Origin of the sequence: Rurimicrobium arvi, assembly GCF_039540495.1 — a bacterium.
GTDB lineage: Bacteria > Bacteroidota > Bacteroidia > Chitinophagales > Chitinophagaceae > Rurimicrobium > Rurimicrobium arvi.
Genome location: NZ_BAABEZ010000004.1, coordinates 115,344 through 346,029, shown reverse-complemented (window position 1 = coordinate 346,029; position 230,686 = coordinate 115,344). Strand labels below are relative to the sequence as shown.

200 protein-coding genes and 3 tRNA genes (2 of these 203 only partly in view) are annotated in these 230,686 nt (G+C 47.1%); 97 read left to right on the top strand and 106 right to left on the bottom strand.

All coding sequences use genetic code 11. The annotated features are described in order from the left end of the window. Nucleotides 1-377, bottom strand: the 5' portion of a protein-coding gene (rlmN, locus tag ABD846_RS04330) for a dual-specificity RNA methyltransferase RlmN (RefSeq protein ID WP_344823028.1). The gene continues 697 nt to the left of window position 1, outside the view; only the first 377 of its 1,074 coding nucleotides appear in the window; it begins with the start codon at nt 375-377; its stop codon lies off the left edge, out of view. A gap of 101 nt (nt 378-478) precedes the next feature. Between rlmN and ABD846_RS04325 the strand changes: the two genes are divergently transcribed. Beyond that, the gene (locus ABD846_RS04325; protein WP_344823026.1) at nt 479-943 is read left to right on the top strand and encodes an SRPBCC family protein; all 465 of its coding nucleotides are present in this window, start codon (nt 479-481) and stop codon (nt 941-943) included. Here ABD846_RS04325 and ABD846_RS04320 read toward each other — a convergent pair. After that, nucleotides 940-1,632: an ABC transporter ATP-binding protein gene (locus tag ABD846_RS04320; protein ID WP_344823024.1), complete on the bottom strand. Its 693-nt coding sequence runs from the start codon at nt 1,630-1,632 to the stop codon at nt 940-942. The genes ABD846_RS04325 and ABD846_RS04320 overlap by 4 nt on opposite strands. A 33-nt stretch (nt 1,633-1,665) precedes the next feature. Then, nucleotides 1,666-2,799 carry a redoxin domain-containing protein gene (locus ABD846_RS04315; protein ID WP_344823022.1) on the bottom strand — a complete coding sequence of 378 codons (1,134 nt, stop codon included), beginning with the start codon at nt 2,797-2,799 and terminating at the stop codon, nt 1,666-1,668. A 220-nt stretch (nt 2,800-3,019) separates the two neighbouring features. Here ABD846_RS04315 and rpmI point away from each other — a divergent pair, with 220 nt between their 5' ends. The 3 genes from rpmI (at nt 3,020) to ABD846_RS04300 (ending at nt 4,809) form a co-directional block, all read left to right on the top strand. Then, entirely contained in the window at nt 3,020-3,217 is a 198-nt protein-coding gene (gene rpmI, locus ABD846_RS04310) for a 50S ribosomal protein L35 (RefSeq protein ID WP_344823020.1), read from the top strand. A 31-nt stretch (nt 3,218-3,248) separates the two neighbouring features. Next, a complete protein-coding gene (gene rplT, locus ABD846_RS04305) occupies nt 3,249-3,593 on the top strand; it encodes a 50S ribosomal protein L20 (protein ID WP_344823018.1) in 345 nt (114 codons plus the stop codon). Nucleotides 3,594-3,723: 130 nt separating this feature from the next. After that, nucleotides 3,724-4,809 carry a mannose-1-phosphate guanylyltransferase gene (locus ABD846_RS04300; protein ID WP_344823016.1) on the top strand — a complete coding sequence of 362 codons (1,086 nt, stop codon included), beginning with the start codon at nt 3,724-3,726 and terminating at the stop codon, nt 4,807-4,809. A 77-nt stretch (nt 4,810-4,886) separates the two neighbouring features. On the opposite strand, the gene ABD846_RS04295 is transcribed toward ABD846_RS04300, so the two are convergent. The 4 genes from ABD846_RS04295 to ABD846_RS04280 form a co-directional block, all read right to left on the bottom strand. Then, the gene (locus tag ABD846_RS04295; protein WP_344823014.1) at nt 4,887-5,924 is read right to left on the bottom strand and encodes a PorP/SprF family type IX secretion system membrane protein; all 1,038 of its coding nucleotides are present in this window, start codon (nt 5,922-5,924) and stop codon (nt 4,887-4,889) included. A 100-nt stretch (nt 5,925-6,024) separates the two neighbouring features. Beyond that, nucleotides 6,025-6,777 (bottom strand): hypothetical protein, encoded by a 753-nt coding sequence (locus ABD846_RS04290; RefSeq protein ID WP_344823012.1) that lies wholly within the window; start codon nt 6,775-6,777, stop codon nt 6,025-6,027. Between the two features lie 95 nt (nt 6,778-6,872). Beyond that, a complete protein-coding gene (locus ABD846_RS04285) occupies nt 6,873-8,663 on the bottom strand; it encodes an ABC transporter ATP-binding protein (RefSeq protein ID WP_344823010.1) in 1,791 nt (596 codons plus the stop codon). A gap of 66 nt (nt 8,664-8,729) precedes the next feature. Beyond that, complete coding sequence (locus tag ABD846_RS04280; RefSeq protein ID WP_344823008.1) at nt 8,730-9,995, bottom strand: replication-associated recombination protein A; 1,266 nt, start codon at nt 9,993-9,995, stop codon at nt 8,730-8,732. 89 nt (nt 9,996-10,084) lie between these two features. Here ABD846_RS04280 and ABD846_RS04275 point away from each other — a divergent pair, with 89 nt between their 5' ends. Further along, nucleotides 10,085-10,660 (top strand): hypothetical protein, encoded by a 576-nt coding sequence (locus ABD846_RS04275; protein ID WP_344823006.1) that lies wholly within the window; start codon nt 10,085-10,087, stop codon nt 10,658-10,660. 19 nt (nt 10,661-10,679) lie between these two features. Here the strand turns inward: ABD846_RS04275 and ABD846_RS04270 are convergent, their stop codons facing one another. The 4 genes from ABD846_RS04270 to ABD846_RS04255 all read right to left on the bottom strand — a co-directional run bounded on the left by ABD846_RS04270 (nt 10,680) and on the right by ABD846_RS04255 (nt 13,876). After that, a complete protein-coding gene (locus ABD846_RS04270; RefSeq protein WP_344823004.1) occupies nt 10,680-11,429 on the bottom strand; it encodes an MlaE family ABC transporter permease in 750 nt (249 codons plus the stop codon). Nucleotides 11,430-11,458: 29 nt separating this feature from the next. Continuing rightward, the gene (locus ABD846_RS04265) at nt 11,459-12,772 is read right to left on the bottom strand and encodes a hemolysin family protein (protein WP_344823002.1); all 1,314 of its coding nucleotides are present in this window, start codon (nt 12,770-12,772) and stop codon (nt 11,459-11,461) included. A 121-nt stretch (nt 12,773-12,893) separates the two neighbouring features. After that, a complete protein-coding gene (locus ABD846_RS04260; protein ID WP_344823000.1) occupies nt 12,894-13,379 on the bottom strand; it encodes a hypothetical protein in 486 nt (161 codons plus the stop codon). Continuing rightward, a complete protein-coding gene (locus ABD846_RS04255) occupies nt 13,376-13,876 on the bottom strand; it encodes a dihydrofolate reductase (RefSeq protein ID WP_344822998.1) in 501 nt (166 codons plus the stop codon). The genes ABD846_RS04260 and ABD846_RS04255 overlap by 4 nt, the downstream gene beginning before the upstream one ends. 79 nt (nt 13,877-13,955) lie before the next feature. Here ABD846_RS04255 and ABD846_RS04250 point away from each other — a divergent pair, with 79 nt between their 5' ends. Both ABD846_RS04250 and ABD846_RS04245 read left to right on the top strand, forming a co-directional pair. After that, nucleotides 13,956-15,101 (top strand): acyloxyacyl hydrolase, encoded by a 1,146-nt coding sequence (locus ABD846_RS04250; protein ID WP_344822996.1) that lies wholly within the window; start codon nt 13,956-13,958, stop codon nt 15,099-15,101. A 2-nt stretch (nt 15,102-15,103) separates the two neighbouring features. Continuing rightward, nucleotides 15,104-16,300, top strand: a complete 1,197-nt coding sequence (locus tag ABD846_RS04245; protein ID WP_344822994.1) for a glycosyltransferase family 4 protein — start codon at nt 15,104-15,106, stop codon at nt 16,298-16,300. On the opposite strand, the gene ABD846_RS04240 is transcribed toward ABD846_RS04245, so the two are convergent. Beyond that, nucleotides 16,297-16,539, bottom strand: coding sequence for a hypothetical protein (locus ABD846_RS04240; protein ID WP_344822992.1), 243 nt, complete (start codon nt 16,537-16,539; stop codon nt 16,297-16,299). The two genes, ABD846_RS04245 and ABD846_RS04240, sit on opposite strands and share 4 nt — an antisense overlap. Nucleotides 16,540-16,733: 194 nt before the next feature. Here ABD846_RS04240 and ABD846_RS04235 point away from each other — a divergent pair, with 194 nt between their 5' ends. After that, nucleotides 16,734-17,834, top strand: coding sequence for a glycosyltransferase (locus ABD846_RS04235; RefSeq protein WP_344822990.1), 1,101 nt, complete (start codon nt 16,734-16,736; stop codon nt 17,832-17,834). On the opposite strand, the gene ABD846_RS04230 is transcribed toward ABD846_RS04235, so the two are convergent. From ABD846_RS04230 to ABD846_RS04210, 5 genes are all read right to left on the bottom strand, one after another. Beyond that, nucleotides 17,831-18,514, bottom strand: coding sequence for a hypothetical protein (locus tag ABD846_RS04230; RefSeq protein WP_344822988.1), 684 nt, complete (start codon nt 18,512-18,514; stop codon nt 17,831-17,833). The genes ABD846_RS04235 and ABD846_RS04230 overlap by 4 nt on opposite strands. Further along, entirely contained in the window at nt 18,483-20,087 is a 1,605-nt protein-coding gene (bshC, locus tag ABD846_RS04225) for a bacillithiol biosynthesis cysteine-adding enzyme BshC (protein ID WP_344822986.1), read from the bottom strand. The genes ABD846_RS04230 and bshC overlap by 32 nt, the downstream gene beginning before the upstream one ends. Nucleotides 20,088-20,132: 45 nt before the next feature. Further along, on the bottom strand, nt 20,133-20,759 hold the full coding sequence (locus ABD846_RS04220) for an MgtC/SapB family protein (RefSeq protein WP_344822984.1): 627 nt from the start codon (nt 20,757-20,759) through the stop codon (nt 20,133-20,135). 85 nt (nt 20,760-20,844) lie between these two features. Beyond that, on the bottom strand, nt 20,845-21,327 hold the full coding sequence (locus ABD846_RS04215) for a hypothetical protein (RefSeq protein ID WP_344822982.1): 483 nt from the start codon (nt 21,325-21,327) through the stop codon (nt 20,845-20,847). Nucleotides 21,328-21,351: 24 nt separating this feature from the next. Beyond that, nucleotides 21,352-21,789, bottom strand: a complete 438-nt coding sequence (locus ABD846_RS04210) for a hypothetical protein (RefSeq protein WP_344822979.1) — start codon at nt 21,787-21,789, stop codon at nt 21,352-21,354. 145 nt (nt 21,790-21,934) lie between these two features. On the opposite strand from ABD846_RS04210, the gene ABD846_RS04205 reads away from it, so the two are divergent. Next, the gene (locus ABD846_RS04205) at nt 21,935-23,188 is read left to right on the top strand and encodes a metallophosphoesterase (RefSeq protein ID WP_344822977.1); all 1,254 of its coding nucleotides are present in this window, start codon (nt 21,935-21,937) and stop codon (nt 23,186-23,188) included. 3 nt (nt 23,189-23,191) lie between these two features. Further along, entirely contained in the window at nt 23,192-24,106 is a 915-nt protein-coding gene (gene miaA / locus ABD846_RS04200; RefSeq protein ID WP_344822975.1) for a tRNA (adenosine(37)-N6)-dimethylallyltransferase MiaA, read from the top strand. Nucleotides 24,107-24,141: 35 nt separating this feature from the next. Here miaA and ABD846_RS04195 read toward each other — a convergent pair whose 3' ends face one another. Together ABD846_RS04195 and ABD846_RS04190 are read right to left on the bottom strand one after the other, a co-directional pair. Continuing rightward, on the bottom strand, nt 24,142-25,158 hold the full coding sequence (locus ABD846_RS04195; RefSeq protein ID WP_344822973.1) for a fumarylacetoacetate hydrolase family protein: 1,017 nt from the start codon (nt 25,156-25,158) through the stop codon (nt 24,142-24,144). Nucleotides 25,159-25,261: 103 nt separating this feature from the next. After that, the gene (locus ABD846_RS04190; RefSeq protein ID WP_344822971.1) at nt 25,262-27,193 is read right to left on the bottom strand and encodes a T9SS-dependent choice-of-anchor J family protein; all 1,932 of its coding nucleotides are present in this window, start codon (nt 27,191-27,193) and stop codon (nt 25,262-25,264) included. A 264-nt stretch (nt 27,194-27,457) separates the two neighbouring features. Between ABD846_RS04190 and ABD846_RS04185 the strand changes: the two genes are divergently transcribed. From ABD846_RS04185 to ABD846_RS04170, 4 genes are all read left to right on the top strand, one after another. Next, nucleotides 27,458-29,683, top strand: a complete 2,226-nt coding sequence (locus ABD846_RS04185; protein ID WP_344822969.1) for a TonB-dependent receptor — start codon at nt 27,458-27,460, stop codon at nt 29,681-29,683. Between the two features lie 85 nt (nt 29,684-29,768). After that, nucleotides 29,769-31,043 carry an aminotransferase class V-fold PLP-dependent enzyme gene (locus tag ABD846_RS04180; RefSeq protein ID WP_344822967.1) on the top strand — a complete coding sequence of 425 codons (1,275 nt, stop codon included), beginning with the start codon at nt 29,769-29,771 and terminating at the stop codon, nt 31,041-31,043. Nucleotides 31,044-31,078: 35 nt separating this feature from the next. Then, the gene (locus tag ABD846_RS04175; RefSeq protein ID WP_344822965.1) at nt 31,079-34,057 is read left to right on the top strand and encodes a sensor histidine kinase; all 2,979 of its coding nucleotides are present in this window, start codon (nt 31,079-31,081) and stop codon (nt 34,055-34,057) included. 7 nt (nt 34,058-34,064) lie between these two features. After that, on the top strand, nt 34,065-34,697 hold the full coding sequence (locus tag ABD846_RS04170; RefSeq protein ID WP_344822963.1) for a response regulator: 633 nt from the start codon (nt 34,065-34,067) through the stop codon (nt 34,695-34,697). 4 nt (nt 34,698-34,701) lie between these two features. Here ABD846_RS04170 and ABD846_RS04165 read toward each other — a convergent pair whose 3' ends face one another. Next, nucleotides 34,702-35,592 (bottom strand): TIGR01777 family oxidoreductase, encoded by an 891-nt coding sequence (locus tag ABD846_RS04165; RefSeq protein WP_344822961.1) that lies wholly within the window; start codon nt 35,590-35,592, stop codon nt 34,702-34,704. A 72-nt stretch (nt 35,593-35,664) separates the two neighbouring features. Here ABD846_RS04165 and ABD846_RS04160 point away from each other — a divergent pair, with 72 nt between their 5' ends. Next, nucleotides 35,665-38,658 carry a serine hydrolase domain-containing protein gene (locus ABD846_RS04160; protein WP_344822959.1) on the top strand — a complete coding sequence of 998 codons (2,994 nt, stop codon included), beginning with the start codon at nt 35,665-35,667 and terminating at the stop codon, nt 38,656-38,658. Here the strand turns inward: ABD846_RS04160 and ABD846_RS04155 are convergent, their stop codons facing one another. Continuing rightward, complete coding sequence (locus ABD846_RS04155; protein ID WP_344822957.1) at nt 38,659-39,312, bottom strand: metal-dependent transcriptional regulator; 654 nt, start codon at nt 39,310-39,312, stop codon at nt 38,659-38,661. It abuts the gene before it with no gap. A gap of 107 nt (nt 39,313-39,419) precedes the next feature. On the opposite strand from ABD846_RS04155, the gene ABD846_RS04150 reads away from it, so the two are divergent. Genes ABD846_RS04150 through ABD846_RS04135 form a run of 4 tightly spaced genes read left to right on the top strand, consistent with a single transcriptional unit; the run spans nt 39,420 to nt 44,384 of the window. Continuing rightward, nucleotides 39,420-41,438 carry a TonB-dependent receptor plug domain-containing protein gene (locus ABD846_RS04150; RefSeq protein ID WP_344822955.1) on the top strand — a complete coding sequence of 673 codons (2,019 nt, stop codon included), beginning with the start codon at nt 39,420-39,422 and terminating at the stop codon, nt 41,436-41,438. Between the two features lie 41 nt (nt 41,439-41,479). Continuing rightward, nucleotides 41,480-42,052 carry a DUF502 domain-containing protein gene (locus ABD846_RS04145; RefSeq protein ID WP_344822953.1) on the top strand — a complete coding sequence of 191 codons (573 nt, stop codon included), beginning with the start codon at nt 41,480-41,482 and terminating at the stop codon, nt 42,050-42,052. Beyond that, nucleotides 42,052-43,131, top strand: a complete 1,080-nt coding sequence (serC, locus tag ABD846_RS04140; protein WP_344822951.1) for a 3-phosphoserine/phosphohydroxythreonine transaminase — start codon at nt 42,052-42,054, stop codon at nt 43,129-43,131. Before ABD846_RS04145 ends, serC begins: the two co-directional genes overlap by 1 nt. Nucleotides 43,132-43,142: 11 nt before the next feature. After that, nucleotides 43,143-44,384 carry a DUF1015 domain-containing protein gene (locus ABD846_RS04135; RefSeq protein ID WP_344822949.1) on the top strand — a complete coding sequence of 414 codons (1,242 nt, stop codon included), beginning with the start codon at nt 43,143-43,145 and terminating at the stop codon, nt 44,382-44,384. Between the two features lie 27 nt (nt 44,385-44,411). On the opposite strand, the gene ABD846_RS04130 is transcribed toward ABD846_RS04135, so the two are convergent. Then, a complete protein-coding gene (locus ABD846_RS04130; RefSeq protein WP_344822947.1) occupies nt 44,412-44,768 on the bottom strand; it encodes a tellurite resistance TerB family protein in 357 nt (118 codons plus the stop codon). Between the two features lie 32 nt (nt 44,769-44,800). Next, nucleotides 44,801-46,006, bottom strand: a complete 1,206-nt coding sequence (locus tag ABD846_RS04125) for an alanine dehydrogenase (RefSeq protein ID WP_344822945.1) — start codon at nt 46,004-46,006, stop codon at nt 44,801-44,803. A 157-nt stretch (nt 46,007-46,163) separates the two neighbouring features. On the opposite strand from ABD846_RS04125, the gene rpoN reads away from it, so the two are divergent. Then, nucleotides 46,164-47,648 carry an RNA polymerase factor sigma-54 gene (rpoN, locus tag ABD846_RS04120; protein WP_344822943.1) on the top strand — a complete coding sequence of 495 codons (1,485 nt, stop codon included), beginning with the start codon at nt 46,164-46,166 and terminating at the stop codon, nt 47,646-47,648. 3 nt (nt 47,649-47,651) lie between these two features. Here rpoN and recO read toward each other — a convergent pair whose 3' ends face one another. The 3 genes from recO to purN are packed head-to-tail and all read right to left on the bottom strand — an operon-like array spanning nt 47,652 to nt 51,309. Beyond that, complete coding sequence (recO, locus tag ABD846_RS04115) at nt 47,652-48,386, bottom strand: DNA repair protein RecO (protein ID WP_344822941.1); 735 nt, start codon at nt 48,384-48,386, stop codon at nt 47,652-47,654. A 1-nt stretch (nt 48,387) separates the two neighbouring features. Continuing rightward, nucleotides 48,388-50,679: a type IX secretion system anionic LPS delivery protein PorZ gene (gene porZ / locus ABD846_RS04110; RefSeq protein ID WP_344822939.1), complete on the bottom strand. Its 2,292-nt coding sequence runs from the start codon at nt 50,677-50,679 to the stop codon at nt 48,388-48,390. Nucleotides 50,680-50,703: 24 nt separating this feature from the next. Next, on the bottom strand, nt 50,704-51,309 hold the full coding sequence (gene purN / locus ABD846_RS04105; RefSeq protein ID WP_344822937.1) for a phosphoribosylglycinamide formyltransferase: 606 nt from the start codon (nt 51,307-51,309) through the stop codon (nt 50,704-50,706). A 175-nt stretch (nt 51,310-51,484) separates the two neighbouring features. Between purN and ABD846_RS04100 the strand changes: the two genes are divergently transcribed. The 4 genes from ABD846_RS04100 (at nt 51,485) to ABD846_RS04085 (ending at nt 54,366) form a co-directional block, all read left to right on the top strand. Next, nucleotides 51,485-52,345, top strand: coding sequence for a rhomboid family intramembrane serine protease (locus tag ABD846_RS04100; RefSeq protein WP_344822935.1), 861 nt, complete (start codon nt 51,485-51,487; stop codon nt 52,343-52,345). 73 nt (nt 52,346-52,418) lie between these two features. After that, nucleotides 52,419-53,213 (top strand): rhomboid family intramembrane serine protease, encoded by a 795-nt coding sequence (locus ABD846_RS04095; RefSeq protein WP_344822933.1) that lies wholly within the window; start codon nt 52,419-52,421, stop codon nt 53,211-53,213. A gap of 109 nt (nt 53,214-53,322) precedes the next feature. Continuing rightward, the gene (clpP, locus tag ABD846_RS04090) at nt 53,323-54,033 is read left to right on the top strand and encodes an ATP-dependent Clp endopeptidase proteolytic subunit ClpP (protein ID WP_344822931.1); all 711 of its coding nucleotides are present in this window, start codon (nt 53,323-53,325) and stop codon (nt 54,031-54,033) included. Nucleotides 54,034-54,153: 120 nt separating this feature from the next. After that, nucleotides 54,154-54,366, top strand: coding sequence for a helix-turn-helix domain-containing protein (locus tag ABD846_RS04085; protein ID WP_344822929.1), 213 nt, complete (start codon nt 54,154-54,156; stop codon nt 54,364-54,366). Nucleotides 54,367-54,421: 55 nt separating this feature from the next. On the opposite strand, the gene ABD846_RS04080 is transcribed toward ABD846_RS04085, so the two are convergent. The 5 genes from ABD846_RS04080 to ABD846_RS04060 form a co-directional block, all read right to left on the bottom strand. Further along, entirely contained in the window at nt 54,422-56,917 is a 2,496-nt protein-coding gene (locus tag ABD846_RS04080) for a PIG-L family deacetylase (RefSeq protein WP_344822927.1), read from the bottom strand. Between the two features lie 31 nt (nt 56,918-56,948). Next, nucleotides 56,949-57,449: a DUF922 domain-containing protein gene (locus ABD846_RS04075; protein ID WP_344822925.1), complete on the bottom strand. Its 501-nt coding sequence runs from the start codon at nt 57,447-57,449 to the stop codon at nt 56,949-56,951. A gap of 107 nt (nt 57,450-57,556) precedes the next feature. Next, nucleotides 57,557-58,624 carry an NADPH dehydrogenase NamA gene (gene namA / locus ABD846_RS04070; RefSeq protein ID WP_344822923.1) on the bottom strand — a complete coding sequence of 356 codons (1,068 nt, stop codon included), beginning with the start codon at nt 58,622-58,624 and terminating at the stop codon, nt 57,557-57,559. 2 nt (nt 58,625-58,626) lie between these two features. Then, a complete protein-coding gene (lpxB, locus tag ABD846_RS04065; RefSeq protein WP_344822921.1) occupies nt 58,627-59,736 on the bottom strand; it encodes a lipid-A-disaccharide synthase in 1,110 nt (369 codons plus the stop codon). Nucleotides 59,737-59,754: 18 nt separating this feature from the next. Further along, nucleotides 59,755-60,048, bottom strand: a complete 294-nt coding sequence (locus tag ABD846_RS04060) for a hypothetical protein (protein ID WP_344822919.1) — start codon at nt 60,046-60,048, stop codon at nt 59,755-59,757. A gap of 133 nt (nt 60,049-60,181) precedes the next feature. Between ABD846_RS04060 and ABD846_RS04055 the strand changes: the two genes are divergently transcribed. Together ABD846_RS04055 and ABD846_RS04050 are read left to right on the top strand one after the other, a co-directional pair. Then, a complete protein-coding gene (locus ABD846_RS04055; RefSeq protein WP_344822917.1) occupies nt 60,182-60,943 on the top strand; it encodes a phosphosulfolactate synthase in 762 nt (253 codons plus the stop codon). 42 nt (nt 60,944-60,985) lie between these two features. After that, on the top strand, nt 60,986-61,744 hold the full coding sequence (locus ABD846_RS04050; RefSeq protein WP_344822915.1) for a shikimate dehydrogenase family protein: 759 nt from the start codon (nt 60,986-60,988) through the stop codon (nt 61,742-61,744). Here the strand turns inward: ABD846_RS04050 and ABD846_RS04045 are convergent. Genes ABD846_RS04045 through ABD846_RS04030 form a run of 4 tightly spaced genes read right to left on the bottom strand, consistent with a single transcriptional unit; the run spans nt 61,728 to nt 66,018 of the window. After that, on the bottom strand, nt 61,728-62,417 hold the full coding sequence (locus ABD846_RS04045; protein WP_344822913.1) for a class I SAM-dependent methyltransferase: 690 nt from the start codon (nt 62,415-62,417) through the stop codon (nt 61,728-61,730). The two genes, ABD846_RS04050 and ABD846_RS04045, sit on opposite strands and share 17 nt — an antisense overlap. Next, complete coding sequence (locus ABD846_RS04040; protein ID WP_344822911.1) at nt 62,414-63,724, bottom strand: polysaccharide deacetylase family protein; 1,311 nt, start codon at nt 63,722-63,724, stop codon at nt 62,414-62,416. The genes ABD846_RS04045 and ABD846_RS04040 overlap by 4 nt, the downstream gene beginning before the upstream one ends. Beyond that, the gene (locus tag ABD846_RS04035; RefSeq protein ID WP_344822910.1) at nt 63,721-64,632 is read right to left on the bottom strand and encodes a GNAT family N-acetyltransferase; all 912 of its coding nucleotides are present in this window, start codon (nt 64,630-64,632) and stop codon (nt 63,721-63,723) included. The genes ABD846_RS04040 and ABD846_RS04035 overlap by 4 nt, the downstream gene beginning before the upstream one ends. Continuing rightward, nucleotides 64,633-66,018 (bottom strand): LutB/LldF family L-lactate oxidation iron-sulfur protein, encoded by a 1,386-nt coding sequence (locus tag ABD846_RS04030; protein WP_344822909.1) that lies wholly within the window; start codon nt 66,016-66,018, stop codon nt 64,633-64,635. It abuts the gene before it with no gap. Nucleotides 66,019-66,124: 106 nt separating this feature from the next. On the opposite strand from ABD846_RS04030, the gene ABD846_RS04025 reads away from it, so the two are divergent. Beyond that, on the top strand, nt 66,125-68,383 hold the full coding sequence (locus ABD846_RS04025) for a S8/S53 family peptidase (RefSeq protein WP_344822908.1): 2,259 nt from the start codon (nt 66,125-66,127) through the stop codon (nt 68,381-68,383). A 32-nt stretch (nt 68,384-68,415) separates the two neighbouring features. Here the strand turns inward: ABD846_RS04025 and ABD846_RS04020 are convergent, their stop codons facing one another. Then, entirely contained in the window at nt 68,416-69,390 is a 975-nt protein-coding gene (locus ABD846_RS04020) for a chorismate synthase (RefSeq protein ID WP_344822907.1), read from the bottom strand. A 116-nt stretch (nt 69,391-69,506) separates the two neighbouring features. Here ABD846_RS04020 and ABD846_RS04015 point away from each other — a divergent pair, with 116 nt between their 5' ends. Together ABD846_RS04015 and ABD846_RS04010 are read left to right on the top strand one after the other, a co-directional pair. Further along, complete coding sequence (locus ABD846_RS04015) at nt 69,507-69,923, top strand: RidA family protein (protein ID WP_344822905.1); 417 nt, start codon at nt 69,507-69,509, stop codon at nt 69,921-69,923. 131 nt (nt 69,924-70,054) lie between these two features. Continuing rightward, nucleotides 70,055-70,207: a hypothetical protein gene (locus tag ABD846_RS04010; RefSeq protein ID WP_344822903.1), complete on the top strand. Its 153-nt coding sequence runs from the start codon at nt 70,055-70,057 to the stop codon at nt 70,205-70,207. A gap of 53 nt (nt 70,208-70,260) precedes the next feature. On the opposite strand, the gene ABD846_RS04005 is transcribed toward ABD846_RS04010, so the two are convergent. Together ABD846_RS04005 and ABD846_RS04000 are read right to left on the bottom strand one after the other, a co-directional pair. Then, nucleotides 70,261-75,819 (bottom strand): Ig-like domain-containing protein, encoded by a 5,559-nt coding sequence (locus ABD846_RS04005; protein WP_344822901.1) that lies wholly within the window; start codon nt 75,817-75,819, stop codon nt 70,261-70,263. 473 nt (nt 75,820-76,292) lie between these two features. Next, on the bottom strand, nt 76,293-77,111 hold the full coding sequence (locus ABD846_RS04000) for a hypothetical protein (protein ID WP_344822899.1): 819 nt from the start codon (nt 77,109-77,111) through the stop codon (nt 76,293-76,295). Nucleotides 77,112-77,188: 77 nt separating this feature from the next. On the opposite strand from ABD846_RS04000, the gene ABD846_RS03995 reads away from it, so the two are divergent. Both ABD846_RS03995 and ABD846_RS03990 read left to right on the top strand, forming a co-directional pair. After that, nucleotides 77,189-79,213 carry a ComEC/Rec2 family competence protein gene (locus ABD846_RS03995; RefSeq protein ID WP_344822897.1) on the top strand — a complete coding sequence of 675 codons (2,025 nt, stop codon included), beginning with the start codon at nt 77,189-77,191 and terminating at the stop codon, nt 79,211-79,213. A gap of 21 nt (nt 79,214-79,234) precedes the next feature. Beyond that, nucleotides 79,235-80,725, top strand: coding sequence for a hypothetical protein (locus ABD846_RS03990; protein ID WP_344822895.1), 1,491 nt, complete (start codon nt 79,235-79,237; stop codon nt 80,723-80,725). Here ABD846_RS03990 and ABD846_RS03985 read toward each other — a convergent pair. The 9 genes from ABD846_RS03985 to ABD846_RS03945 form a co-directional block, all read right to left on the bottom strand. Beyond that, nucleotides 80,722-82,200 (bottom strand): glycosyltransferase family protein, encoded by a 1,479-nt coding sequence (locus ABD846_RS03985; protein ID WP_344822893.1) that lies wholly within the window; start codon nt 82,198-82,200, stop codon nt 80,722-80,724. The genes ABD846_RS03990 and ABD846_RS03985 overlap by 4 nt on opposite strands. 104 nt (nt 82,201-82,304) lie before the next feature. Then, on the bottom strand, nt 82,305-82,499 hold the full coding sequence (locus ABD846_RS03980) for a hypothetical protein (RefSeq protein WP_344822891.1): 195 nt from the start codon (nt 82,497-82,499) through the stop codon (nt 82,305-82,307). Between the two features lie 30 nt (nt 82,500-82,529). Further along, nucleotides 82,530-83,186, bottom strand: coding sequence for a phosphatidylserine decarboxylase family protein (locus ABD846_RS03975; RefSeq protein WP_344822889.1), 657 nt, complete (start codon nt 83,184-83,186; stop codon nt 82,530-82,532). A gap of 53 nt (nt 83,187-83,239) precedes the next feature. Next, nucleotides 83,240-84,082 (bottom strand): phosphatidate cytidylyltransferase, encoded by an 843-nt coding sequence (locus ABD846_RS03970; protein WP_344822887.1) that lies wholly within the window; start codon nt 84,080-84,082, stop codon nt 83,240-83,242. Continuing rightward, nucleotides 84,060-85,004 carry a CPBP family intramembrane glutamic endopeptidase gene (locus ABD846_RS03965; protein ID WP_344822885.1) on the bottom strand — a complete coding sequence of 315 codons (945 nt, stop codon included), beginning with the start codon at nt 85,002-85,004 and terminating at the stop codon, nt 84,060-84,062. The genes ABD846_RS03970 and ABD846_RS03965 overlap by 23 nt, the downstream gene beginning before the upstream one ends. A 121-nt stretch (nt 85,005-85,125) precedes the next feature. After that, nucleotides 85,126-85,683 (bottom strand): translation initiation factor IF-3, encoded by a 558-nt coding sequence (gene infC / locus ABD846_RS03960; protein WP_344822883.1) that lies wholly within the window; start codon nt 85,681-85,683, stop codon nt 85,126-85,128. Nucleotides 85,684-85,758: 75 nt separating this feature from the next. Beyond that, a complete protein-coding gene (gene thrS, locus ABD846_RS03955) occupies nt 85,759-87,705 on the bottom strand; it encodes a threonine--tRNA ligase (RefSeq protein WP_344822881.1) in 1,947 nt (648 codons plus the stop codon). A gap of 131 nt (nt 87,706-87,836) precedes the next feature. Then, nucleotides 87,837-88,382, bottom strand: coding sequence for a hypothetical protein (locus ABD846_RS03950; RefSeq protein ID WP_344822879.1), 546 nt, complete (start codon nt 88,380-88,382; stop codon nt 87,837-87,839). Between the two features lie 167 nt (nt 88,383-88,549). After that, a complete protein-coding gene (locus ABD846_RS03945) occupies nt 88,550-89,566 on the bottom strand; it encodes an AAA family ATPase (RefSeq protein ID WP_425568013.1) in 1,017 nt (338 codons plus the stop codon). A 125-nt stretch (nt 89,567-89,691) separates the two neighbouring features. Between ABD846_RS03945 and ABD846_RS03940 the strand changes: the two genes are divergently transcribed. The 6 genes from ABD846_RS03940 to ABD846_RS03915 are packed head-to-tail and all read left to right on the top strand — an operon-like array spanning nt 89,692 to nt 92,965. Further along, complete coding sequence (locus ABD846_RS03940) at nt 89,692-90,216, top strand: AAA family ATPase (protein ID WP_344822877.1); 525 nt, start codon at nt 89,692-89,694, stop codon at nt 90,214-90,216. Between the two features lie 31 nt (nt 90,217-90,247). Continuing rightward, nucleotides 90,248-90,979 carry an RluA family pseudouridine synthase gene (locus tag ABD846_RS03935; RefSeq protein ID WP_344822875.1) on the top strand — a complete coding sequence of 244 codons (732 nt, stop codon included), beginning with the start codon at nt 90,248-90,250 and terminating at the stop codon, nt 90,977-90,979. A gap of 12 nt (nt 90,980-90,991) precedes the next feature. Further along, the gene (gldC, locus tag ABD846_RS03930) at nt 90,992-91,333 is read left to right on the top strand and encodes a gliding motility protein GldC (RefSeq protein ID WP_344822873.1); all 342 of its coding nucleotides are present in this window, start codon (nt 90,992-90,994) and stop codon (nt 91,331-91,333) included. Nucleotides 91,334-91,368: 35 nt separating this feature from the next. Next, nucleotides 91,369-91,824 carry a GatB/YqeY domain-containing protein gene (locus tag ABD846_RS03925; RefSeq protein ID WP_344822871.1) on the top strand — a complete coding sequence of 152 codons (456 nt, stop codon included), beginning with the start codon at nt 91,369-91,371 and terminating at the stop codon, nt 91,822-91,824. Between the two features lie 12 nt (nt 91,825-91,836). Then, nucleotides 91,837-92,391, top strand: coding sequence for a CvpA family protein (locus ABD846_RS03920; protein ID WP_344822869.1), 555 nt, complete (start codon nt 91,837-91,839; stop codon nt 92,389-92,391). Then, nucleotides 92,375-92,965: an anthranilate synthase component II gene (locus tag ABD846_RS03915; protein ID WP_344822867.1), complete on the top strand. Its 591-nt coding sequence runs from the start codon at nt 92,375-92,377 to the stop codon at nt 92,963-92,965. The genes ABD846_RS03920 and ABD846_RS03915 overlap by 17 nt, the downstream gene beginning before the upstream one ends. Nucleotides 92,966-93,045: 80 nt before the next feature. On the opposite strand, the gene ABD846_RS03910 is transcribed toward ABD846_RS03915, so the two are convergent. The 4 genes from ABD846_RS03910 to ABD846_RS03895 form a co-directional block, all read right to left on the bottom strand. Further along, the gene (locus ABD846_RS03910) at nt 93,046-93,435 is read right to left on the bottom strand and encodes a DUF2752 domain-containing protein (RefSeq protein ID WP_344822865.1); all 390 of its coding nucleotides are present in this window, start codon (nt 93,433-93,435) and stop codon (nt 93,046-93,048) included. A 26-nt stretch (nt 93,436-93,461) separates the two neighbouring features. After that, a complete protein-coding gene (locus tag ABD846_RS03905) occupies nt 93,462-93,800 on the bottom strand; it encodes a TM2 domain-containing protein (protein WP_344822863.1) in 339 nt (112 codons plus the stop codon). 400 nt (nt 93,801-94,200) lie between these two features. After that, nucleotides 94,201-94,272, bottom strand: a tRNA-Arg gene (locus tag ABD846_RS03900). A gap of 81 nt (nt 94,273-94,353) precedes the next feature. Further along, nucleotides 94,354-95,691, bottom strand: coding sequence for a hypothetical protein (locus ABD846_RS03895; RefSeq protein ID WP_344822861.1), 1,338 nt, complete (start codon nt 95,689-95,691; stop codon nt 94,354-94,356). Nucleotides 95,692-95,913: 222 nt separating this feature from the next. Here ABD846_RS03895 and ABD846_RS03890 point away from each other — a divergent pair, with 222 nt between their 5' ends. Then, nucleotides 95,914-96,867 (top strand): GumC domain-containing protein, encoded by a 954-nt coding sequence (locus ABD846_RS03890; RefSeq protein WP_344822859.1) that lies wholly within the window; start codon nt 95,914-95,916, stop codon nt 96,865-96,867. Beyond that, entirely contained in the window at nt 96,854-98,347 is a 1,494-nt protein-coding gene (locus tag ABD846_RS03885; RefSeq protein ID WP_344822857.1) for an O-antigen ligase family protein, read from the top strand. Before ABD846_RS03890 ends, ABD846_RS03885 begins: the two co-directional genes overlap by 14 nt. Before the next feature lie 9 nt (nt 98,348-98,356). Here the strand turns inward: ABD846_RS03885 and ABD846_RS03880 are convergent, their stop codons facing one another. The 3 genes from ABD846_RS03880 to ABD846_RS03870 form a co-directional block, all read right to left on the bottom strand. Further along, nucleotides 98,357-98,935, bottom strand: coding sequence for a nitroreductase family protein (locus ABD846_RS03880; RefSeq protein WP_344822855.1), 579 nt, complete (start codon nt 98,933-98,935; stop codon nt 98,357-98,359). Nucleotides 98,936-99,015: 80 nt separating this feature from the next. Next, entirely contained in the window at nt 99,016-99,660 is a 645-nt protein-coding gene (locus ABD846_RS03875; RefSeq protein ID WP_344822853.1) for a response regulator, read from the bottom strand. A gap of 61 nt (nt 99,661-99,721) precedes the next feature. Further along, a complete protein-coding gene (locus tag ABD846_RS03870) occupies nt 99,722-101,410 on the bottom strand; it encodes a tetratricopeptide repeat-containing sensor histidine kinase (RefSeq protein ID WP_344822851.1) in 1,689 nt (562 codons plus the stop codon). A gap of 361 nt (nt 101,411-101,771) precedes the next feature. Between ABD846_RS03870 and ABD846_RS03865 the strand changes: the two genes are divergently transcribed. Continuing rightward, on the top strand, nt 101,772-102,257 hold the full coding sequence (locus ABD846_RS03865) for a low affinity iron permease family protein (RefSeq protein WP_344822849.1): 486 nt from the start codon (nt 101,772-101,774) through the stop codon (nt 102,255-102,257). Between the two features lie 53 nt (nt 102,258-102,310). On the opposite strand, the gene odhB is transcribed toward ABD846_RS03865, so the two are convergent. The 6 genes from odhB to ABD846_RS03835 form a co-directional block, all read right to left on the bottom strand. Further along, nucleotides 102,311-103,531, bottom strand: a complete 1,221-nt coding sequence (odhB, locus tag ABD846_RS03860) for a 2-oxoglutarate dehydrogenase complex dihydrolipoyllysine-residue succinyltransferase (RefSeq protein WP_344822847.1) — start codon at nt 103,529-103,531, stop codon at nt 102,311-102,313. A 130-nt stretch (nt 103,532-103,661) separates the two neighbouring features. Continuing rightward, complete coding sequence (locus tag ABD846_RS03855) at nt 103,662-105,356, bottom strand: S8 family peptidase (protein ID WP_344822845.1); 1,695 nt, start codon at nt 105,354-105,356, stop codon at nt 103,662-103,664. 88 nt (nt 105,357-105,444) lie between these two features. Then, the gene (locus ABD846_RS03850; protein ID WP_344822843.1) at nt 105,445-106,194 is read right to left on the bottom strand and encodes a hypothetical protein; all 750 of its coding nucleotides are present in this window, start codon (nt 106,192-106,194) and stop codon (nt 105,445-105,447) included. A gap of 86 nt (nt 106,195-106,280) precedes the next feature. Further along, nucleotides 106,281-107,375, bottom strand: a complete 1,095-nt coding sequence (gene mnmA, locus ABD846_RS03845; RefSeq protein ID WP_344822841.1) for a tRNA 2-thiouridine(34) synthase MnmA — start codon at nt 107,373-107,375, stop codon at nt 106,281-106,283. A gap of 81 nt (nt 107,376-107,456) precedes the next feature. Next, nucleotides 107,457-107,657 (bottom strand): helix-turn-helix transcriptional regulator, encoded by a 201-nt coding sequence (locus ABD846_RS03840; protein ID WP_344822839.1) that lies wholly within the window; start codon nt 107,655-107,657, stop codon nt 107,457-107,459. Next, on the bottom strand, nt 107,647-108,129 hold the full coding sequence (locus ABD846_RS03835) for a hypothetical protein (protein WP_344822837.1): 483 nt from the start codon (nt 108,127-108,129) through the stop codon (nt 107,647-107,649). The genes ABD846_RS03840 and ABD846_RS03835 overlap by 11 nt, the downstream gene beginning before the upstream one ends. A gap of 114 nt (nt 108,130-108,243) precedes the next feature. Between ABD846_RS03835 and ABD846_RS03830 the strand changes: the two genes are divergently transcribed. Genes ABD846_RS03830 through ABD846_RS03820 form a run of 3 tightly spaced genes read left to right on the top strand, consistent with a single transcriptional unit; the run spans nt 108,244 to nt 110,595 of the window. Then, nucleotides 108,244-108,843, top strand: coding sequence for a DUF1684 domain-containing protein (locus ABD846_RS03830; RefSeq protein WP_344822835.1), 600 nt, complete (start codon nt 108,244-108,246; stop codon nt 108,841-108,843). A gap of 39 nt (nt 108,844-108,882) precedes the next feature. Beyond that, a complete protein-coding gene (serS, locus tag ABD846_RS03825; RefSeq protein WP_344822833.1) occupies nt 108,883-110,154 on the top strand; it encodes a serine--tRNA ligase in 1,272 nt (423 codons plus the stop codon). Between the two features lie 12 nt (nt 110,155-110,166). Continuing rightward, nucleotides 110,167-110,595: a DUF4293 domain-containing protein gene (locus tag ABD846_RS03820; protein WP_344822831.1), complete on the top strand. Its 429-nt coding sequence runs from the start codon at nt 110,167-110,169 to the stop codon at nt 110,593-110,595. Between the two features lie 39 nt (nt 110,596-110,634). Here ABD846_RS03820 and ABD846_RS03815 read toward each other — a convergent pair whose 3' ends face one another. Next, entirely contained in the window at nt 110,635-112,128 is a 1,494-nt protein-coding gene (locus ABD846_RS03815) for a lipopolysaccharide biosynthesis protein (RefSeq protein ID WP_344822829.1), read from the bottom strand. Between the two features lie 3 nt (nt 112,129-112,131). Continuing rightward, nucleotides 112,132-112,536: a hypothetical protein gene (locus ABD846_RS03810; protein ID WP_344822827.1), complete on the bottom strand. Its 405-nt coding sequence runs from the start codon at nt 112,534-112,536 to the stop codon at nt 112,132-112,134. A gap of 53 nt (nt 112,537-112,589) precedes the next feature. Here ABD846_RS03810 and ABD846_RS03805 point away from each other — a divergent pair, with 53 nt between their 5' ends. The 4 genes from ABD846_RS03805 to hisS all read left to right on the top strand — a co-directional run bounded on the left by ABD846_RS03805 (nt 112,590) and on the right by hisS (nt 115,646). Then, nucleotides 112,590-113,066 (top strand): TlpA disulfide reductase family protein, encoded by a 477-nt coding sequence (locus ABD846_RS03805; RefSeq protein ID WP_344822825.1) that lies wholly within the window; start codon nt 112,590-112,592, stop codon nt 113,064-113,066. Between the two features lie 2 nt (nt 113,067-113,068). Then, nucleotides 113,069-113,689 carry a thioredoxin family protein gene (locus tag ABD846_RS03800; protein WP_344822823.1) on the top strand — a complete coding sequence of 207 codons (621 nt, stop codon included), beginning with the start codon at nt 113,069-113,071 and terminating at the stop codon, nt 113,687-113,689. 76 nt (nt 113,690-113,765) lie between these two features. Beyond that, a complete protein-coding gene (locus tag ABD846_RS03795) occupies nt 113,766-114,236 on the top strand; it encodes a low molecular weight protein-tyrosine-phosphatase (RefSeq protein WP_344822820.1) in 471 nt (156 codons plus the stop codon). A gap of 30 nt (nt 114,237-114,266) precedes the next feature. Beyond that, entirely contained in the window at nt 114,267-115,646 is a 1,380-nt protein-coding gene (gene hisS, locus ABD846_RS03790) for a histidine--tRNA ligase (RefSeq protein WP_344822818.1), read from the top strand. A 90-nt stretch (nt 115,647-115,736) separates the two neighbouring features. On the opposite strand, the gene typA is transcribed toward hisS, so the two are convergent. The 10 genes from typA to rsmA all read right to left on the bottom strand — a co-directional run bounded on the left by typA (nt 115,737) and on the right by rsmA (nt 129,717). Then, the gene (typA, locus tag ABD846_RS03785; protein WP_344822816.1) at nt 115,737-117,542 is read right to left on the bottom strand and encodes a translational GTPase TypA; all 1,806 of its coding nucleotides are present in this window, start codon (nt 117,540-117,542) and stop codon (nt 115,737-115,739) included. A gap of 186 nt (nt 117,543-117,728) precedes the next feature. Beyond that, a tRNA-Lys gene (locus ABD846_RS03780) sits at nt 117,729-117,801 on the bottom strand. After that, the gene (locus ABD846_RS14750; RefSeq protein WP_425568017.1) at nt 117,800-117,883 is read right to left on the bottom strand and encodes a hypothetical protein; all 84 of its coding nucleotides are present in this window, start codon (nt 117,881-117,883) and stop codon (nt 117,800-117,802) included. The genes ABD846_RS03780 and ABD846_RS14750 overlap by 2 nt, the downstream gene beginning before the upstream one ends. 8 nt (nt 117,884-117,891) lie before the next feature. Next, entirely contained in the window at nt 117,892-118,287 is a 396-nt protein-coding gene (locus ABD846_RS03775; protein ID WP_344822814.1) for an HIT family protein, read from the bottom strand. After that, entirely contained in the window at nt 118,288-118,761 is a 474-nt protein-coding gene (gene greA / locus ABD846_RS03770) for a transcription elongation factor GreA (RefSeq protein WP_344822812.1), read from the bottom strand. A gap of 89 nt (nt 118,762-118,850) precedes the next feature. After that, nucleotides 118,851-119,936 carry a PorV/PorQ family protein gene (locus ABD846_RS03765; protein WP_344822810.1) on the bottom strand — a complete coding sequence of 362 codons (1,086 nt, stop codon included), beginning with the start codon at nt 119,934-119,936 and terminating at the stop codon, nt 118,851-118,853. A 79-nt stretch (nt 119,937-120,015) separates the two neighbouring features. Further along, nucleotides 120,016-124,056, bottom strand: a complete 4,041-nt coding sequence (locus ABD846_RS03760; RefSeq protein WP_344822808.1) for a hypothetical protein — start codon at nt 124,054-124,056, stop codon at nt 120,016-120,018. A 43-nt stretch (nt 124,057-124,099) separates the two neighbouring features. Next, the gene (locus ABD846_RS03755) at nt 124,100-127,900 is read right to left on the bottom strand and encodes a TonB-dependent receptor (protein ID WP_344822806.1); all 3,801 of its coding nucleotides are present in this window, start codon (nt 127,898-127,900) and stop codon (nt 124,100-124,102) included. Between the two features lie 121 nt (nt 127,901-128,021). Beyond that, the gene (locus tag ABD846_RS03750; RefSeq protein WP_344822804.1) at nt 128,022-128,954 is read right to left on the bottom strand and encodes an NAD(P)-dependent oxidoreductase; all 933 of its coding nucleotides are present in this window, start codon (nt 128,952-128,954) and stop codon (nt 128,022-128,024) included. Continuing rightward, complete coding sequence (gene rsmA / locus ABD846_RS03745) at nt 128,947-129,717, bottom strand: 16S rRNA (adenine(1518)-N(6)/adenine(1519)-N(6))-dimethyltransferase RsmA (protein ID WP_344822802.1); 771 nt, start codon at nt 129,715-129,717, stop codon at nt 128,947-128,949. The genes ABD846_RS03750 and rsmA overlap by 8 nt, the downstream gene beginning before the upstream one ends. Nucleotides 129,718-129,790: 73 nt before the next feature. On the opposite strand from rsmA, the gene ABD846_RS03740 reads away from it, so the two are divergent. Beyond that, entirely contained in the window at nt 129,791-131,221 is a 1,431-nt protein-coding gene (locus tag ABD846_RS03740; protein ID WP_344822800.1) for a leucyl aminopeptidase family protein, read from the top strand. Between the two features lie 86 nt (nt 131,222-131,307). Here the strand turns inward: ABD846_RS03740 and ABD846_RS03735 are convergent, their stop codons facing one another. From ABD846_RS03735 to gltX, 5 genes are all read right to left on the bottom strand, one after another. Then, nucleotides 131,308-138,255, bottom strand: coding sequence for a T9SS type A sorting domain-containing protein (locus tag ABD846_RS03735; RefSeq protein ID WP_344822798.1), 6,948 nt, complete (start codon nt 138,253-138,255; stop codon nt 131,308-131,310). A gap of 69 nt (nt 138,256-138,324) precedes the next feature. Then, complete coding sequence (locus tag ABD846_RS03730; protein ID WP_344822796.1) at nt 138,325-141,930, bottom strand: T9SS type A sorting domain-containing protein; 3,606 nt, start codon at nt 141,928-141,930, stop codon at nt 138,325-138,327. 179 nt (nt 141,931-142,109) lie between these two features. Next, nucleotides 142,110-142,775, bottom strand: coding sequence for a 16S rRNA (cytidine(1402)-2'-O)-methyltransferase (gene rsmI, locus ABD846_RS03725; RefSeq protein ID WP_344822794.1), 666 nt, complete (start codon nt 142,773-142,775; stop codon nt 142,110-142,112). 11 nt (nt 142,776-142,786) lie between these two features. Then, a complete protein-coding gene (gene purS, locus ABD846_RS03720) occupies nt 142,787-143,038 on the bottom strand; it encodes a phosphoribosylformylglycinamidine synthase subunit PurS (protein ID WP_344822792.1) in 252 nt (83 codons plus the stop codon). A 90-nt stretch (nt 143,039-143,128) separates the two neighbouring features. After that, entirely contained in the window at nt 143,129-144,652 is a 1,524-nt protein-coding gene (gene gltX / locus ABD846_RS03715; protein WP_344822790.1) for a glutamate--tRNA ligase, read from the bottom strand. A gap of 129 nt (nt 144,653-144,781) precedes the next feature. Between gltX and ABD846_RS03710 the strand changes: the two genes are divergently transcribed. Both ABD846_RS03710 and pssA read left to right on the top strand, forming a co-directional pair. Continuing rightward, the gene (locus tag ABD846_RS03710) at nt 144,782-146,758 is read left to right on the top strand and encodes an alpha-ketoacid dehydrogenase subunit alpha/beta (RefSeq protein WP_344822788.1); all 1,977 of its coding nucleotides are present in this window, start codon (nt 144,782-144,784) and stop codon (nt 146,756-146,758) included. 49 nt (nt 146,759-146,807) lie between these two features. Further along, nucleotides 146,808-147,581: a CDP-diacylglycerol--serine O-phosphatidyltransferase gene (gene pssA, locus ABD846_RS03705; RefSeq protein ID WP_344822786.1), complete on the top strand. Its 774-nt coding sequence runs from the start codon at nt 146,808-146,810 to the stop codon at nt 147,579-147,581. Between the two features lie 41 nt (nt 147,582-147,622). Here the strand turns inward: pssA and ABD846_RS03700 are convergent, their stop codons facing one another. From ABD846_RS03700 to ABD846_RS03675, 6 genes are all read right to left on the bottom strand, one after another. Continuing rightward, complete coding sequence (locus ABD846_RS03700; RefSeq protein ID WP_344822784.1) at nt 147,623-148,168, bottom strand: hypothetical protein; 546 nt, start codon at nt 148,166-148,168, stop codon at nt 147,623-147,625. Nucleotides 148,169-148,194: 26 nt separating this feature from the next. Next, nucleotides 148,195-148,689, bottom strand: a complete 495-nt coding sequence (locus ABD846_RS03695) for a hypothetical protein (protein ID WP_344822782.1) — start codon at nt 148,687-148,689, stop codon at nt 148,195-148,197. Between the two features lie 76 nt (nt 148,690-148,765). After that, nucleotides 148,766-149,044 carry a TRL-like family protein gene (locus ABD846_RS03690; RefSeq protein WP_344822780.1) on the bottom strand — a complete coding sequence of 93 codons (279 nt, stop codon included), beginning with the start codon at nt 149,042-149,044 and terminating at the stop codon, nt 148,766-148,768. A gap of 167 nt (nt 149,045-149,211) precedes the next feature. Continuing rightward, complete coding sequence (gene radA, locus ABD846_RS03685) at nt 149,212-150,585, bottom strand: DNA repair protein RadA (RefSeq protein WP_344822778.1); 1,374 nt, start codon at nt 150,583-150,585, stop codon at nt 149,212-149,214. Next, entirely contained in the window at nt 150,585-152,333 is a 1,749-nt protein-coding gene (locus ABD846_RS03680; protein ID WP_344822776.1) for a M3 family oligoendopeptidase, read from the bottom strand. Before ABD846_RS03680 ends, radA begins: the two co-directional genes overlap by 1 nt. A gap of 15 nt (nt 152,334-152,348) precedes the next feature. Next, nucleotides 152,349-153,317 carry a KpsF/GutQ family sugar-phosphate isomerase gene (locus tag ABD846_RS03675; protein WP_344822774.1) on the bottom strand — a complete coding sequence of 323 codons (969 nt, stop codon included), beginning with the start codon at nt 153,315-153,317 and terminating at the stop codon, nt 152,349-152,351. A gap of 81 nt (nt 153,318-153,398) precedes the next feature. Between ABD846_RS03675 and ABD846_RS03670 the strand changes: the two genes are divergently transcribed. After that, entirely contained in the window at nt 153,399-153,611 is a 213-nt protein-coding gene (locus ABD846_RS03670; protein ID WP_344822773.1) for a hypothetical protein, read from the top strand. 13 nt (nt 153,612-153,624) lie between these two features. On the opposite strand, the gene ABD846_RS03665 is transcribed toward ABD846_RS03670, so the two are convergent. Continuing rightward, entirely contained in the window at nt 153,625-154,425 is an 801-nt protein-coding gene (locus ABD846_RS03665) for a DUF3108 domain-containing protein (protein ID WP_344822771.1), read from the bottom strand. A 171-nt stretch (nt 154,426-154,596) separates the two neighbouring features. On the opposite strand from ABD846_RS03665, the gene ruvC reads away from it, so the two are divergent. From ruvC to carB, 5 genes are all read left to right on the top strand, one after another. Beyond that, nucleotides 154,597-155,214: a crossover junction endodeoxyribonuclease RuvC gene (gene ruvC / locus ABD846_RS03660; protein WP_344822769.1), complete on the top strand. Its 618-nt coding sequence runs from the start codon at nt 154,597-154,599 to the stop codon at nt 155,212-155,214. Nucleotides 155,215-155,217: 3 nt separating this feature from the next. Further along, entirely contained in the window at nt 155,218-156,492 is a 1,275-nt protein-coding gene (locus ABD846_RS03655) for a sensor histidine kinase (RefSeq protein WP_344822768.1), read from the top strand. A 15-nt stretch (nt 156,493-156,507) separates the two neighbouring features. After that, complete coding sequence (locus ABD846_RS03650; RefSeq protein ID WP_344822766.1) at nt 156,508-157,203, top strand: response regulator transcription factor; 696 nt, start codon at nt 156,508-156,510, stop codon at nt 157,201-157,203. Between the two features lie 22 nt (nt 157,204-157,225). Then, nucleotides 157,226-157,729, top strand: coding sequence for an OmpA family protein (locus tag ABD846_RS03645; RefSeq protein ID WP_344822764.1), 504 nt, complete (start codon nt 157,226-157,228; stop codon nt 157,727-157,729). 200 nt (nt 157,730-157,929) lie between these two features. Next, on the top strand, nt 157,930-160,782 hold the full coding sequence (gene carB / locus ABD846_RS03640) for a carbamoyl-phosphate synthase large subunit (RefSeq protein ID WP_344822763.1): 2,853 nt from the start codon (nt 157,930-157,932) through the stop codon (nt 160,780-160,782). 66 nt (nt 160,783-160,848) lie between these two features. Here carB and ABD846_RS03635 read toward each other — a convergent pair whose 3' ends face one another. Next, entirely contained in the window at nt 160,849-161,826 is a 978-nt protein-coding gene (locus ABD846_RS03635; RefSeq protein WP_344822762.1) for an esterase-like activity of phytase family protein, read from the bottom strand. Nucleotides 161,827-162,002: 176 nt separating this feature from the next. Here ABD846_RS03635 and ABD846_RS03630 point away from each other — a divergent pair, with 176 nt between their 5' ends. Then, on the top strand, nt 162,003-162,743 hold the full coding sequence (locus tag ABD846_RS03630) for a class I SAM-dependent methyltransferase (protein ID WP_344822760.1): 741 nt from the start codon (nt 162,003-162,005) through the stop codon (nt 162,741-162,743). A gap of 83 nt (nt 162,744-162,826) precedes the next feature. Here ABD846_RS03630 and ABD846_RS03625 read toward each other — a convergent pair whose 3' ends face one another. The 10 genes from ABD846_RS03625 to ABD846_RS03580 all read right to left on the bottom strand — a co-directional run bounded on the left by ABD846_RS03625 (nt 162,827) and on the right by ABD846_RS03580 (nt 177,451). Beyond that, nucleotides 162,827-164,644: a cytochrome c oxidase subunit I gene (locus ABD846_RS03625; protein ID WP_344822759.1), complete on the bottom strand. Its 1,818-nt coding sequence runs from the start codon at nt 164,642-164,644 to the stop codon at nt 162,827-162,829. A gap of 73 nt (nt 164,645-164,717) precedes the next feature. Beyond that, a complete protein-coding gene (locus ABD846_RS03620; RefSeq protein ID WP_344822757.1) occupies nt 164,718-165,752 on the bottom strand; it encodes a cytochrome c oxidase subunit II in 1,035 nt (344 codons plus the stop codon). Nucleotides 165,753-165,809: 57 nt separating this feature from the next. Then, the gene (locus tag ABD846_RS03615; protein ID WP_344822755.1) at nt 165,810-167,030 is read right to left on the bottom strand and encodes a quinol:cytochrome C oxidoreductase; all 1,221 of its coding nucleotides are present in this window, start codon (nt 167,028-167,030) and stop codon (nt 165,810-165,812) included. Nucleotides 167,031-167,081: 51 nt separating this feature from the next. Continuing rightward, nucleotides 167,082-167,756: a c-type cytochrome gene (locus tag ABD846_RS03610; RefSeq protein ID WP_344822754.1), complete on the bottom strand. Its 675-nt coding sequence runs from the start codon at nt 167,754-167,756 to the stop codon at nt 167,082-167,084. Nucleotides 167,757-167,815: 59 nt separating this feature from the next. Next, on the bottom strand, nt 167,816-168,388 hold the full coding sequence (locus ABD846_RS03605) for a DUF3341 domain-containing protein (protein ID WP_344822752.1): 573 nt from the start codon (nt 168,386-168,388) through the stop codon (nt 167,816-167,818). Nucleotides 168,389-168,452: 64 nt separating this feature from the next. Next, nucleotides 168,453-169,883 (bottom strand): NrfD/PsrC family molybdoenzyme membrane anchor subunit, encoded by a 1,431-nt coding sequence (gene nrfD / locus ABD846_RS03600; RefSeq protein WP_344822751.1) that lies wholly within the window; start codon nt 169,881-169,883, stop codon nt 168,453-168,455. 94 nt (nt 169,884-169,977) lie between these two features. Beyond that, nucleotides 169,978-173,166 carry a TAT-variant-translocated molybdopterin oxidoreductase gene (locus tag ABD846_RS03595; protein WP_344822749.1) on the bottom strand — a complete coding sequence of 1,063 codons (3,189 nt, stop codon included), beginning with the start codon at nt 173,164-173,166 and terminating at the stop codon, nt 169,978-169,980. Between the two features lie 90 nt (nt 173,167-173,256). Further along, on the bottom strand, nt 173,257-174,519 hold the full coding sequence (locus tag ABD846_RS03590) for a c-type cytochrome (protein ID WP_344822747.1): 1,263 nt from the start codon (nt 174,517-174,519) through the stop codon (nt 173,257-173,259). 252 nt (nt 174,520-174,771) lie between these two features. After that, nucleotides 174,772-176,469 carry an LIC_10190 family membrane protein gene (locus ABD846_RS03585; protein WP_344822746.1) on the bottom strand — a complete coding sequence of 566 codons (1,698 nt, stop codon included), beginning with the start codon at nt 176,467-176,469 and terminating at the stop codon, nt 174,772-174,774. 220 nt (nt 176,470-176,689) lie between these two features. After that, nucleotides 176,690-177,451, bottom strand: coding sequence for a biotin--[acetyl-CoA-carboxylase] ligase (locus ABD846_RS03580; protein WP_344822744.1), 762 nt, complete (start codon nt 177,449-177,451; stop codon nt 176,690-176,692). 70 nt (nt 177,452-177,521) lie between these two features. Here ABD846_RS03580 and rsfS point away from each other — a divergent pair, with 70 nt between their 5' ends. Further along, on the top strand, nt 177,522-177,941 hold the full coding sequence (rsfS, locus tag ABD846_RS03575) for a ribosome silencing factor (RefSeq protein ID WP_344822743.1): 420 nt from the start codon (nt 177,522-177,524) through the stop codon (nt 177,939-177,941). Between the two features lie 49 nt (nt 177,942-177,990). Beyond that, on the top strand, nt 177,991-180,003 hold the full coding sequence (ftsH, locus tag ABD846_RS03570) for an ATP-dependent zinc metalloprotease FtsH (RefSeq protein ID WP_344822741.1): 2,013 nt from the start codon (nt 177,991-177,993) through the stop codon (nt 180,001-180,003). A gap of 83 nt (nt 180,004-180,086) precedes the next feature. Here ftsH and ABD846_RS03565 read toward each other — a convergent pair whose 3' ends face one another. After that, complete coding sequence (locus tag ABD846_RS03565; protein ID WP_344822740.1) at nt 180,087-180,788, bottom strand: outer membrane beta-barrel protein; 702 nt, start codon at nt 180,786-180,788, stop codon at nt 180,087-180,089. A 147-nt stretch (nt 180,789-180,935) separates the two neighbouring features. On the opposite strand from ABD846_RS03565, the gene ABD846_RS03560 reads away from it, so the two are divergent. The 5 genes from ABD846_RS03560 to ABD846_RS03540 all read left to right on the top strand — a co-directional run bounded on the left by ABD846_RS03560 (nt 180,936) and on the right by ABD846_RS03540 (nt 184,734). Further along, nucleotides 180,936-181,103: a hypothetical protein gene (locus ABD846_RS03560; protein ID WP_344822738.1), complete on the top strand. Its 168-nt coding sequence runs from the start codon at nt 180,936-180,938 to the stop codon at nt 181,101-181,103. Between the two features lie 105 nt (nt 181,104-181,208). Beyond that, a tRNA-His gene (locus ABD846_RS03555) sits at nt 181,209-181,282 on the top strand. Nucleotides 181,283-181,394: 112 nt separating this feature from the next. After that, nucleotides 181,395-181,820, top strand: coding sequence for a DUF3127 domain-containing protein (locus ABD846_RS03550; protein ID WP_344822736.1), 426 nt, complete (start codon nt 181,395-181,397; stop codon nt 181,818-181,820). 43 nt (nt 181,821-181,863) lie between these two features. Continuing rightward, nucleotides 181,864-183,600: a DUF4836 family protein gene (locus ABD846_RS03545; RefSeq protein WP_344822734.1), complete on the top strand. Its 1,737-nt coding sequence runs from the start codon at nt 181,864-181,866 to the stop codon at nt 183,598-183,600. A 63-nt stretch (nt 183,601-183,663) separates the two neighbouring features. Then, nucleotides 183,664-184,734: a WD40/YVTN/BNR-like repeat-containing protein gene (locus ABD846_RS03540; protein WP_344822733.1), complete on the top strand. Its 1,071-nt coding sequence runs from the start codon at nt 183,664-183,666 to the stop codon at nt 184,732-184,734. Here the strand turns inward: ABD846_RS03540 and ABD846_RS03535 are convergent. Next, entirely contained in the window at nt 184,731-185,135 is a 405-nt protein-coding gene (locus ABD846_RS03535; protein WP_344822731.1) for an RNA-binding S4 domain-containing protein, read from the bottom strand. The genes ABD846_RS03540 and ABD846_RS03535 overlap by 4 nt on opposite strands. Nucleotides 185,136-185,138: 3 nt before the next feature. Further along, complete coding sequence (locus tag ABD846_RS03530; protein WP_344822729.1) at nt 185,139-185,657, bottom strand: acyl-CoA thioesterase; 519 nt, start codon at nt 185,655-185,657, stop codon at nt 185,139-185,141. 137 nt (nt 185,658-185,794) lie between these two features. On the opposite strand from ABD846_RS03530, the gene ABD846_RS03525 reads away from it, so the two are divergent. Next, nucleotides 185,795-186,175: a hypothetical protein gene (locus ABD846_RS03525; protein ID WP_344822727.1), complete on the top strand. Its 381-nt coding sequence runs from the start codon at nt 185,795-185,797 to the stop codon at nt 186,173-186,175. 49 nt (nt 186,176-186,224) lie between these two features. Here ABD846_RS03525 and ABD846_RS03520 read toward each other — a convergent pair whose 3' ends face one another. Next, nucleotides 186,225-186,821, bottom strand: a complete 597-nt coding sequence (locus ABD846_RS03520; RefSeq protein ID WP_344822725.1) for an acyltransferase — start codon at nt 186,819-186,821, stop codon at nt 186,225-186,227. Between the two features lie 107 nt (nt 186,822-186,928). On the opposite strand from ABD846_RS03520, the gene ABD846_RS03515 reads away from it, so the two are divergent. The 9 genes from ABD846_RS03515 (at nt 186,929) to ABD846_RS03475 (ending at nt 199,928) form a co-directional block, all read left to right on the top strand. After that, nucleotides 186,929-188,110 carry a C1 family peptidase gene (locus ABD846_RS03515; protein WP_344822724.1) on the top strand — a complete coding sequence of 394 codons (1,182 nt, stop codon included), beginning with the start codon at nt 186,929-186,931 and terminating at the stop codon, nt 188,108-188,110. A 73-nt stretch (nt 188,111-188,183) separates the two neighbouring features. Next, nucleotides 188,184-188,507 carry a hypothetical protein gene (locus tag ABD846_RS03510; RefSeq protein WP_344822722.1) on the top strand — a complete coding sequence of 108 codons (324 nt, stop codon included), beginning with the start codon at nt 188,184-188,186 and terminating at the stop codon, nt 188,505-188,507. A 2-nt stretch (nt 188,508-188,509) separates the two neighbouring features. Next, nucleotides 188,510-188,848, top strand: coding sequence for a dihydroneopterin aldolase (locus tag ABD846_RS03505; protein WP_344822721.1), 339 nt, complete (start codon nt 188,510-188,512; stop codon nt 188,846-188,848). Between the two features lie 120 nt (nt 188,849-188,968). Further along, entirely contained in the window at nt 188,969-190,117 is a 1,149-nt protein-coding gene (locus ABD846_RS03500) for a formimidoylglutamase (protein WP_344822720.1), read from the top strand. Nucleotides 190,118-190,623: 506 nt separating this feature from the next. Beyond that, entirely contained in the window at nt 190,624-193,497 is a 2,874-nt protein-coding gene (locus tag ABD846_RS03495) for a sensor histidine kinase (protein ID WP_344822718.1), read from the top strand. 148 nt (nt 193,498-193,645) lie between these two features. Next, on the top strand, nt 193,646-194,833 hold the full coding sequence (gene hflX, locus ABD846_RS03490; RefSeq protein ID WP_344822716.1) for a GTPase HflX: 1,188 nt from the start codon (nt 193,646-193,648) through the stop codon (nt 194,831-194,833). A 27-nt stretch (nt 194,834-194,860) separates the two neighbouring features. After that, on the top strand, nt 194,861-195,508 hold the full coding sequence (locus tag ABD846_RS03485) for a YceH family protein (RefSeq protein ID WP_344822715.1): 648 nt from the start codon (nt 194,861-194,863) through the stop codon (nt 195,506-195,508). 159 nt (nt 195,509-195,667) lie between these two features. Then, nucleotides 195,668-199,243: a M4 family metallopeptidase gene (locus tag ABD846_RS03480; protein ID WP_344822714.1), complete on the top strand. Its 3,576-nt coding sequence runs from the start codon at nt 195,668-195,670 to the stop codon at nt 199,241-199,243. A gap of 94 nt (nt 199,244-199,337) precedes the next feature. Then, a complete protein-coding gene (locus ABD846_RS03475; protein WP_344822712.1) occupies nt 199,338-199,928 on the top strand; it encodes a Crp/Fnr family transcriptional regulator in 591 nt (196 codons plus the stop codon). On the opposite strand, the gene ABD846_RS03470 is transcribed toward ABD846_RS03475, so the two are convergent. Then, the gene (locus tag ABD846_RS03470) at nt 199,925-200,845 is read right to left on the bottom strand and encodes a hypothetical protein (RefSeq protein WP_344822710.1); all 921 of its coding nucleotides are present in this window, start codon (nt 200,843-200,845) and stop codon (nt 199,925-199,927) included. The genes ABD846_RS03475 and ABD846_RS03470 overlap by 4 nt on opposite strands. Nucleotides 200,846-200,975: 130 nt before the next feature. Here ABD846_RS03470 and ABD846_RS03465 point away from each other — a divergent pair, with 130 nt between their 5' ends. The 3 genes from ABD846_RS03465 to ABD846_RS03455 all read left to right on the top strand — a co-directional run bounded on the left by ABD846_RS03465 (nt 200,976) and on the right by ABD846_RS03455 (nt 202,652). Continuing rightward, entirely contained in the window at nt 200,976-201,695 is a 720-nt protein-coding gene (locus ABD846_RS03465) for a pirin family protein (protein WP_344822708.1), read from the top strand. Nucleotides 201,696-201,758: 63 nt separating this feature from the next. Continuing rightward, entirely contained in the window at nt 201,759-202,295 is a 537-nt protein-coding gene (locus ABD846_RS03460) for a YceI family protein (protein ID WP_344822706.1), read from the top strand. A gap of 3 nt (nt 202,296-202,298) precedes the next feature. After that, complete coding sequence (locus ABD846_RS03455; RefSeq protein WP_344822704.1) at nt 202,299-202,652, top strand: response regulator; 354 nt, start codon at nt 202,299-202,301, stop codon at nt 202,650-202,652. A gap of 57 nt (nt 202,653-202,709) precedes the next feature. On the opposite strand, the gene ABD846_RS03450 is transcribed toward ABD846_RS03455, so the two are convergent. The 3 genes from ABD846_RS03450 to nadC are packed head-to-tail and all read right to left on the bottom strand — an operon-like array spanning nt 202,710 to nt 205,601. Beyond that, complete coding sequence (locus ABD846_RS03450; protein WP_344822702.1) at nt 202,710-203,864, bottom strand: peptidogalycan biosysnthesis protein; 1,155 nt, start codon at nt 203,862-203,864, stop codon at nt 202,710-202,712. A gap of 19 nt (nt 203,865-203,883) precedes the next feature. Further along, entirely contained in the window at nt 203,884-204,762 is an 879-nt protein-coding gene (locus ABD846_RS03445) for a diacylglycerol/lipid kinase family protein (protein ID WP_344822700.1), read from the bottom strand. Next, nucleotides 204,759-205,601, bottom strand: a complete 843-nt coding sequence (nadC, locus tag ABD846_RS03440; RefSeq protein ID WP_344822698.1) for a carboxylating nicotinate-nucleotide diphosphorylase — start codon at nt 205,599-205,601, stop codon at nt 204,759-204,761. Before nadC ends, ABD846_RS03445 begins: the two co-directional genes overlap by 4 nt. 125 nt (nt 205,602-205,726) lie before the next feature. Between nadC and ABD846_RS03435 the strand changes: the two genes are divergently transcribed. The 4 genes from ABD846_RS03435 to mnmG all read left to right on the top strand — a co-directional run bounded on the left by ABD846_RS03435 (nt 205,727) and on the right by mnmG (nt 209,025). Further along, a complete protein-coding gene (locus tag ABD846_RS03435; RefSeq protein ID WP_344822696.1) occupies nt 205,727-206,239 on the top strand; it encodes an RNA polymerase sigma factor in 513 nt (170 codons plus the stop codon). Nucleotides 206,240-206,283: 44 nt separating this feature from the next. Beyond that, nucleotides 206,284-206,571, top strand: coding sequence for a hypothetical protein (locus ABD846_RS03430; protein ID WP_344822694.1), 288 nt, complete (start codon nt 206,284-206,286; stop codon nt 206,569-206,571). 152 nt (nt 206,572-206,723) lie between these two features. Then, nucleotides 206,724-207,041, top strand: coding sequence for a hypothetical protein (locus tag ABD846_RS03425; RefSeq protein ID WP_344822692.1), 318 nt, complete (start codon nt 206,724-206,726; stop codon nt 207,039-207,041). 115 nt (nt 207,042-207,156) lie between these two features. Then, nucleotides 207,157-209,025 carry a tRNA uridine-5-carboxymethylaminomethyl(34) synthesis enzyme MnmG gene (gene mnmG, locus ABD846_RS03420; protein WP_344822690.1) on the top strand — a complete coding sequence of 623 codons (1,869 nt, stop codon included), beginning with the start codon at nt 207,157-207,159 and terminating at the stop codon, nt 209,023-209,025. Nucleotides 209,026-209,074: 49 nt separating this feature from the next. Here mnmG and nadA read toward each other — a convergent pair whose 3' ends face one another. Beyond that, entirely contained in the window at nt 209,075-210,085 is a 1,011-nt protein-coding gene (gene nadA / locus ABD846_RS03415; RefSeq protein ID WP_344822688.1) for a quinolinate synthase NadA, read from the bottom strand. A gap of 555 nt (nt 210,086-210,640) precedes the next feature. Between nadA and ABD846_RS03410 the strand changes: the two genes are divergently transcribed. The 4 genes from ABD846_RS03410 (at nt 210,641) to ABD846_RS03395 (ending at nt 214,669) form a co-directional block, all read left to right on the top strand. Then, nucleotides 210,641-212,800, top strand: a complete 2,160-nt coding sequence (locus ABD846_RS03410) for a peptidylprolyl isomerase (protein WP_344822686.1) — start codon at nt 210,641-210,643, stop codon at nt 212,798-212,800. A 107-nt stretch (nt 212,801-212,907) separates the two neighbouring features. After that, complete coding sequence (gene gldD, locus ABD846_RS03405; RefSeq protein ID WP_344822684.1) at nt 212,908-213,504, top strand: gliding motility lipoprotein GldD; 597 nt, start codon at nt 212,908-212,910, stop codon at nt 213,502-213,504. Nucleotides 213,505-213,533: 29 nt separating this feature from the next. Continuing rightward, on the top strand, nt 213,534-214,034 hold the full coding sequence (locus ABD846_RS03400; RefSeq protein WP_344822682.1) for a MerR family transcriptional regulator: 501 nt from the start codon (nt 213,534-213,536) through the stop codon (nt 214,032-214,034). Nucleotides 214,035-214,048: 14 nt separating this feature from the next. Further along, a complete protein-coding gene (locus ABD846_RS03395; RefSeq protein WP_344822680.1) occupies nt 214,049-214,669 on the top strand; it encodes a thioredoxin family protein in 621 nt (206 codons plus the stop codon). Here the strand turns inward: ABD846_RS03395 and purE are convergent. Beyond that, a complete protein-coding gene (purE, locus tag ABD846_RS03390; RefSeq protein ID WP_344822678.1) occupies nt 214,666-215,145 on the bottom strand; it encodes a 5-(carboxyamino)imidazole ribonucleotide mutase in 480 nt (159 codons plus the stop codon). The two genes, ABD846_RS03395 and purE, sit on opposite strands and share 4 nt — an antisense overlap. 15 nt (nt 215,146-215,160) lie before the next feature. Further along, nucleotides 215,161-216,303 (bottom strand): 5-(carboxyamino)imidazole ribonucleotide synthase, encoded by a 1,143-nt coding sequence (locus tag ABD846_RS03385; protein ID WP_344822676.1) that lies wholly within the window; start codon nt 216,301-216,303, stop codon nt 215,161-215,163. A gap of 123 nt (nt 216,304-216,426) precedes the next feature. Here ABD846_RS03385 and hutH point away from each other — a divergent pair, with 123 nt between their 5' ends. The 12 genes from hutH to ABD846_RS03325 all read left to right on the top strand — a co-directional run. Continuing rightward, the gene (gene hutH, locus ABD846_RS03380) at nt 216,427-217,899 is read left to right on the top strand and encodes a histidine ammonia-lyase (protein ID WP_344822675.1); all 1,473 of its coding nucleotides are present in this window, start codon (nt 216,427-216,429) and stop codon (nt 217,897-217,899) included. Between the two features lie 65 nt (nt 217,900-217,964). Continuing rightward, on the top strand, nt 217,965-218,276 hold the full coding sequence (locus tag ABD846_RS03375; RefSeq protein ID WP_344822673.1) for a phosphoribosylpyrophosphate synthetase: 312 nt from the start codon (nt 217,965-217,967) through the stop codon (nt 218,274-218,276). Between the two features lie 65 nt (nt 218,277-218,341). Beyond that, nucleotides 218,342-219,001, top strand: a complete 660-nt coding sequence (locus ABD846_RS03370; protein ID WP_344822671.1) for a LutC/YkgG family protein — start codon at nt 218,342-218,344, stop codon at nt 218,999-219,001. 36 nt (nt 219,002-219,037) lie between these two features. Beyond that, a complete protein-coding gene (locus tag ABD846_RS03365) occupies nt 219,038-220,591 on the top strand; it encodes a YifB family Mg chelatase-like AAA ATPase (RefSeq protein ID WP_344822669.1) in 1,554 nt (517 codons plus the stop codon). 99 nt (nt 220,592-220,690) lie between these two features. Beyond that, entirely contained in the window at nt 220,691-223,516 is a 2,826-nt protein-coding gene (polA, locus tag ABD846_RS03360; protein WP_344822668.1) for a DNA polymerase I, read from the top strand. Between the two features lie 21 nt (nt 223,517-223,537). After that, nucleotides 223,538-223,900, top strand: coding sequence for an arsenate reductase family protein (locus ABD846_RS03355; RefSeq protein WP_344822666.1), 363 nt, complete (start codon nt 223,538-223,540; stop codon nt 223,898-223,900). A gap of 84 nt (nt 223,901-223,984) precedes the next feature. Then, nucleotides 223,985-225,037 carry a 4-hydroxythreonine-4-phosphate dehydrogenase PdxA gene (gene pdxA, locus ABD846_RS03350; RefSeq protein ID WP_344822664.1) on the top strand — a complete coding sequence of 351 codons (1,053 nt, stop codon included), beginning with the start codon at nt 223,985-223,987 and terminating at the stop codon, nt 225,035-225,037. 45 nt (nt 225,038-225,082) lie between these two features. Continuing rightward, nucleotides 225,083-226,330 (top strand): M16 family metallopeptidase, encoded by a 1,248-nt coding sequence (locus ABD846_RS03345; protein ID WP_344822662.1) that lies wholly within the window; start codon nt 225,083-225,085, stop codon nt 226,328-226,330. 109 nt (nt 226,331-226,439) lie between these two features. Further along, the gene (locus tag ABD846_RS03340) at nt 226,440-228,491 is read left to right on the top strand and encodes a VWA domain-containing protein (RefSeq protein WP_344822661.1); all 2,052 of its coding nucleotides are present in this window, start codon (nt 226,440-226,442) and stop codon (nt 228,489-228,491) included. Between the two features lie 4 nt (nt 228,492-228,495). After that, nucleotides 228,496-228,936 carry a GNAT family N-acetyltransferase gene (locus tag ABD846_RS03335; protein ID WP_344822659.1) on the top strand — a complete coding sequence of 147 codons (441 nt, stop codon included), beginning with the start codon at nt 228,496-228,498 and terminating at the stop codon, nt 228,934-228,936. A gap of 45 nt (nt 228,937-228,981) precedes the next feature. Beyond that, nucleotides 228,982-230,052 carry a chorismate mutase gene (locus ABD846_RS03330; protein ID WP_344822658.1) on the top strand — a complete coding sequence of 357 codons (1,071 nt, stop codon included), beginning with the start codon at nt 228,982-228,984 and terminating at the stop codon, nt 230,050-230,052. Between the two features lie 34 nt (nt 230,053-230,086). Next, a protein-coding gene (locus ABD846_RS03325) for a class I SAM-dependent methyltransferase (RefSeq protein ID WP_344822656.1) crosses the window boundary here: on the top strand, nt 230,087-230,686 show its 5' portion. Its footprint extends 198 nt past the window's final position; only the first 600 of its 798 coding nucleotides appear in the window; it begins with the start codon at nt 230,087-230,089; its stop codon lies beyond the right edge, outside the window.

Genomic DNA, 230,686 nt, shown 5'->3' with positions numbered 1-230,686 from the left:
TTGCAGGACAGGCTGCATCCCACCTGACTGGATACACATACCGTCATTCTTTTCCCTGCGGGAATGAGTACGCTTTCCACGAGCAGTCCGTCGTGCAACTGAATAACGCACTTGATTGTTCCGTCTTTGCTGTGCTGACGGGACTGGATTTGCGTGAGCGGTAAAAAGTATTCTGTCAGGAGTAACTGCAGGAATGCCGCATTCAATCCCTCAACGGCCTCAAACGACCGGACACCAAGATTCCATATAGCATGGAACAGCACATTACCCTGCGTAGCCTTTACTCCGGCAGACAGGGCTATATCCTGTAAATCGTTCCTGGAATATGTTCTGATGTTTTTCATACCGGGGCGGCAAAGGTACATTGCGTAGGGCATAACATTACATTATCCGTATTCCTGATGTCAAATCTTAGCATAACAAAACCTTATTTGGTGACTGTATCTATATGAGGATATTTGCGGAAACGCAAAATCATATGGCCGTAAAATTATTAAAGAGCGAACAGGTGCTACCGATAACGATTGAAGAGGCATGGGATTTTTTTTCTTCACCGATGAATCTGAACGAGATCACGCCCGAAGATATGAAGTTCAAAGTATTGAGTGAGGTACCGCAGCGGGTGTATCCGGGGCTGATTATCCTGTACAAAATTTCGCCGTTTGCCGGCATCCGTATGGGCTGGATGACAGAAATAACCCAGGTGCAGCCTATGCGCTATTTCGTGGATGAGCAGCGAAGCGGACCTTATCGTATCTGGCATCATGAGCACCATTTCGAGCCGCATCCGGAAGGCGTGCTGATGACCGATATCCTGCATTACGACATAGGTAAAGGAATTTTCGGCGGCATTGCCGGTGCATTATTCGTGCACAAAAAAGTAAAAGGTATATTTGATTACCGCTTCAAAAAACTCGAAGCTTTGTTCCCGCGGAAGGCCTAATGCGGCTGGTTAGGTGTATCGCTTTCCACCACGCCATCGCGGATACGTACGATGCGCCGGGTACAGTTTGCGATATCGTCTTCGTGGGTAACGAGCATTACGGTATTACCGTTTGCATGGATATCGCTGAAGAGATCCATGATCTCTATTGACGTCTTGGTATCAAGATTCCCGGTGGGTTCGTCGGCAAGGATCAGGGACGGATTATTGATCAGCGCCCGCGCAATCGCCACGCGCTGACTCTGGCCTCCGGATAATTCATTGGGATTGTGTTTTCCCCTGTCTTTAAGTCCCACCTTTTCCAGCATTGCCCATGCGCGTTCTTCGCGCTCCCTGCGGGATACGCCCGCGTAGATGAGCGGGATAGCAACATTCTCCCATGCACTGAGCCTCGGCATCAGGTTAAATTGCTGAAATACGAACCCGATCTCGGCGTTGCGCGCTGCCGCCAACTCGTCGTCATCCATATGACTCACGTCTTTTCCGTTCAGGATATACGTACCCGAGCTTGCGGTATCCAGGCAGCCGATAATATTCATCAGCGTGGACTTACCGGATCCTGAAGGTCCCATCAGGGCAACATACTCATTGCGTTGCACAACAAGGTCAATCCCTTTCAGAACAGGAAGTTCCTGCTTTCCGAGGAAATAGCTTTTATGAATGTGCTGTAAGGATATGACCTCTTTCATGAGCAGGATTATAGCAATGCAAATATGCGGTAATTACTTCAGCACTTCCTGCAACATATTTTCCAGGTCTGGCCCGCGAAGGTCGTGTGCGATGATTTTTCCCGTGGGATCGACCAGGAAATTTGCGGGAATGGAGTTTACATTATAATCACGGGCAGCCAGTGATTCCCAGCCTTTCAGATCTGATATCTGCGTCCATTCAAGTCCGTCCTGTGCGATCGCCATTTTCCATTTTTCTTTGTCCTGATCCAGCGATACGCCGAGGATCGCGAAATTTTTATCCTTGAACATTTTATAGGCGGCTACCACATTCGGATTTTCTTTACGGCAGGGGTTGCACCAGGAAGCCCAGAAGTCGACAAGCACATATTTGCCTTTGAAAGAAGAGAGTGTAACGGCTTTACCGTCCGGCGTTGATGCAGCAATTTCCGGAGCCATTGCACCATCCGTCGGGCCTGATTCATTTTCCTCTGCACCACCCGTAATTCCTTTATTGTAGCGGGCTACAAAATTTTTGACAGTCTGGGAATTCGGGAAACGTTTGGGAAGTGATGTGGCAAAACCATCGAGGAAAGGCTTTTCCACAGAGGGATTTAATATCTGTACGGAGAACAGCGCATTCGGAATGAAAGTAGTGGTATCTGCATAATGCTCGATGTACTGTGTCAGTTGCAGATTAATATTGCCCATATCCACGCTGGCTTTCTGTAACAGAGAATCGTTGCCTCTCACACGCATGCTGTCCATAATCAGGGTCATGGTCTGTATATCGGTGATATGACGGCGCACATTGGCAAAAAAGCCCTTAAGGCTTTCAGAAGCGGGAGAGCCGGAAACGGCATAATTTTCAAGAGCGTTCCAGTCACCGCTTATCTTGATATTTTCTTTAAATACAGACAGCAGAATAAACTGATTTCCTGCAAAATGCAGTCGGTATAAGCCAGGTTCAGCCCCTGAACCGGACAACTCAAAATGACCTTTGTTATCAACAGACGCGGAATCGAGCACTTTAATTTCATTGGAAACAAGATCCATCTCTTCCAACAGAACGGATTTACCGGGCATGTTACTGATCTCTCCTACCACCAGGAATTTATTCTTGTCTTTTTTACAGGCCGTAAAGAGCAATGGGAGTAAGAAAAAAGATAGTAGATGTTTTACTTTCATCAGTACATTTTTGAATGTGCAAACATAAAAATAATACAGGTTGTTCCCTATACTGTGTTGCAGGCGCTAAGATACATTTAACAGTTAGGGTAAAAAGGGGTATTTTAGCGGCTCAGAAATGGCATTTTCCCTTTTTTCAGGAAATAAATCGGACATTTTTTAATTTTTTTGATTTTTAAGAATACCTTTGTTACCTTTGCAATCCCAAAATTGAAAAGTAATGCCAAAGGTGAAGACACATTCCCGCGCCAAAAAAACCTTTAAGGTAACAGGTACGGGCAAGATCCGCAGATATAAAGCTTTCAAAAGCCATTTGTTGACTAAGAAATCAACAAAGCGCAAACGCCACTTGCGTCAGGCCGCATTCGTTCATCCGTCGAATGAGAATCTCGTAAAACGTATGCTTTGCATGCGCTAACCAATTTTTAATTTTATTAATACAATAGAATATGCCACGTTCGGTAAATGCAGTTGCTTCTCGTGCTAGAAGAAAAAAAGTATTAGCTCAGGCTAAGGGTTTTTACGGTAAACGTAAAAATGTATATACGGTTGCCAAAAACGTTTTGGAGAAAGGTCTTGCTTACAAATATGTAGGACGTAAACTCAAAAAACGTGATTACCGCAGCCTGTGGATTACCCGTATTAACGCAGCAGTTCGTCAGGAAGGTATGAGCTATTCTGTTTTCATGGACAAATTGTCTAAAAGCGGAATCGATCTGAACCGTAAAGTTCTGGCTGATCTGGCAATGAACGAGCCTGAGGCATTCAAAAGCCTGGTTGCTTCCGTAAAATAATTCCGGAGCAAAAACGATAGGAGTGCCGGTACTTAATTCCTTAAGTATCGGCATTTTATATTTTGTCTTCAAAGCACAAAACAATTCCCGGTGATTGTTTTGTATTTTTATTTTTTCTGAACTCTGCCGAATGAGTATCCAAAATAATTACGTAGCGATTATGGCTGGCGGTATCGGAAGCCGCTTCTGGCCGGTAAGCCGCACCAATAAGCCCAAACAGTTTCTGGATATCCTGGGAACAGGAAGAAGCTTGCTGCAATGGACTTACAAACGCTTCCTGGATATCTGTCCTCCGGAAAATATCTTCTTTATCACGAATCACGCTTATGCGACGATCATAAAGGAGCAGTTGCCGGAGCTATCGGATCATCAGATCATTAAAGAGCCTTCGCGTAAAAATACCGCTGCCTGCGCCGCTTATTTCGCACATAAAATTCATGCACTGAATCCGGATGCAAACATTATTATGAGTCCGGCCGATCACCTGATCATGGACGAACGTGCATTTGAGCGCAGTGTGTTTGAGGGTATCGACTTTATCAAGAGCAACAACGCACTGCTGACATTAGGCATCAAACCATCCCGTCCGGATACGGGCTATGGCTACATTCAGTATGATCAGTCCAGGTCTATTGAGAATGTCTACAAAGTGGTCACCTTCACCGAGAAGCCTTCCCTGGAAATAGCAAAAGCTTTCCTGAAGAGCGGTGATTTCCTGTGGAACGCCGGTATTTTCCTGTGGAACGCCAAAACAATCATTGCTGCTTTCGATAAATACCTGCCTGAGCTGAATGATATTTTTGCGCAACTCACACCGGTGTACAATACATCTTCCGAGTATCATGAGATTGAAAAGGCTTACCCTTTGTGCCCCAACACATCAATCGACTATGCCGTGATGGAAAAAGCCCAAAACGTTTATGTTGTGCCGGCCCAGTTCGGGTGGAGTGATCTCGGCACATGGGAAAGTGCTTATGATAATTCTGAGAAAGATTATCTCGGGAATGCGGTTCACGGCAGGGATGTGGTAATCATTGATTCTTCCGAATGCATGGTGAAGGCACCGGATAAAAAACTTGTGGTGCTTCAGGGACTGGAGAAATTTATTATCATCGACACAGATGATGTATTGCTGATCTGCGAACGCAACAAAGAACAGCACATTAAAGAATACGTAGCCGAAATCAAACGCAATAAAGGAGACAAGTTTCTTTAAATACGTCTTAAACATGCCTACAAAGCCGGTCGCTCCACGGAACGACCGGCTTTATCTTTTTACATAATACTATAAGCTTAGAAACGCGGGCAATGGTAGATATTACGGCCTTTCGATGTCTCCCCGTAAAGACCTTCATATACAAATGATACTTCCAGGGCTCCTGTTGACTTTGACGCATTTGCCGGCAGGCTGGACAAAGTAAAGTCGTAGCTGGCTGTGAATTTCATGCCGTTGTACTGGTAACCGGCCACCCCGATCACGGCATCGCCCCATCTGCTGAAGGCACCGAATAACAACTGATTCGCGGTCAACTGCTCAAAATCCTTCGCCATATTGAAAATCACCAGCGAACCGAACAGGATTTCCCTCGCTCCGCTTTGTATGCTGTAATATGCAGACGGGTTGATAATAATATTTTCAGATGTCTTCATCTGAATCTCCGCATTGATTGTGTGGCGGAAATCAAGCTTGTTCTGAGAACCGGAAAAGAAGGTCTCCACGGGCTTATTCAGATTCGCCGTGGATAGTCCTACTTTCATATACAATGCCTCATTGGGGAAAAAAGCGTAGTTAATGCCCCCGGTAACAGCAGTATACGCTGATTTTTCGAGGCCCTTGTTCTCTCCGTTGGAAGAGGTCTTGTCGAATATATAGCCGTCCCATTGAAGCGGATAAGTAAACTTGCTGAAATTGACACTACGGGAATTGTAACTTCCTGAAGCCCCAAATGAGATCATATTGTAAGAGCCGATCTGAATATGATATGCCAGAAAGATTTCCGAGCGGAAAAGGTTCAGCTGACCATCACCTACATTATCATTGAAAAAGGCAAAGCCCAATCCCATCCAGTTCGTTTCATTCTGATTACGCATCAACTGAAAGTCGCCGTAAGCCGAAGTGGTGGTATAAGGCGCTGGATACGCCAGCCACTGCATCCGGTGATTTACTCCCAGCCGGAAATCAGAAGTGGCTGTAAGCGCGGTATTTGCCGGATTTAAAAGCAGGGGAGCATTGTAGTATTGTGAGAAATGCATGGATTGTGCAAAGCCCGGACAAATATTGCCGAACACAAACATCAATGACAAGAAATATGGTGACAGTAAACGCTTCATATCCGCGAAGAACGGATACTAAAATACTAAAAAAATGAATGAATTATGATAAAAATAAAAAAGCCGGTACAAGACCGGCTTTTCTGGTAAAAAGGACTGATTATTTGATTTCCAGCACCCGGCTGAGCGCCAGTTCATTGATCACGTGGATCATTTTACCACCGAGTGTTTTTTCCTGGTGGTTCCAGGGTGCTACCGTAACGCTGCAACCCTGAGATTTACCGAGCGACTTCATTTCGTCAGCAGTGAAGGTTACCGATACTGCTGTTCCGCCCATACGTTTAAGAATTGATTTGCTTGGACCATTGATCTGGAAATACACAGAGTCTGCATTGTACACGCTTTTTATGGCCAGTGTGAACGCCGCTGATCCGTCGATAGACGAGTAAGCAGTCGTAAATCCGCCCGCTTCAGGCATACCGCGACCGGAGGACATTGCGTCATAAGTAAATGAGGGGGTGGTTACGTTCCAGTTGATGCTGCTGCTGAAATCGATACCGGTGATATCCGTCACCCCGGGTGTGTATACGTATGCGTTGTTTGTCTGTTTTGTCAGACTCTTGCCATTCAGCGTTACAGCCCCCGCGTCCACATAAGTTCCAGTGCTGAGGTTTCCGAAAACCGCCACGCCTGTTCCGAGATCCTGATCATATTCTCCCAGCACAGGATTGGAAACTGTAGTGCGGGTGATCAGCGCCACAACAGCACCGTCGCCGGTACCATAAGAAGGAGTGGCTGCAGCGCTGGAAGGTGTGGGAGTAGGTGTGGGCGTGGTTGTCTTTGCATCATCTTTCTTACAGGATGCGAGCGCACATACACCGATAAATGCAAGTGTAAAAATACTTTTGTTCATTGTCGACTTTTTTTTGAGGGTGAAAACTGATGCAAACTTATCACCGTCTGAAAAAGCGGACAATACGTACTTTATCGTATTCCCGGAGTATATCTTTAAGAAGATGCGGAGAGCTCCCGCGCACTGCGCTCGACAGCTGTGTACAGCTTATGGTAAGCACCATCCGTTTGCATCAACTCTGTGTGTGTTCCCCTTTCGATTACTTTACCCTTGTCCATCACCAGTATCTGCGCAGCATTGCGGATAGTGGAAAGCCGGTGCGCAATGACAATGGAAGTGCGCCCTTTTACCAGCATATTGATCGCATGCTGCACGAGCCGCTCACTTTCACTGTCGATGGACGAAGTAGCTTCGTCGAGAATGAGTATGGCAGGATCGAACAGCAGCGCCCTGGCAAAAGAAAGGAGCTGGCGTTGCCCCTGAGACAGCGTATTGCCGCGTTCCCTTACGTTAAAGTGGTAGTCGCCGGGCAGCCGCATAATGAAGTCGTGGATACCCAGCAGGCGGCAAACATCCTGTACCTGTGCGAGACTGATACTTTCGTCGCGCATGGAGATATTCTCGTACACCGATCCTGAAAACAGGAATACATCCTGCAGTACCACACCGATCCTGCGACGCAATGCATAAATGTCGAAATCACGGATGTCGTGGCCATCAATGCGTATAGAGCCGGATTCAATTTCGTATAAACGGTTAAGAATACTGATAATGCTCGTCTTCCCGGCGCCTGTATGCCCCACGATAGCCGTGGTGGTGCCTGCCGGAATATGAAAACTAACGCCTTTGAGTACCGGCACATCTTTCTTGTAAGAGAAGAACACCTCGTCGAAGTCGATGGCTCCGCTGATGTGCTCCGGATCTAACGTACCGGTATTCCGGATTGTCTCCTCACTGTCCAATACAGCAAAAATGCGTTCGGCAGCGATCATGCCCATCTGCAGCACGTTAAATTTATCCGCCATCATACGTAAGGGTCGGAACAGCAGATTCAGGTACATCACGAATGCGATGATCACCCCGGCAGTTACATCGTAAGACAACATTCTCTTCGCACCCCACCAGACAAGCAATCCCATAGAGACTGCGAGAATGATCTCGACGATCGGGAAGAAAACGGAATAAGCAAAGATCGATTTGATGTTTGCGTCCCGGTGTTCTTTATTGATCGCATTGAATTTTGCAGCTTCTCTTTTTTCCGCGGCAAACGCCTGTACAATATACATACCGGCTATATGCTCCTGGGCGAAGGCATTGAGCGCCGCTACTGCATTACGTACACGCTGGAATGATTTATTTACCGCTTCCTTGAACCACCATGTTGCCAGGATAATGGCAGGCAATGTAGTGAGGCACACCAGTCCCAGCCGCCAATCGGTCACCATCATTGCCGTAATTACCGCTATAATGGTAAGCACATCCGCTACAATGGAGATAATACCTTCAGAGAACACATCGTTTACTGCCTCAATGTCGTTAATGCTTCGGGTAGTGAGTGTTCCCACCGCTGTACGATCGAAGTACGCGATATCCTGGTACAGAATCTTACCGAACACCACTCTGCGTATGTCGCTCACTACATTCTGGCCCATCCAGCTGATGCGGTACGAAAAAATGAAACGCAGTACAGTCTCCAGTATGAGCACCCCTAATTGTACCAGACTGATGTACAACAATCCTTTCAGCCATTGATGCCCGATATAGACATCCACAGACTGCTGTATCAGGTATGGCCGGAGCGGAGACACGAGTGCAAGCACGATACTCAATACCACCACAAGACTCATGGTACGCCGGTAATTGCGCGTATAAGAAAAAATACGGGCTAAGGTCTTGAATGAAAACGGCTTTTTAGTTACGGGCTGACTCATTGGATTCGTGCGCAAATGTCGGAATAAATGTTATCCCGACAGACAATAGTGTAGCGGGCAATACCGGAATTATGATTTGCTTTAATAATCGTATTTGTCTTTCCAGCAGTGACGCAGGTATTCCTTCATGCGGATCTCTGCCTGACTGTCTCCCGGATCGTAGAGTTTTTTCCCGGTAAGTGCATCAGGCATATACTCCTGGGCGGCGAAGTTGCCGGGAAAATCGTGCGGATATTGGTATTCCTTACCATAATTCATCTGCTTCATCAACCTGGTAGGTGCATTTCTCAGGTGTAGCGGAACCGGCAGATCTCCGGTTTGCTTCACAATCGACTGAGCCTTTCCGATGGCCATATAGGATGCATTGCTTTTAACAGAAGATGCAAGATAGCTTGCGGCCTGTGCGAGTATGATACGGCATTCCGGATAACCGATCAGCTCCGTTGCCTGAAAAGCGGAAGTAGCGAGCAGCAATGCATTCGGGTTAGCATTACCGACATCTTCCGAGGCAAAGATCACCATACGGCGGGCAATGAACTTCGGATCTTCGCCTCCTTCTATCATACGCGCGAGCCAATATAAAGCAGCATTGGGATCGCTGCCTCTCATGGATTTGATAAACGCGGAAATAATGTCATAATGCTGTTCGCCCGACTTATCGTACAAAGCCATTTTCTGCTGCACGGTCTCCTGTACAAATTCATTGGTGATACGATTGACGCCATCGGGCAAGGCATCGGTCACGAGTTCCAGTAAATTCAGCAGCTTGCGCGCATCTCCGCCGGAGAGTCTCAGCAAGGCCTCCCATTCGGCTACTTCAATATTGAGCTTACTCAGCAATATATCCCCTTGCAATGCCTGCAGCACTATTTCCTTGAGTTCATCCACTTCCAGCGGTTGCAGCACATATACCTGGCAGCGGCTCAGTAAGGCGCTGATCACTTCAAATGAAGGGTTTTCGGTGGTTGCCCCGATCAGGGTGATGATTCCCTTCTCCACTGCACCCAGCAGACTGTCCTGCTGCGCCTTATTGAAACGGTGTATTTCGTCGATAAACAATACTGCGTGCCCTTCGAGCCTCGCCCTCTCAATCACTGCACGCACCTCTTTTACGCCACTGTCGATGGCGCTGAGCGTATAGAAATTCATTTCAAGCGCAGACGCTATGATCTGTGCCAATGTCGTCTTACCCACACCGGGAGGGCCCCAGAATATAATAGAGTGAGCCCGCTTCTGCTCCACCATCTGGGAAAGCACACGTCCTGCGCCCACCAGATGTTTCTGTCCGACAAAATGCTGCAGCGAATGTGGTCGCATACGCTCGGCAAGCGGAATCTGCTTCGTCATAATTTTATTAGTTAATAAATAACAGGTTTATTGAGGGTACGGCTGTATTTTCGTAGGAGTTATATAAAATAATTCAAGCCTTATCAGCCATGTTACGCAAGTTACTTATTATACTCGCTTGTTCCGGTTTTGTGAGCAACGCTTATGCACAGGCGGGCGCAACTGCTCCTGAAGGATTTTCAATTCCCGGAACGGCGGTTATACGCCCCGCTGCGGATGATCCGAAAGTGAAATTCGATTACAAGCAAAAAGGAGCTCCTTTGCCCAAATTCGAAATTTTCGATCAATACCAGGATAACATCACTCAAAAAGTGATCGGCAAAAGCGGCAACCTGTTCCTGATGGTATTTAACCCGGTCTGCGACCATTGTGAAGAGCAGACGAGGTTGTTGCTGAAAAACGATTCTTTATTCAAAGAAAGCAAATTACTGCTGATAGCCGCTCCCATTCAGGTATCCAATCTTTCCTATTTCAATGCGAACACGCATTTCAGTTCTCATACCAAAACCGTAACTGTCACTGTGGACAGTGCGCGTGTGCTGGACAAAATCTTTAATTACGTGGAGCTGCCGCAGATCAACATTTACGACGGCAAAACGAAGCGACTGCTGAAAACCTTCAATGGTATTAAATCAATCGATTCGCTGAGCAGCTACATTCAATAGCTGCATTACACACGACCTGCTAACTGAGCAGTACCGCAGAAACAGCATAGTCGGCGAGCAGGATCATAATACAACTCACAACCACTGCAGTAGTGGATGCCTTTCCGATCTCGAGTGCTCCGCCCTTTACGTAGTAACCGTAATAGGCAGGAATAGTGGAAATGATAAAGGCAAATGCAAATGATTTGGACATGGCCACAACCAGGTTATAGGGCACAAATCCGGTAGTGATACCCTGGATGAACTGCTGATCGCTGAGTATATGGCTGGTCATACCCGCGATATATCCGCCGAAAATACAAATAGCAATAGATAAGATTACCAGGCAGGGAACCATGATTAAAGCCGCTATGATTTTGGGCAGTATCAGGTATGTCTTGGTATTGATACCCATAATTTCAAGCGCGTCTATCTGCTCGCTCACACGCATATTGCCGAGTTCCGAAGCGATCTTACTTCCGACAACACCCGCCAGCACGATACAGATCAGCGTGGGGGACAGTTCCAGTATTGCAGTATCGCGGGTGAGCTGCGCGATGATGTATTTGGGCACCCAGGGACTGATCAGCTGATACGAAACCTGTAATGTAAGTACCATCCCCAGGAACACCGAAATCACCAGTACAATAGGGAGCGAACGGATACCGATGTCGTTACATTGCGTCATGAATTCTTTCCAATACACCTTTCCATTCTCAGGGCGGCTGATCCCGCCTTTAAGCATCAGTGCAATACGACCGGTGTGTTCGAAAAATCTTCCTAGAATCATAACTACTGGTTTAAGGTAATGAAGAGTTTTTATGCTTCGTCCTCTTCTTCGGGAACCAAAGATAATTCGACTTTTTCCGCCGAATTGTTATAGGTATTCAATATTGTGATATCGTATTGTTCCAGCCTTATCTTATCCAGCATTTTTAATTCTTCCGGATGGTGATATGCGATAAGCCCGGCAAGCGTTTCGTAATTCTCGTTTTCCTCGAATCGCTGTGGCAGCAGCTTATTGATGTCGCTGAGTGAATGGTGTGCGCTTACGATATAAGTACCATAATTGGTGCGCTCCACCACCGGCTTTTCGTTATCGTATTCGTCCTGAATTTCTCCTACCAGTTCTTCCAGGATATCCTCCATAGATACGATACCGGCTACATCTCCCACTTCATCGGTAACGATAGCGAGATGTATGCGCTTTTTCTGGAATTCCTTCAGCAGGTCTTTGATTTTCTTGCTGGCCGAAATAAAATATGCTTTGCGGCAAAGAGGCAGGATAGATTTATGTTCGTTGATGTCGGACTCCATAATAGCCTTCATCAGGTCTTTCGTATAAATAATGCCTTTCACATCATTCAGCTCGGTGCCGCATACAGGATAGCGGGAATAGCCCTCCCGGATCGCAAATTCCATTGCCTGACCGATCGTATATTCAGCGGGAATAAAGGTGATGTTCTTTTTGGCTGTATGAATATCCCATACCCTGCGATCATCGAAATCAAACACATTCTGAATCAGTTCGCGCTCTGTTTCTTCGATAGCCCCACCCTCATGACTTTCGGTAATGATCATTTTCAGTTCTTCCTCAGAGTGTATTTCGTTACCGTGTAAAGGCTTGATACCTACGATACGCAGCAGGAAATTAGCCAGGCTGTTCATCAGCCAGATCACCGGACGGAATATAAAATAAAACACGCGCAGCGGCCAGGCAACTGCGAATGTGGTACCGGCAGGATAACGTATAGCCAGGGATTTGGGAGCAAGTTCGCCGAAAATGATATGCAATATCGTAATGAGGAAGAATGCAACCGGAACAGCCGCCTTATGCGCTGATTCCTCACTGATCCGGAGGTTCAGCGCATCAAAAAGACCACGGATCATTTCCGTCATCACGCCCTCACCTACCCATCCGAGGGCGAGGCTCGCAAGCGTGATACCAAGCTGTGTTGCAGCAAGATAGGCGTCCAGGTTGGACACAATCAGTTTAGCCGTCTGTGAGAGATTCTTACTGACTTTCGCAACATCTATCTGAGATGCTCTTACTTTGACAATCGCGAATTCGGCAGCGACAAAAAAGCCATTCAGTAATACAAGAACAAGTGTGAGTATTAGGTCTGCAATCATATTGCACGTGAGTTTTCCTTTTTTCCCTGCGCGGTCATCAGGACCGGTTTTATGCAAAGAAATTTATTTTGACGAACAAAGATATGGTATCGAAAATAAATATACCGATTTGCCTTCGTGCTTACCCTCGTTTTAGCCGAAAATGCTGCTTTCTGAGGAATTCAGGCCGAAAAAACAACAATCCCATAACATTCGTCTCAATGCTCAGGAGAATAGAAGGGTCTTTGACGAGCGCCCTCCAATAACTGAAGGCGCTTTCATGATGCATGATGCGGGGTACAATAAAAATATCCCCGGGGGCGGCACGCACGAATTGCCGGCCGGGCATCAGCAGGACTATGAGCGGCATCCGCCCTCCGCCGGGTTCATATTCAGAAGCAAGCCGTATCCGGGGATCGCAGGCATATGCTTGTACAAGTTTCGCAACCATGGCACGCTCCTGCGCATCGGGAATCCATCCCTCCGGGAAAATCAAATGATCGGAGGATACGTCTTTCCCATTGAGTACCTGCTCTACAAATGCGTATGCGAACGGCGAGTGTGTCCCGTGGCGGTTATTCGCACGGAACCGGTGTATCAGCCTCCGGCACCATTCGTAACCGGTCACAACCGGCTGCGTTTAAAATGCTGAAATGTAAAGTCGTAGACATGCTTTTCGTCTTTCGGATGATATTCTTCCCATACTTTGTGCCAGCTATCCGGTGGCAGCGCCGGAAAAAATGCCTCCCCGTGCTCCAGATGCGCGTGTACGCGCGTCAGGAATACCTGATCGGCGATTTCCAGCAGTTCGGAAAAAACGATGCCTCCGCCGATAATACATATTTCCTCTGCGCCCTGGCTTTCCAGAAACTGAAGTGCCTCGGAACTACCGGTAAAATGCAATACTCCTTCCGGAAGCTGCGGTTGCTGACGGGACAATACGATATTGAGCCTTTTGGGCAAAGGGCGGCCCAGTGATTCAAATGTTTTACGGCCCATCACTACCGGCTTACCCAGGGTATTTTGTTTGAAGAATTTAAGATCGTCGGGCAGGTGCCAGGGAAGCTCGTTGTGCACACCGATCACATTATTCTCGGATGCGGCCACCACCATCGTGATTATCATAGAAACAAAAGATTGCGCTGCGAAGATACGGCAACACACTTTGCATTTTCTGACATAAAACTGTAGGTTTGGCACGAATATGAATCCCCGGGTTTACGTCTTCCGCTTACCTCTCTTATACCTGCATGTACTATTGGCCGTGCTTTGCGGAAGCCTTACCGCGTTTGCACAGGCAGAGGAAGGCTTTGGGATAGAGGCAAACCCTATGGCGGGCCGCGTTTTCAAACATACCAAACGTTTTCTGGGACCTATTCCTCCTGTTTCGGGCGGACTGGACCTGAATTTTTTATGGAAAACAAGAGGCAATAAAGACTGGCAATACCGGAGGCATTTCCCGACGGTAGGTATCGGCATTACCTACACCAGCTACGACCGGCAGTATTATGGTCAGGGTATAGGGTTTTACCCCAACCTGGAGCTTCCGCTGATCCGGGGGAACCGGCTGGAATGGTGCATGCGCTTTGGCATGGGATTGGGCTATATCTCGAAGCATTACACGCGCTACGCTCCGGACTACGATACACTCAACAATGCTATAGGCGGGCATATCAACAATTTCAGCCTGCTGGCTTCGGATCTGCGCCTCCACCTGAATAAACATTGGGACGTACAGGCCGGTATCAACTTCACACATATGTCCTCAGCCAAATTCCGGCTGCCAAACCTGGGCATCAACCTGCTTGCGGGGCATATCGGCGTTCGCTACTTCCCCAATACCTCATCTCCTGCCAGAAGAGAGAAAAAAGTACCAGCCCTTTCCAACCGCTGGCTGCTTCAATTCCGGCAGGGTATTGCAATGAGCACCGGTGAAAGCATCGGCAGCACCGCTACGCCGGTTTACCTGAGTGCGCTATATATCAGCAAGCGTTACTGGAGCAAAAACAAAGTATTTGCAGGCATTGATTATTCCTATCATGAATCGCTGTATAATTTTCAGCGACTGCAGGGCATACACCCGGGCGATGAAAAGCAATATGCATGGAAATCCGGAGTGTACGCGGGTCATGAATTTCTTTACGGACATGTAGGGCTGATGATGCAGATTGGTGTGTACATTCACCAGGCAATATTACCCAGCCCGTTGCTCTATGAGAAACTCGGCATGAACTGGTATCTGCTTCAAAGCGAATCGGGGATCGTGAAGGAGTGCTGGATCAGCACCTTATTGAAAACACACTACTCCACCGCCGAACTGGCAGAGCTGGGTGTGGGCGTCAGCTTTTAGCTATGTACAAAGGAAAGACGATAACAATTCTGTGCGCTTCGTTCCCGCCTGAAACGGGCGCGGGACCAGGCCGCATTTATCTGTTAGCGCAATTGCTGCAGCAGCACGGCTTTACCGTACATGTGATCGCTGCTATGCCCAATTACCCGCAGGGTAAAATATTCCCGGCTTACCGCGGGAAAAGAATAGTGCAGGAACAGATAGACGGGATCAATGTTTGCAGGATATGGTTATATCCCACCAACAGTTCGTCTAAGATAAAAAGGGCGTTCAGTATCGGCAGCTTTGCGTTGTCCCTGAAATTGCACCTTCCTGCATTGCTGCGGTCGCAGCAGCCGGATTTACTGATCGTGAGCAGTCCGCCCTTTATACTTGGTACGGTCGGTTGCAGTGTTGCTGCACGCAACGGAGTACGGATATTGCTGAATGTAAGCGACATATGGCCGGCATCTGCACAGGAACTGGGATTTATAAGAGAAGGGGGGTTGTTGAACTATTTGCGCAAACTGGAAAAAAACATGTATGCAAAGGCTTGCGGATTTTCAGCGCAATCTGAAGAGATCGCGCGCCATATTCAGCAGATCCGGCCTTCAGCAGATATCTTCATTTACAGGAATCTGCAGCGAACCAGCGCTTATGCGGATGAAACACGTCCTGCAGGAAAAAGAAAAATCGTTTATGCCGGTTTACTGGGAATTGCTCAGGGTTTGGGCACCATTATCCGGCAGATCGATTTCGGTGGTGCAGGCACAGAATTACATATTTACGGAGATGGCGTGGAGCAGGGGATCATCCGGCAGGAAGCCGCCCACAGAACGGATATTTTCTATCATGGCAGCATTCCCGCACACGAAGTTCCGGAAGTGCTGAGCCGGTACCATATTATGCTGGTGCCACTTATAACGGGTATAGAAGGTGCAGTACCTTCAAAAATATTCAATGCTGTGGCAAACGGGCTCCCACTGATATATATGGGTCAGGGCGAATCAGCTAACATCGTCCGGGCCCACAAATTGGGATATACCTGTGATCCGGGAGATTTCGACGGCTTATATGCCAGATTGAAAGAGATGCTTGCTCTGAACGATGCGGAATACAGTCAACTGAGACAGAATTGCCGGGATGCTGCGAAAGGAATATTCAACAAAGAGATACAGGACCGCCATTTCCTCGAATTCCTGCACAGATTTCTCAGTTAGTTCTTACAAGGGAAAAACACAAAAGGCTCTTTTGTCTTTTCATACATAGCTGCACGTACCTTGCGAACGTCGGCAGTTTTTTTGTAGCGCTGCAGATCGATCATTTCGAAGTGTTCCGGCAGGCGGCCATCCTGTACCTGATTGCCGTAAAACTCTTTGAGAAATAATGCAGCTTCAGAACTAATCGCAATCAACCCTTCGTCAAAATAGCGCCAGCGACGTTTGTAACGATTTCTCATGCTTATATAGGTGTTTATCGTTTGGGTTTAAATGTTCTGTTTAAGTCCGCCCCGCAGCCACAACCTTTGCGTTTGGTTGTTTTACAGGAGGCAAGAGAGAAAGAAATTCCGGCTGTCAACACCACCAATATCAATAACTTAATAAATTTACACGCGTTCATATTTTCTCCTGCAATTGTAAAAATACCAAAACCTTGCTCAAAAAACAACTCAGAATTCTTGTAGCTCCGCTGGACTGGGGAATGGGCCATGTGACCCGTTGTATCCCGCTGATCCGGCATATCAGGAGCTTAGGACATGAGGTGATTTTTGCGGGAAACAATACGCAACAATCTTTTGTAAAGAGTATTTTTGACAATATTGAATTCGTGCATCTGGAAGGGTATAACGTTACCTACTCCAGAAACCGCAGAACTTTTCTTCTTAAGATAATCGGTCAGATACCGTCTATCCAAAGATCCGTCCGCCGGGAACGTGCGTGGCTTTCCCATATCGTGAAAGAAAAGCGCGTGGATGCTGTGATATCCGACAACCGTTACGGGCTGTTTCATCCGGAGATCCCCTGCGTGATACTTACTCATCAGTTACAGGTATTATCCGGCTCGGGAAATCCTTTCGACATGCTTCTCCTTAAGGCGCATTACCGATACCTGGAAAAATTCAGGGAGTGCTGGGTGGTGGACGTTGCAGATAAAAAAAACAATCTCAGCGGTAAGCTCGGGCACCCTTCCGTGCTGCCATCCATGAATGTACGCTATATCGGTCTCCTGTCGCAATTCGCAACGGCAAATCCATCACAGGAAACAGATGATATCCTGATACTGCTTTCCGGAGCAGAACCACAGAGAAGCATCCTCTCCGAACAGCTATGGAAGAAAGCTGTCACCTGCGATCATCACTGTATGTTTGTAGCGGGAAGCGAGCAGGCCGAAATCCCCGACTTGGTTCCCGACCATATTACTTTCGTGCAGCGTCTTTCGGGATCGGAGCTCAGTAAGGAAATTGCAAAAGCTGCTTTTGTGATCTGCCGCAGCGGCTATTCTTCGATCATGGACCTTATTGCCTTGCGTAAAAAAGGGATACTGATTCCCACACCGGGACAAACCGAACAAGAATATCTGGCAAAGCGGATGCACGAACGCGGACTCTTTATGAAAGCGAGGCAGACTAAATTTGATATTGACACCTCCATTGTGAATGCGGGACTATTTCCGTTCCGCCAGGGTGCTTTCGGAGATGCTTTTGACATACATAAACAGGTGTTGGCAGACTGGCTGCGTGTAATGGAACGCTAAAAAAGCGACAGGCCGATATGTGCCTGAATCATATACTGCTTCCAGTTATTGCTGATCGCACTGTTTGCGCTGAGGTCCTGAACATCGAAAATAAGCCGGGCACCCATATCCACGTTACCCAACCGGACAGTGGCTCCCATTACGCCGGCTACGCTTCCGGACCGGAACAGCTTTTTAGCATCGTTCACCACACCGTTTACATCATTTACACTCACTATTCCGTAAAACTGGACACCAGGCTGTATCCATACCAGATGGGCAACACGGAACTGGAGTAATATGGGCAATACCAGTTTGTTCACGCGGAAACGACCCTGCTTCAGCGAGTCTGCCGCGTTTGCATAATCGCTTTTAAATGCGTTGTAAAATCCATCGCCCGTGGTGTACACCGACTGTTCGAAAAGTGCTTCACCCTGCACGCCGAATCCCGCGCCGCGCACACCGCCAAACAAACCGCCCAACAGGTTGGATCTAACTCCGTTCGACCAATCCGTTCCGCTCAGGTATGAGAAATTAGCACCGATCTTTATCCCGGCATATAATGTAGGTCCGGCCGGACTTTTACGGGTGGGATTGAGCCCGCCCAGCGCCTGGGCAAATGAACTGTTTAAAGAAAAAAGCAGCAGGCCGGTTACCAGCAGCAAACTTCTACAAATCCGGGACGACGATGAGGAACTCATTGGCAAATGGCTTTATTGCATTTTTTATCTCTTCAAAAATACTAAATCCCTGCATGAGAAAGTACGTAGAAAAATTTTCGGTTCTTTCCTGTAATCCGCCGCCAGGGTGCGTCCATTCGCGCAAGCGTAACAATCGCTCCCGTGTTACCTCTTCTTTTTTCAGATATGCACTGGTGATTTTCTTATCGATCCGGTCCAATTGCTTCCGGATCTTTGCGCCCGATGCCGCAACCGCCTTTTCGAGTGTAGTATCAGCCTGCACGGCCTTTCCCGTAAGCGACTGCAATAATTGCCGCATGGTTTCACGTTCCGGCTGCAACAATTCGTCGGTATGGTATTGCCTGCGAACCCATTCTTTCATTCTTGATACGGGATCTTCAAAAATATCTGTCGGCTGCAGATCCAGCTTTTCCAACAGCCTTGCCGCTTCCGGCTGAATCAGCTGTACAGACTGGCGCAGCATCACCTGTGGAAAGAAAACACGGTAATGTTCAAACAACGGCATGAGCTGAAGCCAGTAGGCCACTTCAGATCCGCCTCCCACAAAACATACATCGGGCAGAATAGATTCCTGATACATACCGCGCAGGATCACATTAGGACTGAAGCGGTCGGGAAACGACGAAAGCTCTTCGAGTATTTCCGCTTCCGTAAAGCTGATACCGGTGTTCAAAACATGGTAACGGCCATCAGCGTGTTCGATGCGCTCCCGTATATTGTCCCTGAGGTAAAACAGGTTTACGGGCCTGACGAATGCCTGCGCTTTGTAATGCTGCTCCAGCTTTCTGTTAGTATCGGCAACAATCGATGCGGCGGTATGTCCCAACAGATCGTCTTTCATTACGGAAACGAAGCGCGCTTTTAACCTTGCATCGTCCGGATCCAGCACCACCAGTCCGTAAGGACCAAACAACCGGTGCACCCAATAGCGGGTCGCTTCACCTATTGTTTTATGTCCGAGATACGCTTCGGTCAGTAGTTCCTGCAACGTTTCCTTATTCCATCCGGGAGGGCCTATACGATGAAAAAACTCATTAAGCAATGTTGCCAGACTTTCTGTGGCCATACGCCCCACCGCACCTGTCTGACCCGCGGCATCCCATATGTATTGATTTCCATTGTACAGGAAGCGACCCAGTTCATCCAGGTCATTGTCTTCGCTGCCCATATAATACACCGGCACGAAATGCTTTCCGGGGTGTTTGCCATTCAGTTCTTCAGCTATACGCACCGCGTACAGTATCTTATAAAAAAAATAAAGGTACCCGCCAAGCAGGTTGGGCTGATGCGCGGTACAAACGGTAAAAGTGGTTTCATCAGCAAGAGAACGGATATTTGCCGAAACGGTATCGAGGATAGGTAATTGTCTGTACTGATCCTCCAATACCTGCACCAGTGTTTGCCGGTCTACGGGGTAATGTGGCCGTTCGAGGATGGCCGCCTCCACTCCGCTGGCATCGGGGCTAAAACGGTAAAAGTCTCTGAGTGTTTCTTCCCGGTTGATATAGTCGTTTACGAGACCCGAAAAAGAGTGCGTTTCAGTGTACGGTACGTAGTAGCTTTTGATCGCCAATTGATTGCTTTTAAGAGAACAAAGGTAGGGGTATGACGTGCTTTATTAATAGTTAAAAGAATCGATAAGATTCTGACTCATTAATTTCTCGTTCAATTTTTCGAGAATGGCTACCCTTCCTGATAATTCATACACACAGATTGAATTATTTACCGAGCGAAACTCCTTGAGTTTACGGAAGGAGATGCCATGGTCGCGGAATTCGGCTTCCAGCTCCGATAACTGAAGCTTATCCACCTGAAAAGAAAATTTATAGACCCTTACCTGGTGCAGACTGTTCAGCTTGTTCTGGATCAGTTTCAAAAATATAAGAGCAGTGAGCGCAATAGCGAGCGTGGCGAAGCCAAGTACAAAATGACCGCTTCCCATTGCCATTCCCATCGCAGCAGCTACCCAGATCGTTGCGGCTGTTGTAAGCCCGTTGAGATTGATATCGTTCTTGAAAATGACGCCCGCGCCGATAAAGCCGATACCGGTAAGTATATTGGAAGCAATCCTGTCAGGGTTTTCGGGTGCGCCGATATGAATGGACAGCATGGTAAACAGGGCCGAACCGACAGATATGAGCGTTATTGTTCTGATACCGGCAAACTTGTTCTGGTATTCCCGCTCTATACCGAGCAGGATACCGGCTATCAGTGCCAGCAATAAACGGAATAGTTCTTCATTCATATATTTTCCCGGAGTGGTGTCGTAAAGGTACGCGTTCGCATAAAAAAACAGCCCCGTATTACGGAGCTGTCTGTATAGCGTTTACTTAATTTGATTGTTTGGCCACCACTGAGATCTTTGCCCAGTCTTCCGTGCCATCCTGTTTGAGGAACGCGTCGATGAATGAAACATTCACTTTACTTCCGCTCACATCCACGGTAGCGAACTGCTCTGTTTTAAGGGCTTTCCCATCGTTGTCCTGACTGTGGTAGATTACTTTATTCACACTGTCAACAATTTCGATACTCACCTCATTCGGCTCATCTGCCACCTGGCGGAAAACGTAGCTTCCGCTTTCTGTAGGTTTACGGAAAAAATGAATTTTCAGTATTCCGAGATTCGGCTTGGGAGAGATCCCCACAAGAGTGATGGCCGTGTCGTAAAAAGCGGTACCCGCAGAAGTGAATGTGGTATTGTTGACGATCCAGGAATTATCTGCAGGTGTGACAACCGGATCTTTAATATCCTTATTGCAGGACGCAGCCCAGAATAATACAACAGCTAAAAAAGGCAGCAGTAATTTTTTCATTAGTTCAGTTTAGGAAGTTAATACTTATTGCACCAGATTGCAGGAAACAATGACGGTATCTTTCGCGTTACCGGCATTCACCAGTTTAATATCGTTCATGATCATGGTATAGGTGCCGCCTGTAACACGTACAGATACTTTATTGGCCTGTGGAATCCCATTATAAACAAGGCTGCCGCTCAGGATCACACGAACTGCTACATCGGAGCTGCCGGTTGCTTCCGTATTTACATTGTAATCGGCGCTTGCCGTAGGTAATGCTTTAAAAGAGGCGGTGAGCGAAGACCCGTCGCCATTCACACCGGAAATATAATTACCGGTATAAGAAATATCCACCTTATCTGCCTGGATCGTCTTACCGGAAATCGACCACTGATTTGCATTCAAACCTTTATCGTTTTTTGCACACGAGGCCAGAAACAAAACCCCTGCCATTGCAGCAAAATGGAGAATTCTCTTCATAAAAACATACATATATTCCCACAAATCTAATCATTCAGGGGAGAAATTCTATGCCTCCCGCTCAATATTTTTAAGAAAACTTATAACATAAAACCCACTTTGCAAACGCCTGGCCTCTACCTTTGCACCCTTATTCCGTGTTTTCATGAACACCTTACGTGTTATCCTCGTACTGGCGCTTATAGGGTTTGCTGAGTACTATAGTTTTGTAGTGATCAAATCTGCTTTGCGTACCGCACCGGCAGTATTGCGCAATTCGCTGCTTGCCCTGTATCTTGTTATTGATATCTTATGCTGGTCGGGCTTCTTCCTGTTGCGTTCAGGTGTATTGCAACTGCCCAATATGGTAAAAGCCGTTTACATTGCCCTGGCGATCGGTCTGTTGATCAGTAAAGCCATTATACTCATCATCATGTTGGGTGACGATGTAAGAAGGCTGATATTGCTGATCATTGCGCGGTTTAAAGCACCCGCATCCGCTGCGGGATCTGCTGCTTCAGAAGGCATTTCGCGGTCCGTATTCCTTTCACGCATGGCGCTTGCCCTGGGTGGTGCAATGATCGTCGGTTTCCTGCACGGCATCAGTAACAGGTACCGCTACCAGGTGAAGAAGGTACGCCTGAGGTTTCCCAATCTGCCTCAGTCGTTTTCCGGCCTGCGCATTGTGCAGATCTCCGATATTCATAGCGGCAGCTTCGACAATCCTGAAGCAGTAAGCAAAGGGGTGGATCAGATACTTGCCCTGAAGCCGGATATTATTTTCTTTACGGGAGATCTCGTAAATGACCGTGCCACCGAAGTGGGCGTTTACCAGCAGATCTTTGCGCGACTGAAGGCCCCTATGGGCGTATATTCCATTCTCGGGAACCATGACTACGGGGATTATGTGCAATGGCCCAGTCTTGAAGAAAAAAAGGCAAACCTGGATGCATTAAAACAGATCCACGCCCGGATGGGTTGGAAGCTGATGATGAATGAGCATGTGGTATTTGAGCGCGGGGCCGATAAGATTGCGCTGATAGGAATCGAGAACTGGGGCGCCAAAGCGCATTTCCCGAAATACGGAAGTATGAAAGACGCTTATGCGGGACTTCCGGAGCAGCATATACCATTCCAGATCCTGCTGTCACACGATCCGTCCCATTGGTCGGCACAGGTGCGGCCTGAATACCCTGAAGTGGATCTTACGCTCAGCGGCCATACCCATGGCATGCAATTCGGCATAGAACTTCCGTGGATGAAATGGAGCCCGGTGCAATACATCTACAAGCAATGGGCTGGCCTGTACCAGGAGGGCAAACAGTATATCTATGTAAACCGCGGCTTCGGTTTCCTCGGTTACCAGGGACGTTTCGGCATCTTACCGGAAATTACGCTGCTCGAATTAAATAAAGCCTAGCACATGCCTAAGCCATTGCTGATTGTTATTGCAGGACCTACAGGCGTGGGAAAAACCAGGCTGGCAATAGAGCTTGCATCGCATTTTCATACAGAGGTCATTTCAGCAGACAGCAGACAGTGCTATCAGGGCATGGTTATCGGAACGGCACAGCCGGATGCCGGAGAACGGGCTGCCGTACCACACCATTTTATCGATTGCGCAAACCCGGCAGAACCATTAACAGCAGCGGATTTCGAGCGTTTCGCCACAGACCTGTTGTCAAAACTTTTTGCCAACCATAAAGTTGTTGTTCTTTGCGGGGGAACCGGTCTTTATATCAAAGCGGTTTGCGACGGGCTGGATGAGATGCCGGAAGTGCCGGACCATTTTGTCCAGGCGGTGGATATGCTCTACAAAACCGAAGGCATTGCCGGATTGCAACAGGCAATTCGCACCGAAGATCCGGAATATCACTCGGAAGAAATGAACAACCCTGCCCGGCTTATGAGAGCCTTATCTTTCATACGCGCAACAGGTGAGAGCATTACCCGTTTTCGCACGGGAGTGAAAAAAGAGCGTCCTTTCAACATTTTGAAAATAGGCCTCGAAATGCCCAGAGCCATTTTGTATCAGCGCATTAATCTGCGTGTGGATCAGATGATGGATGCCGGACTGGAAGCTGAAGTACGTGCACTTGTACCGCTCAGGGGCCTTAAAAATCTGAATACGGTCGGTTACGCAGAACTGTTTGATTATTTCGATGGAAAGCTCAGCCTGTCCGAGGCGATTGAAAAAATCAGGCAGCATAGTCGTAATTATGCGAAACGTCAATTAACCTGGTTTAAAAAAGATTCCAGGTTTCTCTGGAAAGATGCGCGCAGTCCGTACACGCTTAATGAGATTATCCATCTTGCAGAAAAACAAATGGCGGAATAGTTACTATCCCGCCATTGTTACTTTAATCATCTGATTTATCCGATAAATTTCTTTTTTTCTCCGAGGATGCTCCAGCTGGTCTGCTCTGCGACAATCGTGTTTGTCAGTACACCGAGTCCGTCTATTTCCAGTGTAACAACATCACCCGGTTGCAGCCATTGCACCTTATAGTCCGGATTGTTGAGCAGTCCGGTACCATTGAGCTCAAGGAAACAACCAGTACCGACAGTACCGCTTCCGATCACGTCACCGGGCAGTACATCAGCACCGTAGGCACAACGTTCAATGATCTCGGCAAATGTCCAATCCATATCCGCCATATTGCCTTCGCTCACCAATTCTCCGTTTACCTTACAGGTCATGGCAAGGAAGTAAGAGCTCCCGGTATGTTTCGGTTTGGTAGGCACTTTATAGGGTTCAAGTTCGTCCGGTGTCACCATCATCGGGCCTATGACCGTAGAGAAATCTTTTCCTTTGGCAGGTCCCAGGTTTAACAGCATTTCCTCCATTTGGAGGGTACGCGCGCTCATGTCGTTCATGATCATGTAGCCTGCGATGTATTGATCCGCTTCTGCAGCAGTGAAGTTGCGTCCTTTCTTTCCGATGACTACAGCCACCTCCAGTTCAAAATCAAGTTTTTGAAAATGGTCGGGCATGCATGGTATATCGCCGGGTCCCTGAATAGCGTTGTGATTAGTGAAGTAGAAAATAGGGTAATGATCAAACTCGGCGATCATATCCACCTTTCTGTTACGGCGCGCTGCAGCCACGTGCTGGCGAAACGCATATCCATCCCTGCAGGAAGTGGGTTCCGGAACAGGAGCCATAATATCCGACTTGCTGAATTGAGCATCCGGAGTAACTGTTAGAGACTGCATTTTGATCTGCTTATCGATTGGCTTCAGTACAGCCGAATGCTTTTCCCATTCCCGGAGCATTTCCTTCATATTATCCGGCAAAGAAGCATCCAGCTTATTGGTATTATAGAGATGATCATCAATAAGCAGGGCCAATTGCTGTTTTCCGGAATATTTATACGTAACTAATTTCATATCGGATCGATCTGTTTTGTGCGCAAAGGTAAATTATAAACAGCGGGATTAAACAAAAAAGCCGCCCCTAATTGGGACGGCTTTCCGATTGCAGTTTTTACAATTATTTAGTTACAGAGAAGCGCTGTGTAGCGTTTCCGTTTTCAGTCATAATTTTCAAAACATATACGCCATTAGCCAGATCGCTTACAGAAGTAGGCACCTGATATGTTCCGGCATTCAGAGACTGAGCAGGGATAGTCTTAACAACTTTACCCATCAGGTCGATAATTTCCATGCTCACGTTGGATTTGTTTTCCAAAGTGAATTCTGCATTGATTACGTCAGCTGCAGGGTTCGGGAAAATGTTGATGCTGTTAACTCCTGCAGTTTGCTCAGAAACTGAAGCAGAAACGATAGGAACAACCTGAGCATTGATAACTGTGTTGTCAGCAGAGTTCATCAGAAGAACGATTGCTTTCATTTTTGCTTTATTCCAGGTTGAAGACAATGTTACTGCAGAGAACGTGTAAGAATAAGAAGTTCCTGCGGTCATTGCAGTAGGAAGACTTCCTGCAGCTCCTGTTGTAGTCGGATAAATACCGCGGGCAACGAAATCGAATTTCATTGTAGCGGCAGGAACAGGACTAGGCAGCGTATTAAAGTTATACTCTGTATTAGTCATTTTATAGGCTGGCAACGTAACACCGGAATAGTAGTTAGTTTGAGCATAACCTGAAGTAGTTCCGGAAACGCGGTCTTCAGTAAGCACCAAAGCCAGTTTATAATCGTTGTTAGTTTGAGCAGTTGGTTTAACATCCGCTTTAACGGTGAGCGTATTACCGCCAGTGATTGTTGGCGTTACTGTAATGTCGGCCAGACCGTAATTGCCACTCAACATACTGTAATAATCAAAAGCACCGCTCGGATCATCAGAATACATACGATCAACAATCATATTAGGATAACCGCTGACCATTGAACTGATGTAAGAATCGTAAGCGCTCACAGTCATTGGATCTGCATTATGAACAGCAGCTATTGCAACACCGCTTGGGTATTTGTGGTAGATAGAGTCCATATAAACCAATCCTCTTGGGCACCAGCCGCACCATGTACCGGTAGCTTCTTCCATGAAGACTTTTTTAGCAGTTTTTGTTGTGTAACCGGCAACTTTGGTTTTCAACGTGTCATTGGTATGATTCATGTCTCCTGTCAGTTCAATCCAGATCTTTAAGTCTGTATTTGCTGCGGGAGCTGTAACCGGTGTAGTGAATGTAAAGCTGTAAGTTCCCCAGAAAGGAGTCGTCAGCGTTTTGGGTTCGCGCACTACTGCACCTGTACCCAGCTGATAACAAACATTAAAAGAGGACACTGCCTTAATATCATTATTGGTGATAACACCACTCACAGCAATAGGTGAACCTGTCGCGGCATAGGCAGCAGCGCTACCCAATGTTGGAGTAATGCTTTCCAGAACCAGGTCAGGAGCGCTTGTAGCTGTTGCAGTCTGAACGTTGTCCAAACCCGGGAAACCCTGCGCTTTACCGATATTGCGGAATGCTACTTTGATATTCTGACCGGCAAAAGAACTTAAGTCTACGCTATAGCTGGTAAAGCCGGCTGTATTGTAGATTGTACCCAGACTTGTGGTGAAGTCGGCTTTTGTACCGCCACCGGTATTGGATACGAGAATTTGAACAGGGGAAGTTCCGCTTGAAGAAAGATCTCCCATGTCGAACTTAAGAACAGGTGTAGTTGAAGGCACCATGAATGCAGGTGTCGCTACCCAACGATCTGCAGTGGCAGTACCTGTATAATAAGAAGTGGAAATAAGCGCTGAATCACCTGTTGCCTTTGTGAAAAGGGCCCAGGCACTGGCATTCAATTTTGCCTGAATATACGTTGGAGTAATAGAAGTTGACACTGTAGAACCGTCACCGAACAGCATCCATCCTGAAGGAAGCGTAGCTGCGTTAAAGCCCTCCAGAGCAAGTTGCGCGTTAGCCGAGTGCATAGCCAGCAACAGCGCAGGAGCGAGTAATAATTTTTTCATCTTTTGAGATTTTTTAGAATGGCAATTTAGCGACTTTTAATATAAAAATGATATGATGACTGTTTTTCCGTTAATTTTTTTTAAACGGCCGGACTAACGTACTTTTGCAGCGTTGACTGCCTGACGCAGCAACACGGGGTGCCCACTATGGCTGAGATTATACCCGCTGAACCTGGAACAGGTAATGCTGTTTAGGAATTAAGATAGCCGTCTGTACGCTATTTTGGGCGCCTCATAAATATGTATTTTAAAAACAAATATACAATGAGGCCACGCTTACATCCCTTTTTCTTTACTCTGACGCTGACAGGAATCAGCTCATTAACTGTGCTTGCTCAGGAAAGCGATTCGGAGAAAATCACCCCCAAAATCCCCCACCAGCTTCAGGAGGTGGAAGTCAAAAACATCCGCGTTTCTGCAATAAGCCCCTTCAGCAAAACGGATATCAGCAGGGAAGATCTTGAAAAACAAAATCTGGGGCAGGATCTGCCTGTGATGCTTCAGATGACCCAATCTGCTGTTTCGAGTTCGGACGCCGGCGCCGGCGTGGGCTATACCGGCTTGCGTGTACGCGGTACAGACGGAACACGGATCAACGTAACACTGAACGGCGTACCTGTCAACGACGCCGAATCCCAGGGGACCTTCTTTGTAAACTTACCCGATCTTGCGTCCACTACGTCCAGCATCCAGTTGCAGCGTGGTGTCGGCTCTTCCACTAATGGCGGAGCGGCATTCGGCGCCACGATGAGCATCAGCAATATGGCGCAGAGTGATACCGCGTACGCTTCCCTGAACGCAAGCGCGGGCAGTTTCAATACTCAGAAATACACGCTTAAAGCAGGCACGGGTCTGTTATCCAGCGGATGGCAGTTCGATGTTCGCTTATCCAGGCTCAGTTCGGACGGCTACGTGCAACGGTCGGCAAGCGACCTGAAATCCGGCCAGTTTATTGCCGGATGGCAAATTAATCCGGAAACGAAATTCCGTTTCCAGGTGCTCAGCGGTAAAGAGAAAACCGGTCAGGCATGGAACGGTGTATCGCAGGATTCACTGTCTGTGAACAGGCGATATAATGAACTGGGTATGAAATCCGACGGATCGTTCTATAATAACCAGACCGATAACTATATGCAGACTTACTATCAGGCATTCCTGGATCATAATTTCGGAAAATCCTGGAGCGGTACCGTAGGCTTATTTCTCACACGCGGCAAAGGATATTACGAAGAGTATAAACTCGGCCAGAGTTATTCAGACTATGGCCTACCCAACTTTACAACGCCTGCCGGCGATACGATCACGAGCACAGACCTGATACGGCAGCTGTGGCTGGATAATTATTTTTATGGAGGCCTCTATGGTCTGCAGTATGCAAAAGGCCGCTGGAAAGTCAATTTTGGCGGAGCGGTCTCTCAATACACGGGTTTGCATTACGGTTATGTGAAATGGGCACAGGCGGGCGTACCTTCCGACTATCAGTGGTATCGCAACGATGCCATGAAAAACGACTATAACCAATACCTGAAAGCCGAGTTCACGCCGGTGAAAGGGCTTACGTTATACGGAGATATGCAGGTGCGCGGCGTAACTTATTTTATGAACGGCTTCCGTAAAAACGATGCGCTTCACCCTTCTGTAAATTACCTGTTCTTTAATCCGAAGTTCGGAGCGAGCTATCTTCTGGAAAATAAAAACCGGAAACTGCAACGCCTGTATGCATCAGCTGCGTTAGCAAGCAAAGAGCCTAACCGTGACGATTTTGAAGCGTCTCCCGCGCAGCTTCCCAAACCCGAAAGACTGCTGAATGTCGAAGCCGGCTACGAGATAAAAAGAAACAAATGGTCTTTCCTTGCAAACTACTACCTGATGAACTACAAAAATCAGCTGGTACTTAACGGACAGATAAATGATGTGGGTGCTTACACCCGCGTGAATGTGGGTAAAAGCTACCGAACAGGTATTGAACTGTCTGGTGCAGTGCGCCCTGCAACATGGATACAGATAGATGCCAATGCCACACTTGCTTCCAATAAAATCAAGGCTTTCGATGAATATGTCGACAATTACGACAACGGCAGCCAGGATGTGATTCATCATACTCAGACAGATATCGCCTTCTCTCCATCCTTTATCAGCGCGGCAGGTATAACGGTAATTCCTTTCCGGCATTTCAGGTATGCTTCGCTGCGTAACCTGGACCTGGGCCTGTGGAACAAAACCGTAAGCCGCCAGTATCTCGATAACACTTCAGATAAAAACCGGAGCATTGACGGTTACAGTTTACTGGATCTGAGAATCAACTACCACCTGGATCTGGGACATGCAAAGCTCCATATACGCGCAGGTATCTACAACCTGCTGAACAGGAAATACCAGAACAATGGTTATACGTATGCGTATATCAGCGGAGGTTCCACTTATATTTCCAATTATTATTTTCCTCAGGCAGGAACAAATTTCCTGGCTGGCTTAGGGCTTGATTTTTAATGCTCTGAAAGAAGAAGGAGCCCGGCAGTGTCTACAGGATGCTGCCGGGCTTTTTTTTGCTCGTCGGAAATATTACTTTTAAGCAATGAGCAATCGCCGAATTTTTCTGAAGCAAACCCTGATGGCAGCGGGAGCGATGGCTTTACCCGACCTATCGAAAGCAAATAATCCTGCCCCACTACCTGAACAAAATGACAGTGAACAATACTGGCGTGATATAAGAGCTCAGTTTCCGCTGAAGCGCGAACTGGTGTATTTGAACAACGGCACTCTGGGACCATCTCCCTATACCGTATTGCGGACTGTGGAACAGCATATGCTTTACGTGGAAGAAAGTGCTTTCCACGGATCGGGAGAACAGGAATTATGTACTGCGCTGGCGCGCTTCGTACACTGCCGCGAATCCGAAATAACACTGACACATAATGTCACGGAAGGCATCAATATCGTTTGCTGGGGGCTTGATCTGAAAGCCGGCGACGAAGTAATCATCACAGACAATGAACATGCCGGAAGTGCCAGTCCCTGGCTGAACAGAGCAAGGCTGAGCGGTATAAAGCTTGTTGTGGTGAAACTGGGTCGTACAGCGGAGGAAATGATCGGGAATATCAGGAACGAAGTAACACGGAAAACCAAAGTGCTGAGCATTCCGCATATCCCCTGCACAAACGGGCAGATACTTCCTATAAAAGAAATATGCCGGTTCGCACGGGAAAGAAATATTTTCACGCTGATCGACGGAGCACATCCTCCGGGAATGTTACCGGTGAATATCGAACAACTGGATTGCGATGCCTACGCCAGCTGTGGTCATAAATGGCTGCTGGGACCCAAAGGAACCGGCTTCCTTTATGTCAATGAGAAAAGCCGCGACCATGTACAGGCCTATTACGGAGGCGCAGGGGTAGATGCGGGGTGGGATCTGCTCAGTGCCCCGCCTTTGCTCAACGGATATGCTTCAGACGGACACCGGTTTTATTATGGCTCTCAGAATATGTCGCTGTACAAAGGACTGATATCGGCAATTCAGTTCCAGGAAGCTATAGGCAAAGAACGTATAGAACAGCGCATAAAGTCGCTGGCAAAATACCTGCAGGAACAGCTACTGCTGCTGGGTCCGGACATGGATATGCTGACACCTGAAGAATCTGCTTCGCGTGGCGCACAGATAGCTTTCCGGCTGCGGAATATAGACCTGCAGCATTTCAACAATTACTGCCGCGAGCGTAAAATAGTCACGCGCTTTGTCCCGGAAAACAATATCTGCTGCCTGCGCGTATCCTGTCATATCTACAACAGTTTTGAGGAAATCGACCAATTCCTGCTCATGCTGGACCAATACGTACACGCCCGATCGTAGGGGAAAATGCGGGGGATTTCGTGATGCGCAGGTGTATGCGTACACGCTCGTTTGTATCTTCACGTAACACTATGCATCTGAGCGTGAAAAATCTTTTGTCGCTTGCCTTACTGCTTTTGCTTCAGTTTTATGCGGCAGCCCAGCGATTGTCTTTCTTCAACCTGAAGGTGGAGGACGGATTGGCACAATCGCAGGCCACATGTCTCACACAGGATCAACGCGGCAATCTCTGGATCGGCACCTACGGAGGTCTGTCCAGATACGATGGTCAGAAAATAAAGAACTACACGGTAAGTGACGGCTTGCTGTCCAACTCTATTCTGAGCATTTTCTTTTCGCAATCGGGTATGCTGTACCTCTGTACCGGTGAAGGAATGCAATATTTCGACGGAACACGGTTCTTTACAGTTAAAACAACCGATGGAAAGATAATCAGCAACATTGCACAGATTGTTGAAGATGACAGGAAGCAGCTCTACCTGCTTAAAAGTGACCTGTCAGTCTATAAGCTTCAGGAGGGGAAAGACACCGCTGTTCTATCGAAAGAGCTGGGCAGCTGCACCACCCTGTTTTTCCATAACGGTCGCCTGTACACGGCCGACACTACAGGAACGATCAGCATACACAACGGTAAGAAGCCCGGCCAGGTGGAAGAAAGTATTTCCGGAATTGACGGTGCATTTGTCATACGAATATTCGCCGACAGTCGTTCCCGTATCTGGTGCGCCACTACAAAAGGTATTACACGCAGGGAAGGAAAGAACCTTGTGCTTTTCCGTACAAAAAACGGCACGGTCGCAGATAACATTTCGCTGTCCATTGCCGAAGACAACAGCGGCAACATATGGTTCTCCGGTGGCAGCGGTGCACTTCAGATAACCGACTCCACTGCAAACCATATCCGTCAACGCAATGGTCTTACGGACAACATCGTCTATTGCCTGCTCCGCGACAGGGAAGGTAATATATGGATGGGCACAGACGGTGCGGGAGTATTCCGGTATTCAGGCGGACCCTTTGTGAGCCTTGATGAGGCAAACGGGCTTCCCAATAAACAAGTGACGGGCATTACGGGCAGTAAGGACGGAACGCTGTACTTTTCCGAATACATGGGCCGCATCGTCCGGTACGAGCCGCAGAACGGCTCGATGAAGACAGTGGATATTCCGGGCCTACCCGTAGGTTCTATTCTCAATATTGCCTGGCAGGAAAATAAAGGTCTGTGGATCGGAACACGAAACGATGGATTGCTGCTGGTACAAGGTAAAAATATCATCCGTTACAAAAGCAAATCTGCTGAAAATCCGGAAAGCATTTTCTGTCTTCATGTGGGCAAAGACAGCGTGCTGTACGCGGGATACCACCATGGAATACTCTGTGTGAAAGATAATTCGGAAACACGCATCGACATGTCAGATGCCTCCCCACAGTGTATCACGCACGCAGGGAAGGACAGCATATTTGCAGCCACTACGAAAGGGATCAGGCTATTTGTGGATTACCGACCCGCGTCTTTCGAGCATCCGGACTTCCTCGACAAAAGCGATATTCAATGTATGGTGTTTGATAAAGGACTGCTGTACATGGGTACCGCGGAAAAAGGCATCGAAGTGCTGAACATCCATACCCGGGAAACCACCGCGCTGAACACCAAAAACGGACTTAGCTCCGACTTTATTTACACACTTACCAAAGACAGGGAAAATAATATATGGGCTGGTACCGGCACAGGCATCTGCCGTATTGCATCTTCCGGCCATAAGTTCACCATACAGGTATTCCGGAAGGCAAACGGTATTATCGGGCTGGAAAGCAATAGTAACGCATCTTACCTGGACCCTTACGGCAAGATCTGGTTTGGCACCACAGAAGGAATTTCCTGCTATGCTCCCAATGCGAATCCGGTAAAACCTAAAGCCCTCAGCATTGTGCTGCAGTCGGTAACTCTCTTAGGAGGCAAAGAAATAGATCCGGCATATTATTCGGAAAAAGAAGGCTGGTACGGTATCGCTAAAAACCTGCAGCTCCCCTACCGCTTCAACAACCTGAGCTTTGCTTTCCAGGCTATCACCCTGAGCCCTACCCAAAACATACAATACCGCTATACGCTGGAAGACGGCTCACATACGCAGGTATCGGAATGGACTGACGCGAATATCATCAACTTTTCATCGCTGGAGCCGGGAAATTACACGCTCAGGGTAAGCTGCAAAATAGATGGAGTATTGCAGAAAGTACTGCTCATTTATTCCTTCCGGATCAAAACCCCTTTTCACAAAAGCATCTGGTTTATCATTACCATTATCGGCCTCGCAATTTTATGCGGGGTGTACCTGCAATATGCGGCACACCGCAGGCGACAGAAAAGACAGGCAAGAGAAGAAGCTTTCAGAAGGGAAGAACAGAACAAGGTCCGCGAGCGTACCGCAGAAGATTTTCACGATGAAGTAGGAAACAGGCTCACCCGCATCAACCTGCTGGCTAATGTTCTGAAAACAAAGCTACCTGCGGAAAATACCGATGCGCAACGGATTCTGCAGCAGATACAGGACAACTCCCTGCAGTTATACGCCGGCACGAGAGACATACTCTGGTCGCTGCAGACTTCCAATGACAACCTGTATGAAATACTGAATCACATTCGTGATCTCGCGATCGAATTGTTTTCCGAAACAGGAATTGCATTCAGTCTTTTCGGAAATGAGGAAAGCTTCCGTGAATACAAAATGCCGCTGGACAAAAGCAGGAATTTTATTATGATCTGGAAAGAAGCACTGAACAATTGCCTCAAATACGCAAATGCGAATAAGGTTATGCTGCAGGTGAGCAGGTTACCGGAAAACCTGATTCAGGTAAGGCTGGTGGACAACGGGACGGGATTTGCAGCTAACGAGAAATATCAGGGGAACGGACTGAAAAACATGCAGGCCCGTGCATCGCGCATGGACGCAACATTTGAGATTCTGAGCGCTGCCACAGGTACTCAGATCGTTTTAATCATGAAAGAAAAATAGCACATCTATGAGCCAGGATAAAAAGATACGTGTCTCTATCATTGAAGACGACAGCACCATCCGGGAAGGTTATGAATTCCTGCTGAACAATGCCGCAAACCTGCAGGTGGTGAGCGCATATCCGAGTGTAGACGACGCTTTGAAAAAACTGGGAACCGACAACCCGGATGTGATCCTGCTGGATATTGAGCTGCCGGGAACTTCGGGTCTGGACGGATTGCCCAGACTTAAGAAAGTGCTGCCGGACGCTTATATCCTTATGCTTACCGTATACGAACAACCGCATCATATATTCCGGGCACTGGGCACCGGTGCTTCCGGCTATCTCACCAAAAATTCGAGTCCTGATAAAATTATCTCCGCGATACAGGAAGTGATGGAAGGCGGAGGCCCTATGAGCGCAAATATCGCCCGCATGGTCATCAGCAGTTTCCAACGCAGCGAAGCTTCCCCGCTCACCAAACGTGAAACGGAAATCCTCGAACTGATATCGGTGGGAAAAAGCCGTAAAAAGATCGCCGAAGAACTGTTCATTGATCTGGAAACAGTAAAGTCACACATCAAAAATATTTACCAGAAACTTGATGTGCACTCCAAGGAAGACGCGCTGAAAACCGCTAAAGAGCAGAAGTTTATCTGACACATCAGCTTAGTATCTCCAGGAGCGCAGACCGGATGTCCGGATATGCAAACCGGAAACCTTCCTGTTGCAGCCGGGCAGGATGCACATACAGGCTTTTAAGAATCAGGTCCGACTCTATTCCCATTACTGAAGTACCGATTCTGATTGCAAAAGCAGGCGCGGGCAATCCGATAGGCCGATGCAATACCTGACGCAGCGTTCTCATCAGCTCTTTATTGCGGACCGGGTGCGGGCTGCACAAATTTACCGGACCGGAAAAGCCAGCCCTTTCGTTCAGAAAAATAAGGGAACGGTAGAAATCGTCTATATGGATCCAGCTGAACCATTGCTCACCGGAACCCTGCGTACCACCCAGGCACCATTTTGTAAGTTGCACAAAGGGTTCCAGCACACCGCCGTTTTCTCCCAGCACGATTGAGATACGTAGTGCGATCTGCCGCACTCCTGTGTAAGCGTAGTTAAAAAAAGCACGCTCCCACTCTGCAGCCATATGCGCCAGGAAGAAACAATGATCTTCCGGACTTTCTTCAGTATGCGCAACGTCGTCACCGGTACCGTATATGTGCGCGCCACTCGCATTGAACCATACCCGGGGCTTATTGCTGCAACTGCTGATCGCGTCACCGACCGCTTGGGTAGTTTCAATCCGTGAATCTATAAGCTCCTTTTTATTTTGTTCCGTGAAACGGGAAGTGATGGGCTTACCGGCAAGGTTGATGACCATCTCAGCCCCGTCAACTGCGTGCATGAGGGCTTCCTTATCCTGAAACGGAACAACTTCTCGCCCACTTCTGCCAACAATGACCACTGTGTATGCGTCCCGCTTGAAGCGATCTGCCAGATACCTGCCAATAAAACCGGTACCTCCTGCGATAACGACCTTTCCTTTCATAATGACAATCTAAATAAGCAAAATGCGTTTTGAATAAGGTTTGAAAGAAATCTAAGATTAGTATTTTTGAAAATGCCCCGAAAACTGCTCCTTTCCTTTGTCCTGTTTTGCTGTGTTTGCCTGAACACCAATGCTCAGAAAAACCCCTTTCTGTTTCCTGCTGCATCTGCACAAAAGTGGGTCGATAGCATTTATAACAAACTTACACCGGACGAACGTATCGGCCAATTGTTTATGGTTGCTGCATACAGCGGCGGCAAAAATTTTAACGAAGAAGCCATAACGCAGTTGATTGACAGGCATCAGATTGGCGGACTTATTTTCATGCAGGGAGGTCCTGTAAGACAGGCATTACTCACCAATAAATACCAAAGCCGGGCGCAGGTACCGCTGTTGCTGGCCATGGATGCGGAATGGGGACTGGGTATGCGGCTCGACAGTGTGATTTCCTTCCCCCGACAAATGATGCTTGGCGCCTCACGCGACACTTCCCTTATGTACCAGATCGCAATGGCCATCGCATATCAATTTAAGAGAATAGGCGCACAGGTAAACTTTGCCCCGGTAGTTGACATTAACAATAATCCGGAGAATCCCGTTATCAACAGCCGCTCTTTCGGGGAAGATAAAACAGAGGTAACCCGCATGGCAATGGCTTACATGAAAGGCTTGCAGGAAAACGGTGTAATGGCCTGCCTGAAGCATTTCCCGGGACATGGCAATACAGATGTGGATTCGCATAAAGACCTTCCGGTGATCCGGCAGACAAAAGACCAGCTGGAGGAGACAGAGCTCTATCCATTCCGGCAACTGATCAGCGGTGGTGTTCACAGCGTTATGGTCGCCCATCTGAATGTTCCGTCTCTGGAAGCAACTCCGAAATTGCCCACTACTCTTTCTTACAATACAATCACCAACCTGCTGAAAAACGACCTTAGATTCCGTGGACTGACCTTCACAGACGCGCTTAATATGGACGGTGTTGCAAAGTACTTCCAGCCCGGGGACCTTGAATTGAAAGCATTCCAGGCGGGAAACGACGTACTGCTTTTTTCCCAGAATGTTCCCGTATCAATTGCAAAGCTACGCCAGGCACTGGATGCGGGAAAGATCAGTACGCAGGAACTGGAGAAACGCGTAAAGAAAATATTGCTGGCCAAGTATGTCTACGGACTAAACAAATGGAAACCTGTAAATACGGCTAACCTTACCGCGGATCTGAACCAATATACGCTCACACTGAAAACAGAATCAGCTGAAGCCGCAGTAACCCTCGTACAGGATAATAACCGTATGCTGAATGCGCTTGAAAAATCAGGTTGTAAGGTACAATATATCGGACTGAACGGAAGCGCGAACGGCACCGTGCTGGAACGCCAGCTGAATAAAAGTTTTCCGGGAATGGCCAGTCGCATGCTGGGTTCGGGCAGCACAACCGCCGACTTCCTCGGTGCACAAAACTCACTCGATGCCTTCGATGTGAATATTGTTGCATTACATAATGTATCGCTTTATCCGGCTAAAAATTACGGAATCGATGCAGTATCGCTCAACTTTATTTCCAAAATACAACGACACCCGAAAACAATTTTTGTGTTGCTCGGCAACGCGTACGCACTTAAACTTTTCTGCAATATGCAATCCATGCTGGTGATGTATGAATCGGATACCACAACCGAACTCGCCGCAGCTGAAGTATTATCCCGGAATATCCCGCCCGCAGGAAGATTACCCGTCACACCCTGCCTGGGCATGCCGAAAGGCATTATCAATTCCGGCGAAAATGTGTTCCCCTACCGGCTGAATAAAACGGACCAACCGAGATCGTCGGGCACACCGGATAACAATGCGTTGCAGAAGATCAATTCCTTTATGAACCGTTGCGTGAATGAAAGAGTGTTCCCCGGAGCCCGTGTAATGGCATTGCAAAACGGTAAGGTCATTTTTGATCAGTCGTACGGCTACCTGGATTATCAGAAAACGGAAGCTGTAACAGCAAACACTATTTATGATGTTGCGAGCCTTACAAAAATACTGAGCACTACACTCGCCGTGATGAAGCTTTACGAAGAAGGAAAGATAGGATTGGATCAGCGTCTTAAAGATTTTCTGCCATGGGTGAAAGGAACGGATGAGGAAAACCTGAGCATACGGAATCTGCTATTGCACCAGGCAGGCCTTAAAAGCTGGATTCCGTTTTATAAGGAAACGGTAGACGCCTCTACAGGAATGCTGAAGCAGGACTTGTACCGGTCGGCGGCTGATGACTCTTTCGACATCCCTGTAGCAGCGGGTCTCTTCCTGCGCAACGATTACCGCGACACGATCTGGCAGCGCATTCTTACACAACCGTTGGAGATAATAGGCAAATACAATTACAGCGATCTGGATTTTTACTTCCTTCAGAAAGTAGTGGAGGCCGTGTCTAAGAAAAGCCTGAATGCTTATGTTCAGACCAGATTTTATAATCCGATGGGGCTTAAAAATATCGGGTATAATCCTTTGCGTAAGTTTCCTCTGGAGCAGATTGCCCCGACTGAAAATGACCTCAGCTTCCGGCATCAACTTATAAGAGGGTACGTACACGACCCCGGAGCGGCCATGTTCGGCGGTGTGGCGGGGCATGCGGGTATATTCGCAACCGCCGCAGACGTAGCCGCTGTTTTTCAGATGCTGATGGATAACGGCACCTACCGTGGTAAGGAATATTTTAAAGCAGCGACTGTGCAAAAATTCATCAGGTATAATTCCACCGCAAGCCGGCGCGGACTCGGTTTCGACAAGCCCAGCAATGAACGGAATGACGGCGGCCCCTGCGGAAACCGCTGCAGTGGCAGCACATTCGGTCACCAGGGATTTACGGGAACCTGCGCCTGGGCTGACCCCGCAAACGGAATCGTATTCGTATTTCTGAGCAACAGGGTGAATCCCAACGCGGAGAATAACGGAATCAACCGCCTGAGCGTGCGCACGGTGGTGCAGGACTATATTTATGAGGGGCTAGGTATTCCGGAAAACAAAAACAGACCGGATATTTATCAGACCGACATGACTGAGCTCAGATAATCAGCGCGATACCAGCAGGCGTTCGCAAACGAGCGCACTGAGCACCTCCTGGGGTCTTTTTCCGTAAGCGACGACCATGCTTTTATCGAATGGCTCTATGGAAAGGATCTTCAGCTTTACACCCAGTTTCAGTTCACGGCTGTTCAGATATTTCAGAAAATCGTCACCGGCATTGAGCACTGCGGCCAGCTTTACCGTTGCACCTTTCTCACAAGCCGCAAGCGCCTCATAAGATACCCATTCCATTTTGCCGTTCTTATCCGGAATGGGAGATCCGTGCGGGTCGAATTTGGGAAAGCCGAGCAATTCATCCATTTTTTCAAAAAAATCGTTCGAGTGAATATGCTCGACCTGTTCGGCAATCTCATGTACCTGCTCCCACCCGAAACCCATTTTCTCCACAAGGAACATTTCGGTGAGCCGGTGCTTACGGACAATAAGCGCCGCTTCTCTGCGGCCTTTCTCCGTGAGCCGCAAGGGCTTGTAGCTGACGTAATGAACAAGATTTTTTTCCGATAGCTTTTTCATCATGCTGTTGGCCGTGGGCATTTTTATACCCAGGTGCCGGCTCAACTCATTGATGCCCACTTCTCCTTTATCTGCTGAAAGACTCAGCAAAGCTTTCAGATAGTTCTCTTCGGTCAGCGATACCATGCGTCAAAATTAATCATTGCACCGGGATAGGATAACCACATGCGGAAAAAATTTGTTAGTTTAGTCTAACATTATACTTTTGCATAGTTAATTAAACAATTAGAGTAATGAAAAAAATGATGGTTTTACTGGCTTTCCAGGTCTGGTTTACGGTGCAGGCACAGGAAACAGATACTGCAGGAAGACTTTCTGAAGTGGTGATCCGGGGGGCTAACCGCGCCGTTGGCCGGGGAGAACAGGTAATTCCTACAGAAATTATCTCCACCGAATTTTTCCGGAAAAATCCTACGGCTAACCTGCTGGAGGCCGTTGCGCTGCTGAATGGTGTACGGCCGCAGTTGAATTGCAGTGTATGCAACACCGGCGATATACATATTAACGGCATGGAAGGGCCTTATACGATGGTGCTGATCGACGGTATGCCTATCGTCAGCAGCCTCTCCACAGTGTATGGTTTCAGCGGCATTCCGAACAGCATTATCGAGCGTGTGGAAATCATAAAAGGGCCTGCAGGAGCGCAATACAGTCCGGAAGCAATGGGAGGGCTCATCAACATCATCACAAAGAAAGTAAGCGCTGCTCCGCGATTAAGTATCGATATGTATGGCACCAGCTGGCTCGAATCCAATACGGACATCGCCACCCGTTTCCGGATCGGCAAAAAAATTCAGTCGCTGCTATCCGCTAACTATTATCGCTTTCAGACACCAACAGATCACAACCGGGATGGATTTACCGATATGCCTTTACAAAACCGGGTTTCCCTGTTCAACAAATGGTCTTTTGCACGCAAACAAAACAAGGTGGCAGAAATTGCATTGCGTTGCCTGCAGGAAGACCGGTGGGGCGGGCAGACTTTCTGGAAGCCTTATATGCGTGGCACTGAAACCGCATATGCCGAACAAATCACCACAAAGCGCTGGGAAAGTATCGCTCAATATGAGTGGCCGCTGAAAGAAAAAATAAAAAGCCAGTTGTCTTACAATTGGCACGACCAGAACAGCATGTACGGCACCACGGCATTCGTGGCACGGCAACAGGTATTTTTCGGACAGACGATCTGGGAGAAGCAGGTAAGCGTGCATCACCTGCTGCTGGGATCGTCTATACGCTATACCTGGTACGATGATAACACGCCTGCTACCCGTTCCGCAGACAGCAGCCGGAATCAACCTTCAAAAAGATCACTTAGCGGGGCCTTCCTGCAGGACGAATGGAGCGTATGCTCCGGTGTTACGCTTTCCCTGGGTTACAGGGCAGATTATGATCCGGTGCATAAATGGATACACACCCCCAGGGTCGCGCTGAAATATTCGAACGGTTACGCGCATACATTCCGTTTGGCTGCCGGTAACGGATACCGCGTTGTAAATGTATTCACGGAAGATCATGCAGCATTGAGCGGAGCGCGGGATGTAGTGATCGCAGAACAGTTACGCCCGGAAAGATCCTGGAGTTCAACCTGCGATTATCTGTTCCGGTTTGCAGGAAATTACGGGACCGGCTCAATCGATGTAAGTCCGTTCTACAGCTATTTCTACAATAAGATCGTGGGCGACTTTGATACAGATCCGCAAAAGATCATTTATAAGAATTTGTCGGGGAATGCACTTTCACGGGGAGTTACACTGAATGCCGATTACACTCCGGTGGGCGCTCCACTTTCCGTAACGGCGGGCATTACCTATATGGACGTACTTATCCGGGAGGAAGAAAACGGAATATTATTAACCCGAAGACAATTATTTGCTCCCACCTGGTCGGGAAATCTTATGCTCACGTACCGCTTTAAAAAGAAAATCATAGCAGATCTGACCGCGAAATGGGAAGGAAGTATGCGTTTACCTGTAGTTCCCAATGATTTCCGTCCTGAATACTCACCCTGGATGTGCACCGCCAATTTCCAGCTCAGTTATAAGGCCAGTGACAGGTTTACGGTGTACGGAGGGGTAAAAAACCTGCTGAATACCGTACCGAAAAACCCGATACTAAGGCCATTCGATCCGTTTGACAAGACAGCATCTGATCCGGTAACGAATCCCAACGGTTATACCTTTGACCCTTCCTATTCATACGCCTCCATGCAGGGAATAAGAGGATTTTTCGGCTTACGATATACATTGTAGTGCTTACCTTTGGCAAACCATTTTTTATTACATCCTGTCCGATGCGCCGCTTCATCAAACTTCTCTTACGTTCATTTCTGCAAGGACTTGTTGTGATCGGACCTGTGGCAGTAACTGCCTATGTCATTTACCTGGTGTTTGACCATGTAGATACATTACTGCCCTTTAAGATGCCCAGAGGCATGGGATTTCTGATTGTTATCAGTGCAGTAACACTGGTGGGCTACCTGGGAACCCGCTTTTTCTTTGCAAAGCTTATAGACGGATTTAATCATCTGCTGGAACATACACCGGGAGTGAAGCACATTTATTCTTCCGTACGGGAAGTAATGGGTTCGTTTGTAGGAGACAAACGTAAATTCAATAAACCGGTGTGGGTGAAAGTGGGCAACGACCCGGAGATCTGGCGGATCGGATTCCTTACGCAAAAAAGCATGAGCAATCTGGGGCTCGAAGATATGGTGGCCGTGTATATGCCTCATGCATACGCTATTTCCGGCTGGGTGATTATGACCCAGCGGACAAACATCAAACCCGTAACCAAAATGGATGCCGCCGAGGCAATGAAATTTGCCGTAAGCGGTGGGATTACTTTTTCTGAAGATAAAAAGTGATGAGCGCAGTAAAAATCAATTTCGGAGCAGGCCCGGCTGCTTTACCTGTAAGCGTGACGGAACAGCTGGCTTTATCCATCCGTAACTATGATGGTTCAGGCTTATCGGTTCTCGAAATCCCTCATCGCGGAAAATTATTCGATGCCATCCTGAAAGAAGCAAACGAACGTGTATTGCAGCTCTGCAATCTGGATGCCGCAACATATGAGGTGCTCTGGTTGCAGGGTGGCGGACGGCTGCAGTTTGCAATGATCCCGATGAACTTCCTTCCGGAGGCGGGCGCAGCCGGCTATGTCGATAGCGGATTCTGGTCGTCAGATGCCATGGAAAATGCAACGCTCTGGGGAAACACAATCAATCTGGCTTCGTCAAAAGATTGTGCCTATAAAAAGCTTCCGGAAATACCGGAGCGGTTCCCGGAAAATTTATCTTATATCCACCTTACGACGAACAATACCATTTACGGCACACAGTGGAAACAATTCTTCAATAGCCCAGTACCGCTATTTGCGGATATGAGCAGTGATATTTTTTCAGAAAGGCGCGATTACGGACTGTTCGATCTGTTCTATGCAGTAGCGCAGAAAAATATCGGAATTGCGGGGGTCACGCTGGTGGTCCTGAAAAAGTCGCTCCTTACGAAGGTTGTAAGGCCACTGAACCCGTACCTCAGCTACAGGGATCATGTTGCGGCGCATTCGGTGCTCAATACTGCGCCTGTATTCGCAGTGTACAGTGCATTGCTGATGCTGCGTTACATTTCGGACAGAGGCATCGCGGCCATTGAAGAAGAAAATCTTCAAAAAGCAGGGCTGCTCTATGACACCTTAGAAAAAAGCGTTTCCTTTGAGCTTATTGCGGAAAAAAATTCCCGGAGCAATATGAATGTGGTATTCCGGGGAATTGATCCGGAAACGGAAAATAACTTTAAATTGTTCTGTGACTACAAAGGTATCGAAGGTATAGAGGGTCACAGAAGAGTCGGAGGCTTCAGGGCATCCTTATACAATGCGATACGTCTGGATCAGGTACAATACCTGGCGAACGCAATAACAGAATTTGACAAAACAAGAACATAACGAATACGCACATGGCGAACATTACCCCATTTGAAGGATTAAGACCGAAACCTGAATTTGCAGCCGCTGTCGCTGCGCTCCCCTATGATGTTGTGAACGTAAAGGAAGCCAGGGAAAAAGGGAAAAATCCCATTAATTTCTACCACGTTACCCGTGCCGAAATAGATCTGCCGGATGGCACGGATGTACACTCGACACCCGTTTATCAGAAAGCGAAAGAAAATCTGGATCAACTGATGGCAGACGGTATTTTGTTTCAGGACAATGAGCCCTGCTATTACATTTATGAACTGGTAATGAATGGTCGCTCGCAAACCGGCCTGGTATGCGGCTCCTCCATTGAGGATTACAAAAACGGCATCATCAAAAAACACGAATTCACCCGCCCGGAGAAAGAACTGGACCGTATCAACCACATTAAAACGACGCATGCGCAGACGGGCATCGTATTCCTGGCGTACAATGATCAGCAGGATGTGGAGCAGATTATTGCACAATGGAAAAAAGACCACGCCCCTGCCTATGATTTTGTGGCAGAAGACGGCGTGCACCATATTTTCTGGGTAATGGACGACTATTCAAAAGTGGCTACCGTTACACGCCTGTTCCGTGAGGAAGTGCCCTGTACTTACATTGCAGACGGTCATCATCGCGCGGCGTCTGCTGCCCGTGTGTATGAAGATATGTGCGACAGCGAATTGTCGATTACCGGCGAAGAATCGTTTGCCTATTTCCTTACCTGCATTTTCCCGGCAAGTCAGCTGGCCATCCTCGACTATAACCGTGTGGCAAAAGACCTTAACGGCATGACTCCCGATAGCTTTAAGCAGGCGTTGGCACAGAACTTCGAAATACAGCCCGTTGGTGCGACACCTTACAAACCGGTGAAAGCGCATGAGTTCGGTATGTACCTGAACGGCAGCTGGTATAAGCTTACTGCAAAAGAAGGCTCTTTTACCACGGACCCTATCGGCATACTGGATGTAAGCATTTTACAGAACAATGTGCTTTCTGCATTGCTGGGTATCCATGATCCGCGTACTGATAAGCGTATCGACTTCGTGGGCGGCATTCGCGGTTTATCTGAGCTGCAGCAGCGTGTGGACAGCGGTGACATGGCGGTGGCATTTGCCTGCTACCCTGTGAGCATACAGCAACTGTTTGCAATTGCCGACAGCGGAAATGTGATGCCACCCAAAAGTACCTGGTTTGAACCTAAGACACGCGACGGACTCGTCGTTTACCCGATATAATAAAAGAGCCTCCTTACGGAGGCTTTTTTATTGTGGATCCCAGGCTTCGAAAAGCAGATTGAGATAATGATTTTCCGTTTTGGTAATGACCGAATCGGCCTTACACAACTGCATGGCAAAATCCAGCAGCTTCAATCTTTCCTGCTCTGTGGAATCATCATAGAAATCTTCGATGGCCTTAATATAATGAGACTCCCATTCATCCGGCTTCAGATTGCTGATGGTAGCCATCTGTTTATCCAGGTTTACATGAAAAGGGAATTCATGCAGGAGATAATCGCGTATAACAATGTCTTCATTGGGATTAAAACGAAAGTCGACGGCTGACAGGATCATCAGGATGTGATAACCAGCCATCGTCTTATTCATTCTGTTGTTCGGCATAAGCAAATAGTTTCGTCAAAAAATATTCCGGATCAGCGGTGCGTGGCCAGCAGCAGATCCAGATCTGTATATTTCAAATCAAACCTCCGTGCAATAGAGGCTTTCGTCACACAACCTTTGTATAAATAAACACCATTACGGATACCGCTTCTCGACTCGATCAGGTATTCCACGCCGCCGAAATCGGCAGACTGGCTCACAATCGGCATCAGCACATTACTGATCGCACGGGATGCTGTCCTGGAAACGCCGGAAGCAATATTCGGTACACAATAATGGATCACATCCTGGTACCGGAATACGGGCTTCTGCAATGTTGTGGCACGCGATGTTTCAAAGCAGCCGCCACGATCAATACTCACGTCGATCACAACCGAGCCCGCTTTCATATTCGACACCATCTGCTCCGTCACCACCATAGGTGTGATACCATGTACCGGCTTCAGTGCTCCTACCGCAATATCCGCCGAAGACAACTCATTGCCCAGTGTTACGGGATCAAGGACGGAGGTAGACACCCGTCGGCCGATATTATTCTGCAAACGCATCAGACGATATACAGAGTTATCAAAAACAGTGACATTGGCTCCGAGCCCCAGGGCGGCACGCGCAGCAAACTCGCCGACCACACCTGCTCCGATGATCACCACATTTGCAGATGGCACGCCCGAAATACCCCCGAGTAAAATCCCTTTACCATTGTGCTGGTTGCTGAGGTACTGAGCGGCAGTGAGAATAGCCGAATTACCCGCAATCTCACTCATCGAGCGTACAATAGGATAAGTGCCTGCATCGTCTTTAATAGACTCGAAGGCAATTGCGATAATTTTCTTGTTGATCAGTTGCTCCACCATACCGGCCTTCAGGAACGGCATATGTATAGGAGACAACACTACATGATTCGGTTGCAACAGATCTATCTCCTCTTCTGAGATAGGAGCCGATTTAATGATCGTAAGCGCTTTGTACACTTCTGCTTTATCATATGCAATACGGGCTCCCGCTTCGGAATAATCGCTGTCGCAATAAAAAGCACCGATGCCGGCCTTACTCTCCACAACCACCTCATGACCTCCGTTTACCAGTACAGCTACCGCTTCAGGAGTAAGCGCAACACGGTTCTCATCAAAAGAGGTTTCACGGGGAATTCCGATAAACATCTTCTTCTTTTTCGGCTTGATTTCCAGCGTTTCTTCAAGAGGAACATAGGAAAAAGACGGTGCAACAAAAGGCTTCATTCTTTCGACTTTCAAAATAAGTGTAGAAAAGTACAATATGATTTCGAAAAATGGAAGCTTTCAGAAAAAATTGGGATTTAGTTAATAATCGCCACCAAACGAATACGATTTAGGTTTGAATATTCTGTTATTTTTGCGACAAGTACCCCGATCCTAAATGCTTCGTCAAAGTCAGCAGCAAAAGCTGCTCCAGAAAATGTCCCCGCAGCTGATTCAGTTCCTGAAACTGTTGCGTGTGCCTACTATCGAGATGGAGCAAAGAATCAAAGAGGAAATGGAGATCAACCCGGCGCTGGTGTATGAGTCGGATGCCGCCACCTCCTCTTCTTCCGAAAACATCTTTGAGGACGATAATCGCAGTGAGGATTCCGGAGAGGATTTTCAGGAAGAGGTTTCCCTGCAGGACGATCATGCCGACCAGGTGGATATTGATGATTACCTGCGCTCCGAAAACGACGACGGAGGTTATGCTTACAATAACGAAAACGATAAAAATCCCTATTCGTATCTGAAGAATGATGTGGACTTTCATGAAAGTCTGCTCGAACAGATGCAGATGTTGTCGCTGTCTGAAAAAGAAGAGAAGATCGCTGAGCAGATAATCGGCAGCATCAATGATGACGGCTATCTCAGTCGCTCCATAACGGCGATTGTAGACGATCTTGCATTCAGCCAGAATGTGAGCACTACAGAGGAAGAAGTGAAATCTATCATCCAGCGCATCCAGCAGTTTGACCCCCCGGGCATAGCCGCGTATACACTTCAGGAATGCCTGATCATCCAGTTGAAACGGATCGGTAAGCCCCGCGAAACGATTGCCATTGCCATCAGCATGCTGGAGAAACACTACGAAGCTTTTGTCAAGAAACATTTCGATCGCATTAAGCGTTCGTTGCATATCAATGATGTTCAGTTCCGGGAAGCAATGGACATGATCCTGAAGCTCAATCCCAAACCGGGCGCGGCTTTCGAAAACCCTACCGCTGTAAATAAGACGTATATTATTCCGGATTTTTTTGTCGATAATAACGACGGGAAAATTGAAGTGATGCTGAATTCCAAAAATGCACCGGAATTGCGTATCTCACCGGACTTCCGGGAAATGCTGAACGATTTCGGCCGTACCGATAAAAAAGACAAGAAGAACGCAGAAGCGATCACATTCATCAAGCAAAAACTGGAATCGGCGCAATGGTTCATCAATTCTATCAAGCAGCGCCAGGCCACTTTGTTGCAGACTATGAATACAATTGTGGATCTGCAGAAGGATTTCTTTCTTACAGGGGATGAAACAACGCTGAAGCCGATGATCCTGAAAGATGTGGCGGAGCTGACCAATCTTGATATCTCCACCGTATCGCGCGTAGCCAACAGTAAATATGTGCAAACCCAGTTCGGGACCTATTCGCTGAAGCACTTTTTCTCAGAAAAGATCACGCTCGACTCCGGCAAGGAGGTAACCAACAAAGAGATCAAAAGTATTCTCGCTGAGATTATCGAAGGAGAAGACAAAGATCATCCGTTACGTGATGAGGATCTGACGGATATCCTGCTGAAGAAAGGCTATAATATTTCCCGTCGTACGGTTGCAAAATACCGGGAGCAGCTGATGATTCCGGTTGCAAGGCTGAGGAAGTCCTGATCTCTATCGCAGCAATTCCCTCAATACGGTAAGCGAGCGTATATCTCCCATATGCTGTGTATGAAGCTGCAGAAAGCGGATATACCATTCGAGTATCTGCGCCCGTGAAGCGGAGCTGAGTTTCACCGAAGCACTTTCGCTGAGCAGTTCTACCTGGGAAAGCTCGTCCAGCATACGGGCTTCGTCGTACATAAGCGGCACCGCATCTGCCGGCAGCTTATTGCAGAACGCGCCCTCCGCGGCATCCAGAAAAGGCTGTTCGTCGCTGTACGTTCCGGTGATTCCATAACCCAGGAAACGTCCGCAACGGATCAGGAAGCTGATCGGAAAGTTCGCCAGATCCTGAAGCGGCAGTTGGTCCAATGCGGTAAAATACTCCTGGCAGAATGCAAAAAGATCTTCCATGGTCTCTCCCTCCGGCAATAACTTACCCAGCACTTCAGCGGAAAAAACGGCGATGGCGTTGCGGACAATGTCTTCAGAAATTTTCTGATAGTAATACGCCGGGCTAAACTCACGTATATGCTGCAGTTGTCTGCCGGGGCGGTGATCCACGATCAGATCCAGCAACGAGCAAACCTGGAGCAATCCTGCCCTGTTGGTTTTCGACTTTGCGCTGCGGATGCCTTTAAGCATATATGCATGCAGACCGAAGCGTTCGGTGAATACCGAAATGATCAGGCTGGAATCTCCGTACTTAACCTGCCTGAGTACAATACCTTGTGTTGGTTCGAGCATGTTATTTGATAAACACCATCTTACCGGCGTACGTTTGTGTACCATCGCTGTTAGTGGCGAAGATTAAGTACACACCCGATTGCGGGCGGCGACCGGTGTAATCTTTACCGTCCCACACGGCAGTTCCGCCATTAGCTTTTGTGCGGTACACAAGCTGACCCGAAACATCCGTGATGCGGACATCTGCATTGTTCACCAGGCCCTTGATCGCAATTGGGCCGCTGTATGAGTGACGGATCGGACTCGGATAAACCAATACGTTCTTATTTTCCGCTCCGCCATCCGTCGCAGTGCTGTGGAAGGATACAAGGCCTTCATCTGTGGCAATATACACGCTACCGTCCACCGGGTCTACCTTGATTGTCTGAATAGAATTGGATGGCAGCGGGCTGTTGTCTTTGGTAAAACGGAAGATGATTTTGCCCGCATCGTCTGATATGAGCCATACACCGTTGCCGGTACCTACCCACTTACGGTTTGCCCCATCCACTGCGATCGTCTTTACTACTTCACCGTTGAACAACTGGCCTGCGAAGTTGTCGTACTGCACCACGCGGATCTCCGTTTCACATTGTCCTGCAATCACCTGATCCGGGCAGCTGATAATTCCGATACCGTTTGATGTTCCTACCCAGATCACACCTTTCTTATCATTTACGATACATTGCACCTGGTTGTCCGGTAGATTACCCAAACCCACGCCCATCTGCAGACGTGTATACTCATCGTCTGAAGCATCTTCGAGGGTGCCTTTAGAATTATACACCAGCAAGCCGCCGCCTGCAGGAGAGAAAAACCACTGCTGACCGTAATCGTCTATGATCAGACCGGCAGCACCATTTTCAAAATAAGGGCGCGGTCGTGTGGAAGGCAGTCCGAACTTATACCATTGCCCATCCTTCGCTGATCTCGCCATCAGCTCATGCGGGGCGTCTGTTTGCGTTACCCAGAGGTTGTTATCGCCATCGAACGCAACGCCGCTGAGGCGATATGAGGATGGATCGATCAGATGTGGTTCAAAAACCGTTTCGCGCAGATTACCTGCACTTTTGTCTTCTTTCAGCCAGAATAAACCATTTACCTGCGATGCGATATACAAAGTATTATCGGTGGGATCTTTTGCCATACGCACAGCATCGACCAGGTCATTGAACGGAGGGAATGTATACAGGTTGTAGGTTGTCCAGGTATTATTATCCAGTACAGAGATACCTTCACGGTTCAGACGCAGGTTCCAGCGATCATCGTAAGCGCCATGGGCAACATATACTTTCCGGTCATTGCAGATAAGGTCGTAGCCGCCGATACCACGCGGACCTGATGGCGTGATGCGCTCCGATTTATTCAGCAAGCCATTGGTCTGGTCTGCCACCCACAGAGTCCCGTCAAGCGTCTGACTTACCATCATCGGGTTAGTTGATTCAAATGAATCGAGACGCGCGCCCGTAGCGTCGAAGTGCACAATCGAGCCATCATAGCGCGTGGCATTCCAGGAAGATACTGCGAGACCTTTATCGGTGGGATCAAGATGACGCATAACAGAACCGGGACTGGTAAAGAGCAGAGAGAAGGATCCGTCTGTGTGTATCTGAAAAACAGAATCGGCTGAGGCAGCGTATACGTTGCCTTGTGATACTGCTACAAGTTTATAAGCCCGGCTTGCATCAACCAATGTCCAGGAGGCCCCGTACTGGATCATCGCATTGGTCTTTGCCGTTTTGTAAATTCCCTTAGCTGTCGCTGCGTAAAAAGTGTCTTTTCCCGAAGCAAAATTATATACGGCATATGTTCCCGAAGCATCAGAAAAGGAATAGGTTTCCTTCACTTCCTTCCTTGCCACATCAAGTGCCAGAACACCGATACCAGTGCTCAGGTAAGCCTTTCCGGCATCGCAATACACCTGGTAGATTGCTTTATCGCCCGAAGTGTTTTTCAATTTCAGAAAAGGAATATTGGAAAATGTACCGTCTTTGAACAGATCAATATTACTGTTGGCATAAGCAATCACCGCAGTCTGATTAAGCACATCGTATCCAATGCAGGACAGACCCACATCGGCCATTCCGTGCTCTTTGGCATACGTGGTGATTTCTTTATCGGAGAGGTTGTACGTAAAAAAACTCCAGCGGCCTGCAACAAACAGCTGGTTTCCGTCGGTAGCGGTTCCCAATACCTCATTATACGGCAGGTGAGATCGCCACCGGTAAAGCGGGCGATCCTGTGCCACAGACGTATCAGGGCTTCCGAGAATAACGGCAAGCAGCGCAGCTAAGTAGATTTTAAAATAGTTCATGTGCGGAAAATGGTAACGGCATTCCTAAAACGCCTGTGTGTTTTCATTATTGCTCTGAATCAGATATTCGAGCGTTCGTGGTAAGTAATAGTGTTCGAGACCGGCTATTTTAGCCGCCAGGCTTGCACTGGTTTCTCCCGGACTCAAAAAACAGGAAGCCTGAAGCAGCACATCACCTTCGTCATAGTGTTCGTTTGCGAGATGTATGGTAATACCCGAATGCTTCTCAGCTGCATTGATAACTGCCTGATGTACATAGGTTCCGTACATGCCTTTACCACCGTATTTCGGTAACAGAGCCGGATGGATATTGATCACCTTACCCGGGAATGCCGCGAGCACTGAGGCGGGTACTTTCCAGAGGAAGCCCGCCAGTACAATCCAGGCAGGCTGATAGGATGATAGGGCAGCCAGAAATGCCGGTGTTTCAAAAGATTCCCTGTCAATCAGCAGATAAGGTATATTATTTTGCGCTGCTATATCCAGTACACCTGCCGTTGCTTTATTGCAGACGATCAGTGCGACATGCGCTTTGCCGTTAGTTTTAAAATATCTGATAATGGCCGCTGCATTCGATCCGCGCCCGGAAGCAAAAATGACGATCGGTACGGAGGGCATTGGACTACTCAAATCACTCATATTCTGCAAAAGTACTATTACTTAGGCTTCGACGTCATGCTTTAGCTGGCGAAATTTTAAGCCTTTCTTGAGACTCGGCAGGCCGAATATCTAGCATATAAAATGTAGTTTTGTTGATACACCGTGATGCCCGGAGTAAATTTCCCGGGATCAATCCACGTACTACATGACAGAATTTCGTCCACAACGATTCCAGATATTACCCCCCGCGGTAAAAAATCTGATCATCATTAATGCATTATTACTGCTGCTGAGCAGTGTTCTCGAAAAATACGGGATACGTTTATCCGATTATCTGGGTCTGCACTATTGGAGGTCCCATTATTTTCGTCCGTGGCAATTACTGACGCATTTGTTCTTACATGGAAACTTCACACATCTATTGTCCAATATGTTTGCACTATGGATGTTCGGCAGCCTCATCGAAAATATATGGGGGACGAAACGGTTTCTCGTGTTTTACTTTATATGTGGCGTGGGTGCGGCTTTGTGTCATCTTACCGTGCTCGGATTCGAGTTTGGTGCCATTGAAAAAGCATTTGCGCAATATCAGCTGAATCCGACTGTTGATCAGTTTGGCCGGTTTGTAACACAATACATTAACGGACCTTTCCAGGAAAGTTTCCGCAATTACCAGCATTTATGGGAGAGCAATCCTTCGAATACCACATTCATCAACGAATCGTCCTACTACATTAATCTTTACATCCGCGGGGGGTATGATATTACCGCTCACGGCCAGGTGGACGGCATTATCGATCAGGCAACCGTAGGAGCTTCAGGTGCGATATTCGGTGTATTGTTCGCTTTTGCCTATCTGTTTCCTAACATGGAACTGTATATTTATTTCCTGTTTCCGCTTAAGGCAAAATACTTCGTTGCGCTGTATGCAATTGTTGAGTTATTTGCCGGAATACAGAACTCGGCAGGAGATAATGTGGCGCATTTCGCGCATCTGGGCGGCATGTTGTTCGCGTTTATTTTGTTACGTTACTGGCAGAAAAACAACCGCCGTCATTTTTATTAAACCAGGATCACTATAGAAAATGTCCCGTTCTTCCTTACAAAGATTCCATATCCCTGCCTATAACAAGAATGCTGTGATCCAGCTCATTGCATTTTCCGGTCTCGGCTTTGTGGCTGTTCGCCTGGTATGGATCACGATGATCGTTTATGCTGTCCCCCAGGCCCGTGCATTCGCGCTTACTTTTGAATATGTGGGTATTGCGGATCTGCCGCGTATCCAGGAAAGGTGGTGGACGATCTTTACCTATGCCTGGTGTCACCGTGGCTTCTGGGAGTGGCTGAGCAATATGCTGTGGCTTTTCTGCTTCGGCAATGTGGTGCAGAACCTCGTAGGCTATAAACAGATCATACCGCTGTTCCTGTATACAACCATTATGGGCGGACTCGCATTCACGCTGACGCAGTTGTTCCCCTCGGCCTTGCTTCCTGCAGGTTCCCTGGTAATGGGAGCGCATGCCGGTATATTCGGTATAATGTGTGCAGCGCTTACTTTATCGCCTTCCTACCGCATTTACCTGAGTGACTATTTCGGAGTGCCGCTGGCCGGACTCGCCGCGTTGTTTACCTTACTGATGCTGCTGAGTGTTCCGCTTACACCGGCCAACATCGCAATGCTGCTGACCGCAGGTCTCACCGGGTTTGTCTATGTAAAGCTATTGCAGAACGGGTATCAGCCCGGAGCCTGGGCTTACACTGTTTTTCATCGTATGGACCGGAAATTCAATCCTTCTGAAGCGCCGTACAAGCCCAGGCGCACAAAAAGTGCCCAGGAAGAAATAATCGACCGTATACTGGATAAGATCAATGAGCACGGATACGATTCTCTTTCACCGGATGAAAAGAAACAGCTGCGGGAAGCCAGCCGTTAAGTCGCTTTTAAGACACCTTTTGTCAGCTAATTTGCCGTATTGACATTAATTTTATTCTGGCGCGAAAATTGCCACAGACCATTTACATAAAATTTAAAAAGCTCAAAAAATGAACCATAACGAATTTCGCAAATACGCCATCAAACATCATGGCATCAGCAGCCTTACCGTAGACAGCTACACGGCTGCCGTAAACACCAAATTCCCTACCAACCTCACTCCGTACATCATCGAGGAGCGCCCTATGAACGTTGCTTCAATGGACGTATTTTCCCGTTTGATGATGGATCGTATTATCTTCCTGGGAGAAGGTATCAACGACTACGTGGCTAATATCGTAACAGCCCAGATGCTGTTCCTGGAAAGCACTGACCGCAACCGTGATATTCAGATGTACCTGAACAGTCCAGGCGGTAGCGTATATGCAGGTTTAGGTATCTACGACACCATGCAGATCATCAACCCCGATGTATCCACTATCTGTACCGGTATTGCGGCTTCCATGGCGGCAGTACTGATGTGTGCGGGAACAAACGGAAAACGTACTGCACTGAAACACTCCCGCATCATGATCCACCAACCATTGGGTGGCGCGGAAGGCCAGGCAAGCGATATCGAAATCACGGCCCGTGAAATCGGAAAGCTGAAAAAAGAACTGTACGAGATCATTGCAGAACATAGCGGACAGCCATTCAAAAAAGTAGAAAAGGACAGCGACCGCGACTACTGGATGACCGCGCAGGAAGCAAAAGATTACGGAATGATCGACGAAGTGCTGATCCGTAATCCACGCAAACAAACCGGCATGGAAAATAAATAAGTCACGCATTTTTTAAAAGGGCCTGTTCTGTACGAACGGGCCCTTTTTTTTTATTCCGTTTGGCAACGAGTTTGGACCAATCTTTGATTGTAGAAAAGCAGATGAACATACAACTTAAAGATGAACGAAAAACAATATGCAGCCTTCTTGCAGAACATCCGGCAGATCCGCACAAAAAAAGATATCCGTCAACATACTGTAGCCCGCAGGATCGGCGTCACGCCAACTGCCTATTGCCGTATGGAAAATGGTCAGAGCCAGATAACAGTCGCCAGCCTCTTTCTGATCGCAGAAGCATTGAAGGTAAGTCCGCACGAATTACTGATACAATAAAAAAGGGAGCTGTCATCCGCATAACAGCTCCCTTTTATGAATGTCCGACTCCGGCTTACCGCTTTTCATGTACCGGCAACCCAAGCAGGTTTGCAAACAACCTGTAGGCACCCGGTACACCGGCAGGCAACTCTCTGAAGAATGCGAGACCTGCGTACACAAAGTTCCCGCGACCGTATGCTTTGATGAGCAGACTTCCGTCCTGAGCATTCTCTTTAGGGTCTGCCATAGACAATACTTTGGTGTATTTATTCAGGGAATCTGTAGCAAAGTAAATGCCGCGCTCCTGTATCCAACCGTCAAAGTCAGCCTGGGTAATCTCGTTCGGGAAATGGAAAACAGCATGATCCGGCCGGAGGAATGTTACGGCCGCATGTTCATCCGTCACTCGGTCACGCGTGATCGTAAAAGGATACGGACCGATATCTACCGGAACGGAACTGATCCTGTTATTCGTATTGTATTGCACAATCAGATTACCACCTTTCTTCACATAGTTCATCAACGCTTTGTAATGCTGTTGCATTTTCGGATTGGTGTTGTAAGCACGCACACCCGTCACAATCGCATCATAGGCAGAAAGGTCACCCTGCTCTATCATATCGTCGTTCAGCATGGTCACTTTATATCCGACCTGCTGCAGGCAGGAGGGAATCTCATCTCCCGCCCCCGCAATGTAGCCTATATTGTTGCCCGACTTGTACATGTCTATGCTTACCAGTCTGGTAGTCGCAGATGATAAGGTGAACTGAGCAGGAATATGTTCGTAATCAATCCTACGAATGCTTTTTTCATAACTATTGCCGTCGATGCGCACACTTGCTTTAAGCTCAGAAGACGGTACTCCCGCAACAGGCTCCACATACACCTGGATGATTGCTTCATCACCGGCAGATTTAAGATGTATCTCTGGTTGTTCCACATCTGCATACCATCCGCCTGAAGCTGTTACGGACAGACGTCCGTTTACGTCAGGCTTGTTTGCTTTTACGGTAAGGGAAAGCACGCGGCCTTTACCATTACGGAAAACATTCACAGCTTCGGGTAAATTAATTGTAAGCGGTGGTAAGACTTCCAGCGGTCGATACACTTCCCCTTTCACAGGATCTGTGTACTTATACACTACCGGTATTTCGTAATCGATGCGCACACCATCGATCTTCAGGTGCACCTGTTCGCTCAATGCCGGACCATTTTCCGCCTTTCCTATCATCAGTTGATCGTCCACGATAAAAGCACCGGTATTGTGCGGTTGCTGCAGCCAGTAGGGCGTGGAATAAGCCTGGGAAACCGGCACCGCATCCGCATGTTTGAACGCATACAGCTGATTCGGTTTCAGCTGCAACTGCATAGCCGTGTCGGACGCCGCGTACACCAGCTGTTCCAGCTCCACAGCTGCCTTTTTACGCAGGATGATTTGTGTATTTACCGGAATCGAGGCGCCGGGCATTACTTTATAGTCTGTCGCAGCAGCTTCCATCCATATTCCTGCACAATCGAGGATGATTGCCTTCAGCTCTTTTTCCTTTTGCGTCTTCCAGTAATGCGTTTCCGGATTTTTTTCGGACAGGCTTTGCAGCTGACGGTAAACAGCAACGAGTTGAGGGATGGAGCGCTCCGGCGCCTGTATATTGTATTGCGCTATGATCTTGCTGATAGCAGCCTGTATTGCTGTACCTCCCGGTATACGCGACCACGAAGTGTTGATGCCGTCGAACAGGTCTTTCTTTGCACTGCTGCCGGCCAGTTGTTTAAAATATTCAAATGATTCGCCACGGGTGCTTGCCGAGCCGAAACCCTGACTTTTGTGATTGGATCTGCTTGCTGCTGCAATCTCTCCGTACGACTTCCCGAGCAGCTGGTTGTATCCGCCGACATCAATCTTCATCTGCGATTCCGACGTCGTGTTTAATCCGCCAAAGTTGAAGGTGTTCCAGAAAATACGCTTTGGCTGCCATACCTGAGTATATTGTAACTGCTCGGGAAACCAGCGGGGATCTCCGGCAATTTTAAAGGCTTCTTCCGCAAGGATAGCGGAAGCGGTATGATGCCCGTGGCCACCTTCTCCGGTGGTGGGGAAACGGCAGATGATCACATCCGGTTTGAAGTTTCGGATCACCCATACCACATCAGAGAGAACAAGCCCCTTATTCCAGAAGGTGAATGTCTCCTGCGGATTCTTTGAAAAGCCGAAGTCGAACGCTCTGGAAAAAAACTGCTCCGCACCGTCTGTACGGCGTGCTGCGAGCAATTCCTGGGTGCGGATCAGTCCGAGCATTTCACCCTGTTCTTTCCCGATCAGATTCTGGCCGCCATCGCCTCGTGTGAGCGACAAATACCCTGTACGCAATTTGCGTTCGCTTGCGAGGTAGGCAAGCAGTCGTGTATTTTCATCGTCCGGATGAGCAGCGATATACAGGACAGAACCTGTTACGTTCAGTTTCTTTAACTGAAGCAGTATTTCTGAAGAACTGGCTGCGGGTGTTTGGGCCTGCACATGCGGTGCGGTGACGCCCATTACGGCCAGGGCCAGATAGCGAAGTAATTTCATGTTATAATGTTAGCGTACTTTTTTTCTTTTATTATTGAAAACAATCAGCGTGCTCTCCGAGCATTTTGATAATCCGTTCATTCCATTCGCGCTGGCTTTCATGGTAAATGCCATGATTGGTGCGCCTGTCATATTCATCCTGCTCGTCCTCATTTTTTTTCTGGTAACGTTCCTGTAATGAATGAATTTCCTCTTCGAACCTGTCGGTGAAGGGAAAATGTTTTAACTCCTCGAACAGCGCACAGGCATTCAGTGCCGTGATATCGAAATGTCTTTGTTCGTGAGCAAGTGTCCAGTCCGTTTTTGATTGCGGCAGCACCCAGGATTGTCTTTTGCTGAAATGCGCATAAACACGAATGTCGAGATGCACCTCGCCGTTCCGGATACTGCCCTCATAACGTACGGAAACTCCGGTATATGCCATAGCAACCGCATCGGCATTGCGTTCTTCCTCTCCCTGAAAGTCGTCCCAATCCAATTTCCTGCTTTTCACATACACGATCTGATCGGGATCCTTGGACCTGCTGTCCATGATAACCCGGGCATAAATTTTTCGTTGCTGCGCAAAAGAACCGGATGCCGGAAAAAGCAAAACAACGACTGTCAATAAAATCAGATACCACCTCATAGTCTCTCCCTTTATTTTGCGCGCTCGTACTGATCCGGCCATTTCCATGCTGCTCCGAGCGTCTGCGCAGCCTGTACCGGGAAATATGGATTGCGGAGCAATTCTCTGCCGAGAAAAATCAGGTCAGCAGCTCCGCTTTTTAAAATTGCTTCTGCCTGTTCAGGTTCTGTAATCATCCCAACAGCTCCGGTCATGACCCCGGAACCCTTGCGTATGGCGGCGGCCAGTGGCACCTGGTAGCCCGGCCCGACCGGTATAGGGGCTTTAGGGATATTAGCTGCGCTGGACGCATCGATCAGGTCCACACCTTTGTCTTTGAGAATCGCTGCCAGCCGAACAGAATCTTCGATTGTCCAGGCGCCGGCGTCTTCCACCCATTCCGTGGCTGATATACGTACGAACAAAGGCAGGTCGGCCGGCCAGACCGTTTGTACCGCATCGATAATTTCCAGCAGGAACCGGATGCGGTTATCAAAGCTGCCTCCGTATTCGTCGGTACGGAAATTGCTCAGGGCGGAATAAAACTGGTGGATCAGGTAACCATGTGCCGCATGTATTTCCACTACTTTAAAGCCTGCATCAAGTGCGCGTCTTGCCGCATCCCGGAACGCGGAGATAATCTCCTTTATTTCTGCAACCGACAATTCATGCGGCGTACGGTCTTTTTCGTGATAGGGTACGGCGGAAGGAGCAACGGTAGTCCAGCTATTCGGGCCTTCGGCGATCTGGCGACCTCCGTTCCAGGCTTTTTCGGCACTGGCTTTGCGCCCTGCATGCGCCAGCTGTATACCCGCCACACTACCCTGTGCATGAATAAAATCAGTAATTTTTTTCAGGGGGGCTATATGCTCATCTTTCCAGATGCCCATATCCGCATAGCTGATACGACCTTCCGGAACAACAGCAGTTGCCTCCATGATAATCAGTCCGCTGCCGCCAACTGCGCGACTGCCCAGGTGTACAAGGTGCCAATCGTTTGCAAATCCGTCTTCTGCGGAATACTGGCACATTGGCGACATGACAATACGGTTTCTGAGTGTTACACTTTTAATCGTCAGGGGGCTAAATAATTCAGACATGTTTATCGGTTCTTTTTTTGTGCGGTATGAATAATTTCTGAGGCAGCTGTATCGGAAGCGTTTCCCGTTCCGAGTAATGTGCGCAACTGCTGGTATTGCCCGCGCATGCGGCGCAGCTCAGGTGTATCCTGCAGCAGCTTACCCAGTTCGGCACGCAGGCGTTCGTGGTTTAGTTCGTCCTGAATGAGCTCAGTTACCACGGGGGCATCCATGATCAGGTTCACAAGCGATATATATTTTACTTTCACCAGTTTGCGCGCAAGCCAGAACGACAAAGGATTGCCGCGGTAACACACTACCTGTGGTACGCCGAATAAGGCAGTCTCAAGCGTGGCTGTTCCGCTGGTGACGAGTGCCGCACTTGCCTGGCGCAGCAATTGATACGTTCCCGATGTGGCGATTTGTACAGGCGCTGATCCTATCAGTTCTGTAAAGAGTTCATCCGGCAGCGAAGGGGCTTTAGCCACGACGAACTGATATTGCGGGAAATCACGTACCACGGATAGCATGACCGGCAATTTGGACAGCACCTCCTGTTTGCGGCTTCCGGGAAGCAGCGCCACAATGGGGCGGATCGGTGCCGGCGGAGCAGGAACCTCGTCCAGGTGCTGCTGTATGGCTTCGGGAAGCGGGTGCCCTGTATATACCACATCGTACTGCCACTTGCGGTAAAATTCCTGTTCAAAGGGCAGTATCACGAGCATCTTATCCACTACTTTGCGGATCAGCTTCACGCGGTTTTCTTTCCAGGCCCACACCTGGGGGGAAATATAGTAAACTACCGGAAATCCCTGCGCGGCAGCCCATTCGGCAATACGCAGGTTAAAACCCGGATAGTCGATCAATACAATCACATCCGGCCGGAATGCGGTAATATCCTGTTTACAGAAAGAGAGATTACCCATAATGGTGCCAAGGTGTTTGATCACCTCCACAAATCCCATAAAGGCCAGGTCCCGGTAATGCTTTACCAGCGTTGCTCCTGCCGACTGCATTTTATCACCGCCCCAGCAGCGTACAGATGCGTTTTTATCCTGCCGGTGAAGCGCCTTCACCAGGTTACTGCCGTGTAGATCTCCACTGGCTTCGCCGGCTATGATGTAGTATTTCAATAAAAAAGCAGTTGCATTCTACCAAACAAACATCAGCAATACAATCAAGACGACATACAACATGGTTGCGATGAAAATTCCGCGCGATATGTAATCATACCTTTTAGAGTTACAGTACACAAAAGGTATCAGGTTGGCGAGCAGACTCAGCGTCATCAGCTTAGCGAAAGTTCTGTTATCTTTCCAGTAATTGGTAATAAAGTTTTCCAGTGACTGAGAACCGCCCCTGAAAATAAAATAGACCACCAGAAAGCCCAGCAGAGGAACCAGCGCTCCTACAATAAAGCCAACAATGGGAATGTCTCGTCTCATATTATGTTGCTGAAAAATGAATCGCTAAGTTAGGAAAACGACTACGAAATTCAGGTTAAAAAAACTATGACACCTATCATTCGGAATAATTCTTCATTTCGGCTACCTTTGAGCAAAATTTGAGCGTACTATCATGAATTTTCCACTGAAGAATATACCAGAAAGAACCTCTGTTCCAAGAGAGTACGGATTGACGATGATCATGGACAAAGGCCTTTCAGTTGCTGAAGTAAAAAATTTCATATCCGTTGCGCGACCCTATATTGATCTGATCAAACTTGGATTCGGAACTTCGGCAGTTACGCCCGATCTGAAGGCCAAGATACAGGTGTATCAGGATCATGATATTCCTGTTTATTTCGGCGGAACCCTTTTTGAAGCGTTTGCCATCAGGGGACAATTTGACGATTACCTGAACATCGTAAAGGAGTATAACCTGAAACATGTGGAAGTGTCCGATGGTTCCATGACAATAGACCACGCTACCAAATGCAGCTATATCGAACGTCTTGCCAAAGAAGTAACTGTTTTTTCAGAAGTGGGTTCAAAAGATGCCACCCACATCATTCCTCCTTATAAATGGATTGAGCTGATGCGTTCGGAGCTGAATGCGGGCTCCCGTTATGTGATCGCAGAAGCGCGCGAAGCGGGTAATGTAGGTATTTACAGGGGATCGGGTGAGGTGCGTGAGGGACTGGTGCAGGAAATCCTGACACAAATCCCGGAACAGCAGATCATCTGGGAAGCCCCGCAAAAAGCGCAGCAGGTTTATTTCCTTGAGTTGCTGGGAGCAAATGTAAATCTCGGCAATATCGCACCTACAGATCTCATCCCACTGGAAGCAACGCGCATTGGTCTGCGTGGAGACACATTTCATTTGTATCTGAACAAATAAAATCTGGAAAGCGGTTGTACTCACAATCGCTTTTTTACTGTCATGAATATCCAGTTCGGCATTATCGGCAAACCGCTATCGCACAGCTTTTCGCCTGCTTATTTCAACCGTCGCTTTCGTGAAGCCGGATCAGATCTGCATTACGAAGCTTTTCCACTCGAACATATCGGCCAATTACCGGAATTATTACGGCAGCATCCTGGTCTGCGCGGACTTAACGTAACGCTTCCCTACAAGACAGCAGTCATTCCTTTCCTGGATTATATCAGCGAATCTGCAAAAGAGATCGGGGCTGTGAATTGTATACGCATACAGGATGGTACACGCTATGGCTACAATACAGATGTGTATGGATTCCGTGAAAGCCTCAGACCGCTGCTTCATAAAGATATTACTTATAAAGCCCTGGTGCTCGGTACCGGCGGCTCGTCAAAAGCCGTTACTGCAGCGCTCCGTCAGTTGAACATCGGGTATACGCCGGTATCTTCTTCCGAAGGGAAAGGATGCGCTTACGCAGCGCTTACCCCACCTGTACTTGAGGAGCATTTGCTGATCATCAATACCACGCCCCTGGGTATGTGGCCCGATACCGGTGCAGCCCCGCCTATTCCTTACGAAGCTTTAGGACCGGACCATTTGCTGTTCGACCTTATCTATAACCCTGAAGAAACGCTTTTCCTGCAAAAGGGGAAACAGCAGGGGGCTTCTGTAAAAAACGGACTGGAAATGCTACTGCTGCAGGCCGAAAGAAGCTGGGAGTTATGGAATGATCTTGCGACCGAACCTATCGTGACAGTCTGACGAGATATTGCCCCGTTTCGTCCTCATCAATGAGTTCTACCCTCCAGCCCAAAGGTTCTGCTATTTTTGAGAGCGTATCCCTGTCGATATAAAGCCAGGGAAACCATTCTGATTTTACGCGGCGGTACTCATAACAGCAGTCGATTTCACCATAGTAACGGTCTTTAGGCATTGGCGCACCATCTTCATAGAGATAAGCCACATCAGACGAATCGAACAGGAGCTGGCCTCCTTCACGTAATAATTGCCCGGCATGCAGCAGAAAGCGTTCAAGTCCGCTCAGGGAACCGACCAATCCGATGCCGTTCATCAGCAACAGGAGTGTATCATACTGTGGTCCCTTCAGTTCAAATATATCTGCCTGAAGCAACTGTTCCACACCTCTTGCTTCCATAACCGCAACTGCACCTTCGGAAATATCCAATGCCGTAACGTCGCGACCCATGTCTTCCAAAGCCAGCGCATGACTGCCGGCTCCGGCACCGATATCCAGCACTTTACCGTAACACAGATCCAGGGCAGTCTGCTCGAGATCTGGCATGGAATCAAAATCACGGAAGTAAACAGGCACAAGCATTTCTACCTTCGGGCCTATGTGATCATGAACCCAGAGCTTATATTCCTGTCCGTCAAAAAAATGCTCGCGCAACGCTCGCCCCAGTACATCTTTCATGAAACTGTTGATTGAATAAATTGTTCGTAATGATCGCGCCAGCCTTTCCAGACCGGATCTGAACCGAGTGAGAAATTATGGAATACGGTAACCATATCACTGCCTGAAGCAGCAAGCCGGTCCCGCATACGACGGAGCAAACCGAAAGCCTGCTCTACGGGAAGCGAAAGCTCGTAATGAGCCGTTGTATCCATGAAACAAAAAGGCGTGATCCGCAGAACGGTAGCTTCTTCGTGTTCCAGATCATACCAGTAAAAAGAGTTCCCTGTTCCTGCACGGAATCCGGGATGCGTGCCATATCCCATGGAATAATCTTCCCTGATGCCATTGCGTAACAGCAGACGGAAAGTATCCGGCAGGCGGAAACGGATATAATGCTGCCGTGAACGCGTCATGGCCTTTCCCGTAATCGTTTCAAGTATTTTTTGTTCTGCCTGCAAGAGTTGTTCCCGCACCGAACTGTTGTAAGACGGATGAAGACCAACGCGGTAATGTTCCGACAAATGCCGGATCAGCAAACGCATAGCCGGGTGATCCGGGGCGATATTCTTATCGAAAGAATCTGCCTGCGTTGCGGCCAGGATGAAATACAGCGGATCCAAACCGAAGCGGGCATGTAGTTGATCCAGAAAACCGAAGCTGTCGTACGGATCGGGAGCGCTGCCAGACAACACCTGTGTACGCGCCTGAAGCCCGTGAAAATTAGTGCGTGTGAGATCCCGGAGATAGCCGCCTGCATTGCGTAACCAACCCTTATGCCGGTAGCTCCAGGCAATATCAATATCGTAGCTGGGCGTAAAGCGGAATGCTTTGGGCTTTACGGGCAGTCCTTTATTTTTCAGCCATGACCCAAATGCATGCAGCCATTCGTCTGCCAGCGGACGTTCAAGCAGATGCGCCTGAAACAAAATACTTTCCCGCGCATCAAAACGATCGTGCTTGTCCGGCTTGTGATTTGTGTATTCTTCATACCGGCTGATCAGGAAAAAAACTGCCGAGAACACATCGAACGGAATATCCATGTCTGCATCCGTGGTAAAAAAAGCAGGGATATTGTTCCACTCAGACCATTGCACAGATTGCGGTGCGATCCCTTGCTGGTGCAGCAACCCGCAATTATACAATTGCGTGTTTGCGGAAATGACCCCGTATGCAAGCAGGAATGATCCGTCTTCCGCAAGATTCTCTTCCGGCAACAGAAGCCTGAAACGCAATCCGAATATTGCTGAAAATATCCAGTCGCAGACATATTGCAATCGTGGTGTGCGCTCACGGCACAGGATCGTGATATCGGCCTGTTGCATCATCCGGCTATCCGTTGTTTTAATTTCCAGATAAGCGAATCTGTCTTCTGAAAAGCTTCATAAGAGGTTTCCTTTCCACCGAAGCGCTTGAAGAAATGAGCGATATCGTCGTCCATGCTCCCTTCGAAATCGAAAATGGAAAGACCTTGCTCTTTTGCTTTGAGAATGGCCTCCCACAGCAACAGCGAAACTGCTCCTCTGTGCGTTTGCGCCGGTGTTGCGCTCAACAGGTAATAAATTGTGGTTTTATCCTGAACGAGCCAGATAGCTCCCTGTATCTCACCTGCCACATTGCGGGCGGTATACGCGCAGCAACAACCTTTCCGGGCACCGGTTTGCATCAGCTGCTGCAACAGGGATGCGCTGTAAGGATAAGGTTTACCCTTGGCTGTAAAACTTGCGGACTGCCATTCTATGAACGTTTTTAATTCCGGAAAGGATGCGTCGACCGACAGATCCTGCTGTGCTTTGCGTATTGCATTTTTTCGCTTCGGATGAATCGCATTCCAGAGTGTATCCTCACTCAACTGCAAATCGAGCAGATAAGTCCGTTTCTTTTTACAACTCAATCCCTGAGCTGTAAACCATTCTTCATAGCTTATGCCGGGCATACAGGACCATTGCCGGAATGCAGAATGCGGTAATCGTTTGTATAATGAACTGAGTTCTTCCCCCGTGCAGGACTGTCTCGTAATCCGCAAAGGGCCGAGATAAGGTGTAAGCGGCGGATTCCGCAACAACAGCATACCTGCCTTACGGACGTAGGAATAAGGCCATACAACAGTAACTCCTGACGCTCCGTTTTCCATCACCACATCCCAGGCCTGTTCGCAAACGATGTCCAGCCACCAGCTCTGAAAAAAAACCGGCAGCTGCTCTTCTATTGCTGCAAATAGCGCTTTATCACCCACTTATTCCTTACCTGATTTTCTTTTTGTAAAAAGCTCCCGGAATGTTTGTTTCGGGAAATGCAGCTCCTCCCGGTGATCTGCCCAGGAGTGCCGGAACACCGCGTGAAAAACCTGGTTTTTGATGCCACTTCCCGCCATTTGCAACAGACGTGGCGACAACATTCCCCTGCGCCACATCTTCCATGCAAATTGCTCCTGGAAGCCGTTCATATGGTCGCGTGCTGCGATCTGCCTGTTACTGAGCAGCATATTATGTATATTGATCTTCAGAGGGCATACCTCAGTACAGTTGCCGCAGAGGCTGGATGCATAGCTAAGGTGCTTATACGACTCCATACCCTTCATGTGCGGTGTTATCACTGCCCCGATAGGGCCGCTGTAGGTTGTGCCGTATGCATGTCCCCCGATGTTTTTATACACCGGGCACGCATTCAGGCAGGATCCGCAACGGATGCAGTACATGCTCTCCCGCACTTCCGGTGTTGCCAGCAGATTCGTCCGGCCGTTATCGAGCATGATCACATACATCTCATCCGGCCCGTCCAGTTCTTCCCCATTGCGGGGCCCAAAGAAAACAGTATTATAAGAAGTAAGCCGCTGACCTGTTCCGTATGTCGCAAGCAGAGGCAGGAATAACTCCAGGTCGTTCAGACGTGGTAATACTTTTTCAATACCCACGACAGCGATATGTACTTTGGGTAAGGCAGTGCTTAAACGGCCATTCCCTTCATTTTCGGTTACAGAAACAGCACCGGCATCGGCGATCCAGAAATTGGCGCCGGTAATGCCGATCTGCGCCGACTGGTATTTCTGTCTCAGGTTTTCCCTGGCAACCAATGTGAGCTCGGCAGGACTGAGGCCAGCCGGTGTTCCGAGTTTCTCATGAAACAGCTTCGCTACATCTTCTTTACTCTTATGCATCGCAGGCGTGACGATATGATAGGGAGGTTCTCCGTCCAATTGCTGAATATATTCGCCCAGATCGGTTTCCACCGATTCGATACCGTTTTCTTCAAGAAAGGCATTCAGATGGATTTCTTCCGTCACCATCGACTTCGACTTCACGATACTGCTCGCCTTATGCGCCTTACAAATAGCCAGTATATGCTCCAGTGCTTCTTTCGCGTCTTCCGCCCAAAGCAGTTTGCCACCATTAGCGGTAAACCGCTTTTCAAATTGCTCCAGATTACGATCCAGTTCCTCTATTGCGCGCCACTTAATATTCTTGGCCTTTTTACGCGACCATTCCAATGCTGCAAACTGCTCTTTGCCGCGCAGCACAGCGTCATTGTACTTCCTGATGTTCCAGGATATTTTGCGCTTATGCTCGGCGTCGAACACCTTTGCATCGCTTTTTTCAAGAAACGTGTGCTGTAGCTGATTCATTCAGGCAAATATACTCACTAAGACGGGTTATTCAGGCAGGCTCAGACCGGGGGAAACAGGTGAAAAGTTTTAGTATCTTTACTGATCAGGCTTTGAAAAAAATATTATGAAACAACTTTATGCTTTGTTATTAGCAACCGGTCTTTCCTGGAGTGCGATCGCGCAGGAGGGACCCGGATTGTCTCCGCTTACCCGCATGTACCTGAAAGACGCGCAGAAAATGGCTCAGAATGAATCACTGCCGAAAGGCTACCTGTATAAAAAGCGGGTGGACGGACGTGTCTGCGTAAGTGCTATTATCAAGATAAAAGAAGGAAAGGCGGCTGAGGTCTCCACGGCTTTGTCCGGTATCAGTGCTTCCGTAGGTACGCGTGCAGGAAATATATGGACGGTGCAGGTGCCCGTGACACAGGTGAAGGCGTTTACACTGATAAAAGAGATTGCTTACATCCAGCTGGACGAGCCGGTAATACCGAACCTGGATGTCGCCAGGGCTACCACCCGCGTCGATTCTGTACACCAGGGTATCGGCCTGCCGCAGGGATACAGCGGTAAGGGAGTAATTGTGGGTATCATGGATTTCGGGTTCGACTATAACCACCCGACCATGTATGATACCAGCGGAAAGCGTTACCGTATCGTCAAAGCATGGGAAATGAATGCGAGTGGCACACCTCCGAGCGGATTCACGTACGGGGCGGAAATCAGCGATACTACTCTACTGAAAGCGCGCAAGACAGATAACAATGTACAAACGCATGGTAGCGGTGTAGCCGGGCTTGCTGCCGGTTCCGGATTCGGCACTGCGGGCCGCTTTAAAGGAATGGCTTACGAAAGCGATATGATCCTGGTAGGCGTGCGCCGTGATTCCCTGAGCGGGGAATGGCTCACGGGGGGCTTCTCCGACTTTATCGATGGCGTAAACTATATGATGCAATATGCCACCAGTGTAGGCAAACCGATAGTAGTAAATATCAGCTGGGGATCCCATTCAGGTCCGCACGATGGTTCTTCTCTTGTAAACCAAGCTTTCGATGCGATGACCGGCACCGGGAAACTCATTGTAATGAGCGCCGGTAATGATGGTGGTACACCTATTCACCTGCAAAAAACATTCACCAGCTCCGACACCGCAATCAGGACATTCCTGCAATTCAGTACCACACCCGTAAAACGTACATGGATAGATATATGGGGAGATACTTCCAAAACCTTCTGCGTAAAAACTTCTTTATATACAGCCGGTGGCACAGAAGGCAATTCCACTGGTGTGATCTGCATCGACAACACAACAAAGTCGCATATGCTGATTGCAAAAAACGGGCTTGACACCTGCTATGTGGAGACCATCACGTCTGCATCCGAGTATAATATGAAGCCACGGGTCACGATCAATATCTATAATAAGTCGAACGACAGTGTGGGTATCCAGGTGAGCGGAACAAGCGGCGCGATTGACATGTGGAACGAATATTACTATTACGGCTACACGTACCGGTATAACTGCATATTCTCTGATATGGGAGTTGCCGGGGCAACGAACGGAGACCGCGATTTTACGATCAGCGATATGGGTGCCGGGAAATCGGTTCTGCTGGTAGGCGCTTACATATCCAAAAACAAATTCACCAATCTCAATGGCAGTCTGCTCGGATACTCCGGCGTCGTAGGTCAATTGGCAAGCTTTTCCAGTCATGGCCCTTATGTAGATGGCCGTATCAAACCTGATATTACGGCACCGGGGCTAACGATAGCTACCGCCTGCAATTCTCAGGATGCAGACTATCTTCCGGGTGGTGCGAGCTCAAATCTGCTGGTGGCAAAATATACAGCTCCGTCCAGTGGCGACTCCTTTTTCTACAGTGAATTTTCAGGCACATCAGCAGCATCGCCGATTGCTGCGGGTATCACCGCTTTATTGTTACAGATTGATCCCACACTCACCCCGGCACGTCTGGCTGCATTGATCGGCGAAACTGCGATCCAGGATTTTTACACAGGAACGCTTCCTGCGAGCGGTACCACTACCTGGGGCAAAGGAAAGATCAACGCATACGGCGCTGCCCGTAAATTACTGAAGGAATTGAGCATTGCTACACCCCGTGGTGCAGAAGCTCCGGATGTGGTATTGATGCCGAATCCCAACACAGGTTCGTTTAACCTGGATTTGCAGGCACCGGATGCAGCCAGCTATGTGGTAACAGTCGCGGACATCTCCGGGAAGGTGGTGTTGCATCAGGACTGGAAGGCCAATGCGGGACATAATATATTGCCCCTAAACCTGAACCAGGTGGCAAAAGGCATGTATTTTGTTACTGTAGGCAATGAGAAAGGGTCTTTATCGATCAAGACACAGATACAGTAATATTACTGAGCTTACGGAAAATGGTGCAATGCTTAACGGTATTGCACCATTTTCATATCTGCAAGTGCAATTGCGGTCGCGGCTTCCACCACTACAGGCACGCGCAATGCAATGCACAGGTCGTGCCTGCCTTTAACCGTGAATTCTTCCACGGACCCTGTAGTGCGGTTCCAGGTGAGCTGTGGCCTGGGTGTACTGCTTGTAGGTTTTACCGCCACATCAAAATACAGTTCGTTACCATTGGTAATACCTCCGTTAATTCCTCCTGCGTGGTTGGTAGCGGTTTCACCGTGCTCATTCAGAATGGCATCGTTGTGTGTGCTACCATGCATACGTGCTGCATCAAATCCTGATCCGAATGCAATGGCCTTGATAGCGGGTATCGCAAAAATGATATGACTGATCAGCGATTCGGCACTGTCGAAAAAAGGCTCGCCCCAGCCTACCGGAAGTCCGGCAACCTGACAACGTACAATTCCTCCGATGCTGTCCTGACGCGTTACAGCCTCCTGTATTGCTGCCTCGATATCTGTGCTTCCGCCCGCTTCACGCAGAAACGCAGTAACAGAAACCTCTCCCAGAATTTTCTTCGCAACAACGCCTGCAGCTACCAGACCCAGTGTGAGTCTGCCCGAAGAGTGACCGCCGCCCCGGTAATCGTTGAAACCATTGTGTTTATTGTGTAATACGAAATCGGCATGTCCCGGTCGTGGTGTCGCACGCAAATGCTCGTAATCGGCAGATCGTATATTCTGATTGGTGAACAAAACGGTCAGCGGTGCACCGGTAGTAAATCCATTAAATACACCACTGGCGAAAGCCGGGAGATCATCCTCGGTACGCGGTGTGGTACCGGGTGCACCAGCCCTCCGCCGGGCAAGATCCGTAACAAAATCGTCCGTGCTTAGGGGAATTCCGGGCGGACAACCGTCGATAGTGATTCCGATATGCGGACCATGTGATTCGCCCCAGATCTGTATGCAGAATTTTCTGCCAAAAGAATTCATACCTCAAATGTAAAAAACACTGACTGTAAAACCCCGTTTTCTATCCCGCGGAGTTTCCCGGAAAACAAGCACGATAACCGGAAAATGCTACTTTTGTAGCCCAAAATAATTCAACTATGTCAGAAAAAATATTTGCCGAAAACGCCCCGAAGCCCGTAGGCCTTTATCCTCATGCGCGTAAAGCCGGCGGCTTGCTGTTCCTTTCAGGCATCGGGCCCCGTAAGGCAGGAACAGATGAGATTCCGGGACTAAAGCTCGACAAATACGGCAACTTCCTGGAATTCGACTTTGAAGCTCAGTGCCGCAGCGTTTTTGATAATGTGAAACTGGTATTGGAAGAATGCGGCAGCAGCTGGGATAAGCTGGTGGACGTTACGGTATTTCTGGTAGATATGAAGCGGGATTTCCAGACGTACAACCGCGTATATGCGGAGTATTTTAAAGATAACCAGCCTTGCAGGACCACCTGCGCTATCAATGCACTTCCTACCCCGATTGCGATCGAGCTGAAGTGTATTGCAACAGCGGAATAGTACTGATATATTTTAAATAAGCTGCCGGAATAATTATACTCCGGCAGCTTTTCCTTTAACGAGTATTTGTATTACACAATCAATTGTCGATCCGCTCTTCGATGTAACCGGATTTACTTCCGGTGATCAGAATGGCATTCGAAAGGTTCAGAAGCTTCGATGCATTTCAGAAAATCAAACTCTGCCTTAACCGTGTCTACTACCAGGTGGAGTTTGTTGCTACCCGTTACATTCCTGCACCCGAAACAAAATACGGGCAGGTAAAAACACAACAGCCTGCTTAAAAGCAAGCTGCTGTATTTTTTAAAAATGGGCTTTGAAAATAGCATATCAACAACTAAAGTCCGGACGACTTAACTATTTTCTCGGATCTCAGGAAGTTGCCTTCGTTGTCAGAGATAAAGAACAGATATACACCGTCTGCATAGTCGCTGAGGTCTATTGCCGTTGCATCTTTCAATTGTGCGACCTGTCGCCCCTGTATGTCTTTTACCACTACCTGCACCGGTACCGGAGATTCGATATGAACCGTTCCGTTGGAAGGATTCGGATACAGCCGGATATCCTCCCGCTTTTCGACCTGAGCCACTCCGGTAACCGTGTAGTTGATCTCATCAGAGGTAGCAGCACATTCGTAGGCGTTGGTCACAACCACATAATACCTGCCGTCGAAGGCAGCAGTATAATAGCGGCCGGTAGCACCACTGATCAGCTTCCCGTTTCTGTACCATTGATATGTCTTGTAGGAAATGTTGGTGCTCAAAGAAATACCTGAGCGATTGATAACAGGCTTGGCAGGAGCCGGAAGCACATCTACTCTTACTTTTCCGGAAGTTGCCTTACAGCCGAAAACGTCCGTTGCCGTCACATCATACCAACCTGTCTTGCCTACTGTCAGCGTTGGTGTTGTGTCCGTGACGGGAAGGCCGTCTTTGGTCCATACATAGCTCGCAGCGTATTTTCCGGCATTCGCGTAAAGGATCATCTCTGTTCCTTCACAGAAATACGCATTCGTTGGGGAAAGGTTCGGTATACCCATCGGTGTATTGATGATCATCATGGAGTCTGATACGCGGCGACAATTATTATTGTCCGTGATCCGCACTTTATAATATCCGCCTTTGGCTGCCTTGTATACCTGACTTGTTGCACCGGGAATTTCCTTGCCATCCAGCAGCCACTGATATTTGTATCCGGACGGAACAGACAGCGCAGTAAGCTCCAGTGTTGAATCAATGCAGATTGCACCGGTAAGTCCTGTTTTCAGGAAAGAAGAGGCAGGCAGCGGATTTACATTCAATACAGATTCGTTACTGGTATCCGAACAGGAGCCGAGATACACGCGCAGCGTGTAGCGCCCCGCGGTGTTGGCAGTGTAAGCATTAGCGATTGCACCTGCTATAGCTGTATCGTTCCGGAACCAGCGATAACTGAGGCCCGCACCGGTTGTGGCAGCAGTGAATACCTGCAACGAATCAGCGCAGATAGTTGTAGTGCCGGACGGTGCAATAGACACAGTGGGACTTGGGTTGACATTAACGGTCACAAACGCTGTACTGTCTTTACAACCAAAGCTGTTGGTAATGACCACGCGATATGTTCCGGCCACGCCTGTGGTAAAAGCTGCAGCTGTTGCGCCGGAAATATTACCGGAAGCATTTTTCCATTGGTAAGTACCTCCACCGGTACCGGTAAGGGTAGTGGTGTAACCGTCACATATCTCGATGGGACCCGGAGCAGGTGATATGCCTGGGGTGGGCAGCGGATTGATTGTTGCCACTACGGGCTGTCGGGTTCCGCTTACGCAGCCATTTTTAAAGAACCGTATATCCGGCAACATATTACTGGAAGTTGAGGAAGGAAGCGTGGCGCCACAAGGTGACGAATTGTCCCCATAGTAGCCGTATACGGCTGTATACGATTTTGTCGTTGCCGCAACAGCATCGTTGGCAGACCAGAACGTACCTGTTGCGCCCGGATCATTGGCAAAACATACATCCACCAGAATGTTAGAGGAGCCGTCCCATACAAATCCGTTCGAAAAATTCATTTTCACCTGACCTGTATTTACAACCTGTGCCACCGGACCATAAACCGTCGTAAAGACAGGGGACAGTAATCCCGTAGACAGATTGGCGGCACTCACACCGGCCATCTTCACCGTGTACCCCTGATAGTCGAAGGTGCTCAGTTTAGAGGTGACATTGAATGACAAACCCTGGATAGTTCCGGCCGTGAGACCGGCTGCAGTCAGGTCGGCAGCCAGATAAAGGTACTGTGTGTGCGCACCTTCATAATAGTTCGAGAACGGTGTCAGTCCGTTACCTGTCTGAGAAGCTCCGGCAGTTCCGATAGTTGCCGAATCGTCATTGGTTGCTCTCACTTCAGTATAGTAAGTAGTAGTGCTGCTGAGTGAAGGAGTGGTAAAACTGTTCCCTGTGGCAATAGATGATCCGCCCGAAGCGCCGCTAAACCAATATACTGTTCCGTCTACCCCTGTTGCGGAAAGTGTAACACTACCGGGACCGCATCTTGAAGCACCGGTTGTGGAAGTGATATTCGGGTTAAAAACAAGTGCCGTATCAGATGTGGAATTGAGACAAACACTGCCTGCGCTGTTTTTTACGGTAACACGGTAGTATGCCGAACTTGTAATAGCTGGCGTGGTATAAGTATTGCCCGTAGCACCACTTACAGGAGTAAATGTGCTATTATCGGTACTTGAATTCCACGCAAACGTGGCGGCACCGTATCCTGCAGACGGTATCATTGAAAACGTAGCAGTACCGCTGCCGCAAAGATTTGCAGGTGCAGCGATAACAGAAACGGAGGCAGGCAGATTTGTAACGGTATCGTTGGCAACAGCCGCACAAAGCGTGCCGGAATTGTAAGCACTGGCGGTATACACATAGGCCGATGCAGCACTATTCTTTGCATATACGGCAGACGAACTTGTACCTGCTGTATAAGGAATGCTACATGCAGCATCGGTATATAAACCCGCTGTGGGAGACCAGGTATAGGAAGTATAATTGCTCAGTGTTGAAGTGACAGATAATGCTGCTGCGTTATTATTACATACGGTCTGTGTACCACTGATAGAAAACGCAGGAGCGGTATTTACAGTTGCCAGCACGGGAACACGCGGGCCACTGCAGACCAGCGTTCCATTTATTGAAAACAAAGGAAGCCCGCTGGATGATGTTGACGAACCTCCGGTAGTCAACCCGCACAGATTGGTAGGGTCTGTATACATACCGTAAGTTGCTGTGAAGGGTTTGCTTATGAATGTAACCGCATCATTGGAGGAGTACCCTGCTGCAGGCGTTACGTTATCGAAACAAACATCCACCAGAAGATTGGAAGTGCCATCCCAGTTGAATGCGGAACTGAATATAAAGTTGTTGGTTCCCAGCACGGAGTTATAACTAACCGGTCCCCACACGGTGGAAAATGCCGGCGCCAGCATCCCCGTAAGTGAAGAAGCAGTTGTATGCGCAAGCTTGATCGTATAACCATTATATGCCTTTGAACTGCTTTTTGTGGTCACTTCGAAAGAAAGGGAATTCAGGTTACCCGCACCTATTCCCGCTGCTGTAAGATCGCTCGCCAAAACGAGGTATTGCGTGTGTGCGCTCGTATAGAGTAAAGATAATGGTGTGATACCGGTACTGCTGTTCACAGTTGTAACACCTGACCCGATCGGCACAGTACCTGTGGAATACGTTTCCGCTGCCGCATAGAAAGTCGTTGTTGCGCTCAGGACTGGTGTTGTAAACGAAGTACCTGATCCCAGAGCCGCGCCTCCGGTTGCGACATTATACCATTTAAGCGTAGCGCCGGATGAAGCAGTTGCAGACAAAGGCACAGTCCCGGTTCCACAGCGGGTACCCGGTGTGGTGCTTAGAATGTTATTGGTAAAACCGACCTGTACCGGGGTGGAATAAGTGGAATCAGGCCCGGCCTTACAACGCACTTTGCAACGATAATACGTGATGGCTGACGGTGTGGTGGTGTAAACAGGAGATATAGCTCCGCTTATATCTGTATATGGCATTATTCCATCCGGAGACGACTGCCATTGATAAGACACTCCTGTTCCTGCAGTAGCTGTTGTCAGCGAAAGTGAAACACTTTTCCCGGCACATATAGCAGTGGCAGACGCAATTGTTGCTCCGGGTGCCGGAGTGGTGCAAGTATATACCGCTCGTCCGTTAAACTCATCTGCACCAATATCAGGAGCTGTTCCGAACCCATAGGTAGACGGTCCGGGGCGCGTTGTACTGTCAATATCCAGCACTACTCCGGACATTGCCGCAGACACCCCGCCAGACTCGCATAAAGTATTTGTTCCGGCTGCAATATGCAGATCCGAAGCGCTGGAGAAGGTTACATCTTCGCTAACCGAATTCGCATCCAGTCCTGTTGCCAGCTGCCAGTTAACCAGTGTAGACACGATAGCTCCGTTATAGTATCCGATTTTACCGCTACCGGAAGCATACAGGTCATTATTGTTTGTGGCACCGGAAGGGAGGTTTGTGGTGGCGTAAGTATACACAGCCACCGCTTCATTGGAAGCAGCCCCCTGCCTGTTGATGAAGATATTGTTGTACAACTGTGCAATGGCCGTGGAAGAAGCAAACGCCAGGCACGCCGAAAGAGGATTGCTCACTCCCGATGTGGTAGGATTTGCCTTATTCAGCAAAACGGTATTATGCGTGATCTTGAAATTGGTACCGATAGAAGCCAGGTAGATTCCATAGTTCTGGAAAGAAGAAGGAAAAGATAACGTGGCTGAATAGGAATTGGCAGTAATATCCCGGATAAAATTATTTTCTATCGAAATATCATTAGAAGAGGAGCTGCTGATATAAATTCCATAGGCGCCCCATCCGGATGAAGCAGATTGCGCAACATCGTGAATATTATTCCGGCGGATGATCATGCCATAATTGTAAGAGCTCAGATAAACGGCGCCTACCGAGGTGCTGAACCCGGTTGTAAAGTCTCCGCATTGTATATCGTTTCCTTCTATAATAGCCTGTGTACTGCTGCTGGTATTTGCGGCAGTGTAGGAAAGATAAATTCCATACTGGCCTATATTATCCGCGGCACTTGCATTACCGATGATATTGTTGCGTATCCGCAGACCGGTATTGGGGTAGGCGCTCGAGGAACCGTTTGCGTAAATACCGCGATAGGCACGCCTGATCTCATTATTTTCAATTACGGTGTTCAGACTGCTGTAGGCACCGGTTGTGAGCGTTGTGGTGCTGAAATTACACATCACAATACCATATGTGACTGTGGTAGCGGTGGAGCTGTTTCGTGCGCCGATGATCTGGCAGTTTCTTATGGTAACATTATTCGCTCCGTCGGTGCCGGTGTTGCTGTTGGAACTGAGCCGGATATTCGCAATGGTCGAGGTGGAAATAACTGAGGAAATGATCAGATTCCTCGTGCCCGGCGCTGTTGGGTCGTCGCCGTCTATGGTTACGTTATCTGCACCGGCCAGCTCTACAATACCTCTGTTGGCGCTCGGTGAAGCAGCAGAGTTGATAGTGCGGTCACTCCCTCCCGCAGGTTTGATGAGTACACTCGTAAAGCTGGACGAAGCAGCACTGGATGTGCCGCTTCCGTATAAGGGAATCGGTGTCGCCGGTTCTGTGGTGTTGCCCGTGATGCTGATAGTGATCGCTCCTTTGTGAGTGCCTGCATTAATAGCTGCAAAAGCATCGCTCAGCGTAGCATAAGAACCACTGGCAGTGCCGGAGCTTGCATTTAAAGATACTTGTGCCGATACATTATCAGATGCGAGGAATCCCCAAAGCATCAATCCGTATCGTAACACAGAAACCATTTGCTTCCTGATAAATGGTGTACATGTACTGGTCATAAATTACCGTTTAAAAGATGATGAATACAGTGCTCCTGAGCCTTAAGCGCAGAAAGCATATGTTTCTTCACGTCCGCGGGCGGACGATATATCTCGGTAAATCAGCCAGTGTTTGATTTTGTACGGTATTGCGGTATTGACGCTGCTTATCCCAAAGGATTGGTATCAGATTGATAGACGGCTGGTGTAACGGCGATTGCCGGTTTAATTCGATTTATAATACGGGCTTGGCATTTTATTATCCGGGAAGGATAATGATGTGTCATTGAAAGACGGTTGCAGGTTACCGGCTCATACCGGTCTTCGTAAGCTTCCTAATCCGTTGGATATGGAAGCCGCCGTAAATGTATGAAAAATTATCCCATACCCGCAATACCTTAGGGACAAAAAACTACCGGATATTAATCAGGGCGCAAAGAAAAAGCCTCCCCCGGACAGGAGAGGCTTTCTGAGCATAATAATAAGAAATAAGCCTAAAGAGAAAAATCTATTCTGAACTCACGGTCAATATTTTTACCGCCCGCATCTTTACCCTGAATGCGCCACACGATGCTCTGCAAGGCGATATCCAATGGCTTCTGACCTGCAGCCCGCACATTACGCACGGATTTCAGCAGATCATCTGTTTCCCTTTTACTCATACGACGCGAACGGGCCATCTTCTGGACCGCATTGCGCAGACTATTCGGATTCAGCTTCTGTTCGTACCGCAATTGACCATCCTTAACACCGGATATCGGAAAGTTACCATTGCGTCCTTTCAGTTGTTCCCACGATGAATAAGATCCCGGTAAAGGCAAACGGACGTCAGACCCGTTTTTGAGCCGGATCGTTACCACGGTTTGTTCGCGTTGTTTTACCGTTACCTCTGTAAGCCCCTGCACCTGGAGCGACTTGCCGGATAATGATTCCGGAGCGATCATCAGACCTGCGTGACGTTCTTTATTCCAGTCGATACGCTTTGATCCGCCGCTTAGTCCGGAAACAAAAATATTAATTCCTTTACCACTTACTGCGGCTGACTCTTCCTTCACCACCGGGTCCGGAACAGGCGTAGCAGCGGCTTCCGGAACCGGTTGCGGAGTGGTTGCCGGAGAATCTTTACGGGCTTCTTCCGACTTTGGCACGAAATCTGATATATCATCATTCAGAAACTGAGGATCGCGCTCCGTAACAATCATTGAAGAGTCTCCAAACACAATAGGACCTCTGTTATGCGCAGCATTTCCTGCATCACAACCAATCAGCCCGAGGGAAAGAGAAACACAAACTATAAAAACTGCCTTTTGCATTTATGTACGTTTATGGTGCAACAAACGCGAAAGTAAACAGACTTTTTGGCAAATCGTATTTAATTACCAATCTGATCATGCAAAGAAATAAAGCAGATTTTTGGGAGCAGGCCATACTGCTTCGCGTTTTAGTGGTATTTATATCGGGAATGATTGTCGCCTGCCTTTCAGATGCTGCAGTTGATCACTGGTTCATATTACCGCTTGTGCTCCTGATACTGATCGTAACATGTTTCCTGATGCGCAGACAGGTACCCGAAAGGACGCAATCATTACTGCTGTATGGCGGATTTTCAGTCGCCGGCTACTGCTGCATGTCTGTAAGCCATCCGGCACCGGAACCAGCCTTACAACAATACAGCGATCATCCCTGTGTTTGCTGTGTATTGAGTAAAAAGCTGACAGGAACGGGAACAATCCGTATGGAAGTGCAGCTCATGATACCTGACGGTAAAATCCATCACAGCAGTAAGGGGCTTATTTACACAACAGACACGGCAGGAAAATACTTTGCAGCAGGAGATACATTGATCGTGCCAATGCATTGGGAACCTATACGCAATAATGGCATTCCGCATTCTTTTGACTACGCCGGATTTTATGCTCGTAAAGGCATTTACGCACGCATGTTCTGTAAAACCGGAACAATAATCCTTGCAGGAAAACACCAGGAAACACAAACGGATTTTTTGTCTGAACTGCGCGCTGACCTGGAAGACATTCTTACAACCTGTATAAAGGACCCGCAAACGCTTGCATTGCTGAAAGCAATGCTGCTCGGAGATGAAGGCGATATAGACCCTGAAACAAGAGCCGCCTATTCAGACACGGGTATTATTCATATTGTATCAATCTCCGGCGCCCATGTTACACTGTTGTTCGCGATCATCAATATGCTGTTATACTGGCTTTCGGGTAAAAGCAGGAAATGGATGGTGTTTATTACGAGCATGACCGTGATCACACTGTATGTTGCAATGGCGGGAGCACCGTCATCAGCGGTGAGAGCTGCGTTGATGTTCCTGCTGATACAGATCGGTGTTCTTTCGGAAAAACAGGCAAATCCGTTTAACCAGCTTGCTGCCGCAGCCTTACTTATGCTGGTGTTCCGGCCGATGTGGCTCTTCAATATCGGCTTTCAGCTTTCATTTCTGGCCGTTCTGTCGCTCCTGCTGTTCTACCGGCCCCTGATGGCCCTGTGGCCTACAAACAATACAATGCTGCGCTGGCTGCGCAATGCCATGGCCGCCAGCATTGCTGCGGAAATACTTGTGGCGCCGCTGGTGGCCTACTATTTCCATAGTTTCCCGCTTTTGTTCCTGCCTGCAAATCTGGTTGCGGCAGCCGGGATGACGCTGCTGGAAATATCAGGTATCTTATTGCTGCTGTTATCGCAGATCGGCCCGGTCCGGTCGTTGCTTTCCGTGCTGATCACCGGCATTTCAAGGATATTCCATTACCTCATTTCTGCGATGCAACAGATCAGCATCGGTAGTTTCAAAACGATCTGGCTCAGCATTCCGGCATTACTGCTCCTATACCTGTTGATCATCAGTAGTACCATCTACCTGAAGAAACGCAGCAAATATGCTGCATGGCTTTGTATCATTTCCGTACTTTCACTCACCGCTCTGCGCCTGCACCATACCTGCTTCAGGCAACAGAAAGATATACTGGTGGTATGGAACAGCCACCGTAAGTCAAACGCTTTGTTGATGCGCCGCAATACCGGCTTTGTGCTGCCTGATTACACCGCCGATCCGCAAGACATCAGTGCACTGCTGATGCGTCAGGGTGTAACGCCTTCATTTAAAAAAGCACTCGCTCTGTTTATTATAAATCGTAGCAGCGTCGCTGTATGCGATAGCCTTACCGTTCCATCCGGTACGTTTCCGGTAGATGTACTCCTGCTCAACGGGTATGTCTGGTCTGCAAAACCATTGGATTTTATCAATAGCTTCCATCCCTCCGTTATTGTCTTAAGCAGGCAGCTTTCCCATAAACGGTTGCTGGAATGGCAGGCTACCTGCAGGGCAAGCCACACACGCCTGCATTATGTGCCGGATGCAGGTGCCTTTATATTTCCCGGTCCTGTACATTGATAATGCTGCTTACATTTGCAGATGTTTCGAAAGGTCGGTATGCTGCTGGTATTCATCCTGATGCACAATCTGTGCCCGGGAGCACCGGGCCTGAGTTTTACGTTCGATCCGTTATGCGCCAAAGCCTACCATCGGATCATGGCATTAAAGCTGCAGGAAGGAAATATTGCCATCAATACTGCAGCACGTAACAGACCGGATAACTTTATCCCTTACTATCTGGCAGACTATGCCGACTGCCTCGAACTGCTGTTCAACGGGGATATCCGTCAGCTGGAACCCATGCGTGCGCGTGCTGAAAAACGGCTTGACATGCTCGAAGCAGCGGATGACTCAAGCCCCTGGTACCGTTATTCACAGGCAGGCATCTATTTTCATTGGGCACTGGTGTACATGCGCTTCGGTGATAATTTTAAAGCTGCCACAAGATTCCGCAAGTCATTTTTACTGCTGAAAGAAAATCTTAAGAAGTATCCGGCGTTTGAAGAAAACAATGTGCTGTTGGGTCTGGAAATGGCCAGTGCTGGAGCTATCCCGGCTTCACACCAATGGCTGGCAAGCCTTATGGGCATTAAAGGAGATATCCAGAAAGGAGTGTCGTTGCTGGCCCAATACAGCGCCCGTCACGAAGAAGGCAGTACGATGCTGTATGAAGAAGCTTTTATATTTGAAGCTTATTTACGCTTTTACCTGCTCAGTCAGCAGGATGCCGCCTGGAAGTCTGTGCTGAAAAGAACAGGTGATACAAAGGACAACCTGATGTATACCTTCGTGAGGGCTAATCTCGCACTCAATTTCCGTAAAGCGGATCATGCTTTAAACACGCTGACGATTGCGGAGCGAAATGAAGGGTTTGCCAGATTTCCGATATTCCTGTACGAAAAGGCTGAGGCGCTGCTGCTGCGTACCGATAAAAGCAGCGAAGACTACTATCTGTCTTTCTTAAAAAACTATAAAGGAAAACCATTCGTGAAAGATGCGTATCTGAAACTAAGCTGGCAAGCCATTCTTTCGGGAAGAAAGTCCGAAGCGCAAGCCTTCCTTATGCTTCTTAAAGGAGCAGGCAATACGCTCACCGATGCCGATAAGCAGGCGCAACGATTTGCAGAAAAGCCCGTATGGCCTGCCTTACCATTATTGGAAACCAGATTGCTGATAGACGGAGGATACTACCAGCAGGCACTCAGGACAATACAGCAGCTGGATTACAATTCACTTACACAATTGCCTGATCAGATCGAATATTATTTCCGTTACGGTCGTATCCTGGAGGAGCTGAATGAGCCTGATAAAGCAATTGCGCAATACACTACCACTATACAGCTCGGACAAAAGCAATCGTATTATTTTGCGGCGCGGGCTGCACTGCAGCAGGGCTTCATCTATGAAAGAAGCGGTCGCAAAGACGCCGCCGCCGAGCGGTATAAATTCTGCCTGAGCCTTCGCGACCATGATATGCAAAACTCCATAGACCAGATGGCCAAGGCGGGACTGAACAGACTGCAACGCTAGCTTTTCTTTCGCGTTACACGCCAGATGCTCCAGATATCACTGCGCGATTGCCAGTCGTTCATCTGTATATTGATAATTGCATCCGGTAAATAGACATATACCCGCTTTGCTTCGTACTCCGGACCGACGGGAGGAAGGCTCAGCTGATAGCTTAATACCAGGTAGCTGTCCCTCGGATGCGCATCGATGTAGTTTGTAAGGCTTATACCTTGTGTAAGCGTGTCTTCGGTGAAGCCTTTGGGACGATACAGGAATATTTCATTATAACCTTCATCAAAAATGCCGGGACCGAGCGTCACCAGGTGTACCGGTTCGGGTTGATGATACAGATAACGGTAATAATAGTGATTCGGTTTTGCAGCGGAAAAAGTACGGAACAACAGCAATGCGCAATTGATCCCTATAAGCCACCTGCCGGCAATACGCCATCCCCGGTACCGCTCCACGAAGTGCCATACCACCTTCAACCCGTCCAGACAGATGATCAGGAAAGGCAGCAGCACCGGGAAAAGGAAACGCAATTCTTTATGCGGTACGCTCATATGGCCCAGCAGGAAAGGGATCATCACAAACACCATGGGTTTGAAGAAGTTCTTTACCATTCCCGTAGCAAACAGGCATAATAAAACAATGCTTAAAGGCGGTGCGGCGGTACCTATAAACATCAGGACATAGTCGTACCAGGGATTTACCCCGTAATCTGAAGCTGCATCCTGAACAATGTTGGCATGGAAATAATTATAGGGTGTAAGCACCCAGTGCCCGTAAAAGCTGTAATCGGCAAAGAGATTGATCCCGATTCCCAGCAAAGCACCCAGGCATAAACCCGCTATCGCCCTCTTGAGAGGCCGTCCTTTGAGCAATATCCAAACCAATAAGCCGATAATGGCAAATGCCATCTGAAAACGGAAGAAAAAAGAAAATGCCAGTAGCAGACCTGTGATCACCCACTTCCGTAAAGGGGCGTCAACGGGCCGGTCTTCCGACAAGACGGGCAACACCAGCAGGGCCGATACAAAAGCAATACCCGCCATATTCTCAGAACTGAACCGCACATCGAGGTAGGGCAAAAACCATAAGAGCGACAAGGCGCCTATCCAGCATTTCCGGAGTCGCTCCTGTGCAATGGAAGCAGCCACATGCAGTCCGATACGCGCCGTAACCCACCATGCAAGCCAGCCGCTCAGCAGCCGGAGTATAAAAGTCCGGATAAAAGCGTCGTCAATACCTATCAGGTGCAGCAAAGAGAATAAACCCTGAGCCAGGTAAGGTTGCAGACTGGGACGGATTTCCTGCAGGAATTCCCAGGGTATCAGCCGCTGTGGTATCACACCGGCCTTATACAACGGGTATTCCAGTATCATGAAATGCTCATCCATCTGATGGTATCCCAGCGAGAACCATGCCGACAGGCTGATGACGAGGAAACCAGCAAGAAAAAAGTAGCGGTAAGGGCTGTTCAGAATTGCTTTCATTCTTGTTTCGATCTGCAAAGATGCGGTTTGAAAGCGGAAAACAAAAACGCCCACCTGAAGGGTGAGCGTTTGGAATGAGGTAACATGCCCGCAGGCTATGTTGCTTATTTGGAAGGAGCAGGAGGGTTAGTGGAAGAAGTTCCTTTTTCGTCTTTCTTCTCTTTATGGCTGCAGCAGCTTTTTCCTTCTTTTTTCTCTTTAGAGCATTTCTCTTTTTTTCCTTTGCAGCATTTACCGTCGAATGCGAATGAAGAACCAGCTATCGCGAACGCTGCAAGAAACAACATTACCTTTTTCATAATAGTATTTTAATTTTTGTTTACTCAAATTTAGGGCATTTTGGCAAGAACGGTCATGCCGCCTTCAACTTTTTGACCAATTTTCACATCTATTTGTGTCCCTATCGGGAAATAAATATCCACGCGGGAGCCGAAGCGGATAAAGCCGAATTCTTCGTTCTGAGCGATCGGTTGCTGCTCTTTCACATAATAGCAGATACGGCGCGCAAGCGCTCCCGCTATCTGGCGCATCAGCAGGGTTTGACGTTCATTACCAACTACTACAGTAGTGCGTTCATTTTCGGTTGAAGATTTGGGATGCCAGGCAACCAGGTATTTGCCGGGATGATATTTTACATATTTTACCAATCCCTTGATCGGGCTACGGTTCACATGCACGTTCAGCGGACTCATGAAAATAGACACCTGAAGCCTTTTGTCTTTAAAATATTCCGGTTCGAATGTCTCTTCGATCACCACTACTTTTCCGTCTGCCGGGGCAATAACGAGGTTATCTCCTGTTGTAAAATTGCGGGACGGGATACGGAAAAACCACAGAATCCAGAACCAGAGCAGAAAAAATACGGTTTGTATCAACCAGTACAGTACGGGGATATCCAGCAAAAAACGCTGGTTAAGCCATGCAATAACGGCAAAAAGCACGGTGGCAATTGCGATGTACTTATACCCTTCGCGATGAATAGTCATTGAGATGAATGTTAATTATGAGCGGCAAAGTTAGGCGAAAAAAATCCTACAGCCTATTGAAGGAACAGTATTGCATAAGCATATGCAAACGGCGTGGCAAGCAACAGGGAATCAAACCGGTCCAGTGCGCCGCCATGGCCGGGCATAAACGAACCCGAGTCTTTTACACCTGCTTCTCTTTTCAGTTTGCTTTCAAACAGATCGCCCATCGTTCCGGCCACAGCCGCGCATAATGCCAGCACCACCCAATGCTGAACGGGCAAATGCGTGTTGCATTTACCATAGATAAACGCTACCAGAACGGTAAGCACGGCTCCCCCTCCGGTACCTTCCCAGGTCTTTTTGGGAGATATCTGTGAAAACGGCGTCTTCCCGATGAAGGAGCCTACCACATACGCCATCGTATCGTTGATCCAGATCAGGAATATCAGCCCTGCAGGCAGCACAGCGTCGATGCGATATAACAGCATCAGCAGGTTCAGCGGCAGTACGATGTATGCAACGGAGCCCAAACCCGAGAGTACCGAAAAGGCACTGCCCTGTTTGCGAAGACCTTCGCCAAACAGTAACAAAGCAGGCAATACGATTAATGCTGCCGGAATGATCTTATGTTCCTGCAATGCGGGCACTGCAAGAAAAGAAATCATCGTGAAGGCCCACAGCTGCAATCCCCATTGAATGGCAGGACCGGGAACAGTAATCCCCTTATGGCTCATCAGTTGAAAATACTCACGGATACATAAGCATTGCACCAACGCAAATAAAAGCCAGAAAGCATACCAGGGACCGAGCAGTCCGGTGAGCATTACGGCCCCGAATACCAGGGCTGTCCAGGTACGGGTAAAAAAGGTTTTCCAGTTCATCGCCATAATGCTATCCGTTTGATGGTTGATCATATTCACCCCGGAAATCATCTGCCCAGTCTTTCGGAAGCGGAGTAGCCACTTTACGGAACAGGTTCATTGCGAGTAAAAACAATATCAGGGAACCGATCAGCACATACCAGGGGAAACTTTCCGCACCGGCCACTTCACTGGCGACCATTTTATTATTGGACGCAAACAGGCCGAGCGCAGCAATTGCATTGTTCAGGAAATGGGCGCATATATTGGGGAACATAGAGCCCGTCGCATAGTACAGATATCCGAGCAATACGCCCATAAGCATAATGGGCAGGAAATTGTACACCGATCCGTGCGCCAGGCCAAAAATAGCTGCCGAAAAAAGGATAGACATCGGTATGCTTTTTGTATTGGCGTAAGAAAAGCGCATTACAATACCACGGAACAGCAGCTCTTCCCCTACTGCCGGTATCAATGCGAAAATAAAAAGGTACAGTATCAGATCCGGGAATGTACGACCGCTCATCAATGTCTGCGTCAGTTGCTCGTTGCGCTCAAACTGCAACCGGGAACCTTCGCCGAGATTGAGATGCTGAATCCAGCTTCCCAACTGATTAACCAGCGGTATAAAAAACAGGAAACAGATCAGCGCCAGCGGAAACTGGATCTTCTTTCCCGTAGCACGCAGTCCCAGATAAGCGCCCGGTTGCGGATGGGTAAGGTAGGCAAATACCAGCGCACTTAAGGCAAAAGTGAACAAACTGATCAGCGCCTGCAGATACTGCGCTCCATGAATAATATTGGGTGCACTGCCCGGGCCTATATTCGTGATCTGGTCTATGCCCGCGCCGAACAGCGGCTTGATCGTACCATATACGATCACGGTAGCGAAAGACGACAGCGTAAAGATCATCAGCATCAGCAGCACCACCTGAAGAAAGCGGGGATAATGCCGCCAGTAACGCATCAACTTCATAAATTAATTTATAACCCGGCAAAGGTACGGCCAAAACAGGCGGTGCGCTAAGTGGGGATGTTAAACAAAAAGACAGCTTTTGTGATAATCAAAAGCTGTCTTTAAAAAAACCTTACCGGTCTTATTTTTTCTTTTTCGGTGTAAAAATCGCAATCATACGGCGACCTTCCATCTTAGGCATACTTTCAAGCGAACCAACTTCCGCGAGACGCTCTGCGAATTTCAGTAACAATAATTCACCGCGTTCCTGGAACATTATCGCACGGCCCTTGAACTGTACATAACACTTCACTTTATCGCCATCCTGCAGGAATTTTTCCGCATGCTTCGATTTGAAGTCGAAATCGTGATCATCTGTATTCGGCGTGAAACGGATCTCCTTGATTTCGGATTGTTTGGCCTTAGCTTTCTGCTCCTTATCCTTCTTCTTGCGCTCGTACAGGAATTTTTTATAGTCGATAATCCGGCATACCGGAGGTACGGCATTAGGAGAGATCTCAACCAAGTCCACCCCTTCCTCTTCAGCCATGCGCAGCGCTTCGCGTATTGTACATACAATCGGCTCAGCTCCATCGCGGATCAAACGTACTTCCGGAGCGGTGATCTCCTGATTCAGCTTGTGTTCATTCTGAACTACTCTTGGCCTGTAGGGTACTTTTGGTTTTGGTTTTTTTTGCATTCAGTGTTTTTAAAGAAAAGACATTTAGTTGTCAAAAATAATGTTTTTTAAATATCAAAAGCCTGCGGCATTTTGTTATTTTTTTGTTCCGGCAGTCTGTTCCTGAACAATTTCACGAAGCATGGCTACAAATTCCACGGTATCCATCACTCCTTTGTCCCCTTCTCCATGCTTACGTACCGCCACTTTGTTACCGGTCATCTCCTGCTCGCCCACCACCAGCATGTACGGAACTTTCATCAGTTCGGTATCGCGGATCTTCTTACCGATCTTTTCATTGCGATCGTCTACAGAGGCTCTCAGATCGGCAGCTTTCAGCATTTTCGCCACTTCATGGGCGTATTCGCTGTACTTATCGCTGATCGGCAGCACTTTCACCTGCTCCGGCGCAAGCCATGCAGGGAAGTTACCTGCGCAATGCTCCAGCAACACTGCCACAAAGCGTTCCATAGATCCGAATGGCGCACGATGGATCATCACCGGACGTTTGCGGGTATTGTCCGCATCTACATATTCCAGTTCAAAACGCTCAGGCAGGTTATAATCCACCTGGATGGTTCCCAGTTGCCAGCTGCGACCGAGCGCGTCCTTCACCATAAAGTCGAGCTTGGGACCATAGAATGCAGCCTCACCATACTCAATAACAGTGCTGAGCCCTTTTTCAGCTGCCGCGGCAATGATTGAATTCTCGGCAATCTGCCAGTTTTCCTCGCTACCGATATACTTTTCCCTGTTCACCTTATCGCGCAGGGAAATCTGTGCGGTGAAGTTCTCAAAGTTCAGAGAAGAGAATACATACATTACCAAATCAATCACCTTTTTGAACTCTTCCAGCACCTGCTCCGGGCGGCAGAACAGATGCGCATCATCCTGGGTAAATCCACGCACACGGGTAAGCCCGTGCAATTCCCCGCTCTGTTCATAACGGTACACCGTACCGAACTCCGCCAGACGCAGCGGAAGGTCCTTATAACTGCGCGGAGAAGATTTATAGATCTCACAGTGATGCGGACAGTTCATCGGCTTCAGGAAAAACTCCTCTCCTTCGTGCGGTGTCTTAATCGACTGAAAACTGTCGGCACCATATTTCTCGTAGTGACCGGATGTTTTATACAGGTTGATGTTCCCGATATGCGGGGTGATCACCGGCAGGTACCCACTTTCGATCTGTGCCTTTTGCAGAAAATCCTGCAGACGCTGACGCAGCATTGCCCCTTTAGGCAACCACATCGGCAGCCCGGCGCCTACTTTCTCGGAAAAAGTAAACAGCTCCAGCTCTTTGCCCAATTTACGATGGTCACGTTTCTTTGCTTCTTCCAGCAGTGCCAGGTATTCGTCCAGTTCCTTTTGAGAAGGATATGTAACACCGTAGATGCGGGTAAGCATCTTATTTTTCTCATCACCGCGCCAGTACGCACCGGCAATATTTGTAAGCTTTACGGCTTTGATGAAGCCGGTATTGGGAATATGCGGACCACGGCACAGATCGGTAAATGCGCCCTGGGTGTAGAATGTGATCTTACCATCTTCCAGATCCTGTAACAATTCTATTTTATAAGGGTCTGCCTTTTCCGTGAAATACTGAATTGCATCCGCCTTTGCTACTTCCTGGCGTTTGTACTCATTTTTCTGAGCGGCCAGTTCCTTCATTTTCTTTTCGATCTTCGCCAGATCCTCTTCTCCTAAAGCCGCACCCCCCAGATCCAGATCGTAATAAAAACCGTTATCGATAGCAGGTCCGATACCGAATTTCGTACCCGGAAAAATTGCTTCTATGGCTTCCGCCAGTAAGTGAGCGGATGAATGCCAGAAAGTAGATTTGCCGCCTTTATCGTCCCAGGTAAGAAACCTGATAGCAGCATCCTTATCAAGCGGGCGCGAAGCATCCCAGATTTCGCCATCAATTTCTGCGGCCAGCACTTTACGTGCGAGTCCTTCACTGATAGACTTTGCAATATCCATAGACGAAGTGCCGGGCTGATATTCGCGTACGGCGCCATCGGGGAATGTGATCTTAATCATTTGAGTATCTTATATAAAAAGTGTGCAAATTTAGTTTGTTCCGTTCAATTAGCGATTTTTTACCACAGGCATAAAAAAAACCACCGGTATGCGCACCGGTGGTTCAGGTAAAACGTTTCGGAGCGAATCAGTTATTTTGAATTCGTGAATACTTGCGTGAAGTAAAAATGAGCGTGTGCGATTGTGTACGGCACGGGAGGATCTGTAGGAGTAGTTACCTGTACGGAATCTATCTCGTAGTCATACGTGATCGTCAAAGATTTGGAACTGAGCTTGGTGATTTTTGCCTCAACGTATTCGAGTCCGTTCACACCCACAATCGGTGCAACACCCAGAGTATATTGTGCATTATTGAAGATCAGCGTTTTCTGATTATCTTTCAATGACCATTCAAAAGGAGCGTTCGACAGTTCGGAACCACACATGAGGGTACCGTTTGCCTGATTGCCGCTGTAGCTGGAATCAAATATGATATAATCATCCGTACGGCAGGTATCACGTTTTATCATCAGGTCAATAACTTTGTCAACACCACCCTCGCTGTAACGCACAGTGTAGGCCGTTGTCTTCCATTTACCGGCACGCAGCATCGAATCGTTCGTGGGACCGTCCGATGAACTTTTGGAGCAGGAGACGAGCATCATCAACAAAGACGCGCACAACAGGATTTGTTTCATAGGTATAAATCGAATATAGAATTGCGTTAAAGGTAATAATGTTTTTGTAAAATAAAAATCCTCATCCGCCTTAAATTGGGAAGGTGCAGATTCCCGGATTCTGCCCCCTGTGACAAAACCGGAGATCTGCACCTTATATTCTTCAGGCAGCTGATCTGGCCTTACTGTTAAGGCACTTCCACTACATTCAGTATTTCATTAATAATCTGTTCAGAATTAATATTTTCCGCTTCAGCCTCATAAGTGACACCTATACGGTGACGCAGTACATCGTGGCATACGGCACGTATATCTTCCGGTATCACGTAGCCGCGACGCTTGATGAACGCATAAGCTTTTGCTGCCAGCGCCAGACTGATGCTTGCGCGCGGAGAAGCCCCATAACTGATCAGATCTTTCAGTTTCGGCAATTTGTACTCATCCGGGAAACGTGTTGCAAACACAATATCCAGAATATACTGTTCGATCTTTTCATCCATATAGACTTCGCGAACCAGTTGGCGAGCTTTCAAGATATCTTCCGGCTGCACCACAGGATTGATCTTTGCGTTACCGGAAGGATTCAGATTCTGACGGATGATATGACGCTCTTCCTCTTTCTTCGGATAAGTGATCACTACTTTCAGCATGAAACGATCCACCTGGGCTTCAGGCAGCTCATAAGTTCCTTCCTGCTCGATAGGATTCTGCGTTGCCAGTACCAGGAAAGGCTCAGCAAGGCGGTAGGTCTGATCGCTGATCGTTACCTGACGCTCCTGCATCGCTTCCAGCAGCGCACTCTGCACTTTCGCGGGAGCACGGTTGATCTCATCTGCAAGAATGAAGTTGGCGAAAATAGGCCCTTTACGCACTGCAAATTCGTGGCTCTGCGGGTTATACACCATCGTACCCAGGATATCTGCCGGTAACAGATCCGGTGTGAACTGTATCCGTGCGAACTGGCCATTGATTGCAGTGGCGAGTGATTTGATCGCGAGGGTTTTAGCGAGACCGGGAACTCCTTCCAGCAGTACGTGGCCATTGGCCAGCATACCGATCAGCAGCCTTTCGACCATGTGCTTCTGTCCTACCACAGATTTATTCAACTCCATCTGAAGCAGGTCGATAAACGCGCTGTGCTGATGGATCTTTTCATTCAGTTCGCGGATGTCCGTGGACGAAGATGATAATTGCTCTATCGACATAAAGATTGTTTCGTGATTTGGGAAGCCAAAAATAATCGCTGTGCAAACATATAGTACGGCATAGAAATCTTTTTAACGTTTCTTAAAATCCAATCGTCCGGCTTACTTTTAGCGCTCGTTAGGCTATGCGCGCTTCTGTAAAAAAAATTGTGGTAATCGGACCGGAAAGTACCGGCAAAAGCACACTCAGTCAGGCACTTGCAGCATCCCTGGATACCTGTTATTCAGAGGAGTATGCCCGGACCTACCTGGAGCAGCGGCATAATCAATACGAGTTTGAAGACCTGCGCCGCATCGCAGAGGGCCAACTGAAAAGCGAAGACCGGAACCTGCAGCATGCCAGGGATGTACTTATCTGCGATACAGATCTCTATGTACTGGCGGTCTGGAGCAGCCATAAATACGGGAAGGTGGATCCGTTTATCCTGCAGCAGATCGCCACGCGTCATTATGACGGATACATCCTGTGCAGTATTGATATGCCCTGGGAGCCCGATCCGCAACGGGAGCACCCTGACGAATCCATGAGACAGTACTTTTTCCGATGGTATCATGAACTCGTTATTGAATCGGGGAAACCTTTCATCGTGGTGAGCGGGAATGAACAGGAAAGGCTGCATGCCGCTTTATCCAGCGGTCTTTTCCGGTAAGCGCCGTAAATGATTTACCTTCGCAACTCGAATGAAACTGGAGATATTATACGAAGACGCACACCTGATTGCCGTGAATAAGCCTGCAGGCATTCCGGTAATTCCGGACCGCTTCAATACCGACGCGCCAAGCGTCAATAAGCTGCTGGAGGCAGCAACAGGCAGCAGGATATGGGTGATACACCGTCTGGACAGGGATACGAGTGGTGTACTCTTATTCGCTAAAGACGAACTGGCGCATAAAAAACTCTCGCTCCAGTTTCAGGAACACAGTGTAGGCAAATTCTATGCAGGACTCGTGAATGGCAGACTGGCAAAGGAAAGCGGCCGCATAGAAAGTCCGATTGCCGAGCATCCCACCATTAAAGGAAAAATGATCGTAACCAAAAGCGGAAAACCTTCCGTAACGGATTACCGCGTAGTATCACAGTGGCCCCTGCACAGCCTCCTGCAATTCCAGATACATACAGGCCGTACGCACCAGATACGGGTGCATATGCAATCCATCGGTCACCCCATTGTGGCGGACAATCTGTATGGTGATGGCGAACCGTTCCGGCTCTCGGCTATCAAAAAGAAATACAAATTATCGCTGAAAGAGGAGGAAGAGCGCCCCTTGCTGAGCCGGCTGGCACTGCATGCCTACCGGCTTATTTTTGAAGATATGGAGGGCAGGGAGCGAATGATAGAGGCGCCGCTGCCTAAAGATATCAATGCCTGTGTGCAGCAACTGAACAAACAACAATCAAAACACACATTTTAACTAACAGACTTTATGCATAAATCAAGAATCAATATAGAGATCGGACTGGACGAGGATAAAATGCCTGAATCCATAGAGTGGAGCGCTCCGGAGGGCGGTGTGGAAGGTAACCAGAAAGCTAAAGCCGTATTGTTCGGCGTGTGGGATGGTGACGAAAAGACGGCATTGCGTATCGATCTCTGGACGAAAAAAATGATGGTGGACGAAATGAATGATTTCTTTTACCAGACTTTTTTTGGCATGGCAGATACGTTTGCACGTGCGACCAACAACAGAGAACTCGCAGAAGAGATCAAAGATTTTGCAAAGAAATTCCATAAACAGGCGGTGGATACCCTGAATAAACCTGCCTGATCCGGTATTATTTCCCCACACTAAAAACAAGCAATATGTCTTTAGAACAAAAAGTAATGGATCAACTGAAAGAGGCGATGAAAGCAAAGGACGAAGCAGCGCTCCGCACCTTACGCGCCATTAAATCTGCGATTCTGAATGAAAAAACTTCCGAAGGCTTTTCCGGAACGATAGACGAAGCCGGCGAACTGAAATTGTTGCAGAAGCTCGCCAAACAACGCAAAGATTCACTGGATATTTTTGTGCAACAGCATCGCGAAGACCTTGCGGCTAAAGAACGTGAGGAACTTGCGATTATTGAACGTTTCCTGCCTGCGCAGATGACTGCGGAAGAGCTGCGTACCGCTGTAGAAGCTATCGTTGCGCAGACCGGTGCTGCCGGGCCTGGCGATATGGGTAAAGTAATGGGTGTTGCCAGCAAACAGCTGAGCGGCAAAGCAGATGGCAAAGCCATTTCCGAAATGGTGAAGCAAATTCTCGCTGCCAAATAGATTTTCTCCTGCATGAGCATCGACGTAATCGGCATTATACTGGCGATTTTGTTTTTTGTAAAAGGTTACAGCAAAGGGCTCATCGTAGCCCTTTGCTCTGTTATTGCATTGCTGCTCGGTATGGTTTGTGCGGTCAGCTTCTCCGCTAAACTCGCACTGTACCTGCAGGATAAAGGCTGGGCATCGGGGGCATGGGCACCTTTGATCAGCTATGTGGTGTTGTTCTTTGCCGTTTTATGGGGCGTACGCCTGCTGGCAAAGCTCATCGACAACCTTGGTAATACGCTATTGCTGGGATGGGCCAATAAACTCGCAGGAGGCCTGTTATACCTGGGCGCGGCCTGGATCATCTACAGCAGCGCGCTGTGGATGTGCAACCGTGCACACCTGATCGGGGCCGAAACGATGACCACGTCACGAACCTATCGCTTTATTGAACCGGCAGCACCCTGGTTTTTCAGCCGCGTAGGCAGGATTCTTCCGTTTGCCCAACATGCATTTGACAACCTGCATCAGTTTTTCGACGGGGTAAACCAAAAACTTCCGGAACATGTGGGCACTCATTGACAACTACGATTCATTCACTTATATACTGCACGACTACCTGTTGCAGACCGGTCGGGAATGCCGGGTATTCCGCAACGATGCGGTAACCGTATCCGAACTGGATCGTATGGGCATAACGCGGCTTATCATTTCTCCCGGTCCCGAAACACCGCTTCAGGCAGGCATTTCAATGGAAGCAATCGAATATTTTCAGGAACGGATTCCGATTCTGGGTATTTGTCTCGGGCATCAGGCGATAGGTATGCTATTTGGCGGACAACTGCTGCATAATCCGGAACCCGTTCATGGTAAAACGAGTACTGTCGTACATCAGGGCCATCCTGTTTTCAACAACATCCGCAACCCCTTCCCGGTGATGCGGTATCATTCTCTATGCATCAAACTGGATGAGGAAAGTGAACTGCAAAGTATCGCGCAAACCGCAGAAGACGGAATGCTGATGGCGTTGGCTCATCGGCGTTTGAAAATGATCGGACTGCAATTCCACCCTGAGAGTATCGGTACTCCCGACGGATTGCAACTGCTGAAAAACTGGGCCGGATTGTGGCCTGAAAAAAGGTTTGCTTTACTATAAGGTTATTTCCTCCTCATATATAGTTCAAAACTTTTGTTGAATTTCCAAAAATTTGATCTGATATGTGCGTAACGCAACTATTATAATCCCTTCCAGATATTCCATATCCAATTCATCAACACCACCAAGATCAAAAAAAGCGCAACTCCCCGATTTTTAAGATGCTCATTGAGCTTATCGTAGAAAGATATCAGCGTGAATTTCGTTGTAATCATATCAAAGAAAATCCAGAAAGGCAGCACAAGCATAATCAGCGCTATAAGGTATCCCATCGGATTGTATTCCAATGCCGCTATGAAATCGCCATTACTCAACGAAATCACGGCACGTGTTGAACCGCAGGAAGGACAGGGTAAATTGGTAAGGTATTTTATCAGACAGACTTTAACCGGATTATTCCTGTAATGTTTCGTTGTCGCATAATACAACCAGACATACCCTGTTAAACACACTGCAAATGTGATGATCAAATGCAGTCTGTTTCTGCCTGCATTCATCAGTACAACAGCTGTTGAATTTTCGCCATATTCTTTTTTCTTGTGGCCTTTTGAATTAAAAACCAATCAACAATAGCCCAGATTCCCAATCCTCCGCAAGTCAGAAGTTTACCAACTCCAAGTCCTGTGTCTCCGATCATAAACCGGTCTACGCCCAGACTACCCGCTAAGATGGAAACAATCAGACTTGTTGTTGGGTCCTTGAATTGCATTACCGACAAAGACGACCACTGTGAATCATCCAGCGCTAATAGCTTTTCCCTTATGATATTCATGTCGCTACTTTCAAAAAATTTCCCGTTTGACATGACAAACATGTCGACTTTTTTTACATCCATTTGATTTTATTAAAGCTGTTTCTGAACGAACCTTTCGTATTGTTCGAACCGCGATATTACGATCGCAACTTTAATAAACAAAACTACGCCAGTAATTAACGAATGTGTTTTAATGTAATTTATTTGCAATAAAGTCATGACAGTTCATGAACCATGTCATCCAGTCTATGAAGGTGTAAATGTTAAATTTTCAAAATCACTTAAAGTTGCCCCGTTCCATACTAATTCCCGGGTCAAAGGGGTTATGCTGAACCAGGCCGCATAAAATTGCCTGTAAGGCATGCGCCGAATAAACAGAAATGAATTAGAACGGCGATTGTGATCTTATAATTGGAATTGAGCAATACTAAAAAACACGCCTGCGGCGTGTTGATAAGATAGGAATCAAAACTATGTAGTGTGGTCTCGCCAAGAATCGAACTTGGATCTAAAGTTTAGGAAACTTCTATTCTATCCATTGAACTACGAGACCAACCGGTATAAAGAGCGGCAAAAGTATGCAATCTAGCGAATTGATGCATGCTTCCTTTTATAGACCAGGAAAAAAATTGCTTTACCCCAACAGCTTACGGTCTTCATCACCTACGTGCATGCGATTCCAGATTCGCCAGTAATATTCTTTATTCATCAGGTATCCGTGAATGGTTCCATTGTAATACTGGAAAGTCTGATAAATATTCAGCCATATGCAGAAGCCGAGCATCATTGTGATGAGTGCGCGGGTAAAGATATTTTTTTGTAATGCCCATTCTAAAATAGCTGCCAGCGCTATAGCAACAACAGGCAATGCATCGATCATAGGGCGTGCGCCGAATCCCCAGCCATAAGACCAATGCTGCCAGCTGAAAACCACGTAAATAAACAGCGGCAGAAACCAGTATACAGGCAGCATCAGGCTTCTTCTCTCCTTCCGGTGCAGGAACATGCCCAGACATGCAATAAACGCAAGCGGGGTATACACGAACCAGCCTTTCTGGTAGCTGAACAAACCTTTTATGATCTGCGGATCTGTGAATATGAATCGCTCCTCTTCATAAGAAAAGTGCAGCCAGTGCCCACTTGTCGCTTTCCAATACAATAAAAGCGGTGAGGAGGCTGCCAAGCCGGCAAGCATAACCAGTAAGAGTTGCGATAAATGATTACGCCAGAATGCCAGACGCGCACGTAAATTCCCTCTCTGCTGCAATGGCCAGGTAAGCGGTACAAGCAAAATGAGCGCATCCACAGGACGGGATATAAAAACCAGTCCCAGAAAAAGCCCCAGCCCCACAGCACTGCCGCGCGATGAAGTACGGTACAGCTTTTCGGTGAAAAAAATCACACCGCTCACCAACAGGAACATCCAGGCATGACTCATGCCCATATCTATCGTGGAATATACGAGCAGGTTTGTACCCATTCCTATTCCCAGCAAACAAAGTGCGGTAACGGTATCTGAAAACAGGCGTCTCAAAGGAAATGCGAGTATCAGTAAGCCTATAATCGACCATAACACATTACTGAAAACAATCGCCATCTGATATGGCGGCGAATAACCATCTGCCTTATAATGCGAGTCCACATGCGTGCACCAATAGTCTGCAACAAAGAATAAAGGCATTTCGCCTAATGCCGTTCCGAGTGCATACTTATTTAACAATCTCCCCGTAGCAGGCTGCGGATAAAGCGCATATTGCCCGTTAAAGCCCGGCGAGAATTTGTATTCCTTATCCAGAGAGTCGTAAAACTTCATCTCCAGGAGATCATGATAAATAAATGTAGCAGGCAGATACAGGTAATAGCCTGAACCATCCCATTTTGTCAATGGATCGGATTTCCATCTCTCCTGCAAAAAATCAGCAGTAAGGGTGGCTATCGCAAACAATAAAACAGCAAGCAGGCTCTTTTTCAAAATAAATTTACAGTCGGCTAAAATAACCATATTTCGCAGAAGCTGCGGAATGATTGCACCAAAAAAGTGAACTGCAATGCAGCAGCGGCAAAGAGTTGCATACGATACAGGTACGATTAGCGTTTAGAGATGACAGTTTCTTAGCTTTGCAAGCTGCTTTACACTGACCGGCCGCGATGGCACGGCAGGAATCAGCACCTGCACCCTTTTTACAAACAAACCATGAACAATAACCCCCAGAATCTTTTACAGCATTTACTGTCTGTTCTGATCTCACGCCGGAAATTCCTGCTTTACGTCATGCTTACGGCGACTTTGATCGGTGCGATTATCTGTGCATTCCGCCCGAAGCAATATATAGCAGAAACGAAATTCGTGCTTAAGAACCACCTTTTTGCCGACCGTACCTACTTATACAGCAAGGATATGCGGTACATCAATTATTATGCTTCAGAAGATGATATCGAACGACTTGTTGCACTGGAAGATGCAGACGCAGTAATGAACGACCTGATCGGGCGGTTGCACCTTGCTGCTTACTATAAAACAAACCTCCGAAAAGATCCCGGTTACCGTAAGCTCCGCAAAAAGATCTCCGGACGTGTAAAAATTTACCATACCCCTGAAAAGCATGCCGTACTGGCCTTTTGGGACAAAAATCCGCAAATGGCTGCGCGTATTGCGAATGAATACCTGAGGCTGATAGAATTTCACCTGCGCAATAACTACAATTCTGTGCGGAACGATGCATTCGGTGCGCTCAAAGAGAAGATACACGAAGAAGAAAACCAGCTGAACCTGCTTACAGATTCGCTTTCTGCCCTTCGCGAACAGTACGGCATCTACGATATCATCAGCCCGACAAGATCCAATACGGTGATCACCAACCACTACAATGGAAACGGCAGAAAGGATTTCGCAAAGGGGTTGGAACTGATACAAAATCTGGAGTCGGTGAAAGACCGCGCAGTAGCGGATCTTTCGGATCACCTCTCGCTCGCCAATCAATATGAGGGTGGAGAAAACGTAAAAGACCTTTCGCTGATCCAGATCATCAAAACAGCCCAACCGCCATTGCATGCATCCACGCTGGGCTATATCAGCACCCTATTGGTATGCCTGTTTTCCGGACTCGCTTTCGGTGTCATCTATGTGCTCGTCAATGAACGTCGCTAAACAAAAAACAGTAATAACGGGTGCCGGTGCTCCGTTGCGCTTTTCTGCAATGGGTGTTACCGCTATTGTTCTGTTCTTTGCCGGTCTCATTGCGTTTGCGGTCACCGACGAATGGATTTTTCTTATTCCGGCACCGGTAATCCTATACCTGCAATGGATGCTGAAAGATATCCGGGCTGCCTACCTGTTGCTTATGGCTGCCGTTCCGCTTTCCATTCATGAGGAATTTCTGAATAACAGTTATTCGCTTTCGCTGCCGTCCGAACCGATGATCATCCTTTTTGCAACTATAGGCGTACTGTTCCTCGTTGCAAAACCTCAAAGCATCGAGAAAAAGTTTTTACTGAATCCCGTCACATGGATCATACTGCTGCAACTGGTCTGGATTCCGCTCACCATTCTGACCTCGGAAGTACCGCTGCTATCTCTGAAGTTTCTGTTGGCAAAGAGCTGGTACCTTCTTTGCTTTTTTGTATTTCCGGTGTGGATACTGCGCTCAAAGAGAGACTTTGCCGCTGTGTTTATCTGCTGGCTGATTCCCCTGCTTGCTTACATGATCATCATCCTCATCAAACATGCGATGCTGGAGTTTGCATTCAGTTCGGTAGATGCGGCTATCGGCAATCTATTTTATAAGCATGTGGATTATGCCTCGGTTATCTCTATGTTCTTTCCGTTTGTATGGGCTGCCTGGGCACTCAGCAAAAACAAAAAAAGCATATACCGTACGCTGCTTTTTGCTACGCTGCTATTCTTCGTTTTGTCCATCGTCCTGTCGTTTACGCGCGCCGCGATGGGAGGCGTTGTATTCGGACTGATTATGGTAGCCTGTATACGCCTGAGAAAAGTGAACTGGGTATTGCCTGCATTTTATGCGGTAAGCCTGGGGCTGGTTTTTTATTTCGCAAAAGACAACCAATTTCTGAAGTACCGGCCGCACTTCCAGGAAACCTACATGCGTCACGAGTTTGAAGATCACCTTAAAGCGACTATACAGGGCAAGGATATGTCTTCCGTTGAACGCCTGTATCGCTGGATTGCCGCACTTCGCATGGGTGCAGACAGGCCGCTTACAGGATTCGGTCCGCATTCGTTTTATTTCCAGTATAAGCCGTATACGCTTTCTTCTTACAGGACTTATGTAAGCGAAAATTATGAGCGATCAACCACGCATAATTATTTTCTGCTCATGCTTGTGGAGCAGGGAGTTCCGGCTATGGTGCTGTATGCGGTCCTGATGCTGGCAGCTTTCGGACGTATTCAGTATGTATACCACCGGCTGAAAGATCCTTTTTACCGCACATTGCTGCTTGCAATCGGTTGGGCATTGGGTATATTTTTTGTCAACAACCTGTTCTCCGAACTTATTGAGACGGACAAAATCGGTCCTATGTTTTATCTGTGCCTGAGTATGCTCGTCATTACTGAACGTCTGGGGGCGGAAAATGATACAAGCCGGCTCCCGCACAAAGGCCTGTAAGAAAATATGCTACATCCAGTGTATCTTCTCCGAAACAGGCACATTACGCGTGCCAGGCTTAACCGGTTCGTCTGTATAACCGAGATATAATGCCCCTACCACGAGGTCTTCCTCACGCAGGGAAAGGTATTCCTTCATTTCCGGCTCCAGCACGCTTCCTCCGGTACCCCAATAAACAGCGATACCGAGGCTTTCGGCGCTTAACCACAGATTTTGAAGCGCTGCTCCTACTGCGAGCACTTCTTCCAGCTGTGGAATTTTAGGCAAATGCCCGCGGCGCATCACAGCAAGTATTACGTGCGATGCTTTGTCTCCCATAGATGAAAGCCTGTCGTACGATTCCTGTGAAAGATCGGGTGCTGCTTTACGGCGCATCTCCGCATGATCTGCACAGAACTGGCGCACCTTGTCGCCTGCGAACACATAGAAACGCCAGGGTTCCGTACGACCGTGTGTAGGTGCCCAGTCGGCCATATGCAGCAGCTGAACGATCTGTTCTTCCGGGATAGATTGCCCGTTCATCTGGGCAGGTTTTATATTCCTTCGGCGGACAATAATTTCGGAAAGAGCGGAAAAGTCCTGATGCATAGCCATATGTTTCAATTAGGCCGCAAAGTAAAGGTAAAAAGGCCACTCACCTTATCAGGATTATTGATACAGGCGCGCTTTCAGATAATGCGGTTATCTATGGCAACTTTTACCGCGTTCACCTTATTGTTTACCTGCAGTTTCCGGTAAATATTTTCGATATGCTTGCGAACAGTTCCTACGCTGATATAAAGATTTGCTGCCAGCTGCTCATAGGTCAGTCCGTTTTTTAGCTGTTCCAGCAATTCAATCTCTCTCGGACTTAATCCGAAATCCTGGCGGCTGGTACTACCGTTAAACGGATTACGTATCAGGTTGAGCGCCTTCATCGCTATGATCGGCGACATCGCCGCACCACCCGACATCGTTTCACAAATTGCTTTATACACTTGCTCCCTGGGTTCTTCCTTTAATAAATAGCCGCTCGAGCCAGCCATGATGCTGTCAAAAATCTTTTCGTCGTCGTCAAAGGTTGTCAATACTAGCACCTTTATCTGGGGATAGCGCTTTTTGATTTCAATTGTAGCTTCAATGCCGTTCATCACCGGCATATCGATATCCATGAGTACCAGATCGATCTGGTGTCTGGGCAATTGATCAATGAGTAGACGGCCATTCATCGTTTTGAGCCGGACCGCTATATCCGGATAATGCGCGAGCTTGCCTTCTATGGCTTTAAGCGCCATGGCATTGTCTTCGGCTATTGCAATATGGATCTGGTTCATGGCTGCGGTTTTTTCAAAGTTAGCAATGATCCATATACAGGTTCATACGATGATTGTCGTATTATGAGAGCGGTGTAAACAGTATTATCCTGGTTCCCGCGCCGGGATATGTCTTCAATGTACAGGAGCCGTTTACCAGCTGCATGCGTTGCTGCATATGCTGCAGGCCGAATCCTGTATCCGTTGCAGGTCCGGGATCGAAACCCACACCATCATCCGCTATCTCTACATACAACTCTTTCTGTCCTTGCAGGATAATGCTCACGTTTATCTCAGAAGCATGCGCATATTTGAGCGCATTGTTAACAGCTTCCTGCACACAGCGGAATAATTCCGTAACCACTTCCGGGCTAAGGCTGATCCCGGCATCCGGAACGTTTGCGCTCAGTTGCAGATGAGGAATATTCCTGAGAAAGTCGCGCAGCTTCAGTACAAATTCATCCAGTGTAATGGAGGAGCGGTTAATCAGCCATACCGTTTTGCGCAATTCCCGTATCGTTTCATTCGTCAGCTCTTTTACCTGCTTTACTTTCGACTGGTCGCCCGCCATTTCATCCACAGTAGCATTGATGAAAGTGAGATGCGCTCCGATGTTATCGTGCAGTTCGCGGGAGATACGCAGGCGTTCCTGCTGCATCGCATTGCGCGCCTCCGCTTCCTGAAGCTGCAGCTGGAAGGCCGCTTCCTGCTTCAGTTGCAGCTCCTTCATCCGCCGGTTCCGGAATAATACATACACTATAATACCGAGAATCACCAACAGTAAAACGGATGCTGTGAGCCCGAGGCGCTGTATGGTCTTTTGCTTATTCAGTACTTTGATCTGTTGCTCTTTCTTAACTGTTTCATACCGGGCAGACATTTCGGCTATCTGCCGCGACTTTTCAGAGTTGAACACACTGTCTTTGAGCTCTGCATATTGTTCATGGTAATAGAGCGCCGAATCATATTGGCCACGCATTTTATATAATCCACTGAGGTGAAAATAGGTGTGCTGCAACAAGTCCGGGAAATTGACCTGCTTTCCCCTGAGCACTGCCAGGTGTCCATAATGTATTGCACTGTCTGTCTGGCCTGCTTCACGGTAACTTTCACTAATGTTGATGGTTGCAATGGCAATACCGTAACCATCGCCTTTTGCTTTGCGTATAGCAAGCGCCTGCTTCAGGTAAGCTATTGACTTCCTGAATTCGTGCAGCGATGCATACACCGTGGCCATATTTTCGAGGCTGTACGACAAGCCGAGGCTGTCTTTAGCGCGCAGATTCAGTTCATAACCGATACGGTAATACAGCAATGCGGAATCTTTAACGCCTTTGTTTTCATACAAAATACCGATCCTGTTATTTCCATCGGCCATGGCTGCGGTATCGCCATACTGGCGCGCAAGTATAAGCCCCTTGTCGATGTATTTCCGTGCAAGCGATACCTGCTTGTTTTTGGAATACACCGTACCCAGTTCATAATAAGTAATGACCAATTCCTTCCTTACCTGATGTTGTTCTCCGAGCAGAGACGCCCCGAGTAATATATCAAGCCCTCTGGCATGATTGCCGCTGAGAAAAAAGTAAATCCCTTTCAGACGCAACAGTTCTACCTGCGCAGGGTAATCGCCTTCAGATATTGCCTTCTTCGCGGCTGCGTCGATAATGGTAAGTAAAGAGTCATTATGCCCCGCATATGCTTTGCGTGCTTTATCGAGCAGTGTATCCATGTCTGCATATACCGGAGCGGCAATGAAGAGTACAGACATACATAACAGTAAAGGGAGTATACGGTTCACTGTTTATTGATTCAGGTGGAGTGAGCTAAAGATAATACCTTAAACTTTAGTTTAATAATTCCGGTAAATACGAAAAGTATCGTATTGACCCGCTCAGCTGCCGGGAATACATTTGTGCTGTTTGGTTTAGCCTATACGAGAGGATTGCACAGTGCGTAAACACAGGGACCGCGATGCTCTGCCTTTTAAAACAAAACAACCCGGAGCCGGAACGATGCTGCAATCCCGTCGTCCGGCTTCATTTTTGTGTATAATGCAGCAAATACCAGCGTAAATCCTGTAACAGCATTATACACTTTGCATGTACCTTTAAGCACATAAAAACTTATATATGCCACAAAGCCAAAAAACCTTTTTTTCTGTTTTTGATTCATTCTCAAAAAAAGTAACGAAAGCCACCGGTAGTCCCTGGGCCTTTTTTACTGCGATGCTTATCGTTGTTGTATGGGCAATACTGGGTCCGGTATTTGGCTTTTCAGACACCTGGCAGCTTGTTATCAATACCGGCACAACAATCATCACGTTCCTGATGGTGTTCGTGATTCAGCAGTCCCAGAATAAGGATACGGTTGCCCTGCACCTGAAGCTGAATGAGCTTATTGCATCCAGCGAAAAGGCGAGCAACCGTCTTGTTGATATTGAGGATCTCACCGAGGAAGAACTGGATAAGCTGAAGCGCTTTTATATAACGCTATCGGAGCTTGCCGAAAATGAAGACGACTCTTTTGCATCTCACTCGATCGACGAAGCAAAACGCAACCATTGCGAAAAAGTGGTGGAAAAATCCGACGGGGTAAAGAAACAAAAACAAGATTAATGAAAAGAGCGAAACCGGATTGGTTTCGCTCTTTTTTATAGGGTAATTATTGATTAAAGATTGAGTAAGCCTTTCACAGGATCTTTACCGATCAGCATGAGTTCCGGGCTTTCGAGCAACTCTTTCACACGTACGAGGAAGCCTACTGATTCACGGCCATCAATAATACGGTGATCGTAGCTGAGCGCGAGGTACATCATAGGGCGGATCTCGATTTTTCCGTTTACCACCATCGGACGATCCTGTATTTTATGCATACCGAGGATAGCGGACTGAGGAATATTGATAATAGGGGTAGACATCAGCGAGCCAAATACACCACCATTGGTGATAGTGAAGGTTCCGCCGGTCATTTCTTCCATGCTTAATTTGTTATCGCGGGCTTTCTTCGCCAGATCAACCACAGCCATTTCGAGTTCTGCCATGCTTTTGCTTTCCGCATTGCGGATAACGGGCACTACCAGACCTTTAGGGGCAGATACCGCAATAGAGACATCGCAGTATTCATGATAGATGATATTGTCTCCGTCAATGTAAGCATTCACTGCCTGGTATTCCTGCAATGCAATACAACATGCTTTGGTAAAGAAAGACATAAAGCCCAGGTTCACACCGTGTGCTTCTTTAAAAGTGTCCTTGTACAGTTTGCGTACTTCCATGATGCGGGTCATATCCACCTCGTTGAAAGTGGTGAGCATGGCGGTGGTATTTTTAGCCTCCACCAGACGACGGGAGATCGTCTTACGCAGGTTGCTCATTTTTTCCGGACGATCTGTACGGGTTACCTGAGCAGCTCCACCTTTAATGCCCGGACTATTCAATGCTTCCAGCACATCATGTTTGAGTATTTTACCGGCTACACCCGATCCGTTTACTTCGGCTGGTTTCACCTTTTTATCGGCCATTATTGCCTGTGCTACCGGAGTAGCTTTTACATCTTTGGGGAGTGCTTCGGCCTTGGGTGCAGCGGCTTCTGCTTTTGCAGCCGGCTTTTCTTCTGCCTTGGGAGCGGGAGCAGCTGCAGCGCCTTCCGGACGGGTAGCCGTCTCATCTATTGTACACGCAACATCTCCGATATTGATCGTATCGCCTTCTTTGGCAACAATGTGCAGGATACCGGCTTGTTCCGCATTCAGTTCGAACGTAGCCTTTTCAGATTCCATCTCGCAAAGAAGTTCGTCGCGTTCCACCCAGGCGCCATCTGCTTTGAGCCATTGGGTCAGTGTCACTTCGCTGATAGATTCGCCTACCGTAGGCACTTTAATTTCAATCATCTGAAAAAATCTTAACGGTTATCATTAGGGGAGGAACCCCTGTTTTTTGAGGGTACGAAATTACTAAACCAAACAGGAAAGGCAAAATTAAAAAAAATGTATACTGTTATTTTCCGCTCAAAAGGTATACTTAGTGATTTTCAAGCATTTTCTGAACGAGAACAGATTTCAGTGAACCTCCGCCGGACAGTTGCAGGATATAAGTTCCGGCCGGCACATCGGCAGCTACGGGGATGATGTATACAATTCCTCCCTGCGTGCTGCCCTGGGTACCGCCGCCAAGCTGTCTTCCGGAAAGGTCGGTAAGCCGCCACACAAGATCATCCGTAATACGAGCACCGGTCCATACACTCAGCGAGCCCGTAAACGGATTAGGACCTACACGGAATTGGGAAAGATCAGGTATCGAATCGAAAGATAAAGTCGCTTTACCGAAGTCCGGCACGCCATAACCAGCGGTATTATCGGGTGTTTCGGCCAGATGGGCACTTTCGCGGATCACGCGCCGCAGCTGCGCAGGTGTGGCTTTCAGATTGGATGCCCAGAAACAGGCAGCGAGCCCGGCAAGTTCCGGTGTGGCGATAGAAGTTCCCGTTACGGCAGTGGTGGTACCACTGCTGTTCAGCACAATACCGGGCCATCCCATCATACATACGTCCGGCTTTAATACACCTGCTGCATTAGGGCCACGTCCGCTGGTCGGGGAAACTGCTTTGGAGCCGTTAACCGAGCCGCAGGTAAGTGCGCTGTCGGCATCTCCGGGGGTAAGCACTTTGCCCCAATCAGATACCCCTCCGTCGTTTCCGGCGGAAGCAACCACGAGCATGCCCTTAGCGGTTGCTGTATTTGCAGCCCTGGCAGCTACGGTTGTTTTACCATCTATATCGGCAAGACTGAGACTCGCATCTTTCGTACCGATACTCATAAAGTTGTAACCCAACGAGATCGTTGCCACGTCTGCCCCGACGCTATCGGCGCGTTCCAGTCCGGCAACAAGATTATCCAGTTCGAAGGGCTGTTCGGAACTATTGTCTTCGGTTACGTAAAGAGCGTAATCCGCATCCGGAGCGGTACCTACAAACAGGTCGGGAATAATGCCCGCCATGGTACTCAACACCTCTGTTCCGTGTATGGAGTAGCCGTCTACATAGGGTACCCGGTAATCAATATTGAACGTATCTATAATTCTGCCTGAGCTACGCAGACTGTCGAATCCTCCGAGTGTGTTGAGTCCGGCAAATCCCGCATCCAGAACGGCGATCAGCATTCCTTTTCCTCTGAGACCCTTATTGTGCAACACCTCTCCGTTGGCAAGATGTATCTGGTCGTATGCGTCCCCATAATATGCCGCGCCGGTTGTTTTCATCAACGATACCGCCTTTTCTGCTGTTGGCAGATCTTTTCTGCCGCTACCATCTTTTACCGGCATGGCATGCAGCGGAGATGCGAAGCGGGCAATCAGCTGAGCGCCGGTTACAAAAGAGCGTGTACGCAGTGGAGCGACAACCGTTGTATCTGTAAGCAGCACTACCATATTGTTTTGCCAGCGGGATGTGGTATGCAGAACGCCGGATGTGAACTTCAATACCGAATCTGTATAAGTGACTGACACAGGCAAATCCGCACTGTCGATCAAAATGCCCAACCTGGTTCTTCTGGCTAAAGCGCGCGCCGAAAGAAATGCTTCCGGGCGGCTCAGATCCCCGGCTGTTCCGTGTTTATCGGTAAAACTCACACGAAATGCATACTGTGCCTGGGAAAATACTCCCGCAGGACACAATAAAAATGCGAGTGGTAAAAAGAGTGTAAAGAAAAAGGCTTTCATAGTGAGAGAAAGTGAGCTCGTATCAAAGTTAAAGAATTAGATACGACTTTCTTCAGCATGAAAGCCTTTATGGAAAGTAAAATATTGATTAGTTGTAATCGATCGCGCGCATGATCACACCGTTACCTTTACGGCAATTTGTGGAGCCGGGAACCGGATCATAAACCCAATACGTGTACTCCCGGTAGATCATACCTACACGGAAAGCATATACCGCTTTGGATTGCAGCAGAAATCCGTAATCATCCGGTTGTGTCTCAGGATTGTTCAGCACCTGGTCTGTTTCAGAAACAGTGACAGTCTGATCGAAAGTCCTGGCACCGTTATCATAAGGCTGCAGCACATTCTGGTAGGTATATTTCCATCCTTTCAGATAGTTGAAATCCTGATCGTCCTGTGGCAAAAGACTGTTACCCTGCCATACCTGGCCGTCTTTCACAGGATTTACCATTTTAATGAAACGTACATTTTTCTGTACGACTTCCATCTTCTCAGCTGCCGGTGTGTAATAAATTACATCGTCCACTTTCCAGTTATCAGCAGAGGTAAGACGCGAGAAGATATTGACTGCGTAAGACAAGCGGTTCTGATCGTCACGGAAAGTATCGGCTACGTAATACTGCTGCTGCGATTTATGAGAATAGCGTATGCAATTGACATCATCCCAGATCGAAGAATCCACATCGTACGTGATATATTTACCGATTTCGAGCGGCACAAATGACTGATACATATCGCTCCCGTTCGTATTCACAATCACCTGATCCTTTTTACAGGAGTTTAATACAGCAGTTGATACAACAATCATCGATAGAGCGAGCAATCTGGTCTTTTTCATACTGTAAGAAAATGTAGAGATAAGCACTGATTAAAATGAGGCTAAAAATAATTCTTTTTCTATAGAAACATAACAAAATGCAAAAATTATATTCCTGAGAAAATAATGCCTCCTGCCACCACATCATCCCCTTCGTAGATCACAGCGCTCTGTCCGGGAGCGATACTGTTTACCTGATGATCAAAATGAACGGCCAGTTTATCCCCGGCCCAGTACAGAGTACTTTCCGTACCGGGATCTTTATAGCGGATTTTCGTATTTGCTTTCATACCATCCTGTATATCAGCATATTTGATCATGTTTAATCCACTCACCAGCATACTCGCCTGCTTTAATTCTTCCGCCGGACCCAGCACTACGGTGTTGGTCTCCGGTATGATCCTGGTCACGAATACTGGTTTTCCCAAAGCAATTTCCAGCCCTTTTCGCTGACCTATAGTATAAAAAGGATAGCCGCGATGTTTACCTACTTTCGTTCCGTCGCTCAGGACGAAGTCGCCGCCATCCACAGCAGCTTCCAAACCCGGATTCTGGCGTTTCAGGAATCCGCGGTAATCGTTGTCCGGTACAAAACAGATTTCGTAACTCTCCGCCTTTTTGGATAAATCCACGTAACCCATATCCGCTGCCAGCTGGCGCACTTCTGTTTTGAGCAGGTCTCCGAGCGGATAAATACTGCGACTCAGGCAATCCTGTCCCAGACCCCAGAGCACATAACTCTGGTCTTTGCTCAGATCGCGCGCTTTGCTCAGTACATGGCGCCCCTGCTCTTCCCGTACTTTCACATAATGGCCGGTGGCGATAAAATCGCATCCGAGTGCATCTGCCTTCTTCAGCAGCGCCGACCATTTGATATGGGTATTGCACATGACGCAGGGGTTGGGAGTGCGCCCTGCCATATATTCTTCCACAAAATTATTGATCACCCCCGTTCCGAACTCTTCACGGATATCAAATACATAGTGAGGGAAGCCATGGTCTACGGCAGCCTGTCGTGCGTCATTAAAAGAATCCAGATTACAGCATCCTGTTTCTTTCTTACTTCCGCCGGAAACAGCATAATCCCATGTCTTCATAGTAATGCCTACAACTTCATAGCCCTGCTCGTGCAGCATCAGCGCGGTGACCGTACTGTCGATACCGCCGCTCATTGCTACCAGCACTTTTCCCATTTTACTCATGCGTGGAACTTTAATAAAAGATGCAAAGATAGGGACGGCGCCCGGTAAAGGGTATACTAAATAGTAATGACGGTATCGGCATCAGTCACGCTCCTCCAGGGAAAAAACCGATTCCACACTTTTAGAAAACACCTGTGCTATCTTTAAAGCCAGCACCGTGGAAGGAATATATTTACCGGATTCCATTGCATTAATCGTCTGCCGGCTCACACCTATGCGTTTTGCCAGCTCTTCCTGCGTAATGCCCGCTATGGCCCGCTCAATTTTTATACTATTCTTCATGCGGCAGATTGCTTCGGGATTTATACAGTAAATATTGAAAACGTGCGAGAAACAAGAGCAGCACGGTAAAAAGGTTATAAGTCATTGCAGACAGGAACGATAAATCATACAGTAAAAGGAACGCAACCGCCAGCAGCAGGTAATTTACAATCAACGCCCAGCTCAGCGCCGATAAACGCAACCCGGATACATATTCATCTTCGTGCTTTTCGGCAGAAAACCCCAGCATCAGCGCAGATAAGATAAAGCCAACGCCTAAAACCGTATTCGCGATATTCACCCGCTGTAGGAAATCAGGCTTTATCCCGTTTTGAAACAGGTTGGACGGCGCAATATTTATGACCGTCCGGTAGAGAAAAGGATAATCAAATTCGTGACCGGACAGCTGAACCAATCCCAGTACGAAAAAAAACGCGAACAACAGCATGGCCGGCAGTTTGCATCGATGTGGTAAAAGATAGTACGATCTCATAGGATGTTATTTGGTACAAAAGTAGAAAAAATATTCAAAATGTAAAGTTTATTTTACAAAAAGTAAAGTTTTTAAGACATTGCCCCACACCGCGAAACTTCCTATTTTCGTCTCATGAAACGGATGATCTATAGCGTACTGATATTGCTGCCGCTGCAGGGGATGGCGCAGGACAGTTATAAAAAGGAGATTGAGCAATACCGCCGGCATTATAAAGAAGAGTTCATTGCGGAAGAACGTAGTCCGCTGAAAGGAAGCGATACCGCGTTTATCCGCTTTTTCCCGGTGAATCTCATTTACAGGGTAAACGCGCACATTGAACTTGTTCCGGATGCTCCGGAATTTGACATGGAAACGCATAGCGGAAAAAAACAGCGTTACCGCAATTATGCAAAAGCCACATTTACACTGCAGGGAAAAAGCTGCACACTTTTCATCTATCAGAATGTGCGTATTGCAGCCATGCCGGGAAAACAAAACGACCTGTTTCTCCCGTTCAACGATCTGACCAATTATGCAACCACCTACGGCGGCGGAAGATATCTCGATCTGAGCATTGCTGATATAAAGAACAGCATACTGACTATCGATTTCAATAAAGCGTATAATCCGTATTGCGCCTTTCGTGAAGGATACTCCTGTCCGATACCTCCGGTAGAAAACCGTTTGAAAATCCGCGTCGAAGCGGGTGAAAAAAGCTACGGAAAACCATAGCGTAATACCTATCTTTGTTGCACTTAGAATAATTGCGATATGTTATCATTACAGCTGTTCCGGCAGGACAAAGAACTAATTCTCGCCGGACTCAAAAAGAAAAACTTTAAGGAAACGGAGATCGTGGATGCGATCATCGAACTCGACGAAAAACGCCGCAAAATCCAGGTTGAAAACGACCATATCGCAGCATCCATCAATTCGGCATCCAAAGCTATCGGCCAACTGATGGGTCAGGGTAAAAAAGAGGAAGCTGAGGCTGCAAAAGCTGAGGTGGCAGGCAAGAAAGAAGAAGCACGCAAAATTGCAGAAACACTTGCAGCGCTTGAGAAAGAGCAGAACGATCTTCTGATCCGGCTTCCGAACCTGCCGCACCACTCCGTACCTGCCGGAAAAACCCCGGAAGAAAATGAAGTGGTTCGTACCGGTGGAGCCCGCCCGGCTTTACCCGGTGAAAAACTGGCTCACTGGGATATTACGTCCGGATACAAACTCATTGATTTCGAATTAGGTAATAAGATCACGGGTAGCGGATTTCCTGTGTACACAGGCCAGGGTGCCCGCCTGCAGCGTGCGCTTATCGCTTATTTCCTGGACTACAATACGGCAGCAGGATACCACGAAGTGTACCCTCCCTTTATGGTGAATGAAGCAAGTGCCTACGGAACGGGACAGTTGCCGGACAAAGAGGGGCAGATGTACCACGTAACTGCCGACAACTTTTACCTCATTCCTACAGCTGAAGTACCCGTTACCAATATCCTTCGTGATACGATTACGCCGGAAAGTGAATTACCGATCAGAATGACGGCTTATACGCCCTGTTTCCGCCGTGAAGCAGGATCATATGGTAAAGATGTACGCGGACTGAACAGATTGCATCAGTTCGATAAAGTGGAGATTGTTCAGTTCACACATCCCGATAAGAGCTACGAGACACTGGAGGAAATGGTGCTGCACGTGGAGAAACTGCTGCAGAACCTCGGACTCGAATACCGTATTCTGCGTCTGTGCGGCGGCGATATGAGCTTCACGTCCGCACTCACTTATGATTTCGAAGTGTACAGTGCGGCGCAGGAGCGCTGGCTGGAAGTAAGTTCTGTAAGTAATTTTGAGAATTTCCAGACCAATCGCTGTAAAGCACGCTTTAAAAACGCTGAAGGAAAAACGCAGTTGCTTCATAGCCTGAACGGCAGTTCCCTGGCCTTACCGCGTATCATGGCCTGTCTGCTGGAGAACTTCCAGACCAGCGATGGAGTGAACATACCGGAAGTGCTCGTACCTTACTTCGGTAAAAATGTTATTAACTAATCAATCGAACAAATGATACAACGCATTCAATCCGTATGGCTTTTTGTTGCCGCATTTGTCAGTGCAGCACTGTTTATTTTCCCGCTTTACCATTATACACAGGCAGGCACGGAGCAACTCATGGGAGCCCGCAGCGAATACCTGCTGCTGGTGCTTGCAACACTGATGACATTGCTGCCGATGGTGGCTATCTTTCAGTTCCGCAACAGGAAACGTCAGAAAGGAATGGTCTGGACAGCTATCCTCATCGCTGCGGCGTTCATTGCCGTAATGCTGATGAAAATTCAGAACCTGAAAAATGCCGGTCAGCCTGCGATCAACGATAACTTTGCGCTTCCCGGTCCGGTGATCCCGGTCCTGACCATCGTATTTTTATTCCTGGCCCTGAGCGGCATCAAAAAAGATGAAGAATTACTAAGGTCGGTAGACCGACTCCGATAACGGTAACAAAACCAGGAGCAAGGTTGTTTTTGGCGCACGCTAAAACAACCTTTTCTTTTTACGCACCTCTTTCAGAAAATCGGAGATATCCTTACTCGGCTTGACCCATATTACGAGACCGGCAAACAGGACTGCAATTAATATGCTGCGCCAAACTGCATCGAAGTAAGGGTTTTCAGAATGGGGAATAAAGTAGGTGAGCAACCATACCACAGCAGCAATGCCGATTGTTTTCAGTGTTCCGCCGGAAAACGGATGCAGGCGCATTTTACTCCATACAAACCAGGCTTTGGCCAGGTTAAACAACAGGAGTGCACCTGAAGAAACCCATGCGGCACCATACACCCCGAAAGCGGGTATCATCAGGTGAAACATCACGATCATCAGCACAACAATACTGGCTGAAAGATAAAAGTTGAGGCGATAATAGGGCGACATATTCAGCGCCATGTCGTTCAGGCCGGTGGCACTGTCGCCCAGCCTGCCAATCAGGAGTATCAGCGTGATACCGAATACCGCTTCATATCCGTCACGCAATATCGCCACGGCATTGTGCAGATTGCCGATCACGAGGATCACCATGAACAGGGAAGGAATGAAAATATTAAGTCCCGCACGCTGGTAAGCATTCTCTACTTTATCATGATTGTTTTGCGCATATGCTTTACTGATATCCCCGCTCGCCGGAACAGATAAAGCGCGGTAGGGTATGGAAATCAGTGTGGCTATGAATGTGGCATTTGTGTAGACGGGGATAGATGCCAGTCCGTCCCTGCTGAGGGTGGTGAGTAATTGCGAGTCCAGGAATCCGAATAACGTACCTGAAATACCCATCAGCGCATGAAACAGCGCGAATACGAGTATAGAGCGGTATTCCGTGCGGGAAACCCGCTGCCATTGAAAAGAGAATCTGAAGTCGGCAAGGCGCGATGCCATGCGCCATAATACCAGAACGGCCAGCAGATTGATTCCCACAAACAAAGTAATGAAAACAGGAAAAGGGATCAGCCGTAAACCAAACAAGATAAACAAAAGCAGATTGCCTCCTTTGATCAGCACTTCCCGCACAAAACTCGCCTGTGCAGCCTTGATATGTGCATGAAGATAGGCTTCGAAAAGCATCATCAGCAGATTGAACAGAGCAAATAAGGGAAGACACCATGCATACCGGCTCATAAGCAGACGATCCTGCTCCTGGTTGAATTGCAGCCAGTGATCGAGGAAGAGCACATACCCAAGAGCGCCCAAAACGTACACCAGCAGCGGAACACCAAAACTGACCGTAAGCAATACAGATTTCTTTTCAGCATCTGCATGCTCGTCGAAACGATGCAGGTAAAAGAACAATGAATTGTTCATACCTACCATAAGGAAGAAACTTGCAATTACTGCCTGAATAGGTAATAACCGGACGAACCCGAGCTCCTGCTTCGGCATTACGTTGGAAGAGTATATTGCTACAATACCTCCGAGCAGCGCTCCGGTAAAAGTGATAATGGATGTTTTGACCGACTGTCTGAAAACGACTCCCATAGTCTATTGTTCGAAGTACCGGATGATACACTCCTTCAATAATTGCTCCTGGTCTTTCATCGCCTCCGGAGCTTCAATACCCGTCGGGATATAGTGCGGCCAACCCTCTTCATCATATTTGTCCAGCACGAAGATGCCAACCTGACTTAATAACTTGCATACGGCAATATGCATCAGGTCCTGCTTTTGCTCTTTTGTGAAATTTTTCGTCTCAGGAAATGCTCCCAGTTCATTAATCCCGATCAGGTACAAAGTTCCTTCCAGATCGGGTTTCTTACCAAAACGTTCCACCAGGAAAGATTCTACCTGAATCCAGCGTTGTTCAAAATCCTGCATATCGACAAAGGTAACTTTATAATTCACACCAGCTAAACCATGCGCCGCCCCGTAATTTGATAAATTAATCAAAAAAAGACGCTTATCTGTCTTTTGCGCTATAAATTTGATGCTCAAGGTACCTCATGCGCCATCTGATATTTTCCATTCTAGTTTTGTCCGGTATCATTCGCGCGGAAGCACAGACACTGGACAATTACACACTGCAGCAATTTCAAAACCGCGTGCTGCAGGACAATGATACTTTGTATGTGGTAAATTTCTGGGCGACCTGGTGCAGCCCCTGTGTAAAGGAATTACCCTATTTTATAAATTTATCGTCTGAAATGGCGCAGCAGCCTGTAAAATTTATCCTCATGAGTCTGGATGCATCCGGCGACGGAAACAAGGTGGCCGCATTCCTCAATAGGAAGAAGATCCGGCTTGAAACACATTTGTTCACGGAAGCTGATCCGAATGTATGGATCAATGCATTGGAACCCTCGTGGCAGGGAAGTATACCTGCAACCTTTCTTTATCATAAGGGCGCTAAGGTGAGCTTTCAGGAAGGATCCTTCGAATCGGAAAAAGATCTGAAAACATTTATTAAAAACCATAAATAAACATGAAAAAAATAATCGGTGCAGTGATGCTGGTTGTTGCAGCAGTATGCTCATCTTCAGCCCAGAAAACCACAGCCACTTACAAGTTAGGCGATATTGTAAGTGACTTCAAACTGAAGAACGTGGACGGGACAATGCGCGGACTGGTTACAGACGCGGGCAGGGAAAAAGGTTATATTGTCATCTTCACCTGCAATCATTGCCCTTATGCAAAAGCTTACGAGCAAAGGATCATGGATCTTGATAAAAATTTCCGTCAGAGTGGCTACCCGGTTGTAGCGATCAACTCAAATGATCCGAAAGAAGCTCCTGAAGACTCTTTTGAGAAAATGGCCGAGCGTGCGAAAGAAAAGAACTACACCTTCCCGTATTTGTTCGACGAAAGCCAGGCAATAGCAAAGAAATTCGGTGCAGTGAGGACGCCACAGGTGTTTTTACTGAACAGGAACAAGCAAGGCAAGCTGGAACTCGTATATACCGGGGCGATTGATAACAATTGGGAAGATGCAGCAAAGGCGCACAGGCATTACGTGGAAGAAGCACTTACCGACTTATCCGAAAACCTGAAACCCGCTACAGCAGAAACCAAAGCGATCGGCTGTACTATCAAGTGGAAAAAATAAAAAATACTACGAAAAGATCCCAGAGTGCCTGTTACAGGCACTCTTTTTTTGTGCGTATTGACGCAACTTTGCGCTTATGAAAATATTAATGGTGTGCCTGGGTAACATCTGCCGCTCTCCCATTGCAGAAGGTGTATTAAGGGCGAAAGCAAAAGCAGCCGGTTTGGATTGGCAGATAGATTCTGCCGGTACCAATCGTTACCATATCGGCGAAGCACCTCACCGCTTTTCCCAGAAAGTATGCCGTAACTATGGCATAGACATTTCTCAGCAGCGTGCCCGCCGCATCACTGCTGCAGATCTGGAACAATACGACATTATATATGCGCTGGCCCAGGACGTGTATGACGATATTTGCGCAATAGCAGGAACACACGCGCCAATGGATAAAGTACGCTTCCTGCTGGAGGAACTTCACGAGGATGGTTCGCGCGATGTGCCGGACCCCTGGTACGGGAATGAGGACGGTTACCTGCCGGTTTACCAGCTGATAGAAGAAGCATGCGATGCGATTGTCAGAAAATACGGAAATGCTCCCCGCAACTAAACGTTATTACATTAATTTTGACCCCTACTTATGTCAAAACCTTCTATTCCACAAGGAACCAGAGACCTCAGTCCCGAGGTGGTTCGTAAAAGACAATTCCTGTTACAGACACTGCGGTCTATTTTTGAAACCTGTGGATTTCAACCGATAGAAACTCCCGCTATGGAAAATTTGTCTACACTGATGGGCAAATACGGAGACGAGGGAGACAGGCTTATCTTCAAGATTCTGAACAACGGTTTACAGGAACCTTCCAAGCAAGAGAAAACACGTGCCGCTCTGGAACAGGTTTTGCTCGGCAAAAATGACACCAACCTTACAGAACGTGCACTAAGATATGATCTTACTATCCCCTTTGCACGCTACGTGGTAATGCACCAGAACGAAATTCAGTTTCCGTTCCGTCGCTACCAGATGCAACCGGTATGGCGTGCGGATCGCCCTCAGAAAGGCCGCTACCGCGAATTCTGGCAATGTGATTGTGATATCGTGGGCAGCAACTCACTGATCAATGAAGCGGAATTGCTGGCGATATACAGGGAAGCTTTTGCAAAACTTGCGATTCCTGATATTGTGGTCCGCCTCAACAGCCGCAAAATTCTTACCGGTATCGCACAGTATTGCGGCGCGGAGGAAAAACTAGTGGATATCACCACTGCAATCGACAAACTGGACAAAATCGGGCATGCGGGTGTTCAGAAAGAACTTTCGGAACGAGGGCTTAGCGATGAGCAAATCGGCGATATAAGCGAATTAATAGGACTTTCCTCTCTGGACGCGATGGAGCAGGCTTTCGAAAAGAAACAGATCTCCACGGGAATGGCCGGCATCGGGGAATTACGCAATACACTGAATTATCACGAACAGCTGCAGCAAGTGTCCTGGACCAACTCAAAAGTGGAAATTGATTTCACGCTTGCCAGAGGACTCAGTTATTATACCGGTGTGATCGTGGAAGTGATCTGCGCAAATGATCGTGTACAGATGGGCAGCATTGGTGGTGGTGGCCGTTATGATGACCTTACAGGTTTGTTTGGTCTGAAAAATTTATCCGGCGTCGGCGTCTCATTCGGTATCGATCGTATCTACGACGTAATGGAGCAGTTGCAGCTGTTCCCCGAAACGTTGAATGTGGGCACGCAGGTCATCGTTATCAACAATGGCGGAACAAACGAGATCTATGCGCTTTCCCTCCTGAATCATTTAAGGGTACAGGGCATTTCTTCCGAAATCTACACCGACAATGCGAAATTTGATAAGCAGATGAAGTATGCGTTCAACCGGGGTATTCCTTATGTGGTGATCGCGGAAGATGAAGAGCAGCATACAGGAACTATCCGGGTAAAACAGTTCGGGGGCGATGGACAGGAGCGGATGACCATCGACGCATTGGTCGCCAGGCTGAAATAGGCCCTCCGCCGCAACATACCTTCAGCTATAAAAGTTAATGCCCCGTAAGATAAAACTTACGGGGCATTTTTATTCAGTTAAAGGCTCATATTAGGAAGTCTTCATCGCTTTCGCATATTTAACGCGGTCATTCTCGTCGAGCAGGATCTTACGCAGACGGATGCTCTGTGGAGTACACTCGATACATTCATCCTGCTGGATATACTCCATACATTCTTCCAGGCTCATCTGGATTTTAGGAGCGATGTTGGTAGCTGCATCAGAACCCGAAGCACGCATATTGGTCAGCTTTTTACCTTCCACTACGTTTACGTTGAGGTCTCCCGGCTTGATATGCTCGGCAACGATCATACCAGCGTACACTTCCTCTCCCGGATCGATAAAGAAAGATCCGCGATCCTGCAGCTTATCCAGGGAATAACCGGTGGAACTACCGGCCTGTTTAGCGATCAACACACCGTTGTTACGGCCAGGGATAACTCCTTTCCAGGGTTTATATTCACTGAAGCGATGCGCCATAACCGCTTCTCCTGCAGTAGCGGTGAGCATTTGGGAACGCAGTCCGATCAGGCCGCGGGAAGGAACATCAAATTCCAGGTGTTGCATTTCTCCCTTGCTTTCCATGATCAGCATTTCTCCCTTACGTTGCGTAACGAGATCAATTACTTTACCCGAAAAATCTGAAGGCACATCTACAACCAATACCTCGTATGGTTCACATTTCTGACCATTGATTTCTTTGGTGATTACCTGCGGCTGACCAACAGTAAGCTCGTAGCCTTCGCGGCGCATTGTTTCGATCAGTACACTCAGGTGAAGGATACCACGGCCGTATACCAGGAATTTATCCGCATCGTCTGTATCCTGAACACGCAGCGCCAGGTTCTTTTCCAGCTCTTTCATCAGGCGGTCACGCAGATTGCGGCTGGTAACGAATTTACCTTCACGACCGAAGAAAGGAGAGTTGTTGATGCTGAACTGCATGTTCATGGTAGGCTCATCTATCGCGATGACAGGCAGTGCTTCGGGCTGTTCGAAATCAGCAATCGTTTCACCGATCTGGAACCCTTCAATACCTACTACAGCACAGATATCACCGGCGCTCACTTCCGTTACGCGCTTTTTACCCATTCCTTCAAAGGTGTACAACTCTTTCACTTTTCCTCTCACCATCGAACCGTCGAGTTTACACAACTGAATGTTCTGACCTTCAGCAACGACACCTCTGGACACGCGGCCGATAGCAATACGACCGAGGAAAGAGGAATAGTCGAGTGAAGTGATCTGCATTTGCAGCGTACCCTCATTTACTTTAGGAGCAGGCACCTTCTCGAGGATCATATCCAATACGGCATTGATGTTATCCGTAGGGGTGAGGGAGGTGTTAAACCAGCCTTGTTTGGAGGATCCGTACAGTGTCGGGAAGTTCAATTGATCTTCTGTTGCATCCAGTTGGAAGAACAGCTCAAAAACAGCATCGTGCACTTCATCCGGACGACAGTTTGGCTTGTCTACTTTGTTGATAACAACAATAGGATGCAGGCCCAGATTCAATGCTTTCTGAAGCACAAAGCGCGTTTGCGGCATCGGACCCTCGAAAGCATCCACGAGCAGCAATACACCATCTGCCATTTTCAGTACGCGCTCAACTTCTCCACCGAAGTCGGCGTGACCCGGAGTGTCAATAACGTTAATCTTAACACCTTTGTAGTTAACAGAGATGTTTTTTGCCAGGATAGTAATCCCGCGCTCGCGCTCCAGATCGTTATTATCCATGATCAGCTCACCTGTTTCCTGATTGTCACGGAAAACCTGAGTAGCATGGATGATCTTGTCCACCAGGGTAGTTTTTCCGTGGTCAACGTGAGCAATAATGGCAATGTTACGAATATTCATAAAGCGGATTGTTTACTAAGGTGCCGTCAGGAAATGACGTTTGTGTTCAATGCGAAAAACAGCACCTTAAAATTTTTTGCAAAAGTACGTCAAATTAAGCAGATAAACTTTTGAAATCAGATCAGACTGCTAATTTAACGCGAGCGTAATAAAGTAAAAGAGGCCAGCAATTGCTGACCTCTTTCGTGATTCCGTTGGGACTCGAACCCAAGACCCATACATTAAAAGTGTATTGCTCTACCAACTGAGCTACGAAATCAACCTATGTTCTTTCGGAACGGGCAGCAAAGGTAATCAATGTTTCTTTCCTGCCAAATTTTTTTTAGTTTTTTCAGAAATATTTTTTTCTCTAAGACAAATGTATCATCAGTTTTTCGTGTACGCGCTTCAATTCGTCCATGGACGGAGTAGAAGGCTTCTCCGTAAAATTAAGGTCGTTCGCCGTATTGATAGGGACCAGGTGCATATGTGCATGCGGTACCTCAAGGCCGATGATACTGATGCCGACTCTCTTGCAGGGAAAAGCTTTCTCCATCGCGCGGGCAATGGGTTGCGCAAATTGAAACCAGGACGCCAGATATGCTTCAGGCAGCTCGTAAGCTTTATCGACTTCAACTTTCGGAACAACCAGCACGTGTCCTTCCCGGAGCGGCATAATGTCCAGGAATGCCAGGAAATGTTCATTTTCCGCTATCTTAAAACAGGGAATTTCGCCACTGATAATTTTAGAAAATATAGAGGCCATCTAGATATTAATTTCTTCGATCTGGAATTTCATCACGCCATTGGGAACGGTGATTTCTGCAACATCACCCTTTACTTTACCAAGCAATCCTTTTGCAATGGGAGAAGTAACGGAAATCTTTCCTGCTTTCAAATCGGCCTCACTTTCTGAAACGATCTGATATTCCATCGATTTCTTTGTTGCAAGATTTTTTACGCGCACCTTACTGAGGATGGATACTTTACTTGTATCAATATTTTTCGGATCAAGTACACGTGAGTTGGCAAGCGTAGCCTCCAGATTCGCCAGCTTCGCTTCATGAAGACCCTGTGCCTCTTTTGCAGCATCATACTCTGCATTTTCCTTCAGATCTCCCTTTTCACGGGCTTCCGATATCTGTCGGGCTATTTCTGCCCTGCCCGACGTCTTCATACGGTTAATCTCTTCTTTTAAGGCCTCCAATGCCTCTTTAGTCACATAATGTACAGCACTCATAAAGACAACATATTATTGTATACAACAAATAAAAACACAACGCTCCTACCAGAGATAGAAGCGTTGCCAAATTTAATAAAAAGACTGAATTACTTGTCTGAACTTGCGAAATTAAAGCGCAGGCCAAAAACGTGAACCCCGTTAGCAGGACGTTGTGTTGGTCTGAAACTGTAATCAATATACAATTTAGAACCTTTCTTATTAAGCGGAGCAGCAACACTTGCGCCCATGCTTATACCTGTATAAAAGGTAGTGGTTTTTAAAGCATCGAATATATCTTTCTCATAACGGAAAGCGGCACGGGCCATGAACATCTCACGGAATCCGTATTCAGCGCCTAAACCAAGATAATCGTTATTGAAGGAATTGGAAGTAAAGTTTCCGATTGCCGTGATACGATGATCTCCTTTGCCTTCCGTAGCAGATGCACTGCGACCGGCGATATAGAAATCATACGCGATACCCATTGACATGTAGGTTGGCAGTTGGAATTTCTCCTGGGGAGTAGATCGCGTAAATGCATAATCTGCATTAGGTGCTGTAGATGTACTTGAAAATCCACCACCTGAGAAACGCATGTTGGTACCGGCATTACGCAGCGTGATACCAATATGAAGATTCCGGTCTACGTACTGCACACCGGCGTCGATACTGGCACCGGAAGCACCGATATTTCCGATTTGCTCAGAAATAAACGTGGCAGCAACACCACCACGGATACGTTCAGAAAACTCTTTAGAAAATCCCAGTTGAAAATTCAGAAAAGATGGTTTGAATTTAGCACCGGTTCCTTCCGGATGGTCAATATCTGTCACATCGATCTCCCCGAAAGACATAGACATTACGTTAACACCTACGACAGCAGAACTACTCAGACGGTAGGCCGCAGCAAGGTTATTAACGGAAATACCCGTTCCGGAAAGGTAGCGGCTATAGGATGCACCAACTTCCAGATCGTCTGAAAAAGAGAGACCAGCCACGTTGACTTTCATAGACTGAATACCGCGAACATTAGCGACATCCAACCCAAACACACCCGTACTTTGTGCCCATGGATTGATAAGCAATTCCGATGCACCGGATTGTCCGGACCGGTCCTTGTTACCCGCGAAGGCAGGACTTGCCGCGATTAAAGACAATGAAGCCAACAGAACCTTATTGTAGTTACTTTTCATACTCAAATGTGTTATTTGTAGTAATTCTTCTTTCGAGTTTTAAATTCCGGGTGCGGAAGCTACCGCACCCGGAGATAATTTAGTAGTTAGTTACATCCAGCGGACGCATAGCTCCAAACCAGCGGATCACTTTATCTTTTCCATATGCATTGATATGGATCAGATACATACCACTAGCGATCGGAAGACCAGCCTGGTTATACATATCCCAGACAATTGCCGGATCATTATTATCCTTTTCGATCTTGCGCACAAGCGTACCATCCAAAGCGTAAATGTGAACAGTAGCTTTTACAGGCAGATTGATGATCTTAACTCTTGTTTCAAGACGGTTTGTCTCGTAAGAATTTCCGCCTGATGCTTCTCCTTTGTAAGGATTAGGTACGACGAAGATTTTATCCATCAGAGCATCCGCATTTGTTTTCTCAGTGTACTCCTGAGTAGCCATTCCTTTCGTAGAGAACTTGTACAGAGGCAGCTGGCTGTTAGTAGCAGTCTGACCATCCATAAGTTTATACTTATTGTAAGGGGTATTTACACGGAAACGCATTCTTGTTTCGGTAGGAATAAGGCCGTCTTTGAGAGACAGGTACTGGCTTCCGGAATTCAGCAAAGGAATACCCACCCAACGGATCTGACGGTAAGCAGGTACGTATACGAACGGTCCTGTACCTTTAATACCTGCAGCAAATGACTTACAGGAGTCATATTTGGTGTTGAGAATGTACGTAAAGTGACGTCCGCCGAACACTGTTTCTCCGTAGCTGTTGTAAACATCTGAAGTCGGATTCCAGATCATATCAGCTCCATTGTATTTACGGAGGTAAGAATCTTCTGCGAATGCGATATTCAGGCGCTCACCGGTAAGCTGGTTGATAGCATAACCCGGGAACCAACTATAACCAACATCAGTAGGATCGCTGGAATATACAGGATTACCGTCGTTGTCAATACCCATATTCCATGATCTGTGATTGCGCGCCTGTAACTTAACAGCATTACCTTCTGCAAGATCCGGAGTATACTGAGCTTCGAGAACAATACAACGTGTCCATTTGGACTTATCTGAAGTAAACACCAGATCCACATTGGGATACTCACTTCCCTGAACAGCCTTGGCAGGAGTACCGGCAGAATCCGGTACTTTGTACAGAGAAGTTGCAGTCAGCAATGGAGTTGATTTAATAGGTTTATCAACCAAAGGAGAATATCCGCAGGATGGTCCGTCGGAAGTTGCAACCAGGTCAAACGGAGCCCATGTAGCTTCAACGTCGGTGTTGTTTGCAAACATACGGCTGTAGAATGCGCCGATAGAGTCTGCACGGTAATCATCGAAAGGACCACAGGTAGGTGCGGTTTCGCCGGCTGGTATCTCATCACTGAAAGAACCACTGCGGATCCAGTTCAGATAGCTACGACCGGAACCATCATGAACACCTGACAGCCATGGCAGCGAAGTATTGGCATAAGTGATGTCGGAGGTAATATATCCATTTGGATTTCTACTGCTTGTAGTCTGATCATAGCCAGGAGGCGTTACCTGCTCAACAGTAACGGACAAACCATATGCAGAAAGCAATTGTTCGTTAGTTCTTCCGCCGATGGTACGTTCACTGTAAATTACATCAGCAACAGAACCATTGTCATCCAGACGTTCAATTTTCCATGTAGCTGATTTATTCAAACCAAGGAAAACAGAGTCAGAAGGGTTTAATGTTCCGGATAAGGAAATTCTCCAGTCTGCGCCCGGTACTTTAACAGGATCAATAACTTTTACTTTAATTGGTCCTTTTCCTGCAACATACGTTGGGTAAGGAATCTGATTTGTCGGAGACAACAAGATAGCTGCTTCAGAGGTATCATTCAGCTGAACATCAATGCCACCGTTACCGATACCTTCGATACGTGTCACAATAACACCGTCGCCATAGGCACTGTTGAGGAATGTGTCACCTCTCTGATTCATCGGGTTCGGCATCACAGAATATTTATTCGGAGATTTACTCTCGAAATAAGCATCTTTCTGCGTTCCCACTTCGTTATGAGGATCGAAAGGAGCAAAGTTATTATATGCATATGCTACAACTGCATAGTAGTATGTTTTGTAGTTAACAAGCGAGCTGCTGCTTCCGCTGGCAAACTTGTCTTCTGTGAGTACAAAGCTGTGTACAATACCACTGTCTTTACCCGTCACCTTGATAGCACCATCATACTGGTCAATCGTAGAGACAATCTCAAGGTTCTTTGTGTAATTGGTAATTTGTTTTACGCCGTTCTTAATATCACATTGGAATACTTCCACCACTCCGTCTACCAGATTACCTTTCTCGTCGTAGAAGTTGGTCAGTGAAGAATCCTTCAGCTGGAATACACGATAACCTTCGAAACGGTAAATAGAATCCGGATTGCCTAAAGCAACAGCTTTGGTAGAAGTAACACGGTATTTAGGATCTGAAATATAATCAGGATCTCCGTAGCGCTCGCTGAAGTTGTTACTACGTTCAGGGTTGCTTATGTAAAAGATGAGTTTCTGATCCAGCTCGCGAACAGTAAGCACAGGAGCATCAGGACCATTAGGTCTGTTGAAACCCTGATCGAACAATGCCTGGGCAACGTCGTCCGCTGCACGGATTTTCTTGAATGAAGTAGTACCACAAGCTCCCGCATCATCTACCCACACAACTCCGATTGTGATATCATTCTTCTCACCGGCGAACAAAGTGAACGGACCTGAAGAGTGAATGAAGCGACGATCTTTCAAAGGAGATTTACAGGCACACATAGACCACTCTGATGTATTCGCCGGATCTCCATAAAATACATAAGGTGCAACGGGACCAGAGCCATAACCTACGGAAGAACTTCCTTTCGTCTGGTCATTTGAAAACGGATCTCCGTCCGCATTTGAACCGGTCATGTAAAAATAAAACTCTGATCCTTTACGTGGGTCACGCACCGGGCCGGTAAGCGTTCCCTCGAAATAAGAGAATGAGCGCATTTTCAACAGTCTGCTAGTCTGATTTCCGTTTTCATCGGTGTAATATTTACGGGGCCCGATGAAGAAGTCAACTGCAATCATCGGAATACGGGTTCCGTATGTATTCTGTCCATTCGGCGCATCCGGAGTTTCACCATTGTACAGGATACCCAAACCTCTGGTAGTATCACAACCAATGTAGTCATCAAAAGGAGAACCCAGATCCGCATCTGTCCATGTAGCGATAAAACAGCTATCCAGAACCAGGTTACCGCGGTTGATCAAACGATAGTTATAAAAAGTCGCGTCATTCAGGAAGTCTGAACTTTTATAGGCAAACGCTGAAGTCTGAACTTCCATACCAATAGACTGAGTCTTGGTCATTGTTTTGGTATTACCTACATCATTGAAAACCCACCAGATAAACTGATCGGGGTTACCCTGTGCATAAGACTTCGGATAATCTCCATCCTGCCAGTTGTAGATACCATTGTTATCCACGTCTACGAATGGAGCGTATCCGTATGCATCTACCGGGCCCAGCAGCTCAGGTAAAGAGTTATTGTTAGCACCAACAGCATAAATATTACCTGTGGCCGGCCATTGCTTGATCACATCAAATTTCTTGTCTGTAATCGCCGAGGGACCTGATTTTTTATAGATATCTATAAACTCGTCAACGTCTGCCTGGCTCACTTTCCAGAAGCGGTCCCACTCAGAACAGGACTCAGCTGTAATGTTTACCGTTGCCTTATCAATCGGACCAGGCCAGTAATCATTACCCAGACTACGATACAACTGCGCAGAAACCTTCAGCTGGCCATTACCATCAATACCCCCGATCCAGCAAGAACCGGCATACAGCGAATGCTTCTGTCCCCCCTTAGGTACCTCGTATGCAGGCAGTAAACTACCTGTATTGTACCACATATCTCCACCTGTCATCAGTCGCGCCCGAACGTTGTTGATATCGAGGTCGATATTAGCGGTGGATGGTTTACAACCAGCCGTCGTTTTCAACAAGGCTTCCTTTGCAGTAACGGGTTTACCATCACTGCCCAGGGTGACATATGCATATGAACTACTCGCACTTGCTATTACACCGAGAGCGGCAAACGCTAATTGCATTAAGTTCTTTTTCATAGTTTAACTTTTTTCTTTTTCGATTATTGCTTCAATAGATTAATTAAAATGCGAACGTAAATCCGATATTGATTCTTCTAGGCGCATTATAATAATCAGGATTATTTACATAGAGGCTATACAAATCCTGCAGAGACTGCGGACTGTAAGAAGCCGTAAAGTATTGCTTACCAACGGATGAAGTAACGTAACCATCATCATCAGGACGACTTGTGTAAGGGTATACCTGAAGCACGTCGCGGATATTGAAGATATTCTGGAAGTAAATAAACGCACCAACGTTGTATTTACGACCACCAGCATTCGAACTTACTACTGTAGTACCGTCAGCCTGTTTGCGTTTTTTAGAGAATCCATCAATAGTGAATCCTTTATCGATACGCAGGTCGGCTCCGAAGTGCCAGCCAAGACGTGTACCGTTAAGTGTTCCCTGAATAACGTTATTGTTTACAGCAGAGCTTGTGGTATATGGCTCACCACTGCGGGCGCGCAGGATCATATTTGCACGCAGGTTTTGCAGGATGTGTTTACCATTGATTTCAGGACCTTCGCCCTGACCATATGTGTACAACAAGTTCAGGTTGATGTTATGACGGGAGTCATAGCTCAGCGGAGCAACGTAACGCAGGTTAGGCAAACCCGCCGTCTGGAAGTTCTGCAGCAAACCGCTTCCGGAAGTTGCACTTGAACCCGTACCATCTGCAAACTGCAAGGTATAGTTTACAGACAATTCCAAAGGAAGTACTTTAGGATCAGGACTTGTGTAGTTATAAGTAAACGTAAATCCTTTTGTAGTAGAGAAGTCACGGTTGCCGTAAGAATAATACAATTTAGGATATGCGTTCTGATATGCACGCAGCTGGATCATATCCTTACGCTCACGATAGAAAGCAGAAATTCCGATACCGGCATTTTTACGTTTTCCGAGAGACTGCATGAATCCGAGCTCATAGTCAAATGTTTTCTCAGGTTTCAGATTCGGGTTACCGATCGCAGTTCCCTGATTTTGCTCCAGGAAGTAGTAGTCCAAGGCGTTTGCATAGTTACCTACTTTAGGACGCTGCACAAGGATGTCGTAGTGCGCGTAGAACAACGCGTCGTCATCATTGATCGGGAATTGGAATTGGAAACGCGGTGAAGCAGTAACCTTTGGTTTGTAATCCGTAAAGGAGTTGTTAGGATCAAATTTTGAATCCGTAATATTCACTTTACCCGCTGTGGTCAGATATGGAGCGATAGGTGCACCCAGTTTTTTCTCAAAAACTGTTGGGTCAACTGCTTCCACACCGTTAGCATCGTACCATTTGTCTCCATCGCGATAAGCGACGATACTTGGGGAAGAGCTGTTATTGTTATCCACATACACCATAGCGCTCTGACTAACAGTACCAGGATGTACACCGTTTGCATTCAGAGAAGCATCTGTCTGACTAACAGTACGGGCCTCATACAGTGAATAAGGATCTTTCAACACTTTTGTATTCGCGTCGTAACGTTCGAAACGAACACCCACATTGAATTGCAGGCTCTTATAACGGAATGCGTCCATGATGTAACCGGCAATATAGTTAGGACTGAAAGCGCCGATCGGACGGGTAAGATTTCCTGCCGCATCTTTTTGTGTGAAGAAGTCGTTGAAACTTACAGTTCCTTTCAATTTCTGACCGGTATAGTCATAACCGTTATAAGAAACATAATTGGAATTCGGCGATGCGCCTAACAGTTCGCTTGCAGAGAACATGCCCAGAGACAGTTTGCTGGGATCTACCGAATATACATCCAGGTAATCATTTTTACCGGCACCTAAAGTAGAACGCAGGTTTTTGTCGAATGTGCTTTGCTGCCCGTTATCACGACGCTCGTAAATAACGGTATCTGTAGGCAGGAAAAATCCACCTGCATCAATCTGATCCTTTGTATAACGTTGTCCGTTATGGATGTAGATCGGGTTGCTGTAATCGAGGCTTCCTATATGGTTGTTCGCCAGAGAAAGCATTTGCAGCCACAGGGAAGTTCCGGTTCCGTTGGTAATACTTGCTGAATAAGAACTCGAAGAGCGTTGCTCGTAGTAAAGACCAAACTGGATAGCGTGTGTGATTGCATTTTTTGATTTTCCCGGACGGAAATCGAAAGAGGCGTCAGCATGCAGACCATATTGATTAAATGTACTGTAAGAGTACCCTGTCATAGCAGCACCCACACCGCTAATACCGACGTTCTGAACAGAAAGCGCGCTACGCGGGAAATCTCCGTTCATCAATCCGTTGTATGCCTGAACCGTTGTATAGTCAGACAGGAAATTCAATTTAGATGCGTTGTTAAATACAGCTTGCGTGTAAGCAGCCAGAATCGGATTTTTATCGGATGCCTGGAAAGAGATACCACTTACTGCATCGTATGTCTGCAGGATGATTCCGTCCCGTCCGGAAAGAGAATCTTTACCGTAGGCGTAAATCGGTACACGTGATTGGGTGAATTTACCTACATAACCGTAGTCAAACAGATTGTGTTTGAAATTCGGATGCTCTGTATTGCTTTTGGTAATCTGATAGTCCAACTGCAATGTATAATATGCATTGGAGATCACAGGTTTGGTACGTCCACCGCTGTCAGATTTCTTAACAGCAGCATTCGGGAAAGATTGTTTGAAACGCAGGTATCCGCGACCGGTATAATCTGTCTGAACAGGAATAGACTCAGGTGCGAAATAAGAGGCGGCACGGGAATAACCGTCGCTGCTTCCGTAGGTGAAGTTTCCACCTGCTGTAATATTAATATTGCTGTTGATCGCGTAATCCAGCTTACCATTCAGACGAACGGTAGTGGAAGAGTTGTTCAATTGTTGCTTTTGATAAGTAAAGTCATCTTTCGTTACAAAGTTAGACGTTGCAACCATTGTTGTGGAGTTCTGGCTGTTTACCAGGGTCAGCGGATTTTCCTGAAGATTCTTCAGAACATCTTTTTTCAGAACAGGGTTTTTATAATAAGTAGGATTGTCGTCAGCATAATACTGATACTCCGCTCCCAACAGGAAACCGAGAATCGGTTGCTTCTGACCATCTTTCTCACGTGACAACAATGGACCGGTAATAGATCCGTTGATCAGGTTCTGGTTGTATCCGTCAATTGAGTGTTGTGCACGGATATTACCTTTCAGCGAACTGGTAGCACCTTTAGTGGTAATGGAAACCACACCCCCCGTCGCATCACCGAGGTTAGCCGGGATACCGGAAGAGAATACCTGCAATTGCTGAACAGTTCCCTGGGGCGGGTTGATCGCGCCGCCTACCTGAGAAACCTGACCATCGATGATATATACGGTACCTTCAGGACGCGCACCACCGATAGACAGCGCACCACCGGAACGAGCCTGGTAAACGTTTTTACTCAAACCCGCCATATCAATGATATTGGTGGTAGGGGCCGCTTCGATATTTTTTGCCTGGGTTACGCTCACGACACCAATTACGGGCTTACGCGCTTTAACCACAACCTGATTCAACACCTTTCCTGAACCGCTTCCCTGAATTTCCATCCTTACGTCCTGTTTCTTGGTACCACCTAAAGTGATCTCAACACCGGAAACTTTGATAGTCTCATAAGAAATTGAGGAGAACTCAATGTCATAAGTACCCGGTTGCAATGGTTTTACAGAATAAGAACCATCATCTTCAGAAACCGATCCACTCTTCAGCAGCCCTCCCTGAGTAACCTTAATGATCACCCCTTCAAAAGGCTGACCTTTCTCATTGGTTACCGTACCGTAGATCTCCCCCTGAGCCATCGCTGTTGAGGCAGAACCGATTAAAAGTAAAATGAAAAGGTAAATAAACGAACGTCTCATAAGCATGTTCAGCTATTTGTTAAGTATAAGGGAGTAAAGGTAGAATTAATCGTTAAATAAACAAAAATTTAGCCAAAAAATCTTTAACAGATTTTACTTATATTTAATTTGTTTTATACTATCAAATAATTCTTTTCAGTAAGATGTCGCTCATTTTGAAAAGCGCTTCCACACTGTATCCCGCTATGTGCGGTGTGATCACTACATTGGGAAGGGTTATCAATTCGTTAAATACTATACGCAATTTCGCGCTCATTTTAGACAGAGGCTCTTCTTCCCAGACATCCAGACCCAAAGCGGTCATCTTACCGGATTGCAGTAACCCTGGCAGTAGTTCAGAATCAACAACCGTACCTCGTGAAGTATTCAGCAGTATGAAAGGTTTTTGCATAGCAGTTGCAAACTCCCGGTTGAACAGATGATGCGTATCTTCCTGCTGCGGTACGTGGAAACTGATAATGTCCGCTTCGCGGAAAACAGGTTCCAGCGAATTGCAGGGCGTGATATTTGTTGTTGCGGCGACAGGATGGTACTTATCGTAAGCAAGAATGCGCATGTTAAACGCACTCAACAATTTCGCAAATGCCGATCCCGTATGCCCGAATCCGATGATGCCGACAGTTTTCCCTTCCAGTTCCATACCGCGGTTTTCATCTCTCAGCCATAGTCCGCTCCGTACTTCGGAAAAGCTCTTGGTTATGCGTTTTGTAAGCGACAGCAGCATACCCATAGCGTGCTCGGCAACTGCATTACAATTGCCTTCGGGACTGCCGATGCAACGGATGCCTTTCTGATCGGCATAGGCAACATCAATCACCTCCATACCAGAGCCCATTCTTCCGATGAACTCCAGCATAGGAGCTGCGTCGATCAATTCCCGGTTTAATTGTAAGCGGGTAGAGGTGATCACACCCACACATTCAGGTAACAGCCGGAATGCTTCTTCCTGAGAAATTTGCTCGCTCCATACAAGCTCATAGCCTGCTGCAGCCAATCCTGTCGTGAGCACATCGTGAACCGGGGCAGCAATAAGCACTTTTCCTTTTCTATCCATTAGCCTCAAAAAAACGTTTATATAGCGCGACGAACTGGGCGACTGTCAATTGCTCCGCTCTTTTGTCCATCAGTTCTTTCTCCACATCCTGCACTGGTATAAAGCCTTTCAACGCATTGCGGAGGGTTTTACGCCGTTGTCCGAATGCCATCTTCACCATTTGCTTGAATTTAGGGAAGTTCTTTATCGCGAAGGGATTATTCAGGTTCGCACAGTGCAATACGCCACTCATTACTTTGGGAGGGGGGGTAAAACATCCGGGTGGTACATCGAAAAGATACTCCACAGAAAAATACGCCTGCGTGAGTACACTTAATATGCCGTACATTTTAGACCCGGGTCCTGCAGCAATCCGCTGGGCAACCTCTTTCTGAAACATACCGATGATCTCATCCACCTGTTCCTGCCAATCGAGCATCCGGAACATGATAGGTGAGGAAATATTATACGGGAAATTACCGATGACGTGGAATCGCCCTGCGAAGGGGATATCTGCCTGAAGAATGTCCTGGAGAATTATCCTGCCTTTCAATGCAGGGTAAGTGTGCTGCAGGTATTCATACTTTTCTTTGTCGATCTCGACAGCCTTATAGTCAATTGATTCTTCTATGAGATATTTACTCAGTGCACCGCCGCCCGGCCCTACTTCAAGCACCTGGGCGCCAGGCTGATACCTCAGTTGCTGCACAATCTTCCGGCACATATTTTCGTCGTGCAAAAAATGCTGGCCGAGTGATTTCTTTAACGTGTACGGTTTCGTCATTTTTGTAAAATTAGGCTAAAGTACCTTTACATCACAAGAAGCAGGAAATTAATAAGGCCTTACTTTTGCGATTATGCTTTTCAAAATTCCTGCAAAATCCTCATCCCGGTACATTGTAGCGATTGCTGACAATGTGCAACAGATACAAAGCCTGTCGCTGTTGAGCGAGTCAGAAATGCTTTATTTCGAGAAATGCTTTAAAGAGGGAACACGGTATGTAACCATCGCCCGCCCCGGAGCCGCCATATGTGTTATCATTGTTACCGGCAAGCAGCCGGAAGAGAAGGCCGAACAACTGCGTAAGTCCGGTGCCAAAGCTGCCGCGGCGCTTTCCGCAGAATCTGCAGGCAGCGTATGTGTTATCAACAGAAGCAGTTTTGCCCAGGCTGCTTACGCAGTTGCTGAAGGTATGTCACTGAGTGCTTACCAGTTCCTGAAATATAAAACGGATGCAAAGAAGAAAGCATACGCACTGAAGACAATTGAGTTCGACAAAAACTCGATTACCGTGAAAGAGATGCAACAGCTGAGTGTTGTTGTGGATGCAGTGAGCATTGCGCGTGATCTGGTGAACGAACCGCTGAATTCGCTCGGTGCAAAAGAGCTGTCAGGACGCATTGCAGCATTGGGTAAACAGGCCGGTTTCCGGACAAGGACGCTGGGTAAATCCGACATTGTAAAGGAGAAGATGGGGGGAATACTTGCTGTGAACCGGGGTAGTATCGACCCTCCGGCGTTCAGCATTATGGAATATAAACCAGCCAGATTCCTGAACAGGCAGCCGATAGTATTGGTGGGTAAAGGGGTTGTCTATGATACCGGCGGACTTTCGCTGAAACCGACTCCCAATTCCATGGACCGGATGAAAAGCGATATGAGCGGAGCAGCTGTGGTCGCTTCAGTGATGTATGCCATCGCGAAGCTGAAATTGCCGCTGCAGGTGATAGCGCTGGTACCCGCCACAGATAACAGGCCCGGCGAAAACGCCTATGTCCCGGGCGATGTGATCAGGATGTACAGTGGCACCACTGTAGAAGTGCTGAATACGGACGCGGAGGGACGGTTGCTGCTTGCAGATGCGTTGCATTGGGCAAAACGTTACAAGCCCGAGCTGGTTATCGATTTTGCCACGCTTACCGGAGCTGCAGCAGCCATTACGGGTGCGGAAGGAATGATATTTATGGGAACCGCTTCAGACCAGGTAAAATCAGCTGTTGCAGAGAGCGGGCGCAGGCAATACGAACGTATGGTGGAATTACCGCTTTGGAACGAGTATGGGGACATGATCGTATCTGATATTGCGGACCTTAAAAATGTGGGAGGCCCCACCGGAGGAGCCATTACAGCGGGCAAATTCCTGGAACACTTCACAGATTACCCCTGGCTGCATTTCGATATAGCCGGCGTATCGTTCGCGCAGAGTAAAAAGGGATATCATACTGCCGGTGGAACCGGCTTCGGAGTAAGGGTTCTGCTCGACTTCCTGCTGCACTACGGGAAATAAATCAACAGAAATATTCCGATGCACACATCGGAAAAATACAAAGGGCCGCGGTTATTACCACGGCCCTTTGCTATATTCAGGAAAGCTTAACGGCTTACCTTGGTTACTCTTTGCTGATGTACGGTTTGATCCTTATCACGTAATATGAACAGATAAACACCATCCGACAGTTTGCTCAGATCAACTTGTTTCGCGTCAGATACAGACATTACTGATCGTCCTGCGGCATCTTTTACTTCAACATTCAGTTTGATCGGACTTTCGATGTTTACGATCGCGTTCGTCGGATTCGGGAAGATGCGGATCTCGCTGTTTGCAACAGTGCTCTGATCTATACCCAGTTCTGCGTCCATGAGTGACATCGGAGTAGAGCAACCCGTACAGTTGTTTGTACCTGTAACACATACTTTGTACAATCCTTTGAGGGTAGCGGTAAAACTTGTACCCGTTGCACCAGGAATAGCTACATCGTTGCGATACCATTGGTATGTTACATAGGTGCCGCCGGTTGCCGTCAGTACAAAACCGGAACGGGTAATTACCGGTGTAGGTGCAGGAAGGATATTCACGGTGACAGAGGTCGACGTGCTCGAACAACCGTCAGGAGTGATCACCTTAACGGAATATGTTCCGGAAGCATTGATAAGCACAGAACTGTCTGTCCATCCATAAACCGGAGAACCACCACGATTCCACTGATAAGTATAGCCGCCGATATTAGCGTTCAGGCGCACCCCTTCTCCTTCACAGGCAGTGAGCGAACCACCTGGCACAGAGATGTGGGCAGGAGGGTTATCTCTCACGGTGATATAGATATTACGGGAAGCGGCAGGGCATGAAGATGAACCGTCGCTGGCAGTAATACGGTAGTAACCGGAAGTAGTTACCAGGTAAGAAGAAGTAGTAGCTCCGGGTATGCTTACATTATTTTTACGCCATTGGTACGTAAGGCCAGGTTTACTTCCTGTACCGGTCAGCGTTAACGATGAGCCTGCACAAATGAAGCTGTCAGCTGGTTTGGTAATATCCACGTAATAACCAGGATCATTGGCGATCAGCTCAACCTGGTTGGAATATGCAGGACAAGGTGATGCCGCGGAAGTAACCTTCACCATGTAGGTTCCGGGTTCTGTAGCACCGATGTCGCTGAATTTCCATCCCGGAATCACCACACTATCCAGCATCCAGTCGTAAGTAGCACCGGTGTAAGTTGTCGCATTGAATTTGACAGTATCACCGAGACAGTAAACGATCGGAGAAGTGGACGGAGATATGTTAACAGGCGGATGAGGCGGATATTGCGGAATTTCGAATATCGTGCTGTAAGCAGTGTCATGGGTATTGTTACAGATAACCGCAAGGCGATATACATAGCCTACAAGGGTATCTGCAGACAGTACGGTATCTGTTGCTCCGACTATATTAGACCAACCTGCCGAACCACCGATAGCAGCCCGTTGCCACTGATATTTGATACCGGGAACAAGAGAAACCGTGGCACCGATATCTGTAAGTTTCAGATGCGTACCGATGCAATACTGTGTACCGGAAGGTTTGCTGCTGTTGATCTCACCTCCCACCGGAAGTGCATCACAAGGAGCGTAGTTCAGGTTGATATCATCAATCGCCGTACCATAGTAAGAATAGTCGGAGGATGGATTGCTGCCCGATTTCCGGAAACCAAAGTAGTATACACCACCGGTTGGTAAGGTAAACGTTGTATCATACAGCGCATAAGACGTGTTAGAGAACGAACGGTAGGGGATCAGGTTGGTGGTCATGCCGCCTACAGACTGAGACTTACCATAGTAAACGCCCATTTTAGAACCTGTACCGGACCAGGAAATCTTATTCACGTAGTAGAAAGACAATTCGTATTTATAACCTCCGCGCATATTAAAGCCGGGAGTAAACCAGTAGTTGTCTTCAGAAGGTGATGTGGGAGATCCCATATAATAACCACCGATAAGGTATTTTTTACCTCCCGGTGTATGGTTCTTATAATCACCGTCAATCGTACTTCCGTGGATTTTCCAACCGTTGTAATAGTCTGCCCAGAGTGTGGCATCGCTACACAGCGGAACACCACCTGCAGGCGTAGATTCGAAGTCTTCAGAATAAGGAAGGTCGAAACCACCTACACCCACCAGGAATGGATCTGTTGTGTCGGTAGCACCGGTGGCGCTACACTTGATCACCATTTTAAACCATGTAGGTGTAAACAACGGATCTGTTGTATAAGGTAATGAAGTGCCACCCGTGGTAGTCCATGGACCGGATGCATCCGGAGCACTGAACCATTCGTATGTCAGGCCTGTAGCCAAAGAGCTTCCGTCCACATCAAGCAGCGTGCTACCGCCTGCAGAGCAGACGTGACTTGGATCAGCGACAATGGTTCCGGCCGCTACAGGTGCAGAACATGGAGGAACCTCCTGGAGTCCGATGTCGTCGATAGCGACCCCATAACCCCACCCTGTCTGGTTTTTGCTGAAACCGATATAAAAGTTTCCGGAGCTAGCAGGAGTAAACTGAAGTTTAAACTGTTTGTACAGCGTAGTAGAAGTAGTAAACGGTGTTCCGAGCGGAATAGTCATTGCAGCTTTTGTTTGGGATGAACCCATATAAGTTGCCAGACTATAGTTCGCGCCTGTTGTTCCGTCAGTCTGGTACCAGTAGGAAAGTTGGTACAGTTTACCCGCTGTAAAGGTAATAGCCGGTGTAAACCAGAATTCCGGTGTTCCGGAATAATATCCGAGATAGTAACCTGCAACCAGGTATTTAGAGCCGCCCGGTGTATGGTTATCCAAAGGACTGGTGCCATAGGTCACCGGAGTTCCCTGAACGTTCCACGCATAGTATCCGCCGAAACTGTAAGTGTAAGAAGCACATGGCATATTTGTACCTGGTGTGCCGCTTTCAAACGTTTCGATATAAGGAGGTATAACCGCTCCTACATCCAACTTAACGACAGACGAATAAGTTGTATCCGCAGATGTTCCCAGCGTACATTTCACCACACAACGGTAATTGGTGCCTGTGGAAGCAGATACCGTTAATGCAGGAGTGGTGGAAGCGGTTCCTGTAACTGATGCAAGCAGGTTGCCTGAAGCATCACAGGTGTACCACTCATAGCTGAGATTGGCAACCTTAGGAAGCGAGGTAAGATTCAGGTTAGCTGATCCCGGAGAACACAGCATAGCAGGGCTGACACTTGCCACACCACCGCTGCTGGGTTTACCCGAACAAGGAGGAAGTTGGATAATGCCGATATCATCAATAGCGATACCATAGCTGTAATCTCCTCTCAGGTAAATACCAAAGTAATAGTCGCCAGTGGTAGTAGGTGTATAGTTAGCGGTCACCTGCTTATAAACACCATTTGCAGGACTGAAATCCGGTATCAGATTAGTGGTCATAGCAGATGATGTCTGCGCATTACCTACATATAAACCTGTCTGCGGCGTCACACCACTGTAAGGATAGTTTGCAGGCAGATACCAATAGGAGAATTCGTAAGTAGACCCGGCAATAAGGTGAATAGCGGGTGTAAACCAGAAATCTTTCGAACCATAAAGGGATGCATAATAGCTTCCGCGCAACCATTTGGAACCTCCCGGTGTATGGTTCATCAGATCCGTAAATCCGTACGTAGATACTGTTCCGGAAGCCGTTGTAATAAAGCCATCGCTAAAGTTAGTGGCATCTGCACACGGTACGTTAATACCCGGAGTTGACGACTCAAAGGTTTCAACATAAGGCGGATCAAGCGCACCAACCTTCATTGCATAGACAGCAGTTGTATCATATGAAGTATCGGCTGCGAGCGGACATGAAACTGCACAACGGTAATATTGCGTTGCAGATAACACATCAGTAGTGTATACGGCAGACGTGCCACCGGTTCCGGTTGTTACAGGAACATACGGACCTGCTGCAGTACCGGAAGTGGAGATAAGCCATCTGTATCTAAGTCTGGACGCAGCTGTTGCACCAACAAGAGACAGCGTTGCCGTTCCGGAAGAACAGATCAGCGAAGGACTCGCGGTAACGGATCCTGCTACCGGTTTGGCTGTACACAATGGCAACTGCTCAACTCCGATATCGTCTATCGCCACACCATAATAGGCATAACTGTTATTCACTTTTACACCCAGGTAATAAGTGCCGGTTGTCGGAGCCACGAAGGAGCCCGAGATCTGTTTGTAAGTAGTATTGGTTTCACCTGTCACATCCGGACAGATAGGATTCATGCTGGAAGGATCCTGAGACGTACCGTAATACAGTCCGAATGTTGTTGAAGGCAAATAACCGTAACCGCTGGTAACGTACCAGTAACTGCATTTGTAGGACATATCTGCAGTAAGTGCGAGACCGGGAGAGAACCAGTATTGCTGATTCGCGGAGTAGGCTCCCAGCCAGTAAGAACTGAGATAGTAACCTGCGGAAAGGTATTTTGAACCGCCGGTGGTATGGTTATCAATTGATGGATAATAAGTACCCGGAGTGCCTTTTATGCCCCAGCCGGTGAAACTGGTTGTACCCGTGCCGCCATCCCAGCTTGATGTGTAGCTTGCACATGGCTGATTAATTCCGGGCGTTGCAGATTCGAATGTTTCGATGTAAGGAGGAACGATCGGAGCGATCGATACACAGGTAACCGCAGATGTGTCTGAATTAGGAGCCCCGATCAAAGGACACGAAACCACGCAACGATAACAGGTAACAACGCTCACAGGACCGGTTGTATAAGACGGAGTTGTCGCGCCGCTTATATTGGTCCATGTTCCGGGCGTAGTGGATTCCTGCCACTGATAATTGAGATCAGATGCCGCAGAGAGACCAACAAGGGAAAGTGTTGTTCCGGAAGAACCTGCAGCACAAATCATAGAAGGGCTGGCTTTGGCACTACCCGCGCTTGGCTTCGCGGAACAAGGCGGCAGTTGCGTCAATCCGATATCATCGATTGCCGCACCATAATACCAGTTGGAAGCCTTGAACTTTATACCTAAATATTGCGCACCCGTTGTACCGCAAACAAACGATCCCGAATACATTGTATAAGAGGTAGTGGAAGTCGAAACATCCGTACCTATCGGGGTAGTCATTGCAGAAGACGATTGCGAATTGCCCATTGCCGCACCAAAAATATAGGTGTCGTAACCATCTGTTTTATACCAGTAGGTCAGGTTGTATGCTTTACCCGCAGTAAAGTTTATGGCAGGAGAGAACCAGTATTCTCCGCCGGAGTAGTAGCCCAATCCGCCACCTGCGAACAGCCATTTGCTGCCGCCTGTGGTATGGTTATCCAGGGAGATCCAGCTGTAAGGGTGAGGGCCATCATATAAGTACCAGTAGCTGTATGGATCCCATCCATAAGTGTAAGAGGCACAAGGCATATTCGTTCCATGTGTCCCTGTTTCAAAATCTTCGATATACGGGGGATCCAACGGTGTCGTTCTTACTTCAACCGTATCGGTATTCACAGCCGATCCGCCGGCAGAACAGCCAACCTGGCAAAAGAAGAATTTTTTTGAAGTGATTCCCGATCTCGTGTATGGATTACTTGTCGCTCCGGAAATTGCAGTATACGGTCCTGACAGGGAATTTGATTCATACCACTGAAACGTCAGACCCGAAACAGGAGGTGTTCCGGTTATGGACAGCGTTGTAGAACCAGGGCTACTGCACAGCAAAGTAGGGCTTGCCGTTGCAACACCTGCATATGCGGGCGTGCCCGTACAGGGAGGTAATTCTTTAAGCTCAATGTCGTCAAATGCCATCCCGTACCAATAAGTACCCTGGGAGTTCATAAGACCCATAAAATAATACCCGCTGGAACTTACGCTGAAATTGGTAACGTATTGTGCATAGCTTGAGGTATTCGTATTCATATCCGGCCCAACAGCAGACATTGCTGCTTTGGTCTGGGCATTACCGGCATATGCACCGATTGTGTAGGGGCCATGTCCGTCCGTTATGTACCAATAAGAGAATTGATACGTTTTTCCCGTTTCAAGATAAAAGGCCGGTGTAAAAAAGTAGTCAGGTGTATAGTCTACCGAACCAATATTACTTCCCGCAAAAAGGAAATTGCTTCCACCGGTAGTATGGTTGGAAAGCGAACTTGGGTACCAGGAAGGTATGGTAGACGATGAGTGAACGTAGAACCCGTAATAATAAGAGGAATAAGTTACATCAGTACAGGTAGGGAAAGCTCCTGTAGACGTCGACTCGAATGTTTCGAGATAAGGCAATGAACCTCCGGAAACAGAAACTGCCACCGTTGTGGACGTGGAGCTGCTGCCGCTGGCGGTACAGGTTGCCGTGCAACGGTAATAGTATGTTTTTCCGGCCGGAGGGGTCAGGATGAAAGGAACGCTGGTCGCGCCTGCATAAGCGCCCCATCCGCCGGTTCCGGTTGATGAGGTATCCCACTGATACGTAATTCCGGTTGCCGCCGTGAAACCGGACAGTCCGATAGCCACAGGCACACCGGAGCAGGCTGTTGTAACGGAAGAAACCGCAGTACCTGCAGTGATCGTCCCCGAGCAGGCTGAAAGTGAAGAACAGGATACTGTTGCTTCCCAACCTGGATAATTTACATATTCATCGGAATAAAACTCAAACGTAAGTGAGCCATCGGAAGCTGTCGATGTTACCGTTCCGGGTCCCGAAGTTCCCGTATAGGAGCCGATCATGGTAGCACTTGTAGACGCTCCGTTGTAGACATAAAGATAGTCGTAAGAGTCTTCCAGCGAAAAATCGGTAAAATCAACAATGACCTTAGCTCCGGGAGTAGCCGGATATATGGTCATTATCTTATGCTGGTTATCCGAATAGTTCGAATAGGGACCACCGGGGTCATAAAAGTCATCACTACAGGAAGTAATGATAAACCCGTTTGAAATATTAAATGATCCGGCTTTTGATAAAAGCGGGAAACATGAGAGAAGGAGTACTGCCAGCGAGAACGCTTTACTCCATTTTCTGTCCGGCCGCGTAAGCGCCCGGAACGGACTGTAGAACTGTTTCATAGGATTATTATTGGAGGGGGAGTTTTTTTATTGGTGTTTCATTTATGCGGTTTGGATGGGTCAACAGGGTTATCTTACCCTGTTGACTTTCTCGACCCTGATCAGCTTGTCTTCGCTGTCATAAATATTCAGTAAATAAATACCTTCAGACAATTGACTCATATCCATGGTATTTACAGCAGCCTTGCCGATGATCATTCTTCCTGTAATGTCGGTCAGACTTACAGAAACAGGTACGTCAGCAGTGATGTGTAATACGTCGGTAACAGGATTAGGGAACACCTTAACAGAGGACTGCATTGCATGCTCGTTTACAGCAAGGCTATACAGGTACACTTCAGATTTTGCGGTACATCCGTTACTGTCTGTAACTTCCACGGAGTATGCAGCATCATCGAGAACATAATAAAGCGCATTGGTTGCGTCAGATCCGGGGATCTTCACATTGTTACGGTACCACTGGTATGTATAGAATTTCTGAGTTACACCTAATACGCGGTCACGCACATAATAAATAACAGGTGTTGGTAGCGGATAGACGGTTACTACAATTCCCGGAGATACCGAAGGACATCCCAGCGGTGTATTGATTTCCACCTGGTAAGTTCCGGACTTGTCAATAACCAGGTGATCATCTGTTTCACCCGGAAGGTAAGAGCCATTGCGCATCCAGCGGTAAGAGAATCTGTATCCTTTATTAGCCTGAACAACAACTGCACTGGACTGGCAGAAGTTCAAAGAATCGTAATAAGTGATCATTGAAGTCGGAGGCGGCACAACCGTCATGCGGAACGGATTAGACACATAGGTACAGCCGGTAACAGAATCATAAATATAGATGTAATATTTACCGCCGGTAGTTCCCACGGAAACAAAGGTATCCGTTGCTCCGGGTATAGGACGCGTTACTGTATCCAGGTACCATTGATAGGAAGTATGGCTGAAGTAAGAAGGATGGGTGGCGCGGAGAACCGGTAAATTTCCGGTACAAGCCGTATCGAAGCCGGTTGAGGAAACAATAGTGATATTCATGGAAGGAATCGTGGATCCGGCAAACTCGGCAGCGCCGATATCAGAACTTCCGAACGGACGGGAAACTGTGAAGAAATCCAGCGCGATCGAGTTGTCCGTAGCACGGCTCTCTGCATAGCTAATGCCGGTAGGCGTGTATACTCCGCCGCTACCGGTCAGATTATCTTCGGTAAAGGTATTGGTATCACGTTTAGAAGAAGCCGTCTGCATAAATTTATGGAAAGAACTTCTGCCGCATTCACTGTTGAAGAACGTATCATTTACAATATTCTTGGTTGCGTCAGGTGTTAAACCGGATTGTGCATAGCCGTTTACAACGGAAGAACCACCTTCTGCATACAGGAAGTTGTTACTGCCTTTTGGTACATAATAAATATTGCTGGCAGAACCATAAGCAGATGTGGAAGGAGCAGATTTAGCGACACCCGCAGAACCGCGCATTGCAACCGTATTATTGGTCGCACCCGCAGTTACATTCACACGAATGATGTTATTCTGAATTTTGTTCGTTCCAGCCGTATTATATAAAATACCTGTGGCGCCATAGCCTGTTTTGGCAGTAGTAGCCATATTGATGGTATTGTAATAAATATTGTCTGTTCCGGTGTTTGCGAGATACATTCCCATTGAAGAGGAATAGTTGGTTGTATTCGAAGCGGCGATAACATCAGAAATCATGTTGGTGTTGATGTTATAGGTTGCAGCGCCTGAAGCAGTGTATAAAGCTACCGCGAGTCCGGCAGCATCCGCAGAAATTACGTTTTGAATAAGGTTATTCGTAAAATTAAATGTGGTCAGCGTAGCTGTAGTTCCGTAAATAGGGTAAACGCCGATCGCAGACCAACCGCCGGTTGTGGAGTTACATTTGATATTGGTAAATTTCGACTTGGTGATGGTAACGGTAGCCGGAGAATATCCTGAATTTCCGGAACTCACACCAAATACATTTGACCCTTCAACGGTTATGTTGTTCACCGTATCCGCATTGATCGTTGCCGCAACAGCGTACTCCAGACGATAAGCATTAACAACCGAAGCTCCACCATTGATATTGCTTACCTTATTTTTTGAAAAGGTAATTGCATTTCCAACTGAACCTGACGGGTAGGTACAGGCAGGTGAGAATCCGACAAGCGGTGTAGTGTTTGTAGCCGCCGATACAGTCATGCCATCAATTACATTTCCGGTAACGGTTGCGGTACGTGCCACTGCAGTAGGCCACACATATAATGTACCATATCCAACCATTTGATAGGAGTTGGCATTGGCGTTAATTTTCGATATTTTATTGTTCGTAATAATACTTGGTGCAGTAGTGAAATTGTCATCCTCAATTGCAAAAATTCTGGTCAGATTCGACGTTCCGCTGCTTACATTAAAATTCTGGATGGTATTGCCGTCTATGGTATTAGATGTCGGATATATAGCGGATGAAAGTCCTAAACCGGAATAGGTGGTACTTACAGCATAACCACCGCCAAAAATACCGATAATCGCCTGAGCGTTGGTTGTTTGCGTGCTGAAGTTCTGGATCACATTCGACTTGATATTTTGTGTTCCATTATTATTCTGGCTGAATATACCAAACAATTGAGCACTTGTTCCGGATGAAGTAAGCTGAACCGTGTCATTTTTTATGTCTGTCGTGCCCGTTCCGTATAGTTGCGTGAGAATGCCCGTTGCGGCATAGGTACCCGCCGAATTGATCGTCAGATTGATATTATTATCCGAACAGGTCCAGTTTGTATTCGTTTGCAACGCAGAGTTAGGATTCAGATACCGTATGCCATACAAATAATTGGTTACAGGAGCGGTACCTCCATCGTCTGTATTATTGATATAGTTCTTAGCAATATTGTCGTTGTTAAAATAACTCAGATAAACGCCATCATGTGTGAAATTGGTGATACGGCTTTCCTGAACAGTGATGTTTTTATCATTAAATGCAGACCCATCGGCGGCAACCGGGTTACCATACCCGTAGAAGCCATAGTTTACATTATGCATCGTATCTCTCAGGAGATATACTACATTGTGGGTACCGTCTTCCAATGTGGGAGCCAACGCAGCAGTAGAAAGATACGTACAGTTACCTACAAACACCCCTGCTGCGCCGTAGTGAGAAACGCCTGAAGCCGCTGTCGTGTTCGCGTTATTCAGAGTGATCTCGCAATCTATAATACTTACACCTTTACATCCGTCATTGTTGGTAAGTTTCACAATAGAGAATCCATGCTCCATACGGGACGTAGCGGTAGTATTCAATGAATTTTCCACAAGATTCATATTCTGGAAAGTCACATTGTCCAAACCCTGAACTGTAAGGATCGCATCGTGCCCGCCCGTTCCGGAATTAGCGGTAAACAGATGTCCTTTGCCATCAAATGTGATGGAAAAGGGCGCTACCATAAGCGGGTTTACAAATACACTACCGGCTATCCAGCCTCCCGAGGGAGCTGACTGGTCTTGTGTGATATTTACCAGTACCGTTCCTGCAATAACTGTACTGTTTGAATTGAAATCTGTCAGAAAGTCCGTCAACGTATTATAGCTTCCGGGGATGTAATATATACCCGAGAAAGAAGTAGCCCGTGAGCTGAAAGCAGCTAACAGTAATAGGATTGAGGTAAAAATTCTTTTCATGGAATTCATTATTTTCTTTGTCAGCAATGGAAAAACAGCGCTATTCAAACAAAAATATCTGAATAAACACATTATCTCCGTGATGCAATTTAAAAAATTGAATCCGTAAATCAAAAAATTTTTTACAGAACTTTACCAGTTTGCATTTTGGTAAACGACGGAAAGTCATTATTCCGCGATTAACAACCTCCTATGAGTAAAACAAACTCGCCTTTAGGTTCGGTTTGCTCAAAATGAGCACAGAGTTCGGCAAGGGTGCCTCTTCTGGTTTCCTCGAATTTTTTTGAGATCTCCCTTACTATTGCCGCCTTACGGTCGTCACCCAGTATAGCTGAAAATTCACGCAAAGTTTTTAATAGCCGATGAGGCGATTCGTAAAAAACGGTAGTACGTGTTTCTTCCAGGAGCGCCTTCATAGCTGTCTGGCGACCTTTTTTCACGGGCAGAAAACCTTCGAACACAAAGGAGTCGCAGGGAAGACCGGACTGAACGAGTGCCGGCACAAAAGCGGTAGCGCCGGGAAGGCAGGTGACGGGAACTCCCTGTCGTGTACACTCACGGAGCAGCAGAAAACCCGGGTCTGAAATACCGGGTGTACCTGCATCGGTTATCAGCGCAAACTGTTTACCGGCAAGCATCTGATCCACGAGATGCGGAACTATTTTATGTTCGTTGTGCTGATGGTACGGCGTGAGCGGCTTTTCTATCTGATAATGCCGCAGCAGTACGGAGCTGGTACGTGTATCTTCACAGAGAATCACGTCCACGCTTCGCAGCGTATCCACCGCACGATAGGTCATATCTGCGAGGTTACCTACGGGTGTGGGAACCAGGAACAGCGACACGTTTCGGTATATTAAGCTTCGGTGATGTTTACCTCGAAGGATTCCATTACCAGGTTAGCAAGCAGCTTTTTGCAGGCATCGGTCACCAATGCTTCAGCCTCTGCTTTATCTTTCGCCTCAACATTCAGGGTCATATGCTTTCCTACGCGCACATTCTGAATTTGCGTAAGACCCAGATTATGAAGGCTGCTGTTTACTGCTTTACCCTGAGGATCCAGCAATTCTTTCAAAGGCATTATGTTGATGTGCGCTACAAAGTGCATTGTTGTAATATATTTTAAATTTGATTAAAACGACCTGCGTCGTGTTGCAAAATTAGTTATTCCGCATTAAATCCGGGTGCAGATTTTAAACTACAGCCCGCTGATAACAGAACGGATGCGCGCAGCCGTTTCTTCTTTCCCGATGAAAGCAGCAATGGCAAATACCGCAGGACCAAACTTACCGCCCACCAGCATGATGCGCAGCGGAAGCATGACCTCTCCCTTTTTCAGTCCGGATGCGGTCACCAGTTCATTAAATAATTGTTCTGCCGACTCTTCTGTCCATTCGGATGCAGCATCGATCCGGCTCGCAAATGCTTCAAAAAATACTTTGTGCTCCGGCTTCCATTTTGCCTGCACAGACGCAATATCTGTTTCAGCAGGAGCTTCAAACAGGTATGCAGCCTGTGGCCAGAACTCTGTAAGCAGATGCATACGATCTTTCACCATGCCCATAGCTGCGGCAATGCGCGGCAGATCCGCCTCTTCCAGTTTACCTTCAAGGAAAGGTAAAACCAGCCCCGCTAAAACATCATTATCCGTTTTCTGGATATACTGATTGTTGAACCATTTGGCTTTTTCGTAATCGAATTTTGCGCCGCCTTTGTGTACACGGCCGATGGAGAAATGCTGAATCAGTTCATCCATTGAGAACAACTCCTGCTCCATACCGGAATTCCAGCCAAGCATTGCGAGCATATTGACAAACGCTTCCGGAAGGAAACCACGTTCTTTAAAACCTACGGTCTGCTCCTGCGTGCGGGGATCTGTCCAGTCCATAGCAAAGACCGGAAAACCGAGTCGGTCACCGTCGCGTTTACTGAGCTTTCCGTTCCCGTCAGGCTTGAGAATGAGCGGCAGATGTGCCCATTGCGGCATTTTTCCGGACCAGCCAAGGTATTGCCATAACAGTAAATGTACAGGGGCACTGGGCAGCCATTCCTCTCCGCGGAACGCGTGGGTGATCTCCATCAGATAATCATCCACCACCACCGCGAGGTGGTAAGTCGGCATACCGTCGGCCTTCAGTAATACTTTATCGTCAACCACCGAAGTATCAAAATGTACTTCCCCACGGATCATATCTGTGAAAACAAGCGACTCATGTTCCGGCATTTTGATACGGATCACATGCGGGGTTCCCGCCTGCAGCAGGGAGGTCACTTCCGTGGCTTCCAGCGTGAGCGAGTTGCGCATAAATCCACGTGTACGACTGTCGTACTGAGCCTGATGATGTTCCGTTTTGTGTTTTTCGCGCATTTGTTCCAGCTCCTGCGGTGTATCAAATGCATAATAAGCATTACCCTGTGCAACAAGCTGCTCGGCATACTGACGATATAACGCCTTACGCTCACTCTGGCGATAAGGTCCGTATGCACCGGGCTTTACAGGACTTTCGTCAGGATGCAATCCGCACCAGTCGAGACACTGCATGATATATTCTTCTGCTCCGGGCACAAAACGGCTCTGATCGGTGTCTTCAATACGCAAGACAAAATCACCTCCGTGATGGCGCGCAAACAAATAGTTATACAACACAGTACGCACTCCCCCAAGGTGTAAGCCACCTGTGGGACTCGGCGCAAATCGTACCCGTACTTTCCTGTTTTCCATATGGCGGCAAAAATAAGGAAGATTACCTCACTAAAGGAATACAGAACAGGTTCAGGCTTTTATTTGCCAGGTGAATCTCGTATCGGATGCAACATTAACTTTGTCACCCATTAACCATTTCTGATTTCTATGGATTTTGTCTCGACAGGTTTGTCCGCTGAAGAATTGATTGACTTATACACGGAGATCGTGCGACCGCGCATGATCGAGGAAAAAATGCTGGTGTTGCTACGCCAGGGACGGATCAGTAAATGGTTCAGCGGTATCGGACAGGAAGCAATCGCTGTCGGAGTGACCAAAGCCCTGGACGCGGATGAATACATCATGCCCCTGCACCGTAACCTGGGCGTATTTACAGCCCGCCAGGTTCCTTTCGCACAATTGTTCAAACAGTGGCAGGGATCTCAGAACGGGTTTTCCAAAGGCAGGGAGCGTTCTTTCCATTTTGGTACCAATGAGTATCATATATGTGGCATGATCTCTCACCTGGGCCCGCAGTTAGCGCTCGCAGACGGTGTGGCGCTCGCTCATAAACTCAGCAAGGAAGACAAAGTATGCGTTGCATTCAGCGGTGACGGCGGCACCAGTGAAGGAGATTTTCATGAGGCGCTGAATGTGGCTGCGGTATGGGGCTTGCCCGTGATCTTCATCATTGAAAATAACGGTTACGGACTCAGTACTCCGGTAAATGAGCAATATGCCTGCGAGCAACTGGCAGACCGTGCCGCGGGTTATGGCATGAAGGGACTCACCATCGACGGCAATAATATTCTGGAAGTATATAATACCATAAAAGACGCCCGCACCTATTGCATCACGGAGCAAAAGCCGGTCCTCATAGAGTGTATGACCTTCCGCATGCGGGGTCATGAGGAAGCCAGCGGCGTGAAATATGTACCTAAAGAGCTGTTTGATATATGGGGTAAGAAAGATCCGGTAAGTAATTTCGAAGCGTACCTGCTGCGTGAAAACGTACTCACGCCAAAGGCTATAGAACAGATCCGCGAATCTATCCGTCACGAAATCGAATCGGGAATTGCTGAAGGCTTTGCCGAACCCGTGATTGTACCGGACACACAATATGAATTGAATGACATTTATAAACCGGGCGACGAGGCTCCGGTAGCAGCCGGTGGGCAGCGAACCGAGATGAAGATGATCCAGGCCATCAGCGATGCATTGCGTATTGCAATGGAGCGGTATCCGAAACTCGTACTGATGGGTCAGGATATAGCCGAATACGGCGGAGCGTTCAAAGTAACGGAAGGATTTACCGACGCGTTCGGAAAAGACCGTGTACGCAATACACCTATCTGTGAAAGTGCAATCGTGGGAGCAGCTTTAGGGCTGTCGCTCAAGGGTTATAAATCGATGATGGAAATGCAGTTTGCGGATTTTGTGACCGTAGGCTTCAACCAGATCGTCAACAACCTTGCCAAAATCTATTACCGCTGGGGTCAGAATGCAGATGTGGTGGTACGGATGCCAACCGGCGGCGGCGTGGGTGCCGGACCGTTTCACTCGCAAAGCAACGAAGCCTGGTTTGTACATACACCCGGACTGAAAGTGGTGTACCCGTCCAATCCCGAAGATGCAAAAGGCTTGTTGCTGGCTTCCCTTGCCGATCCGAACCCGGTAATGTTCTTTGAACACAAAGCGTTATACCGCAGTATCAGCGGCTCTGTGCCGGATGGGTATTACACGGTGGAAATCGGGAAGGCTAAGAAAGTGCAGGAAGGCTCCGATATGAGCATTATTACTTACGGAGCGGGGGTCCACTGGGCGCTTGATTATGCGGCAAAGCATACAGATCTTTCCTTAGAGATACTCGATCTGCGCAGCCTGCTGCCGCTGGATTACGATGCTATCCGGGAAACGGTCGCCCATACCGGGAAAGTGCTGATACTGCATGAAGACACACTTACCGGTGGAATCGGCGGCGAACTTTCGGCATGGATCACTGAAAATTGCTTTCAGCTACTGGATGCACCGGTATTGCGTTGTGCCAGTCTGGACACGCCAGTCCCGTTCTCTGTGGAACTGGAACAAAATTTCCTTGCAAAAAGCAGACTGGGCGAAACGATCGAAAAACTGATGGCTTACTGATTTTAGCGCGCTAAAGCTTATTTTCGGCAAATTATTTTCAAAAAGACGAATGAAACATCTTCCGAATATTCTCACGCTGGGCAACCTCTTCTGCGGTTGTATCGCCATTGCGTGTATCACCTCTTCACAACCTTACCTGATCGAGATCAATACGGTACCTTACTGGATTACCGGAACCGAACAGGCTTGCTTAGGTTCATTGTTTATTGCACTTGCTGCTGTGCTCGATGTGCTCGACGGACTTACTGCACGCGGATTGAAACTTTTTTCATCTATCGGCAAAGACCTGGATTCTCTGGCCGATCTCGTAAGCTTCGGTGTAGCTCCTTCGATGATCCTGTTTAAAATGTTGTGGGCAGCCAATATTGCAAAACCAAACGCGATGGATGTGAGCATGCTGGCGATGGCTCCTGCATTCCTGGTGGCCTGTTTCGGCGCTTTGAGGCTTGCGAGGTTCAATGTATCCGTTTCTACAGGTGCCACCTTTACGGGTATGCCCATTCCCGCAGCCGGTATACTGATCGCTTCCTTTCCTCTGATCAACCTGTATACACCTCAATTCGGCATGTACTTTAAAAATCCCTGGTTGCTTTATCTGGTCATTGCCCTGGTTTCCTGGCTGATGGTATCGAAAATAACGTTCTTTAAGCTGATGCCTTCCAAATGGGATATGAAAAGCCTATGGCCCCGTATTATACTGATCGGAGCCTGCGCTGTATTATTCCCTTTCCTGAAGTTTGCAGCAATACCAGCATTGTTTGTATTGTACATCATTTTGTCGCTGGTGTACCGGCCGCAAAAACATCTGGCTCAGACATTGTAAAAAGAAAGGGGATCGATAAACGATCCCCTTTCTTCTATAGCTTATAAAACAGCGAAAACGTATTTCTGAAGTTTAGGAATATTCTTGTCCGTCTTTTTCACACTGTTGTAATGACGTTCTTTACCATCGCGGAATAAGGTGACCTTCCACGGATGAGCATCAAACAATGATTTAACAGACGCTAGCGGAGCATCAATACTGAAACGGTTGATGTATTCATTGTGGCCCCAATCGGAAAACATATGCTCTACGTTATGAAAGGTAACGGTCTGAGCGCCGTTGCTGATCTGTACACTGTCCATCTGCTTGATAACCTCGGCGTCGAATGCGGAAAACTTCAGTGAAACGGTATCCTTGTTCACATCTGCGTGACGGAATGTAAAGTCCATTGCAAGGGTGCCTTTCCTGTTGATAGAAACAAATTCCAGCGGCTTGATATAATACATCGTTCCACCCGATTTGGCCGCAAACATTTCGTAGAGGTTTTTGCCCGACTTTACAGCTCCGGGCTTTATGGAAAGACAACCCATTAATCCGGCAACGCAGGCAGCAAACAAAATAACTTTTAAGGGCGGGAAACGCGACATAATCCTATACGGGTGTTTTGGGGAGTTTATTGAGTAATACGCTTTTTCATTTCGGAGGGGTTCAACACAGTCTCGGCGATACCGCGCTCCGTTGTTTCGCCAAAAATACAAATCATTGACGCAGTATCCATAGCGAAAACCCATTCGGAGCAGTACTTTTTTCCCAACCGGTAGTAACGGTGGAATTGCTGCCGATCGTGTGATTCAGAAAAAACGGTATCGGCCTGCACTTTATTTCTGCTTTCTGCGATACGATCCAGTGAAGCATGAAACGGAGCGGCTATAAACAACAGGTAGTCTTTTCCGCGGACGAACCGGTACAACGGAAGCTGTACAGTCGCCTCATTATTGTATCGCTGCTTATAGGTAGCCGCAATCCCGGAATCCGCCTGTATGACCGTTTCTCCGGGCTGCAAAGCAAATTTATGGTTATTGAACAGCAGCAATGTGTCCGGATTGCTTTCCGAACAAGACGTAATGAGCAGGCACAATAAAAGGGACAGCAGACGAAGCTTCTGCATATGAAATCAATTTCGCTTATAAAAACAGGGTGCAGCATCTGCCACACCCTGTATCGATTAGAATTTTATAGAGAAATTATTCTCCTGTAACGATCGTTTCGTAAGTAACAACGATATTCAGAATGCTGGTGCATTTGATATCAACAGTTGAGATTTTAGAAATACCGCCATTTCTTGCAGCCTGACGAATAGAGGCATCCTGGTTAAAGAACAGCACACCGAGATAACCGGTAGCTTTCGCACGTCCTACTTTACTACCTACAGTATTGCTTGTAGCGTTTACAGGGAGCGTGAGCGAGCAGCTGGAAAGCAGGGCAACAGCTGAGGCGAGCATTGCGATTTTTGCTTTTTTCATGAAATTCGTTTTGTTTAATAAAGGTCCTACTCGTAAGGCTTTTCGGGTATGCCCCGTTTTTTTAAGTGGTATCTGGACTCCACCAGGTTTCTTTGAGTAAATTCTCTTAGTAACAAAACTAAAAAAAACAGGCATTTGACCAAATTTTTTTCTGGCGGGTCAGATGATCAGAATATCATCCTATAAACATCTTCCACCTTGGACACCCCTTTTATGGCCATGCGGTAATGCTTCAGGTCGAGCCCTTTTTCATTGGCGGCAGGTATCAGCATAAGGTCCATTCCGAGTTTATCGGCTTCCGCAATGCGTTGTTCTACGCGACTTACAGCCCTGATCTCCCCGCTGAGTCCTATCTCCCCTACCATACAGAGATTGGAAGGTAAAGCCCGGTCTTCATATGAAGAAAGTAAGGCGCACACCAGTGACAGTTCAATGGAAGGATCTTCAATTTTGATGCCCCCTGCAATGTTCACAAAAACATCTTTCATGCCGAAATGAAAGCCGCCACGCTTTTCCAGCACAGCCAAGAGCAATTGCAGGCGTCGTAGATCCATACCGCTTACCGTGCGCTGCGGTGTTCCGTAAACGGCCTGGGTTACCAGTGCCTGTACCTCAATGATCAATGGCCGCATGCCTTCAATTGTTGCAGCGATCGCGATTCCGCTCAATGGTTCATGATGTTGTGCGAGCAGCAATTCAGAAGGATTGCTTACCACGCGCATACCGCCTGAAGCCATCTCATAGATGCCGAGTTCCGATGTCGACCCAAAGCGGTTTTTCAAGGTCCTCAGCATCCGGTAAGCGTAGTGTCTGTCGCCCTCAAACTGCAGGACAGTATCCACCATGTGCTCCAGCACCTTGGGTCCGGCGATGGAGCCGTCTTTAGTGATGTGCCCGATGATGATCACGGGTATCCCGGATGTTTTGGCAAAACGGTTCAGCTCCGCTGCACACTCTCTCACCTGCGATACGCTACCCGCCGGCGATGATACATAAGGTGATTCAAGTGTCTGGATCGAATCGATGATCAGGAGCCTCGGATGCACTTTCTGTGCCTCACGGAAGATAGCCGCAGTATCTGTAGCGCTCAGCAGGTATAATAATTCATTCGCGTGACCTACACGCTGTGCGCGCATCTTTATCTGGGCAAGGCTTTCCTCGCCGGAAACATACAGGACATTCCCTGCCCGCCAGTCCAATGCGGTCTGCAGGAACAAGGTACTTTTACCGATACCCGGTTCACCGGCTACGAGCGTAACCGACCCCGGTACGAGTCCGCCGCCAAGTGTCCGGTTCAATTCCGTATCATTTAAAATCACACGCGGCAGGTCTTCGACTATTACGTCGTCCAGCCGAAACGCTTTGACCTGATCTTTATCTCCCGTGTCCCATACCGCCTGTTGTCGCGCAGGCTTCTCATCGCGTTGCACCACTTCTTCGACATAGCTGTTCCAGGCCCCGCAGGACGTACATTTACCAGTCCACTTAGGTGACTCATGCCCGCATTCCTGGCAGAAAAAAGCTGTTTTAGTTTTTGCCATCAGTTTGCATTGCTATCGGATAAAAGCTGCATTTCTGCCTGTACAAACGCAGAAAGTTCGCGGATATAGGCCGGAGAAAAATCAAAGCGGATACCGGCAGTTTCGTACAATTGTCCGAGAGTGCGGGTATAGCCAAGACTCAGCGCGTTCATATAATTATCCAGCGCCTGCTCTTTGTTTTGTTTGTACTGACGCCACATTGCTATAGCGCCCAGTTGTGCGATTCCATATTCGATATAATAAAATGGCACTTCAAACAAATGCAGTTGCTTTTGCCAGAATGATGCTCTGTACGTTTCAAAATCCTGCCATTCTACAATTCCTGTTGAAAACTCCTCATGGATGCGCAGCCACTCCTGCTCGCGCTCAGCGGCAGTATGTCCGGGATGCGTATACAGCCAATGCTGGAACTTATCAATCGTAGCAATCCAGGGAAGCACGTCGATTACCCTTTCCAGTTCTTCCCACTGTGCGCGACGGCATTCTTCGGCCGTGGCAAAAAACTGCTGCCAGTGTTCCAGTGTAAACAGTTCCATGCTCATGCTGGCGAGCTCTGCGATTTCCATCGGATATTCCTTAAACGCAGCAAGCGGCAGCTTGTGGGAAAGGAACGAATGAATGGCATGGCCTCCTTCGTGCATCATGGTGATAAGATCGTTTACGGTACCTGCTGCATTCATGAAGATGAACGGAACCCCGGTCTCCGGAAGCGGACAGTTATATCCGCCGGGAGCTTTTCCGATACGGCTGTCCAGGTCCATACGACCCATTTCTTTCATCCTGCGCAGACAGTCCCCGAAGAAAGGGCGAAGCGTACTGAATACGGCAATTGATTTCTCCAGCATTTCTGCACCCGAATGAAAGGGCTGCAAAGGCGTCTGGCCTTCCGGTTCCGCATCCGTGTCGTATGGCTTCATGCTTTCTATGCCGAGCAATGCTTTGCGGTACTCCAGCAGGGAGCGCTGGAGCGGAACTATATGTTCTTTCACTGCTTCGTGAAATGCAAAGCAATCATCCGGTGTATAATCAAAGCGACCCAATTCCCGGAATTTATAATCGCGGTAATTGTCAAACCCTGCGTTCACGGCTACCTGATGCCTCAATTGCAACAGCTTATCAAACAACTCATTCAATTTGTCTCTGTCCGTCAGCCGGCGCTGTGCAACCTTTTCAAATACATCCTTACGCAAGACACGGGAAGGGTCATGCAGTAATTTTGCAGCCTGCTGAAGGGTAAGTGTTTTACCATTTTCTTCAATGGTCATCGCACCGGAGATGACGCCATATTGCTGCGCAAGCAGGCTGATCTCTGACTGTAACGGAATATTTTCCTCACGATACAATGACACGCTGTTTGCTACACCACGCAGGTAAGGGAAGTACTGCTGATCATCAAGCTGTTCTTTATAGGGACAATCCAGCAATTTCCGGTTGATCGCAAACATGTAGGGCTTCAGCCTGGGTTCTATTTCTGTAACGAAATAGGTAAATGCCTCTTCGAGTTTAGGGTCTGTGGTATCACAAGTCATTTTTATCTGGCGCCAGCAGGCATCCTCACCGATCACCGACTCCAGTTCACTCAGGTCGGAAAGCCACGCATGCAGTGCCTGAAGAGAAGTAAGCTCCCGCTTACTCAATTCGTCAAAATAGGGTTGCAGCTGTTCCCAGGTACTTACCTGAAAGTCTTCAGGCAGGAATGATCTTTTTTTCGGCTGAATATTGGCCGAAGCCGTGTTTATATCGTTCATAAATGTGTTTACGTATTAAATGATTCCCTCACGAACGAGGTCGTGCAGATGCAACATCCCGACATATCTGCCCTCGCGCGTTGCGGGTAATTGTGTTATATCGTGTTGCCGCATCAGCTCCAGGGCCTGGACGGCGAGTTCGTCTTCGTCAATTGTTTTGGGATCTGATGAAAGGATGTCCGCAGCTTTGAGCGGATCTACATCTGCGTATCGCTGCAGCATACGGCGTATGTCGCCATCGGTGATAATTCCCAGCAAATCGTCTTTCTCATTCAGTACCGCAGTTGCTCCGAGGCGTTTGCCCGATATCTCCATGATCACCTCACGGATGGTGCTTCCGGGGCGAACGACCGGAACCTCATTCATCCGGATCAGATCCTTTACCCTTAAGTATAATTTTTTACCAAGCGCGCCGCCGGGATGATAACGTGCGAAATCCTTTCCGGAAAATCCTTTCAAGCGTAGCAGGCATACCGCGAGTGCATCTCCCATTACCATCTGCGCAGTGGTGCTGGTGGTGGGAGCAAGGTTATTGGGACATGCTTCTTTTTCCACCGTGCAGTTGATCCAGATATCGGCCTCCCGGGCAAGGTAGCCGTGTTCGTTACCGCATAGTGCAATTACCGGATTACCGAAATTCCGGATCACCGGAACCAGAAATTTAATCTCGGCACTTTCACCGCTTTTACTGATGATCATAACCACATCGTCTTCCTGCACCATTCCCAGATCTCCGTGAATAGCATCGGCAGCGTGCATATACAATGCCGGAGTACCCGTGGAATTCATTGTTGCCACAATCTTCTGAGCAATGATGGCGCTCTTTCCGATACCTGAAATAACCAGTCGACCTTTTGAATGGTGAATCGTATGAACTGCTTCGGCGAAAGCATCATTAGCAAAGGCAGCCAACGCGGCAACCGAAACTGCCTGTAATTCTATAGACTCGAGGGCATGCCGGATTACCTGATCTTTTGAAAACATATCGCGAAGTTAGGGCCGGGACTTATATCAAAAAGCAAAGAAAAAGTGGTATTTTAGGGGATCAGACTTATCCGTTTACAGATGAATGTACGTCAGACTTTATACCCTTTTATTGTAGTTGCCCTGTTGCTGGCTGTTGCGTGTCACAGCAGCCGCCCGCTTACTTATGAAGATAACAAGGTGTACAACGACGATAGTACGATTGAGATGAAATCTGTGGAAAGAAAGTCGAAAATGCCTTTTGATACAAGCGCTCCTGTTCCCAGGCGCGTTCCCGCTGAACAGTCCCGGTAATACCGCAATAAAGCTATTTGCGCTTTACCAGCGCTGAAAGCGGGTATTTCAGATTATTAAACTCCATCATATCGACTTTGATTGAACCGACGATAATAGGGCTGGATATACGGACAGGTATATGGTTGGCATCGTCCGTCACCCAAACCGTCATCTTTTCCCCTCCTTTAAAAATGGTTCCTTTGATCAGTAATGGTGCTATTTTAATTGCATTGAACGTACCATATTTAGTTTCGATCTTTTCTTTCCCCAGATAGCGGATATACAGATCGTAGACCTGATCATCGAGGAACATGGAGAACGGAATCTTAGCTCCGGGCTTGTATCGTGCATAGTCGATATTGCGCGCAAAATAGATAGCCGACAGAACATCCTGGGTGCATTTCGGTATATTGTAAGTACCATTCGTTGATGTGGCTTTCCCGGCATTATGGTTGAAATTGACATAGTTGGTGAATTTCACACCGCCTTCGTCCACATTACGCACAAAGCGTTTAGGCAGCAATGTTTCCCTGTCCAGAAACGTTTCGTATTTATCCCGCACCTTAAAGAACCAGTCGTAACTGCTGAGTGTTTTTCCCGTACCTGCGATATGGTATACCTTTTCATCGCTGATAGTGGCGCTGCCGATGGTAAATTCCGCATCGCCGGCATGGATCCAGAACGGAGACATGTTATAATAGACTTTGAAAAGCAAACGCTCCCCTTCGCGGAAACTGTAATTACTGATATGGCAGAAGTCGTCCTGGGCCTGAGCCTCCGCCGACCATAATACCATTGTTGCCACGAGTAAAGTATGCAGTATCCGATTCATGCCTGGTACAATTTATATGCTGAGACCGATCTGGAACCCAGAGGTTTGATCTCCCATTGCAAAAAAACAAATTACTTCCGTTAACCCGGCGGCCGTTAGGTTAAAGAATACTGAACAAACCCCGGAAGGTGGCTCCGCAATACCCCGACATTTTTAGATACTTTTGTACCTGTGGCAAAGAAGATATTGCAAAATGCGCCTGAAATCATCCTGGGTATCGACCCCGGAACACTGGTAATGGGATACGGGCTGATCGCTGTGGAGGGTAACCGCACTTCTCTTGTAGAGATGGGTGTATTACAATTATCTAAGTATAAAAACCACCCGGAGCGCCTTTCACTGATCTTTCAGAAAATGGAAATGCTGATCCGGACACACCGACCTGTAGCCGTGGCTATTGAAGCGCCTTTCTTTGGAAAGAATATTCAGAGTATGCTGAAACTAGGGCGTGCGCAGGGGGTGGCAATTGCCGCGGCGATGATGCATAGCCTTGAAGCCACGGAATATGCGCCGCGAAAAATAAAGCAATCCATTACGGGCAAGGGCGGTGCTACAAAAGAACAGGTGTGGGGCATGTTGCAACGTATCCTTGATTTTGAGGAACGACCTGAATTTATGGACGCCACGGATGCGCTTGCTGTGGCTTTATGTCATCACTATCAGCGTCGTCAGGAGCTTATCCAGCCGCGTGATACGGCCGTTTTGCCCAAAAAGAAAACTGCGGGAGGTGCCAAGAACTGGGCCTCTTTCCTTGCAGAAAACCAGGACCGCATCATTTCAAAGAAGTAAGTTATGAAAAACGCATCCATCCGCCTGATCATGATCCTGGCCCTGCTCGTATCGGTGGGAATCATTATCACGCAAACCTATTGGGTGAGGCGGGCATACAATCTGCAGGAGACAGAATTCAACTTTAACGTGAATAAGGCACTGGCAAACGTTGCACAGAACGTGATGCAACTGAAAGAGGTACAGATGCCCAATTACAGCCCTGTCGAAAAAATAACCAACGATTATTACGTGGTGCAGATAAACGTCTTCGTGGAGCAGGACATCCTAAGGCATTTCCTGGAAACCGCATTTGCCCAGCAAAACATCATCACGGATTTTCAGTTCGGTCTTTACGACTGTATGAGCGAAAAGGTGAACTATAAAGGCTGGGTACATATGTCGGGCGGCGACAGGAAACCTTATACGCAAGTCGATTTTCCGAATATTAAAAGGGAGAATTATTATTTTGGTGTCTATTTCCCGCATCGTCAGCAATTACTTACTTCCCAGATGAGTATCTGGTTTATCAGTTCCGTCGTGCTTATAGCGGTTATTGCGTTCCTGGGCTACCTGCTGTTTATCATCCTGCGCCAGAAGCGGCTCAGCGATGTTCAGAAAAATTTCGTGAACAATATGACCCACGAATTGAAAACACCACTCGCTTCCATACAGATGAGTGCTTCGGTTTTACAGGATGAGCACATCATCGAAAAACCACAACGATTAAAAAGCTATGCCGACATCATTCTGAAGGAAAGCACGCAGTTGAGCGCACAGGTGGAAAGGGTACTGCAAATGGCACAATCCGAGAAAGGAAGGATGCTGTTGCATAAAGAAACCGTGATATGGCAGGAAATCATCGTAAAGGTGCGGGACAGCTTCGAAAACATGGTGGAAGCAAGGGGCGGAAAAATCGATCTTGTAATGCCGGAGCAACCCGTACGATTTTACGGGGATTTGCTGCACCTTACCAATATGCTGCGTAACCTGGTGGACAATGCGATCAAATACTGTGAATCTGCGCCCGAGATCGTCATCAGCCTGAAAGCGGAGAAACGAAAAATACTTGTAAGTGTACAGGACAATGGTATCGGGATCGAAAAAAAATACCACCGCCATCTGTTTAAGAAATTCTACCGGATTCCAACAGGTAACGTACACAATGTGAAGGGTTTCGGTTTGGGATTAAATTACGTGATGAGTATAGCCCGCATACATCATGGTAACGTTTCGTTTACAAGTGAGTGGTCAAAAGGCGCTATATTTACCCTGACATTCCCGCTTAATCACGCTTAAAACACGTCCCCGCCGATGACACCATCCAGCAAAGCCAAAGTGCTGTTAGTAGAAGACGACGCGTCTATCGCCTTTATCGTTAAGGATAACCTGGAAGACCGTGGCTACGAGGTAGTATATTGTGTCGACGGTGAAACAGGTTGGCAGCAGTTTATGCGGAATAACTTCGACATCTGTCTGCTGGATGTGATGTTACCCAAAAAAGACGGACTGGCGCTTGCGGCACAGATCAGGAAAAAAAATGAGACCGTCCCCATCCTCATGCTGACAGCGTTGGGAAGTGATGAATCTAAAATAGCAGGATTCCAGAAAGGAATTGATGACTACATAACCAAACCATTCAATATACAGGAGTTACTGCTCCGTATGGAGGTATTTCTGAAACGCACACAGAAAAAATCTGAGCCTATGGAAGAACCCGTTCCGATAGGCAATCTGTTCTTCGATTTCAGAAATCTTCAATTGAAAAATGAACATGAAACGATCCAGTTGACACAAAGAGAGGCGGAATTGTTCCGGTATTTTTATCAGAACAAGAACACCGTCCTGAAACGTGAAGATATCCTGACTAAAATCTGGGGAAAAGATGACTATTTCCTCGGACGCAGTATGGATGTATTTATCACCAAACTCAGAAAATACATTAAAGGCCAACCAGGGATTGAGATTCAGACGATTCACGGTGTTGGTTTTAAAATGATAGTTAGCTAGTATCCAAATCATCTTTACCCATATGAAGTTATTTTACTCATTACTTTTCGGCGGTTTGCTGATTATGTCCTGCCGCACAGCGGAACAACAGAAGAAAGCATACATGCGCCATACATTTCATGCGATAAAGAAAGCGCTGGACAATGCGGAAGTAAGCAGCCTGAGTGATTCCGTACGCGTGATATTTCCATCGAACATTATGTTCGGCTTCGACAGCGCCATTATCAAAGCAGAGTTGCAACCGTCGCTGCATCGCTTTGCAAAAGCGATCAATAAATTTGATAAAACAGCCGTGCTGATTTCCGGCTATACCGACAATATAGGAGATGACAGCTATAATGAGCGCCTGTCTGCGCAAAGAGCAGATACGGCTAAGAGTGCGCTGATCAGGAATGCCGTGGATCCTGTGCGGATCAGTACCTGGGGAATGGGTAAAAGGCATCCTGTGGCGGATAATGCTACCGAAGAAGGAAGAGCGAAGAACCGCCGGGTGGAGTTTATTATCCTGTATGAAGCTAAAAAATAGTTTCAGACGGTAATAAACTGATCTTTAAAAGCCGCGATCCTGCAATCGGATTGCGGCTTTCTGTTTTTGAAAATTTTTGGATCGTGGTTCACTAAAAATCGCTTACTTTTGCACCTCGGGCGTTGAGCCCGATTTTTGTATCTGCACATCGCAGTACAGTCTGCTCAGCGCGTCGACACAGATTTTTACTCCTTATATATATGCCGCGCGACAATTCCATCAAAACCGTTCTCATTATCGGCTCCGGGCCAATTATTATCGGACAAGCCTGCGAATTCGACTATTCAGGATCCCAGGCCGCACGCAGTTTGCGTGAAGAAGGTATCAAAACGATACTGATCAACTCCAATCCGGCGACGATTATGACAGATCCTATCGTTGCTGATAAAGTGTATCTGCTGCCGCTCAACGCAGAAAGTATTGAAAAAATCCTGGAAGAAAACCAGATCGATGCCGTATTGCCAACCATGGGTGGACAAACGGCGCTGAACCTCTGTAAAGAAGCAGATGAGCTGGGACTTTGGGAAAAATACAATGTGCGCCTGATCGGTGTGGATATCAAAGCGATCGACAAGGCAGAAGACCGTGATCTGTTCCGCAACTGGATGATTGAAATGGGAATCCAGGTTGCACCGGCCAGGGTAGCCAACTCAATGCTGGAAGGAAAAGAGTTTGCTCAGGAAATCGGAATTCCGCTCGTGATCCGTCCGTCCTTCACTCTCGGAGGAACCGGAGGCGGATTCGTAAAGCATAAAGATGAGCTGGAAGCGGCACTGGAAGCGGGTTTGAAAGCTTCTCCGATTCATGAAGTACTGGTAGAAAAGGCCGTACTGGGATGGAAAGAGTTCGAATTGGAGCTCCTGCGCGACTCCGCTGATAATGTGGTGATCATCTGTACCGTCGAAAACTTCGACCCGATGGGCATCCATACCGGCGACAGTATCACGGTGGCTCCGGCGATGACCCTCAGCGACACGGCTTTCCAGCTGATGCGCAATACGGCAATCGATATGATGCGCGATCTCGGCAACTTTGCCGGAGGCTGTAATGTTCAGTTTGCCCTGAACCCGGAAACAGAAGAAATCATTGCGATCGAGATCAACCCCCGCGTAAGCCGCTCTTCGGCGCTCGCTTCCAAAGCTACGGGTTACCCGATCGCGAAAATTGCGGCCAAACTCGCAATCGGCTATAATCTCGACGAACTCAAAAACCAGATCACACAAACAACCTCCGCTTACTTTGAGCCGGCACTGGACTATGTGATTGTGAAGATCCCACGCTGGAACTTCGATAAATTTAAAGGAGCAGACGATACACTGGGACTACAGATGAAATCTGTGGGCGAAGTAATGGCCATCGGACGCACCTTCACCGAAGCATTACAGAAAGCCTGTCAAAGCCTGGAAAATAATGCAACCGGACTTACCTCTATCAGCAGCAGCCAGAAAAGACCGGAAGAGCTGATCGAATACCTGAAACGACCTACATGGGACCGTATCTTCCGTATCCGCGAGGCCATTGCAGCAGGAGTTTCCATCAAAACCATCCGCGAGCTTACGCAGATCGACAGGTGGTTCCTCTACCAGATACAGGATATCGTAAACTTCGAAAATAAACTTAAAGAATACAAAAGCCTCGATAAAATACCGGCTGATGATCTCTGGCAGGCAAAGCGTATGGGTTTCAGTGATGAACAGATAGCCGGTCTCATGAAAGACAGCGATGCTGAAGCGGTGTACGAGCGTCGTAAAGAGCTGGGCATCCGCCGTGTCTACAAAATGGTAGACACCTGCAGCGCCGAATTTGAAGCAAAAACCCCTTATTTCTACAGCTCTTTTGAAACCCCTGCGGAAACGGCACTTTCAGGCGGACTGACGCAGAATGAAAGCGTGACCGGCGGTGACAAGAAAAAAATCATCGTGCTCGGCAGCGGCCCTAACCGCATCGGACAGGGGATTGAATTCGACTACTGCTGTACACACGGATTGATGGCTATCAAAGAAGCCGGCTACGAATCCATCATGGTAAACTGTAACCCGGAAACTGTATCAACAGACTTCGATATCGCCGATAAGCTTTACTTCGAGCCGGTGTACTGGGAACATCTCTGGGAAATCATTGAGCATGAACAACCGGAAGGTGTGATTGTGCAGCTGGGCGGACAAACTGCGCTCAAGCTTGCGAAGAAACTGGAAGAAAAAGGTATCAGAATCATCGGTACCTCTTTCGACAATATGGATATCGCAGAGGACCGCGGACGATTCTCTGACCTGCTGCGCGACCTGAATATTCCTTATCCGCAGTACGGAACCGCCTATACCACCGACGATGCGATCGAAGTGGCCAACCAGGTAGGTTATCCGGTGCTGGTGCGCCCATCTTATGTACTGGGAGGCCAACGTATGCGGATCGTGATCAATGACGACGAACTGGAAAAAAGTGTGGTAAGTCTGCTGAAACATCTGCCCGGCAATAAGATCCTGATCGACCATTTCCTGGATCGCTGCCAGGAAGCCGAAATTGATGCGATCTGCGACGGAGAGGATGTGCACATCATGGGCATCATGGAGCATATAGAACCGGCAGGAATTCACAGCGGGGACAGTCACTCTGTACTGCCGGTATTCAACCTTCCTCCGATGGTAGTCGAAGAAATGTCTGAAATTGCGAAAAAAATTGCCAGAAGCCTGAATATCCGCGGTCTGATCAATATCCAGTATGCGATCAAAGATGGCAAGGTGTATGTGATCGAAGCAAATCCGCGCGCGAGCCGTACCACACCATTCATCGCAAAAGCCTACGGAGTTCCTTACCTGAATATCGCGACGAGGGTGATGCTCGGTGCAAAACTGAAAGACTTCAAAATAGAAAAGAATCTGGAAGGTTTTGCGGTAAAAGAGCCGGTATTCTCCTTCAATAAATTCCCGAATGTGAATAAGGAACTCGGACCGGAAATGAAGAGCACCGGTGAAGCGATCCGCTTTATCAAAAACCTGCGCGACCCATGGTTCCGCAACCTGTATAAGGAGCGCAGTATGCACCTGAGTAAGTAAAGTTTAGTTTCAATAAAAACGCCCGCATGAATTACATGCGGGCGTTTTCTTTTGGTAGTGAAAAAATTACTGCAGGTTAAAAATATGCACAGATTGGTCTTTATAGGTTTGGTACGAAGGCTGGTCTGATTTCGCTTTGTCAGAAACAAGTACTACCTGTGTATCGCTGATAAAGGAGATTCCTTCAATATTCGCATACAGGAAATTAGTACCGGCGCCCACTACCCCCGAACTGCTTCCTTTAGGCAATTCATAAGCCGTACCACCGGTAATCGACCAGGAACTGGTGCTCAATGTACCAACCCAGAACTGACCATCTTCCTGAGACGTGATCGCTATCTTGTTACCATAGAGCGTGATGTCGGAATAATCACTGAAGGTAACGGAAGCAGGCAGGGTTATCTCCGTAACGAATTCCCATTTCGTGCTGGTCTTTTTCAATACCGGAATTTTGCCGGTGCCTTCCACCAGACCTAAGATATAATCATCTCCTCCCCTGTTGAGCCAGGCAATGCCCTCAAAACCTTTATTGCTGTTGGCAGATGTGAAATAATATTCAGCCCAGAGACTGCTCTGATAATTCATATCTGCATCATATTCACGTATTCTCGGCTGGTAGGAGCCATTATGACTTACCGCTTCCTCGGCAACAAAGAAGTTAGGAGTATTCCAGCTGTCGTAGGTAATAGCTTCAAATCCGGAGTCACCCGAACCGGAGCTGAGCATGGTGTTGTCGGAACTGTTGACCGGCAAAGTGCTTTTGATCTTTGCAATTTTGTACCGGTTGTCGCATACAACATAGAAATAACCATTCAGGTAATAAACACCGCTTGCTTCAAAGTTGTCGGAACTGTTGTAACCAGGCATCAGCTTATACACTTTCGCTTCGGCAACGGGAGCGCCGAGCACAGTAGCTCCTGATATCTTTTGTGTGGAAGTGCCCGAGGGCTGTGGTACAATAATCGCACTCTCTTTTTTAGAGCAGGATGCGCAAAGCATCAGTGCGGATAACGCTGTAGTAAGCGCGTAAGCAGGCTTTTTCATTTATAACGATTTGTGCCAAAAATACCCGCAGCACATTACCGGTCTGTGACACCTGTATTAAACCTGTATTACTCCCTATAGGCGGTTAGAGGTTGTGGGAATAGGACTACCTGAGCGACGAAAGGAGCATTTCAGCAGTGTCGGATACTTTCCGTAAATTCGGTCAACACCAGGCTATGAAAGATCTATTCTCTACAAATGCTGCTCTGTATGCACAGTTCCGGCCTCATTATCCGGATGAACTGTTCCGCTTTATTTATGCGCAGCTTGAAAATCACGAATCGGCATGGGATGTGGGAACGGGGAACGGACAGATCGCGGCGAAACTGGCCCGCCATTTTACAACCGTGCTGGCAACCGATATAAGCGATAAGCAACTTGCTGAGGCAAGCCGTTTACCCAATATACAATACCGCAAACAAGCCGCAGAAGCAGTGTTTTCAGAGCAGGAGAACTTCGATCTCATTATCAGTGCACAGGCAATACATTGGTTCGACTTTCCCTCGTTCTATGCACGCGTATATGAACACCTGAAACCGAAAGGATTGCTCGCTGCAACAGGTTACGGATTAATCGGATGTAAGGATGAGCAATTTAACGGCGCTATCCGGCATTTGTATTACGATTTATTGGGGAATTGCTGGGATCCTGAACGTAAGTATATAGATGATGCATATAAGACAATTCCCTTTCCCTTCCGGGAAATCAGCTGTCCTCACTTCGCTATTGCGGAACAATGGACGGCAAACCGTTTATGTGCCTATCTGGAAACCTGGTCTGCGGTAAATCACTATAAAGAGCGCTACGAAAAAGATCCTTTGGCGTCCATCAGGCAGATGGCATCGGCAGTTGATCCGGAGGTTTTGTACGACTTTGAATTCCCGGTATTTGTCCGCGCCGGCTTCGCAATACGGTAATTGAATCTCAAACATGAACCTGATTAATAACAAACGCCCCGCTTCAGGCAGGGCGTTTGTTTAAAATATCATTCAGGAAGATTCTAGTGCTCTTCTTCTCCCGGACGCAGCGGCGTGGTTTGCGGGATGAAGTCGTTACCGTTACCATCTTCACGGTAGTCGTAAGCCCAGCGATGCACTTCAGGAATATCACCTTCCCAGTTACCATGACCCGGATTGATCGGAGTCGTCCATTCGAGTGTGGTCGCATTCCATGGGTTCTGAGTAGTTACTTTACGGCCTTTCCAGATGCTGGCGAAGAAGTTGTACACGAACAGTAATTGACCGAAGAATACAACGATTACCACAACACTGATGAAAGAGTTCAGGGTACCGAAGTTTTTGAAAGACTCCCATGCGCTGTAATCGTAATAACGGCGAGGCATACCGGCGATACCTTCGTAGTGCATTGGCCAGAAGATCAGGTAAGCACCGATGAATGTAATAAAGAAGTGGATGTATGCCAGAGGTCTGTTCATGAAGCGTCCGAACATTTTCGGATACCAGTGGTAGATACCGGCAAACATACCGAAGAATGCAGACACACCCATTACAATATGGAAGTGGGCAATTACAAAGTAAGTGTCGTGCAGGTGAATATCCAGAGCAGAGTTACCCAGGAAGATACCCGTAAGACCACCGGAAATGAACAGGGATACGAATCCGAGCGCAAACATCATCGGAGGAGTAAAGCGGATATTACCGCGCCAGATGGTGGTCAGCCAGTTGAACACTTTTACAGCGGAAGGAACCGCGATCAGCAATGTCAACAGTACGAAGATAGATCCGAGGAAAGGGCTCATACCGGTCACGAACATATGGTGCGCCCATACGAGGAACGCGAGGAGCGTAATCCCTACCATAGAAATGATCATCGCAAAATAACCGAAGATCGGCTTGCGGCTGTGTGTCGACAGGATTTCGGAAGCCATTCCCATTCCCGGCAACATGATGATGTATACTTCAGGGTGACCCAGGAACCAGAACAAGTGCTGATACAGGATAGCAGAACCACCAACATTCGGCAGCGCTTTACCACCGATAAAGATTTCAGAAAGATAGAAAGAAGTACCGAAGCCGCGATCGAAGATCAGCAGTACGAAACCTGATACCAGTACAGGGAATGAAAGGATACCCAATACGGCGGTGAAGAACAGCGCCCACATAGTCAAAGGCATACGCGTAAGCGACATACCTTTCGTACGCATGTTCAGAATAGTGGAAACATAGTTCAGACTACCCAGCAGGGAAGACACCACGAACAACACCATGCTCACCAGCCAGAGATCCATACCGAGACCCGAACCCAAAGAAGCCTCTTTAAGTGCACTCAGCGGAGGATAAGTTGTCCAGCCTCCTGATGCAGGACCAGTCTGAATGAACAGGGAAATAAACATGATGATACCGGCAACGAAGAAAAACCAGTAAGAAAGCATGTTCATAAACGGAGATGCCATATCACGCGCACCTACCTGCAGTGGAATAAGCAGGTTCGAGAAAGTACCGCTCAGACCAGCTGTCAATACGAAGAATACAAGGATTGTACCATGCATTGTTACCAACGCATAATAGAATTCAGGACTCAGTTTTCCACCTTTAGCCCACTCGCCCAGGAATTTCTCCATAATCGGGAAAGTCTTGTCCGGGAAACCGAGCTGTAAACGGAAGAAAACAGACATCAATGCACCGATAATAGCCCAGATGATACCTGTGATCAGGAATTGCTTGGCAATAACCTTATGATCCTGACTGAAGATATATTTAGTAATAAAGTGCTGCTCATGATGCTCGTGCGCATGACCGTGGTGTTCATCATGTGCGTGTGCTGTATGCGCGTCGTGTACTAATGCTTCGTTGCTCATTTTTTTAAAAATCTTATTTGTATGCGAACATCTTCGAAAGATGTAAAAATTAATTTGCTTCGGTTACGATTGATTATTTAACAGCTACTGTAGCCTCTGCCTTTTTAGTTGTGTCAGTTGCAGGAGCTGCATTTTGAGGCGCAAAGTAAGGAGCCTGAGCCGCAAACCATTTGTTGTATTCCTCCTGCGTTTCTACGATGATCGTTCCGCGCATGGAATAGTGCCCTTTACCACACATCTGATCACAGGAAATTTCATAAACGAAATTCGGATTCTTGGTGATCTTCTTCATCTCAGCAGTGGTTACTGTAGGAGTGAACCACATTGTAGTGGTGATACCCGGTACCGCATCCATTTTCATACGGAAATGCGGCAAACCCACATCGTGAATCACATCACGGGAGCCGATGATCAATTTAACCGGCTTACCCACAACCAGATGCATTTCCCCGTTCTGAGCGACGATATCATCTGCACTTGCAGGATCCTTGTCATCCATACCCAGTACGTTGGTTGCATCATTGATGTTACGGTAATCACGTTTACCAAACACTTTGTCTTTACCTGAATAGCGAACGATCCAGTTGAACTGCTTACCGACGATTTCCACTACTTCAGACTCCGCAGGAGCAGCGCCTGTCATAACGCCCCAGTTGCGCAAGCCGATCACAACCAGAACGGCCATCACGATAGCCGGTACAGTGGTCCAGATCAACTCCAGCTTATTGTTGTGCGCCAGGAAGTACGAAGATTTATGGCTCTCTGTTGATTTGTATTTAAATGCAAACCAGAACAGCAGTGTATGCGTTATCAGGAATACAATACCGGTAACAGCAAGAGTCACCACAAACATCATATCATAAGACTCACCTTGCTTGGATGCTGAGATCGGCAGCAACAAATCTTTCAGATTGGTATGGCAATACCAGATTCCGTAAAGTCCGCAAAGGAAAAACGCAACAAGCAAAGACGCCATTACCACGTTTGTCTTTTTCTGACGCTCAGACTCCGAACTACGCAATGAAGCTGCATATTCACTTGCCTGCGCGATCTGGTACACAATCATAAGCACCAGAAAAATAATTGCTACTGTTATAAATATCGACATTTTATTAAATCACTAATGTTTACAAGTATTATTTTATTTCCTGCGATAAAACGCCTCTTAGCTGATATGGATGACTGATTCTTTCAACAATGGGTTGTTATGCGGAACCAGAGATGCTTTACTCAGTGTTTTAGAAACAGAGAAGATCAACAGTCCGACGAAGCCGGCCAGCAGACCCAGTTCATACCAACCGATCTCCCAGTTTGCACCCAAAGGACCAGGCATCATCATTTGGTAAAAATCCAGCCAGTGACCGAAGATGATGATCAGTGCCATAACACAAACGGTAAAGTAGTTACGCTTGCTTGGGCGGGACATCAGAATCAGCAAAGGCATTACGAAGTTGATAATAAAATCACCGTAGAACAGGATGCTGTAAGGTCCATGCTGACGGATAATAAAGTAAGTTGTCTCTTCAGGAATATTCGCATACCAGATCAGCATGTATTGCGCAAACCACAGGTAAGTCCAGAATACAGAGATAGCGAACATGAATTTACCCAGATCGTGGATATGCTCTTTATTTACAATAGAGAGGTGACCCTGATTTTTCAGGTAAACTGTAAACAGCAGGATCATGGACATACCGCCCACAAGTGAGCTTGCGAATACATACCAGCTGAACAGGGTAGAATACCAGTGTGCATCGATGCTCATGATCCACATCCACGGAGTTGTACTCATCATAGTAAGTGCGAATACCACCAGGAAGAGCGCAGCCCATAACATGAATTTGAAATATCCTTTCGTGCTGTTTTTGGGAGCAGACTCCTGAGCGATAGACATAGCGCGGAATTTGCGTCCGAAAAAGCCCCAGAGAACAACCGTTACAATTGTAAATCCGATTACCATTCCTTTATTCAGGAAAGGTGATTTTCCTTCGAGAATAGCATCTCCGTGAGGATTCACCCAATGGAAAATAGGGTTGTGCCCGTGATGGTCTTTGAACAAAAGAATATTCAGGATGATTACCAGCGCGGCGATTCCACCGAACAACCATGCATTTGCACCGATTGATTCCGGAACACGACGGTAGGCAACAATCCAGCCGCCATGAGCCAGAGACGATGCAGCCTGAATAAATACACTGATAATTGCAAGGAATGCAAAATATACGGAGTTGTGCAGCAAACCAGCCCAGAAGCGGGTATGATCCACATCTGTAGAGTTGGCACCCAACAAGGTTACGCTTGCAGCTACTAATGCCAAAACACCAACTGCGATCAACACCAGACTGGTATTGCGTAAGCGGGCCGGTACTTCAAAACGTTCGTTCATTTCTTACTTTTTAATTAAATAGGTAATTTTTGTCTTTATACTTAAATCAGATTAGTGATGAGCAGTTTCCGCAGGTGCTGCAGGCTGTGCGCTTGCAGAATCCTTAGTGGTTGCAACAGCCGTGGCAGCCTCAGCAGTTTTACCCATCATGAACGGGGCACCCCCGTTTTCTGACTGAACTTTCTTAATGTAAGCGATCACCTGCCAGCGTTGTTTAATATCAAGCTGACTCGCATAAGAACCCATCAGGTTTTTACCGTATTTGATCGCCGCATACATTGTACCCACCGGCATTGCCTGGTACTTGGCATCCTTGAAGTTAGCCGGCATTGCAGGGAATTTACCGCTGGCATATAAAGGTCCGTTACCGTCAAGTTCTCCGCCGTGGCAGATACCGCAATAGATCATATACAAACGACCGCCTTCTTTCAGTTCAGCCTCATCGAAATGATAAGCAGTGTTGAACGTTTTGTAGGCACTTGTATCACCTTCGATCAGATGATCGGGCAAATCATGACCTACTGCCACTGTACCGGTAACCGGCACACGGCTGGTTTGTCCGTCGGCAAAATTCGGATTGCTTGTATACGCATCGTAGGCGCGGGAATAAGTCATGTCCGGAGCATAGATCTTACCGGGATTACGACGGATATTACCGCTATTACAAGACATCAAACCCATTCCTGCCAAAAGGCCTGCCAATAATATGCTTCGGGTCTTATTCATAATATCTTTTAAATCTTTACTGTTGTTTTCTTTCAAAATTTGCTTTTTCCAACCGGCGCTTATGCCAGTTCGTATGCTTCCTGCTCATCCCAACGGCCATACCACCAGCCCTCTTCAGCTACCTGAACATTCGTTTCGAGCGCTCCAGTACCTTTCAGGAATTCCAGTGCTTCCGCCTCATTTGTATGCTCGTTCAGTTCCAGAACTACTACAAAGTAATCATCTGTCTGACGAGGATGAAACACATGCTTCTTAACACCCGGCATGATCTGATTCAGGTAACAATAGGTGAGCACCATTCCTACCGCTGCAAAAAGAACGGTCAACTCGAAAGTGATCGGGATGAATGCCGGTAACGACCAATGGGGCTTACCGCCAAAATTGATGGGCCAGTCGGAAGTAAAAATCCAGGACATAAAACCAACTGCAGTGCTGGTTCCGGTAAGACCGAATATAAAACCGGCAACGTGCAGATCCGTTTCTTTCAATCCCATCGCTACGTCCAGACCGTGAACAGGGAATGGTGTGTACACATCATGCAGTTTGTAACCGCTATGGCGAACTTTTTCCACAGCAGGAAACAGTGTATCCTCCGTATCGTAGCAAGCAACTGCAAATTTCTTAATAGCCATTGTATATTATTCTATTTTGAAAGAATGAAGAGCGAATCCGTTCTCAGTTCTTCTATTTATTTAATTAGTGGTGACTGTTTTCGTGAACAAATTGCTCCAGTGATTTTTCATCTTCTTTAGCCATTTCACGCTTGTAATTATCTCCGGAAGTTTTCAGAACAAACTTGATTTCCGCGATTGCAACTACAGGGAAGTATTTTGCGAACAGGAAGAAGCATGTAAAGAACAATCCGAATGTTCCCAGGTAAAAACCAACCTCAGGCCATGTAGGGCTGTAATAAGTCCAGCTACCGGGCAGATAATCACGGTACAGGGAAGTAACGATGATTACGAAACGTTCGAACCACATACCGATGTTCACCACAATAGACATAATGAACGTAAACGGAATATTGCGGCGCAGCTTTTTGAACCAGAACAGCTGAGGAGAAACCACGTTACAGGTCATCATCGCCCAGTAGCTCCACCAGTAAGGACCGATAATACGCCAGTTGAATGCATCCTGTTCGTATACCACCTGACTGTACCATGCCATAAAGAGCTCGGTAAGGTACGCAACCCCAACGATAGATCCGGTCAGTACGATTACCTTGTTCATCGCTTCGATGTGACCCAGTGTGATGTATTCTTCCAGAGAGAGAATTTTACGCACAAGGATCAGGAGCGTTTGCACCATCGCAAATCCGGAGAAGATCGCACCCGCAACGAAGTAAGGCGGGAAGATCGTGGTATGCCAGCCCGGAATTACAGAAGTGGCGAAGTCAAAAGATACGATTGTGTGTACGGAAAGTACAAGTGGAGTGGAAAGACCTGCTAATACGAGAGAAAGGGACTCGAAACGCTGCCAGTTTTTTGCAGTACCCGTCCAGCCGAAAGATGCGAGACCATATGCGCGTTTGCGGAATTTGGTTTTAGCACGGTCGCGGATCGTTGCAAAATCAGGCACCAGACCTGAATACCAGAACAATAAAGAAACCGTGAAATAAGTAGAGATCGCGAATACGTCCCAAAGAAGCGCTGAGTTGAAGTTCGGCCAAAGCGGACCGCGTGTATTCGGATAAGGCAATACAAACATTGCATCCCATACACGGCCCATGTGGAAAATCGGGAACTGACCCGCACACATTACCGCGAAGATTGTCATCGCCTCTGCCGCGCGGTTAACGCCTGTACGCCAGCCCTGGCGGAAGATCAGCAGGATCGCAGAGATGAGGGTTCCGGCGTGACCGATACCTACCCACCATACGAAATTGGTGATATCCCAACCCCATCCTACAGTGCGGTTAATACCCCATACCCCGATACCGAAGTAAACCTCCCAGAATACGGAGAAAACACCGAAGCCCAAAAGGATAAGGGAGATGAAGAAACCGACATACCACATTTTGCCGGGCTTTTTCTCAATCGGACTTACAATATCCTCTGTTACCTGGCGGTAGGTTTTGTTACCATCTACCAGCGGCTCGCGAACTATGGATTCGTACTTTAAGTGCATAATTGCTTTTTATTTTAAGCTGTGGCTTTTTCTGTGCCACTTCTGAAATTATTATCTAATTCTGTTTTTCCTTTTCTGATAAACGACACGCAGACTAGCTGATCAGTTTGCTTCTGTTGATCATCAGATCTTCGTTTGTTCCGGCTGTGATCTTCTCGGTATTTCTGATCTTGGACATATAGCTTACGTTCGGCAATACGTGTATCTGCTCCAGAACGTAGAATACTCTTTCTTTATCTGTGTTGTTTCTGAGCTGAGCGATCTTACTGTTAGGATCATTTACGTTTCCGAAAGTGATACATCCGTTCGCACATGCTGAAGAACAAGCTGTATACACATGAGAATCATTCAGCGGAATGCCCGCTTTCTTCGCGGCAAGTTTTCCTTCCTGCTGACGCTGCACACAGAAAGAACATTTTTCCATCACACCACGGCTGCGGACAGTAACATCCGGATTCAGCACCATGCGTGTAAGATCATCGTTCATATCATCGCGACGGTCGTCTTCATACAGGTTGTCTGCAAAACAGTCTGCACCGTTCCAGTCCATCCAGTTGAAGTGACGCACTTTGTAAGGACAGTTGTTCGCACAGTATTTCGTACCGATACAACGGTTATAAGTCATCTGGTTCAGGCCTTCGCTGCTGTGGCTGGTAGCATTTACCGGACAAACGTTTTCACAAGGAGCGTTGTCACAATGCTGACACATCATCGGCTGGAATACCGTCTGAACGCTGTCCGGATTGTTAGGATCGCCGCTGAAATAACGGTCAATACGCAGCCAGTGCATTTCCTGAGACTTCAGAACGTGTGTCTTACCTACAACAGAAATATTATTCTCCGCCTGACAAGCCACCACACAAGCTGCGCAACCGGTACAGGTGCTCAGATCGATAGACATACCCCAGTGAATCGCTTCATAACGGGGTTTCTCTGTATGATCAGGGTACAAGGTACCTTCATCACGGAACTTAGCGTCCATGTCCGGATCATATCCTTTCGCCGGAGCTTCATGATGTTCCCATGGCTTCTCAGAAAAATGGCCGATCTCTGCATAACGTTCTCTCAGCAAAGCTTCGGGATCTTTACTGAATTCTTCCAATGTGAATTCATGTATGATCGGACGACCTTCATAGCTGTGATGCGTCTGTGTGATCGCAATCGGATGGCTGGAAGCGTCCGCAGCTATTTTGATAGCGGTATTTGTATAATCAAATGTCTGTGTCGCAGCATTATAGCGAACGAACGGATAAGCGTTTTTACCACCTACAGGCTTGCCGTTTTTATCCACCCCTGTGGCAGCGGCACGTCCCACACCTTTATCGCGGCCATAACCGAAAGCTACAGCAACCACATCGTTGTGCATACCTGGTACCACTACAATCGGCAACAGCAATTCTTTACCGTTCCAGGTGATTTTAGCCTGTTTCTTATTTGCTTCAACCTCGCTGATAGAATTCAGTTCGGCATCAAATTTCTCCTTGGCAGTTTTGGGAGACATACAAATGTAGTTGTCCCATGTTGCCTTAGTGATCGGATCTGGTAACTCCTGCAGCCAGGGGTTGTTACTCCATACCCCACCGTAACCGATAGCAACATTCTGATACAGAACCAGTTCCATCTCAGACCCTTTAGGGGCAGACTGGATACCAGCCAGCGCCGCGCTCAGGTTACCGGCAAAAGATGCACCACCCATAGCAGGAGCTGATGGCTCAATAACACCTTCCTGCAAAGCAATATCAATTCCTGATTGACCTCCGAGTTTCGCAGACCAATAGTTGTTCCAGATATCATGGTATGTCTGACCAGCGCCGGCCCAGATCAGCAGACTATCCTGGAATGCACGTGTTTTGAACAACGGTGCGATTGCAGGCTGGATCAAACCGAAATAACCAGTCTTAGGCTCTGCATCACCCCAGCTTTCCAGCCAGTTATGATCAGGTGTAACGAACTTCACTTTTTGTGCAGTCTCGTCCATTCTGTCTGCAAAAGAAACAGATACAGGAACGTTGGCGAGCGCAGCAGTAAATTTGTCTGCTTCGTAGTAATCGTAAGCAGGGTTTACACCGTGCATCAGCAATGCACCAACGTTGCCGGCCTGCATATCGGCTACCAATGCAACCATATTTGCATCAATACCCTCTTTATAATTGCTTGTTACAGCCCAGTTGATAGTAGCACCATTAGCACCGATAGCGCTGTTGATGGCGTTTACTACCACCTGAATATTTTTGTCGTTGCTGCCGCAAACCACCAGTCCGTTTCCGGTTTTCAGATCGCTTGCTGCTTTTGCAATTACTTCATTCAGATGTTTATTAGCAAAAGACGGAGCTGTTCCGCTGGCTACTGCAGCGTAAAGCGCTGCTGCCACTGCTCCCAGTTCAGAAGGACGGCAGGTAGCGCGGTAGTCTGCAGAAGCACCGCTTACCGTATGCGTAGGTTCAATCTGATAATGACGGGACATGTTCAGATTTCCTTTGTTCACACGACGATTGCTCGCATATTGCTGAGAAAACTCAACAGGTGACAACCAGGTACCGAGGAAATCGGCATCCAGGCTCACGATTGTTTTTGCTTTGTCGAAATGGTAAGAAGGCAGTGTTTGTTTGCCGTAGCTTTCCATGTTTGCCTGCAGCATACCGGAATGAGAGATAGCATCGTATGTTACGTGCTTCGCATTAGGGTATTTTGCCAGGAATTTTGCCACCACTTCTTTAGTGGTAGGGCTGATAATAGTGGAGGTAAGCAGATAGATTGATTTACCTGCGGCCGCCGCCAGACCTTCCATAATCATCTTATCGATGTTGCTGAAGGTTTCCTCTTTACCGTTAGCGTGTGGCTGACGCAGACGGGCTTTATCGTACAGGTTTAGTACAGAAGCCTGCACACGTGCAGAAGTACCGCAACCGGTGATAGTAGATTTAGTATTTGCATCTATCTTGATCGGACGACCTTCACGTGTTTTCACAACAACAGCGCAGTATTCGCCGCCGTCTACGAAAGAAGATGCATAATAATTGGCAACACCCGGCTGGATATCCTCAGGCTTGATTGCATAAGGAATTACTTTACGCACGGGCATCTCGCAGGAAGCTGCAACAACCGCCGCCGCCGTGCTGAATCCTAAAAATTTCAGGAAGTCACGACGTGGGGTTTCTGCCTGAAGCAGACCACCGCTTATATCAAAAGGTAAATCCTCCTTGAATTCATTCGCCTTAGACTCTTGAAAAGCCGGCGTTTCGTGGAGTTCTTCCAAACCTTTCCAGTATTTTTTCTGACTCATACTATTTTTTACAATTAGCGGATAAGATTTTTTACTCTTCGCTTTTGAACAATTTTTGAATGCTTTGAACTGTTAGCTGTTACCGTGCTGCTAGTAGTGACATTTCTGACACTCCAGACCGCCGATGTCTTCAACTGTTACACCTGTGCGCTTTCCTTCTTTCAGTTCTGCGTGGTATTTCTGATACAGGCTGTAGTAGTTGTTGCTTTCGAACTGTACGTTAGTCTGACGGTGACAGTTTACACACCAGCCCATAGACAGTGGTGCGAACTGATATACTTCATCCATTTCCTCGATCGGACCGTGACAACGCTGACACTGGATCTGACCTACTTTGGTATGTTGAGAGTGATTGAAGTAAACGTGATCTGCCAGGTTGTGGATTTTCACCCACTCAATCGGCTTAGCCAGGATGTTTCCTGCTGCATCACGTTTGTACTCTTTCTTAACAGGATCCCAACCAGCATATGTATACAGTTTTTGGATCTCTGCAGTTCCGTCGATCGTTTTGCCTTCATGGTTCACCAGCGGATGATCTGCAGCACCTGTATATTCAGAGATACCTTTGTGACAGTTCATACAAACGTTTGAAGAAGGAACCATCGCCTGACGGCTTTTTTCAGCACCGGCGTGACAATACAGACAGTTGATCTGGTTAATGCCCGCATGCACTTTATGCGAATAGAAAATAGGTTGTTCCGGCATGTAGTTCTGCTGGCGCCCCATATTGATACCACCGTTTACTATGAAGAAACCACAGAAGATGAATACAACAATAGCGATGATCGCGATGATCACTTTATGACGGTAGAAAGGAATTTCTTTTTTAACAGGCAGACCTTCAGCGGTATTCACCACACGGCGGAGACTTTTGTTTACTCTCCACAAAATGATTGCGAGACCCAGCAGTGCCAGGGTAATGATCGGGTATAACCAGCTTCCGCCGTCTTCTTTAGAAGCAGCAGTATCTTCTTTCTTCGCAGCGGCAGCAGGAGCTTTTACACTGTTTACGTAAGTTACCACTGCATCGATTTCCTCATCGCTCAGATTAGGAAATGCAGTCATAGCAGTTTTACCCCACTTGTTGTACAGGTCGTTCGCGTACTTATCGCCACTGGCGATCACTCCTGCAGAATTGTGTACCCATTTGTGCAACCACTCTTTGCTCGGAACACGTTTGTCCACACCCTGCAGAGCCGGACCCGTAGCGTCTTTCAAAGGGTTGTGACAGCTGGCGCAATTCGCCTTAAATAAAGCTTGACCATCGGGAGCAGCAAATGCTGAAAACTGGCTGAGTAAGAGGATTACAAACAGTGACAAGGCACTTTTCGTAATTTTTTGAATCAAAAGCATAAATTTATCTGGCACCTTAAAAGATTAGAATTAACATTCTTTTACACGAAAACGGAGCAAAAGTACAATACAAACTTGAGAATTTATACACATTTCCAAAAAAATATTTCTCAGTACTGGTGCGGCTTTCAGCTCCGTTTTGGAATATTTTTATTTCTATTTGTCATTTCATTGTCAGCCGCAATAGTGCAGTGAAATGTCACTGGTGTGACAATAGCTGTTTTGAAACAATTTCATGGCCGGATAATAAAGTTATCTCACCTGGCGTTCTCCAATAGTTCGCCTGATTCTGAATCCATCATCGATTGTTTTGCCCCGGAGTTCTAAGCCTTTGTATATTTTGTCAGTATTAGGAAGCGGCCCATCCCACTGAAACGATTGAGAATAAGGATATTCATAAAACTCATACCCTCCTATTACCTGCTTTTGATACGGGCTAACCCAGGTTTTTTCCGGATAAATAATATTGCTGATACCCGTACCTCTATTGATATCCAGATATTCGACACCATTTTTAAATTTTATATCACGAATATGAAAATATAATATCAGTGTGGCTGCCTGCAATAACAGCGATACAGATACGATTAATGCAAAAAACAAAGACTCTTTAATAAAGAAACGACTTAATAAAAAGCTGCCTGACAAAGAAATCCACGCAAAAATCCATGCATACCCGAATCGGGGATCAGCAACGGCTAATATCCAGAATGCAAAGCCAAAACTTGCGATAAGTGCAAAAGTAATATTAGGTAATATCAGCTTTCGGAAGTTAAGAATGGCAAACATAATAGAGCAGACACCCATCACCACAGCAAGCTTTTCGTGAATTCTCAGGTTATTTTTAAACCAGATAAGATACTTATCAAAAAATCCTAAGTCGTTGACATACACTGCGTCCGGACTATATAGCTTAAATCCCAGGTTTTTTATGACCTCTGCCTGTCGCAGTAAAATATCATGAGGAATCTGCCAGTCTGCTTTATATACGGTAAAGTCAATCGGATACACCAGGTAGCCCGACATAACGAAATTCCTGACCAGCCAAAGACCGATCATTAAAATACTCAACAGGGAAAACGAAAAAACGGTTTTATACTCTTTTGCCTTCAGTTGCCGATAAAGGAAAAGCAACGCAAAAAGTACCAGAGGAAATGATGAAATTTTGACCGTTACCAAATAGATAGGAATGAAGGCCAAAAGGGTTTGTTCCCTGGGACTTTTGCCCTCAACCAAAAGTTCTGACAGAAAAAACAATGTCAGCAAAAAAACAATATAGTCAGGCGAGGGAGCATTAACATGATAAATAAAATAAAAGTGTGGCCAATGGATAAAAATGATCAAAAGGGCATAAATCCATTTATGGGTCAGGTTTTTTGCACGTTCGAAATCGACCAGAAACCTATATAAGAATACGATATAAAATAGTCCGTTTATTTTATTAGTCGCGTAATGCAGCCACTCCGAAGTATTGAAATAAGCTGTTAGTAAGTGGAAATTAGAATTAAATGCAAAGCGATCGTGTAGATTGCCCAGACCTGTAGTAAGCCGGTAATGTTGCATCCATTTGATGAAAGGCATATGGTAGGCGCCATCATCGTCTGCAATTGATTTTAAACTGGACACAAACAGGACAAACAGAAGGCAGAAGCACCAGAACACCAGACTATACCTGTTTATAAACTGCGGTAATTCATTCTTCCACTTCTTTAAACTGCCATTAAAAATTGCCCAGGCTATTGATATTACTGTAATTGACAGCCAAAAACCGGGATATAGAGGACAGCAGAAATTGAGAATTGCAGCAATAAATGTCTGTATGAAAACACCCGTTAAAAACAAATAAACAACATCCTTAATGTGAATTCTTAACAGATACTTATCTGCAAGCAATGCCAGAGAAACGCTACCCAAAAAGAAAATTATCCATTGCAACAGGATCAAAATCATAAAACAGCATTAAAAGTGAAAGGTATATAAAATTATCTAAAACATTAAATTTCAAACACATCGGGCTGAAACAGCCAAGGCCTTTTTCGGAAATAACTGATGCCGAGTTCTGTCCACCCCCGGATCGTTAAGCTCCACGTTTCCCGAAAAGCAACAGACTTAAAGCAATCATCGCTACCTTCAACTACAGTTGATGAGCAGGCCTTTATCTAATAAAACCCTACTGCCATATCCACTCAAAACTACCATGCACCAGGTCCCTGTCCGTTCCATCCGGTAAACGGACTTTGAGTCGGCCATCAGAAGCGCAGGATACAATCTGTACCTCCGTCAAAGCACCGCCTAAACTGATAAGCTGCAGTTGGCCTCTCTTGTACAAATATTGGTTATAAACCTTCAGCGCCTCGTCAGCAGGGGTATGACGTAATTTATAGAGTAGCCTAGCCCTGATATGCTGCGCTATATCTGCCAGGCCGACAGACTCCGGCAAACCCAATTCACTCATCAGAGAACCGGCATGAGGCAATTCCGGAGGAAAGGATCTTTGGTACACATTGATACCTATACCCGCTATGGCATGAGTCCACAAAGCGCCACGCAATACGTTCTCAATAAGTATGCCGGCTGCCTTTTTGTCATTAATAATGATGTCGTTGGGGTATTTAATAAAAATATCAGAATAAGATAATATATCGCGTAAAACTTCCGCTACCGCCACGGCTACCAGCGCTGAAAGCTCAAACTGACGGTCTACGGGGCGAGAGGGCTCTAAAACAATACTCATTAAAACGGACTCTCCGGGACGGTCCTTCCATATATTGCCCCGCTGACCTTTACCCTGTGTTTGACAATTTGCGAGAATAGTAAGACCATGATATGCCTTATCGGCATCTATTAAGCCTGCGGCATAATTGTTGGTACTATCTACAGAGTCTAAGCGGATGACGGGCGCGTCTAGCACATCTTTAACGTTTGATGACAAAGTTTTTTTTAATTTTGATGGTTAAAAGTACAATTTCCGATCTTTCGATTTACATAAACTGCTTCCAATCTTGAATTCCAATAAAACTGAGACGCTCGAGAAAGCGACAACAGATAGCAAATCAGCATCTAAACGCCTGCCAAGGCTCAATACCAACAGTAAAATTTATAAAACCGTTCTGAAGGCGATTGAGGATAAAAAAGGAGAACATATTGTGAGCCTGGATCTGCGTAAGATCGAGGAAGCAGTATCGGACTATTTTATCGTGTGCGAGGCTAATTCCAATACACAGATAAGTGCCATAGCGGCCAACATAGAAAAAGAGGTGAACGAGCAATGCGGCGAAAAGCCGTATCATACCCAATACGGGCAACATTGGACACTTCTTGATTATGTGAACATCGTTATTCATATCTTCGACCGGGAGCAGCGTAAGTTTTACGATATTGAGGGACTTTGGGCAGATGCGGTACACGCGGAAATCTCCTGAGTAAACAATTTTTAATTAAACGATCATCGGGCTGAAACAGCCAAATCCAATGCAAGAAAACAGTCAATTCAACAAAAACACCGACGGTAAAAACACGCCGAACAGAGGCCCGAAATTCAATATATATTGGATTTTCGGCATCATCATGCTCGTACTTGTCGGTATGACGATGTTCTCCAATAACTTCAGCAGTACCGTCGACACACACAGTTTCCTTGATTTTCAGAACAATTACCTGAGTAAAGGAAACGTGGAAAAGATCACTATCGTAAACAACGAAGTGGCTGAAGCAAAACTCGTCGGCACCACCCCGGCGGACGCCAGCAATCCCATGAGTCAGCTCAACAGCGGACGGGAGCTGCTCTATTCGTTTCGCATAGGCTCTGTAGAACAATTCAATAAGGACCTGGAGGCTGCCTATACCACCAATCCTTCTCTGAAGAGAGTTCCGATCATGTACGAAAGTCGCGGAAGCTACATGCGTGAGCTGTCCGGCATTTTACTACCGGTAATTATCCTCGTCGCAATGTCTTTTATGGCAATGCGCAAACTGGGCGGCGGCGTAAACGGCGGCGGCGGCGGTGGTATTTTCAATATCGGAAAATCCAAAGCGCAATTGTTCGAAAAAGGAACGAAAGTGAATATAACCTTCAATGATGTTGCCGGTCTGGACGAAGCGAAAGTGGAAATAATGGAGATCGTCGACTTCCTTAAAAACCCGAAGAAGTACACGGCGCTTGGGGGTAAAATACCGAAAGGTGCGTTGCTCGTCGGCCCTCCCGGAACGGGTAAAACACTGCTTGCAAAAGCTGTTGCCGGAGAAGCGCAGGTGCCTTTCTTTTCTATGTCCGGATCAGACTTTGTAGAGATGTTTGTGGGAGTGGGAGCAAGCCGTGTAAGAGATCTGTTCAAACAGGCCCGTGAAAAAGCACCTTGTATTGTCTTCATTGACGAAATTGATGCTATAGGCCGTGCACGCGGAAAAAATATGATGATGAGCAACGATGAACGTGAAAACACGTTGAACCAGATGCTCGTTGAAATGGATGGCTTCAGCGGTGAAAGCGGAATTATCGTACTTGCCGCAACGAACCGCCCCGATGTACTGGATGCCGCTTTGTTACGCCCGGGCCGTTTCGACCGCCAGATCTCGATCGACATTCCGGATGTAAAAGGCAGAGAGAAAATTTTTGAAGTGCATCTCGCGCCGATTAAAAAATCAAAAAATCTCGACATCCATAAGCTTGCGCTTCAGACTCCGGGTTTTGCCGGTGCGGACATCGCCAACGTATGTAACGAAGCCGCTCTGATTGCAGCACGTAACGGCAAAAATGAAGTAGACATGCAGGACTTCAATGATGCGATTGATCGTATCATAGGAGGACTGGAAAAGAAAAACAAAATCATTTCTCCGGAAGAGAAAAAAGTAATTGCTTACCATGAGGCTGGCCATGCGGTTTCCGGCTGGTATCTGGAACACGCTCATCCATTGGTGAAAGTTACCATTGTACCGCGCGGAGACGCTGCTTTAGGTTACGCACAATACCTTCCTAAAGAGAAATACCTCACGCTGCGCGAAGAACTGGAGGACCAGATCTGCATGGCGCTGGGCGGTCGCGCAATCGAAGAGATCATGTTTAAGAAAGTTTCTACCGGAGCGCTCAGCGATCTGCAAAGCGTAACCCGTATCGCTTATGCCATGGTAAGTGTATATGGTATGAATGACAAGATCGGTAACATATCTTTCTACGATCCTAATAACGAAAACAGTTTTCAGAAACCTTACAGCGAAGAAACCGGCAAACTGATAGACAGCGAAGTACGTTTGCTGATCGATCATTCATACAGCCGCGTGAAGCAGTTGCTTACTGAAAGACTGGAAGACGTGAAACTGATTGCCGAAGAACTGCTGAAGAAAGAAGTGCTGTTTAAAGATGATCTGGAAAGTCTGATCGGAAAGCGTCCGTACGGTGACGACTCCGGAGATCTCCTTTCTTATGCCGCTGAAGCAGCTGCAGATTTACCCAAAGGTCCGGCTACAGAGCCCGACACGGCGGTCTAGCCGGCCAGTTGATAAACAGACCAAACACATAAAAAGAGAGACCACTCATTGAGTGGTCTCTCTTTTTGTCGGATTATTATTTTTTAGAGTCCTGTAAGACAAATACCTATAGAATACTGCACCACCTGAGGGCCTGCATTTTCTTTAAACAACGGTGTAAGGCTGTAGCTTCCGTAAACGCTGAAGTTGCCATATCCGATACGCATGGTAGGAGCGAAATCCCACTGCTGGATAAAACGACGGGTTACCACTTTATCGCTGTATTTGCTGCCTCCGCTTCCGGAGACCCCTTTGGTATGGGATCCTATTGTGAGACCAATATTTGCACCGACGGCAGCCTTGAAGCCGACATTGCGGTTTTTATTATTCCCGAAAAAGCGAAGCTCCAGCGGCATTTCCAATCTTGTGGTGGTGAGCTTATAGCGCTTGTACGCAGAACTTGCAAAAAATATGGATTGTGAGCCGGTATCCTTGAAGTTGATATTTTGTCCGTCGAGATACACGTTCTGAGCATTTATTCCAAGACCCGCCGCAAAGCTGAAATTTGATTTCTTGATCGGGAAATCATACATCAGTGAAATGGCAAACCCTCTTCCCAGATTTTTGGTACTGACACTATCTGGCTTATCTGCCCATCCGCCAGTGGTAATTTTAATCATTACGAAATCGCGCGAGGGCTTTTCCACCGTACTTTTCTTTTCTTCCGGCTCCTTTGCGGTGGTTTGCGCACCGGCGTTCAAGCCTCCGAGCAAAGCTGCACCCAGCAATACAAGGGTTTTATTCATATGCTTCATTGTGCGTGCAAAGATAGCGGCAATCAGCGGACGAAACGTTAAAAAAACCCTTCATTTGGCGTAGTGAAAAAAGTGTTTCGTAAATTATTCTATTAAACTTTTATCTTACCGGAAGGTCATAACCAAAAATCGTTTTTTATGAAAAAGAGAAGCATACTGATGGTTACCTTATTGCTTGTAACCTTATCGACATTACTCAGTTCCTGTTATGTGGGTTATTATCCGGCGCGCGGAAGGGGCTATTACAACCGCGGCTATCATCATCGTCATTACCCTCATCACTATCATCATTATCGTGGCTGGTAAAAACAAGGCTGCTACCAGTTTTGAGGGGTAAAAATTTCTGCTAAAAACAAAACAAATTTAGGTTTTTCGGAAAAAGCAGTTACCTTTGCTGCCCAAAGAAATACGGAGGTAGTAGCTCAGTTGGTTAGAGCGCCAGTTTGTGGCACTGGAGGTCGTGGGTTCGAGACCCATTTATCTCCCTTCTTATTCGCCCCCCGGCTTAAGTCGGGGGGTTTTTCTATTCAGGACTTTTTACAGGTCTTTATTATCTTTGACAGAATTAATTTTTTAACACCTAAATATTGAATAAAAATGGCACTCGAAGTAACCGGAAGATTGATTGAAAAATATCCTACACAACAGGTATCTGAGCGTTTCAAAAAACGTGAGTTTGTTCTGGATATCACAGAAGAAATTAATGGAAACTCCTATCCCAACTTTGCAAAAATGCAGGCTGTACAGAATCGCTGCGACATGCTGGATAGTTATAATGTGGGCGATATGTTGAAAGTAAGCTTCAACATCCGCGGAAACAAATGGGAGAAAGATGGCCGCGTAAACTACATCACCAGTCTTGATGCATGGAGAATCGAGCGTGCTACCCAGGGCGACAGCAGCAGCTATAATGCCGCTCCGCAACAACAGCAATACGGCGGAGCTCCGTCTTCCGGCGCTTCCGGAAACTTCAACAGTTTCCCCGGTGGTAACAGCGGTGTGGCAGACGACCTGCCGTTCTAATCGACACTTTCCCCTGAATTTTTGTATTTAAGCTTAGAAACTGATGAATATTAGATTGCGTCTACTTTGCCTGCTGCTGGCATTTATTGTCGTTGCCAGCGGATGCCACAGCACTCCCGAACATGCCAAGTACATTCCGAAGAATGCGCTGATGGTAGCTGAGATCAATACCAAAGAGTTATCCAAAAAGATAGCCTGGAGTATGATCACGAATAACAGCCTCTGGGAAAAGCTTCGCGGCAAAAAAAACAAAGCAGACTCCATCCGTCAGTCTGAATTTATCAAAAACATGCAGGAAGCCGGCGTAGACGAGCTGAACACATTTTATGCATACCTCAATAACAATGGCAGCAATACGCAGGAAGCATGCTTTATAGCGCTCGTACCGCTTAAAGATGCCATGAAATGGGAAAGCTTTATTAAAAAGAGTTTCCCCGGCACAATCATCAAAGACAATGACAAACGTAAAGAGGCAAAACTGGATGAGCATATTTATGCCGGATGGACCAATAGCCTTATGATACTCGTTTCGTTACAGGAGACCGGTTCGTTCATTCCTGACGACGGAAGTGCTCCGCAAACTACCGATAATGAAACGAGAATGGCTGCTTACCTGGAGTCTGCTTTTTCTGTGAGCTCGGACAACTCCCTGCTTTCGGATAAACGTTTCGCACAGTTCGAAAAACACAAGCATGATCTTGGTTTCTGGGTAAATATCGACGCGGTTATGAGCAATTACGGTGCGAAAAATCTCGGAGCTGTAACCGGCGGCATTTCATTGTCTAACAATATGTGGCGTAATTCGGCATTTTCTGCAGCAACCAATTTTGAAAAAGGGAGAGTGCTTACGGAAATGATGATGTACAGTTCTGATGAATTCAAAGAACTGAATAAGCAGTACAGCAACAAAGATGTGGATGAAGATCTGGTAAAGCGTATTCCGAAAGAAAACCTGGATTACGTGTTCGGCTATCATATGTCTCCCGAAGGAACGCTCAAAACCATTGAAAAGATGGGCATGCTGGGTATGGCCAACGGCTTCCTGAAGGAGCAGAATTTAAGCGTTGAGGAAATCCTGAGTGCTATTTCCGGCGATATGGTATTTTCTATGAACAACTACCGCCAGACAAAAGAAACCATTCTTTTCGACAGCACTGATGCGAGTTCTGCATTCAATAGTTATAAAACCGACATGGATTTTCTGTTTGCACTGAAGATCAATAACAAACAGGCTTTTGAAAAGATCGTAAACCTTGCGGTTGCCATGCAGCTGATTGAAAGTGCGGGGGCTGATGTGTATAAGCTGAAATCCGGCACGAGCGACAGCGCCGCAATTGTTATCCGTAACGGATATGCTTCTTTCTCCAACAAATCCAGAGTGGCACAATCGTTTGCGGATGGACAATACAGCAGTCAGCCTTCCCTGAAGATCAAAGAGTATGTATTGAAACACCCGTTCGGGATGTTCTTCGATTTCAGCAGCTGGGCTAAAAGAAGTGAGGGCATGCTGGCCGCCACGAAGCCCGATTCGATGGTGTATGCCGCGTCGATCAAAACGTTTGACAATATCGTTTTTAACGGCGGAAAGCTTGAGGGAGACGGGTTTAAGTATCAGATGAGTATCAATCTCGTGAATAAGAACGAAAGCAGCATATTACAATTGCTTGACTTTGGCAAAGCTATGCAGGAAGCGCAGGTGATCCGCGATGAAGAGGCCCGGATTCTGATGCAGGAAGTAAGACAGCGTCAGGAGGCAATGGAGGCAGAACTTGCCGAATAGCATATTATTGCCATATTTTGATTTGAAAAATTTTGTTGTTAACTTGTACGAAAATTTATCATAATGAAAAGCTTAAAGTTCTTCGGCGCAATTGCCGCAGCAGCAATTTTGTCTGCTACGGTGCAAAGTTGCAAGAAGGAAAATGGTATCGACAATAATAACGTATTACAGGTTCCTTATGCTTTATATGCCAGCGATGCGATCGGCGGAATTGTAAAAACGAATGATGGAGAAGTTTTCACGAGCATGCTTCCCGGCGACGGCCGTCCTTTGCGTGCGTTAGCCACCTCCAAATCAAACGTCATTATGGTGAAAGACAGTCTGTTTTTCGTAAGCATGAACGGAGGCTTATCTTTTACGCCATTCCCGGTGGATAAATATAAAATGTCCAGTTCTGTTTACTGGCCACATTTTCTGATTAACACAAAGACCGATAACCGCATTTATCTGCCGACTTATTTTTCGAATTACGCAACGAATCTTGTGTTTACCGACAATAACGGGAACGACAGGTATTTCATGTCTGATACCCTTTGGAAAAAAGGAGGCGATACAGCATCTTTCTTTACTTCGTTCACGGAGCTCGACAACGGAACCTTATTTGGATACAGCACTTCTGGTAGTCGCTATTCAAACAGGGCACGTTTGTACAAAAAAGACAAAAAAGATGCTGAATGGGCACAGGTGACCACGAATCTTTTCCCGGATCCGGCTATAGGAATGGGAGGAGACAGTTTCTACGTTTCCCACATCGGCAACACAGTGATAGCTGCAGACTATGGCAGTCGCCAGGGTGTATGGTACAGTACGGATAACGGTACTACTTTTAAAAAGTATGCAGGCGTACCTAACGATATCATTATTTACGACACTAAAGCGGCATTTGACAAAGTAATGCTTGCTACCAGCAACGGTATCTACCTTTACGGTGACAATACGCAGTTCAATGCCTCAAACAGCGGGCTTGACGTTAAAACAATAGCTTATTCCATTGCCGTAAAAGAGAATATCTACAAAAACGGCGTTTCCAGAAGCTATGTATTTATCGCTACCAATACCGGTATTTACAGAAGCGAGGACAAGGGAAGAACCTGGATAAAAGTAAAACCGGGAGATTACCGTCTGGTATACTAGTCCATTTGAGGAGTATCCTCCCCTCCAAGCAAATCATTCAGGTCGCGCCGCTGTTTTTTAGTCGGGCGACCTGTTTTGCTTAAGCGCTTACCCGTGAAGAAGCTCGAGCTGAGCGGCTTCTCGGTTACTTTATCCTCTTCCGGAGTGAGATCGATGTAATGTTGCACCGCCACATCGTATGCTGCACGGTTTGCCAGCAACCCGCTTACTTCTATAATCCACTTTCTCGCCGGCGTCCTTATCTCATATTTATCTCCGATACCAACCGTACGGGAAGCCTTTACAGCCTGTCCGTCCGCAGTACGCACTTTACCGGAATCGATTGCCGCAGCAGCAAGCGTCCGGGTCTTAAAGATGCGGATCGACCATAAATATTTATCGAGTCTTAGTTTCTCCGCCATATTTTAATCTTTAATGAACAGCGCACGCAATTCCACAGCTTCGTCGACTTTCATTTTTCCACCAAGGATGAGCCGCAGCTGACGACGACGGAGGGCACCGTTGTATCTTTCCTTTTCCTCTTCGGTTTCCGGAATTACTTCAGGAACTTTTGTCGGCTTACCATCGGGGTTCAAGGCTACAAAAGTCAGGTAAGCTTCATTCGACACATATTTGGTCTTCTCCTGCAGATCTTCACCGGAGACTTTCAGGTATACCTCCATTGATGAATTGAAAGACCTCGTCACCTTGGTTTCTATAGATAAGATGTTACCGAGTTTTATCGGTCTTGCAAAGGAGACATTGTCTACAGATGCAGTGACCACCGGCTTGTTGCAGAGACGCATCGCAGCGATAGCTGCAGCGATATCCATCCAGTGCATCAAACGGCCTCCCATCAGGTTTCCAAGCGTATTGGTATCATTGGGCAATACCAGTTCGGTCATTACATTCGCTGTTTCCCGCGCAAATTTAGTTTCACTCATATAAGTAGGTAGCTCGTTTTGAGAATGCAAAAGTAAGGTATCGGGTAATTGGAAACGGATATTGAGAGTTTAACGCAACTTTTGGGATTTGTTCATAAAGGAACTATATTTTTGGGGGGAATAAAATTTGTACTACTATGAAAAAACTCCTGACAATTTTCTTTGCTGTTCTTTTTGTAAGCATCAGCAACATCTCTGAAGCCGCATTTCCGGTGAAACAACCAGTAAGCGCGCAGGCTGCTAGCGAGCCAGCTCAGGCCGCCACCCTTACAACAACCCCGGCACCTGCAGTAACTGAAATGCAAAAAACAATGCATACTAAAAAGGCAAAACGTACAGCCGATACAATACCTGTAGTATTGTATGTTATCCTTGCAATATTCTGGCTGGGATGGCTGGCAATGGGAATCAACGATGACTTCGAGGGTTACGACTGGTTGATCTCTTTACTGCTGTACATCCTGTTCTATCTGCCAGGTCTGATCTTTACCCTGATAAAAATGGGCAAATATTATTAATGGATCTACCAGACAATAAAAAAAGGGACTCCAACCGAAGTCCCTTTTTTTATTGGTTTTTTATCTTCTCCCAAATCTCATACAATGCCTCCTGCGGAGGCCGGTCAGCGGGCACTTCGCGCAATGGATCGCAGGCAATAAGGCTGTCGTAACAATCCTTCGGCAATTGCTGATAAAGGGCCGTTCCTTTGGTCTTCCAGGCGATCATTTCGTCACTCACTTCTTTAATTATTTTAGCCGGATTGCCTACCACCAGGGAACGTGAAGGAATCTGCATACCGGCGTTTACAAACGAAAGCGCGCCGATGATGCTTTCATCACCGATTATCACATCGTCCATGATAACGGCGTTCATACCTACCATACAATTATAGCCAACGGTACCTCCATGAATGATGGCACCATGCCCGATATGGGCAGCCGCTTTCAAAAGGACTGTTTTACCCGGGAACATATGGATAGTACAGTTCTCCTGCACGTTACAACCGTCTTCAATAACAATTGCCCCCCAATCTCCCCTGAGTGCAGCACCAGGACCTATATATACATCCCTGCCAATAATCACATTGCCCGTAACCACGGCCTGAGGATGCACAAACGCAGTAGCGTCAACAACGGGAACAAACCCTTTAAAAGAATAGATCATACACAAAAATAGCCTTTAAAAAACTCACACCTTTTTTCACGCCGCTTCCGCACCCGTTTATTGGCAGATAAGCTTAATTTAGCATTCCAAAATTTTTAGACGTACTAATGAAAAAACTTTCCCTTATTGCGGCTGCAATGCTGCCTCTTTGTGTACTGGCACAGGACGATCTGATCAAAAAGATCGATAAAAACAGCAGCGACAGCTCTAAAAACAAATATAAGTTTAAGCATGTAATCGATTTGGGTAATACTTCTGTGAAAAATCAGGCCAGTTCGGGAACCTGCTGGAGTTATTCCACCAACTCTTTCCTGGAAAGTGAAATGATCCGCAAAGGAAAGGAGCCCGTTGAACTGGCGCAGATATATGCCGCACGCAAGGTTTATGGTGAAAAGGCAGACGCGTATGTCCGTATGCATGGAGCCGTTTCCTGGGGTGATGGTGGTGCGTGTCATGACGTAATCAACATGTATGCAAAATACGGTGCGATGCCTCAGAGTGCTTATTCCGGGTTGCATTACGGTTTCAGCAAAAACAAATTCGCGGAGATGCAGGCTGTATTACAGGCCATGCTGGATGCGCTCGTGAAAAACCCGAACGGGAAACTGTCGCCAAACTGGAGAAAAGCTTTTGAAGCGGTTATGGATTCATACCTGGGCGAGGTGCCTGAAACATTTAAGTACAAAGGAAGAACGTATACACCTCAGAGCTTTGCCGATGAGGTGGTGGGTCTTAATCCCGATGATTATATCGAGTTGTCTTCATTTACCGACAAGCCATATTACAGAAAGACTATGCTGATGGTGCCGGACAACTGGAGCTTCGACAAGGTGTACAATGTAAAAATGAGAGATATCACTGATATCATCGATAATGCTCTCGACAAAGGTTACACTGTAGCCTGGGCAACAGATGTAAGCGAGAAATCTTTCTCCTGGAAAAATGGCGTAGCTTATGTACCGGAAAAAGAGTACGATGATATGAGCGATGACGAGAAGAAAGATATGTTCAATGGGCCGAAGCCTGAACGTGTCATCACTCCTGCAATGCGTCAGCAGGCCTTTGATAACTACAGTACCACGGATGACCATGGAATGCACATCGTGGGAAAAGCCAAGGATCAGAACGGGAAAGAGTATTACATCGTGAAAAACAGCTGGGGAACAACCAACGACTATAAAGGTTATCTGTATGTAACCAAAGCGTATGTGGAATTAAAAACAACAGCTTTCCTGCTGAATAAGCATGCAATTCCGGGTGAACTGCGGAGCAAAATGAATATCAACTGATTCCGGTAATGTATTTTTCTTTAAAATCCCTGTCCATTGCGGCAGGGATTTTTGTTTGTATTTTTGGGCCGGTATGTTTATTAAGAATCAGAAATTCAGTGATGAGGACACTTTGCTGGAGCAGCTTTTCGACTTCGGCCTGGGAGATCCTTCTTCCGATGTTGCGGCTATAATGAAAGAAATTGACCAGGAAGTATTGGCCAATAAGGCTTTTCAGGAGTATAAGGCCGGACTTACTGACGAGGAAGAAATCATGGAGGTGGATGATGAAGAGCGCCGCATCCGGCTCGCAGAAAAACTAATGGAGCTGTACGAAAGCTTCGAAGTATTCAAAAGTCAATTATTCGGGATCAGTAAAGACAATAAAGTCTTGCTGTATTCAATAGACCTGTACTAGGCATGTATACTGTATCGCTTCATGGTGTGAAGACCTTCATTACACTTGGACTATATCCTGAAGAATCCGTTTTGGAAAATGAATTTGAAACGGATGTGGATGTATGGACTGAAGTGAGCGATTACCGTTCCGGTTTTTTTGTCGACTACACAGTTCTCAATACAATAGTAAGAGATGCTTTCCATCCGGAAAGAAGCACACTGGAGTTGTTGTGTGAGCATATCCACAAAAATATCCGGACGCATTTTCCTTTTGTCGCACGGGTGCGGGTGTGTGTCCGGAAACTACATCCGCCCATGGAAGGCAAGATCGGCTATTCGCAGGTGTGCCTCGAATTATAAAGGCAAGAGTACATCAAAAACAGGAACACTTACCCTGGTCTGCAGGCTGTCCGCCAACAATATCCTGCTGTGGAAAAGATTATTTCCGGTCACGTTTTGTTTCTGAAGAAACTGATGTGAATGCTTATTTTTGTCGGTATGCAGGACTTACAGGCTTTTTTTTCAGAGACACATTTTTTACAGGATCACCAGAACACCTACGACGCCCTTCAGTGGGGAGCATTGACAGACTATCCATCCGACGGAAATTTTGATTGGACGGAAGCAGATATCGTGATAGTCGGATGCGGGGAGAATCGTGGTGAACATCCCGATGCGGATTCGCAGGATGATACTCCCGACGCTATACGCAGACAATTCTACAAACTCTACAACTGGCATTCCGGTATCCGTATATTCGATGCGGGCAATATAGTGCGGGGTGCTGATATCGACGACACAAGAGCCGCTTTGCGCACCATATTACAGGAGATTCATGCTGCCGGTAAAATAGCGGTTGTTCTGGGAGGCAGCCATGACCTTACATTGCAACAATACGACGTATTTAAAAAGGCGCAGCAGGTTATCAACGCAACGGTCGTGGATATGCTGGTGGATCTGGATGAAACGGAACTGACTACCTCCCGGAGTTTTCTGATGGAGATGCTGACCACGAGTCCTAATTTCGTAGCACATTATAATCACATCGGTTTTCAAAGCTATTTTGTAAACCCGGTGATGCTGGAAACACTGGATAAAATACGATTCGATTTTTTCCGCGTAGGCAGAGTGAAAGAGCAGATTGAAGAAATGGAGCCTGTGATCAGGGGAAGCCATCTGCTGAGTTTCGATCTGAACGCTGTGAAATACAGTGATGCGCCTATGAACAAACAGGGAAGCCCGAACGGACTTGCGGGAGATGAAGCCTGTACCCTTACCCGGTTTGCTGGCATGAGCAGTAAATTAAGTTCCTTCGGTATTTACGGATTCGACGAAGCGCTGGATAAAGATGATATGACTGCCACACTGGCTGCACAAATGCTTTGGTATTTTATTGATGGCTTTTACCTGCGTAAACACGAAGCGAGTCTTTCCGACAAGAATGAATTTATAGAGTACCAACTTCAGTTTACAGGTAACGACATAACTTTTATCAAGAGCAAGCGCAGCAATCGCTGGTGGATGCAATTACCGGATGGCAGCTTTGAGCCATGTAGTTATAATGATTACCTGCTTGCGAGTGAGAACGAGATACCAGAGCGTTGGCTGCGGATTCAGGAAAGGGCTTAACGGATAAAATAAAAGCGGCGTGTCTGAGACTGACACGCCGTTTTATATTTGTTTTGTCGAAGCGTCTAACTTCGTTTTAATGGAGATGATTGGCCATGAGAAAAGCCGGATTTGGTTATATTGATGCATTGCTCCAATACCTTACAAAAATGAAGACTTTACTATTTTAACTCGTCTTATATTTTATGAACGGCAGACCTTATTTTACGAACGGTAAAAAGCGCGTTCAGACTAAGGTTAGCTTTGCTTTACAATCCTGAAGTTATAATGCTTTTACCGAAAGCACCGAGACCGGAGTCTGCATGCTGATTGCGGGTGAACTATCATAATGCAGGAGAACGGTATTTGAATTGCTTCCGGATTTTCTGCAATATAATGATGATAAATTTCTTTTTCCGACAGCGCACATGCCTCTAGCTTATTACAGGAGCAAGATCCGTAACCTGCTTTTTGGACTGCTAACGCAGCTGCTATTACCGCTATGGTCGCATGCCCAGCATTATCCCATGCTGCATTATACAATCAACAACGGACTGGCCAGTAATACCATTTATGATATTTATAAGGATCCGAAAGGGCTTTTCTGGTTAGGTACCGATAAAGGTATTTCGCGCTTCAACGGACTTACTTTCGAAAATTTCACTACCGCAGACGGACTCAGTGACAATGAGTGTTTCTTCTTCCGGCCGGATCAATGCGGGCGTCTCTGGATCGGTACTTATAACGGACATCTGTGTTTTTATAAAAACGGGACTTTTTACAATGAAAAGAATACTCCATGGCTAAAGCTCCCATTTGTATTTACGCACACCACCGATATCGTTATAAACAAAGATACGAGCATCAGTTTTTTCTTTAAAGAGGACCATCCCATTGTGGAAATCAAAGATCAGAAAGTGACCATTCTGAATTCAGAGTCTATTCCTCTCAAATACAAATACTACCTTAATACATTTAAATATGCCAGGAAAGTATCCGATCATCGCTATTTGCTTATTTATAAAACAGAAGCACTGATATTTAACTTTCGTACCGGCAGGGTAGAGAAAGAAGTCCCCATTTACCCACGGGTTAAAAACGTTACTTTTAAACAAGGCAGACTGATCCTGATCCTGGAAAACGATGATCTGTATACAATAGACGATGCTATCACACTAAATAAAGTAACACACTACAATAATTCTAAAAATGCCGTACTCAATCAACTGTTATGCAATGAGACCGACACTTTTTTTGTTGCAAACAGCGGAATTGAAGGTAATAATGGTCAACGCTTTGAGGAAGTATCCTCAGCCTTTTCCGCAATTGTAGACAAAAAACTGCTATTAGTAGGTACTGCTGCCGATGGTCTGTTTTTATTCGATCTGGATCATAAAATACGCAATAAATTATATCCGAAGCCTGAAGGCAGGATTGATCATGCACAGTTCGTAAACGACGAGTTACTCCTGCTGGATAAACGTAAGGCTGTTTCGATATACCAACGTCCTTCATTTCAAAAAATAAAATCAATCGATGTTCATCAGTTTAGCCAGCTGATACCAACTTTGAATTTTATCAGGAATAACTACTTCTACAGTCTTTGCCGCGATACCAACTACAGAATTTCACTTGCCACGGACCATCCTAAGCCGGAAATAATTGAAGATCTGGACTTTAATACGTCCATAAACTATTATGCAGACCGTGATACAGATCTGGTTACGGAAATCCGCCACAAAATAGTGAGACTGGATGTACATGATCTGGAAAAGAAGCGGTTGATTACCGTCAAAGCTCATTTCGGAATAGGAGAGCCGTTAATCTCCCTTTTTGGTTTTGCCGAACGTGATGATAAAACTATCTGGGTATCCACAGCGGAAAGGATTTATCAGATCAGGTCAGACAATTTTGTACCTCAGCCACAATTTGGAAATCTGGCATTCCGCGAGATGGTATTCATGAAACAATACCTCGTTGGTATCAGCGACGGTAACCGGTTGGTTGTATGCCGCGATCACGATGAGCGATCTGTTTCCGCGGATACTCTCGATAATAATGGTTGTGTATGGAACAAGTTTTTGAAGCTGAACGACAGCACGCTCTTCATCACCACCAACAACTACCCAAGACTACTCCGGTTCTTTTCCCGCTCCGGTAAAAATTCTTTCCGCATCCGTACACTCGATAACCCATTTATTCCTTATCAGCCGGATTACGTTACCGCTACAGATTCCGGACTGATGATGTTCGCCAAAGGTGAAATGTTCCTGTTCCCCGATAAATACCTCGCCCAACAAAAAACAATGCCAGGCGTACACTTTACCTACATCACCAGCGGTAACCGTAAAATACCCGTCACCGATACAATTGCTCTTTCCTTTAACGACGCTCAGGACCTCAAAATAAAATTTCAGCCCGTCTCTTTCTTCAATACTGTTCTTACTTATGAATACGCTATCCTTTCCGGTAACAAAAAAGGTAAGTGGGTTTCCATACAGGGAGAAGAGCTCAACCTTATCAAACTCTTCTTCGGAAACCACATTATCAAAGTCAGGGCAAAAACACTGTCCGGTGAATACAGCATCGAAGCTGTCTTTGTTCTAAAGGTCAACAAACCCTGGTGGGCGCAATGGTGGTTCCTGATCTGCTGTCTCGCTGCTCTGGTAATCCTCGTATCGCTCGCTGCCAGATGGAACATCAAACGAAGACTCAGAAAAAAAGAAAATGAAGTCCGCTTTCTCATCTCCGAATACAGAAGCCTCAACGCTCTCATGAACCCGCACTTTGTTTTCAACTCTCTCAATAGCCTGCAGAGTATGGTAAACAATCATGAAACTGCTCCGGCCAGCAGATACATACGCATATTCTCCAACCTGCTCAGGCAGAACATGCATAATATGACCCATGACCTTATTCCCATTACAAAGGAAATTGACCTCATTGAAAACTATCTCAAACTCGAAAAACTTCGTTTCAAGGAAAAGCTCAACTATACCATAAATATAGACCCTGATGCAGACCTTACTGATATACGCATCCCTCCGTTGCTCATACAACCCTTAGTAGAGAATGCCATTAAACATGGAATATGGCCGCAGGACAGCAAAGACGCAAAACTGGAAATAGACGTGAATGAAGAACACGACAGAATATGTGTTCGTATCAGGCACAATGGTGCGCCTCTCGGAACTGCAGTAAAATCAGATACCAGCCATGAATCTTATGCCGTGGAAAATATCAGGCAACGTATTGACCATCTCAACCGCATTCACAGGCTCGAAATAACATACAGCATCTACAACATCGAAAAAAACGAAGCTATAACAGGAGTCGAATGCATGTTATGCATACCCGGCTTCCCACAACAAAGCGAACCAACTCCTCCTGATAAAGAATAAAATCGATATTAGCTTCCTACCATTTTTACGATCCGCCTTTACCGTGCTGCCGGCAAGGAGTTTTCGGAAAATCAGGTACTGTTGATTTTAACGCGGTTCGAAGGCAGCTTTAGCCGATATTTGTCTGAACTTTTATATTAACACTGCTTTGCTCGACACTAATAAGAAAATACACGAAGAAGAAAATGCTATCCTTGTAGGCTTGATATACCAGCGCCAGACCGAGGCGATGGTGAATGAGTACCTTACCGAACTTGCTTTTCTGGCTGAAACGGCCGGTGCATCAGTAGATAAGCGTTTTGTTCAGAAGCTACCCAAACCGGACAGCCGTACTTTTCTCGGAAAAGGTAAGCTGGAGGAAATAAAAATGTATGTCCAGGCGAAAGGAATAAACCTGGCCATATTCGACGACGAGCTTACCGGTGCCCAGATCATAAATATTGAGAAAGCGATCGGTATCAAGGTAATCGACAGAAGCGACCTGATCCTGGACATCTTTGCCCGCCGTGCTAAAACAGCTCAGGCAAAGGTACAGGTAGAGCTGGCCCAATACCAGTATCTGCTTCCGCGTCTGAAAGGTATGTGGCAGCATCTCGAACGTCAGGGAGCCGGTATCGGGAGTCGCGGCCCGGGAGAAACAGAGATCGAAACCGACAGGCGTATCGTGAAAGATAAAATTTCATTGCTAAAAAAACGTCTGTCTGAAATCGACAAACAATCGTTTACACAACGTAAAGAGCGGGGCACGTACATTCGTGTAGCACTTGTGGGGTATACCAATGTCGGTAAAAGTACGTTGATGAATATCCTCACCAAAGCAGATGTATTCGCAGAAAATAAACTTTTTGCAACACTGGACACAACCACGCGCAAAGTGGTATATGAGCAAACTCCTTTCCTGCTTTCTGATACGGTCGGCTTCATCCGCAAACTGCCGCATCACCTGGTGGAGAGCTTCAAAAGCACGCTGGACGAGGTGCGCGAAGCAGACTGCCTTTTGCATGTAGTGGATATTTCCCACCCGGCATATGAAGATCAGATGGGCGTGGTAAACAAGACATTGCAGGATATCGGCGCATTCGATAAACCGATCATCACGATATTCAATAAAATGGACCTGTATGAAAAGCAGACCTTCGATGAGTGGCTGGACGATAGCGTGAAACAGGAACTCCTGCTCGATCTGCATGAACGCTGGCAGCTGGCCACCCATAATAATGCCGTTTTTGTTTCTGCAACCGAACGCAGGAATATCGATTCGCTTCGCGATACGGTTCTCGGAAAAGTAAAAGCACTTTACGAAGAGCGTTACCCTTACCTGACCGATTTTTACTGATAACAAACTCCAACTATCTTTACCGGCATGGAAACACCAGAAAGCTTACCGCAACTAGACGCAGAGGAGATTCGCGTACTGGGAGCTCTGATAGAAAAATCCAAAGCTACCCCGGAATATTACCCGATGACCATTAATGGTCTTACCGCCGCCTGCAATCAGAAAACATCCCGCAGGCCTGTAGTGAATTACGACGAACAAACCGTTGCCTTGACGCTGGATCGGCTGAAGCGTAAAAACCTGGTATCCACAGCAACCGGCGGAGGCAGTCGCACTGTAAAATATAAACATAACCTCGCGTTGATGTTTCCGTTCACTCCGGACGAGCTCGCGATCCTGTGCCTGTTGTTTCTACGAGGCCCGCAGACTCCCGGAGAGATCAATACCAATTCGGGCAGACTGTATGAGTTTGACACCCTTGAAGAGGTACTTACCGTACTGGAAAAATTATCCGGCGGACCGATGCCTTTCGTACGACAGCTTCCTCGCCGTCCCGGTCAGAAAGAAGCACGGTTTATACATCTGTTTACCGAGGATATACCTGTTGAAGACGAGATAACTGACACGGAACCCCGAACTACAGGCGAAATAGAACTCCGGCTAAGCGCAGTTGAATTGGAACTTGCTGAACTGAAAGCTGCTTTCGCCACCCTGATGAAAGAATTGAACGGATAAGAAATCCGTCCGGTCCCTATCCGGACAAAGTGGCGCACGACTTCCCAATTCCCTGTTTTTTATATAATTATTCGTTATTATACTTATCTTGAGCAAACTTTTTGTTCAATTTAAGATAATATGATTTCCTCGATTCGACCTTTTCTGAAAAGGGTGTTTTTGACGTCCTGTGTATTTACCGGTATCGGTACACTCGCTACCGCTCAGTCTGCTAACGACATATACGCCGTCGAACGTAACAGCATTGATCATTCCATTAAATCCATGCGCTTTACAGAAACGGCAAATATCGGTGCAGATAAGGCAGATGCTTTGTTTAACGTATATCTTGGTATCGACGGCAAAGAAAATGTAATGGTGCTTCAGCATACCACCCATGCAAACACAGGCCTGAGCACCATGCGTTTTATCCAATATTATAAGGGCATCAAAGTCGCACACGGCGGAAGCACGCTTACTGTAAAAAATAACCTGGTACAGTTTTTCACCGGAAATTATTATCCTTTCAGCGACAACCCGGCGACAAGCGCATCTTTAAAAGAAAGAGCGGCCTTTGAAAAGGCTATCGATTTTGTCGGGGCTACTTTATATAAATGGCAAATCCCGGAGGAAGAAGCATTTATCAAAAAAATTTCCGGAAATCCTGATACCTCGTTTATGCCTGAGGGTGAACTGGTATGGATCGAAGATATGCGGGACGATAAGGAAGACCGTAAAGTGCGGCTTGCTTATTCTTTTGATATCTATGCGGAACAACCTCTGAGCCGCCAGCAGGTATATGTGGATGCAAACACCGGTAAGATATTATTCTCCAACGCCATTCTGAAGCATACATCGGCAACCGGAGCCTCACGGTATAGCGGAACCGTACCATTTAAGACATCGAAGCCCGCCAGCACTTATATATTGTTTGATTCCACGCGCGGAAATGGTGTCTACACCCTGAATATGAACAACGGAACGAATTACAGTTCAGCAACCAATTTTTCCAGCGTATCCAATACCTGGCCCACGGCCCTTTCGCACAATATTGCACTCGACGTTCAGTGGGGAACGGAAATGGTTTATGACTACTGGCTTTCGCAACATGGCAGACACAGTTGGGATGATATGAATGGCGTACTTCAAAGCTATGTCCACTTCAGTTCGGGATATAATAACGCCTTCTGGAACGGTGCTTATATGACTTACGGAGACGGGACCGGCAGTTCTTCAGGTGGATTCGATCCGTTGGTAAGTCTCGACGTTACCGGACATGAGATCGGTCACGGTGTATGCGAAGCTACCTGTAACCTGGTATATGAAAAAGAAGCAGGAGCAATGAATGAGGGATTGAGCGATTGCTGGGGTGCCACCATTGAGCATTATGCCGATCCGCATGAAACAGATGCGCAGCCAAAAAAAACGTGGTATATCGGAGAGGAAATAGGTAACGGAACTCCTCTGCGCCGTATGGACCTTCCTAAGCTGCGAGGCAATCCGGATACTTATGGCGGCACTTACTGGTATAATGTGACCGGATGCACTCCTATTCCCTCAAACGATTATTGCGGGGTACACAACAACAGTGGTGTGATGAATAAGTTTTATTTCCTGCTCACAGACGGAGGCTCCGGAACCAATGATAAAGGAAGCGTTTACTCCGTGACGGGACTCGGATGGGCGAAAGCACCTGCCATACTATATCAGACAGAGCTCGTGCTGAGCAGCACTGCCACGTATATGGATTGCAGAACAGCATCAATAAATGTTGCAGCTCTCTTATATGGCGGTTGCTCCCCTGAAGTAAAAAGTGTTACCGACGCCTGGTATGCCGTAGGGGTGGGTGCAGCTTACGTTAGTTGCAGCACCACAATTGGTTTTGAAGTTGCGAGCCTGGAAATAAATGAGCTTGCCACAGCAACATCCTGCCCGGCCATCACTGTTTACAAGATTGGTATAAAACCTACTGGTTCGCTCATTGCGGGAGGGACACCCGTTGTGACTGTTGCTGCGGCAGGGGGAACTGCTGTTTCCGGCAAGGACTATACACTGGGCGGAACCGTTCTTAGTTTTCCTGCAGGCAGTTCTGCTACGCAATATGCAGACCTGACCGTTTTCGATGACGGAACAGTGAACGACAGCAAAACACTGAAGCTTGCCTTTACTTTAAATCCGATGGGTACTTCCGCAACCATCAATGCGGCATTCGATACCCTTTCCATTAATATCAATAACAACGACAGTATACCCAGCCTGGTAAGTACGGTACCCATCGAAACAAATCTTTCTGCAACCCGGACCTGGAATATTCCTGCAGGTGAAGAAGTATATTTCTATAATCCCGCCAATAAAAACCTGATAGCAGGCCTTAAGAATACAAGCAATGACCTCGGCTGTGTGCAGGCAACGATCACGCAGTCGGGCAACGGGATGAAACCGGCTTTATTCTCTCCCGGAAACCGTTCTCTGAAAGAAGTAACGATTACTCCTGCAATCAACGGTTCCACGACCACTTATGATGTCACTGTTTACATGAGCAATACTGAGCTTGCGGGAAAAGTGCCTTCTTCCCTGCTGCTGCTGAAGACAGACGAAGTGAGTGATGCGACAATCAATAAATCGAATGCAACAATTGTAACACCGGTATTGCTCACCGGAACGAATTATGTCGGATTCCGGGGCACATTCACCGGTTTTAACCCCTCATCCCGGTTTATGCTCGTAGACGATACGCTGTGTACCCCCGCGGATGTAACCATTACACCTTCCTCTGATACTAACTTATGTCCGGGTGCCACTGTAACGCTCAACGCAGGCAGCGGTACCGGATATACCTATCAATGGTATAAAGATGGTGTGGCGATACCAGGTGCCACTGCAAGCGCTTACACTGCTTCGGCGGCGGGTAATTATACCGTACAGGTAAAGATATCCGGCTGTCCCGCTAAAACACCTTCTGTCACCGTTACGGTAAAACCAGCCCTTACTGTGTATAACGTATCGGGTGGTGGTAAACTTTGTTTGGGCGATGCAGGTTTGAACGTCAGTCTTTCCGGTTCTGATACGGGGGTGACCTATCAGCTGTACAATGGAGGCGGCCCTATTGGCGCTCCGCTGAAAGGCACGGGTAACGCGCTGGATTTTGGTCTGTTCAGTACTTCAGGAAATTATACGGTAATCGCTTCAAACAACACAACTTCCTGTTCTATGTATATGTCGGGCAATGCCGCAATAGATGCAGTGGCGCGACCAGTAGCGTTGCTGAGCCCGGCCGGAACAGTGACGATCGGAGAAAATGAGAGTACCACTCTTACAGCAACTAAAGGAACTGACTATACTTATCAATGGTTGCGCAACGAAGTTGCAATATCCGGACAAACCGACACTATGCTTCTGGTAACAGAAGAAGGGTCCTACAAACTCGTTGTGTCCAACGGTGTTTGCAGCGACACCTCGGATATTACTGATGTTCGCGTCAGCGCAAATGCAGGCCTGAAGCTTACATTGTTGCCCAATCCAAACGATGGTGCATTTACCGTAAAGGGTATGCTGGATAAAAACTATGACGGTAAAGTGTCTATGATACTCGTCAATATGCTCGGTCAGAAAATCTACACCTACGAAACGAATGCTGTGAAAGGGTATGTCGAAGCGAACTTCGCGCTGTCGCAACTGCTGGCCAAAGCAAGGTACCTCGTGAAGATCTCTGCCGGCGAAGAGGAGCATGTGCTTCCGTTACTGATCGGTAAATAGTGTATTAAAAAGTATTGGAGCGGGCCTGATTTCGGTCCGCTCTTTTTTATGTTTTACTTTCTTCACAAGGCGCTGTACATTTGATACAAGGCTTATGGACACATCTGTTATAATAGCGCATACCCGCAGGTTTATAGAGCTGGATAAGCAGGAGGAGCTCTACTTTTTATCCTTACTGCAGGAAAAGAAATTTTCCAGGAAAGCTTTTCTACTCAGGGAAAACGAGATCTGTGATCATGCCGCATTCGTACTTTCGGGCTGCTTCCGCGCCTATTCAATAGATGAAAACGGAGTAGAACATATTCTTCAGTTCGCTCCGCGCAACTGGTGGATCACGGATATGTACAGCCTTCTTTCGCACAAGCCGGCTCACCTGAATATCGATGCGCTTGAAGAAACAGAAGCGCTGCTGCTCAGTCGCAAAAATCAGGAAATGCTCTATCAGGAAGTGCCCAAATTCGAACGCTACTTCCGTATCCTTGTCGAAAACTCTCTTGTCGCAAACAGGCAAAGGGTATTGGATAATCTGGAGTTGAGCGCAAAAGAACGCTATGCAAAATTCTGCAGTACTTATCCTACACTGATCAATAGCGTACCGCAAAAACAAATAGCTGCCTACATTGGTGTGACACCGGAATTTCTCAGTAAGATGAAAGCGGAATATTGGCGGGAAACTTCAGGTTAAGGAAGTATTGTCAGCAATTGATGATACACAAACCGGCTGCTCCTGAAGCAAAGATGATATACTCCCGGAGAGAACGAAGATAGCTTCAGGGTAAAGGTCCGCTGATCGGCAATATTCTCAGTGTAAACTATTCGTCCCTCTGAACCGATGATCATCAGCGTCCCGGAGCTCACTTCCGGAAATTGCAATTCCGATTGCTCCCGGGCAGGATTTGGAAACAGACGAGGGCTCAGTGGATAGATGAACTCTTCGGTAGAAAGCGGCTTAGCATAATCACACATATCTATTCCCATAGGCCGAAGATTGGAATCAATTTCATGATCATGGTAACAACGCAGATACGGCTGACTGTCTGAGGGACGTATAAATTGCGTGGGAATAACCGGAGACGTGGCATATACCGGACCAATACGCTCAATAAAAACAGGAATTTCAAAGTAATCCGTCCCGCTTGCGGGCTCGGCAATATAACGTCTCAAAGATCTTCCGGATATATAAACAGTATCAACAGAGTGGATCTTTACACGGAACATTGTGTCTTTCCCAAGCGGATACGGCACATGATATTTTATGCTGTCGCCGGCTTTCACGTTCAGGATGTACAATGGGAAAAACCGGCTATAATAGGTGTTGAAGTAAAAAATTGTGTCTGTACCTGTATACACAAAATCTACGCTGTTGCTGATTGTGTCTTTTAAGGCTGGTGTCAGTGCTTTTATTATATAGCCTCCTATTTTGCTGCACAGATGACCTTCAATAAGTGTATCCTTTTCATAACGGTTCCAGAAATACTCGCTTTCGGAATAGTTGCTGTTGAAACTATGCCAGTTCGCTCCCGGAGGAGCATAAGAGACTGTTTGAGCTATAGCGCTGAACCAAAAGGAAAAAAGGAATAATACAAATACCAGCTTCTTCATAGATAACGATATCTGAAAGTATGCAATCCGATTGGAAATATTAAAAATCCTGATTTCTTAATCTACATTATTGGATTCGCGACCCCGTTGATAGCATCTTTGCATTATCAAAACAAAAAAGGAATACAAAATGGCAAACACAATTCTTCATAAAGCAGCAGACAGAGGTCATGCAGATTTCGGATGGCTGAACAGTTATCATTCATTCAGCTTTGGCCACTATTATAATCCCGGTAAAATGGGCTTTGGCTTACTCCGTGTATTGAACGACGACGTGGTTCGCGGCGGAACCGGCTTCGGAAAACATCCGCACGACAATATGGAAATTATCTCCATTCCTCTGGAAGGTGATCTCCAACATCAGGACAGCATCGGTAATGTGGCTACAATTCGTCAGGGCGATATACAGGTAATGAGTGCCGGAACGGGTGTACAACATAGTGAGCACAATAAAAACCACGATCAGGAAGTAAAATTCCTGCAGATATGGATCTATCCGAATAAAATGAACGTTGCGCCGCGATACGATCAGAAACCCATAGACCAGGGACAAAATGAACTGAAACAGATTCTTTCTCCCAATCCTGATAGTGAAGGCGTATGGGTGTACCAGGACGCGTGGATGCACTGGGGTAACTTTGAAGAGGGTGCCGGAACTGATTATTCGTTTCATAAAACAGGAAACGGTGTGTACGCATTCGTGCTGGAAGGTGCGTTTGAAGTAGAAGGACAACAGTTGGAACGCCGCGATGCACTGGGCGTATGGGAAACCGATAAGCTTACGTTAAAAGCAACAGCTCCCGGCTCCAGAATACTGCTGATAGAAGTTCCGATGGAGATGAATCCGTAACTTTAATAACAGCCAGAATCTTTTATTCAAATCATTTCAAAAAATATAAAAACAACCAAAAAAATGGCAACAACAAAATGGTCAATCGACCCCTCCCACTCAGAAGTAGGATTTAAAGTGAAACACATGATGTTTACTAATGTTTCCGGAAAATTTGAAAATTTTGATGCCACTGCAGTAGCAGAGGGAGATGACTTCAGCAATGCGAACATTGCATTCCATGCTGAAACCGCGTCTGTGAATACAGGCAACAAAGATCGCGACGGGCATTTGCAAAGCGGTGATTTTTTCGATGCAGCGCAATATCCAAAGCTCGAATTTAAATCCACTTCATTTGAAAAGAGAAGCGACAGTGAGTATGTGCTGAAAGGAGATCTTACCCTCCACGGCATTACCAAAAACATAGAATTTGACGTCGAATTCGGCGGCATCGGGAAAGATCCCTGGGGTAACACCAAAGCCGGATTTACGCTGAACGGAAAAATCAATCGTAAAGATTTCGGACTTACCTGGAACGCAGCACTTGAAACCGGTGGTGTGCTGGTAAGCGAAGATGTAAAACTGCACGCAGATGTGCAGATGGTTAAACAAGCAGAATAGCGTATGGATAGAATTCAGATACTCGTTGTGGGCAGGAACCGGGAGATTGTTCCTGTACTGCAACGGCTCATTGAACAGGAAGAAAGCTGGCAGGCAACAGTCGCCTACACAGATGAAGACGCGATCCTCCAATTCCAGCAAATGCAGTATGATGTGGTATTGCTCAGCAGTGGTATAGAACCTGAGAGCGAGGCTAAGCTCAGATCTCTGTTCCTGTTTCAGCAGCCGGAAGTAATTATTTTACAGCATTATGGCGGGGGAAGCGGTTTATTGAAAGCCGAAATAACCCAGGCCCTTGAAAAAAGAATAGCAGACGACAAAGCGCGCTACAATTTCTTCAACGGACTCTTTAATTAAACAAAGCTCTTCATAAAAGAGAAACACAGGCGGATAGCGAACAGTTATCCGCCTTTTTCAGGCTTTAAAAGGATGCCTTTCCTCCCAGGCACCTTCCTGTATATGCTGTGTATTGATCTTTGCAAACACGAGGTCCCGGAGCACTTTACTGCGAACAGACAAAAAGGTATGCAGGTAACGCGGTTTACATCCCAGGCGCGCTTTTGCTTCAAGCGCAGTGCGCCCCAACACTACATGGGCTTTACGAAATGCAATAGCCTTTTCTATAGATAGATATAAAATATTAAAATACAGATTGAGCTCCGCGTTTCTGCCGTAATCAAAACCGATGTAAAACATATCGAACACCGCATCATGGACCCATGCAGAGGCAAACGCAACCATCTTACCCTGCTCATACAATCCCCATATTTTCAGTCTGTCTTTATAGGCGCGTTTCAGATCGGGAAGAAATTGTTCGTTTACCATTCCCATGCTGAATGTCTGATTCCGGCATACCTGACTATATAAGGCAAACAGGTCGGAAGACTGGGCGTATACAGCACTTTCATCCAGCTCTTCAATTTGAAGATGTTTTACCGAAGCCCTGACCTTACGTAATTTCTGAGCGTATTTATGTTTCAAAGATTTTTCATAATCGGTAAAATCTTTCCATTCATCAGGCAGACACATTTCCATGGATATATCATTCCGTAATTGTGCGAATTTCCCCGAAAAGTTCTGAAAATAATGCACCAGTCCACGTGGAACATCTTTAACGAGACTCGCTTTCGCACAACTCTGTGCAGCAACCGCGTCTATCATCTCCTGATAATATCTATAAGACTCAAAATCAGTGCATTCCGGAACGGAATAAAATGTAGGTATGTCATGCCGGAACAAATGGCCGGCAACCAGCAGGGTAGGGTGAAAGAGTCGGATCAGCGGAGGAATGGTCCTTGCCTGCCAGCCGGAAAGCAGGTTTGCATTCAGATGGTACGGCTTTATAGAAAGCAGTTGAAAATATGCCAACGCTTTAGGCCGGGCCGGGTCTCCGGAAAGTGCATAAAAAAAACTGATATCTGCAAGTCCCATATTTTCGTAAAGCATCAGTGAGTGTTTACGCATAGGATGACCGTCGGGCAGCAGCAAGTCCCAGGAGTCCGGTAACCCGGACGCACTCTGATACAGCGTTATATCCGCTTTTCCTACGGTTTTACAAGAGATCTTCATACGGTGGGCGTCACAGATATCAGGGTATAATTACTTTCTGCACCCCTTTGAGCATTTCAAACACGACTGTTTCGGCGCAGGATACCGGGTCTCCGTCCGTTTGCATCCATTTCAGATCGGGAGCAGATACTTCTACACGATCGGTTCGTATCCTTTCCACAAAACGGCTGTTGAGCAAACTTCCGTCGAACATACGGTAGGCCAGCAATCCTCCCAGTATTTTGGGAAATTTGCGGATAATTACGAGATCAAATAGTCCGTCTGTCCAGTCTGCATCGGGAGCAATTTTGAAATTATATCCCATCTGAGTTCCATTTGCCACATTGATCAGAAAAGCCTTGCGTTTAAGTTCCTCACCATTGACACGAATTGTCCAGGACCTGTCCCGGTACAACCACATATATTTAGTCACCAGCCAGGAATAAATTGCCAGTCCGCGACGATTGCTGTTGGCAAACTTCTTGCAGATCAGCGCATCGTATCCGAGCCCCGCGTTGCTTGCAAATATTTTCCCGTTTGCTTTCCCGATATCAATCATCTCTGTTTTACCCCGGTTGATCAGCTGCAATGCCTTTTCCACCTTCATCGGAATCTGCAATGCTCTGGCAAGTCCGTTCCCGGAACCCTTGGGAATAATCGCCAATGCTGTGCCGGTCCCGTACAGTCCACGGATGATATCGTTTACAGAACCATCTCCCCCAACTGCCACAACAGCAAAAACACCGTTGGCTGCTGCTTCCCGGGCAAGATCTTCACCGTGTCCGGCCCGTTGGGTATGCAGGATTTCGTACTCATAAAGATCTTTGTCGATTATCTGGTCTATTGCCTGCTGAACCTGCTTGTTTCTTTCCACTCCCGAGCGTGGATTCACAATAAAGACCAGTTTCCTGCGGCTCATTGCAATTGTGCTTTTAAACTCAGATCAAGGCTTACGGCATGATGGATAATAGCTCCTACGGAAACATAGTCCACTCCCGCGCGGGCATAATCCACCACATTGGATTTATTAATACCTCCCGACGCTTCGGTTTCGTAGCGTCCGCCTATCAGGCGAACAGCTTTTGATGTTTCTTCAGGCGTAAAATTATCCAGCATAATCCTATGGATGCCTCCTACGGCCAATACTTCTTCCACATCGCTGAGATTCCTTGTTTCTACTTCTATCTGAAGATCCAGCCCCCTTTCTTTGAGGTATTGATTCGTTTTCTGAACAGCTTTTGTAATTCCACCACAAAAATCGATATGATTATCCTTAAGCATGATCATATCATACAGCCCCATACGATGATTCATACCACCACCGATGTGCACTGCCAGCTTTTCGTAATAGCGGAATAAAGGAGTGGTTTTGCGCGTATCCAGTATTTTGGTTTTGTACCCCGACAACAGCTCAACATACTCCCGGGTAAGTGTGGCAATACCGCTCATACGCTGCATACAATTCAGTGCAAGGCGCTCTGCTTTTAAAATTGTATGAATACCTGCAGTAACTTCAAACGCTATATCTCCAGCGTTCATTCTGTCGCCATCCTGCATAAAAGCATTGAATATGGCAGAGGGTTCGAGAAACAGGAATATTTCTCTTGCCAGATCAAGGCCTGCAAGAACACCGCTTTCTTTTACTTTGAGAACAGCCTTTCCTTTGGCAGCTGCATCTATGGATGCAAGAGAGGAAAAATCGCCGGGGCCTACGTCTTCACGCAGGGCGGATTCTATAAACAGGGTATGAGCAGACATAAAGTTTTGAAACTGTGTTACGATACGCAAAGGTAGCAGAAGCCCGGGCTACTTCCGTCCCTTATTTGCAAAATAATTTAGAATATACGGGCATTTTATCTAGGTTTGTTCCAAGTCCTTTTGCATTGCAATTCGATTTTATTTTCAACGAGCATCGAGACAAAGTATATTCTCTTTGTTTACGCTACCTGCAACATACACAGGAAGCGGAAGATGCTATGCAGGAAGTATTTATTAAGGTATTCCGAAAACTGGATTCATTTCAGGACAAAGCGCAACTCAGTACCTGGATTTACAGAATTGCGGTAAATCACTGCCTGGACATATTGCGTTCAAAGAAAAGAAAACAGCAGCTTCTTCGTTTCCTTCCGTTCCTGCAGCAGGAAGAAGGATTCAGCTACATCCTCACCCATAAAGACCTGAGTCTGGAAGATAAACAGGAGCTGGACCGGCTGATGCAGCACATCCGCTCCCTACCGGAAAATCAGTTTACGGCATTGGTATTGAACAGGCTGGAAGGTATATCCATAGAAAGAGTAGCTCAGATAATGGGACTAAGCTACAAATCCGTCGAGTCTTTACTACAACGGGCAAAACAGAATTTGATTAAACGTATAGAAGCGACATCGAAGGAATAGCATCTGATTGTCGTCAAAAAAGCAATCCAATAAATAGCTGAGGTATGAAACCGAATATTGAACAGAAACTGGATTTATTACAGGGAATAACTGCCGGCAACAGTAAAACTGAAGTCGTTGATATCTATGCCAGAATTAAAAGACAAGTACAGGAACGCGCTCCGGTGGGAATAGTTATCAGCGTTACTACTTTATTATTGGCGATACTTATCGCGAATATTTCTTTAAGCAGGAAACTTAACGACGGTGTTGCAAGCCAAAAAAATACTTATACGGAAGTGGTACCTGGCCTGATACCGGATCATAATATCTATGAAGGAGGCAGTCTATGAGAAAGCAGCATTTGGTATTATTAGTGATACTTGTCTTATTAAGTTGCAACTGTTTTCTTTTATGGCAGATATACAGTCGCACGAGCGTGGACCCATTTGTACGACCTGACATAAATGAAGGTCCTAAAAGGGCAATTATCCAACAGTTACAATTGGATGAAGCACAGGTTGATCAGTATGAAGCATTGATCCGGCAGCATCGTTCTGCTGTTATTGCTATTGATAAGGAAACAGCGGGACTAAAAAGAACTTTGTATCAATCTTTGTTAGTGCCGGCTAACCGTGACAGCCTGATTAACCTGATAGGCGAACAGCAAAAGAACATCGAAAGGGTAAACCTTGCCCACTTTGAAGATATAAAAGCGCTTTGCCGTCCTGAGCAACAAGAACGATTTACACAACTGGTACAGGAATTAGACCAGTTGTTCAACCATCCACATCATCCGCCGGCTCGTCCCGGACCACGATAATTGAATGTTCCACGTGGAACATCACTTAAGTTAAACGCTCCGAATGTTTCACGTGAAACATTCGGAGCGTTCATTTATTACAAGCCTATAGAAAGGAGTTCACTATCTTTGCACTATGTTTAAAGAGTATGATGTTATTGTGGTAGGGGCGGGCCATGCAGGTTGTGAAGCCGCCGCCGCTGCCGCAAATATGGGATCAAAGGTTTTATTGATCACTATGAATATGCAAACAATAGCTCAAATGAGCTGTAACCCGGCTATGGGAGGAATTGCAAAAGGACAGATAGTACGTGAGATCGATGCATTAGGAGGATATAGCGGAATTGTAAGTGATAAAAGTATGATCCAGTTCCGCATGCTCAATAAGAGTAAAGGTCCGGGAATGTGGAGTCCAAGAACGCAAAATGATAAAATGTTATTTGCGCAAACCTGGAGAGAAATGCTGGAGCAAACGCCCAACATTGATTTTTGGCAGGATATGGTAAAGGGTTTGATTGTTTCACGTGGAACAATTAGTGGAGTAATAACCGGAATGGGGCAGGAGATCAAAGCAAAATCGGTAGTATTAACCAATGGAACATTCCTCAATGGAGTCATCCATATCGGTGAAAAACAATTCGGCGGGGGAAGAATGGGCGAAAGCAAAGCCACCGGTCTTACAGAGCAACTCGTGGAATTGGGGTTTGAATCCGACAGATTAAAAACCGGGACACCTCCAAGGATTGATGGAAGAAGCCTTGACTATTCAAAAATGGAAATCCAGGAACCGGACACAGAAATTGTAGGATTCTCTTATCTACCAGTAGAAAAAATAAAACCGGAACAACAAAAACATTGCTGGATAGCCTATACCAGTCAGGAAGTACATGATATCCTTAAAACGGGCTTCGACCAATCTCCAATGTTCCAGGGAAGAATACAGGGTAGTGGCCCCAGATACTGTCCCAGTATTGAAGATAAAATTAACCGGTTTGCAGAGAGAGACCGACACCAATTATTTGTAGAACCGGAAGGATTCAATACAGTTGAAATATACGTGAACGGATTCAGTACCTCTCTTCCGGAGGAAGTACAATATAATGCTCTGACTAAAATACCGGGCTTCGAAAATTGCAAATTCTTCAGACCGGGATATGCAATCGAATACGACTATTTTCCACCAACCCAACTCAACTATAATCTTGAAACGAAGCTGGTGAAAAATCTGTTCTTTGCGGGTCAGATCAACGGAACGACCGGCTATGAGGAAGCTGCCTGTCAGGGATTGATGGCCGGAATCAATGCTCATAACAATGCACATGGTAAAGATCCTTTTGCACTCAAGCGTGATGAAGCCTACATCGGGGTACTGATTGATGATCTCATTAATAAAGGTACCGACGAACCTTACCGTATGTTTACCAGTCGTGCAGAATACCGTACATTACTCCGACAGGATAATGCCGACCTGCGGCTGACACAAAAAGGGTATGAGCTCGGACTTGCATCAGAAGAACGATATCAGCTGATGAAAGATAAAGAATCATCAGTAGCAGAAATTAAAAAAGTACTGATGGAGACAAGTGTAGAACCGGATACCATTAACTCATTCCTGGAACAAAAACAGTCGGCACCGCTTACCGAAAAAAGTAAAGCTTATAAATTACTGTTACGCCCGAATATTGAAATCGAAGAATTGGTGGCCGCAGTGCCTCATTTAAAAGCCCGTATAGGAAGCGTAGACCGTACCAACCTCCAGCAAGCTGAGATTCAGGCGAAATATGACGTTTATATCCAAAAAGAGCGTGAATTAGCCCAAAAAATGAACAATTTGGACGATCTCGTGATCCCTGACTCTTTTTCGTATCAGCAATTGACTGCATTGAGTGCGGAAGCAAGACAAAAGCTGGAAAAGATAAAACCAAAGACATTGGGACAGGCTGGTCGGATATCGGGAGTAAATCCAAGCGACATTCAGATACTGATGGTCTTTATGGGACGATAATAAAAAGGCTGCTTTAAAAGCAGCCTTTTTATTTTGACAGTAACTCTATTTATATCAGACCGAATTGTCTGCTGAGATCCATCATTCTGTCGATCGGCTTTTTAGCAGCCAGCCGCAAAGTTTCATCCATAATAATTTCCGGCTGTTCATACTTCATACACAAATATAATTTTTCCAGTGTATTACGTTTCATATGCGGACAATCGTTACAAGCACAGGCATTATCCGGAGGCGCAGGTATAAATGTTTTATCAGGTGAAGCCTTCTGCATCTGGTGCAAGATACCTGTTTCCGTAGCAACAATAAATTCGTTGAGATCCGATTGTTCGGTATACTTCAGCAATTGGGTCGTACTTCCGATATAATCAGCAAGTGCGAGCACCGCTTCTTCACATTCAGGATGAGCAATGAATTTCGCGTTCGGATGCCGCTCTTTCAAACGAGTGATTTTTTCAAGCGAAAAAATTTCATGTACCATACAGGCGCCGTTCCACAATACCATTTCTCTTCCCGATTGCTTATTGATATATGCACCAAGATTTTTATCAGGAGCGAATATGATCTTCTGATCCTGCGGAAGAGAATTCACAATCTGACTTGCATTTCCTGAAGTGCAGATAATATCACTTAATGCCTTAATACCAGCTGAGCAATTTATATAAGAAATTACAATATGATCAGGGTATTTTGCTTTGAAACGGGCAAATAATTCGGGCGGACAGGAATCACTGAGTGAGCAGCCCGCATTCAGATCAGGAAGCAGCACTTTCTTATCAGGATTGAGGATTTTAGCCGTTTCTGCCATAAAGTGAACCCCTGCGAACACAATCATCTTTGCGTCCGTTTTTGCGGCCGCCTGGGCCAATCCAAGGCTATCCCCGATATAGTCAGCTATGTCCTGTATATCCGGTTCCTGATAATAATGAGCAAGGATCACCGCGTTTTTTTCTTTTTTCAGACGATTGATCTCCGCGAAGAGATCGAGGGTAGGATCGACATCGATATCGTAAAAACCATTTTTGGCGACGGAACCCAAAATTTCAGCTTCATTTGCGACCATAGAATATTCTTAGAAAAATTTTTTAAAAAAGAACTATTACAATTACAGCTGTGAATATGGGGAAACAAAACCGGAATTCTATTTGCTTTTATGCCGAAGCCGCTTTATTCAGATTATTTCCACAGTAATCCACACGCAAAGCTATTGCTATTTCGCTATTTGGGGATTAAAAGAAAACAATAAAATTATTGGCATGTGCAAAAGTGATGAAGTGTGAATAGCAGAATGGAATGTTAAGAAGTTGTAACCAAAATGGAACTTTTTTATAAAATTTATAGAGGCAAATAAATAATGTGAGGAAAGTGGCAGGAAATACCATCCGTAACCCCGGGTTTTCCACAAAAATCCACATTTGAATGGGGAAAAGCATTTTAATCCACAGTTTCATCCTGTAAAAATGCTTTTTTTAGAAAATTTTCCGCTGCGGGGGGTGCAACAGTTTACTTCCTGTAAGATAAAATGCTGCGTATATATTTTTGATGCGTTTCGGATAGCGCTATACAATATTTTTTGTGTATGTTTGCGCTCATTCAAAAAATATAATCAACCCTTCTAATGGCTATCATCCAAAAGATAAGAGACAAGTATGCGAAGCTGGCCGGCGGTGTTATTGCCGTGTCGCTGATAGCGTTCGTGGTTAACGATGCATTTAACAGTAATAGCGGAAGTATATTCGGAAGCAGCAAAGCATTGGCCAAAGTAGACGGATCTTCTGTTGACCCTCTCGAATTTGATAAACGCGTTCGCGAATACAATACAGTCTTTTCCATCAGTAACCAGAACCGCGAAATGACGGACGAGATCCGTGCTCAGATCAGCGAGCAGGCGCTGCGTGACCTGGTGAATGAAAAGATTATTGATAAGCAATTAAGCAAACTGGGAATCACTATTTCAGACAAAGAAATGAAAGATGTGGTATATGGTACCACACCCAGCAATATTATAATGAACTACCCTGTTTTCACGAATCCGGAAACAGGCGGTTTTGATCCATCCCGTATCAAGGCTTATGAGGAGCAACTCGCAAATCCTCCTGCCCAGGTAGACCTGAATGCGTTGGAAAAAGAGCGTGAGCAGTGGGAAAATTATAAGTCTTTTGCGATGCATCAATATAAGATGCAACGCTTTAACGGACTGGTTAATGCAAGTATGTATTCACCTAAATTTATGGTGGATTATAAAATGGCCGCTCAGAATGAAATGGCCAGCATACGTGTGGTGAAAGTACCCGCAACCACTATCCCCGATAGCGAAGTTCCTTTGACAGACGCTGATATCAACAGCTATGTTGAAAAGCACAAAAAACGCTTTGAGCTGAAAGAAGATATGCGCGGAATTGATTACGTAGCATTCGATGTGGTACCGAGCACCGAGGATACCAACACAGCTGCAGAGTCTCTGGCTAAACTCAAACAGGATCTGACAGTAAAAAGCGGAGACCAGCTGAAAGACTTTGTAAATACTAACTCCGAAGATGCTTACCGTGATTTCTACTTTACAAAATCTTCATTGAAATCTGTTTATGCAGATACCCTGCTGTCTCAGCCGGTAGGAACAGTTGTAGGTCCTTATATAGATGGTAAGTCTTTCGTGATTGCGAAAATTACAGACCGCCGTGAAATGCCGGATTCTGTAAAAGCACAACACGTCCTGATTCAGCCCACACAGCAAATGAACGACAGCGCTGCGCATAAAATGGCAGACAGTCTTATGCTCGCAATCCAGAGCGGTGCTGCTAATTTCGATTCAGTCGCACGCCAGTTCTCCGCCGATAAGCAGAACAGTGATAAAGGCGGTGATCTCGGTTATTTTGCTTACGGACAGATGGTTCCCGAATTCAACGATTTCACGTTTATGGGGAAAACCGGAGAAATCAAAGTGGTAAAAACACAATTCGGCTACCATATCGTCAGAATCAACGATCAGAAAAATCTCCAGAACGGAACCAAGATTGCATTCATCACCAAATCTCTGTATCCAAGCGATGCAACAGAAACAGAGATCTACTCAAAAGCTACAGAATTTGCTTCCAAATATAAAGGCGCAAAATTTGAAGAAGGTGTGACAGCAACAAAAATGCAAAAGAGAGAAGCAGATCAGGTACGTGTGCAGGATTTCTCAATCGGTGGACTGGGCCCTGCCCGTGAAATCGTTCGTTGGATGTATGACGCTAAACAAGGTGATGTTTCCGAAGTATTGAAAGTTACGTCTCCGAATACACGTTATATTATTGCCAAGCTCACCAATATTCAGAGCAAAGGAACACTGAAAGTCAATGACGCAGTGAAGCCCGAACTGGAGAACATTGTAAGAATGGAAAAGAAAATGGATAAGATTGTTGAGAAATACAAATCCCAGACATCCCTGGAAGCTGTTGCCCAGGCCGCAGGTCAGCCTGTTCTCGCTGCAGATTCATTTACCAATACTGTTCCCTACCTGGCAAGCGTAGGATATGAGCCTAAAGTAGTAGGTTACTCTTTCTACAAAAATGCAAAAGTTGGTTCTATCTCCCCGGCCATCAAAGGACAGGACGGAGTAAGCTATATGGTGATCACACAGCGTGTTCCAAAACAGGCAAATCCGAATGAAGCTGCGGTTTTCCAGCAGCAACAGATGATGGAGCAGCAACAAATGCAGCGTACCATCGGAAATAACCTGCAGGAAATGCTGATGCGCAAAGCGAACGTAAAATATTACAATGATAACATCCGCTAAGGTCATCTGAAAATAAAAAGAAGCGACATCCGATTACGGATGTCGCTTTTTCTTTGCGCTGGTTTTTTAAAAGTCGCGCGGAAATGATTAGTTTTGAAAGGTATATTATGCGTAGTAAGATTTTGCTGTTCCCGATCGGGTTTGCGCTGCTGGCAGCCTGCCGTCCGGAAGATCCTGTTCCGAAACCCCGGGCCTATGCACGGGTGGATACTCCTGCATCACATAGCTATCAATTATTTGACCAGGAGGCTTTCCCCTACTCATTCGAATACCCAACTTATGCGCGCATCAGTCGCGATAAACTTGTATTCGACAAATCTCCGGACAATCCGTATTGGCTGAATATCAATTTTCCTTCTATCGGTAACGGCGTAATTTACCTTTCCTACAAAACCATCAATGGTACCCAGACATTGGAGAAATTGCTCGACGACGCACACTTCATGTCTTACTATCACACAAAGCGTGCCGACTACCAGATTCCCTACGATTTTAAAAACGAATACGGAGTTAACGGGTATCTGTACGAATGGGGCGGAGAAGCTGCTTCCAAATACCAGTTTGTAGCTACAGATTCACTGCACCATTTTATCCGCGGGGCACTTTATTTTGATGTGACTCCGAATGCCGATTCATTGAAGCCGCTGAACGACTTCCTGAAGCAGGATATACAACATTTACTTAAGACGATGCGCTGGAAATAATCCTGTAAATTGAATTACATTTGTAAGGTATGAATGTGCGCATACTTTCCCTTTTTGACGAGGATCCTGTAGAGATTCCGAAGGAAACTCCGGAAAAAAAGAAGCGTACTCCCAAAAAGGAAAAAGTTGCAGAGACGTATGAGGAGTCCGATGAAAATACGCCTGAGCCCGCTGCAAAAGCAACAAAGATCGCAGCCGGCGAATCCGGGACGACAAAAAATTATTACGCTATCGGAGAGATAGCCAAGATGTTCAAAGTACGCACATCCCACATACGTTTCTGGACTATTCAGTTCGCGCTGAAAATGCGCACAAACCGCAAGGGCGACCGCTTATATACCCCCGAAAATATCGAGCAGCTGAAACTGATTCATCATCTCGTAAAAATTCAGGGATTTACAATTGCCGGTGCCAAAGCCAAAATGAAAGAACTGAAGAACACTAATCTGGAAGAACTTCAGAAAAGTAATATTATCAACACACTTAAGGCACTGCGGGAAACCTTATTGCAGCTACGCCGCCAGATATAAAAACGCCACCGGATATGAAAAAAATATGGAATCTTTTTGTTGCTCTGTTATTGTGCAACGCAGCTGAGGCCCAATATGGTTTTGATATTACCAAAGACCAGAATACCGGTCAGACGATGTATGTAGGCCGTTGTACCTTTGATGACCTGAACGATGAAGCTTCCTTCAGCTGGCTCACTACCGCCAGCAATGCCTATAACCCGGATCCGCTCGTGGTTGAGGAACTTAAAAAGAATCTGCCTTCCTGTAACCTGATCATATTTATGGGCACCTGGTGTGAAGACACGCAGAATCTGTTGCCCAAACTCTATAAGACCATGCTCCTGGCGCACTGTTTCACCAATTATAAAATGTATGCTGTAGACCGCAATAAATTGTCTAAAGAAAACGAGCAACAGGCTTATGGAGTGACGATGGTTCCGACAATTATCGTCACCAAAAATGGTAAAGAGCTGGGTCGTATTGTTGAAAACGCAAAAACCACTGTTGAGGCAGACCTGCTCCGCATTTCAGAGAGCGAGGGGAAACCCATGCAAATGACAACACCGGCTTCCCATGTGAAAACCGGTGTTGAGCCTAATGCCAAAAAACAGGGCGCCGAAGACGAGGAAGCGGACGAAAAAGACGAAGACTAAGCTTTCAGTTCTTCTACGCTTTTGAGCACTTTCGTTTTCAGTTCTTCTTTGAAAGCAACCAATCTTTTAAATAATTCCTGGTCATGGGTGCCTAATATCTGGGCGGCAAGAATGCCTGCGTTCTGAGCGGCGTTCAGTGCAACCGTGGCAACCGGAACTCCATTGGGCATCTGTACAATGCTCAGCAAAGAATCCCATCCATCTATAGAGTTGCTGGACTTTACCGGTACACCGATTACCGGCAACGCAGTAAGCGATGCCACCATGCCCGGCAGATGCGCAGCCCCACCCGCGCCTGCTATGATCACTCTAATACCACGCTCGTGTGCCGACTTGGCGTATTCAAACATACGTTCGGGTGTGCGATGCGCCGATACGATATTGAGTTCATAAGTAACACCGAGTTTTTGCAATACAGCTGCCGCTTCGTTCATTACATTGAGATCGCTGGCGCTGCCCATAATAATTCCTACCATAGAAAAGTATATTTACTAAGAGATGATTTTTACAGTGTCTTTAAGTTGTCTTGCCTTTGCAGTAGCTACAGTCAGTTCTTTGTCTGCCACAGTGATGTGCCCCATTTTACGGAACGGCTTGGTGATCGCTTTTCCGTACAGATGCACGTACACACCGCTTTCGCTTAGCGCTGCGTCTAATCCCTCATAGCGGGCGGCACCTTCGTATCCTTTTTCTCCCAGCAGATTGATCATTACAGCCGGACGAACAATATCCGTATTGCCTAATGGCATATTGGTGATCGCACGCAGATGCTGCTCAAATTGTGATGTTACGTTTCCTTCTATTGTATGATGGCCACTGTTGTGTGGTCGGGGGGCAATTTCATTCACAAGCACTTTCCCGTCTTTAGTGACAAACAGTTCCACGGCGAGCAATCCGATAATCCCGAGTTTTTCCGCAACAGTGGTAGCAATCTGAATTGCCTGAGATTCCACATCATTGCTGATGTCTGCCGGAGAAAACAGGAATTCCACAAGATTGGCTTCCGGATTGAACGCGCATTCCACAGAAGGGAAGCAGGAGCTCTCCCCTTTTTCGTTGCGCGCAACGATTACTGAAATCTCTTTTTCAAAGTCAACCAGCGACTCCAGAACCGATGGTACATCAAAAGCCTGGTCCAGCTGTTGCGGATCGGAAAGTTTTACAACGCCTTTGCCATCGTAGCCGCCGGTACGCATTTTCTGAAAAAAAGGAAAAGCTGCTGCGTGCTGCGCGATTTCGGATTTGCCGGATACCAGCACAAATGAAGGTGTGGGAATATGATGCTGCTGATAAAACTGTTTCTGCAATCCCTTGTCCTTGATGAGTTCTACCACCTCAGGTTGGGGAAACACTTTTTTGCCCTCGCTTTGCAATTGCTTCAGCGCATCGGTATTCACATTCTCGATCTCAATAGTGATCACATCCTTATCCTTTCCAAAGGCATAAACTGTGTCGTAATCATTGAGGCTGCCCACGCTGAATTCGTTGGCAATGTGTTTGCAGGGAGCATTTGGGTCCGGGTCCAGGCAGCATATCTGCAGGTTCAGGTTGATAGCGCTCTGGATCATCATGCGGCCCAGTTGACCGCCACCCAATACGCCGATTCTTAGTTTATCCGGTTGTAAGTATTCCAAGAGATTGTATTTTCTGCTGCGAAATTAGGCAAAAGCCGCAAGTTAGCCCGGCGGAAAACATTTACAGTCGATCCGGCATGCGCGCTTTCCGCGGTGCCGCCCAAAAAATATATATTTGCCGGGATGGAATTACCAGAACATATTCAAATAAATGAGATCGGCAACCAGTTGCCCGATCAGATCGTTTTATCCACTGCTGCGATGGAACGTGTGCGCCGTAACCGTGATTTCCTGGACGACAAACTGAAGCAGGGGAAAGTACACTATGGTATCAACACCGGTTTCGGGTCACTGTGCAATGTGGTTGTGAGTCCTGAAGATCTTTCTTTACTTCAGGAAAACCTTGTCTGCAGCCACGCCTGCGGTATGGGTGATCGCGTACCGCAAGAGATCGTACGCTGGATGCTTTTTCTGAAAATAAAAGGACTTTGCGGAGGCTACAGTGGTGTGCGCCCGGTTATTGTAGAGCGGCTTGCGGAAATGTACAACCGGAATGTCATACCTGTGGTATACGAGCAGGGTTCGCTCGGAGCTTCCGGAGACCTCGCTCCGCTGGCACATATGAGTCTGCCTTTGCTCGGTAAAGGCGAAGTGTATTATAAAGGCGCTATTGTCTCCTCTGCAGAAGCATTGCAGGCAGAAGGTCTTCCCGTTCTGAGCCTGGCGGCGAAAGAAGGATTGGCGCTCCTGAACGGGACACAATTCATGAGCGGTTATGGTTCCTGGGCTTATACGGCAGCCAGCCGACTCTCTGAATGGGCAGATGCGATAGCCACTATTTCCGGAGAAGCATTCATGATGAAAGCAGATCCGTTCCACCCGACTATTCACACGATCCGTCCGCACAAAGGACAGATGGAGACGGCGGCCAATATCCGGAGCTATCTTGCCGGCAGTACATTGCAGCAGCAACATAAGGAGCAGGTACAGGATCCTTATTCTTTCCGTTGCATTCCCCAGGTACATGGCGCGAGCAAAGACAGTCTGCGCTTCTTCAGCGAAGTGCTGCATACCGAGATCAATGCAGTAACCGATAATCCGCTGGTGATAGCCGAAGAAGATCTTATAGTAAGCGGTGGTAATTTCCACGGGCAGCCGATGGCACTGCAGTTGGACTTTCTCGCTATTGCTATGGCAGAACTTGGAAATATTTCAGAACGCAGAACCTATCTGCTCATCAGCGGTCAGCGTGGGTTACCACCTTTCCTCGCACCGGACGCAGGACTGAATTCCGGATTTATGATCGCTCAATACACCGCTGCCGGTATTGTAAGTCAGAGCAAGCAATACTGCACTCCTGCATCTGCCGACAGTATCGTGAGCAGCAACGGACAGGAAGATCATGTGAGCATGGGTGCGAATGCCGCCACCAAATTGTATAAGGTACTGCAGAACGTACAGCGTGTGCTGGCAATCGAGTTGCTTACTGCTGCGCAGGCAATGGAATTCCGTCGTCCGCTGCAAACTTCACCGGCACTGGAACGCATATTGCAGGCTTTCCGTAAAGAAATTTCCTTTATGGACAAAGACCGCATCCTGCATGACGATATGGTGCGTGCAGAACAATTCCTGAATCAGCGGATTGCCTCCCTGTAGTACTGTTTCAATAATCTTTACCGGTTTTTCGCGTACCTTCAGTGTAACGAAAAACCGGTTTTTTTATGAAAAGCTACGACACCGTTTCTGAGGCAGTGAACGATCTGAAAGCTCGCGGATACACGGTTGATTTTAACCTGGGCGCAGGCGGAGATATACTCGTGTACCATAACGACAAAGCGCTTTCCCCACGGGAATTTGAAATAGATGAATTTTACCGTTTTGAGGGGAACACGGATCCCGGCGATGAAATGATCGTATATGCGATCAGTTCGACGCATTATGATATACATGGAGTACTGGTAAATGCTTTTGGTGCATATGCCGATTCCAAAAGCGATGAGATGATACGTAAATTAAGTGTGCATCACGAATAGTAAGGATCTTAACCACTTACTGCTCTGCAAAATCTGTATCTTCGTTTACGAAAACACGAATAATCATGTTGGTACAAAAAGGTTCGGCCACCAGGGAAAAGATACTCGGTAAGATACGTGCTGCATTGCGCGATCATGCTGCGTCGATGCCATTTCCCGAAGCCGAGCATTTTGATCCGAAGGATGGATTTGTTCACAGTGAGCTCAGCAATGACGAATTGTTTGCGGAAAGCTTTTTGTCTCTTGGCGGTAAGTATATCTACTGTGCAAACGATGAAGAAGCGCTGCAGCAGATTGCGGCACTTCACACCACATTCGGCTGGCAGAAATTATTCTGTGCAGATAGCCATTACCTGGACAGAGCGCGACAAGCGCAACTGCATTTTGTATTGCCGCCGGATAACGCAGACGATACTGCTGATGCATGTATCACACGTTGTGAAGCACTCATAGCACGCACGGGTTCATTCCTCATCAGCAGCCGCCAGGAATTCGGCCGCGTAAGCCCGGTATTTTATCCGGTGCATATTGTGGTTGCTTACCAGAGCGACCTGGTGTATGACATCGCCGATGCCTACGAAAAAGTAAAGAAGAAATATAAAGATCAGCCTCCTTCCATGATCAGCCTGCAGACAGGTCCCAGCCGTACTGCGGATATAGAAAAGACACTGGTAACCGGTGTGCATGGCCCCAAAGAAGTATTCTGCATCTACATTGATCAATGATAACTAACAGACGAATCAGAAGAACTAAGAAGAACTATGCTGGTAAAAGTTTCAGGCAGCGCCGTACAGGGCGTGCAGGCCATTACAATCACTATTGAAGTGGACGACACCGGTGGAATGACCGGTTATTTTATAGTAGGGCTACCGGACAACGCGGTCAAGGAAAGTCTGGAGCGTATTGTTTCCGCGATCAAGAATAACGGCTTTGATCGTCCCCGTACCAAAATACTCGTGAATATGGCTCCGGCGGATATCCGTAAAGAAGGTTCCGCCTACGATCTGCCGATTGCACTGGGTATGCTGGCAGCTTCAGGTCAGATAGCTGCCGATTTCCTGTCCGATTATATTATTATGGGAGAACTGTCGCTGGACGGCTCCCTGCAGCCTATCCGTGGCGCTTTGCCCATGGCTATTCAGGCGCGGAACGAACAGTTCAAAGGGATGATACTGCCCGCAGCCAATGCACGCGAGGCCGCTCTTGTGAACAACCTGGAAGTGTATGGCGTACATCACATTCTTGAGGTAATTGATTTTTTCCGTGATCCCTCCACCCTGAAACCTGTTGTGGTAAACACACGCGAAGAATTTTTCGAAAATCAGCAGCATTTTGAGCTCGACTTCAGTGATGTGAAAGGACAGGAAAATGTAAAGCGTGCGTTGGAGATCGCGGCGGCCGGCGGACACAACGCAATCCTGATAGGTCCTCCGGGAGCGGGCAAAACAATGCTTGCGAAAAGGCTGCCTACCATTCTTCCGCCGCTTACACTGCACGAAGCACTGGAGACTACCAAGATACATTCTGTTGCAGGAAAGCTTCCGGGCCATGCTTCGCTTATTGCGCAGAGACCTTTTCGCGCACCGCATCATACGGTAAGCGATGCTGCACTGGTGGGCGGAGGAGGTGTTCCGCAACCGGGTGAAATATCGCTCGCACATAACGGGGTTTTATTTCTGGATGAATTGCCGGAATTCAAACGTACGGTGCTGGAGGTAATGCGGCAACCGATGGAAGAACGGCATGTGACCATTTCACGGGCCCGGCTGAGCGTAGATTTCCCGGCAAGCTTTATGCTGATCGCTTCCATGAATCCCTGTCCCTGCGGCTATTACAATCACCCGGAAAAGCAGTGTTCCTGTGCTCCTGTTGCGGTGCAGCGTTATCTCAATAAAGTATCGGGGCCTTTGCTGGACCGTATAGACCTGCATGTGGAAGTAACTCCCGTATCTTTTTCTGAACTGAGCAGCGAAAACCTGCAAAAAAACGGCGCCGAAGATAGTGCCACCATCAGAGCAAGAGTGATCAAAGCCCGGGAATTGCAGGAACAGCGTTTTGCGGATCAGGAAGGTATATATTGCAACGCACAGATGGGTACCCGGCAATTACGGGAAGTATGCGCGATCAGTCCGGTAGGCGCAAAATTGCTGAAAACGGCTATGGAGCGGCTCAATCTTTCAGCGCGGGCTTACGACCGGATTCTGAAGGTGTCGCGCACCATAGCTGATCTGGCCGGTAGCGAAATGATCCGGCCCGAGTTTCTCGCAGAAGCGATACAGTACCGAAGCCTCGATCGTGAAGGATGGGCGGGATAAACTGCTCCGGACAAACAGGTCTTAGATTAATTTTCGATACATGGGTATTCCGACGTTCCTTGTTCACCATTTTCTTTAAAACCCATTTACCTTCGTGCCATGTCAGAGAAAAAATTATTTCTGTTAGACGCTATGGCGCTGATCTACCGTGCATATTTCGCACTGCAGCGTAATCCGCGTGTTACCTCGAAAGGCAAAAATACCAATGCCCAGTTTGGCTTTACCAATACCCTGCTGGAATTGCTGAATAAAGAAAAGCCATCTCACCTCGCTGTGGTTTTCGATACGCAAACGGCAACCGTACGCCACGACGACTTCACCGATTACAAGGCCAATCGTCAGGAGGCGCCCGAAGACCTGTTGCAGGCCATACCCGATATCAAACGAATCATACGCGGTTTCAGTCTGCCCTGCAAGGAACTGGACGGTTACGAAGCTGACGACCTGATCGGCACACTGGCGTGGGAAGCGGCAGACCTGGGGTACACCGTATACATGGTTACCCCCGATAAAGACTATGGACAACTTGTGAAGGAACAGGTACTGATCTACAAACCCGCCGCTTTTGGTCAGGGGCCGCAGGTACTGGGTATAAAAGAAGTGTGCGAAAAATGGGATATCAAGCGTGTGGACCAGGTGATCGATCTGCTGGGACTGATGGGCGATGCGAGCGATAATATACCGGGTATTAAAGGCGTTGGGGAAAAAACAGCCGCTAAACTCCTTGCCCAGTATGATACACTGGAGAATGTACTAGAATTTGCACATGAGATAAAAGGCGCACTCGGAGAGAAAGTTCGTGCGGGAAAAGAAAGTGCGATTATGTCCAAACGCCTCGCCACGATCATCACAAATGTACCCGTGCAATTTCACGAAGAAGATTTCCGTGTGAAAGACTGGGACAAAGATGCACTGAAGGAAGTGTTTGCCGAGCTCGAATTTAAAACACTGGCTGCAAGATTGCTGGGTGAAGCTCCGGCAGCTCCCGTGAATAAGGACCTTTTCGGTAATGACGTGCGTACGAAGACTGCCGCTCCCGCTAAGGAAGATGCCGCTGCGTTGCTTGGCCCCACGCAGCAGATGCTGTTTGATATGCTGCCGCAAAGCACCGATACGATCCACACATTGCCGCATGAGTATACCTTACTTAGTGAAACGGACCTGGACACATTCCTGCCTCAGCTGCAGGCGCAGAAAGAGATCTGCTTCGATACGGAAACAACGAATATTGATGCGAACCTTGCCGAACTGGTGGGTATGAGCTTTGCATGGGAAAAAGGAAAGGCATACTATCTGCCCGTACCGGCCGACGCCGAAAGTGTGGTGGCGATACTTGAAAGATTCCGTCCTGTTTTTGAAGATGAAGATAAAGAGTGGATCGGACAGAATATCAAGTATGATATGCTGATGCTGAAATGGTACGGATACGAGCTCAAAGGAAAAATATATGATACAATGCTGGCGCACTATGTGATAGAGCCGGAGGGTAAACGGAATATGGATGTGCTCAGTACGAAATACCTGAATTACGAACCGGTGTCTATAGAAACCCTTATCGGTAAAAAGGGAAAGACACAGGGAAATATGCGCGATGTACCGTTGAATGAGATCAAAGATTATGCGGCAGAAGATGCGGACGTTACGTTTCAGCTCAAACAGGTGTTCGATCCTTTACTGAAAGAAAGAGATGTCGAGCGCGTATTCCGGGAAATAGAAAATCCCCTGGTGCCGGTGCTCACCGATATGGAGTACGAAGGCATTCGCGTGGATGAGCATTTCCTGATCAATTACTCTAAGGAATTACAGACGGATATAGGGCTTGCGGAAGCGCGCGTATACGAGCAGGCAGGTGTACGTTTTAATCTCGCCTCTCCGAAACAGCTCGGCGAAGTTTTATTTGAGCACATGAAGCTCGATCCTAAAGCAAAGAAGACAAAGACCGGGCAATATGCGACGGGTGAAGATGTCCTCGAGAAACTGCGCAATCAACATCAGATCGTGGACGACATTCTCGCCTACCGTGAACTGACCAAACTGAAAAGTACGTATGTGGATGCATTGCCGCAACTTATCAACCCCAAAACAGGCCGGCTTCATACTTCGTTTAATCAGGCAGTGGCGGTTACGGGGCGACTGAGTTCCAACAACCCTAATCTGCAAAATATACCGATCAAAACAGAGCGCGGAAGAGAGATCCGGAAAGCATTTATTCCGCGGGACGCAGATCATGTGCTGCTGTCTGCGGATTATTCACAGATAGAACTGCGCATTATTGCTGCTATCAGCGAAGATGAGCGCATGATACAGGCATTCCGCGAGGGAAAAGACATTCATACCGCCACCGCAGCTAACGTGTATGGCGTTCCGGAAGCGGAAGTAGATAAAACCATGCGCCGTAACGCAAAAGCCGTAAACTTTGGAATCATCTACGGACAGTCGGCTTTTGGACTTGCAGAAAACCTGGGTATCTCGCGTACCGAAGCCAAAGGCATCATTGATGCTTATTTCACACAGTTTGCAGGCATTCGCCGTTATATGAGCACTACCATCAGTTTTGCACATGATCATGGTTACGTACAAACCCTCTCCGGCCGTAAGCGCTGGCTTCCGGATATCGTAAGCGGTAATCAGGTAGTACGCGGCTACGCTGAACGCAACGCCATCAACATGCCGATACAGGGAACCGCGGCGGATATGATCAAGCGTGCGATGATCGCCGTTCACTACGCGCTGAAACGGGAAAAACTTCAGACGAGAATGATCCTTCAGGTGCACGATGAATTGGTGCTTGATGTTCCGAAAAATGAAATCGAAATGGTGCAGCAGCTCATCGTAACGGAAATGGAACAGGCGATGCCGCTGCCCAACGGGGTTCCCGTAAAGGCAGAAAGCGGCTTCGGTGCCAACTGGCTTGAGGCCCATTAATCACATAAACAATACAAGATCATGAGACCCATATTTTATTATCTCGCTACCTGCTCCACCTGTCAGAAGATCATACAGGAGGCGGGCATAACCCCGGACAAATTTGACATGCAGGATATCAAGACCGACAAGATAACTGCAAAGCAACTGGATGATATGAAAGCACTCGCGGGCAACTACGAAGCGCTGTTCAGCCGCCGTTCCATGCAGTATACGGCAAGAGGATTGAAAGATGTGAACCTTTCCGAAAAAGATTTCCGCAACCTGATACTGGAAGAGTATACATTCCTGAAGCGGCCCGTTGCTGTGATCGATAAAGAAATATTTATCGGAAACACAAAAGCCAACGTTCAGGCACTGAAGGAAAGAGCATCTCAGCTATAGCACCGGAGGTGAAACTTCACGTCTTATTTGCATAAATTAAGACTATTTTTGTAGATCATTCATTCATTTCAGGCCTAGCGCAATATGGAAAAACCGATTATTGGATTCACTACCGGAGACATCAATGGAGTGGGTCCGGAACTGATCATTAAAACACTGTCAGATAACCGTATCCTTGATATCTGCACACCGGTTATCTTTTCCTCCAATAAGGTGATCAACTACTATCGACGTATTGTTTCCGATCACCAGCTGAATTTTAACAGCACGAAGGAGATGGACAAACTGAATACCAAGCAGGTGAATGTATTTAACTGCTGGGATGAGGAAGTACCCATCCAGCCGGGAGTGCTCACGGAAGCAGGAGGTAAGTATGCGGTTCGCTCGTTGGAGGTTGCGGCGCAATGCCTGAAAGATGGTCAGCTGGATGCACTGGTAACCGGCCCGATCAATAAAGCGAATGCCCACTCTGCGAATTTTCCTTATTCCGGTCATACACCTTTCCTGAAAGATAAATTTGAAGCGAAAGATGTATTGATGCTGCTTTACCATAATGATCTGCGCGTGGCGCTCGTAACAGAGCATGTGCCCGTAGACAAAGTGTCGGATCATATCACTACCGAAAATCTGCAAAGTAAGCTGACACTCCTGCGCGATACGCTGGTACGTGATTTCGGGATCGACAAGCCAAAGATCGCGGTGCTGGGCCTTAACCCCCATGCCGGAGACGATGGCATGATCGGTACAGAAGAGCAGACAGTGATCAAACCGTTGGTGGACCAATGGAAACAGCAGGGACATCTCGTGTTCGGTCCATACAGCGCAGACGGATTTTTCGCGAAAGGCAATTATCGCAATTTCGATGCGATACTTGCTATGTACCACGATCAGGGACTGATTCCGTTCAAAACCCTTGCGCACGGCGAAGGTGTGAACTTTACGGCCGGACTTCCGGTGGTCCGTACTTCACCCGATCACGGAACCGCTTTCGACATTGCAGGAAAAAACCTTGCGGACAACGGCTCCTTCCTGGAAGCAGTGTTTCAGGCGGTAAACCTCGTACGCCAGAGAGAGCAATACGATGAATATACGGCAAATCCGCTCCGTCGCCGCAAAATGGAGAAAGAGCGCGATTAAAGAATATACGCAGCCACCTATCATACAAAGAGACAAGCAAGAACAATGATTCAATTCGAAAAATTTACGCTGGACAACGGATTGCGGGTAATCGTACACCACGATGCTGCATCTCCGATGGTAGCCGTGAATGTTTTATACGATGTGGGCGCCCGCGACGAAGATCCCCGACAGACAGGTTTTGCACATTTATTTGAGCACCTCATGTTTGGCGGTTCGGTACATATCCCGGATTACGATACGCCGCTTCAGATGGCAGGAGGTGAGAACAATGCCTACACCACCAACGATATTACCAATTATTATATCCAGCTGCCAAAGCAGAATATGGAGACTGCTTTCTGGCTGGAAAGCGATCGCATGCTATCGCTGGCGTTCAGTAAGAAAAGCCTTGAGGTGCAGCGGAAAGTAGTATGCGAAGAGTTTAAGGAACACTATATCAACAAGCCGTACGGCGATGCCTGGAAGTACCTGCGTGAATTGTGCTACCAGCAGCATCCTTACAGGTGGATGACCATCGGGAAAGAGCTGAAGCATATCGAAGATGCACAGCTTGAAGACGTAAAACATTTTTTCTTTAAACACTATAACCCGCAGAATGCTATTCTGTGTGTTGCCGGAGACATAAGCAAAGAAGAAGTGCGTACAATGGCGGAAAAATGGTTTGGGGGTATTCCTTCAGGAGAGCAGTACACACGTGCTCTGCCGCAGGAACCCCGGCAGGAAGCACCGCGTACGGAAACACTGCACCGCGATGTTCCGCTGAATGCGCTTTATAAGGCCTGGCATATGCCGGCCAGATTGCAAAAGGGATACCACGAATGTGATCTGATTACCGAGATCATGGGAAACGGCTACGCATCCCGCCTGTACCGCTCGCTGGTAAAAGAACAGAAACTGTTCAGCAATATCAACTGTTATCATACCGGCAGCCTCGATGCAGGTCTGCTGGTGATAGAAGGTAAAATTGCGGCAGACAAACTTCCGGAGGAAGCGGATAAAGCGATCAGAGAAGAAATTGCGCTATTGCTGAAAGATGGCGTAAGCGACAGCGAACTGGAAAAAGCAAAGAATAAGATCGAATCGATGATCGCATTTGAAGATATGAGTTTGCTGTCCCGTGCAAATAACCTTGCCTTTTACGAATTGCTGGGAGACGCCGCCCAGATCAACGACGAGTTGAACAAATATCAGGCGGTCACCAGTGAAGGGTTGCTGGCTACAGCACGCGATGTGTTCCGCGAAGGCAACGAAAACACGCTCTTTTATTTGTCTGCTCCCGCAAATGCATAATCTTTCAGGCCCCGGTAAACGGGGCCTTTTTATTATCATCGCTTTAAGGCACAAACCAAAATAAATGAACTATGTTTGTGACGCCGTATTTACTTTATTTCAGCGCTTCATGGCATTTCGTCGTTTTATTTTCTGCTTCCTGTTATTGTTTCCGCTTGTCTCATCCGCGCAGGTTGAGCAATCCAAAGAAAAGACCCCCAGGGTTTTATTTTTACTGGATGGCTCCTCCAGTATGGCCGAAGATTGGACGCCCGGTAAAACTCGGTTTCAACAGGCACGGACCTTTATACTTACCCTGCTGGACAGCCTGAGTGCAGCGAATGATAAGGTCGAATTCGGTTTGCGTGTATTCGGGCATCAGTATCCGGCTCAGGAACGTAACTGCTATGATACTAAGCTTGAGATCGGTTTTTCGCGTTACAGCGGAATCCAGATGTCTACCCGCCTCGAATCGCTTCATGGCTACGGTGTTTCGCCGATTGCCTATTCTCTCAGCGAGGCAGCTATGGAAGATTTCGAAAATGAAAGTAAATATGCCTATAGCATCATTCTCGTCACGGACGGTGGAGAAAGCTGCGACGGCGATATCTGCCAGGTGGTGAATAAACTGCTGCAGCGTAAAATTTTCTTTAAGCCTTATATTGTCAGTCTGGTGGATTATGCACCGCTGAAAGATATGTACGCCTGTCTCGGCACCTTCCTCACGGTCAGTAATGCTGCACAGCAAACCCCTGTAATCTCGAAAATTGTAGATGGTCACCGGGAAGGATTTATCCGGGCAAAAACCGGAGCAGTGATTCCCGTAATGCCTGTAACGGCAAAACCGGAAACACCAAAACCTGTAGTGCCATCCAGGCCTGCAGTTATCCCGGATACGATACGCATCCCGATTCAGATCAGGAAGACAGATTCCACGCAACAGATCGTACCGGTGCAACCCCGACAGGAAATACCCAAACCTGCTCCTGCACCGCGTAAAAAAGAAAATATCCAGCCTTTGCGTCTTAAATCCGGGAAAAGGACATTTAAGGTAATTCAGGAAGCAGTACCTCCTGCTGCAGCACCGGTACCGGTAAGACCGTTCCTGCTGTCGGCGATAGGCAACCGGCCTCCCGAACCTCCCAAACCGGTACTGCGAACCGCGCTTAAGCCATTGCCTGCCGTTGGCGGCCGTAAGCCCAGAAATATGCGTTTGCTTACTGTTATTCCTTCGCCCAAGCAGATTCCGGTTCATCCAATGGAACTGACAAAGTTTGTGAAAGAAACACCGGCAGTGGTGGCAACTCCGGCACCTGCACCCGTAAAAGCAACTCCGACTCCAACGCCCGCAACTGCTAAGCCTGCTGTCGCTGCCAGGCCCACCCCAACTCCTGCACCGGTAAAGCCTGCACTTGCGCCGGCAAATTATACACAGGAAAAAACACCTGCAGACCAAACGCTCGTAGAAGTAGTATTCACGGATGGTAACGGCAGGTTTTACAGTACCACACCGCAGATCCAGTTAAGCGACCCGGCGACCAATAAGCCCGTAAAATTATTTTACCGCACGGTAGACGAAAACGGTAATCCGGATCCGGTACAGGTACAGGCGGGTGTATACAATCTCAGTGTTGTGGGAAGCGACAAGACTTTCCTCAAATCCGTGGAAATAGTCGCGAAGACACGTAATAAGATCACCATCACCGTAAGCAGCGGTTCGCTTAAATTCGTTTGGCGCGGTGGCACCAATAAAGAACCTGTTTCCAAATATTTTGCCCAGGTAAAAAGAAATTTCGTGCCGCAACCGATGGTTACCCAGCGTTGCGATACGATAATGCCCTATCCTCCCGGGAACTACCATATCGAAATTAACACGGTTCCCGTTTCGGTACGCTCGGTCGATCTTACGTTTGGCGCAACTGTGATTATTCCCATTGACGAACCGGGAATCGTGCAGGTTACCAATACGGAGACACTCGGAAAGGCGACCCTTTATTACCAGCTTGGAGATAAGTTTATGCAATTTTCAGCGCTCAATATTATCGGTAATCCGGGTTCTCAGACTATGGAATTGCTTCCGGGACTGTATGAGATTCATTATACACTCGGAGCAGGGTTGCCCGAAAAGGTGGTGGCTTTTCACGTTTATGCTACCAAAACCACTTCACTGGAACTAAAATAACGCAATGTCCTCAACTATTACCCTAACACGGATCGACGCCCGGCACCCCTTATTTCCGGAAGTATTTGCACTCAGAGATACGGGCCTGCGCAAGCCTTTAGGTCAGTCGCTGTACGAGGAGGATACTTCGGGCGACCTCGAAGATGATATTTTCATTGCGCAGGATGGGGCCAGGATAATCGGTTGCCTGATGGCGAAGCCATTACCGGGTCAGGTGATCAAGCTACGGCAGATGATCGTGGATTCCGCTTTTCAGGGTAAAGGCATTGGTCGCGAACTGATGCAGGCTGCCGAAGCTTTTGTGAGAAGCAACGGAGCAAAGCAGATCATGCTGCACGCACGCAATACAGCTATTCCCTTTTATGAAAAGCTGGGTTATGCGGTGCATGGCGATACATTTGAGGAAGTAGGTATCCCGCATAAGCTTATGTCTAAGGAATTATAGATTTTTCCAAACACTTTCCTTTCAGCTAAATCCTAACTTTGCCTGATGTCTTTATTTGATCGGGATCAGAAGCCATACCTGATAGCAGGCCCCTGCAGTGCAGAGAGCCGGGAACAGTTATGGCAAACAGCTGAGGGCTTACAATCATTACCTATAAAACTTTTCCGCGCCGGAGTGTGGAAACCCCGCACAAGACCCGGTTCATTTGAGGGTAAAGGAGTGGAGGCGCTGGAGTGGATGGCGGAGATCAAAAAGCATTTCGGATTTTCCCTGACAGTGGAAGTTGCCGAAGCCGAGCATATCGAGCAGGCAATGCGCTATGGAGTGGATTGTGTCTGGATAGGTGCACGCACTACGGTAAACCCTTTCCAGGTGCAGCATATAGCTGATGCGCTGAAAGGGACATCGCTGGCAGTGATGGTCAAAAATCCGGTAAATCCCGACACTGATCTTTGGCAGGGCGCTATAGAACGCATCGCAGCAGCAGGCATACGTGACATTGCTGCCATTCATCGCGGGTTTTCGATGTATAAGAGTGATTCAGGCTACCGCAACCAACCACACTGGATCATACCGGTGGAGTTGCGCCGCAGAATGCCGGGATTACCTATCTTCTGCGATCCGAGCCATATAACGGGGAAGGCTGCCAATGTTGCAACTGTGGCCCAGAAAGCAATGCATATCGGTTTTGACGGACTGATGATCGAAACACATATTGATCCGGAACATGCACTTACCGATGCGGCGCAACAGATCACCCCGGCCCAGCTCGCCGTTCTGCTCGACGGATTGGTGATACGCCGCGAAATGGCGGAGACCGAAGGCGAGGATTTACTGAAGATCGAGTTCCTGCGTCAGTCTGCTGACAATATCGATACCGAAATTATTGAATTGCTTGCGAAGCGCATGGAGCTCAGCGCACAGCTCGGGGAGATCAAGGGGCGTAACCAGATCACCGCGTATCAGCCGGAGCGCTGGCGGGAGATTATGGAAACCCGGAAATCACAAGCAGCCAGGCTTTCGCTCAACCAGGATTATATCGCCGCGCTGTGGCAGATCATTCATGATGAGAGCATACGTAAACAACTGGAGCAACTTGCATCAAAAGTGCAATAAAACTGTATTTTTACCGGAATAAATCAAGTCTCCATTGGCCCTTATCCAACATACCAATATTCAGGTTCGCTTTGATCAGCAGGCCGACAATTCCACGCATTATGTATTGCCCTTCATCGAATCCACGCATGTGATCGATGCAACAACACGTGTGATGGAGGTGGGTTGTTCGGAAGGCGGCGTGCTGCGTCCGTTCCTGGAGAGAGGATGTACCTGTCTCGGTGTGGACCTTGAGCAGAACAGGATCGATAATGCCAATCGCCTGCTTGCAGATGAAGTGGCAAAAGGGAAAGCAACCTTTGTCTGCCAGAATATTTACGAAGCAGCGTTTGTAGCACGATATGAGCATAGTTTCGATATTATCATCCTTAAGGATGTGATCGAACATGTACCGGAACAGGAAAAATTTATCCCGCACCTGATGCGGTTTCTCAAACCCGGTGGTCAGATATTTTTCGGGTTTCCTCCCTGGTATATGCCTTTCGGAGGGCATCAGCAGGTATGCGCCGGTAAGCTTACCAGCAAGCTGCCTTATTACCATATACTGCCCAGACCTCTTTACCTCGGATTTCTGAAGATGATGGGAGAATCGCCAACCACCATCCGGACACTGGCGGAGATCTGGGATACAAGT

Coding starts and splice junctions, on each gene's coding strand:
- ABD846_RS04325 (WP_344823026.1), top strand. CDS start 479: ATGGCCGTAAAATTATTAAAGAGCGAACAGGTGCTACCGATAACGATT.
- ABD846_RS04320 (WP_344823024.1), bottom strand. CDS start 1,632: ATGAAAGAGGTCATATCCTTACAGCACATTCATAAAAGCTATTTCCTC.
- ABD846_RS04315 (WP_344823022.1), bottom strand. CDS start 2,799: ATGAAAGTAAAACATCTACTATCTTTTTTCTTACTCCCATTGCTCTTT.
- rpmI (WP_344823020.1), top strand. CDS start 3,020: ATGCCAAAGGTGAAGACACATTCCCGCGCCAAAAAAACCTTTAAGGTA.
- rplT (WP_344823018.1), top strand. CDS start 3,249: ATGCCACGTTCGGTAAATGCAGTTGCTTCTCGTGCTAGAAGAAAAAAA.
- ABD846_RS04300 (WP_344823016.1), top strand. CDS start 3,724: ATGAGTATCCAAAATAATTACGTAGCGATTATGGCTGGCGGTATCGGA.
- ABD846_RS04295 (WP_344823014.1), bottom strand. CDS start 5,924: ATGAAGCGTTTACTGTCACCATATTTCTTGTCATTGATGTTTGTGTTC.
- ABD846_RS04290 (WP_344823012.1), bottom strand. CDS start 6,777: ATGAACAAAAGTATTTTTACACTTGCATTTATCGGTGTATGTGCGCTC.
- ABD846_RS04280 (WP_344823008.1), bottom strand. CDS start 9,995: ATGACGAAGCAGATTCCGCTTGCCGAGCGTATGCGACCACATTCGCTG.
- ABD846_RS04275 (WP_344823006.1), top strand. CDS start 10,085: ATGTTACGCAAGTTACTTATTATACTCGCTTGTTCCGGTTTTGTGAGC.
- ABD846_RS04270 (WP_344823004.1), bottom strand. CDS start 11,429: ATGATTCTAGGAAGATTTTTCGAACACACCGGTCGTATTGCACTGATG.
- ABD846_RS04265 (WP_344823002.1), bottom strand. CDS start 12,772: ATGATTGCAGACCTAATACTCACACTTGTTCTTGTATTACTGAATGGC.
- ABD846_RS04255 (WP_344822998.1), bottom strand. CDS start 13,876: ATGATAATCACGATGGTGGTGGCCGCATCCGAGAATAATGTGATCGGT.
- ABD846_RS04250 (WP_344822996.1), top strand. CDS start 13,956: ATGAATCCCCGGGTTTACGTCTTCCGCTTACCTCTCTTATACCTGCAT.
- ABD846_RS04245 (WP_344822994.1), top strand. CDS start 15,104: ATGTACAAAGGAAAGACGATAACAATTCTGTGCGCTTCGTTCCCGCCT.
- ABD846_RS04240 (WP_344822992.1), bottom strand. CDS start 16,539: ATGAGAAATCGTTACAAACGTCGCTGGCGCTATTTTGACGAAGGGTTG.
- ABD846_RS04230 (WP_344822988.1), bottom strand. CDS start 18,514: ATGAGTTCCTCATCGTCGTCCCGGATTTGTAGAAGTTTGCTGCTGGTA.
- ABD846_RS04220 (WP_344822984.1), bottom strand. CDS start 20,759: ATGAATGAAGAACTATTCCGTTTATTGCTGGCACTGATAGCCGGTATC.
- ABD846_RS04215 (WP_344822982.1), bottom strand. CDS start 21,327: ATGAAAAAATTACTGCTGCCTTTTTTAGCTGTTGTATTATTCTGGGCT.
- ABD846_RS04210 (WP_344822979.1), bottom strand. CDS start 21,789: ATGAAGAGAATTCTCCATTTTGCTGCAATGGCAGGGGTTTTGTTTCTG.
- ABD846_RS04205 (WP_344822977.1), top strand. CDS start 21,935: ATGAACACCTTACGTGTTATCCTCGTACTGGCGCTTATAGGGTTTGCT.
- miaA (WP_344822975.1), top strand. CDS start 23,192: ATGCCTAAGCCATTGCTGATTGTTATTGCAGGACCTACAGGCGTGGGA.
- ABD846_RS04195 (WP_344822973.1), bottom strand. CDS start 25,158: ATGAAATTAGTTACGTATAAATATTCCGGAAAACAGCAATTGGCCCTG.
- ABD846_RS04190 (WP_344822971.1), bottom strand. CDS start 27,193: ATGAAAAAATTATTACTCGCTCCTGCGCTGTTGCTGGCTATGCACTCG.
- ABD846_RS04185 (WP_344822969.1), top strand. CDS start 27,458: ATGAGGCCACGCTTACATCCCTTTTTCTTTACTCTGACGCTGACAGGA.
- ABD846_RS04180 (WP_344822967.1), top strand. CDS start 29,769: ATGAGCAATCGCCGAATTTTTCTGAAGCAAACCCTGATGGCAGCGGGA.
- ABD846_RS04175 (WP_344822965.1), top strand. CDS start 31,079: ATGCGTACACGCTCGTTTGTATCTTCACGTAACACTATGCATCTGAGC.
- ABD846_RS04170 (WP_344822963.1), top strand. CDS start 34,065: ATGAGCCAGGATAAAAAGATACGTGTCTCTATCATTGAAGACGACAGC.
- ABD846_RS04165 (WP_344822961.1), bottom strand. CDS start 35,592: ATGAAAGGAAAGGTCGTTATCGCAGGAGGTACCGGTTTTATTGGCAGG.
- ABD846_RS04160 (WP_344822959.1), top strand. CDS start 35,665: ATGCCCCGAAAACTGCTCCTTTCCTTTGTCCTGTTTTGCTGTGTTTGC.
- ABD846_RS04155 (WP_344822957.1), bottom strand. CDS start 39,312: ATGGTATCGCTGACCGAAGAGAACTATCTGAAAGCTTTGCTGAGTCTT.
- ABD846_RS04150 (WP_344822955.1), top strand. CDS start 39,420: ATGAAAAAAATGATGGTTTTACTGGCTTTCCAGGTCTGGTTTACGGTG.
- ABD846_RS04145 (WP_344822953.1), top strand. CDS start 41,480: ATGCGCCGCTTCATCAAACTTCTCTTACGTTCATTTCTGCAAGGACTT.
- serC (WP_344822951.1), top strand. CDS start 42,052: ATGAGCGCAGTAAAAATCAATTTCGGAGCAGGCCCGGCTGCTTTACCT.
- ABD846_RS04135 (WP_344822949.1), top strand. CDS start 43,143: ATGGCGAACATTACCCCATTTGAAGGATTAAGACCGAAACCTGAATTT.
- ABD846_RS04130 (WP_344822947.1), bottom strand. CDS start 44,768: ATGCCGAACAACAGAATGAATAAGACGATGGCTGGTTATCACATCCTG.
- ABD846_RS04125 (WP_344822945.1), bottom strand. CDS start 46,006: ATGAAGCCTTTTGTTGCACCGTCTTTTTCCTATGTTCCTCTTGAAGAA.
- rpoN (WP_344822943.1), top strand. CDS start 46,164: ATGCTTCGTCAAAGTCAGCAGCAAAAGCTGCTCCAGAAAATGTCCCCG.
- recO (WP_344822941.1), bottom strand. CDS start 48,386: ATGCTCGAACCAACACAAGGTATTGTACTCAGGCAGGTTAAGTACGGA.
- porZ (WP_344822939.1), bottom strand. CDS start 50,679: ATGAACTATTTTAAAATCTACTTAGCTGCGCTGCTTGCCGTTATTCTC.
- ABD846_RS04100 (WP_344822935.1), top strand. CDS start 51,485: ATGACAGAATTTCGTCCACAACGATTCCAGATATTACCCCCCGCGGTA.
- clpP (WP_344822931.1), top strand. CDS start 53,323: ATGAACCATAACGAATTTCGCAAATACGCCATCAAACATCATGGCATC.
- ABD846_RS04085 (WP_344822929.1), top strand. CDS start 54,154: ATGAACGAAAAACAATATGCAGCCTTCTTGCAGAACATCCGGCAGATC.
- ABD846_RS04080 (WP_344822927.1), bottom strand. CDS start 56,917: ATGAAATTACTTCGCTATCTGGCCCTGGCCGTAATGGGCGTCACCGCA.
- ABD846_RS04075 (WP_344822925.1), bottom strand. CDS start 57,449: ATGGACAGCAGGTCCAAGGATCCCGATCAGATCGTGTATGTGAAAAGC.
- namA (WP_344822923.1), bottom strand. CDS start 58,624: ATGTCTGAATTATTTAGCCCCCTGACGATTAAAAGTGTAACACTCAGA.
- ABD846_RS04060 (WP_344822919.1), bottom strand. CDS start 60,048: ATGAGACGAGACATTCCCATTGTTGGCTTTATTGTAGGAGCGCTGGTT.
- ABD846_RS04055 (WP_344822917.1), top strand. CDS start 60,182: ATGAATTTTCCACTGAAGAATATACCAGAAAGAACCTCTGTTCCAAGA.
- ABD846_RS04050 (WP_344822915.1), top strand. CDS start 60,986: ATGAATATCCAGTTCGGCATTATCGGCAAACCGCTATCGCACAGCTTT.
- ABD846_RS04045 (WP_344822913.1), bottom strand. CDS start 62,417: ATGAAAGATGTACTGGGGCGAGCGTTGCGCGAGCATTTTTTTGACGGA.
- ABD846_RS04040 (WP_344822911.1), bottom strand. CDS start 63,724: ATGATGCAACAGGCCGATATCACGATCCTGTGCCGTGAGCGCACACCA.
- ABD846_RS04030 (WP_344822909.1), bottom strand. CDS start 66,018: ATGAATCAGCTACAGCACACGTTTCTTGAAAAAAGCGATGCAAAGGTG.
- ABD846_RS04025 (WP_344822908.1), top strand. CDS start 66,125: ATGAAACAACTTTATGCTTTGTTATTAGCAACCGGTCTTTCCTGGAGT.
- ABD846_RS04020 (WP_344822907.1), bottom strand. CDS start 69,390: ATGAATTCTTTTGGCAGAAAATTCTGCATACAGATCTGGGGCGAATCA.
- ABD846_RS04015 (WP_344822905.1), top strand. CDS start 69,507: ATGTCAGAAAAAATATTTGCCGAAAACGCCCCGAAGCCCGTAGGCCTT.
- ABD846_RS04010 (WP_344822903.1), top strand. CDS start 70,055: ATGGCATTCGAAAGGTTCAGAAGCTTCGATGCATTTCAGAAAATCAAA.
- ABD846_RS04005 (WP_344822901.1), bottom strand. CDS start 75,819: ATGACCAGTACATGTACACCATTTATCAGGAAGCAAATGGTTTCTGTG.
- ABD846_RS04000 (WP_344822899.1), bottom strand. CDS start 77,111: ATGCAAAAGGCAGTTTTTATAGTTTGTGTTTCTCTTTCCCTCGGGCTG.
- ABD846_RS03995 (WP_344822897.1), top strand. CDS start 77,189: ATGCAAAGAAATAAAGCAGATTTTTGGGAGCAGGCCATACTGCTTCGC.
- ABD846_RS03990 (WP_344822895.1), top strand. CDS start 79,235: ATGTTTCGAAAGGTCGGTATGCTGCTGGTATTCATCCTGATGCACAAT.
- ABD846_RS03985 (WP_344822893.1), bottom strand. CDS start 82,200: ATGAAAGCAATTCTGAACAGCCCTTACCGCTACTTTTTTCTTGCTGGT.
- ABD846_RS03980 (WP_344822891.1), bottom strand. CDS start 82,499: ATGAAAAAGGTAATGTTGTTTCTTGCAGCGTTCGCGATAGCTGGTTCT.
- ABD846_RS03975 (WP_344822889.1), bottom strand. CDS start 83,186: ATGACTATTCATCGCGAAGGGTATAAGTACATCGCAATTGCCACCGTG.
- ABD846_RS03970 (WP_344822887.1), bottom strand. CDS start 84,082: ATGATCAACCATCAAACGGATAGCATTATGGCGATGAACTGGAAAACC.
- ABD846_RS03965 (WP_344822885.1), bottom strand. CDS start 85,004: ATGAAGTTGATGCGTTACTGGCGGCATTATCCCCGCTTTCTTCAGGTG.
- infC (WP_344822883.1), bottom strand. CDS start 85,683: ATGCAAAAAAAACCAAAACCAAAAGTACCCTACAGGCCAAGAGTAGTT.
- thrS (WP_344822881.1), bottom strand. CDS start 87,705: ATGATTAAGATCACATTCCCCGATGGCGCCGTACGCGAATATCAGCCC.
- ABD846_RS03950 (WP_344822879.1), bottom strand. CDS start 88,382: ATGAAACAAATCCTGTTGTGCGCGTCTTTGTTGATGATGCTCGTCTCC.
- ABD846_RS03945 (WP_425568013.1), bottom strand. CDS start 89,566: ATGTCGATAGAGCAATTATCATCTTCGTCCACGGACATCCGCGAACTG.
- ABD846_RS03940 (WP_344822877.1), top strand. CDS start 89,692: ATGCGCGCTTCTGTAAAAAAAATTGTGGTAATCGGACCGGAAAGTACC.
- ABD846_RS03935 (WP_344822875.1), top strand. CDS start 90,248: ATGAAACTGGAGATATTATACGAAGACGCACACCTGATTGCCGTGAAT.
- gldC (WP_344822873.1), top strand. CDS start 90,992: ATGCATAAATCAAGAATCAATATAGAGATCGGACTGGACGAGGATAAA.
- ABD846_RS03925 (WP_344822871.1), top strand. CDS start 91,369: ATGTCTTTAGAACAAAAAGTAATGGATCAACTGAAAGAGGCGATGAAA.
- ABD846_RS03920 (WP_344822869.1), top strand. CDS start 91,837: ATGAGCATCGACGTAATCGGCATTATACTGGCGATTTTGTTTTTTGTA.
- ABD846_RS03915 (WP_344822867.1), top strand. CDS start 92,375: ATGTGGGCACTCATTGACAACTACGATTCATTCACTTATATACTGCAC.
- ABD846_RS03905 (WP_344822863.1), bottom strand. CDS start 93,800: ATGGATGTAAAAAAAGTCGACATGTTTGTCATGTCAAACGGGAAATTT.
- ABD846_RS03890 (WP_344822859.1), top strand. CDS start 95,914: ATGAACAATAACCCCCAGAATCTTTTACAGCATTTACTGTCTGTTCTG.
- ABD846_RS03885 (WP_344822857.1), top strand. CDS start 96,854: ATGAACGTCGCTAAACAAAAAACAGTAATAACGGGTGCCGGTGCTCCG.
- ABD846_RS03880 (WP_344822855.1), bottom strand. CDS start 98,935: ATGCATCAGGACTTTTCCGCTCTTTCCGAAATTATTGTCCGCCGAAGG.
- ABD846_RS03875 (WP_344822853.1), bottom strand. CDS start 99,660: ATGAACCAGATCCATATTGCAATAGCCGAAGACAATGCCATGGCGCTT.
- ABD846_RS03870 (WP_344822851.1), bottom strand. CDS start 101,410: ATGTCTGTACTCTTCATTGCCGCTCCGGTATATGCAGACATGGATACA.
- ABD846_RS03865 (WP_344822849.1), top strand. CDS start 101,772: ATGCCACAAAGCCAAAAAACCTTTTTTTCTGTTTTTGATTCATTCTCA.
- odhB (WP_344822847.1), bottom strand. CDS start 103,531: ATGATTGAAATTAAAGTGCCTACGGTAGGCGAATCTATCAGCGAAGTG.
- ABD846_RS03855 (WP_344822845.1), bottom strand. CDS start 105,356: ATGAAAGCCTTTTTCTTTACACTCTTTTTACCACTCGCATTTTTATTG.
- ABD846_RS03850 (WP_344822843.1), bottom strand. CDS start 106,194: ATGAAAAAGACCAGATTGCTCGCTCTATCGATGATTGTTGTATCAACT.
- mnmA (WP_344822841.1), bottom strand. CDS start 107,375: ATGAGTAAAATGGGAAAAGTGCTGGTAGCAATGAGCGGCGGTATCGAC.
- ABD846_RS03840 (WP_344822839.1), bottom strand. CDS start 107,657: ATGAAGAATAGTATAAAAATTGAGCGGGCCATAGCGGGCATTACGCAG.
- ABD846_RS03835 (WP_344822837.1), bottom strand. CDS start 108,129: ATGAGATCGTACTATCTTTTACCACATCGATGCAAACTGCCGGCCATG.
- ABD846_RS03830 (WP_344822835.1), top strand. CDS start 108,244: ATGAAACGGATGATCTATAGCGTACTGATATTGCTGCCGCTGCAGGGG.
- serS (WP_344822833.1), top strand. CDS start 108,883: ATGTTATCATTACAGCTGTTCCGGCAGGACAAAGAACTAATTCTCGCC.
- ABD846_RS03820 (WP_344822831.1), top strand. CDS start 110,167: ATGATACAACGCATTCAATCCGTATGGCTTTTTGTTGCCGCATTTGTC.
- ABD846_RS03815 (WP_344822829.1), bottom strand. CDS start 112,128: ATGGGAGTCGTTTTCAGACAGTCGGTCAAAACATCCATTATCACTTTT.
- ABD846_RS03805 (WP_344822825.1), top strand. CDS start 112,590: ATGCGCCATCTGATATTTTCCATTCTAGTTTTGTCCGGTATCATTCGC.
- ABD846_RS03800 (WP_344822823.1), top strand. CDS start 113,069: ATGAAAAAAATAATCGGTGCAGTGATGCTGGTTGTTGCAGCAGTATGC.
- ABD846_RS03795 (WP_344822820.1), top strand. CDS start 113,766: ATGAAAATATTAATGGTGTGCCTGGGTAACATCTGCCGCTCTCCCATT.
- hisS (WP_344822818.1), top strand. CDS start 114,267: ATGTCAAAACCTTCTATTCCACAAGGAACCAGAGACCTCAGTCCCGAG.
- typA (WP_344822816.1), bottom strand. CDS start 117,542: ATGAATATTCGTAACATTGCCATTATTGCTCACGTTGACCACGGAAAA.
- ABD846_RS03775 (WP_344822814.1), bottom strand. CDS start 118,287: ATGGCCTCTATATTTTCTAAAATTATCAGTGGCGAAATTCCCTGTTTT.
- greA (WP_344822812.1), bottom strand. CDS start 118,761: ATGAGTGCTGTACATTATGTGACTAAAGAGGCATTGGAGGCCTTAAAA.
- ABD846_RS03765 (WP_344822810.1), bottom strand. CDS start 119,936: ATGAAAAGTAACTACAATAAGGTTCTGTTGGCTTCATTGTCTTTAATC.
- ABD846_RS03760 (WP_344822808.1), bottom strand. CDS start 124,056: ATGAAAAAGAACTTAATGCAATTAGCGTTTGCCGCTCTCGGTGTAATA.
- ABD846_RS03755 (WP_344822806.1), bottom strand. CDS start 127,900: ATGAGACGTTCGTTTATTTACCTTTTCATTTTACTTTTAATCGGTTCT.
- ABD846_RS03750 (WP_344822804.1), bottom strand. CDS start 128,954: ATGGATAGAAAAGGAAAAGTGCTTATTGCTGCCCCGGTTCACGATGTG.
- rsmA (WP_344822802.1), bottom strand. CDS start 129,717: ATGACGAAACCGTACACGTTAAAGAAATCACTCGGCCAGCATTTTTTG.
- ABD846_RS03740 (WP_344822800.1), top strand. CDS start 129,791: ATGCTTTTCAAAATTCCTGCAAAATCCTCATCCCGGTACATTGTAGCG.
- ABD846_RS03735 (WP_344822798.1), bottom strand. CDS start 138,255: ATGAAACAGTTCTACAGTCCGTTCCGGGCGCTTACGCGGCCGGACAGA.
- ABD846_RS03730 (WP_344822796.1), bottom strand. CDS start 141,930: ATGAAAAGAATTTTTACCTCAATCCTATTACTGTTAGCTGCTTTCAGC.
- purS (WP_344822792.1), bottom strand. CDS start 143,038: ATGCACTTTGTAGCGCACATCAACATAATGCCTTTGAAAGAATTGCTG.
- gltX (WP_344822790.1), bottom strand. CDS start 144,652: ATGGAAAACAGGAAAGTACGGGTACGATTTGCGCCGAGTCCCACAGGT.
- ABD846_RS03710 (WP_344822788.1), top strand. CDS start 144,782: ATGGATTTTGTCTCGACAGGTTTGTCCGCTGAAGAATTGATTGACTTA.
- pssA (WP_344822786.1), top strand. CDS start 146,808: ATGAAACATCTTCCGAATATTCTCACGCTGGGCAACCTCTTCTGCGGT.
- ABD846_RS03700 (WP_344822784.1), bottom strand. CDS start 148,168: ATGTCGCGTTTCCCGCCCTTAAAAGTTATTTTGTTTGCTGCCTGCGTT.
- ABD846_RS03695 (WP_344822782.1), bottom strand. CDS start 148,689: ATGCAGAAGCTTCGTCTGCTGTCCCTTTTATTGTGCCTGCTCATTACG.
- ABD846_RS03690 (WP_344822780.1), bottom strand. CDS start 149,044: ATGAAAAAAGCAAAAATCGCAATGCTCGCCTCAGCTGTTGCCCTGCTT.
- radA (WP_344822778.1), bottom strand. CDS start 150,585: ATGGCAAAAACTAAAACAGCTTTTTTCTGCCAGGAATGCGGGCATGAG.
- ABD846_RS03680 (WP_344822776.1), bottom strand. CDS start 152,333: ATGAACGATATAAACACGGCTTCGGCCAATATTCAGCCGAAAAAAAGA.
- ABD846_RS03675 (WP_344822774.1), bottom strand. CDS start 153,317: ATGTTTTCAAAAGATCAGGTAATCCGGCATGCCCTCGAGTCTATAGAA.
- ABD846_RS03670 (WP_344822773.1), top strand. CDS start 153,399: ATGAATGTACGTCAGACTTTATACCCTTTTATTGTAGTTGCCCTGTTG.
- ABD846_RS03665 (WP_344822771.1), bottom strand. CDS start 154,425: ATGAATCGGATACTGCATACTTTACTCGTGGCAACAATGGTATTATGG.
- ABD846_RS03655 (WP_344822768.1), top strand. CDS start 155,218: ATGAAAAACGCATCCATCCGCCTGATCATGATCCTGGCCCTGCTCGTA.
- ABD846_RS03650 (WP_344822766.1), top strand. CDS start 156,508: ATGACACCATCCAGCAAAGCCAAAGTGCTGTTAGTAGAAGACGACGCG.
- ABD846_RS03645 (WP_344822764.1), top strand. CDS start 157,226: ATGAAGTTATTTTACTCATTACTTTTCGGCGGTTTGCTGATTATGTCC.
- carB (WP_344822763.1), top strand. CDS start 157,930: ATGCCGCGCGACAATTCCATCAAAACCGTTCTCATTATCGGCTCCGGG.
- ABD846_RS03635 (WP_344822762.1), bottom strand. CDS start 161,826: ATGAAAAAGCCTGCTTACGCGCTTACTACAGCGTTATCCGCACTGATG.
- ABD846_RS03630 (WP_344822760.1), top strand. CDS start 162,003: ATGAAAGATCTATTCTCTACAAATGCTGCTCTGTATGCACAGTTCCGG.
- ABD846_RS03625 (WP_344822759.1), bottom strand. CDS start 164,644: ATGAGCAACGAAGCATTAGTACACGACGCGCATACAGCACACGCACAT.
- ABD846_RS03620 (WP_344822757.1), bottom strand. CDS start 165,752: ATGTCGATATTTATAACAGTAGCAATTATTTTTCTGGTGCTTATGATT.
- ABD846_RS03615 (WP_344822755.1), bottom strand. CDS start 167,030: ATGAACGAACGTTTTGAAGTACCGGCCCGCTTACGCAATACCAGTCTG.
- ABD846_RS03610 (WP_344822754.1), bottom strand. CDS start 167,756: ATGAATAAGACCCGAAGCATATTATTGGCAGGCCTTTTGGCAGGAATG.
- ABD846_RS03605 (WP_344822752.1), bottom strand. CDS start 168,388: ATGGCTATTAAGAAATTTGCAGTTGCTTGCTACGATACGGAGGATACA.
- nrfD (WP_344822751.1), bottom strand. CDS start 169,883: ATGCACTTAAAGTACGAATCCATAGTTCGCGAGCCGCTGGTAGATGGT.
- ABD846_RS03595 (WP_344822749.1), bottom strand. CDS start 173,166: ATGAGTCAGAAAAAATACTGGAAAGGTTTGGAAGAACTCCACGAAACG.
- ABD846_RS03590 (WP_344822747.1), bottom strand. CDS start 174,519: ATGCTTTTGATTCAAAAAATTACGAAAAGTGCCTTGTCACTGTTTGTA.
- ABD846_RS03585 (WP_344822746.1), bottom strand. CDS start 176,469: ATGATTTTGATCCTGTTGCAATGGATAATTTTCTTTTTGGGTAGCGTT.
- ftsH (WP_344822741.1), top strand. CDS start 177,991: ATGCAAGAAAACAGTCAATTCAACAAAAACACCGACGGTAAAAACACG.
- ABD846_RS03565 (WP_344822740.1), bottom strand. CDS start 180,788: ATGAATAAAACCCTTGTATTGCTGGGTGCAGCTTTGCTCGGAGGCTTG.
- ABD846_RS03560 (WP_344822738.1), top strand. CDS start 180,936: ATGAAAAAGAGAAGCATACTGATGGTTACCTTATTGCTTGTAACCTTA.
- ABD846_RS03550 (WP_344822736.1), top strand. CDS start 181,395: ATGGCACTCGAAGTAACCGGAAGATTGATTGAAAAATATCCTACACAA.
- ABD846_RS03545 (WP_344822734.1), top strand. CDS start 181,864: ATGAATATTAGATTGCGTCTACTTTGCCTGCTGCTGGCATTTATTGTC.
- ABD846_RS03540 (WP_344822733.1), top strand. CDS start 183,664: ATGAAAAGCTTAAAGTTCTTCGGCGCAATTGCCGCAGCAGCAATTTTG.
- ABD846_RS03535 (WP_344822731.1), bottom strand. CDS start 185,135: ATGGCGGAGAAACTAAGACTCGATAAATATTTATGGTCGATCCGCATC.
- ABD846_RS03530 (WP_344822729.1), bottom strand. CDS start 185,657: ATGAGTGAAACTAAATTTGCGCGGGAAACAGCGAATGTAATGACCGAA.
- ABD846_RS03525 (WP_344822727.1), top strand. CDS start 185,795: ATGAAAAAACTCCTGACAATTTTCTTTGCTGTTCTTTTTGTAAGCATC.
- ABD846_RS03520 (WP_344822725.1), bottom strand. CDS start 186,821: ATGATCTATTCTTTTAAAGGGTTTGTTCCCGTTGTTGACGCTACTGCG.
- ABD846_RS03515 (WP_344822724.1), top strand. CDS start 186,929: ATGAAAAAACTTTCCCTTATTGCGGCTGCAATGCTGCCTCTTTGTGTA.
- ABD846_RS03510 (WP_344822722.1), top strand. CDS start 188,184: ATGTTTATTAAGAATCAGAAATTCAGTGATGAGGACACTTTGCTGGAG.
- ABD846_RS03505 (WP_344822721.1), top strand. CDS start 188,510: ATGTATACTGTATCGCTTCATGGTGTGAAGACCTTCATTACACTTGGA.
- ABD846_RS03500 (WP_344822720.1), top strand. CDS start 188,969: ATGCTTATTTTTGTCGGTATGCAGGACTTACAGGCTTTTTTTTCAGAG.
- ABD846_RS03495 (WP_344822718.1), top strand. CDS start 190,624: ATGCTGCATTATACAATCAACAACGGACTGGCCAGTAATACCATTTAT.
- ABD846_RS03485 (WP_344822715.1), top strand. CDS start 194,861: ATGGAAACACCAGAAAGCTTACCGCAACTAGACGCAGAGGAGATTCGC.
- ABD846_RS03475 (WP_344822712.1), top strand. CDS start 199,338: ATGGACACATCTGTTATAATAGCGCATACCCGCAGGTTTATAGAGCTG.
- ABD846_RS03470 (WP_344822710.1), bottom strand. CDS start 200,845: ATGAAGAAGCTGGTATTTGTATTATTCCTTTTTTCCTTTTGGTTCAGC.
- ABD846_RS03465 (WP_344822708.1), top strand. CDS start 200,976: ATGGCAAACACAATTCTTCATAAAGCAGCAGACAGAGGTCATGCAGAT.
- ABD846_RS03460 (WP_344822706.1), top strand. CDS start 201,759: ATGGCAACAACAAAATGGTCAATCGACCCCTCCCACTCAGAAGTAGGA.
- ABD846_RS03455 (WP_344822704.1), top strand. CDS start 202,299: ATGGATAGAATTCAGATACTCGTTGTGGGCAGGAACCGGGAGATTGTT.
- ABD846_RS03450 (WP_344822702.1), bottom strand. CDS start 203,864: ATGAAGATCTCTTGTAAAACCGTAGGAAAAGCGGATATAACGCTGTAT.
- ABD846_RS03445 (WP_344822700.1), bottom strand. CDS start 204,762: ATGAGCCGCAGGAAACTGGTCTTTATTGTGAATCCACGCTCGGGAGTG.
- nadC (WP_344822698.1), bottom strand. CDS start 205,601: ATGTCTGCTCATACCCTGTTTATAGAATCCGCCCTGCGTGAAGACGTA.
- ABD846_RS03430 (WP_344822694.1), top strand. CDS start 206,284: ATGAAACCGAATATTGAACAGAAACTGGATTTATTACAGGGAATAACT.
- mnmG (WP_344822690.1), top strand. CDS start 207,157: ATGTTTAAAGAGTATGATGTTATTGTGGTAGGGGCGGGCCATGCAGGT.
- nadA (WP_344822688.1), bottom strand. CDS start 210,085: ATGGTCGCAAATGAAGCTGAAATTTTGGGTTCCGTCGCCAAAAATGGT.
- ABD846_RS03410 (WP_344822686.1), top strand. CDS start 210,641: ATGGCTATCATCCAAAAGATAAGAGACAAGTATGCGAAGCTGGCCGGC.
- gldD (WP_344822684.1), top strand. CDS start 212,908: ATGCGTAGTAAGATTTTGCTGTTCCCGATCGGGTTTGCGCTGCTGGCA.
- ABD846_RS03400 (WP_344822682.1), top strand. CDS start 213,534: ATGAATGTGCGCATACTTTCCCTTTTTGACGAGGATCCTGTAGAGATT.
- ABD846_RS03395 (WP_344822680.1), top strand. CDS start 214,049: ATGAAAAAAATATGGAATCTTTTTGTTGCTCTGTTATTGTGCAACGCA.
- purE (WP_344822678.1), bottom strand. CDS start 215,145: ATGGTAGGAATTATTATGGGCAGCGCCAGCGATCTCAATGTAATGAAC.
- hutH (WP_344822675.1), top strand. CDS start 216,427: ATGGAATTACCAGAACATATTCAAATAAATGAGATCGGCAACCAGTTG.
- ABD846_RS03375 (WP_344822673.1), top strand. CDS start 217,965: ATGAAAAGCTACGACACCGTTTCTGAGGCAGTGAACGATCTGAAAGCT.
- ABD846_RS03370 (WP_344822671.1), top strand. CDS start 218,342: ATGTTGGTACAAAAAGGTTCGGCCACCAGGGAAAAGATACTCGGTAAG.
- ABD846_RS03365 (WP_344822669.1), top strand. CDS start 219,038: ATGCTGGTAAAAGTTTCAGGCAGCGCCGTACAGGGCGTGCAGGCCATT.
- polA (WP_344822668.1), top strand. CDS start 220,691: ATGTCAGAGAAAAAATTATTTCTGTTAGACGCTATGGCGCTGATCTAC.
- ABD846_RS03355 (WP_344822666.1), top strand. CDS start 223,538: ATGAGACCCATATTTTATTATCTCGCTACCTGCTCCACCTGTCAGAAG.
- pdxA (WP_344822664.1), top strand. CDS start 223,985: ATGGAAAAACCGATTATTGGATTCACTACCGGAGACATCAATGGAGTG.
- ABD846_RS03345 (WP_344822662.1), top strand. CDS start 225,083: ATGATTCAATTCGAAAAATTTACGCTGGACAACGGATTGCGGGTAATC.
- ABD846_RS03340 (WP_344822661.1), top strand. CDS start 226,440: ATGGCATTTCGTCGTTTTATTTTCTGCTTCCTGTTATTGTTTCCGCTT.
- ABD846_RS03335 (WP_344822659.1), top strand. CDS start 228,496: ATGTCCTCAACTATTACCCTAACACGGATCGACGCCCGGCACCCCTTA.
- ABD846_RS03330 (WP_344822658.1), top strand. CDS start 228,982: ATGTCTTTATTTGATCGGGATCAGAAGCCATACCTGATAGCAGGCCCC.